Source organism: Streptomyces sp. NPDC001549 (assembly GCF_042894025.1).
Classification (GTDB): Bacteria; Actinomycetota; Actinomycetes; order Streptomycetales; family Streptomycetaceae; genus Streptomyces; species Streptomyces kutzneri.
The window spans coordinates 1-214,076 of record NZ_JBIAVJ010000014.1; the positions used below are offsets into that span (position 1 = coordinate 1).

184 protein-coding genes, 1 tRNA gene and 1 riboswitch are annotated in these 214,076 nt (G+C 71.4%); of the genes, 66 read left to right on the forward strand and 119 right to left on the reverse strand.

The window, feature by feature from the left end:
- Positions 1-153: 153 nt before the first annotated feature.
- On the reverse strand, positions 154-1,080 hold the full coding sequence (locus ACFY04_RS22590; protein WP_389119108.1) for a proline dehydrogenase family protein: 927 nt from the start codon (positions 1,078-1,080) through the stop codon (positions 154-156).
- A 160-nt stretch (positions 1,081-1,240) separates the two neighbouring features.
- On the opposite strand from ACFY04_RS22590, the gene ACFY04_RS22595 reads away from it, so the two are divergent.
- Entirely contained in the window at positions 1,241-2,536 is a 1,296-nt protein-coding gene (locus ACFY04_RS22595) for a PucR family transcriptional regulator (RefSeq protein ID WP_389119109.1), read from the forward strand.
- 45 nt (positions 2,537-2,581) lie between these two features.
- Here the strand turns inward: ACFY04_RS22595 and ACFY04_RS22600 are convergent, their stop codons facing one another.
- Together ACFY04_RS22600 and ACFY04_RS22605 are read right to left on the reverse strand one after the other, a co-directional pair.
- Positions 2,582-3,529, reverse strand: a complete 948-nt coding sequence (locus ACFY04_RS22600; RefSeq protein WP_389119111.1) for a hypothetical protein — start codon at positions 3,527-3,529, stop codon at positions 2,582-2,584.
- A 71-nt stretch (positions 3,530-3,600) separates the two neighbouring features.
- Positions 3,601-4,182: a TetR/AcrR family transcriptional regulator gene (locus ACFY04_RS22605; protein WP_373043313.1), complete on the reverse strand. Its 582-nt coding sequence runs from the start codon at positions 4,180-4,182 to the stop codon at positions 3,601-3,603.
- Positions 4,183-4,271: 89 nt separating this feature from the next.
- Here ACFY04_RS22605 and ACFY04_RS22610 point away from each other — a divergent pair, with 89 nt between their 5' ends.
- A complete protein-coding gene (locus ACFY04_RS22610; RefSeq protein WP_389119113.1) occupies positions 4,272-5,828 on the forward strand; it encodes an MFS transporter in 1,557 nt (518 codons plus the stop codon).
- 89 nt (positions 5,829-5,917) lie between these two features.
- Here the strand turns inward: ACFY04_RS22610 and serA are convergent, their stop codons facing one another.
- The 6 genes from serA to ACFY04_RS22640 form a co-directional block, all read right to left on the reverse strand.
- Positions 5,918-7,507 (reverse strand): phosphoglycerate dehydrogenase, encoded by a 1,590-nt coding sequence (gene serA / locus ACFY04_RS22615; protein ID WP_389119114.1) that lies wholly within the window; start codon positions 7,505-7,507, stop codon positions 5,918-5,920.
- A gap of 318 nt (positions 7,508-7,825) precedes the next feature.
- Positions 7,826-8,827, reverse strand: coding sequence for a ketol-acid reductoisomerase (gene ilvC / locus ACFY04_RS22620; RefSeq protein ID WP_389119115.1), 1,002 nt, complete (start codon positions 8,825-8,827; stop codon positions 7,826-7,828).
- A gap of 133 nt (positions 8,828-8,960) precedes the next feature.
- Entirely contained in the window at positions 8,961-9,485 is a 525-nt protein-coding gene (ilvN, locus tag ACFY04_RS22625; RefSeq protein WP_030010002.1) for an acetolactate synthase small subunit, read from the reverse strand.
- A 31-nt stretch (positions 9,486-9,516) separates the two neighbouring features.
- A complete protein-coding gene (locus ACFY04_RS22630; RefSeq protein WP_266379460.1) occupies positions 9,517-11,403 on the reverse strand; it encodes an acetolactate synthase large subunit in 1,887 nt (628 codons plus the stop codon).
- A gap of 204 nt (positions 11,404-11,607) precedes the next feature.
- Entirely contained in the window at positions 11,608-14,505 is a 2,898-nt protein-coding gene (locus tag ACFY04_RS22635; RefSeq protein ID WP_389119117.1) for a putative bifunctional diguanylate cyclase/phosphodiesterase, read from the reverse strand.
- Between the two features lie 281 nt (positions 14,506-14,786).
- Positions 14,787-15,734, reverse strand: a complete 948-nt coding sequence (locus tag ACFY04_RS22640) for a 2-hydroxyacid dehydrogenase (protein ID WP_389119119.1) — start codon at positions 15,732-15,734, stop codon at positions 14,787-14,789.
- Positions 15,735-15,807: 73 nt separating this feature from the next.
- Here ACFY04_RS22640 and ACFY04_RS22645 point away from each other — a divergent pair, with 73 nt between their 5' ends.
- From ACFY04_RS22645 to ACFY04_RS22655, 3 genes are all read left to right on the forward strand, one after another.
- A complete protein-coding gene (locus ACFY04_RS22645) occupies positions 15,808-16,815 on the forward strand; it encodes an aldo/keto reductase (RefSeq protein ID WP_389119120.1) in 1,008 nt (335 codons plus the stop codon).
- A 152-nt stretch (positions 16,816-16,967) separates the two neighbouring features.
- Entirely contained in the window at positions 16,968-18,203 is a 1,236-nt protein-coding gene (locus ACFY04_RS22650; protein WP_389119122.1) for a PQQ-dependent sugar dehydrogenase, read from the forward strand.
- A gap of 42 nt (positions 18,204-18,245) precedes the next feature.
- A complete protein-coding gene (locus ACFY04_RS22655; RefSeq protein WP_266353457.1) occupies positions 18,246-18,425 on the forward strand; it encodes a DUF6191 domain-containing protein in 180 nt (59 codons plus the stop codon).
- Here the strand turns inward: ACFY04_RS22655 and ACFY04_RS22660 are convergent.
- From ACFY04_RS22660 to ACFY04_RS22685, 6 genes are all read right to left on the reverse strand, one after another.
- Complete coding sequence (locus tag ACFY04_RS22660) at positions 18,388-21,501, reverse strand: AAA family ATPase (protein ID WP_389119124.1); 3,114 nt, start codon at positions 21,499-21,501, stop codon at positions 18,388-18,390. The genes ACFY04_RS22655 and ACFY04_RS22660 overlap by 38 nt on opposite strands.
- Before the next feature lie 11 nt (positions 21,502-21,512).
- Positions 21,513-21,722, reverse strand: coding sequence for a hypothetical protein (locus tag ACFY04_RS22665; RefSeq protein WP_389119126.1), 210 nt, complete (start codon positions 21,720-21,722; stop codon positions 21,513-21,515).
- 166 nt (positions 21,723-21,888) lie between these two features.
- Complete coding sequence (locus ACFY04_RS22670) at positions 21,889-22,479, reverse strand: hypothetical protein (RefSeq protein ID WP_389119128.1); 591 nt, start codon at positions 22,477-22,479, stop codon at positions 21,889-21,891.
- Between the two features lie 121 nt (positions 22,480-22,600).
- Positions 22,601-23,155 (reverse strand): GNAT family N-acetyltransferase, encoded by a 555-nt coding sequence (locus ACFY04_RS22675; protein WP_389119130.1) that lies wholly within the window; start codon positions 23,153-23,155, stop codon positions 22,601-22,603.
- A 19-nt stretch (positions 23,156-23,174) separates the two neighbouring features.
- Positions 23,175-25,445, reverse strand: a complete 2,271-nt coding sequence (locus tag ACFY04_RS22680) for an MMPL family transporter (RefSeq protein ID WP_389119132.1) — start codon at positions 25,443-25,445, stop codon at positions 23,175-23,177.
- 246 nt (positions 25,446-25,691) lie between these two features.
- Positions 25,692-26,093 carry a signal peptidase I gene (locus ACFY04_RS22685; RefSeq protein WP_389119134.1) on the reverse strand — a complete coding sequence of 134 codons (402 nt, stop codon included), beginning with the start codon at positions 26,091-26,093 and terminating at the stop codon, positions 25,692-25,694.
- A 54-nt stretch (positions 26,094-26,147) separates the two neighbouring features.
- On the opposite strand from ACFY04_RS22685, the gene ACFY04_RS22690 reads away from it, so the two are divergent.
- The 3 genes from ACFY04_RS22690 (at position 26,148) to ACFY04_RS22700 (ending at position 28,003) form a co-directional block, all read left to right on the forward strand.
- The gene (locus ACFY04_RS22690) at positions 26,148-26,954 is read left to right on the forward strand and encodes a GNAT family N-acetyltransferase (protein WP_389119135.1); all 807 of its coding nucleotides are present in this window, start codon (positions 26,148-26,150) and stop codon (positions 26,952-26,954) included.
- Between the two features lie 68 nt (positions 26,955-27,022).
- The gene (locus ACFY04_RS22695) at positions 27,023-27,523 is read left to right on the forward strand and encodes a DinB family protein (protein ID WP_314244250.1); all 501 of its coding nucleotides are present in this window, start codon (positions 27,023-27,025) and stop codon (positions 27,521-27,523) included.
- A 207-nt stretch (positions 27,524-27,730) separates the two neighbouring features.
- Complete coding sequence (locus tag ACFY04_RS22700) at positions 27,731-28,003, forward strand: hypothetical protein (RefSeq protein WP_030725441.1); 273 nt, start codon at positions 27,731-27,733, stop codon at positions 28,001-28,003.
- Positions 28,004-28,126: 123 nt separating this feature from the next.
- Here the strand turns inward: ACFY04_RS22700 and ACFY04_RS22705 are convergent, their stop codons facing one another.
- Positions 28,127-28,861 carry a siderophore-interacting protein gene (locus ACFY04_RS22705; RefSeq protein WP_389119138.1) on the reverse strand — a complete coding sequence of 245 codons (735 nt, stop codon included), beginning with the start codon at positions 28,859-28,861 and terminating at the stop codon, positions 28,127-28,129.
- A 154-nt stretch (positions 28,862-29,015) separates the two neighbouring features.
- Here ACFY04_RS22705 and ACFY04_RS22710 point away from each other — a divergent pair, with 154 nt between their 5' ends.
- From ACFY04_RS22710 to ACFY04_RS22720, 3 genes are all read left to right on the forward strand, one after another.
- Complete coding sequence (locus ACFY04_RS22710) at positions 29,016-31,130, forward strand: penicillin acylase family protein (protein WP_389119323.1); 2,115 nt, start codon at positions 29,016-29,018, stop codon at positions 31,128-31,130.
- Positions 31,127-31,738, forward strand: a complete 612-nt coding sequence (locus ACFY04_RS22715; protein ID WP_389119139.1) for a GNAT family N-acetyltransferase — start codon at positions 31,127-31,129, stop codon at positions 31,736-31,738. The genes ACFY04_RS22710 and ACFY04_RS22715 overlap by 4 nt, the downstream gene beginning before the upstream one ends.
- A gap of 241 nt (positions 31,739-31,979) precedes the next feature.
- On the forward strand, positions 31,980-33,878 hold the full coding sequence (locus ACFY04_RS22720) for a protein kinase (protein ID WP_389119141.1): 1,899 nt from the start codon (positions 31,980-31,982) through the stop codon (positions 33,876-33,878).
- Here the strand turns inward: ACFY04_RS22720 and ACFY04_RS22725 are convergent.
- From ACFY04_RS22725 to ACFY04_RS22785, 13 genes are all read right to left on the reverse strand, one after another.
- Positions 33,868-34,674 carry an alpha/beta fold hydrolase gene (locus ACFY04_RS22725; RefSeq protein WP_389119143.1) on the reverse strand — a complete coding sequence of 269 codons (807 nt, stop codon included), beginning with the start codon at positions 34,672-34,674 and terminating at the stop codon, positions 33,868-33,870. The genes ACFY04_RS22720 and ACFY04_RS22725 overlap by 11 nt on opposite strands.
- Before the next feature lie 98 nt (positions 34,675-34,772).
- Entirely contained in the window at positions 34,773-35,294 is a 522-nt protein-coding gene (locus ACFY04_RS22730) for a hypothetical protein (protein ID WP_389119145.1), read from the reverse strand.
- Positions 35,295-35,409: 115 nt separating this feature from the next.
- Positions 35,410-36,921, reverse strand: coding sequence for an Asp-tRNA(Asn)/Glu-tRNA(Gln) amidotransferase subunit GatB (gene gatB / locus ACFY04_RS22735; RefSeq protein WP_033224568.1), 1,512 nt, complete (start codon positions 36,919-36,921; stop codon positions 35,410-35,412).
- 16 nt (positions 36,922-36,937) lie between these two features.
- On the reverse strand, positions 36,938-37,183 hold the full coding sequence (locus tag ACFY04_RS22740; protein ID WP_030010588.1) for a hypothetical protein: 246 nt from the start codon (positions 37,181-37,183) through the stop codon (positions 36,938-36,940).
- A complete protein-coding gene (gene gatA / locus ACFY04_RS22745) occupies positions 37,180-38,673 on the reverse strand; it encodes an Asp-tRNA(Asn)/Glu-tRNA(Gln) amidotransferase subunit GatA (protein ID WP_266379515.1) in 1,494 nt (497 codons plus the stop codon). Before gatA ends, ACFY04_RS22740 begins: the two co-directional genes overlap by 4 nt.
- A 5-nt stretch (positions 38,674-38,678) precedes the next feature.
- Complete coding sequence (gene gatC / locus ACFY04_RS22750) at positions 38,679-38,975, reverse strand: Asp-tRNA(Asn)/Glu-tRNA(Gln) amidotransferase subunit GatC (protein WP_030010586.1); 297 nt, start codon at positions 38,973-38,975, stop codon at positions 38,679-38,681.
- Positions 38,976-39,210: 235 nt separating this feature from the next.
- Positions 39,211-41,400, reverse strand: coding sequence for a putative bifunctional diguanylate cyclase/phosphodiesterase (locus ACFY04_RS22755; protein ID WP_389119146.1), 2,190 nt, complete (start codon positions 41,398-41,400; stop codon positions 39,211-39,213).
- 387 nt (positions 41,401-41,787) lie between these two features.
- Positions 41,788-43,989 (reverse strand): NAD-dependent DNA ligase LigA, encoded by a 2,202-nt coding sequence (gene ligA / locus ACFY04_RS22760; RefSeq protein WP_389119148.1) that lies wholly within the window; start codon positions 43,987-43,989, stop codon positions 41,788-41,790.
- Between the two features lie 31 nt (positions 43,990-44,020).
- Entirely contained in the window at positions 44,021-45,004 is a 984-nt protein-coding gene (locus ACFY04_RS22765; RefSeq protein WP_389119149.1) for a methionine synthase, read from the reverse strand.
- On the reverse strand, positions 45,001-45,690 hold the full coding sequence (locus ACFY04_RS22770; RefSeq protein WP_389119151.1) for an SDR family oxidoreductase: 690 nt from the start codon (positions 45,688-45,690) through the stop codon (positions 45,001-45,003). Before ACFY04_RS22770 ends, ACFY04_RS22765 begins: the two co-directional genes overlap by 4 nt.
- Positions 45,691-45,812: 122 nt before the next feature.
- Complete coding sequence (locus ACFY04_RS22775) at positions 45,813-46,766, reverse strand: hypothetical protein (RefSeq protein ID WP_389119153.1); 954 nt, start codon at positions 46,764-46,766, stop codon at positions 45,813-45,815.
- Positions 46,766-47,110, reverse strand: coding sequence for a DUF1330 domain-containing protein (locus ACFY04_RS22780; protein WP_389119154.1), 345 nt, complete (start codon positions 47,108-47,110; stop codon positions 46,766-46,768). The genes ACFY04_RS22775 and ACFY04_RS22780 overlap by 1 nt, the downstream gene beginning before the upstream one ends.
- 89 nt (positions 47,111-47,199) lie before the next feature.
- Positions 47,200-48,165 carry a GlxA family transcriptional regulator gene (locus ACFY04_RS22785; RefSeq protein ID WP_389119156.1) on the reverse strand — a complete coding sequence of 322 codons (966 nt, stop codon included), beginning with the start codon at positions 48,163-48,165 and terminating at the stop codon, positions 47,200-47,202.
- A 116-nt stretch (positions 48,166-48,281) separates the two neighbouring features.
- Between ACFY04_RS22785 and ACFY04_RS22790 the strand changes: the two genes are divergently transcribed.
- On the forward strand, positions 48,282-49,205 hold the full coding sequence (locus tag ACFY04_RS22790) for an NADP-dependent oxidoreductase (RefSeq protein ID WP_389119157.1): 924 nt from the start codon (positions 48,282-48,284) through the stop codon (positions 49,203-49,205).
- Positions 49,206-49,370: 165 nt separating this feature from the next.
- Positions 49,371-49,646: a hypothetical protein gene (locus ACFY04_RS22795; protein ID WP_389119159.1), complete on the forward strand. Its 276-nt coding sequence runs from the start codon at positions 49,371-49,373 to the stop codon at positions 49,644-49,646.
- Here the strand turns inward: ACFY04_RS22795 and ACFY04_RS22800 are convergent.
- The gene (locus ACFY04_RS22800; RefSeq protein WP_389119161.1) at positions 49,632-52,172 is read right to left on the reverse strand and encodes a helix-turn-helix domain-containing protein; all 2,541 of its coding nucleotides are present in this window, start codon (positions 52,170-52,172) and stop codon (positions 49,632-49,634) included. The genes ACFY04_RS22795 and ACFY04_RS22800 overlap by 15 nt on opposite strands.
- A 200-nt stretch (positions 52,173-52,372) precedes the next feature.
- On the opposite strand from ACFY04_RS22800, the gene ACFY04_RS22805 reads away from it, so the two are divergent.
- Positions 52,373-53,146 carry a PE-PPE domain-containing protein gene (locus tag ACFY04_RS22805; RefSeq protein WP_389119162.1) on the forward strand — a complete coding sequence of 258 codons (774 nt, stop codon included), beginning with the start codon at positions 52,373-52,375 and terminating at the stop codon, positions 53,144-53,146.
- A 69-nt stretch (positions 53,147-53,215) separates the two neighbouring features.
- On the opposite strand, the gene mnmA is transcribed toward ACFY04_RS22805, so the two are convergent.
- Positions 53,216-54,352 carry a tRNA 2-thiouridine(34) synthase MnmA gene (gene mnmA, locus ACFY04_RS22810; protein WP_389119164.1) on the reverse strand — a complete coding sequence of 379 codons (1,137 nt, stop codon included), beginning with the start codon at positions 54,350-54,352 and terminating at the stop codon, positions 53,216-53,218.
- 61 nt (positions 54,353-54,413) lie between these two features.
- Between mnmA and ACFY04_RS22815 the strand changes: the two genes are divergently transcribed.
- The gene (locus ACFY04_RS22815; protein ID WP_389119166.1) at positions 54,414-55,094 is read left to right on the forward strand and encodes an N-acetylmuramoyl-L-alanine amidase; all 681 of its coding nucleotides are present in this window, start codon (positions 54,414-54,416) and stop codon (positions 55,092-55,094) included.
- Here ACFY04_RS22815 and ACFY04_RS22820 read toward each other — a convergent pair.
- The 11 genes from ACFY04_RS22820 to ACFY04_RS22870 form a co-directional block, all read right to left on the reverse strand.
- Complete coding sequence (locus ACFY04_RS22820) at positions 55,087-56,250, reverse strand: cysteine desulfurase family protein (RefSeq protein WP_389119167.1); 1,164 nt, start codon at positions 56,248-56,250, stop codon at positions 55,087-55,089. The two genes, ACFY04_RS22815 and ACFY04_RS22820, sit on opposite strands and share 8 nt — an antisense overlap.
- Positions 56,251-56,407: 157 nt before the next feature.
- Positions 56,408-57,265 carry a thioesterase family protein gene (locus tag ACFY04_RS22825; protein ID WP_189742916.1) on the reverse strand — a complete coding sequence of 286 codons (858 nt, stop codon included), beginning with the start codon at positions 57,263-57,265 and terminating at the stop codon, positions 56,408-56,410.
- 47 nt (positions 57,266-57,312) lie between these two features.
- The gene (locus tag ACFY04_RS22830) at positions 57,313-57,969 is read right to left on the reverse strand and encodes a trimeric intracellular cation channel family protein (RefSeq protein WP_389119169.1); all 657 of its coding nucleotides are present in this window, start codon (positions 57,967-57,969) and stop codon (positions 57,313-57,315) included.
- Between the two features lie 180 nt (positions 57,970-58,149).
- Positions 58,150-59,226 (reverse strand): ABC transporter ATP-binding protein, encoded by a 1,077-nt coding sequence (locus tag ACFY04_RS22835; RefSeq protein WP_389119324.1) that lies wholly within the window; start codon positions 59,224-59,226, stop codon positions 58,150-58,152.
- Between the two features lie 32 nt (positions 59,227-59,258).
- Complete coding sequence (locus tag ACFY04_RS22840; RefSeq protein WP_389119325.1) at positions 59,259-60,323, reverse strand: ABC transporter ATP-binding protein; 1,065 nt, start codon at positions 60,321-60,323, stop codon at positions 59,259-59,261.
- An 83-nt stretch (positions 60,324-60,406) separates the two neighbouring features.
- Entirely contained in the window at positions 60,407-61,414 is a 1,008-nt protein-coding gene (locus tag ACFY04_RS22845) for an ABC transporter permease (protein WP_389119171.1), read from the reverse strand.
- A gap of 152 nt (positions 61,415-61,566) precedes the next feature.
- Complete coding sequence (locus ACFY04_RS22850) at positions 61,567-63,315, reverse strand: ABC transporter substrate-binding protein (RefSeq protein WP_389119173.1); 1,749 nt, start codon at positions 63,313-63,315, stop codon at positions 61,567-61,569.
- A 78-nt stretch (positions 63,316-63,393) separates the two neighbouring features.
- Positions 63,394-64,389, reverse strand: coding sequence for an ABC transporter permease (locus tag ACFY04_RS22855; protein WP_314244204.1), 996 nt, complete (start codon positions 64,387-64,389; stop codon positions 63,394-63,396).
- A gap of 420 nt (positions 64,390-64,809) precedes the next feature.
- Entirely contained in the window at positions 64,810-65,550 is a 741-nt protein-coding gene (locus ACFY04_RS22860) for an enhanced serine sensitivity protein SseB C-terminal domain-containing protein (RefSeq protein ID WP_301366361.1), read from the reverse strand.
- Between the two features lie 94 nt (positions 65,551-65,644).
- Positions 65,645-66,379: an enhanced serine sensitivity protein SseB gene (locus tag ACFY04_RS22865; protein ID WP_389119175.1), complete on the reverse strand. Its 735-nt coding sequence runs from the start codon at positions 66,377-66,379 to the stop codon at positions 65,645-65,647.
- Between the two features lie 150 nt (positions 66,380-66,529).
- On the reverse strand, positions 66,530-67,186 hold the full coding sequence (locus ACFY04_RS22870) for an AAA family ATPase (protein WP_389119176.1): 657 nt from the start codon (positions 67,184-67,186) through the stop codon (positions 66,530-66,532).
- Between the two features lie 206 nt (positions 67,187-67,392).
- Positions 67,393-67,496, forward strand: a riboswitch (glycine riboswitch).
- 175 nt (positions 67,497-67,671) lie between these two features.
- Here ACFY04_RS22870 and gcvT point away from each other — a divergent pair.
- The 5 genes from gcvT to ACFY04_RS22895 all read left to right on the forward strand — a co-directional run bounded on the left by gcvT (position 67,672) and on the right by ACFY04_RS22895 (position 72,974).
- Complete coding sequence (gene gcvT, locus ACFY04_RS22875) at positions 67,672-68,787, forward strand: glycine cleavage system aminomethyltransferase GcvT (protein WP_389119178.1); 1,116 nt, start codon at positions 67,672-67,674, stop codon at positions 68,785-68,787.
- Positions 68,788-68,888: 101 nt separating this feature from the next.
- Positions 68,889-69,272 carry a glycine cleavage system protein GcvH gene (gcvH, locus tag ACFY04_RS22880; protein ID WP_301366365.1) on the forward strand — a complete coding sequence of 128 codons (384 nt, stop codon included), beginning with the start codon at positions 68,889-68,891 and terminating at the stop codon, positions 69,270-69,272.
- Positions 69,273-69,289: 17 nt separating this feature from the next.
- Positions 69,290-70,546, forward strand: a complete 1,257-nt coding sequence (gene glyA, locus ACFY04_RS22885) for a serine hydroxymethyltransferase (RefSeq protein ID WP_389119179.1) — start codon at positions 69,290-69,292, stop codon at positions 70,544-70,546.
- 375 nt (positions 70,547-70,921) lie between these two features.
- Positions 70,922-72,304: an L-serine ammonia-lyase gene (locus ACFY04_RS22890; protein ID WP_389119181.1), complete on the forward strand. Its 1,383-nt coding sequence runs from the start codon at positions 70,922-70,924 to the stop codon at positions 72,302-72,304.
- Between the two features lie 163 nt (positions 72,305-72,467).
- Positions 72,468-72,974 carry a hypothetical protein gene (locus ACFY04_RS22895; RefSeq protein ID WP_389119182.1) on the forward strand — a complete coding sequence of 169 codons (507 nt, stop codon included), beginning with the start codon at positions 72,468-72,470 and terminating at the stop codon, positions 72,972-72,974.
- A gap of 98 nt (positions 72,975-73,072) precedes the next feature.
- On the opposite strand, the gene ACFY04_RS22900 is transcribed toward ACFY04_RS22895, so the two are convergent.
- Positions 73,073-73,717 (reverse strand): dihydrofolate reductase family protein, encoded by a 645-nt coding sequence (locus tag ACFY04_RS22900; RefSeq protein ID WP_389119184.1) that lies wholly within the window; start codon positions 73,715-73,717, stop codon positions 73,073-73,075.
- A 99-nt stretch (positions 73,718-73,816) separates the two neighbouring features.
- The gene (locus tag ACFY04_RS22905) at positions 73,817-74,530 is read right to left on the reverse strand and encodes a flavodoxin family protein (RefSeq protein WP_389119185.1); all 714 of its coding nucleotides are present in this window, start codon (positions 74,528-74,530) and stop codon (positions 73,817-73,819) included.
- Between the two features lie 112 nt (positions 74,531-74,642).
- Here ACFY04_RS22905 and ACFY04_RS22910 point away from each other — a divergent pair, with 112 nt between their 5' ends.
- Positions 74,643-75,191, forward strand: coding sequence for a PadR family transcriptional regulator (locus tag ACFY04_RS22910; RefSeq protein ID WP_314244189.1), 549 nt, complete (start codon positions 74,643-74,645; stop codon positions 75,189-75,191).
- A gap of 86 nt (positions 75,192-75,277) precedes the next feature.
- On the opposite strand, the gene ACFY04_RS22915 is transcribed toward ACFY04_RS22910, so the two are convergent.
- A complete protein-coding gene (locus tag ACFY04_RS22915) occupies positions 75,278-75,490 on the reverse strand; it encodes an EF-hand domain-containing protein (protein WP_150259513.1) in 213 nt (70 codons plus the stop codon).
- Positions 75,491-75,746: 256 nt separating this feature from the next.
- Between ACFY04_RS22915 and ACFY04_RS22920 the strand changes: the two genes are divergently transcribed.
- The gene (locus ACFY04_RS22920; protein WP_389119187.1) at positions 75,747-76,505 is read left to right on the forward strand and encodes a tRNA-dependent cyclodipeptide synthase; all 759 of its coding nucleotides are present in this window, start codon (positions 75,747-75,749) and stop codon (positions 76,503-76,505) included.
- Positions 76,486-77,724 carry a cytochrome P450 gene (locus tag ACFY04_RS22925; RefSeq protein ID WP_389119188.1) on the forward strand — a complete coding sequence of 413 codons (1,239 nt, stop codon included), beginning with the start codon at positions 76,486-76,488 and terminating at the stop codon, positions 77,722-77,724. Before ACFY04_RS22920 ends, ACFY04_RS22925 begins: the two co-directional genes overlap by 20 nt.
- Before the next feature lie 90 nt (positions 77,725-77,814).
- Here ACFY04_RS22925 and ACFY04_RS22930 read toward each other — a convergent pair whose 3' ends face one another.
- The 7 genes from ACFY04_RS22930 to ACFY04_RS22960 all read right to left on the reverse strand — a co-directional run bounded on the left by ACFY04_RS22930 (position 77,815) and on the right by ACFY04_RS22960 (position 86,871).
- Complete coding sequence (locus ACFY04_RS22930; protein WP_389119190.1) at positions 77,815-79,002, reverse strand: YncE family protein; 1,188 nt, start codon at positions 79,000-79,002, stop codon at positions 77,815-77,817.
- Positions 78,999-79,811 (reverse strand): polysaccharide deacetylase family protein, encoded by an 813-nt coding sequence (locus ACFY04_RS22935; protein WP_389119191.1) that lies wholly within the window; start codon positions 79,809-79,811, stop codon positions 78,999-79,001. Before ACFY04_RS22935 ends, ACFY04_RS22930 begins: the two co-directional genes overlap by 4 nt.
- Before the next feature lie 395 nt (positions 79,812-80,206).
- The gene (locus ACFY04_RS22940; RefSeq protein WP_301366375.1) at positions 80,207-80,719 is read right to left on the reverse strand and encodes an ATP-binding protein; all 513 of its coding nucleotides are present in this window, start codon (positions 80,717-80,719) and stop codon (positions 80,207-80,209) included.
- 255 nt (positions 80,720-80,974) lie between these two features.
- Positions 80,975-81,742, reverse strand: a complete 768-nt coding sequence (locus ACFY04_RS22945) for an enoyl-CoA hydratase/isomerase family protein (protein ID WP_266379608.1) — start codon at positions 81,740-81,742, stop codon at positions 80,975-80,977.
- An 83-nt stretch (positions 81,743-81,825) separates the two neighbouring features.
- Positions 81,826-83,061, reverse strand: coding sequence for an Ig-like domain-containing protein (locus tag ACFY04_RS22950; protein WP_389119193.1), 1,236 nt, complete (start codon positions 83,059-83,061; stop codon positions 81,826-81,828).
- 180 nt (positions 83,062-83,241) lie between these two features.
- On the reverse strand, positions 83,242-85,512 hold the full coding sequence (locus ACFY04_RS22955; RefSeq protein WP_389119194.1) for a choice-of-anchor A family protein: 2,271 nt from the start codon (positions 85,510-85,512) through the stop codon (positions 83,242-83,244).
- A gap of 138 nt (positions 85,513-85,650) precedes the next feature.
- The gene (locus ACFY04_RS22960; protein WP_389119327.1) at positions 85,651-86,871 is read right to left on the reverse strand and encodes an Ig-like domain-containing protein; all 1,221 of its coding nucleotides are present in this window, start codon (positions 86,869-86,871) and stop codon (positions 85,651-85,653) included.
- 182 nt (positions 86,872-87,053) lie between these two features.
- Here ACFY04_RS22960 and glgX point away from each other — a divergent pair, with 182 nt between their 5' ends.
- Together glgX and ACFY04_RS22970 are read left to right on the forward strand one after the other, a co-directional pair.
- Positions 87,054-89,363, forward strand: a complete 2,310-nt coding sequence (gene glgX / locus ACFY04_RS22965) for a glycogen debranching protein GlgX (protein ID WP_389119196.1) — start codon at positions 87,054-87,056, stop codon at positions 89,361-89,363.
- A 114-nt stretch (positions 89,364-89,477) separates the two neighbouring features.
- Positions 89,478-90,200: a CDP-alcohol phosphatidyltransferase family protein gene (locus tag ACFY04_RS22970; RefSeq protein WP_389119197.1), complete on the forward strand. Its 723-nt coding sequence runs from the start codon at positions 89,478-89,480 to the stop codon at positions 90,198-90,200.
- Here ACFY04_RS22970 and ACFY04_RS22975 read toward each other — a convergent pair.
- The gene (locus ACFY04_RS22975) at positions 90,181-90,684 is read right to left on the reverse strand and encodes an adenylyltransferase/cytidyltransferase family protein (RefSeq protein ID WP_389119199.1); all 504 of its coding nucleotides are present in this window, start codon (positions 90,682-90,684) and stop codon (positions 90,181-90,183) included. The two genes, ACFY04_RS22970 and ACFY04_RS22975, sit on opposite strands and share 20 nt — an antisense overlap.
- Before the next feature lie 149 nt (positions 90,685-90,833).
- Between ACFY04_RS22975 and ACFY04_RS22980 the strand changes: the two genes are divergently transcribed.
- From ACFY04_RS22980 to ACFY04_RS22990, 3 genes are read left to right on the forward strand one after another with little or no spacing between them, the layout of a single operon-like run.
- Entirely contained in the window at positions 90,834-92,045 is a 1,212-nt protein-coding gene (locus ACFY04_RS22980; protein WP_389119328.1) for a glycosyltransferase, read from the forward strand.
- On the forward strand, positions 92,042-93,808 hold the full coding sequence (locus ACFY04_RS22985) for a lipopolysaccharide biosynthesis protein (protein ID WP_389119201.1): 1,767 nt from the start codon (positions 92,042-92,044) through the stop codon (positions 93,806-93,808). The genes ACFY04_RS22980 and ACFY04_RS22985 overlap by 4 nt, the downstream gene beginning before the upstream one ends.
- Positions 93,805-95,058, forward strand: a complete 1,254-nt coding sequence (locus ACFY04_RS22990; protein WP_389119202.1) for a hypothetical protein — start codon at positions 93,805-93,807, stop codon at positions 95,056-95,058. The genes ACFY04_RS22985 and ACFY04_RS22990 overlap by 4 nt, the downstream gene beginning before the upstream one ends.
- Positions 95,059-95,284: 226 nt before the next feature.
- On the opposite strand, the gene ACFY04_RS22995 is transcribed toward ACFY04_RS22990, so the two are convergent.
- Positions 95,285-96,808 carry a hypothetical protein gene (locus tag ACFY04_RS22995; RefSeq protein WP_389119204.1) on the reverse strand — a complete coding sequence of 508 codons (1,524 nt, stop codon included), beginning with the start codon at positions 96,806-96,808 and terminating at the stop codon, positions 95,285-95,287.
- 95 nt (positions 96,809-96,903) lie between these two features.
- Between ACFY04_RS22995 and ACFY04_RS23000 the strand changes: the two genes are divergently transcribed.
- Positions 96,904-97,443, forward strand: coding sequence for a WcaF family extracellular polysaccharide biosynthesis acetyltransferase (locus tag ACFY04_RS23000; protein WP_373041164.1), 540 nt, complete (start codon positions 96,904-96,906; stop codon positions 97,441-97,443).
- A 63-nt stretch (positions 97,444-97,506) separates the two neighbouring features.
- Here the strand turns inward: ACFY04_RS23000 and ACFY04_RS23005 are convergent, their stop codons facing one another.
- Positions 97,507-98,733 (reverse strand): RNA-guided endonuclease InsQ/TnpB family protein, encoded by a 1,227-nt coding sequence (locus tag ACFY04_RS23005; RefSeq protein WP_389119205.1) that lies wholly within the window; start codon positions 98,731-98,733, stop codon positions 97,507-97,509.
- Between the two features lie 155 nt (positions 98,734-98,888).
- Between ACFY04_RS23005 and ACFY04_RS23010 the strand changes: the two genes are divergently transcribed.
- Complete coding sequence (locus tag ACFY04_RS23010) at positions 98,889-100,010, forward strand: glycosyltransferase (protein ID WP_389119207.1); 1,122 nt, start codon at positions 98,889-98,891, stop codon at positions 100,008-100,010.
- Here ACFY04_RS23010 and ACFY04_RS23015 read toward each other — a convergent pair.
- From ACFY04_RS23015 to gmd, 4 genes are all read right to left on the reverse strand, one after another.
- On the reverse strand, positions 100,003-100,221 hold the full coding sequence (locus ACFY04_RS23015; protein WP_301366384.1) for a DUF6458 family protein: 219 nt from the start codon (positions 100,219-100,221) through the stop codon (positions 100,003-100,005). The two genes, ACFY04_RS23010 and ACFY04_RS23015, sit on opposite strands and share 8 nt — an antisense overlap.
- A 110-nt stretch (positions 100,222-100,331) precedes the next feature.
- The gene (locus tag ACFY04_RS23020; protein ID WP_389119209.1) at positions 100,332-101,003 is read right to left on the reverse strand and encodes a hypothetical protein; all 672 of its coding nucleotides are present in this window, start codon (positions 101,001-101,003) and stop codon (positions 100,332-100,334) included.
- A 96-nt stretch (positions 101,004-101,099) separates the two neighbouring features.
- On the reverse strand, positions 101,100-103,883 hold the full coding sequence (locus ACFY04_RS23025; RefSeq protein ID WP_389119211.1) for a DNRLRE domain-containing protein: 2,784 nt from the start codon (positions 103,881-103,883) through the stop codon (positions 101,100-101,102).
- 246 nt (positions 103,884-104,129) lie between these two features.
- Positions 104,130-105,143, reverse strand: a complete 1,014-nt coding sequence (gene gmd / locus ACFY04_RS23030; RefSeq protein ID WP_189742990.1) for a GDP-mannose 4,6-dehydratase — start codon at positions 105,141-105,143, stop codon at positions 104,130-104,132.
- Positions 105,144-105,544: 401 nt separating this feature from the next.
- Between gmd and ACFY04_RS23035 the strand changes: the two genes are divergently transcribed.
- Positions 105,545-106,489: a GDP-L-fucose synthase family protein gene (locus ACFY04_RS23035; RefSeq protein ID WP_389119213.1), complete on the forward strand. Its 945-nt coding sequence runs from the start codon at positions 105,545-105,547 to the stop codon at positions 106,487-106,489.
- Between the two features lie 22 nt (positions 106,490-106,511).
- Here the strand turns inward: ACFY04_RS23035 and ACFY04_RS23040 are convergent, their stop codons facing one another.
- Positions 106,512-107,987 carry a sugar transferase gene (locus ACFY04_RS23040; protein WP_389119215.1) on the reverse strand — a complete coding sequence of 492 codons (1,476 nt, stop codon included), beginning with the start codon at positions 107,985-107,987 and terminating at the stop codon, positions 106,512-106,514.
- 382 nt (positions 107,988-108,369) lie between these two features.
- Here ACFY04_RS23040 and ACFY04_RS23045 point away from each other — a divergent pair, with 382 nt between their 5' ends.
- A complete protein-coding gene (locus ACFY04_RS23045) occupies positions 108,370-110,640 on the forward strand; it encodes a M4 family metallopeptidase (RefSeq protein ID WP_389119217.1) in 2,271 nt (756 codons plus the stop codon).
- A gap of 111 nt (positions 110,641-110,751) precedes the next feature.
- Here ACFY04_RS23045 and ACFY04_RS23050 read toward each other — a convergent pair whose 3' ends face one another.
- The 3 genes from ACFY04_RS23050 to ACFY04_RS23060 all read right to left on the reverse strand — a co-directional run bounded on the left by ACFY04_RS23050 (position 110,752) and on the right by ACFY04_RS23060 (position 115,182).
- Entirely contained in the window at positions 110,752-111,384 is a 633-nt protein-coding gene (locus ACFY04_RS23050) for a hypothetical protein (RefSeq protein WP_389119219.1), read from the reverse strand.
- A gap of 171 nt (positions 111,385-111,555) precedes the next feature.
- Positions 111,556-114,192, reverse strand: a complete 2,637-nt coding sequence (glgP, locus tag ACFY04_RS23055) for an alpha-glucan family phosphorylase (RefSeq protein WP_389119220.1) — start codon at positions 114,190-114,192, stop codon at positions 111,556-111,558.
- Between the two features lie 120 nt (positions 114,193-114,312).
- Positions 114,313-115,182, reverse strand: a complete 870-nt coding sequence (locus ACFY04_RS23060; protein ID WP_389119221.1) for a hypothetical protein — start codon at positions 115,180-115,182, stop codon at positions 114,313-114,315.
- Positions 115,183-115,199: 17 nt separating this feature from the next.
- On the opposite strand from ACFY04_RS23060, the gene ACFY04_RS23065 reads away from it, so the two are divergent.
- On the forward strand, positions 115,200-116,108 hold the full coding sequence (locus tag ACFY04_RS23065; RefSeq protein ID WP_389119223.1) for an ADP-ribosylglycohydrolase family protein: 909 nt from the start codon (positions 115,200-115,202) through the stop codon (positions 116,106-116,108).
- 21 nt (positions 116,109-116,129) lie between these two features.
- Here ACFY04_RS23065 and ACFY04_RS23070 read toward each other — a convergent pair whose 3' ends face one another.
- Positions 116,130-116,477 (reverse strand): helix-turn-helix domain-containing protein, encoded by a 348-nt coding sequence (locus ACFY04_RS23070; protein WP_389119329.1) that lies wholly within the window; start codon positions 116,475-116,477, stop codon positions 116,130-116,132.
- A 188-nt stretch (positions 116,478-116,665) separates the two neighbouring features.
- Here ACFY04_RS23070 and ACFY04_RS23075 point away from each other — a divergent pair, with 188 nt between their 5' ends.
- The 5 genes from ACFY04_RS23075 to glgB all read left to right on the forward strand — a co-directional run bounded on the left by ACFY04_RS23075 (position 116,666) and on the right by glgB (position 124,913).
- A complete protein-coding gene (locus ACFY04_RS23075; protein ID WP_389119225.1) occupies positions 116,666-116,821 on the forward strand; it encodes a hypothetical protein in 156 nt (51 codons plus the stop codon).
- Positions 116,822-117,278: 457 nt separating this feature from the next.
- Complete coding sequence (locus ACFY04_RS23080) at positions 117,279-119,273, forward strand: alpha-1,4-glucan--maltose-1-phosphate maltosyltransferase (protein ID WP_389119226.1); 1,995 nt, start codon at positions 117,279-117,281, stop codon at positions 119,271-119,273.
- On the forward strand, positions 119,270-120,988 hold the full coding sequence (gene treS, locus ACFY04_RS23085; protein ID WP_389119227.1) for a maltose alpha-D-glucosyltransferase: 1,719 nt from the start codon (positions 119,270-119,272) through the stop codon (positions 120,986-120,988). Before ACFY04_RS23080 ends, treS begins: the two co-directional genes overlap by 4 nt.
- Before the next feature lie 155 nt (positions 120,989-121,143).
- Complete coding sequence (locus ACFY04_RS23090) at positions 121,144-122,601, forward strand: maltokinase (RefSeq protein ID WP_389119228.1); 1,458 nt, start codon at positions 121,144-121,146, stop codon at positions 122,599-122,601.
- A complete protein-coding gene (gene glgB / locus ACFY04_RS23095; protein ID WP_389119229.1) occupies positions 122,598-124,913 on the forward strand; it encodes a 1,4-alpha-glucan branching enzyme in 2,316 nt (771 codons plus the stop codon). Before ACFY04_RS23090 ends, glgB begins: the two co-directional genes overlap by 4 nt.
- A gap of 24 nt (positions 124,914-124,937) precedes the next feature.
- On the opposite strand, the gene ACFY04_RS23100 is transcribed toward glgB, so the two are convergent.
- Both ACFY04_RS23100 and ACFY04_RS23105 read right to left on the reverse strand, forming a co-directional pair.
- Positions 124,938-125,279 carry a thioredoxin family protein gene (locus tag ACFY04_RS23100; RefSeq protein WP_389119230.1) on the reverse strand — a complete coding sequence of 114 codons (342 nt, stop codon included), beginning with the start codon at positions 125,277-125,279 and terminating at the stop codon, positions 124,938-124,940.
- On the reverse strand, positions 125,276-125,689 hold the full coding sequence (locus ACFY04_RS23105) for a MerR family transcriptional regulator (protein WP_389119231.1): 414 nt from the start codon (positions 125,687-125,689) through the stop codon (positions 125,276-125,278). The genes ACFY04_RS23100 and ACFY04_RS23105 overlap by 4 nt, the downstream gene beginning before the upstream one ends.
- A 354-nt stretch (positions 125,690-126,043) precedes the next feature.
- On the opposite strand from ACFY04_RS23105, the gene ACFY04_RS23110 reads away from it, so the two are divergent.
- On the forward strand, positions 126,044-126,727 hold the full coding sequence (locus tag ACFY04_RS23110) for a helix-turn-helix domain-containing protein (protein WP_373041144.1): 684 nt from the start codon (positions 126,044-126,046) through the stop codon (positions 126,725-126,727).
- Between the two features lie 146 nt (positions 126,728-126,873).
- Here the strand turns inward: ACFY04_RS23110 and ACFY04_RS23115 are convergent, their stop codons facing one another.
- Positions 126,874-127,899, reverse strand: a complete 1,026-nt coding sequence (locus ACFY04_RS23115) for an ATP-dependent 6-phosphofructokinase (protein WP_376165832.1) — start codon at positions 127,897-127,899, stop codon at positions 126,874-126,876.
- Between the two features lie 224 nt (positions 127,900-128,123).
- Between ACFY04_RS23115 and pta the strand changes: the two genes are divergently transcribed.
- The 5 genes from pta to ACFY04_RS23140 all read left to right on the forward strand — a co-directional run bounded on the left by pta (position 128,124) and on the right by ACFY04_RS23140 (position 137,452).
- A complete protein-coding gene (gene pta, locus ACFY04_RS23120) occupies positions 128,124-130,214 on the forward strand; it encodes a phosphate acetyltransferase (protein ID WP_389119233.1) in 2,091 nt (696 codons plus the stop codon).
- A gap of 46 nt (positions 130,215-130,260) precedes the next feature.
- Positions 130,261-131,475: an acetate kinase gene (locus ACFY04_RS23125; protein WP_389119235.1), complete on the forward strand. Its 1,215-nt coding sequence runs from the start codon at positions 130,261-130,263 to the stop codon at positions 131,473-131,475.
- Positions 131,476-131,536: 61 nt separating this feature from the next.
- On the forward strand, positions 131,537-132,967 hold the full coding sequence (gene pyk / locus ACFY04_RS23130; protein ID WP_389119237.1) for a pyruvate kinase: 1,431 nt from the start codon (positions 131,537-131,539) through the stop codon (positions 132,965-132,967).
- Positions 132,968-133,269: 302 nt separating this feature from the next.
- Positions 133,270-137,121 carry a hypothetical protein gene (locus tag ACFY04_RS23135; RefSeq protein WP_389119239.1) on the forward strand — a complete coding sequence of 1,284 codons (3,852 nt, stop codon included), beginning with the start codon at positions 133,270-133,272 and terminating at the stop codon, positions 137,119-137,121.
- Positions 137,114-137,452, forward strand: coding sequence for a hypothetical protein (locus tag ACFY04_RS23140; protein ID WP_389119241.1), 339 nt, complete (start codon positions 137,114-137,116; stop codon positions 137,450-137,452). Before ACFY04_RS23135 ends, ACFY04_RS23140 begins: the two co-directional genes overlap by 8 nt.
- Positions 137,453-137,516: 64 nt before the next feature.
- Here ACFY04_RS23140 and ACFY04_RS23145 read toward each other — a convergent pair whose 3' ends face one another.
- The 4 genes from ACFY04_RS23145 to ACFY04_RS23160 form a co-directional block, all read right to left on the reverse strand.
- Positions 137,517-138,830 (reverse strand): hypothetical protein, encoded by a 1,314-nt coding sequence (locus ACFY04_RS23145; protein ID WP_389119242.1) that lies wholly within the window; start codon positions 138,828-138,830, stop codon positions 137,517-137,519.
- Positions 138,820-139,401 carry a DUF6114 domain-containing protein gene (locus tag ACFY04_RS23150; RefSeq protein WP_389119244.1) on the reverse strand — a complete coding sequence of 194 codons (582 nt, stop codon included), beginning with the start codon at positions 139,399-139,401 and terminating at the stop codon, positions 138,820-138,822. Before ACFY04_RS23150 ends, ACFY04_RS23145 begins: the two co-directional genes overlap by 11 nt.
- Before the next feature lie 112 nt (positions 139,402-139,513).
- Complete coding sequence (locus ACFY04_RS23155; RefSeq protein ID WP_389119246.1) at positions 139,514-140,161, reverse strand: DUF6230 family protein; 648 nt, start codon at positions 140,159-140,161, stop codon at positions 139,514-139,516.
- A gap of 628 nt (positions 140,162-140,789) precedes the next feature.
- Complete coding sequence (locus ACFY04_RS23160) at positions 140,790-141,794, reverse strand: tetratricopeptide repeat protein (protein ID WP_389119248.1); 1,005 nt, start codon at positions 141,792-141,794, stop codon at positions 140,790-140,792.
- A gap of 249 nt (positions 141,795-142,043) precedes the next feature.
- Here ACFY04_RS23160 and ACFY04_RS23165 point away from each other — a divergent pair, with 249 nt between their 5' ends.
- Positions 142,044-142,664 (forward strand): TetR/AcrR family transcriptional regulator, encoded by a 621-nt coding sequence (locus tag ACFY04_RS23165; RefSeq protein WP_389119250.1) that lies wholly within the window; start codon positions 142,044-142,046, stop codon positions 142,662-142,664.
- A 31-nt stretch (positions 142,665-142,695) separates the two neighbouring features.
- On the opposite strand, the gene ACFY04_RS23170 is transcribed toward ACFY04_RS23165, so the two are convergent.
- From ACFY04_RS23170 to ACFY04_RS23190, 5 genes are all read right to left on the reverse strand, one after another.
- A complete protein-coding gene (locus ACFY04_RS23170; RefSeq protein WP_389119252.1) occupies positions 142,696-143,166 on the reverse strand; it encodes a hypothetical protein in 471 nt (156 codons plus the stop codon).
- Between the two features lie 93 nt (positions 143,167-143,259).
- Positions 143,260-144,960 (reverse strand): methylmalonyl-CoA mutase, encoded by a 1,701-nt coding sequence (locus tag ACFY04_RS23175; protein ID WP_376114550.1) that lies wholly within the window; start codon positions 144,958-144,960, stop codon positions 143,260-143,262.
- Between the two features lie 98 nt (positions 144,961-145,058).
- Complete coding sequence (locus tag ACFY04_RS23180) at positions 145,059-145,388, reverse strand: DUF3817 domain-containing protein (RefSeq protein ID WP_389119254.1); 330 nt, start codon at positions 145,386-145,388, stop codon at positions 145,059-145,061.
- Between the two features lie 80 nt (positions 145,389-145,468).
- On the reverse strand, positions 145,469-145,975 hold the full coding sequence (locus tag ACFY04_RS23185) for a MarR family winged helix-turn-helix transcriptional regulator (RefSeq protein ID WP_301366411.1): 507 nt from the start codon (positions 145,973-145,975) through the stop codon (positions 145,469-145,471).
- Positions 145,976-145,996: 21 nt separating this feature from the next.
- The gene (locus ACFY04_RS23190; protein WP_389119256.1) at positions 145,997-147,253 is read right to left on the reverse strand and encodes an MFS transporter; all 1,257 of its coding nucleotides are present in this window, start codon (positions 147,251-147,253) and stop codon (positions 145,997-145,999) included.
- Between the two features lie 113 nt (positions 147,254-147,366).
- Between ACFY04_RS23190 and ACFY04_RS23195 the strand changes: the two genes are divergently transcribed.
- Together ACFY04_RS23195 and ACFY04_RS23200 are read left to right on the forward strand one after the other, a co-directional pair.
- On the forward strand, positions 147,367-148,365 hold the full coding sequence (locus ACFY04_RS23195) for a DUF5937 family protein (RefSeq protein ID WP_389119258.1): 999 nt from the start codon (positions 147,367-147,369) through the stop codon (positions 148,363-148,365).
- Positions 148,366-148,564: 199 nt separating this feature from the next.
- Complete coding sequence (locus ACFY04_RS23200; RefSeq protein WP_389119260.1) at positions 148,565-149,605, forward strand: glycoside hydrolase family 6 protein; 1,041 nt, start codon at positions 148,565-148,567, stop codon at positions 149,603-149,605.
- Positions 149,606-149,616: 11 nt separating this feature from the next.
- Here ACFY04_RS23200 and ACFY04_RS23205 read toward each other — a convergent pair whose 3' ends face one another.
- From ACFY04_RS23205 to ACFY04_RS23235, 7 genes are all read right to left on the reverse strand, one after another.
- Positions 149,617-151,593: a galactose oxidase-like domain-containing protein gene (locus ACFY04_RS23205; RefSeq protein ID WP_389119261.1), complete on the reverse strand. Its 1,977-nt coding sequence runs from the start codon at positions 151,591-151,593 to the stop codon at positions 149,617-149,619.
- A gap of 2 nt (positions 151,594-151,595) precedes the next feature.
- Positions 151,596-153,356, reverse strand: coding sequence for a glycosyltransferase family 2 protein (locus ACFY04_RS23210; RefSeq protein ID WP_389119263.1), 1,761 nt, complete (start codon positions 153,354-153,356; stop codon positions 151,596-151,598).
- 171 nt (positions 153,357-153,527) lie between these two features.
- Positions 153,528-154,157 (reverse strand): TetR/AcrR family transcriptional regulator, encoded by a 630-nt coding sequence (locus ACFY04_RS23215; protein WP_389119264.1) that lies wholly within the window; start codon positions 154,155-154,157, stop codon positions 153,528-153,530.
- On the reverse strand, positions 154,154-154,843 hold the full coding sequence (locus ACFY04_RS23220; protein ID WP_266482533.1) for a DUF4166 domain-containing protein: 690 nt from the start codon (positions 154,841-154,843) through the stop codon (positions 154,154-154,156). The genes ACFY04_RS23215 and ACFY04_RS23220 overlap by 4 nt, the downstream gene beginning before the upstream one ends.
- The gene (locus ACFY04_RS23225; RefSeq protein WP_389119266.1) at positions 154,840-155,538 is read right to left on the reverse strand and encodes a hypothetical protein; all 699 of its coding nucleotides are present in this window, start codon (positions 155,536-155,538) and stop codon (positions 154,840-154,842) included. Before ACFY04_RS23225 ends, ACFY04_RS23220 begins: the two co-directional genes overlap by 4 nt.
- Positions 155,539-155,709: 171 nt before the next feature.
- Complete coding sequence (locus tag ACFY04_RS23230; protein WP_252309841.1) at positions 155,710-156,006, reverse strand: MTH1187 family thiamine-binding protein; 297 nt, start codon at positions 156,004-156,006, stop codon at positions 155,710-155,712.
- Positions 156,003-156,350, reverse strand: a complete 348-nt coding sequence (locus ACFY04_RS23235) for a DUF3817 domain-containing protein (RefSeq protein ID WP_389119267.1) — start codon at positions 156,348-156,350, stop codon at positions 156,003-156,005. Before ACFY04_RS23235 ends, ACFY04_RS23230 begins: the two co-directional genes overlap by 4 nt.
- A gap of 187 nt (positions 156,351-156,537) precedes the next feature.
- Here ACFY04_RS23235 and ACFY04_RS23240 point away from each other — a divergent pair, with 187 nt between their 5' ends.
- The 5 genes from ACFY04_RS23240 to ACFY04_RS23260 all read left to right on the forward strand — a co-directional run bounded on the left by ACFY04_RS23240 (position 156,538) and on the right by ACFY04_RS23260 (position 159,910).
- Positions 156,538-157,176 carry an AIM24 family protein gene (locus tag ACFY04_RS23240; RefSeq protein WP_030009698.1) on the forward strand — a complete coding sequence of 213 codons (639 nt, stop codon included), beginning with the start codon at positions 156,538-156,540 and terminating at the stop codon, positions 157,174-157,176.
- The gene (locus tag ACFY04_RS23245) at positions 157,176-157,826 is read left to right on the forward strand and encodes an AIM24 family protein (RefSeq protein ID WP_030009699.1); all 651 of its coding nucleotides are present in this window, start codon (positions 157,176-157,178) and stop codon (positions 157,824-157,826) included. The genes ACFY04_RS23240 and ACFY04_RS23245 overlap by 1 nt, the downstream gene beginning before the upstream one ends.
- 11 nt (positions 157,827-157,837) lie before the next feature.
- Positions 157,838-158,641 carry an AIM24 family protein gene (locus ACFY04_RS23250; protein ID WP_389119331.1) on the forward strand — a complete coding sequence of 268 codons (804 nt, stop codon included), beginning with the start codon at positions 157,838-157,840 and terminating at the stop codon, positions 158,639-158,641.
- A gap of 65 nt (positions 158,642-158,706) precedes the next feature.
- Complete coding sequence (locus ACFY04_RS23255; protein WP_030009701.1) at positions 158,707-159,210, forward strand: MarR family transcriptional regulator; 504 nt, start codon at positions 158,707-158,709, stop codon at positions 159,208-159,210.
- 130 nt (positions 159,211-159,340) lie between these two features.
- Positions 159,341-159,910 carry a PepSY domain-containing protein gene (locus ACFY04_RS23260; RefSeq protein ID WP_389119269.1) on the forward strand — a complete coding sequence of 190 codons (570 nt, stop codon included), beginning with the start codon at positions 159,341-159,343 and terminating at the stop codon, positions 159,908-159,910.
- Positions 159,911-159,970: 60 nt separating this feature from the next.
- Here the strand turns inward: ACFY04_RS23260 and meaB are convergent, their stop codons facing one another.
- Together meaB and ACFY04_RS23270 are read right to left on the reverse strand one after the other, a co-directional pair.
- Complete coding sequence (gene meaB / locus ACFY04_RS23265; protein WP_389119270.1) at positions 159,971-160,933, reverse strand: methylmalonyl Co-A mutase-associated GTPase MeaB; 963 nt, start codon at positions 160,931-160,933, stop codon at positions 159,971-159,973.
- 102 nt (positions 160,934-161,035) lie between these two features.
- The gene (locus tag ACFY04_RS23270) at positions 161,036-162,235 is read right to left on the reverse strand and encodes an acetyl-CoA C-acetyltransferase (protein WP_389119271.1); all 1,200 of its coding nucleotides are present in this window, start codon (positions 162,233-162,235) and stop codon (positions 161,036-161,038) included.
- Positions 162,236-162,370: 135 nt separating this feature from the next.
- Between ACFY04_RS23270 and mce the strand changes: the two genes are divergently transcribed.
- The 7 genes from mce (at position 162,371) to ACFY04_RS23305 (ending at position 172,673) form a co-directional block, all read left to right on the forward strand.
- Positions 162,371-162,799, forward strand: coding sequence for a methylmalonyl-CoA epimerase (mce, locus tag ACFY04_RS23275; RefSeq protein WP_008738238.1), 429 nt, complete (start codon positions 162,371-162,373; stop codon positions 162,797-162,799).
- Positions 162,800-162,989: 190 nt separating this feature from the next.
- Positions 162,990-167,546: a polarized growth protein Scy gene (gene scy, locus ACFY04_RS23280; protein WP_389119273.1), complete on the forward strand. Its 4,557-nt coding sequence runs from the start codon at positions 162,990-162,992 to the stop codon at positions 167,544-167,546.
- Between the two features lie 195 nt (positions 167,547-167,741).
- Entirely contained in the window at positions 167,742-168,680 is a 939-nt protein-coding gene (locus tag ACFY04_RS23285; protein ID WP_389119274.1) for a cellulose-binding protein, read from the forward strand.
- Between the two features lie 101 nt (positions 168,681-168,781).
- Positions 168,782-169,777 (forward strand): ABC transporter ATP-binding protein, encoded by a 996-nt coding sequence (locus ACFY04_RS23290; RefSeq protein ID WP_389119276.1) that lies wholly within the window; start codon positions 168,782-168,784, stop codon positions 169,775-169,777.
- Between the two features lie 2 nt (positions 169,778-169,779).
- Positions 169,780-170,556, forward strand: a complete 777-nt coding sequence (locus ACFY04_RS23295; RefSeq protein WP_389119278.1) for an ABC transporter permease subunit — start codon at positions 169,780-169,782, stop codon at positions 170,554-170,556.
- Positions 170,557-170,709: 153 nt separating this feature from the next.
- The gene (locus ACFY04_RS23300; RefSeq protein ID WP_389119280.1) at positions 170,710-171,840 is read left to right on the forward strand and encodes an ABC transporter ATP-binding protein; all 1,131 of its coding nucleotides are present in this window, start codon (positions 170,710-170,712) and stop codon (positions 171,838-171,840) included.
- Positions 171,837-172,673, forward strand: a complete 837-nt coding sequence (locus tag ACFY04_RS23305) for an ABC transporter permease (protein WP_389119282.1) — start codon at positions 171,837-171,839, stop codon at positions 172,671-172,673. Before ACFY04_RS23300 ends, ACFY04_RS23305 begins: the two co-directional genes overlap by 4 nt.
- 2 nt (positions 172,674-172,675) lie before the next feature.
- Here ACFY04_RS23305 and ACFY04_RS23310 read toward each other — a convergent pair whose 3' ends face one another.
- Entirely contained in the window at positions 172,676-173,002 is a 327-nt protein-coding gene (locus tag ACFY04_RS23310; protein ID WP_030009607.1) for a hypothetical protein, read from the reverse strand.
- Positions 173,003-173,230: 228 nt separating this feature from the next.
- On the opposite strand from ACFY04_RS23310, the gene ACFY04_RS23315 reads away from it, so the two are divergent.
- The gene (locus tag ACFY04_RS23315) at positions 173,231-174,262 is read left to right on the forward strand and encodes an LLM class flavin-dependent oxidoreductase (RefSeq protein WP_389119284.1); all 1,032 of its coding nucleotides are present in this window, start codon (positions 173,231-173,233) and stop codon (positions 174,260-174,262) included.
- A 92-nt stretch (positions 174,263-174,354) separates the two neighbouring features.
- On the opposite strand, the gene ACFY04_RS23320 is transcribed toward ACFY04_RS23315, so the two are convergent.
- Entirely contained in the window at positions 174,355-174,747 is a 393-nt protein-coding gene (locus tag ACFY04_RS23320; RefSeq protein WP_030009605.1) for an SCO5389 family protein, read from the reverse strand.
- A gap of 220 nt (positions 174,748-174,967) precedes the next feature.
- Between ACFY04_RS23320 and nucS the strand changes: the two genes are divergently transcribed.
- The gene (gene nucS / locus ACFY04_RS23325) at positions 174,968-175,639 is read left to right on the forward strand and encodes an endonuclease NucS (RefSeq protein WP_382503838.1); all 672 of its coding nucleotides are present in this window, start codon (positions 174,968-174,970) and stop codon (positions 175,637-175,639) included.
- A 55-nt stretch (positions 175,640-175,694) separates the two neighbouring features.
- On the opposite strand, the gene ACFY04_RS23330 is transcribed toward nucS, so the two are convergent.
- From ACFY04_RS23330 to ACFY04_RS23345, 4 genes are all read right to left on the reverse strand, one after another.
- Complete coding sequence (locus ACFY04_RS23330) at positions 175,695-178,199, reverse strand: ATP-binding protein (protein ID WP_389119286.1); 2,505 nt, start codon at positions 178,197-178,199, stop codon at positions 175,695-175,697.
- 192 nt (positions 178,200-178,391) lie between these two features.
- Positions 178,392-178,715 (reverse strand): STAS domain-containing protein, encoded by a 324-nt coding sequence (locus ACFY04_RS23335; RefSeq protein WP_030764081.1) that lies wholly within the window; start codon positions 178,713-178,715, stop codon positions 178,392-178,394.
- A 175-nt stretch (positions 178,716-178,890) separates the two neighbouring features.
- Positions 178,891-179,739, reverse strand: coding sequence for a 3-hydroxyacyl-CoA dehydrogenase family protein (locus tag ACFY04_RS23340; RefSeq protein ID WP_389119287.1), 849 nt, complete (start codon positions 179,737-179,739; stop codon positions 178,891-178,893).
- 156 nt (positions 179,740-179,895) lie between these two features.
- Entirely contained in the window at positions 179,896-180,435 is a 540-nt protein-coding gene (locus ACFY04_RS23345; protein WP_389119288.1) for a hypothetical protein, read from the reverse strand.
- Between the two features lie 98 nt (positions 180,436-180,533).
- Here ACFY04_RS23345 and ACFY04_RS23350 point away from each other — a divergent pair, with 98 nt between their 5' ends.
- On the forward strand, positions 180,534-181,106 hold the full coding sequence (locus ACFY04_RS23350; RefSeq protein WP_373041110.1) for a cob(I)yrinic acid a,c-diamide adenosyltransferase: 573 nt from the start codon (positions 180,534-180,536) through the stop codon (positions 181,104-181,106).
- Positions 181,107-181,149: 43 nt separating this feature from the next.
- Here ACFY04_RS23350 and ACFY04_RS23355 read toward each other — a convergent pair whose 3' ends face one another.
- A complete protein-coding gene (locus ACFY04_RS23355) occupies positions 181,150-181,722 on the reverse strand; it encodes a hypothetical protein (RefSeq protein WP_389119290.1) in 573 nt (190 codons plus the stop codon).
- A 163-nt stretch (positions 181,723-181,885) separates the two neighbouring features.
- Here ACFY04_RS23355 and ACFY04_RS23360 point away from each other — a divergent pair, with 163 nt between their 5' ends.
- The 3 genes from ACFY04_RS23360 to ACFY04_RS23370 all read left to right on the forward strand — a co-directional run bounded on the left by ACFY04_RS23360 (position 181,886) and on the right by ACFY04_RS23370 (position 185,747).
- Positions 181,886-183,070, forward strand: a complete 1,185-nt coding sequence (locus ACFY04_RS23360; RefSeq protein ID WP_389119292.1) for a sensor histidine kinase — start codon at positions 181,886-181,888, stop codon at positions 183,068-183,070.
- The gene (locus ACFY04_RS23365; RefSeq protein WP_314244069.1) at positions 183,067-183,720 is read left to right on the forward strand and encodes a response regulator transcription factor; all 654 of its coding nucleotides are present in this window, start codon (positions 183,067-183,069) and stop codon (positions 183,718-183,720) included. Before ACFY04_RS23360 ends, ACFY04_RS23365 begins: the two co-directional genes overlap by 4 nt.
- A 173-nt stretch (positions 183,721-183,893) precedes the next feature.
- Positions 183,894-185,747, forward strand: coding sequence for a glycosyl hydrolase family 18 protein (locus ACFY04_RS23370; RefSeq protein ID WP_389119294.1), 1,854 nt, complete (start codon positions 183,894-183,896; stop codon positions 185,745-185,747).
- Positions 185,748-185,870: 123 nt separating this feature from the next.
- Here ACFY04_RS23370 and ACFY04_RS23375 read toward each other — a convergent pair whose 3' ends face one another.
- From ACFY04_RS23375 to ACFY04_RS23495, 25 genes are all read right to left on the reverse strand, one after another.
- Positions 185,871-186,317 (reverse strand): DUF2550 domain-containing protein, encoded by a 447-nt coding sequence (locus ACFY04_RS23375; RefSeq protein ID WP_189972913.1) that lies wholly within the window; start codon positions 186,315-186,317, stop codon positions 185,871-185,873.
- A 163-nt stretch (positions 186,318-186,480) separates the two neighbouring features.
- Positions 186,481-186,852 (reverse strand): F0F1 ATP synthase subunit epsilon, encoded by a 372-nt coding sequence (locus ACFY04_RS23380; protein ID WP_389119297.1) that lies wholly within the window; start codon positions 186,850-186,852, stop codon positions 186,481-186,483.
- A gap of 140 nt (positions 186,853-186,992) precedes the next feature.
- Positions 186,993-188,435 carry a F0F1 ATP synthase subunit beta gene (gene atpD, locus ACFY04_RS23385; protein WP_351151255.1) on the reverse strand — a complete coding sequence of 481 codons (1,443 nt, stop codon included), beginning with the start codon at positions 188,433-188,435 and terminating at the stop codon, positions 186,993-186,995.
- On the reverse strand, positions 188,435-189,352 hold the full coding sequence (locus tag ACFY04_RS23390; protein ID WP_389119299.1) for a F0F1 ATP synthase subunit gamma: 918 nt from the start codon (positions 189,350-189,352) through the stop codon (positions 188,435-188,437). The genes atpD and ACFY04_RS23390 overlap by 1 nt, the downstream gene beginning before the upstream one ends.
- 20 nt (positions 189,353-189,372) lie before the next feature.
- The gene (gene atpA, locus ACFY04_RS23395; RefSeq protein WP_351151261.1) at positions 189,373-190,968 is read right to left on the reverse strand and encodes a F0F1 ATP synthase subunit alpha; all 1,596 of its coding nucleotides are present in this window, start codon (positions 190,966-190,968) and stop codon (positions 189,373-189,375) included.
- A gap of 130 nt (positions 190,969-191,098) precedes the next feature.
- Positions 191,099-191,914: a F0F1 ATP synthase subunit delta gene (locus ACFY04_RS23400; RefSeq protein ID WP_389119301.1), complete on the reverse strand. Its 816-nt coding sequence runs from the start codon at positions 191,912-191,914 to the stop codon at positions 191,099-191,101.
- On the reverse strand, positions 191,911-192,453 hold the full coding sequence (locus tag ACFY04_RS23405) for a F0F1 ATP synthase subunit B (protein WP_053705305.1): 543 nt from the start codon (positions 192,451-192,453) through the stop codon (positions 191,911-191,913). Before ACFY04_RS23405 ends, ACFY04_RS23400 begins: the two co-directional genes overlap by 4 nt.
- A gap of 40 nt (positions 192,454-192,493) precedes the next feature.
- On the reverse strand, positions 192,494-192,721 hold the full coding sequence (gene atpE / locus ACFY04_RS23410) for an ATP synthase F0 subunit C (RefSeq protein ID WP_030386954.1): 228 nt from the start codon (positions 192,719-192,721) through the stop codon (positions 192,494-192,496).
- Between the two features lie 80 nt (positions 192,722-192,801).
- Positions 192,802-193,608: a F0F1 ATP synthase subunit A gene (gene atpB, locus ACFY04_RS23415; RefSeq protein WP_079406142.1), complete on the reverse strand. Its 807-nt coding sequence runs from the start codon at positions 193,606-193,608 to the stop codon at positions 192,802-192,804.
- A gap of 241 nt (positions 193,609-193,849) precedes the next feature.
- Positions 193,850-194,287, reverse strand: a complete 438-nt coding sequence (locus ACFY04_RS23420) for a hypothetical protein (protein WP_389119303.1) — start codon at positions 194,285-194,287, stop codon at positions 193,850-193,852.
- Between the two features lie 274 nt (positions 194,288-194,561).
- Positions 194,562-195,908 carry an MraY family glycosyltransferase gene (locus tag ACFY04_RS23425; protein WP_389119332.1) on the reverse strand — a complete coding sequence of 449 codons (1,347 nt, stop codon included), beginning with the start codon at positions 195,906-195,908 and terminating at the stop codon, positions 194,562-194,564.
- A 104-nt stretch (positions 195,909-196,012) separates the two neighbouring features.
- A complete protein-coding gene (gene glyA / locus ACFY04_RS23430) occupies positions 196,013-197,242 on the reverse strand; it encodes a serine hydroxymethyltransferase (protein ID WP_389119305.1) in 1,230 nt (409 codons plus the stop codon).
- A 164-nt stretch (positions 197,243-197,406) separates the two neighbouring features.
- On the reverse strand, positions 197,407-198,066 hold the full coding sequence (locus ACFY04_RS23435) for a protein-tyrosine-phosphatase (RefSeq protein ID WP_389119307.1): 660 nt from the start codon (positions 198,064-198,066) through the stop codon (positions 197,407-197,409).
- Positions 198,063-198,710, reverse strand: a complete 648-nt coding sequence (locus ACFY04_RS23440; RefSeq protein ID WP_030720925.1) for an L-threonylcarbamoyladenylate synthase — start codon at positions 198,708-198,710, stop codon at positions 198,063-198,065. The genes ACFY04_RS23435 and ACFY04_RS23440 overlap by 4 nt, the downstream gene beginning before the upstream one ends.
- A 49-nt stretch (positions 198,711-198,759) precedes the next feature.
- The gene (gene prmC / locus ACFY04_RS23445) at positions 198,760-199,605 is read right to left on the reverse strand and encodes a peptide chain release factor N(5)-glutamine methyltransferase (protein ID WP_389119308.1); all 846 of its coding nucleotides are present in this window, start codon (positions 199,603-199,605) and stop codon (positions 198,760-198,762) included.
- A 47-nt stretch (positions 199,606-199,652) separates the two neighbouring features.
- Positions 199,653-200,732 (reverse strand): peptide chain release factor 1, encoded by a 1,080-nt coding sequence (prfA, locus tag ACFY04_RS23450; protein WP_389119309.1) that lies wholly within the window; start codon positions 200,730-200,732, stop codon positions 199,653-199,655.
- 126 nt (positions 200,733-200,858) lie between these two features.
- Complete coding sequence (gene rpmE / locus ACFY04_RS23455; protein ID WP_030708126.1) at positions 200,859-201,077, reverse strand: 50S ribosomal protein L31; 219 nt, start codon at positions 201,075-201,077, stop codon at positions 200,859-200,861.
- Between the two features lie 182 nt (positions 201,078-201,259).
- Positions 201,260-202,360, reverse strand: coding sequence for an LCP family protein (locus ACFY04_RS23460; protein ID WP_389119310.1), 1,101 nt, complete (start codon positions 202,358-202,360; stop codon positions 201,260-201,262).
- A 231-nt stretch (positions 202,361-202,591) separates the two neighbouring features.
- Positions 202,592-204,775 (reverse strand): transcription termination factor Rho, encoded by a 2,184-nt coding sequence (gene rho / locus ACFY04_RS23465; protein WP_389119312.1) that lies wholly within the window; start codon positions 204,773-204,775, stop codon positions 202,592-202,594.
- A gap of 432 nt (positions 204,776-205,207) precedes the next feature.
- Positions 205,208-206,134, reverse strand: a complete 927-nt coding sequence (gene thrB / locus ACFY04_RS23470) for a homoserine kinase (RefSeq protein ID WP_389119314.1) — start codon at positions 206,132-206,134, stop codon at positions 205,208-205,210.
- Between the two features lie 440 nt (positions 206,135-206,574).
- Positions 206,575-207,645, reverse strand: coding sequence for a threonine synthase (thrC, locus tag ACFY04_RS23475; RefSeq protein ID WP_389119315.1), 1,071 nt, complete (start codon positions 207,643-207,645; stop codon positions 206,575-206,577).
- 6 nt (positions 207,646-207,651) lie between these two features.
- Entirely contained in the window at positions 207,652-208,956 is a 1,305-nt protein-coding gene (locus tag ACFY04_RS23480) for a homoserine dehydrogenase (protein WP_389119316.1), read from the reverse strand.
- A 123-nt stretch (positions 208,957-209,079) separates the two neighbouring features.
- Entirely contained in the window at positions 209,080-210,471 is a 1,392-nt protein-coding gene (lysA, locus tag ACFY04_RS23485) for a diaminopimelate decarboxylase (protein ID WP_389119317.1), read from the reverse strand.
- 19 nt (positions 210,472-210,490) lie between these two features.
- On the reverse strand, positions 210,491-211,423 hold the full coding sequence (nrtL, locus tag ACFY04_RS23490; protein ID WP_389119319.1) for an ArgS-related anticodon-binding protein NrtL: 933 nt from the start codon (positions 211,421-211,423) through the stop codon (positions 210,491-210,493).
- A gap of 94 nt (positions 211,424-211,517) precedes the next feature.
- Positions 211,518-212,003 (reverse strand): PleD family two-component system response regulator, encoded by a 486-nt coding sequence (locus ACFY04_RS23495; RefSeq protein WP_389119334.1) that lies wholly within the window; start codon positions 212,001-212,003, stop codon positions 211,518-211,520.
- 105 nt (positions 212,004-212,108) lie between these two features.
- Here ACFY04_RS23495 and ACFY04_RS23500 point away from each other — a divergent pair.
- Positions 212,109-212,180: transfer RNA gene (locus ACFY04_RS23500), tRNA-Arg, on the forward strand.
- A 398-nt stretch (positions 212,181-212,578) separates the two neighbouring features.
- Here the strand turns inward: ACFY04_RS23500 and ACFY04_RS23505 are convergent.
- Together ACFY04_RS23505 and ACFY04_RS23510 are read right to left on the reverse strand one after the other, a co-directional pair.
- Entirely contained in the window at positions 212,579-213,256 is a 678-nt protein-coding gene (locus tag ACFY04_RS23505; RefSeq protein WP_389119320.1) for a hypothetical protein, read from the reverse strand.
- A 99-nt stretch (positions 213,257-213,355) separates the two neighbouring features.
- The gene (locus tag ACFY04_RS23510; protein ID WP_389119322.1) at positions 213,356-213,898 is read right to left on the reverse strand and encodes a hypothetical protein; all 543 of its coding nucleotides are present in this window, start codon (positions 213,896-213,898) and stop codon (positions 213,356-213,358) included.
- Positions 213,899-214,076: the final 178 nt, after the last annotated feature.

Genomic DNA, 214,076 nt, shown 5'->3' on the forward strand with positions numbered 1-214,076 from the left:
CGATCGGGTTCTCGGACAGCTGCTTGAGCTGTGCTTCGAGCCGCGTGCGCTCCGGGGTGCCCGGGGCGTACGAGTGGACCGGCTCGTTGACCGGCGCGGGGACCTGGGTCACAGCATCCATGGGGCTGGTAACTCCTTGAGCTAGTGGGGTGCCTAGTTCTTGGTGATCATCGAGCGGACGAAGAAGAGCAGGTTGGCCGGCTTCTCCGCGAGGCGGCGCATGAAGTAGCCGTACCAGTCCGTCCCGTACGCGGTGTAGACGCGCATCCGGTGGCCCTCGGCGGCGAGCCGCAGGTGCTCCTCGCTGCGGATGCCGTACAGCATCTGGAATTCGTACTCGTCCAGCTTGCGCCCGGCCTTGCGCGCGAGCTCCTGGCCGATGGCGATGAGGCGCGGGTCGTGCGACCCGATCATCGGGTAGCCCTCGCCGTCCATGAGGATCTTCAGGATCCGGACGTACGCCTTGTCGATCTCCGCCTTGCCCAGGTACGCGACCTCGGCGGGCTCCTTGTAGGCGCCCTTCACGATACGGACGCGGCTGCCGGCGGCGGCCAGGCGGCGGGCGTCGGCCTCCGTGCGGAAGAGGTACGCCTGGATCACGCAGCCGGTCTGAGGGAAGTCCCGGCGCAGCTCCTCGTGGATGGCGAACATCGAGTCGAGGGTGGTGTGGTCCTCGGCGTCGAGCGTCACGGTGGTACCGATGGCGGCCGCGGCCTCGACGACCGGGCGGACGTTGGCGAGCGCCAGCTCGTGGCCGCCCTCCAGGGCCTGGCCGAACATCGACAGCTTGACGGACATCTCGGCCTTCTCGCCGAGACCGAGCTCCGCGAGGCGCTCGATGAGCTGGAGGTAGGCGTCCCGGGCGGCGTAGGACTGCTCCACCGCCGTGATGTCCTCACCGACGACGTCGAGGGTGACCTCGAGGCCGTTGCGCGTGAGCTCCTCGACGATCGGGATGACCTGATCGACGGTCTCGCCGGGGATGAACCGATTCACCACGGGCTTGGTCACCGGGGCGGCGGAGACGATACGACGCATCTTGTCGCTGCGCGAAGCGGCGAGGATCACGGGACCCAGCACGGGGGCACCTCCAGCGGGTGGCAGAAGAAAAGCGCAAGTAAAACCACCGTGAAACCTAAGGATCGCTTTGATCCTCTGCCATCGACAGCTGTCACGCATCCGTGTCCCGGATCTCATACATCTGTCTGAAGGGTCCGCGCCGGGGTGGGAGAATGTCCGCGTGAAGGGCGATTACCAGGACCTGGTGGACGAGATCTCCGCGCTGCTCGGCGCCCCGGCGACCCTGGAGAACCGGGACTTCCGGCTGATCGCCTTCGGCGCCCACGACAGCGACGACGATCTCGCAATGGACCCGGTACGGACCCGCTCGATCCTGACGCGGCAGTCGACGGCGGCCGTCCGGTCCTGGTTCGAGGCCTTCGGCATCGCCCGCGCCACCGGGCCGGTCCGGATCCCGGCGGCGCCCGACGCCGGCGTGTTCCGGGGGCGGATCTGCCTGCCGGTGCGGTACCGGGGCATCGTGCAGGGCTACGTATGGCTGCTGGACCAGGAGCCCGGCAAGCCCGGGCCCGGGCCGGCGGCGCTGGACGCGGCCATGGAGGTGGCCCAGCGCATCGGAGTGCTGCTCGCCGAGGAGGCGAAGGCCGGGGCCGACCTGTCGCGGGAGTTCCTGGCGGTGCTCACGGCCGGCCGGGGCTGGCAGCAGGACATGGCGGTGGCCGCACTGCGGGTCGCCCTCGGCCCGGGCGGGGACGGGCTGCACGCGGCGGTCTGCGTGGCGCCGTGGCCCGGGGAGGCTCCGGCGTCGGTACCGGGCGCGGCGGCGGTGTGCGTCGTACCGCGGCGGGGCGGGGGCGAGCCGGGCGGGGCCGCCGGGCCCGGCGCGGCAGCGGGGGCGGGGCCGGAGCCCGCGGGCGAACCGGCTCTGGCGGTACTGCTCCGGCTGCGCTCGACGGACGCCCTGGCTCCGGCCCTGGCGGCGGTGGCCCGGCTGCTGCCGCGCGCGGCGGAGGCGACGGGACCGGGCGGGAAGGGCGGCGCGGGCGGAGGTGGCACAGGCGGGGGCTCCGCGGCCACGAGCACCGCCGCGGCCACCGCGCACCGGGTGACCGCGGGCGTCGCCGACCCCGTACGGGGCCTCGCGGAGCTGCCCGCCGCCTGGGAGCAGGCCGTCGCCGCCGCCCGGGCGGCCGCGGCCCAGCCCCGCTTCGGCCCGGTCGCCCAGTGGTCGGGGATCGGCCCGTACCGGCTGCTGGCGACGCTCGCCGCCGATCCGGTGGACGACCCCGCGGTCCGCATCCTGCTGACCCCGGCCAACCGCGAACTCGCCCGCACCGCCGAGGTCTTCCTGGACTGCGCGGGCCAGGCGGGCCGCGCGGCGGCCGCCCTGGGCATCCACCGCCAGACCCTCTACTACCGCCTGGCCCGGGTGGAGCAGCTGACCGGCCTCGACCTGGACGAGGGCGAGGACCGCCTGCTGCTCCACATGGCCCTCAAGGCCTCCCGCCTGACCTAGGGTCACATTCCGGATCTTGCCGGGCCACGGCCCGGTGATCGGCGGTCAGCCGCCCTGCCCCTGTTCCAGGGCTCGGCCCGTCGTCGCGTCGACGACGATCCGGTCGCCCACCGGCCGGCTCAGCACGACCTCGACCTTCAGCGTGCGGAGCATCGCGTCGCAGGCCGTGCCCGGCTCCAGGGCGGCGCCGGGCAGGATCCGGCCGGACAGCACCACCGTGCCGACGCCCTCCAGTACGTCCACGGCCACCCCGCCGTCACAGCTTCCGTGACCCGCCGTCACACCGACGGTGGTCGCCTCCGGGGCGCCCTGAAGGCCGAACAGCCGGGCCGTACGGCCGTCGGCGTCCTCAAGGGGCAGGACCGGTGGTGGCACAACCTCCCCCGGGCTGACGGCTATCCGGATGAGCGGGGTGTCGTACCCCTCCACGGTGAACAGCCACGCGGGCACCCGGGCCGGGCTGCGGCTGGTGCGCACGGTGCTCTCGCCGAAGCGGACGCCCGTGACCGGCAGCGCGTGTTCACGGTCGCGGCCGGGGCCCCGGGCGATCTCCCCGTACGCCTGCGCCGCAGACTGCAGCGGCAGGGTGAGCGTGCTGCCGTCGGGCCGGCGGATCGGGGTGTCCGGCGGCGGCGTGTCGGGCAGCCCGGCGCGCAGGACGAAGTTCCCTTCCGCGTAGGCGCCTTTGTCCTCGCCGGAGTGGAAGCCGCCCGTCGGCTGCCAGTCCTGGGGGTCCAGGGGGTGGTAGCCCTCACGCCACTGCCGGAGGGCGGCCGAGCCCTCCCAGGCGGCGGCGACCTGCTCCATGCGTGCGCGGCTGTCCGGCCGGGGGCGGAGCGGGGCGGCGCCCGGCGCCTCCGGCTGCGGCGCACCGCAGCCGGCCGTCAGGGCCACCGCCATCAGGCCGCACAGCACGGCACCCGCCCGGACGCCCGCCCGGACGCCCGCCCTCGCGCCCGCCCTCGCGCCCGTTCTCGTTCTCGCTCTCGCCATGGCTGCTTCTCCTCGCCCAGGGCCGATTCGGCGGTGGGACGGGGCGCGCCCGGCGGTGGTTCCGGCTCCGGTCACCCCTCCTGTGAACGGGTCATCGCCTCGGCGGCCCGGCGCATGCCCTCGGTGAACTCCTCGGCGGTTGCGGCCGACTCCGGGTCGAAGAGCCACTGGATCATCAGGCCGTTCAGCAACGCCTGGTAGAAGCCGCCCAGCGTGCGTACGTCCCGCTCGTCGAGCTGGTCCTCCGGGGTCCCGGTGAGCATCGAGATCAGCCCCCGGCGCCCCTCGGCCTGCGAGGCCGCGAGCATGGACCTCAACTCCGGCCGCTGGTCCCGGCCGAGCGCCACCTCCAGGCTCGCCGCCCAGACCGGCCCCGACTTCTCGTGCTGCGCCAGCACCCCTTCCCACAGGGCACGGAAGCGCTCCAGCGATCCGCCCTCGCCGTCGAGTCCGTCCTGGAATACCGCTCCCCACTCCTCCATCAGGCCGATGAAGGCCTGGGCGAGGAGGGCGTCCTTCGAGCCGTAGTGGTAGCCGATGGAGGCCAGGTTGGTCCCCGAGGCGCTGACGATGTCGCGCGCGGTCGTGCGCACGAACCCCTTCTCGACCAGGCACTTCTTGGCGCCTTCGAGCAGATCTTCGCGATGTCCCATGGCCACACGGTAGCAAGACAAGCGTCCCAGACAACAGTTCTAGACAGTCATCATAGACAAACGTTTAAGACGTCTGTACATTTCTGCTCATGACGAACCCCGCCGCCACAGCGCGACTCGCCGGCCGCCGCGAATGGACCGCCTTCACCGTCCTGTTGCTGCCCCTGCTCCTGGTCTCGATGGACGTCTCCGTCCTCTACTTCGCCATTCCGGCGATCACCGACCAGCTCGACCCGAGCGCCACGCAGCAGCTCTGGATCTTCGACAGCTACGCCTTCGCCCTCTCCGGCCTGCTCATCACGATGGGCTCGCTCGGCGACCGGATCGGCCGCCGCAAGCTGCTGCTGATCGGCGCGGCCGCCTTCGGCCTCGCCTCCATCGGCGCCGGCTACGCCACCAGCACCGAGATGCTGATCGCGGCCCGCGTGCTGCTCGGCATAGGCGGCGCCACCCTGATGCCCTCCACGCTGGCCCTCGTCCGCAACCTCTTCCAGGACGCCAAGCAGCGCGGCAAGGCCATCGCCATCTGGTCCGGTGCCATGACCGGCGGAATCGCCCTCGGCTCGGTGCTCAGCGGAGTGATGCTGAACCACTTCTCCTGGGGCTCGGTCTTCCTCATCAACGTGCCCGCGATGCTGCTCCTGCTGGTCCTGGTCCCGGTCCTGGTCCCGGAGTTCAAGGACCCGGCCCCCGGCCGCTTCGACCTGCTGGGCGTCCCGCTGTCCATGGCCGCCGTGCTGCCGGTCGTCTACGGCCTCAAGGAGATCGCCACCGAGGGCTTTGAACCCCTCTACCTGGGCTGCCTCGCCGTCGGCCTGGCCTTCGGGTACGTCTTCGTCCGCCGCCAGCGCACCCGTGACGACGCCATGGTGAGCCGGGCGCTGTTCCAGGGCCGCGGATTCGGCGCGGGCATCGGCCTGAACACCGTCGCGGCCTTCGCCATGATGGGCTCGGCCTACTTCACCACCCAGTACCTGCAGTCGGTGCTCGGCATGGGCCCGCTGGAAGCCGCCCTGTGGAGCCTCGCCCCGTCGCTCGTCATCGGCGCCGCGGCCCCGGTCGGCGCGGCCCTGGCCCAGAAGCTGGACCGGGCCTACGTGATCGCCGGCGGGTTCGCCCTCGCCGCCGCCGGGTTCGCCCTGATCGGCCTGGTCGGGACCGACTCCCTGTGGGTGCTGCTGATCGGCGCCGGGGTGCTGGCCTCGGGCATCGTCACCGTGATGTCCCTGGTGTCCGACATGGCGCTGGCCTCGGCCCCCGCCGAGAAGGCCGGTTCCGCCGCCTCCCTGCTGGAGACCGGCCAGGAGTTCGGCGGCGCCCTGGGCATGGCGGTCCTCGGCAGCCTGGGCACCGCGGTCTACCGCAGCGACCTGGCGGACTCCGAGCCGGCGGTACGGGAGACCCTGGGCGGGGCCGTCGCCACCGCCCACCACATCGGCGGGCCGGCCGGGGAGCAGGTGCTGGCCCTGGCCCGGGAGGCCTTCGTCCACGGAATGCAGTACGCGGCCTGGGGCGGTACGGCGCTGCTGCTCGGGGCGGCCATGCTCGCCGCGGCTCTGATGCGCGGGATCGAAGCACCCGCCCCGCCCGCGGCGGAACCCGCGACGGGTCCCGAAGACCGCGTCCACGAGGCGACGTACCACTGAACCGGCCGCCGCGGCACGCGGCCGGCGGAACGCGGAAGGGCCCGGGGGCATCCCCCGGGCCCTTCCTTCACGTCGTCACCCTGGCGGGCTCAGGCGAGGCTGACCGTGCGCGCCGAGACGGCGCCGATCTCGGCGGCGATGTCCGCGAGGACGTCTGCCGGAACCGGGGCGTCGACGGTGAGGACGGCGAGCGCCTCACCGTGCTCCTCGGCTCGGGCGACCTGCATGCCCGCGATGTTCAGACCGCCCTCGCCGAGGACGCGGCCGACGGCACCGACCACGCCGGGGCGGTCGGTGTAGCGCAGCACGACCATGTGGTCGGCGAGCGCCAGGTCCACGTCGTACTCGCCGACGCCGACGATCTTCTGAAGGTGCTTCGGGCCCGCGAGCGTGCCGGAGACCGAGACCTCCTGGCCGTCCGACAGGGTGCCGCGTACGGTCACCACGTTGCGGTGGTCCGGGGACTCCGAGCTGGTGGTCAGCCGGACCTCGACGCCGCGCTCCTGCGCGAACAGCGGGGCGTTGACGTAGGAGACCGTCTCGTCGACGACGTCCTCGAAGACACCCTTGAGGGCGGAGAGTTCCAGCACCTTGACGTCGTGCTGGGTGATCTCGCCGCAGACCTCCACGTCGAGACGGACCGCGACCTCGCCCGCGAGGGCGGTGAAGATGCGGCCGAGCTTCTCGGCGAGCGGCAGGCCCGGACGGACGTCCTCGGCGATGACACCGCCCTGGACGTTGACCGCGTCCGGCACGAGCTCACCGGCGAGCGCGAGGCGCACCGACTTGGCGACCGAGACACCGGCCTTCTCCTGGGCCTCGTCCGTGGACGCGCCGAGGTGCGGGGTGCAGACGACCTGATCGAGCTCGAACAGCGGGGAGTCCGTGCAGGGCTCCTTCGCGTACACGTCGAGGCCGGCGCCGGCGACGCGGCCCTCCTTGATGGCCGTGTACAGCGCGGCCTCGTCGACGATCCCACCGCGGGCAGCGTTGACGATGCGGACCGACGGCTTCACCTTGTGCAGGGCCTCGTCCCCGATGAGACCGAGGGTCTCGGGGGTCTTGGGCAGGTGCACGGTGATGAAGTCGGCGACCTCCAGGAGCTCGTCCAGCGCCAGCATCTTGACACCCATCTGGGCGGCGCGCGCGGGCTGTACGTAGGGGTCGTACGCGACGATCTTCATGCCGAAGGCCGACATGCGCTGGGCGACCAGCACGCCGATGCGGCCGAGGCCGACGACGCCGAGGGTCTTCTCGCTGAGCTCGACACCCGTGTACTTGTTCCGCTTCCACTCACCGTTCTTCAGGGCGGTGTTGGCCTGCGGGATGTTGCGGGCGGTGGCGACGAGCAGGCCGCAGGCGAGCTCGGCCGCGGTCACGATGTTCGAGGTCGGCGCGTTGACGACCATCACGCCGGCCTTGGTGGCGGCGGAGACGTCCACGTTGTCCAGACCGACACCGGCGCGCGCGACGACCCGCAGCTTCTTGGCCACGGCGATGGCCTCGGCGTCGACCTTGGTGGCGGAGCGGACGAGGATCGCGTCGACGTCGACGATCGCGGGCAGCAGCTCGGCGCGGTCCGCGCCGTTGCAGTGCCGGATCTCGAAGTCCGGGCCCAGCGCCTCGACGGTGGCGGGCGACAGCTCTTCGGCGATGAGTACGACAGGTTTCGAGCTCACGTGGGTCCTCACAAGTCCAGTGCGGACGGCCGTCCCGACGGCCGCAGGCGGTGGAGGGGGTAGCCGCGTGGAAGACGCACGACACTGTGGGCCTGACGCGTATGTGTTGAGCAGTGTAGTGGCGCTGACGGGCCGGATTTCCGCCTGTACGGAAGGATCACCCATCCGTGGTTGGCCGGGGTGGACAAGCCGCGCCCGTGCGGGCCGGTTTCCCGGCACCCCGAATCCCCTGCGCCCCGCCCGTCCGGACGGCCGGGGTCCTGCGCCGATGCACGGCGGGGCCGGGACTTCACGTGTCCCGGCCCCGCCGCCACCAGATCAGCTCTCGTCGCTGTCGACCCAGCTCATCAGCTTGCGCAGCTTCTTGCCGGTGGTCTCCAGCAGGTGCTCCTCGTCGGCCTTCTTGTACTCGTTGTACTTCGGCAGACCGGCCTTGTACTCGGCCATCCAGGTGTTGGCGAACTCGCCGCTCTGGATCTCCGCGAGGACCTTCTTCATCTCGGCCTTGGTGGCGTCGGTGATGACGCGCGGGCCGGTGATGTAGTCGCCCCACTCGGCGGTCTCGGAGACCGACCAGCGCATCTTCTCCAGGCCGCCCTCGTACATGAGGTCCACGATGAGCTTCAGCTCGTGCAGGCACTCGAAGTACGCGATCTCCGGCTGGTAGCCGGCCTCGGTCAGGGTCTCGAAACCGGCCTTGACCAGGGCGGAGGCGCCACCGCAGAGGACGGCCTGCTCACCGAACAGGTCGGTCTCGGTCTCCTCGGTGAAGGTGGTCTTGATGACGCCGGCGCGGGTGCCGCCGATGCCGGCCGCGTACGAGAGCGCGAGCGCGAAGGCGGCACCGGTGAAGTCCTGCTCGACGGCGGCGATGCACGGAACGCCGCGGCCCTCCTCGTACTGACGGCGGACCAGGTGGCCCGGGCCCTTGGGGGCGACGAGGGCGACGTCCACGTTGGCCGGGGGCTTGATGAAGCCGTAGCGGACGTTGAAGCCGTGGCCGAAGAAGAGCGCGTCGCCCTCCTGGAGGTGCTCCTTGATGGACTCCTCGTAGATCTCGGCCTGCAGCGGGTCCGGGGTGAGGATCATGATGACGTTCGCCCAGGCGGCGGCCTCGGCCACGGGGACGACCTTCAGACCCTGCTCCTCGGCCTTGGCCTTGGACTTCGAGCCCTCCTTCAGACCGACGACGACGTCGACGCCGGAGTCACGGAGCGACAGCGCGTGGGCGTGGCCCTGGCTGCCGTAACCGATGACCGCGACCTTGCGGCCCTGGATGATGGACAGGTCGGCGTCGTTCTCGTAGAACAGCTCGGCCACTGGGATATCTCCTTGGTGCGCTGGTGTTGCTCCCACCGTACGGCGGGGAACGGAATCTGAGTTTCTCGGTCTCGCTATGCGAGCTGAGCGTGTCTGACCCGGCTCACGTGTCCGCTGTGCCGGGCCGGGCGGGTCAGGCGCTGCGGTCGAGCGCGCGCAGACTGCGGTCCGTGATGGACCGGCCGCCACGCCCTATGGCGATCGTGCCGGACTGGACGAGCTCCTTGATGCCGAAGGGCTCCAGCATCTTGAGCATCGCGCCGAGCTTGTCGGAGCCGCCGGTGGCCTCGATGGTGACGGCCTCCGGGGAGACGTCGACCGTCTTGGCGCGGAACAGCTGGACGATCTCGACGATCTGCGAACGGGTCTCGTTGTCGGCGCGGACCTTCACCAGGACGAGCTCGCGCTCGATGGCGTTATGGGACTCCAGCTCGACGATCTTGAGCACGTTGACCAGCTTGTTCAGCTGCTTGGTCACCTGCTCCAGCGGGAGGTCCTCGACGTTGACGACGATGGTGATGCGGGAGATGTCGGGGTGCTCGGTGACACCGACCGCCAGGGAGTCGATGTTGAACCCGCGGCGGGAGAACAGGGCGGCGATCCGGGCGAGGATGCCGGGCGTGTTCTCGACCAGGACGGAGAGCGTGTGCTTGGACATGTGGGGCGTTCTCTCTCTCGGCTCTCTCGGCTCAGTCGTCTTCGTTGTCGCCGAAGTCGGGACGGACGCCCCGGGCTGCCATGACCTCGTCGTTGGAGGTGCCGGCGGCGACCATCGGCCACACCATGGCGTCCTCGTGGACGATGAAGTCGATCACGACGGTACGGTCGTTGATCGCGTTGGCCTCGGCGATGACCTTGTCCAGGTCGGCCGGGTCCTCGCAGCGCAGCGCCACGCAGCCCATGGCCTCCGACAGCTTGACGAAGTCCGGGACGCGCGTGCCCTTGCGGGGCGCGATGGACTCGCCCAGCTGGGAGCCGACCGTGTCGTGACCGGTCTCGTCGGCGTGCAGAACGGTGTTGGAGTACCGCTGGTTGTAGAACAGGGTCTGCCACTGGCGGACCATGCCCAGCGCACCGTTGTTGATGATCGCGACCTTGATCGGGATGTTGTTCAGGGCGCAGGTGACCAGTTCCTGATTGGTCATCTGGAAGCAGCCGTCGCCGTCGATCGCCCAGACCGTGCGCTCGGGCATGCCGACCTTGGCGCCCATCGCGGCCGGGACCGCGTAGCCCATGGTTCCGGCGCCGCCGGAGTTCAGCCAGGTGCGGGGCTCCTCGTACTTGACGAAGTGCGAGGCCCACATCTGGTGCTGGCCGACGCCGGCCGCGAAGATCGTGCTCTTCGGTGCGAGCGCGCCGATCCGCTCGATGACCTGCTGCGGGGAGAGGCTCCCGTCGGCGGGCAGGTCGTAGCCCAGCGGGTAGGTGTCGCGCCAGCGGCTGAGGTCGTTCCACCAGGCGGTGTAGTCGCCCGCGTTGCCCTCGGTGTGCTCGGCCTGGACGGCCTGGATCAGGTCGGCGATGACCTCGCGGGCGTCTCCGACGATCGGGACGTCGACCGCGCGGTTCTTGCCGATCTCGGCGGGGTCGATGTCCGCGTGGATGATCTTGGCGAAGGGGGCGAAGCTGTCCAGCTTGCCGGTGACGCGGTCGTCGAAGCGGGTGCCGAGGGCGATCAGCAGGTCCGACTTCTGCAGCGCGGTGACGCCGGTGACGGAGCCGTGCATGCCCGGCATGCCGACGTGCAGCGGGTGGCTGTCGGGGAAGGAGCCCAGCGCCATCAGGGTGGTGCAGACGGGGACGCCGGTCAGCTCGGCGAGGACCTTCAGCTCGGCGGTCGCGCCGGACTTCATGACGCCGCCGCCGACGTACAGGACCGGGCGCTTGGCCTGGCAGATGAGCTTGGCGGCCTCGCGGATCTGCTTGGCGTGCGGCTTGGTGACCGGCCGGTAACCGGGGAGGTCCTGGGTGGGCGGCCACGAGAAGGTGGTCTTCGCCTGCAGGGCGTCCTTGGCGATGTCGACCAGGACCGGGCCCGGCCGGCCGGTGGCCGCGATGTGGAACGCCTCGGCGATCGTCCGCGGGATGTCCTCGGCCTTGGTGACCAGGAAGTTGTGCTTGGTGATCGGCATCGTGATGCCGACGATGTCCGCCTCCTGGAACGCGTCGGTGCCGATCGCCTTGGAGGAGACCTGACCGGTGATCGCGACCAGCGGGACGGAGTCCATGTGCGCGTCGGCGATCGGGGTGACGAGGTTGGTGGCGCCCGGCCCGGACGTGGCCATACAGACGCCGACCTTGCCGGTGGCCTGCGCGTAGCCGGTGGCGGCGTGGCCGGCCCCCTGCTCGTGGCGGACCAGGATGTGACGGACCTTCTTCGAGTCCATCATCGGGTCGTACGCGGGGAGGATGGCGCCGCCCGGAATACCGAAGACGGTGTCGCACCCCACCTCTTCGAGAGAGCGGATGAGGGACTGCGCACCCGTGACGTGCTCAACTGCGGCGGACTGCTGTCCGCCGGAACGGGGCCGCGGCTGCGGATGGTGGGCCCCGGTGGCCTGCTCGGTCATCGGCATTCTCTTCTCGAAGCTGAGGGTTTTACGCGGATTCGACTCTGTGCCAGTGCAACAAAAAACCCCTCGTGCCAGGAGGCAAGCGAGGGGAGCGCGTCGGGGGTGTTGAGCGGGGACATGCAGGTCCCAGCTTCAGCCGACGCGCTTTCCAAGTACGAGAATTCGGGTGCGCATGGCATTGACCCTCCCTCTGGCGGGAGGGTGATGTCAAGTAGGTGGGACGGGCGTCTCATTATGTGAGCCTTTACGGATGGCCATCGAGCCCCCGGGGGAACCGCCGGCCAGTGCCGGTTGGGCCGCTCCGCCCGGTACTGGGAACGTACCGCGCACCAGCGCACGGCGCAGCCTGTACTCGTCGAGCGGGCCGGAAAAAGCCATTCCCTGGCCGTGCGTGCACCCCATCGCGCGCAGCGCCAGTACCTGCTCGGGCAGGTCCACCCCGTCCGCCACCGACCGCATGCCCAGGTCGTTTGCGATCCGCAAGAGACCGGCGGTGATCTTGTGCAGCCGGGCGGACTCGACCACTCCCTCCACCAGGCCACGGTCCAGCTTGAGCATGTCCACGGGGAGGCGGCGCAGGGCGCTGATGGCCGCGTAGCCGCTGCCGAAGCCGTCCAGGGAGATACCCACCCCGAGCCGGTGCAGGGCGGTCAGGCGGCGTTCCAGGTCGTCGAAGGGCACCCTGGGGTCGGATACGGCAAGCTCCAGCACCAGGGCCCCGGACGGCAGCCCGTGCCGGGTCAGCAAGGCCTCCACGGAACCGAGCGGCATGGACCGGTCCAGGAGCCGCTGGGCGGTCATCCGCACGGCCACGGGTACGTCGTGCCCGGCCCGGTGCCGGTCGGCGGCCTGCTCCACGGCCTCCTCCAGCAGCCATCGGCCCAGCTCGGCGGTGCGCGAGGCGTCGTGGCCGGCGGCGCCGGGGCCGACGGCCCCACCGGCACCGCCCTCGCTGTACTCGGCGACCCGGAGGAACTCCGCCGGGGTGAAGAGGATCCCCTGGGCGGAGCGCCAGCGGGCCTGCGCGGCGACGGCCGACACCTCACCGGTGGCCAGCGAGACCACGGGCTGGTGCAGCAGGGCGAACTCGCCTTCGTGCAGTGCCGTCCGCAGCCGGCCGGCCAGCTCGGCCTTGCGTACGACTTCGGCCTGCATCTGGGGGGCGTACATCTCGACGCGGTCCTTGCCGCCGGCCTTGGCCCGGTACATCGCGAGATCCGCGTTGCGCATCAGGTCCGAAGGGGTGATGCCGGGGTCGGCGAAGGCCGCCCCGATGCTCGCGGCGACCCGGACCTCGCTGCCGCCGATCCGGTACGGCTGGGAGAGGGTGGTGCGCAGCCGGTCGGCGATCTCGCGCACCTGGTACTCGCGGGCGCCGGGGTCGCGGCTGCCGTCGCCCAGGATCAGCGCGGCGAACTCGTCGCCGCCGAGGCGGGCCGCGGTGTCCCCGGCCCGGACCGAGTCCTGGAGCCTGCGCGCGGCTTCGACGAGCAGTTCGTCGCCGGCCTGGTGGCCGATGGTGTCGTTGACCGCCTTGAAGCCGTCGAGGTCGATGAAGAGCACGGCGGTGCTGTGGTCGCCCGCGCGCCGGCCGGTCAGGGCCTGGCGCACGCGCCGGGTGAACAGGGCGCGATTGGGCAGGTCGGTCAGCGGATCGTGTTCGGCGCTGTGCTGGAGCTGGGCCTGGAGGCGGACCCGCTCGGTGACGTCCCGGCTGTTGAGGATGAGCCCGCCCTGGTGGCGGTTGACGGTGGACTCCACGTTGAGCCACTCGCCGCCGCCCGATTTGAAGCGGCACTCGATGCGGGTGGTGGGCTCCTCGGTCGGCGGTGCGGCGAGGAATCGGCGCACCTCGTGGACCACCCGGCCGAGGTCGTCGGGGTGGATCAGGGTGGCGAGCTCGGTGCCGACCAGCTCCTCCGCCTCACGGCCGTAGACCCCGGCGGCCGCGGGGCTGACGTAGCGCAGGGTTCCGGTGGGCGCGGCGATCATGATGACGTCGCTGGAGCCCTGGACCAGGGAGCGGAAGTGGTTCTCCTTCTGGGCCAGTTCCTGGGTCAGCGCGATGTTGTCGAGGAGCATGATGCCCTGCCGGATGACGAGGGCGAGCACGACCGTGCAGCCGGTGAAGACGACCATCCGGTCCACCTTCCGGCCGTCCACGACGTTGTACAGGATGCCGAGGGTGCACACGGCTGCCGCGAGGTACGGGGTGAGGGCGGGGAGCGAGCCTGTGATCGGGCGGCTGTGCACCCGGTCCGCGCGCGGGCGCCCGGCCGGCTCCGGGCCCGGGTGGAGGCGCCGGGCGCCCCAGGGCGCGTACGCGAGGAGCAGCGAGCCCGCGAACCAGCCGGCGTCGAGCAGCTGTCCGGACTGGTACTCGGCGCTCAGCAGGGGCGAGGTGAAGAGGGCGTCGCTGAGCACGGTCAGGGCCAGCGCCGCGATGGCGGTGTTGACGGCGGAGCGGTTGGTCTCGCTGCGCCGGAAGTGCAGGACCAGGACCATCGAGACGAGCGCGATGTCCAGGAGCGGGTAGGCGAGGGAGAGCGCGGCGCGCGGGACGCTGCCGGGGGCGCCGGACTGGGCGGTCCGCGCCGCGTGGGCCAGGGCCAGGCTCCAGGAGAGCGTGAGCAGGGAGCCGCCGATGAGCCAGGAGTCGAGTCCGAGGCACACCCAGCCGGCGCGGGTGACCGGGCGTTTGGCGAGGACGAGCAGGCCCACGATGGCGGGCGGGGCGAAGCAGAGGAAGGCGAAGTCGGCGAGCGAGGGTTTCGGTACTTCCTGGCCCAGGATCACCTCGTACCAGCCCCAGACCGCGTTGCCGGTGGCACCCATGAGGGAGGAGAAGGCGAAGAGCAGCCAGGCGGGGCGTTCGCGGCTGTCGATCGCCCTCGCGTAGGAGTAGCAGGAGACCGCGGCGAGTAAGCCGGCCGCGCTGAGCCCGAAGTCGCCCATGATCTCCGCGACTTCCTCCGAGCCCCAGTTGAGGGCGGCGCCGACGGCGTACCCGCCGCTGACCACCGCGAGGAGCAGCTGCATCGCCAGGCCCTTGCCTCCGCCCGAGACGGACGGCCGGTTCAGGAGCGCCGCCCCCGGGGTACTCACCGGTCCCCCTCGCCGGCTGGTTCCGGTGCAGCCCAGTCTCGGCAGCGTCGCCTCCGGCGGCTGTGCCGCGTCGCATCCTTCGCCCATTGGCCGTGCATCGCCCGTCGCCCCCCAAAGTGTCCGATCACTCCCCAGCGCCAGACGTTCGTGGCGCAGCCCCTTCTTCCGGACGATACACCACTTTCGTCACTCAGGGACATAGCCTCTCTACTCTCCGTTACCGATCGGGAGTTGCGCCCACTCAGCGCATGCGAATGACTGCGGAGCGTACGCATCACGCGTCACTCGGTGATCAACACCGTGTGCTCCACCGGCTCACCGGCGGCGAACCGGGTGAGCTGGCGGGCCAGCAGGCGCTTGGCCCTCGGCTCGAACGCCGAGCTGCTGCCGCCCACATGAGGTGTGATCAGGACATTCGGAGCATGCCAGAGCGGGTGGCCCGCGGGCAGCGGTTCCGGGTCGGTGACGTCGAGTGCCGCGCGCAGCCGGCCCGACTCCACCTCCGCCAGCAGGGACTTGGTGTCGACGACGGGGCCGCGCGCGACGTTCACCAGCAGGGCGCCGTCCTTCATCCGGCCGAGGAAGTCGGCGCCGACCAGCCCCCGGGTGGCTTCGGTCAGCGGTGTCACGAGGATCACCACGTCGGCCCGGGGCAGCAGCCCTGGCAGGTCGGCCAGGGTGTGCACGGGCCCGCGTCCGGTGGTCCGCGCCGTGCGCGCCACCCGTGCGACCGGGCCGCATTCGAAGGCCACGAGCCGGTCCTCGATGGCGGAGCCGATCGATCCGTAGCCGATGATCAGAACCGACTTGTCGGCGAGGGCGTCGTAGAACCCGGAACGCCACTCCTCGCGGTCCTGGCCGCGGACCATGCCGGGGATGCCGCGCAGGGAGGCGAGGGTCAGCGCGAGGGCGAGTTCGGCGGTGCTGGCCGTGTGGACCCCGACGGCGTTGCACAGCCGTACGCCGGGACGCAGGTCGCCGAGGCGGCCCCGCACGTCGTCGATGCCGGCGGTCAGCGTCTGGACGACCTGGACCGCGGGCATCGCCGCCAGCGGGCGCACGGTGACCTCAGGGGACTTCATGTAGGGCGTCACGTAGAAGACGCAGTCGGCCGGATCGGCCGGGAACGCGTCCTCGCCGTCCCAGAGGCGGTACCGGAAGGAGTCGGGGAGGCCCTCGATCTCCTCGGCGGGGAACGGGAGCCAGACATCCGGGGTCATTGCAGTCATGATCACGAGGCTATGCCAAGGCATCCGGATCAAGCCGTTAGTTTGAGGGCCGGAGCCGGAGGGGGACGCAGGGGTGGAGCGCAGGTCGATCGGGGCGGGGGCGCTGACGGTGGGCGCCGTCGGCCTCGGCTGTATGCCGATGAGCTGGGCGTACGCGCCTTCGCGGCGGCGGGGGCAGGAGTCGCTGGCCGCCGTGCACACGGCGCTGGACCTGGGGTCGAACCTGCTGGACACGGCGGACGTGTACGGGCCGTTCACCAATGAGCTGCTGCTCGGACGGGTGCTGCGGGAGCGGCGGTCCGAGGCGTTCGTCTCGGCCAAGGTGGGACTGCGGGCGGGTGACCAGCACGTGGTCGCCGACGGGCGGCCCGGCTATCTGCGGCGGGCCTGCGACGCCTCGCTGCGGCGGCTGCGGACCGATGTCATAGACCTCTACCAGCTGCACCGGGTGGATCCGGACGTGCCCGTGGAGGAGACCTGGGGGGCCATGGCCGAGCTGGTGGGCGCGGGCAAGGTGCGGGCGCTCGGGTTCTGCGCGCTGGGCGCCGGGGCCGGTCCCGGGGCCGGGCGGAGCGGGGACCGGGCGTACCGGACGACCCTGCGGCACCTGGAGCGGCTGCAGCAGGTGTTCCCGGTGAGCGCGGTGCAGGCGGAGCTGTCGGTGTGGTCGCCGCAGGCGGCGTGGCAGCTGCTGCCGTGGTGCGCGGCGCGCGGGGTGGGGCTCCTGGCGGCGATGCCGCTGGGCAGCGGGTTCCTCACGGGGACCCTCACGCCGGGTGAGGGGTTCGAGCCGCAGGACGTGCGGGCCCGGCATCCGCGGTTCACGGCGGAGGCGATGGCGTCGAACCAGGTGCTGCTGGCGGGGCTGCGGCAGGTGGCCCGGCGGCACGGCCCCGAGGTCACGGTCGCGCAGGTGGCCCTGGCGTGGGTGCTGGCGCAGGGTCCGCAGGTGGTGCCGGTGCCGGGGGCCGACCGGGCGCCGTGGGCGGCGGAGAACGCGCGGGCGGTGGAGGTCCGGCTCTCGGCCGGGGACCTGGCCGAGATCGCGGCCCTTCCCGTCGAAGTGGGAGCCTGGGACTGATCCGGCACCGGGGCGGGGCCGCTCCGGGGGCGATCCGGGGAGGCGGCCCGACAACCACTCGATCGAGTGTACGAGTGATGGAACTTCGGGAACTGCCGGAGCTGTTGAGACGGATGAAGGGCAGGATCGGAGGACCGGAAGGGAGCAGGGCGATGCGATACGGAAGTTCTCCCGGGCAGGCGGGATCCGAGGGCGCGGGCGGGCGGCGCCGGGGGGTGACGGCGGCGCTCGCGCTGGCCGGCTGCGGCGCGCTGCTGGCGGCGGGGTGCTCGCCGGAGGGCGCATCGGGCGCGGGGCCCGGCGGCTCCCCACCGAGCACGGCCCCGCCGGGCTCCGGGTCGCCGGGGCCTTCGGGGAGACCGTCCGTGTCACCGGAGGCCACCGGCCCGCCGGCGAAGGGGACCGTGACGGTGACCGGCGAGGTGGCCAAGGGGCTGGAGTCGCCGTGGGGCGTGGCCCCGCTGCCGGGCGGGGATTTGCTGGTGGCCTCGCGGGACAAGGGGACGATCAGCAGGGTCGCGACGGATTCGGGCGCGGTGACCCAGATCGGCAAGGTGCCGGGGGTGGCTCCGGGCGGGGAGGGCGGGCTCATGGGCCTCGCGCTGTCGCCCACCTTCGCGTCGGACCGGCTGGTGTACGTGTACTTCACGACCGAGTCCGACAACCGCATCGCCCGGCTGCGGTACGACGAACAGAGACCTGCCGGACAGCAACTGGGCGCTCCGGACACGGTGTTCCGGGGCATTCCCAAGGGCCTCATCCACAACGGCGGCCGGATCGCCTTCGGCCCGGACAAGATGCTCTACGCGGGGACGGGCGAGACCGGTGACACCGGGCTCGCACAGGACAAGAAGTCGCTGGGCGGCAAGATCCTGCGGATGACCCCGGACGGGGATCCGGTGCACGGCAATCCGGAGGCGGATTCCGTCGTCTACTCCTACGGGCACCGCAATGTGCAGGGCCTCGCCTGGGACAAGGACAAACGGCTGTGGGCGGCCGAGTTCGGCCAGAACACCTGGGACGAGCTGAATCTGATCGAGCCCGGCGCCAACTACGGGTGGCCCGAGGCCGAGGGGAAGGCGGGAAAGCCCGGCTTCCGGGATCCGGTGGCGGTGTGGAAGACCGACGAGGCCTCGCCGAGCGGGATCGCGTGGGCGGAGGGTTCGGTGTGGATGGCCGGGCTGAAGGGCAAGCGGCTGTGGCGGATCCCGCTGGCCGGGACGGAGCTGGTGGCGGAGCCCGAGCCTTTCCTGGAGGGCGAGTACGGGCGGCTGCGGACGGTGGTGCCCCTCGGCGGGGACCGCATGCTGCTGGTCACCAGCGAGACGGACGGACGCGGGTCCCCGGAAGCGGGCGACGACAGGATCCTGACCCTGACGGTGCGGTGACCAGCAAGTCCCCGGCGGGGGACGGAAGGCGCGGTGGGCACGGTGTTCAACATGATCGAGGAGCTGTTCAACCCGGGACGCAAGCACACGGACGAGGAGAAGAAGCGGCTGGAGCTGTCCCGGACCGACGTCAATGACAACGATCCGGGACGGGGTCCGATAGACCTCGACTCCGGCAAGGTGCTCATACGCCTGGACGAGCAGCCTCCGGACGGGGGCTGACCGGGACGGGCGCGGCGAAGAGACGCAGCCGGTGGGCGAGGGCGGCCGCCTCGCCACGGCCGGTGACGCCCAGCTTCGCCAGGATGTTCGAGACGTGCACGCTCGCCGTCTTCGGCGAGATGAAGAGCTCCTCGGCGATCTTCCGGTTGGTGCTGCCGGCCGCCACCAGGCGCAGCACGTCCCGCTCGCGGCTGGTCAGCCCGAGTGCCTCGACGGGGTCGGTCTCCGGGACCGGCGGGGCGGCGCTGTCGGCGCCGGTCAGCGGGAGGCGGGCGCGCCGTGCCAGCAGGGCCAGGTCCTCGCTCAGCGTGCGTGAGCCGATCCGCTCGGCGGTGGCGTAGGCCTCGCGGAGCAGGACGGCCGCGGGCTCCCGGTCACCGGCGGCCAGCAGGGCCTCCGCGAGCCGGTGGCAGGACCTGGCCAGCAGGTACGGGCGCTCCAGCGGGCGGGCGGCCTTCTCGACGGCGGTCCAGTCGGCGAGGGTGTCCCGGGCCTCGGCCCGGAGCAGCTCGGCCCGCACGTACTCGGCGTAGGCGGTCCACACCGGGACCGGGGTGGCGAGGGAGCGGGCGGCGGTGCGCAGCACGTCCAGGGCCGCGTCCCGGCCGGCCTCGGCGGCCGGGAGCCCCCGGGCGTCCGCCTCCGCGGTGGCGGCGGCGAGCAGCAGCGGCCAGGCGTAGCGGTGCTGCCCGAGCGGGAATCCGTAGGCGACGGCAGCGGACGTCTCGGCGCGGACGTCGGCGATCCGGCCCTCCGCCGCGGCCACGCCGATCGCGAGGCGGTAGAGCGGGATCCGGTGCTGGGGCTGGAGCCGGGCTTCGTGGCTGCCGAAGTGGACGTGGGCGGCGGCCAGCTGGTGGGCGGCCTCGGTCAACTCGCCGCGGGCCAGGGCCAGGTAGGCCAGCCGTGCGGAGGCGGAGCCGCGCGGGGCCGCGCTCTGGCCGACGAGCAGGGCACGCCGGGCCGCCTCGGCGGCCTCGTCCCAGCGGCCGAGGCTGTAGAGGCTCTCGGCCTTGTTCCCGCAGACCCAGGCCTCGCTGTCCATGAGCCGGGATCTGCGGACCAGTTCGGCCCCTTGTTCGGCCAGTTCCACGGCTTCGAGGGACCGGCCCAGGCTTTCCAACTGAGAGGTGAGATTGGTATGCGCACGCCCTGCCAGCATGGTGAGCCCGAGTTTCGTGGCCCGTTCCCGGACCGCGTGCATCTCGGCGAGACCGCCCGGAGCGTCGCCGGAGTCGGTGAGCAGAGCTCCGACCGTGATCCGGGCGTTGAGCTCGGTCTCCTCGGCGCCGACCATCCGCGCGTACTCGACGGCGCGTTCGGCGGCGGCGAGGTTGCCGGGGCCCGGCTTGTGGAGCATGCCCCAGCTCGCGGCCCGGACCAGGACCTCGGCGTGCACCTGGGACGGGGGCAGCCCCCGGACGAGGTCCTGCGCCCTGGCGATCTCCTCCCAGCCGTCGCCGCGCCCGAGGCCGGCGATCAGCCGGGAGCGCTCGGTCCAGAACCAGGCGGCCCGCAGCGGGTCGTTGTCGTCCTCCAGCAGGCGCAGCGCCGTCTTCGTGATCTTCAGGGCGCGGTCGCGCTCGCCGCCGTAGCGCGCCGCCACGGTGGCCTCGGCCAGCAGGTCGAGCCGCTGGAGCGCGGTGGTGGCCGGGTCGCAGCCGCACGGAGGGTACACCTCGGTGTAGCCCGCCGGGCGGAGCGCCTCGCGAACGTCCTCCGGGGCGCTGTCCCACAGGTCCATGGCCCGTTCCAGCAGGCGCAGCTGCTCCGAGTAGGCGTGCCGGCGGCGGGCTGTCACGGAGGCGGCCAGTACGGCGGGCAGCGCCTTGGAGGGATCGTTCGCCTGGTACCAGTAGCTGGCCAGCCGGATGACCCGCTCCTCGGCCCGGACCAGCGACCCGTCGGCCTCCATGGCCTCGGCGTAGCGGCGGTTGACGCGGGCCCTCTCCCCGGGCAGCAGGTCGTCGCTGACGGCTTCACGGACCAGGGAGTGCCGGAAGCGGTAGCCGTCGCCGTCGGGGGTGGCGAGCAGGATGTTGGCCCCGACGGCGGCTCTCAGCGCTTCGATCAGCTCGTCCTCGGTGAGCCCGGCGACGGCGCGCAGCAGCGGGTACTCCACGGTGGAGCCGCCCTCGGCGACGACGCGCACCAACCGCTGGGTCTCGTCGGGGAGCACCTCGACACGGACGAGGAGCAGGTCGCGCAGGGATTCGGTGAGCCCGGTGCGGCAGCCGTTCTCCTTGGAGGCGACGAGTTCCTCGACGAAGAAGGCGTTGCCGTCCGACCGGTCGAAGACGGAGTCCACGAAATCCTCGTCGGGCTGCGCGGCGAGGATGCCGGCGAGCTGACGGCGCACCTCGGCCCGGTTGAAGCGGGACAGCTCGATGCGCTGGACGGTGCGGAGCCGGTCGAGTTCGGCGAGGAGCGGGCGCAGCGGGTGACGCCGGTGCACGTCGTCCGCGCGGTAGGTGGCGACGATGACGAGACGGCCGTCGGCGAGGGTGCGGAAGAGGTAGGAGAGCAGGTGCCGGGTGGAGGTGTCCGCCCAGTGCAGGTCCTCCAGGACGAGGACGACGGTGCGGTCGGCGGCGAGGCGCTCCAGCATCCGGGCCGTCAGCTCGAAGAGCCGGGCGGTGCTCTCCTCGTCGTGCGGGCCGCGCGGGGTGTCGCCGAGTTCGGGGAGAATGCGGGCGAGTTCGTCCTCCTGGCCGGCGGCAGCGGCGGCCAGTTCCCCGGGCAGCAGCCGGTGCAGGGTGCGCAGGGCCGTCGAGAACGGGGCGAAGGGAAGGCCCTCCGCCCCGATCTCCACACAGCCTCCGACGGCGACGACCGCGCCGCGGCGGTCCGCCTCGCAGAGGAACTCCTCGGTGAGGCGGGTCTTGCCGACTCCGGCCTCTCCCCCGATGAGCATCGCCTGCGGTTCCCGCCCGGCGGCCCGGGTCAGTGCGTCGGTGAGTACGGCCAGTTCATCGGCTCGGCCGACGAACACCGGGCTGACAGATCTGGTCTCCACGCCGCCGAGCATCGCACAGACGTCCTGCCCGGCGGCACTCGCCGCCGGTGCGCTTCTCATCACGTGTCAGTTCACGCGGTGCGCGGCGCGGAGCACGCTGAGCGGGCCGAGCGGGCTGAGCGGGAGAAGCGGCTCCGGAGCGTTCTCACCCGCCTCCGGTGTTCCTGGTCCGGCGAGGAGGCGCGGTGCGCCTGCCCCGCCGCCCGGGCCGTGCGGTACTCGGCCGCCTCACGGAGGAGGTCGGCGCTGCGGACGGCGGTGGCGATCTCATACTCGTACATCTCTGCTCCCTGGTCGCGTTGCTCGGGCACCTCGTTCGGTGTGATCCAAGATTCGCGCCCCAGGGGGTACCGGCACATCGGTCGCATGCCGCATCTGCCGGGGGCAGGGGGCCTTAGTCCGGGGCCGGGGAGCCCCAGGCCGGTCCGTGAGGACCTAAGGCACTGCCTAGGCGCCGGCTCCGGCCGCCTTGGGAATGGCCAGGAGGAGGTCGAAGTACATGAGGACGAAGAGCAGTACGCCGAGGGCACCGAGTCCGATGCCCGCCCAGGAGACGGACCGTACCCAGGCGGGGAGGGTGCGCTCGGGGCTGCTGAAGGCGGGGAGGGCCAGCACGAAGATGGCGATGATCAGGGCGAGGGCGGAGAAGATGCCGTTCACCATCGCGGTGGTGTGCCACGGGTCGACGAACTGGGCGGCGATCTGCGCGTTGGCGTCGGCGGCCTGGGTCAGCTCCAGCCGGGCGGCGATGCTGGCACGCTCGGACACGATGCCCGCGACCCAGCTGCCGCTGAGGGCGACGGCACCGAGACCCGCGGCGACGATCGCGAAGGCCGCGGATCCGACGTGGCTCGGCTCCCGGTCCTCGGCCAGGTCCTCGGCGAGCTCCTCGTCGTCCAGGTCCGCGTCGGTGACCTCGTCGGTGACCGCGGAGTCGGCTTCGGCCTCGGCCGGCTGGGGGGTCTCGGCCTTTTCGAGGTCGGCCGGGGTGGTGTCCGCCTCGGCGGCGTTCGGGGCGGGGGTCTTCGTGGTGTCCATGCGGGGCACCGTAGGCGCCCTGTCTGAGAGTTTTCTGAGAATCCTCGGGTTCCGGCCAGGGCGGGTTCCGCGGTCGGCGGAGCCCGTGGCCGGGCGCCCCAGGGCAGGGCCCGGAGCGGGCTCAGGCGGACCGGGTCGCGGCCCACTCGTGGGAGAGGATCGACCAGACCTCGGTGTCCTGGCGGACTCCGCGGTGGAGGTAGTTCTCCCGCATGACGCCCTCGCGGGTCATACCGAGGCGCGCGGCCACGGCGAGGCTCTTCTTGTTGCCGGAGGCCGCGTGCCACTCGACGCGGTGCATGCCGCGCTCGCCGAAGGCGTAGTCGATCAGGACCTGGCAGGCCTTGGTGACCAGGCCGCGGCCGGCCGCGCCGGGCTCCAGCCAGCAGCCGATCTCGCAGTTGCCGTGGTGCGCCTCGAACACCGGGAAGAGGACCCCGCCCACCAGGGTGCCGTCGAGCCGGATGCCGAAGAACCGGGCGCCGTCCTCCCCCGCCGTCACCGCGTACTTGGCGAGCAGGGCCCGGGCGGAGTCGAGGTCCGTGGCCCGGTCCGGGAAGCCGACGTACTGGCCGATGAATTCGCGTCCGCGCTCGATGTGCGCGAAGAACTCCTGGGCGTGCCGGGCCTCGAGCGGGAACATCTGGGCGTCTTCGGCGAGGTCTATCGAGAACATGCTCGGTCTTCCTTGGGTCTCAGGCGGCGAGTGGCCGGATCACCGGGAGGCGGGTGGCGGGCTCGGCGGTGTCCTCGCTCGTGGCAAGGTCCGCGGCGGGCCGCTGCTTCGGAAGTCTCGCATGCGGGTGGTGTTCGGGGGGCTCGATGCTGATGCGGGGCAGGCGCCGGTCGAGCCAGGCGGGCAGCCACCAGTTGGCCCCGCCGAGCATGTGCATCAGGGCCGGGACGAGGAGGGTGCGCAGCACGAAGGCGTCGAGGGCCACGGCCGCGGCGAGCGCGATGCCGAACATCGCGATGATGCGGTCGCCGCTGAGTACGAAGGCCAGGAAGACGGAGATCATGATGACGGCCGCCGAGTTGATGACCCGGCTGGTCTCGGCGAGGCCCACGCGCACGGCCCGCTGGTTGTCGCCGGTCTCCAGCCACTCCTCGTACATCCGGCTGACGAGGAAGACCTGATAGTCCATCGACAGTCCGAAGAGGACGGACACCATGATCACGGGCAGGAAGGGTTCGATGGGGCCGGCGCTGCCCAGGCCCAGCAGCTCGCTGCCCCAGCCCCATTGGAAGATCGCGACCACGACGCCGAAGGAAGAGGCGACGGCGGCGACGTTCATGGCGGCAGCCTTGAGCGGGATGCCGATGGACCGGAAGGCCAGCAGCAGGAGCACGCAGCCGAGGGCGATGACCACGCCGACGAAGAGAGGCAGCTTCCCGATGATGACCTCGGCGAAGTCGTCGTAGGCGGCCGTCACACCGCCGACGTGGACCTCCATGGAGTTGCCGTGCCCGGCGGACGGGATGACGTCCTGGCGGAGTCTGTCGACGAGGTCGCTCGTGGCCCGGGACTGCGGGGCGGAGTCCGGTACGACGGTCAGGACGGCGGTGTCGCCGCTGCGGTTGAGGACGGCGGGGCCGGTGGAGGCGACGCCCTCGGTCGTGCGCAGTACCTGCGCCAGCTGGTTCACGGCGAGCCGGTCGCCAGCGCCGTCCAGCCGGGCGACGACGGTGAGCGGACCGTTGGTACCGGGGCCGAAGCCGTCCGCCAGCAGGTCGTAGGCCTGCCGGGTGGTGGAGGTGGCCGGGTTGTTGCCCTGGTCGGACGTGCCCAGATGGAGGGAGAGGGTGGGCAGGGCCAGCACCAGCATGACCGCGGTGGCGACGGCACCCAGCAGCTTGGGGTGCCGCTCGACGAAGACGGACCAGCGGGCGGCGAAGCCGGAGGTCTGCTCGGGACGCGGCCCCTCGGCGGCGAGCTTGCGGCGCTCGCGGCGCGAGAGGGCGCGCATGCCTATGTACGAGAGGAGGCCGGGCAGCAGGGTGACCGAGGCGGCGACCGTCAGGACCACCGTCACGGAGGCCGCTATCGCGACGCCGTTCAGGAAGTTCAGCCGCAGCACCAGCATGCCGAGCAGTGCGATGCAGACGGTGGCACCGGCGAAGACGACGGCCCGGCCGGTGGTGGCGACGGCGGTCGCGGCCGCTTCCTCGACCGTGCTGCCACGCGCCAGGCCCTTGCGGTGCCGGGTGACGATGAACAGCGCGTAGTCGATGCCCACGCCGAGGCCGATGAGGGTGCCGAGCATCGGGGCGAAGTCGGCGACCGGCATCGCGTGGCCGAGCAGGGTGATGCCGAAATAGGCGGTGCCCACGCTGACCAGGGCGGTCGCGATGGGCAGCAGGCTCGCGGCGAGCGAGCCGAAGGCGAGGAAGAGGACCAGGGCCGCGACGGCGACACCGATGACCTCGGCGAGGTGCGCGGTGGGGGCCTCGGTGAGCTGGATGGCGCGGCCGCCCAGTTCGACCTGGAGACCGCCGGCCTCGGTGGTGGGGTTCTTCGCGGCGTCGACGACCGCCCTGGCCTGGGCCTTGGGTACGGCGTCGGCCTGCTGGTCGAAGGTCACCACCGCGTAGGCGGTGCGCCCGTCGGGGCTGATCCGTGCGGCGCTCTCGGGGGCGGGACCGTAGGGGCCGGCGACCGATCCGACGCCGGGGAGCCCGGCGACGGCTTCCAGTGCCCGGGTCATGCGCTGCTCGATGTCCGGGGTGCGCACGCTCTGCCGGTCCGGGGCCCGCCACACGATGGTGTCGCTGTCGCCGCCCTGGCCGTGGAAGGCCTCGCGCAGGAGGGCGTTCGCCCTGCCGGACTCGGTGCCGGGAACCTCGTAGTTGTTGGAGAACGCCGACCCGGCGGTCACTGCGGCCGCCGCGGTACCGCCGAACGCGAGCAGCCAGATCAGGACGGTGAGGAGGCGGTGGCGCATGCACCAGCGTGCGATTACAGCCAACGGACGTGCTCCCTGGTGGTTCGGATCTTTACCGGGAGGCAGCCCGTCGCAAAGAACGCATGAACGCGTGAAGGCCCGGCCGAGGGGCCCGGGGGATCACCCCGGGAAGGCTCGGCCCAGATGGTCTACACCCTCCACGATCTCAGCGTTTCGTGATCGTTGGCCCCATTCGTGTGCATCGTCACAGCGCGGGGCGGCACCAGGGGGTGTCTTGCCGGCGGGCCCGGCCTGTCCGGAAGGGACGGCTTAGCAGGACCGGGCCTCCAGCTGGGTTTCGGGCTCGTCCACCCGGTAGCCCGGGATCGAGGGCCACCGGACGGTGAGGACGACGGCGTCCTCCTCCGCGTACCAGGAGTGGTCGACGCCGCGCCCCCAGAGCACGTAGTCCCCTTGCTCGGCGAGGACGACGGTGCGCCCCGGGAACTCCAGCCGGAAGCGTCCGCTGATCAGCACCAGCAGTGCGGTGCGCTTCTCGGCGGTCGCCCACCGCTCCCGTTCGTCGCCCTTCGGGTGGACACCCCACTTGATCTCCACGTCCTCGCTGTGGCGGGGATCGGAGGGGGCCTTGAAGTGGCCGAGGAGCCAGCCGCGGTCGGAGGCGGCGTCGGGGGTGGCCTTACCGGTGTAGATGGTGGAGTCGTGATTCACGGGGGTGAGGCTAATGCAGTTGTGGTGCCCGCCCGACACTGGTGAGCTGGGACTATGACGATCGATCTTGATGAACTGATGAAGGTCCGCGCCCGCTTCGACGCCGAGGTGCGCGAAGGCGCGCAGGCGGACGCACCGCAGGCGGGCGTGGAGCGGGCGGGCGCTGTCGTACGGCACATCGCGCCCGCGCTCGGGTGGAACGGCGTGCTCTGGTCGGACCTCGACGAGGGGACGGCGGACGCGGAGATCGCGGCGCAGGTGGCGTTCTTCGACGGGCGCGGCTGTCCGGAGTTCGAGTGGAAGCTGTACGACTACGACCGGCCCGCCGACCTCGGGGACCGGCTGCGGGCGGCGGGCTTCGTGCCGGAGCCGCCCGAGACCCTGATGGTGGGCCTGGTGTCCGAGCTCGCGAAGCTGCCGGTGGAGCCGCCGGAGGGGATCACCCTGCGGGTGGTGACGGACGAGGCCGGCGTCGACCTGATGATGCAGGTCCACGAGGGCGCCTTCGGGACGGAGCGGCCGCGGATCCGGGAGCAGCTGCTCGGCAAGCTGCGCGAGGAGCCGGAGACGATCGCCGCGGTGCTCGCGATGGCGGGCGACACCCCGGTGAGCGCGGCCCGGATGGAGATGCGGCCGGGCCTGGCCTTCGCGGGTCTGTGGGGCGGCGGCACGATCCCCGAGTGGCGCGGCCGGGGCATCTACCGCCTGCTGGTCGCCCACCGCGCCCGCCTGGCGGCGGAGCTCGGTATCCCCTACCTGCAGGTGGACGCGTCGGACGACAGCCGCCCGATCCTGGAGCGGCTGGGCTTCGGGGTCCTGGGCGTGACGGTGCCGTACATGTGGACCGACGGCGCCTCGTAGAGCGGGGCGGGACCGGCTCCAGGGACCGGCTCCATGCCGGCCCGGGAGCGGCGGGCAAGATCACTGCCATGGAACGTATCAGCCCGCCCCTGACCGGGGACGAACGCGAGACCCTCCGGACCTTCCTCGACTACCACCGGGCCACCCTGGCCTGGAAGTGCGAGGACCTCACCGACGAGCAGCTGCGGCGCGCCTCGATGCCCCCGTCCACGCTGTCCCTGCTGGGGCTGGTCCGGCACATGGCCGAGGTCGAAAGGCACTGGTTCCGCCGCGTCCTCGACGGCGAGGACCTCCCGCACCTGTGGTCGGACACCCACGACTTCCAGGCCGCCTACGACGCCTCCGGCTCCAGCCGCGCCGAGGCGTTCACCGCCTGGCAGGAGGAGGTCGCGCACGCCCGCCGGATCGAGGCCGCGGCCGAGTCCCTGGACGTGACGGCGTACGTGCCGAGCTGGGAGGAGGAGGCCTCGCTGCGTCTGGTGATGCTCCACCTCATCCATGAGTACGCCCGCCACAACGGCCACGCCGACTTCCTCCGCGAGGGGATCGACGGCACCACCGGCGCCTGACCGGGGGAAAGGCTCCTGCGGGTGCGTGCGGCAGGGGGCTGCTCTAGCGTCGGACGCAGGAGGGGAATCCCAGCCGAGCCGGTCCGGGCCGGGGACCCGGGCCCTGGTGGCCGGACCCCGGCCGCGGACGCTCGGCGCTGTTCCTGCGCGGATCCGGCGCCTGCGGGTACCGGGGCGCGCGACGATCCCGGAGAGCAGGTGCGTCCCATGCGCACGTCGACCCGTATCGCAGGTGTCCTCAGCGGCCTGACCCTCGTACTCGGTGGCGCGGCCTTCGCGGCCCCCGCCGCTCACGCGGACGTCTCGGCCTGCATCAACCAGGTCGAGCGGGAGCTGCAGGGCGGCGAGGCCCCGGAATCCGTCCGCGCGGCGTGTTCCGCCGGGTACTCCGGTGAGCACGAGCAGTGCGTGAGCGGGCTGACCAAGGGCGGTGTGACCAACGGGACCGCGGTGAGCGCCTGCAAGGTGTCCGCCCAGTAGCCGGCCCAGGTAGCCGGCCCGGCCACCTCCGCGACCCGTCCACCCCTGCGACCGTTCACCCCTGCGGTCCGTCCGCACCACCGGGTGCCGGACGGGCCGGAGGGCGGCGGGCCGCAGGCCGTCTCAGGCCCCCGGCCGCCAGTAGCCCAGCGCGTTCACCCGGTGCTTGGGCAGGGCCAGTTCCTTGCGCAGGTACGCCGTCAGGGCGCGCGTCGTCACCGTGTCGCAGGCCAGCCAGACGTACGCCGCCTCCGGGTCCCCGGCCAGCTCGGGAAGCTCGGCGCACACCCGGTCGGCCAGGTCCGTACCGTTCCGCCGCACCCGGCGGATGTCGTGCCGGCCCGGTTCCACCCGCATCGGCAGCCGCTCGTCCGAGTCGTGCTGCGTCTCGAACCAGATGGTCGCCGGGGTCTGCGGGTACGTGTCCAGCAGCGAGTTGATCGCCGGGAGGGACGCGGAGTCGCCGATGACGAGCAGCCGCTCCGGGGCCGGCGCCGGGGCCGTGAATCCGGTGCCCTGGACGGTGGCCTCGACCGTGTCGCCCGGCTTGGCGTCGCGCGCCCAGGCACTGGCGACCCCGTCGTGCAGGGCGAACTCGAAGCTGAACGTACCCGCTTGCGGATCCGGGTCCACCAGCGTGTAGGCCCGCTGGTGCGGCTTGCCCGCGCCCTGGAACCAGACGCGTACCCACATCGTCGGGTGCAGCGATTCACCGGCGGCCGCGAGCAGCCCGCCGTCCGTGAAGCTCACGCGGCGGTAGTTCTCCGTGAGGTCTTCCGCTCCCGTCACCGTGAACGTGAAGTCCTTGCCCCGCATGAGCTTGAGGACCACGCCCTCCCAGCCCTTGCCGACAGCCATGTCCAACCCCTCCCCTGGCACCCCTATAGTTAGGTCAGCCTAACCTAAACGCACGTCGGGGAAGAGTGTGAGCAGCGTGAGCAGTGCCAGCAGCGAGAGCGGCGACGCCCGGCCGTACGGAGCGAACCGGGGCGAGCCCCAGGTGGACACCCCTGTGGAGACTCCGGAATCCTACGGTGTCTTCCGCGACCGGTGGGGCATCCCCCACCTCCGCGCCGCCGGCGAACTCGCCCTCGTCCACACCCAGGGCCGCGTGACCGCCTTCGACCGCGCCTGGCAGCTGGAGGTCGAACGGCACCGGGCCGAGGGCTCCAGCGCCTCCTTCCTCGGTGCGGACGCCGTCACCTGGGACCGCTTCGCCCGCCAGTCCCGGCTGGCCGACACGGCCCGCCGCTGCTACGAGGCCATGGAGGCCGACGACCCCGGCACCGCCGCCTGGGTGCGCGCGTACGTGGACGGCGTCAACGACGGGCTCGCCGCCGGCGCCGCCCGTGACGAGCGCTTCGCGCGCACGGGTCTGACCCCCACCCCCTGGGAACCGTGGGTACCGCTGGCCATCTGGATCGCCACGCACATCCTGTTCGCCGGTTTCGCCACCAAGCTGTGGCGCGAGCGCGTGGCCCGCGCCCTCGGCGACGAGGCGGTCACCCTCTTCGCCACCGACGGCCCCGGCACGGCCGGCAGCAACGGCTGGCTGGTGCCGGGCGACCGCACCACCACCGGCTCGGCGATCATCGCGGGCGACCCGCACCGCTTCATCGAGGACCCGGGCGTCTACCAGCAGATACGCCTCTCCTGCCCCGACTACGACGTGCTGGGCCTCGCCGTCCCCGGCGTCCCCGGCCTCGGCCACTTCGGGCACACCGGCACCGCCGCCTGGGCGATCACCAACGCCATGTCCGACTACCAGGACCTGTACGTCGAGCAGTTGCGCCGCGGTGACGACGGCGCCGTCGAGGCCCTCGGTGCGGACGGCGCCTGGGAGCCCGTCTCCCGTCACACCGAGACCATCGCCGTGGCCGGCGGCGACGACGTCGAGGTGGAGATCCTGGAGACCCTCCGCGGCCCCGTGATCATCCACGCGGACGGCGACCCCGGCGCCGGCCCCGACGCCGGGGCGCACGCCGACGGCAGCGCCCAGACCCTCTCCCTGCGCTACCCGCCGCGGGTCCGCCTGGACCTCGGCTTCGCCGCCCTCCCCGCACTGCTGCGCGCCCGCACCGTCGCCGACATCGACCGCGCCTTCGACGGCTGGGCCGAGCCGGTCAACGTCGTCCACGCCGCCGACTCCGCGGGCGGCCTGCTGCACCGCGTCGCGGGCGCCGTGCCGCTGCGCCACCACACCAACCGGCTGCGCCCCGTGCCCGCCTGGGACACGCAGCACGCCTGGCAGGGCTGGGCCCCGACCCCCGCGGAGCCGGTGCAGGGCTTCGCCGTGATGGCGAACGCGCGCGGGATCGCCTCCCCGCTCGGCGTGGAGTTCGCGCCCCCGCACCGCGCGAACCGCATCCGCGAGCTGCTCAGCGGCTCAGCGGACTGGTCCCCGAAGGCGATGGCCGACGTACACCGGGACACGCACCTGGCCTCGGCCGCGCCCCTGCTCGCGCTGCTGCCCGGCTTCGAGGACCTGACGCCGGCGGCGCAGGCCCTGCGTACCCGGCTGCTGGCCTGGGACCGGCACATGGCGGCCGACAGCACCGACGCCACCGTCTTCTCCGCCTTTCGCAGCGCGACCGTACGCCGCTTCGCCGCCGACCCCGTCTTCGAGGGCCTCTGGGGGGCGCCCACCGGCCCGGCGGTCTTCCACCCGTGGCTGTACCTGGTCCCGCGGATCGGCTACGCCCTCGAAGGGCTGCTCACCACCTCCCTCGTCCCCGGCCTCGACCGTGCGGCGCACGTCCGGGCCGCCCTGGAGGAGACGGCCGCGGCCGGCACCCCCGACATCCCCTGGTCGGAGGTCCACCGCCTGACCCCCTGGCAGGCCGTGCCCGACCAGGAGGCCACGGACTGGCCCGGCCTCGGCGGCGACCACGACTGCGTGAACGCCACCTCCACCGTCCCCGGTTTCACCGACCTCACCGCCCGTGCGTCGGCGGCCCGTTACGTCTGGGACCTCGCCCGCCGCGAGGACAGCCTGTGGGCGGTCCCGCTGGGCGCGGACGGTGTCACCGGCTCACCCCACCACCGCGACCAGCTGCCCCTGTGGGCACAGTGCGAACTCGTCCCCGTCGTCACCGACTGGGCCCGGCTCACCAAGGAATCGATATGACCTCCGCCATCTCCGTCAGACAGCCCGTGCACACCCAGGCCGTCGAGGGCTTCGGCACCGTCACCATCACCCCCGTCGACCCGGCGGCCGACTCCGCGCTGATCCACAGCTGGGTCACGCAGGAGCGGGCCCGCTTCTGGGGCATGGGCGAGGCCAGCCGCGAACTGGTCCAGGAGATCTACGAGGACGTCGACCGCCGCACCACCCACCACGCCTTCATGGTCAGCCGCGACGGCGAGCAGGTCGCGCTGTTCCAGACGTACGAGTGCGCCGAGGACCGGGTCAGCGAGTGCTACGAGGTCCAGCCCGGGGACGTCGGCGTGCACCTGCTGATCGGCCCGACCACGGGCGCGGCCGAGCACGGCTTCACCGGCTCCCTGATGACCGCCTTCATCGCGTTCGTGTTCTCCGACGACACCGCGCGGCGCGTGGTCGTCGAACCGGACGCCCGCAACGCCAAGGCCATCTCCCTCATGGAGCGCACCGGCTTCGTCCTCGGACCGGAGGTGGTGCTCCCGGAGATCGACCTGCCCGAGGTCTACCTCCCGGCCAAGCCGGCCCGGCTGGCCTTCCTCACCGCTCCGGAGGCCGCGCCGGCGGCAGGCTGACCGGAACCGCCCCTTCCACCGGGCGCCCGGCGAACGGCAGCCGCCCATCGGGCGGTTCCGGGAGCCGGGCGCCCGGTGGCATGTCCGGGCACCGGCGTTCGCCGACGGACGGACGGCCGGCCGGCCGACCGGTGGAAGGGTGGAAGGGTGAACCCCGATGGGGATTCCCGATTCCCATTGACCTCGCGCGCCCCGCCGCTGGAAGCTGATGGTCTCTCAAAGCACCTTGAGGTGGGGGACATTGACCAGTCAGAACCTGCACATCGGTCCGGACGCGGCGGCCGACCGGTACCGCCTGCTCCGCTCGATCGGGCGCGGCGGGGAGGCCGTGCTCTATCTCGCCGAGATCGAACTCGCCGGCGGATCCGAACCCGTGGTCGTCAAAGTGCTCGACTCCAAGACGACCATCACGCCGGACATCTTCGACCGGATCAGCCAGAAGTGGAACGAGCAGGCCGAGCTGCTGCGGTTCGTCCACCGGCCCGGTGTCGTGGGTGTGCGCGAGCACTTCGAGGGGCCGCCGATCCACCGGCCCGGGGAGTCCTCGACCCTGACCGGGCGGGCGCTCGTGCTCGTCATGAACCACGTCGACGGGCTCGACCTGCGGGACTGGCGGGCCGAGCGGACACTGGCCACCGCCGCCGAGCGGCGCGAGGTGATGCGCACGCTGGAGCAGCTGGCCGACGTACTGGACTGGCTGCACTCGGGGAAGGCCACCCCGTCCGGGCGCCAGGTCGTCCACGGCGACCTCTCCCCCGGCAATGTGATGGTCGACGCGCACGGGCAGGCCACCCTGGTGGACTTCGGCCTCAGCAAGCTGACCGCCGACCACCAGACGGCCGAGGTCTGGTTCACGCCGGGCTACGCGGCGCCCGAGGTCTTCGACGGCAAGCGGACCCCGGGCACGGACCGGTACGCCTTCGGGGCGATCGCGTACTTCCTGCTGAGCGGGGAGTCCCCGCCCGCCACGCCGGAGCAGCTGGCGCAGGCCCTGACCGCGCTGCCGCAGATCGCCGTGCTGGACGCCGAGCAGCGGGCGCGGATCACCGCGATCTACTCGGCCGACCCGGGGAAGCGGCCGGTGAACCTGGCCGGCTGGATGAAGGACATCCGCCACGCGGTGGTGTCCACGACCACCGCCACCTCGCAGCGGGCGGCCCAGGAGGCTCCGCCCAGGCCGGCCGCCCCGCCACCGCCGGTGGTCCCGCCGCAGCCCGTCACCCCGCCGCCGGTGGCGGCGCCGCCCGGGTACGCCCCGACGGCGCAGCCGGTGCAGCCCGTACAGTCCGTGCAGCCGGAGCCGGCCACGGCCCCGGTCCCTGAATCCGCGCCCGCGCCCGTCGCCGCCTCCGCCCCACAACCGCAACCGGAGCCGATGCCGGTGCAGGCGCAGGTGCCCGCCGGGTACGGGCCCACGTACAACCTGACCCCGGCCCCCGCCCCCGCCCCCGAGCCGCCGCGTCCCGCCAGGAAGCGGCGGACCGGGCTGTTCCTCGGCTCGGTGGCCGCGGTGCTGGTGCTGGCCTCCCTCGCCGTGGTCGGCGTACAGCTCCTGGGCGACAAGGACAAGGAGAAGACGGCTGGGGGCGAGAAGCCCGGCGGGACGAGCGCGCCCCAGGCGCCGGCATCGCCCTCCTCGCCGTCGGCGCGGGCGACGGAGTCCGCCGACCCCACCGCCTCCGAAGCCTCTCCCGGGGGATCCGCCGGTCCGGAGGGTTCGTCGAGCCCCGGGGGGCCGGGTTCGGTGAAGGACAGCAACGTGGCCGATCTGACCGTGCTGTCGTCGGTCGGAGCGGTCCGGCACTTCGAAGTGGGCTCCGCCAAGCTGAACACGAAGGAGTACGGAGCCGCCCTCCTCGGGAGCTGCTACTACGGTGCGACGATCGAGTACGACGTGAACCGCGCCTGGTCCACACTGGAGTTCACCGTGGGCGTCGACGACGGCTCGACCATGGAACAGGCCCGCGTGACCATCTCCGTGGACGACAAGCCCGCCCTCTTCTCCGAGGCGGTCCACCTGGGCAAGCCGGTCACCAAGTCCCTGGACATCAAGGGGGCTCTGCGCCTGCGCCTGAAGGTGGAGGAGGGCTGCCGGAACACCGGCAACGCCGTCATCGCCGCCCCGGTCCTCAAGCGCTGACGGCAGCGGTCTCCGACAGGAACCCGCCGACCAGTGCGGCCCATTCGGCCGGGCGCTCGGCGAACGGAAGGTGCCCGGTGGGCAGTTCCGCGACCCGTGCGCCCGGCAGGGCGTCCGCCAGTTCCCGCTGGAGTGCGGGCGGCACGAGCCGGTCCCCGGTCGTCACGACGACGAGGGCGGGCACGTCGATCCGGGCGATCTCGGCCCGCAGGTCGGCCCCCTCCAGCAGGGCGACATGGTCCCCGCTTCCCGGCGGGACCGAGGCCGCGGTGTCCCGTACGACGGCCTCCACCTGCTCGGGGCTCAGCGACTCCAGCGCCGCCTCGCTGAGCGCGAGGGGCACGAGCAGCCGGGCGAGGAGCTCGTTCTCCCGCCGCCCGGCCAGCTCCGACCACACGTCGCCGACCAGCTTCAGACGGTTCCCGGCCCGCGCGAAGGTGGCGGTGAGGACGAGTGCGGTGACCCGCTCCGGATAGCGCGTGGCGACGCGGACGGCGACGTTCCCGCCGACCGAGTACCCGAGCACGGCGAAGCGTTCCAGCCCTTCCGCGTCGGCGGCGGCCACGAGCTGATCGGCCAGTTCGTCCAGGGTCAGCGGGCCGGTGGCCTGCGGGGTGTCTCCCGTACCGGGGTAGTCGACGCCGACGACGCTGTACGAGGCGGCCAGTTCGCCGAGGACCGGTCCGAAGTTGGCCTCCACCGAGCCTCCGCCGCCGTGGGCCAGCAGCAGTCCGGGGCCGCCGCTCTCCTTGCGGACGGTGCGGGCGTACGGGGCGGTCGTCGTCGTGATGGGCATGGCAGGTCCTCAGCAATTCCCTAGTGATCGTTACTGATATGACCGTACACGGATTCCATATCGATCGCTATATAAATAGTCAGGGCGCCGGTCCGGCCTCAGCCCACGCCGAGGTCGGCGCGCATGGCCGCCCGCATCTCCCGGAGCGGGTCCCAGATCCCCTGCTGTGCCTCCACCGCCGACTCCATCGACTCCCCCGCCTCCGGCGTGCCCCGCTCCAGGCGCTTCACCTGCCCGTAGACGGCGGTCAGGGCGTGGTGGACCACGGTCGCGGGCGCGAGGACCGGGTCGGGGGCGATCATCTGCGCCTCGGAGTAGCGGTCGCGGAAGGCGTCCTTCGCGGCGTCGAGCGCGCCCCGGTCGGCGTCCTCGACCCCGCGTTCCCGCATGGTGTGCAGATGCCGGTTGAGGGCGGTGGTGAACTGCCGGGCGTCCCGGTTGAGGTCCGCGTAGCAGCTGCGCCGCAGCGCACGGTTCTCGCGTTTCTCGTCATGGGCGCGCACGAGCTCGATCTCACGGCGCTTCGTGCGCTCCGCACCCCGCTGGGTGAGCAGCGCGCCGCCCAGCGTGCCCGCGACACCCGCCACCGCGATGACCATCGCACCGATCTCCACCGGCACACCCCCCGACTCCACCGACCGCGTGCCTGTCGTACGCGATCACCCCGCACCCAGTCTGAACGACGGCGGCCCCGCACCGGGAGATCCGGTGCGGGGCCGCCGTACGTGACGGGGACTACTCGGAGACGCCCAGGCGCTCCAGGATGAGCTCCTTGACGCGCGCCGCGTCGGCCTGGCCGCGGGTGGTCTTCATGACCGCTCCGACCAGGGCGCCCACAGCGGCGATCTTGCCGCCGCGGATCTTGTCCGCGATGGCCGCGTTGCCCGCGATGGCCTCGTCCACGGCCGCGCCGAGCGCGCCCTCGTCCGAGACGACCTTCAGGCCGCGCTTCTCGACGACCTCGTCCGGGGTGCCCTCACCGGCGAGGACGCCTTCGAGGACCTTGCGGGCCAGCTTGTCGTTGAGCGAACCGTCGGCCACCAGGGCCGCGACCCGGGCCACCTGGACCGGGGTGATCGGCAGCTCGTCGACGACGACGCCCTGCTCGTTGGCGTTGCGGGCCAGCTCGCCCATCCACCACTTGCGCGCGGCGGCCGAGTCGGCACCGGCCTCGATCGTGGCGACGATGGAGTCCACCGCGCCCGCGTTGAGGATCGACTGCATGTCGTGCTCGGTGACGTCCCACTCCTCGCGGAGCCGGTTGCGGCGCACGCGCGGCATCTCGGGCAGACCGGCGCGCAGCTCCTCGACCCAGTCGCGGGCCGGGGCGACGGGGACCAGGTCGGGCTCCGGGAAGTACCGGTAGTCCTCGGCGTTGTCCTTGATGCGGCCGGCCGTGGTGGAGCCGTCCTCCTCGTGGAAGTGCCGGGTCTCCTGCACGATCGAGCCGCCCGACGAGAGCACCGCCGCGTGGCGCTGGATCTCGAAGCGGGCCGCGCGCTCCACGGAACGCAGGGAGTTGACGTTCTTGGTCTCCGAGCGGGTGCCGAACTCGGACTCGGGGGTCGGGCGCAGCGACAGGTTCACGTCGCAGCGCATCTGGCCCTTGTCCATGCGGGCCTCGGAGACGCCGAGCGCCTTGATGACCTCGCGCAGCTCGGCGACGTACGCCTTGGCGACCTCGGGGGCCCGCTCGCCCGCGCCCTCGATGGGCTTGGTGACGATCTCGATGAGCGGGATGCCGGCGCGGTTGTAGTCCAGCAGGGAGTGGGACGCGCCGTGGATACGGCCGGTGGCGCCGCCGACGTGCAGCGACTTACCGGTGTCCTCCTCCATGTGGGCGCGCTCGATCTCCACGCGGAAGATCTCGCCGTCCTCCAGCTGGACGTCCAGGAAGCCGTTGAAGGCGATGGGCTCGTCGTACTGGGAGGTCTGGAAGTTCTTCGGCATGTCCGGATAGAAGTAGTTCTTCCGGGCGAAGCGGCACCACTCGGCGATCTCGCAGTTCAGCGCGAGGCCGATCTTGATGGCCGACTCGATGCCGATCGCGTTGACGACCGGCAGGGAGCCGGGCAGGCCGAGGCAGGTCGGGCAGGTCTGCGAGTTGGGCTCGGCGCCCAGCTCGGTGGAGCAGCCGCAGAACATCTTGGTCTTGGTGCCGAGCTCGACATGGACCTCAAGGCCCATGACGGGGTCGAACGAGGCGAGAGCGTCCTCGTACGAGAGCAGTTCGGTGAAGGTGGTCACGGTGAAACTTTCCCTCTCAGCCCAGCAGGACGTCGTCGTCGCCCAGGCGCTTCAGCTCGCGGTACAGGATCGCGAGGCCGGTGACGATGGCGGCGGCGGACACGGCGGCGTCGACCAGCTTCAGCACGTCGTGCTCGCTGCGGGCCTTCTTGACCTGCTTGATCACGCTGATCGCGCCGAAGGCGGTGGTGCCGATCGACAGGTAGGTGCCGGTCTTGGACTTCTTGAAGCCCTTGGCCTTGGTCAGTGCACTGGTGCTCACAGGGACGGTGCCTCCTCAAGCAGCGGGTGACCCCAGCGTGCGACGAAGGCCGCCTCCACGGCGGCACCGACCTTGTAGAGCCGGTCGTCCTTCATCGCCGGGGCGATGATCTGGAGCCCGACCGGGAGACCGTCCTCCGGTGCCAGGCCGCAGGGGAGCGACATGGCGGAGTTGCCGGCCAGGTTGGTCGGGATGGTGCACAGGTCCGCGAGGTACATCGCCAGCGGGTCGTCGGTGCGCTCGCCGATGGGGAAGGCGGTGGTCGGGGTCGTCGGGGAGACGATCACGTCGACCTTCTCGAAGGACTTCTCGAAGTCCTGGGTGATGAGCGTGCGGACCTTCTGGGCGGAGCCGTAGTACGCGTCGTAGTAGCCGGAGCTGAGCGCGTACGTGCCGAGGATGATGCGGCGCTTGACCTCGTCGCCGAAGCCGGCTTCGCGAGTCAGGGCGGTGACGTCCTCGGCGGACTTCGTGCCGTCGTCGCCGACGCGCAGGCCGTAGCGCATGGCGTCGAAGCGGGCCAGGTTGGAGGAGCACTCGGACGGCGCGATCAGGTAGTACGCGGCCATCGCGAGGTCGAAGGAGGGGCAGTCCAGCTCGACGATCTCGGCGCCGAGCTCCTTGAGGAGCTCCACCGACTCGTTGAAGCGCTGGACGACACCGGCCTGGTATCCCTCACCGGCGAACTGCTTGACCACACCGACGCGCATGCCGGCGACGGAGCCGTTGCGGGCGGCCTCGACGACCGGCGGGACCGGGGCGTCGATGGAGGTGGAGTCGAGCGGGTCGTGCCCGGCGATCACCTCGTGCAGGAGCGCCGCGTCCAGGACCGTACGGGCGCAGGGCCCGCCCTGGTCGAGGGAGGAGGAGAAGGCGACCATGCCGTAGCGGGAGACACCGCCGTACGTGGGCTTCACGCCGACCGTGCCCGTGACGGCGGCGGGCTGGCGGATGGAGCCGCCGGTGTCCGTGCCGATCGCGAGCGGGGCCTGGAAGGCGGCGAGGGCCGCCGCGGAGCCGCCGCCGGAGCCGCCGGGGATCCGGGTGAGGTCCCAGGGGTTGCCGGTGGGGCCGTAGGCGCTGTTCTCGGTGGAGGACCCCATGGCGAACTCGTCCATGTTGGTCTTGCCGAGGATGACGACGTCGGCTTCCTTCAGCTTGCGCGTCAGGGTGGCGTCGTAGGGCGGGATCCAGCCTTCGAGGATCTTCGAACCGACGGTCGTCGGGACCCCGACGGTGGTGAAGATGTCCTTGAGGGCGAGGGGTACGCCGGCCAGCGGGCCGAGCTTCTCGCCGGCCTCGCGCTTGGCGTCGACGGCGCGGGCCTGGGCGAGCGCGCCCTCGCGGTCCACGTGCAGGAAGGCGTTGACCTTCTCGTCGGTGGCGTCGATGCGGGCCAGGTGGGCCTCGGTCACCTCGACGGCCGTGAGCTCGCCGGAGGCGATCTTCTCGGCGGTCTGGGCGGCCGTGAGCTTGATGATGTCGACCATGGTTGTTAGTCCTCCCCCAGGATCTGCGGCACCTTGAAACGCTGCTGCTCCTGGGCGGGAGCACCGGAGAGCGCCTGCTCGGGGGTGAGCGACGGACGGACCTCGTCCGCGCGCATGACGTTCGTCAGCGGCAGCGGGTGGGAGGTCGGCGGGACGTCTTGGTCGGCGACCTCGGAAACGCGGGCGACCGCGCCGATGATGTCGCCGAGCTGTCCGGCGAAGTGATCCAGCTCGTTGCTGGACAGCTCAAGGCGCGCCAGCCGAGCGAGGTGGACGACCTCCTCGCGCGTAATGCCAGGCATGCAGCGATCCTCTGGGGGTGGGTGGATGTGAAGTTTCGGTCCCAATCCTATGGGGCCGGGCCCCCGGCCAGCGAAACGGTTTGGCCCGGGCCGCTGCGCGAGGCCTCCCGGGTGCCATCCGGACCCGGCCCCCGCGCCTCAATCGCCCAGATCCAGCCTCGCCGGCGTCTGAGGCGCGGGGGTCCGGGGGCAGAGCCCCCGGCAGCGGTGCCGCGCCCGGCCGGGCCGACGGCGGTCAGACCGCGTCGGCCTCGGCGGCGGCGAGCTCCGCCGTGATGTCCGCCGGGCGGCGCCAGCCGCGCTCGCCGCGGGCCAGCAGCCAGGCGGTGGCCTCCTGCGGCGGCATGGCGGCGGCGACCAGCCAGCCCTGGACGGCGTCGCAGCCCAGGTCCCGCAGCCGCTCCCACGTCTCGTCGTCCTCCACGCCCTCCGCCACGACCAGCAGGCCCAGCGAGTGCGCGAGGTCCACCGTGCAGCGGACGATCTCCGCGTCCTGCGTGTCGACCGCCAGCCGGCCGACGAACGACCGGTCGATCTTCAGCTCGCTGACCGGCAGGCGGCGCAGGTGGACGAGCGAGGAGTAGCCGGTGCCGAAGTCGTCCAGGGACATCTTCACGCCGTGGCCGGTGAGCCCGGCCATGGTGTCGGCCGCCCGCTGGGGGTCCTCCAGCAGGACGTGTTCCGTTATCTCCAGCTGCAGCCCGCTCGCCGGGACCCCGTGGCGGGCCAGCCGCGCGGCGACCGCGCCCGCGAAGCCCGGGGTGTGGACGTCGCGGGGCGACACGTTGACCGCCACCGGGACCTTGAGGCCCTGGGCCCGCCACCGCGCCACCTGGGCGAGGGCCGTCTCCAGCACGTACTCCGTCAGGTGCGGCATCAGCCCGGAGGTCTCGGCGATCGCGATGAACTCGTCCGGGGATACCCGGCCGCGTTCCGGGTGCACCCAGCGCACCAGGGCTTCGAGCCCGGCGACCTGGCCGTCGAAGCGGACCTTCGGCTGGTAGTGGAGTTCCACTTCCCCGGCGTCGAGGGCCCTGCGGAGGTCGCCGAGCAGGCCCAGACGGTCGGGCGTGTTGCTGTCCCGCTTGGACTCGTACACCTCGACGCCCGTACGGTCGCGCTTCGCCTGGTACATCGCCACGTCCGCGCGCCGCAGCAGCCCCTCCGCGTCGAGCGCGTGGTCGGGGAAGACGGCGAGGCCCGCGCTGGCCTCCAGGACGAGCGTGAGGCCGTCCAGGTCGAGGGGGGAGCTGAGCTCCGCGACCAGGTGGCGGGCGATGCGCTGGGCGCTGGTGGTGGAGTCGGCGAAGGGGAGCAGGACGGCGAACTCGTCGCCGCCGAGCCGGGCCGCCTCGGCGTCCTCGGGCAGCGCCTGGCGCAGCCGCTCGGCGATCTGGAGCAGCAGCCGGTCGCCCGCCAGGTGCCCCAGGGTGTCGTTGACCGCCCGGAAACGGTCCAGGTCGATGAGCACGAGGGCGGCCCGGGTGCCGGAACGTTCGGCCTCGTCCAGGGCGGACCAGGCCCGCTCCAGCAGCCACTGCCGGTTGGGCAGCCCGGTCAGCGGGTCCCGCAGCTGTTCCTCGGCGCGGGCCCGGGCGATCCACAGGGTGGAGTCCAGTGCGATCAGGGGTACGGCGAACAGCGGCAGCAGCACCGGCTGGCTGACGGCGACGACGCAGATCAGGGGGGCGATGCCGAGCAGCGCCACGGCTACTAAGGCCTGCCGGAGCAGAGCGGTGCGGGCGACGGTGGGCAGTCCGTCGCCGCGCGGCGCGAGCGCGATCCAGAGCAGGAACCGGGTGGCGAGCAGGTAGGCGACGGCGACGAAGACGATCTCGGGGATCGCCTCCAGCCCCCAGGAGGTTGGGAGCCAGGGGGTCTCGACGGAGGGCGCCTCGCCGAAGGCGGCGAGTACGAGGGACCCCGCACCGATGCCGAGGATGTCCACGGAGCCGTGCAGCAGCCCCTGCCGCCAGCGGTGCCGGCGCGCGGCCCCCACCAGGGAGACCACCGCGAGCGAGACCAGTCCGGCGGGGACCCATCCGTAGAGGATGAGCACGCCGAGGGTGAGCGCGGCGCCCGATCCGGTGCCGCCCCACCAGCGGTCGCGGCCGAGGGCGACGAGGTGGCCGACGATGATGCCGGTGAGGAGGGCCAGGGCCCAGCCGACCGGACCGCCGGGAAACAGCGCATGACGACCGCTCAGCGCGGAGACGATGCCGATGGTGAGCGCCGTGACGGCGAGCCCCACGACGAGGAAGGGCAGCGCACCGCGCCGCTCCTGCCCGCCCGCACCGGTGTGGACCGGTCGGGTCTCCGGTGTCCTGGCACCCAGGATCCCGGGCCTGCCCGCCCTGCCCGCCCGCATGGACGGGAGTTCCCCGCCGAATTCAGGTGACGGGTCGGCGCTTTCGGTGGGTTTCATGCCCGTACCTCTCACAGCCGGCGATGCCGATGTCACGCGATGGCCCCGATGTCATGCCACCACGGCCGAAATCGCATCCTGCAGCCGTGCACGACAGGCGCACCCCTCAACAGTAGGACGCGCGAGGCTCCCAGGGGCAGCGGTCGGCAGTGGTTGCCCGAATGCGACCCAGCCATCCTCATCAGTACGGTATCCGCCGAACGGGTGAGTTTGGACCGGGACCCCCCTGTCACCCGTCCGATGATCCGACAGCTCACCGCCCTGCGACCAGCCTTGTACCAGCCGTTTACCACCGTTCGCCGCGCCTGGCGTGCGCCCGCCCGTACGACCGCACGCCACGCATCCGTTCGCCTTCGCTACTCCCCCTCGGCGATTGCCCTGTCGGTACTACTGCGCTTCGCCCTCGCCGTCCACCGGGAGCGCGGCCTCGCGTGCCGCGTCCGGTCCCTGCTCCAGCAGCACGGCGAATCCGGCGTCGTCGAGGACGGCGAGCTTCAACTGCATGGCCTTGTCGTACTTCGAGCCGGGGTTGTCCCCGACCACGACGAAGGAGGTCTTCTTCGACACGGATCCGGTGACCTTGGCGCCGAGGCTCTGCAGGGCCTCCTTCGCGCCGTCCCGCGTGTGGCTCTGCAGAGTGCCGGTGACGACGACGGTCAGCCCCTCCAGGGGCCGCGGCCCCGCCTCCTCGGCGGAACCTTCCTCCTCCATCCGGACCCCGGCCTCCCGCCACTTGCGCAGGATCTCCTGGTGCCAGCCGACGGCGAACCACTCCTTGAGCGAGGCGGCGATGATCGCGCCGACCCCGTCGGTGGCGGTCAGCTCCTCCTCGGTGGCCTGCTCGATGCGCTCGATCGACCGGAACTCGCGGGCCAGCGCCTCGGCCGCGACCGGTCCGACGTGACGGATCGACAGGCCGTTGATGATGCGGGCGAGCGGGCGGTCCTTGGCGGCGGCGATGTGCTCCAGCATGGACAGGGCGTTCTTCTTCGGTTCGCCCTTCTGGTTGGCGAAGACCGTGACGATCTTCTCCTCACCCGTCTTCGGGTCCCGCTTGGGCAGCCCGCTGTCCGGGTCCAGGACGTACGCCTTGATGGGCAGCAGCTGCTCGATGGTCAGGCCGAAGAGGTCGCCCTCGTCCAGCAGCGGCGGCTGGGCCGGCTCCAGCGGGCCGGTCAGCGCGGCCGCCGCCACCATGCCGAAGTTCTCGATGTCCAGGGACTGCCGGCCGCCCAGGTAGAAGAGCCGCTCGCGCAACTGGGCCGGGCAGGTCTGGGCGTTGGGGCACCGGACGTCGATGTCCCCCTCCTTCATGGGCCGCAGCTCCGTCCCGCACGCGGGACAGACGGCCGGCATCACGAACTCCCGCTCGGTGCCGTCGCGCAGGTCCACCACCGGGCCGAGGATCTCGGGGATGACGTCGCCCGCCTTGCGCAGGACGACGGTGTCCCCGATGAGGACGCCCTTGGCCTTGACGACCTCCTGGTTGTGCAGGGTCGCGAACTCGACCTCGGAGCCCGCCACCGTCACCGGCTCCACCTGCGCGTACGGGGTCACGCGGCCGGTGCGGCCGACACCGACCTTGATGTCGATCAGCTTGGTGTTGACCTCTTCGGGCGCGTACTTCCAGGCAATCGCCCAGCGAGGGGCGCGCGCGGTGGAGCCGAGCCGGCCCTGGAGGGAGATCTCGTCGAGCTTGACGACCACGCCGTCGATCTCGTGCTCCACCGAGTGCCGGTTCACGCCGAATTCCGTGATGAACTCGCGGACCTCGGCGAGCGTGGCGACCACCTTGTTGTGCTGCGCGGTCGGCAGACCCCACTCGTGCAGCAGCTCGTACGCCTGCGACTGGCGCTCGATCTCGAAGCCCTCGCGGGCGCCGATGCCGTGCACGACCATGTGCAGCGGGCGGCTCGCCGTGACCTTGGGGTCCTTCTGCCGCAGCGAACCGGCCGCCGCGTTGCGCGGGTTGGCGAAGGGCTTGCCCTCCGCCTCCACCAGCCGCGCGTTGAGCTCCTCGAACTTCTCCATCGGGAAGTAGACCTCGCCGCGGATCTCGACCAGAGCCGGGATCCGGTCGCCCTTGAGCCGGTCCGGGATCTCGGCGATGGTACGGACGTTGGGCGTGATGTCCTCACCGGTGCGGCCGTCGCCGCGGGTGGCCGCCCGGGTGAGACGGCCGTTCTCGTAGGTGAGGTTGACGGCGAGGCCGTCCACCTTCAGCTCGCACAGGTAGTGGTAGTCCGAGGTGTTCACGTCCCGGGCCACCCGCTCGGCCCAGGCCGCCAGTTCCTCGTCGTCGAAGGCGTTGTCGAGGGAGAGCATGCGCTCCCGGTGCTCGACGGAGGCGAAGTCCGTCTCGTACGCCCCGGCCACCTTCTGGGTGGGCGAGTCGGGCGTACGGAGCTCCGGGTACTGCTCCTCCAGTGCCTCCAGCGAGCGCAGCAGCTGGTCGAACTCGGCGTCGCTGACGACCGGCTGGTCGTTCACGTAGTACCGGAAGCGGTGCTCCTCCACCTGCTCCGCCAGCAGCGCGTGCTGCTCGCGCGCCGCCGTCGGTACTGCCGTGTCCTGCTGTTCGGCTGCCATGCCGTGTCCTCCCGTGGCCCGTCTTCGACCGTCACTCAGGGTTGTCGGCGAGCGACCTCGCCGCCCTGACGCAATGCGCCTGCACCGCGCGGGCGTAGGCGGGCGAAGCGCCCGCCAGACCGCACGACGGGGTGACCACGACGGACTCCGCCAGAGTCCCCGGGGCCAGCCCCAGCCTGCGCCAAAGCTTCCTGACACCCATGACGCTACCGCCCGGGTCCGACAACGGGGCGTCCGTGCCGGGCACCACTCCGGCGAAGAGTTTCGTGCCGCCTTCGACCGCCTCCCCGATGGCGTCGTCCTCGCGCTCGGTGAGCAGCGAGAAATCGAACGACACCCCCGTGGCACCGGCCCTGCGGAGCAGGCCGAAGGGGACCTCGGGCGCGCAGGAGTGCACCACGACCTCCCCGTCGTGGACGGCGAACAGGTCGCGCAGCGCGCCCTCGACCACCTGCCGGTCGACGGCGCGGTAGGTGCGGTAGCCGCTCGCCGAGCGGACCCGGCCGAGCAGTACGGCGGTCAGCGAGGGCTCGTCGAGCTGCAGCACGACCTGGGCCCCCGGAATGCGCTTGCGCACATCGGCCAGGTGCTCGCGCAGGCCCTCGGCCAGCGATCCGGCCAGGTCCCGGCAGGCCCCCGGGTCCTGGAGCATGGCCTCGCCGCCGTGCAGTTCCAGGGCGCCGGCCAGCGTCCACGGTCCGACGGCCTGGACCTTGAGCTTCCCCGTGTAGCCCTGGGTGAACTCCTCCAGCGCGTCGAGGTCCTCCCCCAGCCAGGACCGGGCCCGCTTCGAGTCCCGTCCCGGGCGGTCGCTGATCCGCCAGCCGCTGGGCTCGACGTGGGCGTACATGTCCACGAGCAGTCCGAGGGACCGGCCGATCATGTCCGCGCCGGGCCCGCGGGCGGGCAGCTCGGCGAGGTAGGGGAACTCCTCGAAGGACCCGGTGACGGTCTTCGCTGCCTCGCGGGCGTCGCCGCCGGGCAGCGATCCGACGCCGGTGGCGCCGGCGCTCATCGGCCCGGCCGGACGCTCAGGTCGTTGACCTCGGCGTCGCGGGGCAGGTCGATGGCCATGACGATCGTGGTCGCCACGGACTCGGGGTCGATCCAGGCGGCCGGGTCGTACTCCTTGCCCTCCTGCGAGTGCACCTTGGCCTGCATGGGGCTGGCGGTGCGGCCCGGGTAGACGGAGGTGACGCGGATGCCGTTGGCCCGCTCCTCGCCGCGCAGCGAGTCGGCGAGCGCCTTGAGCCCGTGCTTGGAGGCGGCGTACGCGCTCCAGTCGGCGTGGGCGGTCAGACCGGCGCCCGAGTTCACGAAGACGACGGTGGCCTTGGAGGCGCGCAGGGTGGGCAGCAGCAGCCGAGTGACCTCGGCGGGGGCGATCAGGTTCACGTTGAGCTGCTGGTGCCAGGTCTTGGGCCGGAGCTCACCGACCGGTCCGAGGTCCACGATCCCGGCGATGTGCAGCAGGGAGTCGATCCGCTCCGGGACGGCCTGCTTGGAGAACGCCCACGACAGCCGGTCGGGGTCGGCGAGGTCGCCGACGAGGGACGTGGCGCCGGGGTAACGGCCGACGAGCTCGCGGGCGCGGCCGGCGTCCCGGGCGAGGAGGACGAGGTCGTCGCCGCGGGCGTGCAGCCGGGCCGCGACGGCGGCGCCGATGCCGGAGCCGGCGCCGGTGATCAAGTGAGTAGCCATACCGCCCATGCTCGCAGGTCCCGCGGGCCGGGGAGGGCGAAGCCCCGGTGCCCGGCTCGGCCCGGGACTCCCCGTCCCGGCGGTCCGTTCCCGCGCGGACGGGCCGTCCGCGCGCCGGGCGCTCAGCCGGCTGCGGCGGCCCGCCGGGAGCGTTCGACGACCGCCCGTGCCAGGGCCGCCCGCTGCGCGGTGACGGCGGGCGGGAAGCCGGTGCCGATGACCATCCGCGGGTACGCGGCGACGAGCTGTGCCCGCCGGTCGGCACGCGGTTCGGCCCAGCGCTCCAGCGCCTCGTCGCGTACGGCGTCCAGCGCGGCCGCCGGGTCGCCGGCGGGCGGGGTGAACAGGCCGGGAACCGACCGGGCGTGCTCGCTCCAGCGGTCGGCCCAGAATTCCACGGTCCAGCCGGGCCAGCACGCGGCCATCCGTCCGGCGTGGGGCACGATTCCGGTCAGCCACCAGCCGACCCTGCGGGCCCCGGGGTCGACGTGGATGCCGGCCTCGGCGCGACCTGCGTACCCGGCGTGGCCGGGGGCGCCCGAGAGCCGGTCGAGGAGCGCCGGGCCCTCGGCCACGGGATGGTCCTCGATGTGGGCGAGGACGTGGCAGCGGCCGGATCCGACCGTGACGACGGCGGCCATCGGGTCGGGATCGGCCAGTTCCTCGTCGTCGGCCTCCAGCGGCGGGCCGGGATACAGGGTGTCGCGTTCGCGCCCCGGGTCCAGGCCGAGGTGGGCGCGCAGGCCGCTCTGGCCGTCGTACACCCAGCGGAGCTCCCATCCGGGCCAGGCGAGCCCGAGCAGCCGCCACCAGGCCGCGCGGGTGCGCATGGCCACCGACGGGCCTTCCCGGGCGAAGACCAGGAGCAGTCTGCGGGAGTGGTCGATCAGGGCGCCCGCTTCGCACATGTCGTCGTCGTACCAGGGGCCGTCCTCGCGCCGGTGGCCGAGGACGAAGGGCAGGACCGCGTCCGGGCCGCCGAGCAGGTCGAGATCGAGGCCGACGGCGCCGAAGGAGGAGCCCCGGTGCTCGTACCCCTCGGCGCCCACGGTCACGAAGGTGGCCCGGTTGCCCATCAGAGGCCGGCTTCGGCGCGCAGGGCGGCGGCCGTCTTCGAGGCGTCGTAGCCGGCCGGGACGCCCTCGACCAGGAAGGTCTCGCCGGCGATGTGGTTCGTGCGCAGCGGGAGGATGGCCTGGTAGGCGTCGGAGGCGTACCAGGCGCGTGCCCGCTCGATGTCGGGGAAGCCGATGATGACGACCGTGCCGGGGAAGGGGCCCTCCAGGACCTCGACCTCCTTGCCGTGGACGAGGAAGCGGCCGCCGAAGGGGTCCATCGTCGACTGGACGGTCTCGATGTACGTGAGGATGTCCTCGTTCATCGTCTCGGGGCGGATGTGGGCGATGGCGTACGCGGTCATGGTCTTCTCCCTCGTCAACCGGCCTGCCGGTGCGGGCCGGTTGATCCGATCCTGACAGCCCGCGTTCACGGCCGCGATTACCTCCGAGGTCACGCCGAGGCGGGCTGGAAGGTGCGCCGGTAGGCGATCGGGGAGACGCCGAGGGCGGAACGCATGTGCTGGCGCAGGGAGTTGGCCGAGCCGAAGCCGGCCCGGTGGGCCACCAGGTCGACCGGCAGGTCGCTGGACTCCAGCAAGTGGCGGGCCAGTTCGAGGCGTTGCGCGGTGAGCCACTGCACCGGGGTCATGCCGACCTCGTCGCGGAACCGGCGGGTGAAGGTGCGCAGGCTCATCCTGGCGTGCGCGGCGAGCTCGCCGAGGGTGACCGGTTCGGCGAGGCGTTCCAGGGCCCACGCGCGGGTGGCGGTGGTGGTGGCGACGGTCGGCTCGGGGACGGGGCGGTCGATGTACTGGACCTGCCCGCCGTCGCGCCAGGGCGGGACCACGCAGAGCCGCGCGGCCCGGTTGGCCACGCCCGTGCCGTGGTCCTGGCGGATCAGGTAGAGGCAGAGGTCGATGCCGGCGGCCACGCCGGCCGAGGTGAGGATGTCGCCGTCGTCGACGAAGAGGACCTCCTCGTCGAGGCGGACGCGCGGGAAGCCGCGCTGGAACTCGGGCGCGTGCAGCCAGTGCGTGGTGGCGGGCCGGCCGTCGAGCAGTCCGGCGGCGGCCAGGACGTACGAGCCGGTGCACAGGGAGACCAGCCGGGTGCCGGGCCGGATCGCCGCGAGGGCGTCGGCCAGCGGCTGGGGCAGGGGCGCGCCGTGCGCGAGCTCGTCCATCGCGTGGGTGGGCGTGACGATCACGGTGTCGGCGGCGGCGAGGGCCTCGGGGCCCGCCGAGACGCCGACGGTGAAGCCCGCGTCGCTGGTCACGGGCAGGCCGTCGGCGGTGCAGACGGTCACCTCGTACAGCGGCGCCCCGGCCTCGTCCTGGGCGTTGCCGAAGACGCGGGAGGGGATGCCGAGCTCGAACGGAGGGACCCCTTCGAGGGCGAGTACGGCGATTCGGTGCATGGCCAGATCCTGTCACATGGTGGCCGTACGGCCAACACTGCGAGGTTCGGCGAGCGGAGACAGTGAGGTCATCGGCCGGGACACCGGCCGGTGAGAAACCAGCAAGGAGACATGTCATGCGCGCCGTCGTCATCAGCAAGTGGGGCGGACCCGAGGTCCTCGTCGAGACCGAGGCCGAGCGTCCGGAGCCCGCTATGGGCGAGGTCCTGGTACGGGTCCACGCCGCCGGGGTCAACCCGGTGGACTGGAAGACGCGCGAGAGCGGCGCCCTGATCCCCTGGGGCCCCGTGCCGGCGGTCGGCTGGGACGTGTCCGGCACCGTCGAGGCCGTGGGACCGGGCGTGACCCTGTACCGGGTGGGCGACGAGGTGTACGGGATGCCCCGCTTCCCGCAGCAGGCCGGCGCGTACGCCGAGTACGTGACGGCCCCCGCCCGGCACTTCGCACCCAAGCCGGCCACGCTGGACCACGTGCAGGCCGCGGCGCTGCCGCTGGCCGCGCTGACCGCCTGGCAGGCCCTGGTGGACACGGCCGGGGTGAGCGCCGGACAGCGGGTGCTGGTGCACGCGGCGGCCGGCGGGGTGGGCCACCTGGCGGTGCAGATCGCCAAGGCCCGCGGCGCGTACGTGATCGGCACCGCGAGCGCCGGCAAGCACGCGCTGCTGCGCGAGCTCGGCGCGGACGAGGTGATCGACTACCGCACCACGGACTTCGAGGACGCCGTCGCCGACGTGGACGTCGTGATCGACGCCATCGGCGGGGACTACACGCGGCGCTCCCTGAAGGTCCTCAAGGCCGGCGGCCATCTGGTGACCCTGCCCGGCCCGGACTCCCTCCCGGCCGACCCGCAGGGGGTGCACGCCTCCTGGGTCCTGGTGGAGCCGGACCTGGGCGGCCTGCGGGAGATCGCGGCGCTCGTCGAGCAGGGCCTGCTGAAGCCGCTGGTCGACACGGTGCTGCCGCTGGAGCAGGCCGCGAAGGCCCACGAGATCGGCGAGCAGGGCCGCACCACCGGCAAGATCGTCCTGACCGTCGCCTGAGGCGCACACCGGCCGCGCCCCGTCCGCGCGATCAGGTTCGCCGCAGTCCGCCCGCTGCCCCGGCGTGACCGGGGACAGCGGGCGGCCGGGTCCGTCGGGCCACCCCACCCCCTGTTCACGCCGACGGCGCGGTGCAGACTCGGGCCATGGAGTAAGCAGCGACACATGTACGAGATGGTCGACGCGCTGGTCCGGGCCGGCAGCAGCTTCCGCCCGCGTTCGTCCAGCCTCGGCGACGATGCGTTCTGGCCGGCCAAGAGCGACCAGCAGTGCTCCATGGAGACGCCGATCGACTTCGCGGTGGCCAGGTCCGTACCGGGTCAGCCGGCGGATCTCAGCTTCGACGAGGACAACGACATGATCTCCTGCGGGCTCTGCTGGGCGACGATCACCGGGTCGAACCACCGCCCGGAGACGGTGTGGAGATCACCGGGCGGGTGACCCTCCGCCCGGCAGGTCCTGGCCGGTGGGCCGGCCGCGCAGGTGCCGCTGGAGGCGGGCGTGGCGGAACTGGTAGACGGCGCCGACCTGGCGCAGGACGCCGCGCCGGTAGGCGTCCTCCAGGAAGGCGACCGTCGCCCAGGGGAGGCGGCCGGTCAGCGGCAGCCAGATCCGGGTCAGGAGCACCCACTGGCCCCAGGCGGTGAACGCCAGGACGTAGGAGAGCGCGCCGGCCACCCCGCCCACGGCGCCGAGCGCGAGCCCGTCGGCCATCGGCCAGGTCAGGGGGCCGACGACGCCCTGGAACAGCTCGGTCATGAGCCGGCCGCCGAAGGCGATCACCAGGGTGAGCATCGGCGCGAGGAAGAGTGCCTGGCGCACCACGATGCTGCGGTTGACGGCCAGCAGGTCCGTCGGGGTGGCGGCACGGCCGAGGTCGATGGGGGTCTCCAGCGTGGCCACGAGCCCGAGTACGAGGCCTCCCGCCAGGGCGAACGTGAGTCCGTACATGAGGCAGTTGACGGCCGTCGCCTCGATCACCGCCGCGTTGACCAGCACCCCGCCGTACGTCAGCTGCGCGCCCACGGTGAAGGCGATTCCGCACCCGAGGCCCATCACGAAGCCGCCCAGCAGTCCGGCTGGGACCAGGGTGGCGAACCGGCGGGAGGACGGTCCGACGCCCCGCCGGCGGCGGCCGGGCAGCCGCATCCGCACCCGGGACGGCTCGAACGCCCGGATCCCGAGCACGGCCATGAGCCCGTAGACCAGCCCGAAGGCGAGGCCGACGGCTGGGCCGAACAGCAGTGCGTCCAGCAGGCCCGCACCCAGGGCGAACGCGGCGCCGCGGCCCGCGGCCAGGTTCTTCGCCGGGAAGACCAGCCAGTCGGCGACGGCGGTGACCAGGGAGCAGGCGAGGACGACGGCCAGGATCCGCGAGGACAGCCGCAGTGAGTCGCGCAGCTGCCACCACGCCAGGTCCTGGCCCGCGCGGCGCCCGGGCCGGTCCAGGTGGCCGGCGAGGTGGCCCAGGTAGCGCCGCGCGCGGTGCGGGTCCCAGCTACGGGGCCTGCGGCCGCGGCGGGCGCCCGGGACGGCCGTGGGCAGGGACTGGTAGACGCTCGGCACGAACCCGGCCAGCAGATGCTCCTCGATGGCCTCCGGGGTCGGGAAGCGGGCCTCGTCCAGCAGCCCGGCCGGGTCCTGGGCCGGGGTGTCGCTGTAGGCGGTCCGGACCAGCAGGACCATCAGCGGGGTGCTCAGTACGGCCCTGAGGCGGGCGCCCGGCCCGCCGTCCGGGTCCGTGCGCAGCCGCTCCAGGACGGGGTCCCATCCGGTGGCGGCCCGTCCGTCCCGGCCGTCCGGTCCCTCCGGGCCGTCCGGTCCCTCCCGGCCGGCCGGCGCGCTCGGGCGTGCGGTGCGGGGCAGGTAGTGGACCAGGTCGTCGGCGTCCAGGTCCAGCAGCTCGATGCCCGCGGTCCGGCGGAGCACCTCGACCCCGACGGCCTCGGCGAACTGCTCGGTGCGGCTGGTCAGGAGCAGGGGCAGCGAGCTCGCATTGAGTTCGCGCAGGGCGACGCCGAGCAGCCCGGTGGCCATCTCGTCGAACCCGTCCAGGACCGGCAGGATCCATCCGGCGTCCACCAGGGCGGCGGCGAGGGTCGAGCCGCCGGGGGCGCGGGCGTCGAGGTTCGGGTGGTCGCGCAGCAGGCGGGCGATCAGCCAGTCGCGCAGGGTGGTGCCGGTCGGGTCCCACGATCCCATGCTGAAGACCACGGGCACGGGCTCGGTGTCGGAGCGCGCGCCCAGGTGGTCGAGGACGAACCGCAGGACGAGGACGGTCTTGCCGGAGCCGGCCCGGCCGAGCACCACCAGCCGCCCGGACCGGACGCGCCGGTAGACGTCGGCGATGTCCGTGAGGCCGCCGTCGAGGGACAGCGGGCCGCGGGCGGCTCCGGGCGCGGTGCCGCGGATGTTGTCCCAGTGGTCCAGCAGGTCGGCGGGGGCCGACCGCCACCGCACGGGCAGCGGGAAGGGGTCGTGGATGCGGCGCTGCTCCTCCTCGCGGATGCAGCGGCCGTAGACGTCGTGGGCGAGCGCCCCGGCGGCCTCGGCCAGGGTGCCCCGGGACGTCGGCAGGGTGCGGTGCGGCACGGGCCGGACCGGACGGTCCGGTGCGGACGCCTGCTCCCGCGCCTGCTCCTTCGCCCGCTCCGGCTCCGGCTCCGGCTCCTGCTCCTGCTCCGGTACGGGAGCACGTGCGGCACGCAGGTCCTCCCCGGCAGCGGATCCGTTGCCGCGATGTGCGGCCAGCAGGTCCGTCCAGAGCGCGTCCCGGTCGCGCTTCAGCTCGTCGGCCAGCGCGTGCGCGACCTGCTTCACCGTTCCCATCCGGGCGTCGGTGGGTTTGCCGGTCTCCAGCCGGTGGATGGTGCGGACCCCGAGCCGGGACCGCTCGGCCAACTGCTCCTGCGTCATCCCCGCCTCGTGCCGCAACCCGCGGAGCAACGCACCGAACCGGCTGCTCACTTGTCCACCCTTCCGCCCGACGACGACCCTGCCACTTGAGTCCGATGTCCTCCCGGCTCCCGGTCAAACCACGGGGCACCGCCGACCGGCCACATATGGCCGGTTGCGGGCATGGTCCCCCGACCAGCACGAACACCACGATGAGTGCCGGTCGCCGCACCCGACGCGGTGCCCGCCTTGACCCAGGGGAGTTGACCCGTATGTCCACCAAGAAGCCGCACAGGCTCGCCCGCCGCCTCAAGTCCGTCGTCGCGTCGACGGTCCTCTTACTCGCAGGCGCCGTGGCCGCGCCGGCCACCGCGCACGCCGCCCCGGCGAACCACTACTACATCGAGATCGGCGGTACCGGCGCGGCCGCGGACGCACCCGGGTGCACCACGAGCTTCGACGCCGCGAACCGGCATCTGAACGGGGGCATCGCGATTCCGGTCTGCTACGTGGCCAGCGGCGGCCCCTTCGTCGGCAGCCACAACGAACAACCGGCCCCCTTCGCACCGAGCTTCGGCGACAGCGTGAACCAGGGCTACTGGAACGCCAGGGCCGCCCTGGAGGACGCCTACCGGTCCGACCCGACCGCGACCTTCACGATCGCCGGCTACTCCCAGGGCGCCTGGGTCGCCGACCTGCTGCTCCAGACGATCGCCGCGGGCGGCACCGAGGTGCCGCGCGAGCGGGTCGACGGCATGCTCTACTCCGACCCGATGCAGCCCGGAACCGGTTTCTGGCGCCTGGTCCCCGAGGGGGTCCTCATCCCGTTCGTGGCGTACTCCCCCGGCACCGGGCCGGAGGTGTTCCCCGGCGTCCCGGTCCAGCGCCACTGCATCAAGACCGACGGGGTCTGTGACGCGACGTACCTGGACTCCTTCCCCGGCTTCCTGCAGCAGCACCCGCGCTACTTCCGGGAGGGCGAGATCATCGCGAGCACCCTCGCCCAGCACGGCGGCAACGGGACCGTCTGGTACCCGGCGGCCTGATCGGGGCAGCATGACACCGCGGCCCGCCCGGGGGGACGGGCCGCGGTGTCATGCCGTGAAGGGCGCCGTTCAGACGGCGGCGGCGGTCGCCCGCTTCGTGGTCGCGATGGTGGCCGAGCCGACCACGCGGGTGCCGTCGTAGAGCACGATCGCCTGGCCGGGGGCCACGCCCCGGACCGGCTCGGTGAAGGAGACGCGCAGCTCGCCGTCCACGACCTCGGCGAAGACCTCGGTCTCGCCGCCGTGGGCGCGCAGCTGGGCGGTGTAGGTGCCCGGGGCGGCGGCCACGGCTCCGCACCAGCGGGGGCGGATCGCGGTGAGGGCGGTGACGTCGAGGGCCTCGACGGGGCCGACGGTGACGGTGTTGTTCACCGGGGAGATGTCGAGGACGTAGCGCGGCTTGCCGTCGGGGGCGGGGTGGCCGATGCGCAGGCCCTTGCGCTGGCCGATGGTGAAGCCGAAGGCGCCCTCGTGGGTGCCGACCTTCTCGCCGGTCGCCTCGTCGACGATGTCGCCCTCGGCCTTGCCGAGGCGGTTCGCGAGGAAGCCCTGGGTGTCGCCGTCGGCGATGAAGCAGATGTCGTGGCTGTCGGGCTTCTTCGCGACGGCCAGCCCCCGCTCCTCGGCCTCGGCGCGGATCTCTTCCTTGGTGGTGAGGGTGTCACCGAGCGGGAAGAGGGCGTGGGCGAGCTGCTTCTCGTCGAGGACCCCGAGGACGTAGGACTGGTCCTTGGCCATGTCGGAGGCGCGGTGCAGCTCGCGGGAGCCGTCCTCGTTCAGCACGACGGTCGCGTAGTGGCCGGTGCAGACGGCGTCGAAGCCGAGCGCGAGGGCCTTGTCGAGCAGCGCCGCGAACTTGATCTTCTCGTTGCAGCGCAGGCAGGGGTTCGGGGTGCGCCCGGCCTCGTACTCGGAGATGAAGTCCTCGACGACGTCCTCGCGGAAGCGCTCGGCGAGGTCCCAGACGTAGAACGGGATGCCGATGACATCGGCGGCCCGGCGGGCGTCGCGGGAGTCCTCGATGGTGCAGCAGCCGCGGGCGCCGGTCCGGAAGGACTGCGGGTTCGCGGAGAGCGCGAGGTGGACGCCGGTCACGTCGTGCCCGGCTTCGACCGCGCGGGCGGCGGCGACGGCGGAGTCCACGCCCCCGGACATGGCGGCCAGGACGCGAAGGGGGCGGGCGGTGCGCGGCAGGTTCTCAGTCATAGCACCGTCCAGAGTACGGGGGAACCGGGCGGGGTCACAGCGCGTTATCGGGGTACGGGGGGTGGATCACATCGTCGAGCAGGGGAACAAGGGGAAGAAGTCGCCGGGGCGGACCCGCAGGGCCGTGCTCTTCGGCGGGCTCGGGGTCTTCGCGGTGGCGGCGGTGGCCGGCCGGGAGGAGATCGGCCGTGCCTGGTGGCTGATACCGGGTGTGGACAAGCCGCGCAAGGAGGGCGAGCTCGACCACGCGGGCGCGAGCTGGACGTCGGCCTCGCCGGCGAACTGGCGCAAGGCGGACCGCCCGGCCGACTACCGGGTGGACCGGATTGTCGTGCATGTCACACAGGGCGGCTTCGAGTCCTCGGTGGACGCCTTCAAGAACCCGTGGCACAAGGCGTCGGCGCACTACATAGTGCGCGGGGACGGGCACGTGGAGCAGATGGTGCGCGAGCTGGACGTGGCCTTCCACTCGGGGAACCGCTCGATGAACGAGCGCAGTGTCGGCATCGAGCACGTGGGCTTCGTGGACCGCCCGCAGGACTTCACGGACACGATGTACGCGGCTTCGGCCCGGCTGGCGGCCGACGTCTGCCGCCGGTACGGCATACCGGCGGACCGCACGCACATAGTCGGCCACTCCGAGGTCCCGGGCGCCGACCACACCGATCCCGGCCGCCACTGGGACTGGAACCGCTACATCGGCCTGGTCCGGGCGGCCCTGGACGCTCCGGCTCCTAGCTGAGGCCCGCCGTGCGGGCGCGCTCCACCGCCGGGCCGATGGCCGCGGCCAGGGCCGCGACGTCCTCCTTGGTGGAGGTGTGGCCGAGGGAGAAGCGCAGGGTGCCGCGGGCCAGCTGCGGGTCGGTGCCGGCGGCCAGCAGGACGTGGCTGGGCTGGGCCACGCCCGCCGTGCACGCGGAGCCGGTGGAGCACTCGATGCCCTGGGCGTCGAGCAGGAGCAGCAGCGAGTCGCCCTCGCAGCCGGGGAAGCTGAAGTGGGCGTTGGCGGGAAGCCGCTCGTCGGGGTCTCCGCCGAGGACGGCGTCGGGCACGGCCGCGCGGACGGCGGCGACCAGCTCGTCGCGCAGGGCGCCGATCTCGGTGGCGAACCGCTCGCGCCGTTCGACGGCGAGGACGGCGGCCACGGCGAAGGCGGCGACGGCCGGCACGTCGAGGGTGCCGGAGCGGACGTGCCGCTCCTGGCCGCCGCCGTGCAGGACGGGTACGGGGCTCTGGTCGCGGCCGAGCAGCAGTGCGCCGATGCCGTAGGGGCCGCCGATCTTGTGGCCGCTGACGGTCATGGCGGCGAGGCCGCTGTCGCCGAAGTGGACGTCGAGCTGACCGAAGGCCTGGACGGCGTCGGAGTGCAGCGGGATCCCGTACTCGCGGGCGATGGCGGCCAGTTCGCGGACCGGCATGACGGTCCCGATCTCGTTGTTGGCCCACATGACGGTGGCCAGGGCCACGTCGTCGGGGTTGCGCTCGACGGCCTCGCGGAAGGCGTCGGCGTGGACGCGCCCGTAGCGGTCCACGGGCAGGTACTCGACCTGCGCGTCCTCGTGCTCGGCGAGCCAGTGGACGGCGTCGAGCACGGCGTGGTGCTCGACGGGGCTGGCGATGACCCGGGTCCGGGCGGGGTCGGCGTCGCGCCGGGCCCAGTAGAGGCCCTTGACGGCGAGGTTGTCGGCCTCCGTGCCGCCGGCGGTGAAGACCACCTCGCTGGGGCGGGCGCCGACCGCCTCGGCGAAGGCCTCTCGGGCCTCCTCCACGGTACGGCGGGCCCGGCGGCCGGCGGCGTGCAGGGAGGAGGCGTTCCCCGTGGCGGCGAACTGCGCGGTCATCGCCGCGGCGGCCTCCGGCAGCATCGGGGTGGTGGCGGCGTGGTCGAGGTAGGCCATGATCCCCCGATTCTACGAGCCCGCCGGTGGCCGCTTGCGCCGCGGGACCCCGCGATGGCCGGCAAGGCACCCCCGGGCGCCGCCGGATCCGTCCGGCCCGGGCCGGAGCGGCGTCAGGCCCGGGCCGGAGCGGCGTCAGGCCCGGGCCGGAGCGGCGTCAGGCCGGGCGCAGGGCGCGGGCCAGCTGGCGGGACTGCGCGACCAGGTGGTCCGACGAGTCCCAGACCTCGGCGTCCTCCTCCAGGAAGCCGCCGGCCAGGTTGCGGGTGGTGATGGAGACCCGGAGCGGGCCGGGGGCCGGGCGGCGGCGGACGTGGGTGGTGAGTTCCACCGTCGGGGTCCAGGCCACCAGGCCCATGTCGAAGGCGGTCGGCGGCAGCGCGTCGACGGCCAGGAGCATGGAGAGCGGGTCGGCGTCGCGGCCGTCGGCCAGCTCGAACCAGGCCCGCATCTCGCCCTTGCCGGAGGGCGCGCCGACGGCCCATCCGGCGGTCGCCGGGTCCAGCCGGAGCCGGAGCCGGTCCACGATGGCGGAGCTGCCGGGGATCGGGGCCGGGCCGGCCTCGGGGCCGATGCAGTCCTCGTAGGCGGGGATGGCGGGCGGCACGGCGACGGTGCGTACGTCGTCCGGCAGGGCCGCGAGGTCGCCGTAGGAGGCGAGGACGCGGATGCGCTCGATCTCGGCGCCGCTCTCGTCGTACTGGAACAGCGAGGCCTGGCCGGTGGAGAGGGTGCGGCCGACGCGGACGACCTGGGTGCGGATCACGGCGGGGCCGGGCACGGAGGAGGTCAGGTAGTGCGCGGAGACGGTGAACGGGTCCGGGTGCGGGAGGGCCGCCGACAGGGCCCGGCCGACCAGGGCCAGCAGGTAGCCGCCGTTCACGGCGGCGATGATCGTCCAGCCGGCGGAGAGTTCCGCGTCGTACACCCCGGGCTCGCCCGCGCGTGCGGTGATGGCGGTGTCGCGGTCGAACTCACTGTCGCCGATGGATGCCTTGGCAGCTGCGTGTGACATGTAAACGACGGTACACCGGCTTGCTACTAAGCGGTAGCTTTCTTTTGTTACGGCTCTTCGGCCACCGACGACCGCCTGTTCCAGGCCAGCGGCGCACGCCAGTGGTAGCGCATGGCGAGGAGGCGGAGAACGAAGGTGGTGACGATCGCGAGGCCGGTGGTGACGCCGTTGAGGGCGTGGAGGCTGATGAAGACGGCCACCATCGAGGCGCCGACCAGCGCGGGGACGGCGTACATCTCGCGGTCGCGCAGCAGCGAGGGCACCTCGTTGACGAGCACGTCGCGCACGACGCCGCCGCCGACGGCCGTCATCACGCCGAGCGCCGCGGAGGCGGTGAGGCCGAGGCCGTACTCGTAGGCCTTGGTCGTGCCCGTCACGCAGAACAGCCCGAGGCCGGCCGCGTCGAAGACGTTGATGGCGCGGTTGATCCGCTGGACCTCGGGGTGCAGGAAGTAGACGATCGCGGCGGCGATCAGCGGAGTCACGAAGAAGCTGAGCTCGCCGAAGGCGGCGGGCGGCACGGCGCCGATGACGAGGTCCCGGAAGAGACCGCCGCCCAGGGCCGTGACGAGCGCGAGCACGGCGATGCCGAAGACGTCGAAGTTCTTGCGGACGGCGAGCAGGGCGCCTGCGGTGGCGAAGACGAAGATGCCGGCGAGGTCCAGGGCATGCTGGATCCCGGGCGGGAAGAGATCGTGGAGCACCGGGCCATTGTCACCCCTTGGCCGCTCGGCTCCCGCCGGGGGACGGGCCGCTCGGCTCCCGCCGGGGGGAGGGCTCGGGCCGGGGGCCGGTGCAGCCTCAGGACCCGGGGCTCCGCCCCGGACCCCGCGCCTCAAACGCCGGCGGGGCTGACAGACTGCCCGGCCCCGCCGGCGTTCGCGCTAGTCCGTGACCTTGGCCACCGCGTCCGCCGCGCCCGGCAGGGGCTGGTCGCCCGGTGCCTGGTCGGGGGCGTTCTCCGGGTGGTGGCAGGCCACCTGGTGGCCCGGCTTCAGCGCCAGCAGCGGCGGCTCCTGCGTCGCGCAGATCTGCGTGGCCTTCCAGCACCGGGTGTGGAAGCGGCAGCCGCTCGGCGGCGAGATCGGCGACGGGACGTCGCCCTTGAGCAGGATGCGGCCGCTCTTGGCGCCGCGCCGCCTCGGGTCGGGCACCGGCACGGCCGACATCAGGGCCGTCGTGTAGGGGTGCATGGGCGCCCCGTACAGCCCCTTGTTGTCGGCCAGCTCGACGATCTTGCCGAGGTACATCACGGCGATGCGGTCCGAGACGTGCCGGATGACCGACAGGTCGTGCGCGATGATCACGTAAGTGAGACCGAGCTCGTCCTGGAGGTCGTCCAGCAGGTTCACCACCTGGGCCTGGATCGACACGTCCAGCGCCGAGACGGGCTCGTCCGCGACCACCAGCTTCGGCTTCAGCGCCAGGGCCCGCGCGATGCCGATGCGCTGGCGCTGGCCGCCGGAGAACTCGTGCGGGTAGCGGTTGTAGTGCTCGGGGTTGAGGCCCACGAGCGAGAGCAGCCGCTGGACCTCCGTCTTGAGCCCGCCCTCCGGGGTGACCTTCTGGAGCTTGAACGGCGCGCTGACGATGGTGCCCACCGTGTGGCGGGGGTTCAGCGAACCGTACGGGTCCTGGAAGATCATCTGCACGTCCCGGCGCAGCGGGCGCATGCCCGACACCCCGAGGTGCGTGATGTCCTTGCCCTCGAACTCGATGGAGCCGCCGGTCGGCTCCAGCAGCCGCGTGATCAGCCGGCCCATGGTCGACTTCCCGCAGCCGGACTCGCCGACGATGCCGAGGGTCTCCCCGCGCCGGACGTCGAAGTCGAGGCCGTCGACGGCCTTGACCGCGCCCACCTGGCGCCGGATCAGCCCCTTGGTGATCGGGAAGTGCTTCGTCAGGCCGGTGACCTTGAGCAGGACCTCGGGAGAGTCCTTGGCCTGCGCGGGAATGACCACCGTGTCCGGCTTCTTCGTGTCAGGCGTCTCGGTCACAGCTTCGGCGCAATCTCTTCGGTCCAGATCCGGGTCCGCTCGTCCTGCGGCATGTGGCAGGCGGACCAGTGGCGGCTGTCGTCCTGGGTGAGCTCGGGCCGGACCGTACGCGTCACGTTGCCCTTGGGCACGTCGGCGTACGGGCAGCGCGGGTTGAAGGCGCAGCCGTCGGGGATATTGATGAGGCTGGGCGGGGAGCCCTTGACCGGGATGAGGCGCTCGCTCTGCTCGCGGTCGATGCGCGGCATCGAGCCCAGCAGGCCCCAGGTGTAGGGGTGGCGGGGCTCGTAGAAGACCTTCTCGGCGGTGCCCCGCTCGACGCACCGGCCGCCGTACATCACGAGGATCTCGTCGGCCATCTCCGCGACGACGCCGAGGTCGTGCGTGATCATGATGACGGCGGAGCCGAACTCCTTCTGCAGATCGCGGATCAGGTCCAGGATCTGCGCCTGCACGGTGACGTCCAGCGCCGTGGTCGGCTCGTCCGCGATCAGCAGGTCGGGGTTGTTGACCAGCGACATCGCGATCATCGCGCGCTGGCGCATGCCGCCGGAGAACTGGTGCGGGTAGTCGTTCACGCGCTTGCCCGGCTCGGGGATGCCCACCCGGTCGAGCATCTCGACGGCCCGCTTGCGCGCCGTCTTCTTGTCCACGTCGTTGTGGACGCGGTACGCCTCCACGATCTGGGCGCCGATCGTGTAGTACGGGTGCAGCGCGCTCAGCGGGTCCTGGAAGATCATCGCCATGTCGCGGCCCCGCAGCCGGCGCACCTCCTCGGGATCGGCGGAGAGCAGTTCCCTGCCCCCGAGCCAGATCTCGCCCGACATCTCGACGTTGGAGCGGTCGGCGTTGCCCACCCGGTGCAGGCCCATGACGGCCAGCGAGGTGACCGACTTGCCGGAGCCGGACTCGCCCACGATGCCGAGGGTCTGGCCCTTCTCCAGCTGGAAGGAGAGCCCGTCGACGGACTTGACGACACCGTCGTCGGTGGGGAAGTGGACCTTGAGGTCGCGTACGTCGAGGAAGGCCTCGGAGGGAGGACCGTCGCCCGGTCCCGCCACGAGGGCCGTGGCGGTGGCGGTGTGCGCGGCACGGTCGGCGGCGGCGGACGCGCCGGCCTCGTTCCCCTTCGGAGTCGGATCGGTCACGACAGCCTCACCCTCGGGTCGATGATGGCGTAGACGAGGTCGACCACCAGGTTGCACAGCACGATGAAGGCTCCGGCGAAGAGGGTCACCCCGAGGATCTTCGGCAGGTCGTTCACCGCGATGGCGTGGTACGCGTACTCACCGATGCCGTGGTACGAGAAGACCGTCTCGGTGACGATGGCGCCGCCGAGGAGCAGCCCGAAGTCCATGCCGAAGATGGTCACGATCGGGGTCAGCGCGGAGCGCAGCCCGTGGCGGGTGACGACCACCCGTTCGCGCAGGCCCTTGGCGCGCGCGGTGCGGATGTAGTCCTCACTCATGGTCTCCAGCATTCCGGCCCGGGTGAGCCGGGCGTAGAGCGCGGAGTAGAGGAAGGCGAGCGTGCTCCAGGGCAGGACCAGCCCCTGGAACCAGGCGGCCGGATCCTCGGAGAAGTCCACGTACACATTGGTGAACACGGGCCAGTTGAAAACGAAGACGGCCAGCGAGAGCGTGCCGGTGAAGAACATCGGCAGCGACACGCCGGCGAGGGCCACGCCCATCGCGAGCCGGTCGAAGAGCGAGCCCGGGCGCAGGGCCGAGACCACGCCCGTGGTCACACCGGTGATCAGCCAGATGACGGCTGCTCCCAGAGTGAGGGAGGCGGTGATGGGGAGCCGGTTGAGGATGTCGGGCCAGACCTCGACGTGGTCCTTGAAGGAGTAGCCGAGGCAGGGGGCGCTGCACTGCGAGGGGTCGGGGCCGTAGTTGAACTCGCGGCCCGCGAAGATGCCCCGCAGGAAGTCCCAGTACTGCGCGTACAGGGGCTGGTCGAAACCGAGGTTCTTCTTGACCGCGGCGATGGACTCGGGCGAGGGGTTCTTGCCCACGTACTGGGTGGCCAGCGAGTCGGCCGTGCCGCCGGCCAGCCGGGGCAGCAGGAAGAAGATCGCGAAGGTGATCGCGCTGACAACGAGCAGCAGGAACACCGCGGCGAACAGCCGCCGGACGATGTACACAAACACGGGGGTCGGCTTCGGCGTCCGCCGGTCCGCCCCGCACCCCGGTCGGGGGCGCGGGACGGACCGGCGCGCGCACTGCTGCCTTCACCTGCCTTCCACGGTTCTGGCAGATCTGGCTGAGAGGGTCGAACTGCCTGAGGACTTGACGTCCGGGGTTACTTCAGGCCGATGTTGAGGTAGTCGTACTGACCGCTCCACGCCGGGTTGGAGACCACGTTGGCGAGCTTGGGCGAGCGGTAGTGCAGCACCTTGAAGTAGGTCAGGGGGACGATGACCGCCTGGTCCATGACCTTCTTGTCGATCTCGCCGTAGACCTTCTCGCGGGCGGCGGAGTCGGTGTTGGCGATGTTGTCGTTCAGCATCTTGTTGATCTCGGGGTCGTTCAGCTGCGACAGGTTGGTGTTGCCCGTCTTGCTGATCGAGTCACCGTGGACGACCTGCTGGAGGAAGCCGAAGCCGCTCGGCCAGTCGGCGCCCCACTGCATCATCATGAGGCCGATCTTGTTGTCCTCGGTGAACTTCGGGACGCCCGCGTAGTCGCTGAAGTACTTGCCGGCCGGGAACTGCTGGATCTTGACCGTGATCCCGATCTTCTTCAGGGACGCCTGGATGGCCGTGGCCATGTCGACCTCGCCGGCGCGGTCGTTGCGCGCGGTGATGGTGGTCTCGAAGCCGTTCGGCTGGCCGCAGGCGGTCAGCGCGGCCTTGGCCTTGGCCTCGTCACCCTTGTCGTCCGGGGTCTTGTAGGTGTTGAAGTCCACGTGACCCGGGATGTCGGTCGGCAGGACGGTGCTGGCGATGGCGCCGCGGATGGGGCCGCCGAAGGCGGTCTGCACCGACACCTTGTCGATCGCGTACTGGACCGCCTTGCGGCACTCGACGTTGTCGAAGGGCGCCACCTTGGTGTTCATCGCCATGTAGACCAGGCGACCACCCTCGGCGTTGTCGGTGTTGGGGTCCTTCGAGGTCAGCAGCTCGGTCTGGGTCTGCTGGGCCACACCGTTACCGACGATGTCGATGTGGGTGTTGCCGGCCTTCAGGTTGGAGTCGATCGTCTCCTGGTTGACCTTCAGCTTGACGACGATCTTCTCCGGGAGCTGCTTGCGCAGCGGGTCCGTGGAGGCGTCCCAGTTGGGGTTGCGGACCAGGACGGCCTGCTTGTCGTGCTCGTAGCTCTCGAACATGTACGAGCCCGAGGAGACGATGTTCTTCACATAGTCCGCGCCGTTGTCCTTGGCCTTCGGCACGGGGGCCGACTGCGGGTTGGCCAGCAGGTAGTCGAACTCGGCGAAGGGCTGCTTCAGCTTGAAGATGATCGTCTGGTCGTCGGGGGTCTCGATGGACTGCAGTCCGGTGTCGGACTTGTCCTTGTACGGGCCCTCGTACGGGGTCTCGTTGTTCTTGAGGTACTGCGCGAGGTAGTTCGGGCCGTTGGAGTGCACGTCACGCGCGAAGTTGCTGCGCTCGACCGCGTACTTGACGTCCTTGGAGGTGATCGCCGAGCCGTCGCTGTACTTGACGCCCTTGCGCAGCTTGTACGTCCAGGTCGCGCCGCCGTCGCTCGGCGTGCCGAGGCTCTCGGCGAGGTCCGGGACCACCTTGTTGCCCTCGGCGCCCGGGGCGGGCGCGAAGGTGGTCAGCGGACGGGCGTACAGGCGGCTGAAGTTGAAGATGAAGCCGTAGTACGTGTTGCCGGGGTCGAAGGAGTCGGGGGTGTCGGACGCCTCGTAGACGACCGTCCCACCCTTCTTGTCCGAGGCGTTGACCACGGCCTTGACGGCGGCGTTGGCGCCGGCCGACTTGTCGTCACCGCCGGTCTTGTCACCACCATTGCAGGCGGAGGCGGTGAGGGCGACGGTGATGGCGGCAGCAAGCACCGCGGCTGTTCTCGACCTGCTTCTCATGGCGGAGTGATGCCCCCTGATTCGGAGTGATGGTGGGTACTGGCGGAGCCTCGGCCGGGTGCCCGAGGAACGGGAGGGTCAGCGCGAGCTCTTGGGGTCCAGGGCGTCGCGCAAGCCGTCGCCGAGGAGGTTGAAGGCGAGCACGGTGACGAAGATCGCCATGCCCGGGACGACCATGAACATCGGGTCGACCTTGTAGTAGGCCACGGCGGAGCTGAGCATTCCGCCCCATGAGGCCTGCGGCGGCTGGATACCCACGCCGAGGAAGCTCAGGGAGGCCTCGAAGAGGATGTTGGTCGGGATGAGCAGCGTGGAGTAGACGAGGATCGGCGCCATCAGGTTCGGCAGCAGCTCACGGAAGACGATGAAGGGGCCGCGGGCGCCGAGGCTGCGGGCCGCGTCGACGAACTCCCGCTCGCGCAGCGAGAGGGTCTGGCCGCGCACGATGCGTCCGATGTAGGGCCAGCTGAAGAAGCCGATCACGAAGATCAGCACGCTGATGTGCAGCGGCAGTCCTTCGAGGCCGAAGGCCCCGCCCTGGAGGGCGGCCGAGATGGAGATCGCGAAGAGCAGCAGCGGGAAGGCGAGGAAGGTGTCCATCATGCGGCTGATCACCGTGTCGGCCCAGCCTCCGTAGTACCCGGCGATGACGCCCAGCACGGAGCCGATGAACACCGAGACCACGGTCGATCCGAAGGCGACCAGCAGGGAGACCCAGGAGCCTTCCAGGATGCGGGTGGCGATGTCGCGGCCGAACTTCGGCTCCACGCCCAGCGGGTGCTCCCAGCTGATGCCGCCGAAGGAGCCCACGGGGGTGGCCAGGGAGGGGTCGATGAGGTCCTGGTGCAGGGCGTCCGGGTCCAGCCCGAAGATCCACTGGATCGGCTGCGAGAGCATGGCCAGGACCACCAGCAGCAGCACGACCATGCCGCCGGCCATCGCCACCTTGTCGCGCTTGAGCCTGGTCCACGCGATACGCCCGAGCGAACGTCCCTCGATCGCCTTGCGCGGAACCTCGGAGGTGGCCACGGCTGCGGGCTCGGCCGCGCTGGTGTCCTGCAGTGGTGCCGTCATCGTGGTGGGACCCCTCTCGGCCGACATCGGTCGGCCCATGCCCGCCGCTGTGGCGGCTTGGTTCAATCGGCGTCGCTGGTGGTGCGATTGGCACGAAATGTGCCGGAAGTGCACGTGAAGGGCTGGTGTTTGCGAGATGGACCGGCCTTCGGTGGGGTGGAGTCTTCAACGCCCTCTCGAGCGGCCGCCAGACCCCCCGGGGATGTGATGCGCAACCGTGATCTACGCCTACACCTTCCGTTATCCGAACCCCGGGATCTGTTGAGCGGTGAAACACCGCCCGTTCTGCACGGAACGGACATCCGGCTCAACTGCCCTTTCAGGCATGGATCCTGGGCGGATTCACTGGATATGCCGAAGGCCGCACCGATGGGTTCGGTGCGGCCTTCAAGAAGGATGTCTCGGTATACGGATATCGCGTCAGTACGCCGGCGCCTGGCCCTCACGGTCGTAGAAGGGCCGGGTCTGCGCGCGCAGCCACATGGCGACGGGGTCGTGCTCGTCCCCGAGTGCGACCGTGCACACCGGGACGCCCTCGGGGACCACCCCGACCGACTGCCGCATCATCTCCCGTACGGATTCCAGCGCGGGCGCGGAGGCGTCGTACAGGTCGAGGCCGACCGCGAGGTACGGGGAGCCGAGCGCGGGCTGCACCCACGCGCGGCGCAGCGACCGCACGGCCGGGGTGCGGTGCGCGTGCTGGGTCAGCAGCCCGTAGAACTGCGGGAGCTCGATCGCGGGCTCGGAGAGGCGCAGCGGGCCGGCCGGCATCCGGTCCAGGCCGGTGGCGATCCGGCGCAGGTCGGCCCAGGGCACGCCGAGGCCACCGCCCTGGGCGTGCGGGTTGAGCCACAGGCCCCAGCGGTCCGGGTACAGCGCGCGGGCGATGTCCCGCCCGGTGACCACCTCGTAGCCCCGGTTCCAGCCGCTGGCGGCCAGCTCCTGGGGGGAGGTGACGCAGGGCGCGTAACCGAGGCTCTCGACCTCCATACCGCCGTACTGGGCGTCCGGGGAACCCGGCTGCCCCTGCCAGAGCAACATCCACAGCCGGCCCTCGGAGAGGGCGTGCAGGAGTGACTCGTAACTCTCGTAGCGCCCGGGAGTCACCTGGCGCATCATGTGCTCGACCTGCCCGGCCGCGGCCGTGCCTGACGCACTCACCCGGAACCCCTCTTCGTCCGCCCGTCGCTCCACGCATGTCCTCCGAACCGGCAGTCGCGCGTGCGGCCAGGAGATGTAACCAGCTTAAGCGGCCCTACGGCAGGTAGAAGGGGCGTACGCGCTCACGAATCCAGTCCGTGACCGGGTCCTGGACGGCGTCCAGCAGGATCAACTGCACCGGCCACGGCGGCGGGACACGGGTCAGGGCCCGTCCGAGGGCCTCCATGGGCGCGCCCTGCATCTCGGGTTCCCATCCCACCAGGCGGACACCGATGAACAGCTGGGGCTCCCCGCCCTCGACGCTGGCGAGGCAGCGGTGCGCGGCGGCGACCACCCCGGTGGCCCGGAACTCCTCGGTGGCGGCGGCCAGGAAATCCACCGGATCCTCCTGCCAGTCGGGCTCGAAGAGCCGGACCCGGCCGCCGGTGGCCGGGCCGTCGAGCGGGCTCCGGCCGCTGCGGCAGAGCTCCGCGACGGCGGGCGGCGGGAGCGGTACGCCGACGGCGCCCTCGGGATTGAGGGCGATGCCGAGCTGCGGGGGCAGGCCGCGGGCGAACTCGACGGCGGGAGCCACCGCGAAGTCCATGCCGGGGCCGGCGCAGGCCAGGAACTGGGCCTCGGAGCTGTAGACGGGGACGTACGCCGCCCCGCCGATGTCCATGGTGGGCAGGTCGAGGCCGGCCGCCGTATGGGTGCCCCCGCCCGGCAGGGGCACCCATACCTGGCTGCGCCCGAGGACCTCCAGGATCCGCCCCCCGGCGTCCGGCTGCCCGAGCGCCGCCCCGAGCACCTGCTCCAGCTCATTCCCCGGCCAGCCGCTGCCCTGCATCTACCCCTGCCTCTGTCTTATTGCCGCGCGTGTCGCCCCGCAGGGTACCGGCCCCGTGTGCCGCACCGTTGCCGGGGGCCGATCCCCGGACGGGTCCGGACGGGTCCCGTCGGGTCCGGGCGGAGCCCGGCCGTGGCACGGCAGCCGGCTTCAGGCGGTGAAGGCTATGCGGGTCACCGTCGCGGCGGAGGCCCGGTCCAGCAGGGTCGCCGAGGCGCAGCCCGCGGGCGGCCGGCCCGCTTCGGCCTCGCGGAGCAGCCGGGTCACCGCGCCGCGGTGGCGGGCGAAGGCGTAGGCGGAGACCCGGCGGCCGCGCGAGGCCTGACCGGAGAGTGCCTCCTCGGGGCTGCTGTCCAGCAGGAGCAGGTGCAGCGCCCGGCCCCGGCGGCGCGCGGCGGCCGCGAGCAGGCCGCGTACCCAGGCCTGCGTACCGCAGTCGTGGACGACCACGGAGGCGCCGGAGCGCAGGATCCGCCACAGCCCCCAGTAGTGCGCGGCGCGCACCAGCGGCCGGTAGACGGCGTACGGCAGCGCCGCGGGCATGCGGCGCTCCCAGCGCTCACGGGTGTCCTGGGAGTCCACGGCCCCGCCCTCGGCGGCCGCCTGCTTGATCAGCGTGCTCTTGCCGCCGCCGGGCAGACCGGACACCACGACGATGTCCCCGTCCGCGAAGCCGAGCCGGAGCGGGGCGCGCACGGCCGGTCCGCGCAGGTCGCGTACGAGGGCGAGGCCGGTGTCGGCCGCCCTCCCGCGCCCGCGCGCGCCGCGCTGCGCGGGCACCGCCTCCACGGTTCCCGTCGTCGTCACCACTCCGAATCTCCGCACAGTGTTCGCCTCCCCCGAATCGGGTCACCAGGACCCTTGCCCACTGAGTGTAAAGAGACGGTAATCCGGCGGCCCCGGTTCCGGTCAGGCCCTTCGGAGGGCCGTACGAACTTTCGGACCCCGCCGCCCGATCTCGGGCATGGCGTGCAATGATGTGCGCCATCTGGACCAACTGCATACCGGCCGCTTGAATCCGCGCGGGAGAGTCCCGGCACGCCGCAAGGCCGTGCGCGGGCGCCGAAGGAGCAAGAACCTCCCTTGAATCTCTCAGGCCCCGTACCGCGTGGATGAGGCAGATCTGAAAAGCGAGCTGCTGCGCAGCTCCACCCAAGGTGCAAGTCGATGAGAAGAACCGGCGATCGGACGATCGGCGGAACTCTCGGCGAACCTCTCAGGTTCCGATGACAGATGGGGAGGAACGTCCTCGTCATGTCATGTCGATGCCCTGGGACCCGGGAGCCACACCCATGAGCACTGCCCCCCGCCTGACCGCCCTCGATGCGCTGCACCGCTCGCTCGGTGCGACCATGACCGATTTCGCGGGCTGGGACATGCCGCTGCGGTACGCCAGCGAGCGCGACGAGCACAACGCCGTACGCACCAAGGCCGGTCTCTTCGACCTGTCCCACATGGGCGAGATCACGCTGACCGGCCCGGAGGCCGTCAAGGCCCTCGACCACGCGCTGGTCGGCAACATCTCCACCGTCGGTGTCGGCCGCGCCCGCTACACGCACATCTGTCAGGAGGACGGCGGGATCGTCGACGACCTGATCGTCTACCGCCTCGGCGAGACCGAGTACATGGTCGTCGCCAACGCCTCCAACGCCCAGGTCGTCCTGGACGCCCTGACCGAGCGCGCCGCCGGCTTCGACACCGAGGTCCGCGACGACCGCGACGCGTACGCGCTGCTCGCCGTCCAGGGCCCGGAGTCCCCCGGCATCCTGGCGTCCCTGACCGACGCCGACCTGGACGGCCTGAAGTACTACGCCGGCCTGCCGGGCACCGTCGCGGGCGTGCCCGCGCTGATCGCGCGCACCGGCTACACGGGCGAGGACGGCTTCGAGCTGTTCGTCGCCCCCGAGCACGCCGTGGAGCTGTGGCAGGCGCTGACCAAGGCGGGCGAGGGCGTCGGCCTGGTCCCGGCCGGCCTGTCCTGCCGCGACACCCTGCGCCTGGAAGCGGGCATGCCGCTGTACGGGCACGAGCTGACCACCTCCCTCACCCCGTTCGACGCGGGCCTGGGCCGGGTCGTGAAGTTCGAGAAGGAGGGCGACTTCGTCGGCCGCGCCGCGCTGGAGGCCGCCGCCGAGCGCGCCGCCACGAACCCGCCGCGCAAGCTGGTCGGTCTGATCGCCGAGGGCCGCCGCGTCCCGCGCGCCGGGTTCCCGGTCGTCGCCGGCGGTCAGGTCATCGGAGAGGTCACCTCCGGCGCCCCGTCCCCGACGCTGGGCAAGCCGATCGCGATGGCGTACGTGGACGCGGCGCACGCCGCGCCCGGCACGTCCGGCGTCGGCGTCGACATTCGCGGTACGCATGAGCCGTACGAGGTCGTGGCGCTGCCGTTCTACAAGCGGCAGAAGTAGCCCCACGCACCACGTCCGCCGTCCGGGAATCCGTACGGCGCCGTCTCAGTACCCAAGACCGCAGTTCGTATCCACTCCCCCGCATCCAGGAGAATCAGGTCATGAGCAACCCCCAGCAGCTGCGTTACAGCAAGGAGCACGAGTGGCTGTCGACCGCCGAGGACGGCGTCGCGACGGTCGGCATCACGGAGTTCGCGGCCAACGCGCTCGGTGACGTGGTCTACGCCCAGCTCCCCGCGGTCGGCGACACGGTGACCGCGGGCGAGACCTGTGGCGAGCTTGAGTCGACCAAGTCGGTCAGCGACCTGTACTCCCCCGTCACCGGCGAGGTCGTCGAGTTCAACCAGGACGTCGTGGACGACCCGGCGCTCGTCAACACCGCCCCGTTCGAGGGTGGCTGGCTGTTCAAGGTGCGCACCGCGGAGGAGCCGGCCGACCTGCTCTCCGCCGAGGAGTACGCCGCGCTCACCCACTCCGACAACTGACACCCCAGGGGATCCTGATGTCTGTTCTCAACACCCCTCTGCACGAGCTCGACCCGGACGTCGCCGCCGCCGTCGACGCCGAGCTCGCGCGCCAGCAGTCCACCCTGGAAATGATCGCGTCGGAGAACTTCGCTCCGGTCGCCGTCATGGAGGCCCAGGGCTCGGTCCTGACCAACAAGTACGCCGAGGGCTACCCGGGCCGCCGCTACTACGGTGGCTGCGAGCACGTCGACGTCGTCGAGCAGATCGCGATCGACCGCGTCAAGGCGCTGTTCGGCGCCGAGGCCGCGAACGTCCAGCCGCACTCCGGTGCGCAGGCCAACGCCGCCGCGATGTTCGCGCTGCTGAAGCCGGGCGACACGATCATGGGCCTCAGCCTGGCCCACGGTGGTCACCTGACCCACGGCATGAAGATCAACTTCTCCGGCAAGCTCTACAACGTGGTCCCGTACCACGTCGACGAGACCGGCGAGGTGGACATGGCCGAGGTCGAGCGCCTCGCCAAGGAGTCCAAGCCGCAGCTGATCGTCGCCGGCTGGTCCGCCTACCCGCGCCAGCTGGACTTCGCCGCCTTCCGCCGCATCGCGGACGAGGTCGGCGCGTACCTGATGGTCGACATGGCGCACTTCGCCGGCCTGGTCGCCGCCGGTCTGCACCCGAACCCGGTGCCGCACGCCCACGTCGTCACCACCACCACGCACAAGACCCTCGGCGGTCCGCGCGGCGGTGTCATCCTGTCGACGCAGGAGCTGGCCAAGAAGATCAACTCCGCGGTCTTCCCGGGTCAGCAGGGCGGCCCGCTGGAGCACGTGATCGCGGCCAAGGCGGTCTCCTTCAAGGTCGCGGCCTCGCCCGAGTTCAAGGAGCGCCAGGAGCGCACCCTGGAGGGTGCGAAGATCCTCGCCGCCCGCCTGGTCCAGGACGACGTCAAGGCCGTGGGCGTGGACGTCCTCACCGGTGGCACCGACGTGCACCTGGTCCTGGTCGACCTGCGCAACTCCGAGCTGGACGGTCAGCAGGCCGAGGACCGCCTCCACGAGGTCGGCATCACGGTCAACCGCAACGCCATCCCGAACGACCCGCGGCCGCCGATGGTCACCTCGGGTCTGCGGATCGGCACGCCGGCCCTGGCCACCCGCGGTTTCGACGCCGAGGCCTTCACCGAGGTCGCCGAGATCATCGCGCAGGCGCTGAAGCCCGCGTACGACAGCGAGGCCCTGAAGGCCCGCGTCTCCGCGCTCGCCGCGAAGTTCCCGCTGTACCCGACGCTCTAATCGGCGTCCGGCCAACGGCCACGGAGGGCCCGGCCTTGTTCCCGCACAGGCCGGGCCCTTCTCATGACCGGGGCCCGACACCACTCCCCCCGGTCGGGGCGGGCACCCGCCCCCGCCCCCGCCCCTCCCTCTCCCGGTGGCCGCGGCGCCTCGCGGCCCGCACGCCGCAGCGGCCCGGCGCCGCCCCGCACCGGCGCGCCTCGCCCCGCGGGCCGGACACCCGGCCGACCTGTCCACGTAATCCTTCCCACCTCGTCCGGCAGCCGAGACGTTCACCTCGCCGCGTTAAGCTCGTCTACCGGACAAAATCTGAATAATCCACTTCTCCTCTCCTGCCCCCTCCCACCCCACGAGCAGACAAGGGAGTCCGCCACCGTGGCCATCTCCGTCTTCGATCTCTTCTCCATCGGTATCGGTCCCTCCTCCTCCCACACGGTCGGTCCGATGCGGGCCGCGCGCATGTTCGTGATGCGGCTGAAGAAGGACGGCGTGCTGGCCCAGACCGCCTCCGTCCGGGCCGAGCTCTTCGGATCCCTCGGCGCGACCGGCCACGGTCACGGCACCCCCAAGGCGGTGCTGCTCGGTCTGGAGGGCCACTCCCCCCGCACCGTGAACGTCGAGACCGCCGACGACGAGGTCGAGCGCATCCGCAAGAGCGGCCGGCTGCGGCTGCTGGGCGCGGAGATAGGCGATGTCCACGAGATCGCCTTCGACGAGCCGAACCAGCTGATCCTGCACCGCCGGCGCTCCCTGCCGTACCACGCGAACGGCATGACGCTCTTCGCGTACGACAGCGCCGGCACCCCGCTGCTGGAGAAGACCTACTACTCGGTCGGCGGCGGCTTCGTCGTGGACGAGGACGCGGTCGGCGAGGACCGGATCAAGCTCGACGACACGGTGCTGAAGTACCCCTTCCGCTCCGGCGACGAGATGCTGCGCCTCGCGAACGAGACCGGCCTGTCGATCTCCTCGCTGATGCTGGAGAACGAGAAGGCCTGGCGCACGGAGGAGGAGATCCGCGAGGGCCTCCTGGAGATCTGGCGCGTCATGCAGTCCTGCGTCTCGCGCGGCATGTCCCGTGAGGGCATCCTCCCGGGCGGCCTGCGGGTCAAGCGCCGGGCCGCCTCCACGGCGCGCCAGCTGCGCACCGAGGGCGACCCGATGCTGCACCGCAGCGAGTGGGCGACGATCTACGCGATGGCGGTCAACGAGGAGAACGCGGCCGGCGGCCGGGTGGTGACCGCGCCGACCAACGGCGCCGCGGGCGTCCTGCCCGCCGTGCTCCACTACTACATGAACTTCGTGCCGGGCGCGGACGAGGACGGCGTGGTCCGCTTCCTCCTCGCCGCGGGCGCGATCGGCATGCTGTTCAAGGAGAACGCCTCGATCTCCGGCGCCGAGGTCGGCTGCCAGGGCGAGGTGGGTTCCGCCTGCTCGATGGCGGCCGGCGCCCTCGCCGAGGTCCTCGGCGGCACCCCGGAGCAGGTCGAGAACGCGGCCGAGATCGGCATGGAGCACAACCTCGGCCTGACCTGCGACCCGGTCGGCGGCCTGGTGCAGATCCCCTGCATCGAGCGCAACGGCATGGCGGCGGTCAAGGCCGTCACCGCGGCCCGGATGGCGATGCGCGGCGACGGCAGCCACAAGGTGTCCCTCGACAAGGTCATCAAGACCATGAAGGAGACCGGCGCCGACATGAAGGTCAAGTACAAGGAGACCGCCCGCGGCGGCCTCGCGGTCAACGTCATCGAGTGCTGACGCGCACCGCGTGACACGAGAGGGGCCCGGCGCGTGCGCCGGGCCCCTCTTTCCGTCCGCGGATCCCGGGAACAGGACGCGAGCGGAACCGGAACCGGGCGATCCCCGGGCGCGTCCTCAGGAGTGCCACCAGTCCCCGTCTCTCGAGAATCGAGGGGACGTCATGATCCACGCCCGTCTCCGGCAGTTCACGGCCCTGGCAACCGGCGCCCTGCTCGCCGCCTGCCTCTCCTTCGCCGCACCTGCCTCGGCCTCCACCACCGTCGCCACCCGAACCCAGGCCCCGACCCCGCTCGTCGTCAACGCCCGCTGGGCCGGGCACCCCACGTACGACCGCATCGTCATCGACCTCCAGGGCTACGTCCCCGCGGTCACCGTCACTCCCGTCCCGCACCTGGTCTACGACGGGTCCGGCAAGCCCGTGCCGCTGCCCGGGAAGTACTTCCTGGAGATCCGCCTCAACCCCGCCGCCGCGCACAACGACGCGGGGCAGAGCGTCTACCACGGGCCCAAGCTGCAGAAGATCAACCTCAGCAAGCTCAAGGGCATCGCCCTGACCGGCGACTACGAGGGGTACGTGACCTTCGGCGCCGCCTTCGACACCCTGCCGTACTACCGCGCGTTCCCCCTGCACTCGCCGGAGCGGTTCGTCGTGGACATCGCGCACTAAACCGGTGCCGGAAGCCGGGGCCCGGGGTGCACGCGCCCCGGGCCTCGCCGTAGGGGCCGGAGCCGTGGCTGCCGGCGTGGGCCCGGTCCGGGCCGCCGTCACCTGCGCCAGAACAGGTGGTGCGTCACACCGCTCGCACTGGGCACGACGTCGAGGTGGAACCGGTCGAGCAGCTCGTCGGGGGACTCCCAGAGCCTGACCCCCGCTCCGATCTCCACCGGTGCGACCGCCACGTGCAGGGTGTCGACGAGGTCGGCGTCGAGGAACTCGCGGATGGTGGTGGCTCCGCCGCCGAGCCGGACGTCCTTGCCCCGCGCGGCTTCCCGCGCCCGGTCGAGGACCGTGGCCGGGTCGGCGTCGACGAAGTGGAAGGTGGTGTCGGAAAGCGTGAACGAGGGACGCGTGTGGTGGGTCATGACGAACACGGGGGTGTGGAACGGGGGCTCCTCTCCCCACCAGCCGCGCCAGTCGTGGTCGGCCCAGGGCCCGCGCTGGGGACCGAACTTGTTGCGGCCCATGATCTCGGCGCCGATGTTGTGCGTGAAGTCCCGGGTGAAGTAGTCGTCGAGGCCCCGGCTCCCTCCGGGGTCGGTGCGGTTGGGCCAGCTCGCGGTGGCTCCGGCCCAGAAGAACAGCTCGCCGGGGTCGGCGTGGCCGAACGGCCGCGCGAGGCTCTGGTGCTCACCGGCACCGAATCCGTCGCGCGAAACGGTGAAGTTCTGGACTCTCAGCAGTTGCTCCACGGGCTTCCTCCAGTCTGATCGACCACGATGAGACCGTCCGGGGCGGGGAAACGCATCGCTGCGCGGCCACCGGTCCCGCGCACCCTTCCGGGCGCCGGCTCAGCGGTGTTCGGGGTTGGGGAAGTCGGAGCGGCAGCCCGCGTCCCACTGCGCGCGCTGGTTGCCGTGCGGCGGGATGCCGCCCGAGCGCTTGAGCAGGGCGGCCAGGTGCATGAGGTTCCAGGACATGAAGTGGGTGTTGCGGTTGGTGAAGTCGTTCTCGGGGCCGCCCGATCCGGGGTCCAGGTAGGAGGGTCCGGGCCCCGCCTCGCCGATCCAGCCCGCGTCGGCCTGCGGCGGAATCACGTAGCCGAGGTGCTGGAGGCTGTAGAGGATGTTCATGGCGCAGTGCTTGACGCCGTCCTCGTTGCCGGTGACCAGTGCGCCGCCGACCCGCCCGTAGTAGGCGTACTGGCCCCGCTCGTTCAGCAGCGAGGAGCAGGCGTAGAGCCGCTCGATGACCTGCTTCATCACGGAGCTGTTGTCGCCGAGCCAGATGGGGCCGCACAGGACGAGGATGTCGGCGTCCATGATCTGGCTGTAGAGGACCGGCCACTGGTCGCTCTCCCAGCCGTGCTCGGTCATGTCGGGCCAGACCCCGGTCGCGATGTCGTGGTCGACGGCGCGGATGAGGGAGGTCCGGGTGCCGGCCGATTCCATGACCCTGCGGCTCCGGTCGATCAGGCCTTCGGTGTTGCTGGTCTCGGGTGAGCGTTTGAGCGTGCAGTTCACGTAGAGGGCGGTCAGGTCCGAGTAGTCGTATGCGGCAGCCACACCCCCAGCCTCGCCACGGCGGGCGGGCGCCGCCAGCGGGCCGCGCCCGTCCGGGGACGGCCCGCTGGAGGCGGCGTCGGGGCCTGCGCCGCCGCAAACCTAGGATGGCGCCATGTCGCTGCCGCACGCCATCCTCACCGCCCTGCTGGAGAAGCCCTCGTCCGGGCTGGAGCTGACCCGGCGGTTCGACAAGTCGATCGGGTACTTCTGGTCGGCGACGCACCAGCAGATCTACCGCGAGCTGGGGCGGCTGGAGGAGTCCGGGCTGATCCGGGAGCTGCCGAGCGAGGTGCCCGTGCGCGGGCAGAAGAAGGAGTACGAGGTGCTGCCCGCCGGCGGCGCGGAGCTGGCCCGGTGGGTCGGCGAGAGCCAGGACCCCAAGCCGATGCGCGACCCGCTGCTGCTGCGGATCCGCGCGGCGGGTGTCGTGGGGCCGCAGGGGCTCGGTCCCGAGCTGCGGCGCCATCTGGAGCTGCACCGGCGCCAGCTCGCGCAGTACGAGGCCATCGAGGAGAAGGACTTCCCGCCGGGGCGGGACGCCGTGGAGGACCGGCTGCGGCGGCTCGTGCTGCACGGCGGGATCGCCCTGGAGACGTTCTGGCTGCACTGGCTGGAGGAGGCCCTGGGCGAGGTCGAGGACATGTCCGGACCGCAGGCCTGACGCGCCGGGCCTGTGGCCGGCGCCCGGCGCCGAACGCACGCTGCCGCCCCGCTCCGGCGGTCCGGGGCGGGGCGGCAGCGGAGGGACTACTTGTTCAGGGAGGCCCAGAACTCGTCGAAGCTCAGCAGGCCGTCGCCGTTCGCGTCCTTGGCGGCGATCACGGCGTCCGCGACGGGGCCGGTGACGAACGGGTCGCCCATGGCCGCCATGGCCGCCTTGAACTCGTCGGCCGTGACGAAGCCGTCACCGTTCACGTCGAACTTGCCGAACGTCGTCCGTGCGCTCTCGATGTCCGCCACTGGGTCCACTCCTTCTTGATGCCTTGTTGACCGGCTCAGGGTAGCGGCCGCCCCGGTCCGCCCCCGCCCCGGGTCCCGTTCGAGCGGCAGAAACCATTTCAATTACCGCCCCGTAATACGGAATCGATAATTCCGGCCGAACAGATCGAGATTCCACTTGTCACACTCCGGGGCCACGGCATAACGTACTGACATTGCCGCCACACCAGGAGCGCAGGGCTCCCAGGGACAAGTGGCAACAAGGGCGATCAATCAGATGACGATCACAGCTGACGCATCATTCGAAGTTCTGCCCTTCACCCGCACCTGCCGACATATCTGGGAAGACGGCGACCATGTGCTCATCGGCGTGAGTCCCGGAAACAGCTATTTCAGCGCCGACCGCATCGCCGGCCTGGCCCGATGGGCCACGAGCCGGTTCGCACAGGTCGACTTCGTCTACGCGGACCTCCACGTGGACCGGATGTTCGCCGCCTTCGGCCACACCCGGGAGCACGCGGAGAAGCGCGCGGCGAAAGAGATCAAGGCGGTCCGGCGGCGGATCCTCAAGGGCGTGGCGGAATCAGGACCTCCACAGGTCGAAATCCGCGTTCGGGCACTTTCCGAATTCCAGTCGAACCCCGTCTACCAACTACTGCACCGACGTGTCCTGCATTTCCTGGAGACCGACGGCGAATTCCGCAAGGGCTGCGAGGAAATGGCCCTGCATTTCGTCGGCTCCAAGTTGTCGGAAGGTGAATCGATCACGGCCGGGCAGTTGCGCGTCTGTTTCGATTACATGGCGGCCGAGCTGCCGTTCTTCGTGGACACCCCGAGCATTCTCGACGTGCCGTCCTCGGTGGCGGCCTACCACGTCAGGATGCCGCTGACCGATGTCCTGTTCGGACGCGGCGGGGGCCTGCGCGCGACCCGCAACCAGGCGTACGCGGTCGTACGGCCCGAGGCCACCGCACCCGGGAGCACCGCGGACCACGCACCGACCGAAAGGACCGCCGATGAGCGTCGAGCAGCTTGAGGACCCGGGGACCGGGGAGCGGCCGCTCCTGGACTTCCCGCTCTCCCGTCGCGGTGACGTGCTCCCGCAGGAGTGCGCCTGGCTGCGCGAGAAGGCGCCGGTCGCCCGGGTCCGCACCCTCACCGGGGACCCGGCCTGGCTGGTGGGCAGCTACGCGCTGGCCAAGCAGGTACTGGAGGACGAGCGCTTCAGCCTCAAGGACACGGCGAACGCCGGGGTCCCGCGCCAGTACGCGCTGACGATCCCGCCCGAGGTCGTCAACAACATGGGCAATATCAACAGCGCCGGACTGCGCAACGCCGTGATGAAGGCGCTGAACCCCCGCCAGAAGGGGCTCCGGGACCTGCTGCGCGCCCGGGCCGGAGAGCTCGTCGACGCGCTCGTGGCGGAGGGCGGCCCGGCCGACCTCCGGGCGGGCTTCGCCGACCCCTTCTCGGCGGCGCTGCACTGCCAGGTGCTGGGGGTGCCGTTCGAGGACCGGCGCCGGCTGATGTCGGGCCTGGACGTCGCGTTCATGACCGCGCGCGAGCCGTTCGCCGACTCCGCCCTCAACTGGTACAAGGACGTGGGCTACTTCGCCGACCGGCTGAACGACCAGCTCGCCCTGGCCCCCGAGGAGCGTACGGGGCTCCTCGGCAGGTTCGCCGGGCTGAAGGAGGCGGATCCGGAGTCGGCGCACCTGACCGACGACATGTTCGCGACGGTCGCCGTCTCCCTGTTCGGTGCGGGCGCGGTCTCCACGTCCGCGTTCCTCACGCTCGCGGTGCTCGCACTGCTCCAGCGGCCCGAGCTGATCGGGTACCTGCGCCGGCACCCGGAGCGCATGGCCGGGGCGGTGGAGGAGCTGCTGCGCTGGAACCTGTCCGTCGGCGACGGCCTGCCGCGCATCGCCCTGGCGGACATCCAGGTCGGCGACGTGCTGGTGAAGGAGGGCGAGCTCGTCCTCGTCCTCCTGGAGGGGGCCAACTTCGATCCGGAGGCCTTCGAGCGTCCGGACGAGCTGGACCTGGAGCGCGAGAGCGCCAACCCCCACCTCGCCTTCGGTGCCGGCCGGCACTTCTGCCCGGCGTCCGCGCTGGGCCGGGCCCATGCCGAGATCGCACTGGAGGTGCTGGTCGAGCGGCTGCCCGGGCTGCGGCTCGCGGTGCCCTCCGAGAACCTCGTCTGGCGTACGGGCTTCATCAAGCGACTTCCGGAGCGTCTTCCGGTCGCCTGGTAGCCCGTGGTCCGGCGCATGGACCGCGGTGTCCCGGGAGCTGTGCGAGCTTCCGGGGCACCGCTGTGTCCGGCCCGACCGGGCCCAGCGGGCCTAGCGGAAGATGCCGGTGTGGCCGAGGGAGTAGCGGCCGGGCTGCGGGTACACGGCGAGTCCGTGCGGTCCGCCGCCCACGGGGATCCGGGCGATCTGCCTGCCGGTCTGCGTGTCGAGCGCGTAGACCTCGGAGTTGTAACGGCCCGACAGCCACAGCACCTTGCCGTCGGCGGAGACCCCGCCCATGTCGGGGCTGCCGCCGTCCGGCAGCGTCCACTTCTTGGTGAGCTTGCTCTCGGGGAAGTTGAAGACCGATACGGTGCCCTCGCCCCGGTTGGAGACGTACATCTCCTTGGAGTCGCGGCTCACGTAGAGGCCGTGGCAGCCCTTCCCGGTGGGCAGCAGTTTGGGGGTCTCGAACGTGTCCCCGCTGAGCACCCACATGCCGTGCGCCATCATGTCCGCGACGTAGAAGGTCTTCCCGTCCGGGGAGACCTTGACGTCCTGCGGCATCGCGCCCTCGAACGGCAGCTTCTGCTGGCCGACGACCTCCATGCGCTCGGTGTCGACCTTGAGCAGTTCGCCGGAGAACTCGCAGCTCACGATGAAGTAGCGGCCGTCGGCGGAGAAGTCCGCGTGGTTGACCCCGTAGCAGGTGACGGGCACCGTCTTCACCCGGTCCATCGTGTGCGGGTCGCGGAAGACCAGCTCCTTGTCCATCGAGGCCATGACGATGGCGTACTTGCCGTTCGGCGTGAAGTACAGGTTGTACGGGTCGTGCACCTCGACGGGCTTTCCGGCCTCGCCGGTGGCCGGGTTGATCGGGGTGAGGGTGTGACCGCGGTTGTTGTTGACCCACAGGGTCTTCAGGTCCCAGGAGGGGACCACGTGCTGGGGCTGGACCCCGACCGGGATGGTGTCGATGACCCGATAGGTCGTCGGGTCGATGACGGACACCGTGTTGGAGTTGGTGTTCGGCACGTAGACGCGGGACGGGAAGTCCTTGACCACGGGGGAGAGCTTGTTCGGCCGGTCCGCCGCGTAGACGTCGTTCGGATCGAGCACGGGCGGCATGCCGGGCAGACCGGGCGGGACAGCCGGCGCGGCCTTGACGGGCTTGGCCGGGCCCTTGGTGCCGAGCGCCTCGGCGGGTTCCTTGCCGGCTGATCCGCAGCCGGCCAGGGCGGCGAGGACCAGACCTGCCAGCAGCACGCCGGCAGTCCGGGGAAGGCGGGTGGTCGTCATGGGGTCAGCAGCTCCGTGGTGGTCACCGCGCGCAGTTCGCGGCGCGCGAGTTCTTCGAGGAGGGGAGGCATCGCGTCGACCGTGTCCGCGTAGCCGAAGTGCAGGCTCACCACCGATCCGGGCCGGATCGTCCCGGTGACGGTGCGGATGACGGCCGCGGCACCGGGCGAGGTGAAGTCGAGGGAGTCCACGTCGTACGAGAGGACGTGCGGGTAGCCCGCCCGCTGGGCCAGTTTCCGGACGAGAGGGGTCGCGTACTGGGTCTGGGAGGGCCGGAACCAGGTGCCGATGGAGCCGGTGAGCCGCTTGAGCCGCTGGGCGCAGCCGGTGATCTCGGCGTAGGCCTCCGCCTCGGGCATGCCGTTGATCGCGAGGTGGCGCTGGGTGTGGTTGCCGAGCTCGTGACCGCCGTCGAGGATGCGCCGGGCCAGCTCCGGGTGTGCGTCGAGCCAGGATCCGATGGCCAGTACGGTGACCCGCGCGCCCCCCTTCTCGGCCGCGGCCAGCACCGCCCGGGCGACGGCGGGGTCCCCGTTGCCGTGGAAGGTGAGGGCGACCCGGGGGCGGTCGCGCGGACCGTGGCCGATCTCGACGGGCTGCCCGGCGAACCGGCGCGGGGCGGCGGCCGGAGCCGCCTGTGCCGGGCGGGCCGGCCGGGCCGGACCCGGCGGCGGCCCGGAGGGCGCGGTGGCGGCCCGGCCCGGTCCGCAGGCGGCCGTGAGGCCGGCCGCGGCGGCGCCGGCCGTCCCGAGAGCGGCCCCCCGCAGGGCCGCACGCAGGGCCGCGCGGCGGCCTGGTTGTGAGAGCACCTGCCCCATTTAAGGGGTGGATGACCCGGAAGGTAATGATTGACCCATTTCAGGACGGTCGCCAGAAGGGGCCAACTGGGCGGTCGGGCCGCTAAGTGATCAACGATTCACACAGAGCAGTCGATATTTATTCATAGATTACGAGGTGAGTGGCTCATCTCACCTAGGATTTAGCTAGAAAGTCTTACGATTTGCCCACTTATGCCCAAGTAGGGACTTTTGATGTTCGGGCCCTCGTCTGCCATAGTCGGAGCCACGACTTCCCATTGACCCGAGCGAAGTCGCCACGCCGAGGATCACACCCCCTTAGATCCTCGGCGCACCCATGAAGCCCCCACACCGCCCCACTCGGCGCACGGGGGCTTCAGGCGTTCCGGGCGGCAGGCATTCGGGGGTCAGGCGTTCTGGCGGTCGGCGACCCGCATCTCGAACCAGGTGATCTTCCCGCGCGGCAGCAGGTCCGCGCCCCAGCGGTCGGACAGCTTGTCGACGAGGAAGAGACCCCGGCCGGTGGTGTCCATCTCATGGACCGGCATCAGGCAGGGCAGTCCGCGCGAGGGATCGCGCACCTCCACCCGGATCCAGCCGCGGCGCCGCAGCATGCGTAAGCCGAAGGAGCGGGCCCCCGTGTGCCGGACCGCGTTGCCCACGAGCTCCGAGACCAGCAGGACGGCATGCTCGGCGATCTGCGGCGAGAGGCCCCAGAGGCGGACCACCACGCACTGGGTGAGCCGGCGCGCGGTGCTCGCCGACTCCGGCATGGACGGCAGCGTCACTTCGGCCTCGGCCGGATTTCCGTACAACTCCAGCGCTTTGAGGCCCTGTTCGTCCTCAACAGCCGCCGTGAGCCGTACCGCCGAAGCGCTGCCGCGTTGCCGCGGCTGTTCCACACCCTCCAGGCCCGCCATGCACCCATCATGGACGGCCGACCAGCCCTCCCGGGCCGTTCCACAGGAAAACACCCCCCGGATTCAACGACTCCAAGGGGGTGTTCTGTCATATGCGGGAGGCAATCGGAGGACCTCGGCGCATACCTTGACCTGCAGTGACACGCCGCACGGAAGTGATCACAGCAAGTGGATCACTCATTCCCCTTAAGGCTGTCTTAAGGCCTGGCTAATCCACCCACAGGGAGGACCGGGGTCCTCGGCCGAGGTTCCGGCTCAGACGAACTTCGCCTTGCCCGGGCCCTCTTCGACGAAACTGCGCATCCCGCGCTCGCGGTCCTCGGTGGCGAACAGGCCCGCGAACCAGTTGCGTTCGATGGTGAGACCGGTGTCGATGTCGGCCTCCAGACCCGCGTCCACGCACTCCTTGGCGGCGCGCAGCGCGATCGCCGGACCCTGCGCCAGCTTGGCGGCCCAGGCGTGCGCCTGCTCGTACACCTCGGCGGCGGGCACCACCCGGTCGACCAGGCCGAGGGTCAGCGCCTCGTCGGCCTTGACCATGCGCCCGGTGAAGATCAGGTCCTTGGCCTTGGACGGTCCGACCAGCCGGGACAGCCGCTGGGTGCCGCCCGCACCCGGGATCAGGCCGAGCAGGATCTCGGGCTGGCCGAGCTTGGCGTTGTCGGCGGCGATCCGGTAGTCGGCGCACAGCGCGAGTTCGCACCCGCCGCCCAGCGCGTAGCCGGTGATGGCCGCGACGACGGGCTTGGGGATACGGGCGACGGCGGTGAATGCGTCCTGGAGCGCGCGGGACCGGGCGACCATCGCCGCGTGGTCCATCGTCTGCATCTCCTTGATGTCCGCGCCCGCCGCGAACACCTTCTCGCCGCCGTAGATGATGACCGCGCGGACGTCCGCCCGGTCGGTCGCCTCCACCGCGAGCTCGCGCAGCCGGTCCTGGGTGGCGATGTCCAGGGCGTTCATGGGCGGCCGGTCCAGACGGATGGTGCCGACGCCTTCGGAGACTTCGAGAGAGAGGGTCATACGGGCCAGGTTAGCGCCGGTTAACGTGAAGTGGCCCGGTGCTGTGGGTCACAGCACCGGGCCCTCACCGCGTGGGCGGCGTACTACTTGATCCACTCCGCCCACGGCATGTTCCAGCCGTTGAGGCCGTTGTCCGGGGCGATCTGCTTGTCCTTCGAGTTCTTCACGACCACCACGTCGCCGATCAGCGACTCGTTGAAGAACCAGGCCGCCGGGGCGTCGGAGTCGCCGCCGCCGCGCTCGTCACGCAGGCCCACGCAGCCGTGGCTGACGTTCGCCGAGCCGAAGGTGCCGGAGGAGGCCCAGTAGTTGCCGTGGACGAAGGTGCCGGAGTTCGACAGGCGCATGGCGTGCGGGACGTCGGCGATGTCGTACTCGCCGCCGAAGCCGACGGTCGCGCCGTTCATCCGGGTCACCTTGTACTTCTCGCTGATGACCATCTGACCGTTGTACGTGGTCGTCGACGGGGCGCCCGCGGTGATCGGGACGTTCTTGAGCACCTGGCCGTCACGGACGACCTCCATCTGCTTGGTGCTCGCGTCGACCGTGGAGACCTGCGAACGGCCGACGGTGAAGGTGACCGTACGGGTCTGCTTGCCGTAGACGCCGGGGCGGCCTTCGACCCCGTCGAGGGCGAGCTTCACGGTGACCTTGGTGCCCGCGGCCCAGTAGTTCTCGGGGCGGAAGTCGAGGCGGTCGTTGCCGAACCAGTGGCCCTCGACCTGGACGGCCGGCTCGGCGGTGACCGTGATGGCCTTCTCGACGGCCTCGGGGTTGGTGATCCCCCGGGTGAAGTTGATCGAGACCGGCATGCCCACGCCGACGGTGGCGCCGTCCTCGGGCGTGTAGTGGCCCACGAAGGTGTTCGTCGGGGTCAGGGTGGTGAAGGAGGTGTCCTTGGCGGACTCCCGGCCGGCCTCGTCCTTGGCGACCGCGTGCACCTTGTACTCGGTGGCGGAGGCCAGGTGACGGACCGGCTCCCAGGTCGCGCCGTCGGCGGCGAGCTTGCCCTCGACCGCGTTGCCCTTGGTGTCCGCCACGGTCACCGTGCTGAGCTTGCCGCCCGTGCTCGATATCTTCAGGACGCCGCTGGTCGCGACCTCCTTGGCCCCGTCGTCGGGCTTGACGCTGACGACCGCCTTGGAGGCCTCGGTACCGGTCTTACCGCCACCCCCGGCGTTGTCGCCACCGCTGCCGCCGCCGTTGCCACCGCCACTGCACGCGGTGGTGAACAGCAGGGCCGCCCCCAACAGAAGGGCCGGCAGGCCGGTGCGGGCGCGGCCGCGTATCGGCTGCAGGTTCACTCGTGTTCTCCCCATGTCCCCCGCGCGCGGACTGTCGCGCGCTTGTCGACAGGTAATCACACGGGGGGATCACGATGAGCCACGGTCTTGTCACCGTTCCGTCCCAACTGCCCGGAGAAGTGCCGCGGCGGCCACCCCCGTGACCAGGGGCACGGAGGTGATCAGGCCAATCCCGAGGGGGCGGCCGCCGAGGGGTCAGGCCCGGGGGCCCTTGGAGTGCTTGGAGTGCTTCGGGTGCTTGGAGTGCTGGGGGTGCTTCGGGTGCTTGCCCTTGCCGTGGTCGCCCTTCGGGTGCTTCGCGTGCTGGGGGTGCTTGCCCTTCCCGTGGTCGCCCTTCGGGTGCTTGGGGTCCTTGCCCTTGCCGTGGTCGTCCTTGCCGTGGTCGGCCGGCTTGTTCCGCAGCGTGACCACGATGCGCCGGTCGGGGGTGCCGATGTCGAGGCGCAGCGGGCCGGTGACCCGGTCGGCGGGCAGTACGTAGCCCGCGGGGACCGCCGTCTCGACCAGGTAGTACCAGCCCTCGGGGAGCGGGCGGAAGTCGCAGACGCCGGTCCGGTCGGTGGTGCAGCCCGGGGCGACCCGGCGGTCGGCGTTGCCGCCGCGCGTCTGCAGGCCCGGGATGCTGTTGGTCTCCTGCCACAGCTCGAAGACCGCGCCGCGCAGCGGCCGCTTGGTCCTGGCGTCCTGCTTCACGACCCGGATCGAGCCCTCGTACTCCTCGCTCACCGGGGCGTTCGCGACGTCGACGACGATGCCGTCCGCCACATCACCCCGGTCCAGGTCGAACCGGGTGGCCGGGTCGGCCGGGGTCTCGTACCCGACGGGGGCGGCGGTCTCCCGCCAGTAGTACGTGTGCCCGATCGGCAGCTCCACCGTGCAGGTGCCCCGGGTGTCCGTCACACAGGCCCCGTCGAGACGGGTGTCGCCGCCCGACGGGTCCGTCTGGAGGCCGGTGGAGCCGTTGCTCTCCCGCCAGAGCTCGAACTGCGCGCCCGCCAGCGGGAGGCCGGTGGCCCGGTCGGTCTTGCGCAGCACCACCCGGGCGGCGTCCGGCGGCTCGGTGGTGCGCCGGTTGCCGGCCTCGTACCGGACCCCGGCCGAGGCGTTCGCGGCGGTGAGGGTCAGCTCGTGGACGGTGTCGTCCAGGTCGTAGCCGGACGGCGCCCCGCTCTCGCGCCAGTGGTACGTACCGGGCTCGGTGGTCCGCTCACAGATGCCGGAGGCCGGCGTCGTGCACTCGGCGACGAGGGTGTCGGCGCCCGGAGCGGTGTCCTGCAGGCCGTCCCTGCCGTTCGTCTCGCGCCACAGTTCGAACCGCGCCCCCTGCAGCGCCACGCCCGTCCCCGCGTCCCGCTTGAACACCGAGACCGTGCCGGTCACCGGGGCCGGGCCGCCGCACTCGGGCAGGTCGCCGTTGAACGGGTAGGCGTGGAACTCCTGACCGCCGCCCCCGGTCGTGCTGCTGCCGTGGGTGACGGAGCCGGTGGTGAAGAAGCGGCCGTTGATGCCGGGCAGGGTGACGGTGGTCTCCGAGGACTGCTGCCCCATGAGGAAGCTGCCCTGGAACTGGCCGCCGCCGGTCAGGTTCACGGTGGTGGCGTCCGGGAAGTTCCACAGCAGCCGGTCGCGGTAGGCGTTGAGTGGGGCGGTGTCCTGGATGCCGCCGCTGTACGTGCTGATCGTGCGGGTGGCGCCCAGGACGTTCACCAGCACGGTGGCCGTGTCCGGGACCCGCGCGAACCGGATGCCCTGCTGGCCGCCCCCGTTGCCGACCAGGTTCGCGTCGACGTTGAAGACCTGGAGCGAGGAGGTGCCGTCGCCGGTGAAGAGCGTCTCGTAGCCGTTGTTGACGGCCGTGCCGGTGGCCCGGCGCGGCTGCCCGTCGACCCGTGCGTAGCACTGGCTGGCGGCGCTGAGCCGGTCGCGCAGCCCCGCGTACGGGGTGACGGCGGCCGGGTCCCGGACCGGGCGGCCGGTCACCGTGCCCGAGACGGAGCCGGCGTACCGGACCACACCGCCGTCGGCGAGCAGGCGTTCGCCCGACGCGACGGTGACCGAGCCGCCGGTGGTGAGGAAGTCGGCGCCGACGGGCGGGGGCACCCTCGATCCGGCGCCGACGATGCCCACGTTGTAGCGGCTGTCCCCACCCGCCTGCTTGTCCTGGTCGAAGTCGCCGAGGACGACGAGCCGGCCCTCGGCCTCGGAGGCCCGGCCCCGGACCCGGAAGTCGCCCCCCGCGAAGATGTTGATGCCGTTGTCCCGGCCCTGCGGGATGCCGTCGGTGCCGATGGCCGGGTACGGGTCGGGGCAGTCTCCCGGGACGCAGGGCCCCAGTCCCCCGGGAAGCGGAGCTCTGGCGACCGCCGCCGGGCGGTCGCCACCGGGACCCTCCGCGAAGGCCGCGGGCGCGGCGGAGGCCAGTACGGCTCCGATCGCGAGCCCGAGGGGCCAGTTCCTTGCTGACATGACGCTCCGTCCGTTGCCTGCTGCCCTGATGTGCCCTGACAGGCTGGGGGCGGGCTTCGGCGGGGCGCGGCGGGGACACTCTGCGCTACGGCATTTCGATCACGGTGATCACTCTCCCGGGCGGGGCCGCGCCCGTGCTCAGGCGATGGCGGAGCCGGCGACCCAGTCCGCCCAGGACATGTTCCAGCCGCCCAGCCCGTTGTCCGGGGCGACCGTCTTGTCCTGCGAGTTCACGACCTGCACCACGTCCCCGACGAGGGTCCGGTCGAAGAACCAGCCGGCCGGGGTGTCGGAGCCGCCGCCCTTGTCGTCGCGCAGGCCCACGCAGCCGTGGCTCACGTTCGTGGTGCCGAAGGTGTCGGGGCTGGACCAGTAGTTCCCGTGCAGGAAGGTTCCGGAGGAGGTGAGCCGCATGGCGTGCGGGACGTCGGGGATGTCGTACTCGCCGCCGAAGCCGACGGTCTGGCCGTTCATGCGGGTGACGTCGAACATCTCCATCACCACCATCTTGCCGTTGTACGTGGTGGTCTTGGGCGCCCCGGCGCTGATCGGCACGGTCGACACCAGCTGCCCGTCCCGGCGGACCTCCATGGTGTGCTCGGCCGCGTCCACGGTGGAGATCTGGGAGCGGCCGACGGTGAAGCCGACGGACTTGTCCTGGATGCCGTACACGCCGGGCGCGCCCTCGATGTCGCGCAGGTCCATCTTCACGGTGACCTTGGTACCGGACTTCCAGTACTCCTTGGGCCGGAAGTCGAGCCGCTCCCGCCCGAACCAGTGGCCGACGACCTGTACGCCCGGGTCGGAGGTGACGGAAATGGCCCGCTCCACTTCGGCGCGGCGCTCGATCGCCTGGCTGAACCGGAAGGAGACGATCATGCCGGTGCCGACGGTCGAGCGGTTCTCGGGCTTGAAGTAGCCGATGAACCGCTCCTCGGGAACGAAGGTGGTGAAGGTGGTGTGGCGGGCCTGGCGGCGGTCGTGCCCGTCGAGGGCGACGGCGTCCACGGTGTACTTGGCCGCGAGCGCGAGCCGTCCGGACGCGGGGTCGGGGCTCCAGCTGAGCCCGTCGTCGGCGATGGCGCCGGGGACCTGTTCCTGCTGCGCGTCCTCCACCTTGGTGACGACGACCCGCTCCAGGCGGCCTTCGGGCACGGTGACCGACAGCCGTCCGTCCGCGGGGACCCCCTTCGCGTTGTCGTCGGGGGTGATGCGGATGGCCTCGTCCGGCGAGCGGGGTTTGCCGGGCAGCTGGATCTCGACCGGGGCCCTGCCGTCCTGGGTGCATCCGGCCAGGCCGCCCAGCAGGCCCGCCCATGCCGCCACGGCGGCCAAGCCCGCCCCTGCCCGCCTCGTCAGAAGTGTCACGATCCCTCCAACGACCGGGCGCTGCGGGGGAAACGTGAGCGCGGGCCACGTTCCGGGCAGAACTGTCCGGGCAGAACAGTGTGAAGGACCAGACGGGGGCGGGCCCAGGCCGGGACGCCGGGGCCGCACTCTCCCCTACCCCCGCCGGTACCGAGGAGCCGTGGAGGCGGGCAGTGTCGAGCGCAGCCGAGCAGGAGGCGGTGGAAGCCGTCAGCAATGCCGCGGAAGCGGTGCGGAGCGGCCGGGCCGCGCCCGTACCGCAGACCGACGGCCGACCGAAGGAGCGGCCGAACGGCCAGGCCAGGGGCCAGGCGTTACGGGTGCACGCGCGCCCGGGGGCGCCGGTGTGGCCGGGGTCCTCACATCCGCTGGGGGCCCGGTTCCACCACGGTCCGGACGGGACCGCGGGCACCAATTTCGCCCTGTGGGCGCAGGGCGCGGAGGCGGTGGAGGTGTGTCTCTTCGACGAGGCCGGCGCCGAGACCCGCTGCACCCTGACGGAGCACACGCACGAGATCTGGCACGGGTTCGTGCCGGGCGTACGCCCGGGGCAGCGGTACGGATTCCGGGTGCACGGCCGCTGGGATCCCTGGACGGGCGCCCGCTACAACCCGGCGAAGCTGCTCCTGGATCCGTACGCGCGGGCCGTGGACGGGGACTTCACCCTGCCCCCGGAGGTGTACGCACACGTCCGGGACTGGCCGCAGCAGTACATCGCGGACACCGTGCGCGACGACCGGGACTCCGCGCCGTTCGTCCCGAAGGGCGTGGTCGTCCACGATGACGACGACTGGGCGGACGATGTCCGGCCGAAGACCCCGTGGGCCGATTCGGTGATCTACGAACTGCACGTGCGCGGCTTCACGATGCGCCATCCGGGCATTCCCGGGGAACTGCGCGGCACCTACGCGGGCCTGGCCCACCCGGCGGCGATCGAGCACCTGACGAGGCTGGGCGTGACGGCGGTCGAGCTGCTGCCGGTGCACCAGTTCGCGCACGAGGACCATCTGCTGCGCCGGGGGCTTCGCAACTACTGGGGCTACAACTCGATCGGCTACTTCGCCCCGCACGCGGCGTACTCGGCGAGCGGTACGGCCGGGCAGCAGGTCGGGGAGTTCAAGCGGATGGTCCGGGCCCTGCACGCGGCCGGGATCGAGGTCATCCTCGACGTGGTCTACAACCACACGGCGGAGGCGGGCGAGCTGGGCCCGACGCTGTCGCTGCGCGGGATCGACAACCGGGGCTACTACCGGCTCCAGTCCGACCAGCGGCGGTACTCCGACTACACGGGCTGCGGGAACACCCTGCACGCGGGGCGCCCGCACGTGCTGCGGCTGATCACCGACTCGCTGCGCTACTGGGTCACCGAGATGGGAGTGGACGGCTTCCGCTTCGACCTGGCGGCGGCGCTGGCCCGGTCCATGCACGACGTGGACATGCTGTCGCCGTTCCTCGCGGTGATCGCCCAGGACCCGGTGCTGCGGCGGGTGAAACTGATCGCCGAGCCGTGGGACGTGGGCTCGGGCGGCTACCAGGTGGGGGCGTTCCCGCCGCTGTGGACGGAGTGGAACGACCGTTACCGGGACGCCGTACGGGACTTCTGGCGGGGCGCGCTGCCCGACGTACGGGATCTCGGCTACCGGCTGTCGGGCTCCAGCGACCTGTACGCGTGGGGCGGGCGGCGGCCGTACGCCTCGGTGAACTTCGTGACCGCGCACGACGGTTTCACCCTGCGCGACCTGGTGTCGTACGAGCGCAAGCACAACGAGGCGAACGGGGAGGCGAACCGGGACGGGACGAATGACAACCGGTCGTGGAACTGCGGGGCGGAGGGCGAGAGCGACGATCCCCGGATCGGCGTGCTGCGCCGCCGCCAGCTGCGCAACCTGCTCACCACGCTGCTGCTGTCCACGGGCGTGCCGATGCTGGTGGCCGGGGACGAGTTCGGGCGGACGCAGGACGGCAACAACAACGCGTACTGCCAGGACAACGAGACGGGCTGGGTGGACTGGTCGCTGCTGGAGGATCCGGCCTGGCAGTCGCTCTTCGCCCTGGCCTCCCGGCTGATCGCGCTGCGCCACGCCCATCCGGTGCTGCGGCGGCGGGCGTTCTTCTCCGGGCGTTCGCAGGGCGCGGACGGGCTGCGGGACCTGGCCTGGTTCACCCCGGCGGGCGCGGAGATGACGGAGCGGGACTGGTACGCGCCGGCCTCCTCACTGGGGATGTACCTGTCGGGGCGGGACATCCCGGGCCGTGACGAGCGGGGCCGGCAGGTGACGGACGACAGCTTCCTCGCGCTGCTGCACACCGGGGACCGGCCGGTGGCGTGGTCCTTGCCGGAGGCGCCCTGGGCGGAGGTGTACGAGGTGGTCCTGGACACCTCCCTGGAGGCCCAGTCCGATCCTCCCCGGACCCGGCACCGCGGCGGGCAGACCCTGACGGTCCCGGCGCGGTCGGTGCTGCTGCTGAGGGTGGTGAGCTGAGCGGCGGACCTGCCGGTCCGTGCTGCTGGTTCCGGACGTACCCGACATCCGGAACCAGCTCACTCGTTCGTACTGCGATGATGTGTTCGACATCGTCTCGGAGGGGGTCCCTGCATGGGCAGAGTCACGACCGCGCTGCAGGAACTGCGCGGGGCGCAGAAGTCGGCGAAGGGGGTGTCGCTGTACTCCCGGTTCGTCAACCGGCCCACCGGGCGGTACCTGGCCGCCGGTTCGTACGCGCTGGAGCTCACCCCGAACCAGGTGACGCTGATCAGTGCCGCCTTCAGCTTCGCCGCCGTGGCCGCGGTCGCGCTGACCGCCCCCTCGTGGGGGCTGGGGATCGCGGTGTGGGCCGCCCTGGCCGTCGGTTTCGCCTTCGACTCCGCCGACGGGCAGCTGGCCCGGCTGCGCGGCGGCGGCAGCGCGGCCGGCGAATGGCTCGACCACGTCGTGGACGCCGCCAAGCTCACCGCCCTGCACTCCTGCGTGCTGATCGCCTTCTACCGCTTCCCCGACGCGTACGGGACGGGCGCGGACGGCTGGCTGCTGGTGCCGCTGGGCTTCCAGTTCGCCGCGGTGGTGACCTTCTTCGGCGGGCTGCTGACCGAGAAGCTCAAGCCGAAGCCGGCCCCCGGCAGCCCGGCGGCCGCGCCGTCGACCGCGCGCGCGGTGGCCCTGCTGCCCGTGGACTACGGGGTGTTCTGCCTGGTGTTCCTGCTGCTCGGCGGCGGAAAGCTGTTCGTCTGGGCGTACGCGGGACTGGGCGTGGTCGCCGCGCTGTTCCTGCTGGCGTTCCTCGCGAAGTGGTTCCGGGAGCTCAGCGCCGTTCGCCGGTGACCTGGCCCGGCGCCTGGGCCGGTGCCGCGAGCGCGTCCAGTGCCCGGCGCAGCTGGGTGCTGGACGTGTGCACGGTGTAGGGGAAGTACACGACGTCGACGCCGTGGGCGGCGAAGTCCCTCTCCAGCCGGTCGCCCTTGGGCGTGCCGCGCCAGTCGTCGCCCTTGAAGATGACGTCGAAGCGGACCTGCTTCCAGGTCTCCACCTTGTCGGGGACCGTCTCGACGAAGGCGGCGTCGACGTACTTCACGCTGCGCACGATCTCCAGCCGCTCGACGAGCGGGATCATCGGGCGGCGCCCCTTGGCGAGTTCGGCCATCTCGTCCGAGACCACTCCGGCGACCAGGTAGTCGCACTGACTCCGGGCGTGCCGGAGGATGTTGAGATGCCCGATGTGGAACAGATCGTAGGCGCCGGGCGCATAGCCGACTCGATACGGCCTGCGCGCAGGCGCGGCAAGGTCGGACATGTCGTGCTCCGTCATCTTTACCCCCAGCAGCCACACCCCCCGGTGTAGCGGATTAGCAGACAATAGCGTGCACGTTCCGCACCATGCGGGTGAACGAATAGGGTGACGTGCGCATCATCCAGGGGAAGAGGGGACGCACGGTGTCCAGATCCGGTCAGCGGCGCATGCTGCTGGTTTCCACCAATTACGCTCCGGAGCACGCGGGGATCGGCCCGTACGCCACCCAGATCGCGGAGCACTGGGCGGATCTCGGTCACGAGACGCACGTCCTGGCGGGCATGCCGCACTACCCGGCATGGTCGCTCGAGCCCGAGTACAAGGGGGCGTTCCGGCGCACGGAACAGCGCGCGGGTGTCACCGTGCACCGGCGTGCGCACACCGTGCCGCCGCGTCAGACCGCCGTGAAGCGGGCCCTTTTCGAAGGATCGATTCTGCTGCACGGGGCCGTGGCCCCGCCCCGGATGCCCAAGCCCGACGCGGTCCTCGCCCAGATGCCCAGCCTGGCCGGCGGAGTGCTCGCCGCCCGGCTCGCGGCCCGGTGGAAGGTCCCGTACATCCCGGTCGTCCAGGACCTGATGGGCGCCGCCGCCGCGCAGAGCGGGATCAGCGGCGGCGACAAGGCCGCCGCGATCGCCGGCCGCGCCGAGGCCTACGCCCTCAAGCGCGCCACCCTCGTCGGCGTCATCCACGAGACCTTCGTGGACCGGGTCGTCGGCATGGGCGTCGACCCGGGCAAGATCCGCCTCGTCCCGAACTGGTCGCACGTGCCGGTGCCCACCAAGCCGCGCGGCGAGACCCGCCACCACCTCGGCTGGGCCCCGGGCGAGACCGTCGTCCTGCACTCCGGGAACATGGGCCTCAAGCAGGGCCTGGAAGTCCTCGTCGGCGCCGCCCGGCTGGATCCGAGCGTCCGGTTCGTCCTGATGGGCGACGGCAGTCAGCGGGCGGCTCTGTCCGATCTCGCGGCGGATGTGCCGAATCTGGACATCATCCCCCCTGCCGCTGACGGTGAGTTCCCGGATATCCTCGCGGCGGCGGACGTTCTCGCGGTCACGCAGCACGCCGCCGTGCTGGACATGAGCGTCCCGTCGAAGCTGACCTCGTACTTCCAGACCGGTAGGCCCGTCGTCGCCTCCGTGGCCGCGGAGGGCGGGACCGCCCAGGAAGTGGAACGCTCGGGCGCAGGGGTACTCGTACCGCCGGAGGACCCCGAAGCCCTGCTGAAGGCCGTACGGGCCCTGGCCGAGGACCCTGAAGGCGCGGACGCACTGGGAGCGGCCGGACCCCGCCACGTGGCGGCCCATCTGAGCCGCGAAGCGGGCCTGGCCCGCATCGACGCACTGATAGACGAAGCACTTGGGGGACCCCGGCCGTGATCGAGACGAACCGCCCTGCAGCGGCACCGGCCGACGACGAACCCGATCTCCTCAGGGATCAGTTCCGGCAGCTCCTGCGCTACCGCAGGCTCATCGGCGCGGGCATCGGGATCGGTCTGCTGGGCGGCGTCTACCTCGGCATCTCCACGGCCGACACCTATGTCGCGACCGCCGACGTCGTCCTGCGCGCCCCCACCGACGACCCGTTCAACCCGAGCCTCGCCCCGGACAAGGCGATCAACATCGGCTCGGAGCGCCAGGTCGCGCTCAGCTCCTCCATAGCCAACGAGGCGGCGAAGAAGCTCGGCGTGGGCGCGTCCGGCTTCGCGGCCCTGCGCAGCGGTCTGCAGGTGACCAACCCGCCGCAGACCATGGTCCTGCGCTTCACGTACACGGCGGACTCCCCCAAGGAGGCCGCCAAGCGCGCCAACGCGATGACCGAGGCGTACCTGCTGAAGCGGCAGGAGTCCCTCGACGCCACCCGCGACAAGATGGTCAAGGGCTACAAGGAGCAGCGCGATCCGATCGCCAAGCAGCTCGACGAGCTGGCGAAGGAGATCGCCCGGATGCCGGCCGGCGCCGGACGCGACGCCGCCAGCTCCTCCAAGACCGACCTGCAGAGCGAGGTCGGCGGGTACAACACCAAGATCACCAAGCTTGAGGCCCTGGACATGACCCCGGGCCGCGTCACCAGCGCCGCGACCGCGCCCCCCGGAGCCGATGGTCCCGGCATCCTGATGTCCCTCGCGCTCGGCGCCGCCGTGGGCCTCGCCCTCGGCCTGCTGGCTGCCTGGGTCCGCCTCGTCTTCGATCCGGCCCCGCGCTCCGAGGGCGACGTCGCCCGGGCGCTGCGCGCCCCCGTCCTGGGCTACCTGCCCCGGGACCGGACGGGCGGCGGACCGCTGCTCGCCGCCGGTGAGGCCGATCCCCGGCTCGCCGAGGAGTACCGCTCGGTGGCCTTCCGCCTTGCCTACGACGCCCGCTTCGCCGACCGGCGCCGCCTGCTCGTCGTCGCCCCGCGCGGCAGCAGCGAGACCGCCGCCGCGGTGGCCGTGAACCTCGCCGCCTCCTTCGCGGAGACCGGCAAGGACGTCCTCCTCATCGAGGCCGACCTGCGCACCCCGGTCCTGGCCAGCCAGCTGCCGACGGACGCCGGCGGCAGGCCGCGCTGGAGCCAGACCCCGGGCAGCCCGAACCAGGGCGGCCGCCACTCGGACACCGAATGGCCCGACGGGCGCCAGCTCGTCGTGGACGCCGGGGAGTCCGGATCCTTCGACCTCATCCCGGGCGAGCGGGCGCGCAACGTCCCGCGCTCGCTGACCTCGGCCCGCGCCACCCGGCTGATCTCCGAGGCCGACTCCCCCAACTCCACGGTCGTCGTACTCGCTCCGCCCGTGCTCTCCTACGCCGACGCCCTGGCCCTCGTCGACCGCGTCGACGGCGTCCTAGTCGTCTGCGACCCGCGCGCGGTGCACCGCACCGACCTGTCCCGGATCCGCGAGCTGATCAGCGGCGCCGGCGGCACCGTGCTCGGCGCGGTGCTGCACGCGCCGCTGCCCGGCGAGAAGCGCGGCCGCGGCAAGGACAAGGCCGGCCCGGCCCCCACCGGCCCCGCCGCGGGGCCCGGGACCTCCTCGAAGCCCGGGCGGCCCGTGCCGCAGCCCCAGCCGATCCCGTACGAAGTGGCCGAGCCCGAACAGCACATCCCCGGTGACGGCACCGACACCGTCGCGCTGCGCACCGTCCGCATGGGCCGCAGATGAGCCGACGCGGCCTCGCCGCCGTCGCGTCGGTCCTGGACCAGGCCGCGTCCAGCGCCACGAACATCCTGGTGCTGGTGCTGGCCGCCCGGCTGTCCTCGGCGTCCGGGTTCGCCGACTTCTCCATGGTGTACGTGACCTTCAGCGTGCTCCTCGGACTGAACATGGCCTACGTCGGCCAGAGCCTGGTGCTGGAGAAGGGCCAGGGGGTCCCCCCGGACGAAGTCTGGGGGAAGCTCGGCGCCGAATGCCGCTCGGCCGTGGGCTTCACCGCGGCCGCGTCGGCCGCGGTGGGCGCGCTGCTGCTGGTGGTGGGCCTCGCGCTCCCCGGGGCCACCGGGACCGCCTTCCTCGCGCTGGGCCTCGTGCTGCCGCTGGTGCTCCTCCAGGACGGCCTGCGGTACTGCTTCTCCGCGCTGCGCGCCCCGCAGCGGGCGCTGGCCGCCGACGTGCTGCGGCTGGTGTGCGTGGTCGCGGCGCTGGCCCTGCAGCCCGAAGGGGCCTCGGCGGGGCGGCTGGTGCTCGCGTGGGGGCTCTCCGCGCTGCCGGCGCTGGGCGTGGGGCTCTGGCTGCTGCGGCCGTACGTCCGCGGCGTACGCGGCGACCTGCGGCCGTACCTGCGGCGGGGTCATCTCGGTCAGCGGTTCGTGGTCGAGTTCGCGGTGGGCAACGGCTCCAGCCAGCTCGCCGTCCTGGGCCTCGGCGTCTTCGCGACGCCGCTGGCCGTCGGCGCGCTGCGGGGTGCGACCACGCTCTTCGGGCCGCTGAACGTGCTGTTCAACTCCGCGAACGCGTTCGGGCCGCCGGTGCTCGGGCGGCTCGGCGGCAAGCGGGCCACGGTCCGGGCCACGGCCGCGCTGGGACTCGTACTCGCGGCGGTCGGCGCGGGCTGGGCCACGGCCCTGTACCTGTTGCCGGACCGGCTGGGCCGGGAACTGCTCGGCGGCACCTGGGCGGGCGCGTCCGCGCTGCTGCCGGCCACGGGGGCGCAGTACGCCGTGATGGGGCTCGGCACGTGCGCGCTGCTGACCCTGCGGGTGCTCGCCCCGAAGGCCACGCTGTCGTTGCAGGTGGTCTTCTCGCTGCTGTCCGTGGGACTGCTGCTCGGCGGGTACGCGGTGTGGGGTGTGGCGGGCGCCGCGTGGGGCCTGGCGGCCGGCTCGGCCCTCAAGGCCCTGGCCGCCTGGTGGCGCGTCACCCGCCTCCCGGCCGGCGCCGCCTCGCGCGACGACGAACCCGTGGCTGCCGCCTGACCCGCTCGCGCGGAGCCTCTCGCCGTTTCCCGGGCGCTGCCCGGACCCGCGGCTCAAACGCCGGCGAGGCTGAAGTACCGGGCTCCGCCCCGGACCCGGTCCTCAAACGCCGGACGGGCTGAAAATCCAGACCCGCCGGCGTTGAGGCGCGGGGTCCGGGGCGGAGCCCCGGGAAGCAAGCGGTGGAGCGGACGGGCTCGGGCGGCACCCCGCACCGGCGGCGCGGCTAGCGCAAAGTGGTGGACTTGTCCGTGCGGTAGGTCGCGACCAGCGCTAGGCAGAGGGCCGCGATCGCCACACGCCCCGACGCCTGCAGGAGCGGTCCGCGCAGCAGGATGAACGAGTAGCCCGCGACCAGCGGGACCACCACCGAGATCAGGCTCCCCGGCGGGCTGCTCCGCGTGGCCCGTTTCGCGTAGCGCCGGTCGACGCGGGCCGAGGCGTACCCCATGCCCAGCAGGCCCGCCCCCATGCCCAGCGGCCCGAAGTCCAGCCACAGCTCCGCCCAGATCGGAGAGGAGAGGTTGGTGTTGACCGTGCCCATCCACTGGCCGACCATCACGCCCGTGTCCCGCGGCTTGCCGGGCCACACCGCGCGCGGCACCGCGAAGAAGACAGATCCCGCGAGCTGGCGGCCGTAGAAGTGGCCGGGGCCGGAGTTCGAGAAGGTGATCGTGTTCGCGAACATGCCGATCTGGTCGTAGTCCTTGAGGGCCATAGGCTCCAGGAAGGACGTGGTCTCGACCGGCCGGTAGTTCTTCTCGTCGTAGCGGAAGCGGTCCGCGAACGGGAAGATCAGGAGCGCGACGACCACCGCCATGGACAGCGCCACCCGGTACATCGCCGCGCTGACCGGGAAGACGGTGAACAGCAGCGCGAACATGACCGTCAGGAACCAGTACCGCGGGTTCGAGATCGGGTTGTTGACGATCAGGTTCAGGCCGGCGAGCACCGCCCAGGTGACGATGATCGACATCTTGCGGCGGGCGAACTTCGAGGTGATCAGCCAGCGGGTGTACAGGAGCAGCGCGAGCAGCGCCGGTACGGTGCCGAAGCCGCGCAGCAGGGCCTGGCCGGCCTGGCCGTCGCCGTTGGAGACGCCCGCCTCCTCGATGCCGGCGATGATCTCCTGGCGGCTGGAGAAGAAGACCGCCGGGCCGCCCAGCTTCATGATGAAGACGGCGCTGCAGAGGAACGACAGGATCGTCAGGAGCTGGAGTCGGCGCCGGTGCGCCATGACGGGCTTCGACGCCTTCTGGGAGCCGCCCGCGCGCCCGGCCGGCCGGTGCCGGGCCAGCAGCACGCCGACGTCGAAGGCCGTGCAGCCGAGCAGTACGAGCCCGATGGCGATGGTCAGGTCGGAGCGCGGGCCGACGACCGGCGTGGGGACCTGGCCGAGGACGGCCTGCGCGAGCGGGGCCACGCCCATGGCCATGTAGACGAAGAGCCAGAAGGAGCCCTGCAGCAGCTTGCGGCGGCTGGTGAGCACCATCGCGGAGAGCCGGGCGCCCGCGTACATGGTGAGCAGCAGCTGGAGCCAGAAGGCCGCGTCGCGGGCGCCGGCGCCCGTCTGGACGGCGACGAACAGCGGCAGGAAGACGGTGAATCCGAGCGCGAGCGGGACGGACAGGGCGCGCGAGAGGAGCGTGCGCGGGAGGGTGGCCCGGCCCCACAGGCTCTCGTCCTCGAAGGGGGACGGAGCGGGCCGCTTCGCGGGCGTTGCGGAGGGCTTGTGTATGTCCGTCGTCACTGCCGCCCCCACCCGATGTGCCTGGTCCGCGGGCAGTCTAGTCTGAGCGGGCCACGCCCGGGGAGGCGGCGGCGGAGTGCAGACGGGGGCGACAGTTGCGGGATCTTCCTTCCTTCACGCTGGCCGGGTACGACAAGGGCCGCGGGCTGCTGACGCAGGCGCTGTGGTTCGCCGTGATGAACACGCTGTTCATGAGCTGGTTCTGTCCGGCGCGGGTGCGGGTGGCGCTGCTGCGGGCCTTCGGGGCGAAGATCGGCGAGGGTGTTCTCATCCGGCACCGGGTGCGGGTGCTGTGGCCGTGGAAGCTCGACATCGGGGACCACACCTGGATAGGTGAGGGCGCCTGGCTGCTGAACCTGGAGCCGGTGACCATCGGGGCGAACGTGTGCGTCTCGCAGGAGGCCATGCTGTGCACCGGTTCGCACGACCACCGGGCCGCCGACTTCCGCTACCGCAACGCCCCGATCGTGGTCGAGGACGGCGCGTGGGTGGCGGTACGGGCGACCGTGCTCGCCGGGGTCACGGTGGGCCGCTGCGCGGTCGCGGGCGCCGGTTCGGTGGTCCACAAGAACCTTCCCGCACTGACCCTGCAGACCCAGGACGGGCACCGCCGCCCGGTGGAGGAGCCCAATTGAATCCTCCCCTCCCTGAAGGGAGGGGATTCCTCACCCTCCAGGGCTGATGTGGGGATTTCTAGCTCACGCTGCCAGGCGGGGCAGCGCCCCACCCGGTCCTACACGATCAGCACTAGCCGGGTTGAGACCAGCCCGGACCAGCATCACGCGGGCGGAGTTCTTGTCCCTGGGGGATACGGCTCCGCACACGGTGCAGGCATACGTTCGTTCTGAGAGAGGTAGTGCGTGCTTGGTTCTCGCTCCGCACTGCGCACAGTCCATGGTGGTGTGCGCGGGGTGTACCAGGTGGACGATGCGCCCGTGTTTGCGTGCCATGGCGATCAGCTCACGTTTGGTCGCGGAGATCGCCGCATCGGCCGCCTTGCGGGCCATGGTGGACTTGGCGAGGAACTTCGGGCGAAAGTCCTCTACCGCCAGGGCGTCGTGGTCGCGGACGACGGACTTGGCCCACTTGCGGCCGGCGTCCTGGCGTTGCCGGGCCACCTTCTTGTGCAGCTTCGCGACTCGCCTCTTCGCCGCCCGGTAGCCCTTCGACCCGGGCTCACCCTTCGCCGGTTTCCGGCGGGCCATCATCCGCTGATAGCGCGCGAGGCCGACGGCGGCCTTCGTGCCGTGCTCGGCGTGCGGGAGGTCGTGGGCATCGCTGGTGGTGGTCGCGGTCTCCTTCACACCCCAGTCCACGCCGATCACCGCGCCGGTTTCCGGAAGCGGCTCGACCTCGGCGGGGACGACGAACGAGCAGTACCAGTGCCCGAGACTGTCCTGATAGACACGCACGCTGGACGGGTCGGCCGCGAGGTTCCGCGACCACACCACGGTCAGGGCGATACCGCCCGCCAGGTACAAGCGGCCGTCCTTCAACCGAAAGCCGCGCTTGGTGTAGTTGAGCGACGGCAGCGCTTCCCGCTTCTCCTTCCACTTCGGCATCCCGGCCCGCTGCCGCATCGGCAACCGGTCCTTGATGTCCTTCTGCGCCTTGGCCCGGGACCTCCCGAAATCCCGGATCAACTGCTGCTGAACCGAGGACCCTTCGCGAAGCCAGGTGTTCCCGGTTCGGGCTTCGGTCAACATCTTGTCGAGCTGCGCCGGGCCGCAGGTCCGTTTGTCCGTCCCCTTGGGCCGGTCCTTGTTCCACAGATGCGTCTGCTTCGACTTCGCGCAGCACTCGTTCCAGCTCCACCGGCACCGGTCCCACTCCGCCATCAGGACGGCGAGCGCGGTGGACGACACGCGGACGCGGAAGCTCCACCGGGCATGCCCGGCATCCCCCGCTACCCCTGCCGTCGCCATCCCAACAACCTATCCCCGACCACTGACAACAACCGAAAGAGCACGTCAGAGCAGATGCGAACCAACCTCCGGCGCTCCGTGCCTCCGCCCCAAGGGCCCATTCCTCCCCGGCCTGAAGGCCGGGGCCTCCTGCGAGAAATCCGGTGAGCGCACCGATGAGAATCCTTCACGCCGTCACCCTGCACTCCCCCTCGCACGCCTTCGGCGGACCGGTGCGGGTCGCGCTGAACCTGGCCAAGGGACTGCTGGGCCGCGGCCACCAGGCGCGGCTGGTTGCGCTCGGCGAGGGCTTCGACCAGTGGCCGACGTCCGTGGAGGGCGTTCCGGCGCAGCTGTTCCCGGCCCGCCGGCTGCTCCCCCTCGGCTTCAGCGGGATGACCTCGCCCGCCCTGCTGTCCTCGGCCGGCCGGCTGGTGCGGGACGCCGACGTCGTACACGTCCACCTGGCCCGGGACCTGGTGACGCTGCCGGTCGCCCTGGCGGCGCTGCGGGCGGGCAAGCCGCTGGTGCTGCAGACCCACGGCATGGTGGACCCGAGCGAGAAGCTGCTGGCCAAGGTGCTGGACGCGGTGGCGGTACGCCGGCTGCTGCGCGGCGCGGACGCGGTGCTGTACCTGACCCCGCACGAGCGGGAGGGGCTGGACGCGGTGGTCGGCGCGCCGCCCCTGGCGCAGGCGGTCCGCCTGGTCAACGGGACCCCGGCGCAGGAGGAACGGCCCCCGCTGAGCGGTCCGCCGCGCATCCTGTACTCGGCGCGCCTGCAGGCCCGTAAGCGGCCGGTGGACTTCGTGGACGCGGCCCCGGCGGTCCTCGCCGCCCACCCGGACGCGCACTTCGTGGTCGCGGGCCCGGACGAGGGCGAGCTGGCCGCCGTACGGGCCCGGATCGGGGCACTGGGCCTCACCGACCGGTTCACGGTCCCGGGGGCCCTCTCCAGCGCGGAGGTCCTCACGGAGCTGCGCCGGGCCCACGTCTACGTGCTGCCGTCGGTGGACGAGCCGTTCCCCATGTCGGTACTGGAAGCCCTCTCCGTAGGCGTCCCCGCGGTGGTGACCCACTCCAACGGCCTGGCCCGCGACATCGCCCGCACCGGCGCCGGCCACGCGGTCGACCCCGGCCCGGCAGGCGTCTGCGCCGCCGTCCTGGACCTCCTGGACCCGGCGGCCAACCACGAGGCCTCGCTTTCGGCCCGCAAGCTGGCCGCGGAGTCCTTCTCCATGGACGCCGTCCTGGACACCCTCCTCCCGGTCTACGAGGGCATCCGCGGCGTCAGATGACGTCCCGGCGGTGGTCGTCCACCACCGGGATCGCGCCGCCCGTGGTCCGGCGGCGTTTGTAGATGCTCGTGTACACGGCGAGGCCGATTCCGCCGACCGCCATCATGATCAGGCCGACCAGGTCGAGGTTGACGCTCTCCAGCTCCCAGTCGCTGGCGAAGGTGAGGATGGCACCCACCACGATCAGGACGATGCATCCGCCGATGCCCATGGGGTCCGCCTTCCGCTGTCGTGACTGTTGACCGCGCGGGTACCCGGGTTCCGGGTACGAAAACGCCCCCGGGGGCCGGGAGTCCGGTCCTCGGGGGCGTTGTCGGTCGGCTACGCGGGGATCCAGGCGTAGCAGCCCGTGGAGTTGAACTCCGCCGTGCCGGCCGGGATCGTCGCCGTGATCTTGTCGCCCGCCTTGGGCGGGGTCTCCGGGCCCGAGGCAAGGGTGGCGCCGTCCTTGCCCTTGGCCTCCCAGGTGCAGTTCGTGGCCTGGGTGAGCGCCCGGTAGTTGCCCGCCGCGGGCGAGGTCCGGGGGCCTTCGGGGAAGCCCTTCTCCGCCGCGGCGAGGATCGGCTTCTGGTCCGGGCACAGGAGGGTGATCGCGTCCTTGGCGCCCGGGATCTCGCCGGTGATGACGGCTCCGGTCGCCGCGTCCTTGTCGTGCTTCGCGGTGCGCTGCACCCGCTGGCAGGCGTCCTGGCCGCCCTGCAGCACGGACGCCGGGTCCACCTTGTCGGGGACCCGCCCGCTCAGGTACTTCTTCTCCTCCGCCGTGAAGCTGCCCGTCTTCGGGGTGAGCTTCGCGTCCGGCAGGACGGGGCCGGTCGGCTTCGCGTTCGGGTCGGTCGACGGCTGCGGAGCATCCGCCGGGTCGGGGGCCGACGAGGAGGCCGGGGGCTTCGGCTCGGCGCCGGAGTCGGCCTTGTCCCCGCCCGAACTGCAGGCGGTCAGCGTCAGGGCGGCGGCCAGCAGGACAGCAGCCGCTGCGGAGCGTCGGTACATCGGATGGCTCCCGTACTCAAGGGGGTGTGCAGCGGGGCCCGGCCACAGAGAGCCGGACCCCGCACGCCGTCAGGCGGTTGTTTCGGTTGTCGTCGCTTACTTCGCGCCGAAGGTGAGGACCAGCTGCGGAGTACCCTCCGCCGCCGTGGCCTCGGAGGACCAGATCCACAGCGGGTCGGTGCCCGTGCTCGTCAGGCCCAGGCCGTAACTGGTGCCCAGCGCCGCGGAGACCGTGGCGGTGTCCAGCTCCACGTTGTGGACCGCGGAGCCCTCCGGCACGCCCGCGATGCTGCCGAGCGGGGTGGTGCCGAGGGTGGGCTTGGTGTTGAAGGTCGTACCCGCGCCGGTCCAGTTACCGGTGACCGGGAGCACCTTCACGGTGTCGGTGGTGCCGGAGTTCGCCTGCGTGCTGGTCTTGATCTGCAGCGAGGCGGACTTCAGGACCTGGCCGGCCGGGGCGGCCGGCAGGTTGAAGCGCAGGTACGTCTCGTACAGCGAGCCGCTGCCGCGCACCGCGAGCGAGGTGGACGTGCCGTAGGCGGTGCTCGGGGCGCCCTGGTTGATGTAGGTGTCCTCGGTCGTCTTGACCGCGGAGACCGTGTCGGTGGGCGCCTTGGCCAGGTCGAAGTGGCCCTTGACCTGGGCCTGGGTGAGCGCCGACGGGTAGACGGCGGTCTCGTCGAGCTGACCCGCGAAGAAGTTGCTCGTCGGACGGGTCGGCCAGTTGGCGAGGTTGTCCCCGCCGACGTGCCAGTAGCCCGCGTAGGTGGCGTTGCTCTGGGCGTTCAGGGTGCCCTTGCTCTGGCCGTCGACGTACAGCGTGATGCCGCCGGGGCCCTGGGTGCCGACCACGTGGTGCCACTTGTTGTCGTTGTACGTCTCGAACAGGCCCGTGGAGACGGTCCGGGTCGAGCCGTTGTAGACGCCGAAGACCAGGCGACCGGTGTTGGTCATGTACAGCTGGCGGTCGTACGAGCCGCTGCTGCGCGCGGTGTTGTTGCCGAAGCCGATGAGCTTGCCGCCGCGCGTGGTGTTCGTCTTGAACCAGGTCTCGATGGTGAACGTGCTGCCGACCGTCTGACGGCGGTCGCTGTACACCTGCTGGCTGGTCCCGTTGAAGCCCATCGCCGTGCTGCCGGAGACGGCGCCGGGCGACTGCTTCAGGGCGGGGGCGTTGAGCTGGACGCCGCTGCGGTTGCCGGACACCGAGGTGTCGGCGACGTAGGGGCTGACCGCGTCGTCGTAGCGCCAGTAGAGGTCGGCGCCGTCGGTGCGGACCTGGTTCGGGTAGGACTGGACCGAGGTCGGGACGGTCACCGAGGCGACGGCCGACAGGGCGCTGGTGTTGCCGGCGGCGTCGGTCGCGGTCACCCGGTAGGTGTAGCTCTGGCCGGCCTTGACCGTGGCGTCGTTCCAGGAGGCCTGGGGGCGCTCCCACTCCAGCGAGCCGGCGGTGACGGTGGCGGCCGGGGTGGCCGAGCCGTTGCGGTAGATGCGGTAGGTCAGCTTGCTGTCGTCCGCGTCGTAGCTGGTGCGCCAGCGGACCTGGACCTCGCCGGGCTTGACGCTGGAGGCGCTGGCCACCGGGGTGGTCGGGGCGCCGACGTCGCCGGTGGAGGCGAAGCGGGTCAGGCCCCACTGCGGCTTGCCGTTGATGAGGGTGAACTCACCGCCGACCCACATGTACTTGACGTCGTTCTTCTCGGCCACGGCCATGACGCGCGGGCCGATGCCCTCGGTGCCGTCCATGCCGTCGTTGGCCGTGGGGTGCCAGCCGAGCTTGCCGGGGCCGCGCACGAAGCCGTCCACGGGCGCGGGGGCGGCGCCTTCGTGGTTGGTCGGCTGGGCCAGCAGGAAGTTGCGCTTGCCGTCGGGGAACTCCAGCTCGGTGGAGCAGTCGTGCGCGTGCGAGGAGCTGTAGAGCACTCCCTCGTACGGCAGGACGAACTGGGTGGCGCCGAGGCAGCGGTCGCGCCACTTCTCGGTGAAGTCGCTCAGGCGCAGGCCGATACGGCCGTCGAAGACGCCGCCGCCGGAGCCCTCGTGACCCGTGTAGAAGCCGGTGTCGTCGGTGGAGATGTCCTTGACGACCGAGTTCGACGGGATGTTGCCGTACGTCTTGGTGACCGCGCCCGTGGTGGCGTTGACCACGGCGAGAGCGTGGCTGTTGGAGCCGTTGACGGTGAAGAAGTCGCCGCCGAGGAGCACGTTCTTGCCGTCGGGGGTGACCTCGACCGCGCGGCCCGGCTCGTCGACGTTGGCGACGAAGGGCTTCAGCGCACCGGAGGAGGCGTCCACGGCGGCGAACCGCTCGCGGGTCTGGCCCTCGACGGTGCCGAAGTCGCCACCCGCGTACAGGGTGTCGTCGGTGACGGCGAGCGCGCGCACGGTGGCGGGGAAGCTCGGGTGGAACGATGCCTTGGGGGTGCAGCTCGCGATGTCGATCGCGGCGAGGCTGGAAACCGGGGTGCCGTTGACGGCGCCGAAGGACCCGCCCGCGTAGAGGGTCTTCTTGTCCTTCGAGACGACCAGCGTACGAACGGTCGCGGTGCCTTCGCCGATGGTGAAGGCCAGCTTGCAGGAGGTGGGATTGCCGGTCGCGGCGTCGAGCGCCACGAAGTTCACGGCGTTCTGCTCCGCACCGGCCACGCCCTCGGGCGGGCGGACGGCCGAGAAGGTACCGCCGGCGAAGACGGTGCCGTTGGCCTGGGCCATCGCCCAGACGACGCCGTTCGTCTGCCAGGTCGGCAGTTCGTCGGCGGTGAATGCCACCGGCGCCGTGATGGCGGACGCCTGAGGCATCAGCACCAGGCCTATGCCGGTGCCCGCACCGGCCAGTGACAGTACGAGGGCGGCAGTCAGCCCTCTGGATCTACGCATGAGCCCCCCAGGGCAATTGCCCGGTTTGATGGCTGGATCTATCCGAACAGCCATATGTACTGGCGCAGACTAGGGCTCAGTTGAAGGCCCGGTCACCTCTCTTGACCCATTGCATACCAACTTGGAATCAACAGGTTCAGCATGGAGGGTGCACAAGGGACATACGGCAGGTTTACCCCGGCCATACCCCTGCAGAGCTGCGGAGCATGGCCGGAAAACAGCAAACCGTAGGGGAAATATAAGGCCTCAGCGGTCGATGCGGACTGTCACGCCCGCCAGTTGGTCCTCGACCTGACGGATGTCGGCGTCGACCATGATCTGCGCCAGTTCCGCCACCAGGACCGTCGGCTTCCAGCCAAGCAGGTCATGGGCCTTGGAAGCGTCGCCGATCAGGGCGTCGACCTCGCTCGGGCGCTCGTACTTGGGGTCGTACCGCACGTGGTCGGTCCAGTCGAGACCGGCGTGCGTGAAGGAGGACTCGACGAACTCGCGGACGGTCGCGGCCACTCCGGTGGCGACGACGTAGTCGGTGGGCTCGTCCTGCTGGAGCATCCGCCACATCGCGTCGACGTACTCGGGGGCGTAGCCCCAGTCGCGCACCGCGTCGAGGTTGCCGAGGTAGAGGTGGTCCTGGAGGCCGGCCTTGATACGGGCCACCGCGCGGGTGATCTTGCGGGTCACGAAGGTCTCGCCGCGGCGCGGGGACTCGTGGTTGAAGAGGATCCCGTTGACGGCGAACATGTCGTACGCCTCGCGGTAGTTCACCGTGGTCCAGTACGCGAACACCTTCGCGGCGCCGTACGGGCTGCGCGGGTGGAACGGCGTGGCCTCGTTCTGCGGGGGCGGGGTGGCACCGAACATCTCGGAGGACGAGGCCTGGTAGATGCGGGTGTCGACACCGCTGGCCCGGATGGCCTCCAGCAGCCGCAGCGCGCCGAGGCCGGTCACGTCGCCCGTGTAGAGCGGGGCGTCGAAGGAGACGCGGACGTGGGACTGGGCGCCGAGGTTGTAGACCTCGTCGGGGCGTATGTCGCGGAGCAGGTTCACGAGGGCGACGCCGTCGGAGAGGTCGGCGTGGTGCAGGACGAAGGACCGGTTCGCGGTCTGCGGGTCCTGGTAAATGTGGTCGACCCGCTCCGTGTTGAAGCTGGAGGACCGCCGCACGAGCCCGTGCACCGTGTAGCCCTTGGAGAGCAGGAGCTCGGCGAGGTACGAGCCGTCCTGTCCGGTGACTCCGGTGATCAGTGCGGTCTTGCCCATGGGGTCCCCTTGCTGGTGGTTTCTGTCGGTCGTGGTGAGGCTGTGCCTCGGAGTGGGTGCGGAGCGGGCCGTCGGGCGTCGCACCGAGCGGCCCGGCCGCGGCCCGGGGGCCGGATTGCGTTACCGTACACGGCTGCCCCCGGGCTGCCCCGGCGGGGCGGACGCCCCTGCCCGGAGCGGACGCGGGCCGGGCCGGTCCTGGTTCCGCCCCGCCAAGTCCGGGCGGGAAAGGCGGTCGGCGCCGGGACGAAGGGCGAGGCCCGGAGGTTCCGGGACCCCAACCGTCCGCCGGAACCGGGGCGCCGCCGCGCGGGACGACGTCCGGGCCGCCGGCCCGGGTCACCGGCCCGCACCGTGGACCCCTGCGCCCCCCGCGGGTCCGGACTGGCATCATCGGCGGTATGACAAGTTCGCTGCCGCTCCTGCCCCCGAACGCCCGCGTCTTCGTCGCGGGCCACCGCGGCCTCGTGGGGTCCGCGGTCGCCCGGCGGCTCACCGCCGACGGCCATGAGGTGCTCACCCGGGGCCGCGCCGACCTCGACCTGCGCGACGCCGCCGCAACCGCCGCGTATCTCAGGGACGTCCGCCCGGACGCCGTGGTGCTGGCCGCCGCCAAGGTCGGCGGGATCATGGCCAACAGCATGTACCCGGTGCAGTTCCTGGAGGAGAACCTGCAGATCCAGCTCAGCGTGATCGGCGGCGCGCACGCCGCCGGCGTGGGCCGGCTGCTGTTCCTGGGTTCGTCCTGCATCTACCCCAAGCTGGCCCCGCAGCCGATCCGCGAGGACGCCCTGCTGACCGGCCCGCTGGAGCCGACGAACGAGGCTTACGCCCTCGCCAAGATCGCCGGGATCGTCCAGGTCCAGTCCTACCGCAAGCAGTACGGGGCCTCGTACATCTCGGCCATGCCGACGAACCTCTACGGCCCGGGCGACAACTTCGACCTGGAGACCTCGCACGTCCTGCCGGCGCTCGTCCGGCGCTTCCACGAGGCCGCCGCCGAAGGCCGCGACGAGGTCACCCTGTGGGGATCGGGCACCCCGCGCCGGGAGTTCCTGCACGTGGACGACCTGGCCGCGGCCTGCGCCGTGCTGCTGAACACCTACGACGGCGACGAGCCCGTCAACATCGGCTGCGGCGAGGACCTGACCATCAGGGAACTGGCCGAGACGGTCGCCGAGGTGACCGGCTTCCGCGGCCGGCTCGCCTGGGACACGTCCAAGCCGGACGGGACCCCGCGCAAGCTGCTGGACGTGAGCCGCCTGACGTCGCTCGGCTGGAAGCCCGCCGTCCCGCTGCGGGACGGCATCGCCGCCACGTACAAGTGGTGGCGCGAGCAGAGCTGATCGCACAGGCGGCCCAGGTTCCTCAGTACGCTCCGCGACCGTCTACGACGGCGCGGAGCGTACGGCCCATCACGTCGACATCGCTGGTGAAGGACCAGTTGTCGACGTACTGCAGGTCGAGCTGGATGGTTTCGTCCCAGGACAGGTCGGACCTTCCGCTGATCTGCCACAGTCCCGTCATCCCGGGCCGTACGGTGAGCCGGCGCAACTCGACCTCGTCGTACTTCGCCACCTCCTCCGGAAGCGGCGGGCGCGGGCCGACCAGCGACATGTTGCCGGTCAGTACGTTGATCAGCTGCGGCAGCTCGTCCAGCGAGGTACGGCGCAGCAGCCGGCCCACCCGGGTCACCCGGGGGTCGCGGCGCATCTTGAACATCAGGCCGTCGTTCTCGTTCGACCCGGACAGTTCGGCCTTCAGGTCGTCGGCGTCCACGACCATCGTGCGGAACTTCCACATGACGAACGGGGCCCCGTCGCGGCCGATCCGCCGCTGCCGGTAGAAGGCCGGGCCGCGCGAGCCGAGGCGTATGGCCACGACGATCCCCAGGAGGACCGGGGAGAGCAGCAGCAGTCCGGCAGCGGCTCCGACCCGGTCCAGGGCGGACTTGAGCAGGGTCTGCACCCCGCGGCTGACGGGCGGCGCCACCCGCAGCACGGCGAGCCCGCCCGCGGAGAGGGTCTCCAGCCGCTTGACGGAGACCTCCACCAGCCCCGGGAAGACGGCGAGTTCCAGCCCGGCGTCGTGCAGGGCCCAGGCGATCCGGCGCAGCCGCTCCCCCGTGATCCGCACGCCGGGGGCCACCAGCACCAGGTCGGCGTGGTGGCTGGCGACGGCGCCGAGCACGGCCGCGGAGTCGCCGTTCGGGGCCTCGGGGGTCCCTCCGTCGAGCCGCGCCGCCACGGGCACCCCGCTGACGAGCGGCCCGGCACCGACCGGGACCACGCCGACGACGACGTACGGGTGGTCGGTGCGGGCGGCGAGGTGCGCGATGACGTCCTCGGCCGCGTCGGGCTCACCGACGACGAGGACCCGGCTGACGGCCTGGGCCTCGCGGCGGGCGGCCGAGAGGTGGCGGTAGGTCAGTTTGTGGACGGCGACGGTGATGAGCAGAGCGGGCAGCAGGGCCCCGAGAGCGGACAGCCGGGGGGTGGCCTCTTCGGTCACCACACGTGCCACGGCCAGAACGCCGATCAGAATCAGCCAGTCATGTACGACCGGCAGCACACCGCGCGATTCCCCGAGCGTCCGGGTCGCATAGCGCCGGCGCAGCGCCTGCACCCCGGTCCACGCCGCGGCGGCGGCCAGGGCGCAGTAGACGGGCCGGACCTGCTGCGCGGCGTCGAAGACGAGTCCTACCGGGATGGCGGCGCCGAAGAAGTCGGCGGCGATTGCGGCCGGGCGGTACCAACGGGCCTTGTCCCCGAGGCGCCGTGTGGGCGCAAGAGACTCCCTGGCCGCTCGGGCCACTCTTTGCGCAGGAATATGGACATGCCTCATGGGCCCCCCTGGCACGTGGTCTATGACAGTGGCGGATGCCCATCGCTTCCCCTGGCAACGAACATCTGCCGCACCGGGAAACAGTACGACAAACACCCGTACGGTAAATGCCGTTTGAGTCAACGCAGTCTCTTGTTGCGCAAGTGTTAGCAACCGGTATCTGACGTTCCGTATGTCGGACGGCCCAGGGGGCTTACGGAGGTAAATGGTCCGGATACCGGATACGCATCTTCGGACAACGGACCGTTTCCGGCCAACCTTTTGACGCGGCCCTGACATCTGTCGCTGCGAGTGGCAATCTTCGACCGTTCATCGCACCAGCCCTGTTCTGCCCGGAGGCCCACCCAGCCATCCGGAACCCCCCTTGCAGAAGGAGTCTGCGTTGAGGTCCACCCCCCAGAGGCGTGCCACCGCGGCCGGCGCGCTCGTTGCCGCGGCTGCTCTGCTCGCCGTAGGCATACAGACCGGCACCGCCACCGCCGACGCCACCGCGTCGCAGGCACCCACGGCCTCCCAGCCCAACCCGGGCGCGGCCAACCGCGCACTCAGCGCCTCGGAGCGTGCGACGCTCCTGGCCGAGGCCAACTCGACCACCGTGCAGGCCGCCAAGGCGCTCGGCCTCGGCAGCGGCGAGAAGCTCGTCGTCCGCGACGTGGTCCAGGACGCGGACGGCACCACGCACACCACCTACGAGCGCACCTACGACGGACTCCCGGTCCTCGGTGGCGACCTCACGGTCCACGCCAAGGACGGCGTCACCAAGAGCGTGACCAAGGCGACCAACCACGAGATCAAGGTCGCCGACACCAGCGCCACCGTCACCCCGGCGGCCGCCGAGAGCCAGGCGGTCTCCGCCGCCAACGCCGAGGGCTCGAAGGAAGCCAAGGCCTCCAAGGGCGCCCGCAAGGTGATCTGGGCGGCCGAGGGCGCGCCGGTCCTCGCGTTCGAGACCGTCGTCGGCGGCCTCCAGCACGACGGCACGCCGAACGAGCTCCACGTGGTGACCAACGCCAAGACCGGCGCCAAGATCACCGAGTGGCAGGCCATCGAGACCGGCACCGGCAACACGATGTACAGCGGCCAGGTGACCCTCGGGACCACCCAGTCGGGCAGCACCTGGAACCTGACCGACGCCGCGCGCGGCAACCACAAGACGTACAACCTCAACCGCGGCACCGGCTCCGGCACGGGCACGCTCTTCTCCGGCCCGGACGACATCTGGGGCAACAACCTGCCGTCCAACCTGGAGACGGCCGGCGCGGACGCGCACTACGGCGCCGCGGTGACGTGGGACTACTACAAGAACGTGCACGGCCGCAACGGCCTGCGCAACGACGGCGTGGCCCCGTACACCCGGGTCCACTACGGCAACGCCTACGTCAACGCGTTCTGGAGCGACTCCTGCTTCTGCATGACGTACGGCGACGGTGAGGGCAACAACAAGCCGCTCACCTCCACCGACGTGGCCGCGCACGAGATGACCCACGGTCTGACCTCGGTCACCGGCAACATGACCTACAGCGGTGAGCCCGGCGGTCTGAACGAGGCGACCTCCGACATCATGGCGGCGGCCGTCGAGTTCTACGCCAACAACCCGCAGGACGTCGGCGACTACCTGGTCGGCGAGAAGATCGACATCAACGGCGACGGCACCCCGCTGCGGTACATGGACAAGCCGAGCAAGGACGGCGCGTCCAAGGACAGCTGGTACTCGGGCCTCGGCGGCATCGACGTCCACTACTCGTCGGGCCCGGCCAACCACTGGTACTACCTGGCCTCCGAGGGCTCGGGCGCCAAGGTCATCAACGGCGTGAGCTACAACTCGCCGACCGCGGACGGCCTGCCCGTCACCGCGATCGGCCGTGACGCCGCCTCGAAGATCTGGTTCCGCGCGCTGACGGTGGGCTACTTCAAGTCGAACACCAACTACGCCGACGCCCGCGTCCAGACCCTGAAGGCCGCCGCCGACCTCTACGGCCAGGGCTCGGCCATCTACAACAACGTCGCCAACGCATGGGCCGGCGTCGCCGTCGGATCCCGCATCTCCAACGGCGTCACGGTCACCCCGATCGCCAACCAGAGCACCGTCACGGGCAGCGCCGTGAGCCTGCAGGTCCAGGCCACGAGCACGAACCCGGGTGCGCTGAGCTACGCGGCGACCGGCCTGCCGGCCGGCCTGTCGATCAACTCCTCCAACGGCCTGATCTCGGGCACGGCCTCCACCGCGGGCACGTCCAACGTGACCGTCACGGTGACCGACTCGCAGAACCAGACCGGTACCGCGGCGTTCACCTGGACGGTCGGCACCACGCAGCCGAGCGTCTTCGAGAACACCACGGACTATCAGATCGCGGACAACTCGACCGTCGAGTCCCCGATCAACGTGACGCGCTCGGGCAACGCCCCCAGCACGCTCAAGGTGGACGTGAACATCGTCCACACCTACGTCGGTGACCTCAAGGTCGACCTGGTCGCCCCTGACGGCTCCGTCTACAACCTGCGCAACCGCAGCGGCGGCAGCGCGGACAACATCGTCCAGTCCTTCACCGTGAACGCCTCCTCCGAGGTCGCGAACGGCACCTGGAAGCTGCGTGTCGCGGACCTCGCGAGCCTCGACACCGGCTACATCAACAGCTGGAAGCTCACCTTCTGACCCCACCGGGGCAGCGTGAACGACAGCTGAGCAGATAGACCACGGGGCCGCCCGGGAGGAATCCTCCCCGGGCGGCCCTGTTCCATGGGTCCGGCTCCGCCGGGGCCTGCGCTACCCGCGTCGGCCCAGGGCGCGGAAGACGGCGGTGAGGAAGTCTTCTTCCTCCTCCTCTTCCTCGTCGTCCCGGTTCTGGTTCTGGTTCTGGTCGGTCTGGTCGTCGCGCGACTGGTCGTCCCGGTCCGGCCCGGTGCCGTTCCCGCCGTTGCCGCCGGTCTGGTCCTCGACGGCCTCGTCGTCCCGCGGCCGGTCGTCCCGGCCCGGCCAGGTGCCGTTCCCGCCGTTACCGCCATTGCCGCCGTTGTCGCCCAGGCCCGAGTCCTCCTCGTCCACCGGCTTGAAGTAGACCGAGACGGCCTCCACCCGATTCGCCTTCTCCCCCGGCTTCAGCACCTTCTCCGCCTCGCCGTTGCAGCTGCGGTTGTCGAAGAGGACCGCCAGCGACTCCGTCTCGTTGCGCACCTCGATGGCGGGCTCGTCGCGGGAGGTGCGCGTCAGCAGGTAGCAGGTGTCGTTGTCGGCGGGCTGGATCTGGCCTCTTCTCTCGGAGCCCGCCGCGTCCAGGTACTGGTAGTGCAGTGTGCCGAGAGCGCGTTCGCCGTGGTCGTCGGCCACCGACGGGCCGGCGGTGGGCAGGGCGAGCGCGAGAGCGCCGACGAACACGGCGACGGTCGGGCGAAGACGCATGGGGGGAGTCCGTTCCTCGGGTTCCGCGGATACCGGTCCGGTGGCATCCTCGGGCAGCGTAGGAGTGCAGCCCCCCGCAGATACGTTTCCGCAGACCCGGCGCGAGCGTGGTTCACCCATGAGGCCGGGCGGCGCGCACCCACGGCGCACCGCCCGGCCCCCGCGACGAGGTCAGCGCAGGAGTACCCCGCCCCCCGCGTCCGTCTCCACCGGGGCCGCGACCAGGCCCAATTCCGCCGGAGTCGCCAGCAGCGGGTGCGCGGGCAGGATGCGCACCGTGTAGCCGAAGGGCCCCGTACGGTCGAGGGCGAGCGGGCCCTCGTACACCCAGCGGCCCTCCAGATCGGGCCCCGCGGCCGGCTTGAGCGGGAAGCTGCGCCCGTCCCGGATCACGTCCTGCGGGTCCACCCGGCCGGCGAAGGCCTGTACCTCCACGTCCTCGGGGGTGAGCGTGTCCAGCGCCACCTGCACGCGCAGGGTGAGGGTGGCGCCCAGTTCGGCGGTGCCGTTGACCGGAGCCGCGGCCAGCGTCTCCACGTGCTCGACGGAGAGCCGCGGCCAGGCCGCCCGGACCCGCCCCTTCCACCAGGCGAGGTCACGCGCCGCCCCGGCGTCCAGGGCCCGGTGGGCGAGCGCGGCCGGCGTGTACAGCCGCTCCACGTACTCCCGGACCATCCGCCCGGCGAGCACCTTCGGCCCCAGCGAGACGAGCGTGCGCCGGACCATCTCGATCCACCGCACCGGGAGCCCGCTGCGGCCGGACCGGTCGTAGAACCGGGGCGCGACCCGGTTCTCGATCAGCTCGTAGAGGGCACTCGCCTCCAGGTGGTCGCGCCGGTCCTCGTCCGCGCCGAGCCCGTCGGCGGTGGGGATGGCCCAGCCGAAGTCCGGCTCGAACCACTCGTCCCACCAGCCGTCCAGCACGGACAGGTTGAGGCAGCCGTTCAGGGCGGCCTTCATCCCGCTCGTGCCACAGGCCTCCAGGGGCCGCAGCGGGTTGTTCAGCCAGACGTCGCAGCCGGGGTAGAGCTTCTGCGCCATGGCCATGCCGTAGTCGGGCAGGAAGACGATCCGGTGCCGTACCCGCGGGTCGTCCGCGAAGCGGACCAGTTCCTGCACGAGCCGCTTCCCGCCGTCGTCGGCCGGGTGCGCCTTGCCCGCCACCACGATCTGCACCGGCCGCTCCGGGTCCAGCAGCAGCCTGCGCAGCCGGTCCGGGTCGCGCAGCATCAGCGTCAGCCGCTTGTACGAGGGCACGCGCCGGGCGAATCCGATGGTCAGCACGTCGGGGTCGAGCACGGAGTCGACCCAGCCCAGTTCGGCCGCCGCGGCCCCGCGCTGGAACCACGAGGCGCGCAGCCGGTCCCGTACCTCCTGCACCAGTTGCTCGCGCAGCACCCGGCGCAGGTCCCACACGTCCTGGTCCGGGATCTCGGCGACCGCGTCCCAGCGCGGGGAGCCGCCGACCGACAGGGCGTCCTCGGTACGGCCCGGGCCGATCTGGCGGGCGCCGAGCCGGACCACCTCGGGGGCCACCCAGGTGGGGGCGTGCACCCCGTTGGTCACGGAGGTGATGGGCACGTCGGCCGGGTCGAAGCCGGGCCACAGCCCGGCGAACATCTCGCGGCTGACCGCGCCGTGCAGGGTGGACACCCCGTTGGCCCGCTGGGCCAGGCGCAGGCCCATGACGGCCATGTTGAACACGCCGGGGTCACCGCCGGGATAGGTCTCGGCGCCCAGTTCCAGGATCCGCTCGACCGGTACGCCGGGCAGTTCCCCGCCCTCCCCGAAGTGCCGGGAGACCAGGGCCCGCTCGAAGCGGTCGATCCCGGCCGGAACGGGGGTGTGCGTGGTGAACACGGTCCCGGCGCGCACCGCCTCGACGGCGCCGTCGAAGCCGAGGCCCTGCTCCCGCTCCAGTTCCCTTATGCGTTCGAGCCCGAGGAATCCGGCATGGCCCTCGTTGGTGTGGAAGACCTCGGGATCGGGATGGCCGGTGATCCGGCAGTACGTGCGCACCGCGCGCACACCGCCGATGCCGAGCAGCATCTCCTGGAGCAGCCGGTGGTCGCTGCCGCCGCCGTAGAGCCGGTCGGTCACCTCGCGGGCCGCGGCGTCGTTGTCCTCGACGTCGGAGTCCAGGAGCAGCAGCGGCACCCGGCCGACGCGGGCCTGCCAGATGTGGGCCTGCAGGGTGCGTCCGCCGGGCAGGGTCAGCGAGACGCGGGCGGGGGTGCCGTCGTCCTGACGGAGCAGGCCGAGCGGGAGTTCGTTGGGGTCGAGGACGGGATAGTGCTCCTGCTGCCAGCCGTCGCGGGAGAGCGACTGGCGGAAGTAGCCGTGGCGGTAGAGCAGGCCCACCCCGATGAGCGGGACGCCGAGGTCGCTGGCGGCCTTCAGGTGGTCCCCGGCGAGGATGCCGAGGCCGCCGGAGTACTGCGGCAGGGCGGCGGTGATACCGAATTCGGGGGAGAAATAGGCGATGGCGGCGGGCAGTTCCGCGCCGTTCTCCTGGCTCTGGTACCACCTCCCGCCGTTCACGTAGTCATCGAGGTCGGCCGCGGCGACGGCGAGCCGGCGCAGGAACCGGCGGTCCGCGGCCAGTTCGGCGAGCCGGGCCGCGGAGACCGAGCCGAGCAGCCGGACGGGATCGCCGCCGGCGGCCTGCCAGCCCTCGGGGTCGACGGATTGGAAGAGTTCACGGGTCTCGGAATGCCACGACCAGCGCAGATTGCGCGCGAGCTCGGTGAGCTGCAGCAGGGGTTCCGGGAGGACGGGGCGCACGGTGAATCGACGGATAGCCTTCACGTGTTCCACCTTCGCAGGGGATTACGGATCGGAGCGGCCGCACCACGCTGTGCACCCGCGCATCACCCCGGGAAGGCTAGCGGCGCCCGCGTGTTCCGGCCATGGCCCCTCCGCCGGGGCTCACCGGCCGCTGCGGGCCGGGTCCTCCTCCAACAGGTCGTCCAGATACGGCCGCAGCACCTCCGGCAGGGCGGCGCGGTCCATCGTGCGCAGCAGGGCGAACGCCGGTTCCGCCAGGAAGTGATCCAATGCGAGCAGCGCGTGCAGGTGGGACTCCAGCGCGTCGTGGTCCTGCTCCCGCACCGCGGCCCGGGCCAGCGCGCCGCACAGGTAGCGGCCCACCTCGGGCGCCCAGGAGTTCGGCCAGTCCGCGATGGCTTCGGCGGCGGACCACCGGGTCCGGGGGTCGGCAGAGCGCAGCCCCGGTGCGTACTCCCGGGCCCTGGGATCGGCGTCCAGGCGGTCCCACTCGGCCAGCTCCCGCGCGCCGGACCCGGACAGCAACACCCGGGCCGTGCAGCCGGGGTCCAGCCGGTCCACGGCCCTGCCGTAGACCTCGATCCGCTCCAGCACCACCCAGGCCCCGCCCGGGGTGCGCAGCCCGAGCCCGGAGTGCGGGGCTCCGCGCAGGCAGCGCACGACGACCCGGGTCGCGTCGCCGACGGGTTCCGCGGGCCCGGAGATCTGCAGCCGGGCGGCGCGGACGAGCAGCGCGGCCAGGACCGGGGAGTCGGCGCAGCGGCCGGCGAGGCGGACCAGCGCGGCGTCGCCGAGGGCCGGTTCGACGGCGGGCAGGGCGTCGATCTGCGCCGCCAGGGCGGCCGGGTCGTCCTCGCGGCCGACGGCGTCGGCGAGCGCGGCGGCCAGGTACCGCTCCTGGTCCGGGCCCCAGGCGACGTCCACCGCCCGGCGTGCGGCGGCCTCCCTCAGCCGGGGGTCGGCCGCACGCAGGTGTGCGCCGATCAATTCGTGCAGTGCCTCCGAGTCCATGTGGCATTGTCCCCCGTATGGATGACAGATCGGGCGCGGCACGGGACAGCCTGGAGGGGCTGGTGCTCGGGGACGCCTTCGGGCAGAGCTGGTTCGTACGGGACACCGGGGCCGGCGAGCGGTGGCTGGCCGGGCGCGAGCTGCGTCCGGGGCCGTGGAAGTGGACGGACGACGGGGCGATGGGGCTCGTCCTGCACGCGCATCTGGTCCGGTACGGGGAGGTGCGCCCGGCGGAACTGGCCGCGGCCTTCGCCGCCGAGTACGCGCGGGACGCGTACCGCCAGTACGGGGCCTCGATGCACGAGGTGCTGGAGCGGATCGGGGCCGGGGAGGACTGGCGGGCCGTCACCGGCGAGCAGTTCGGCGGCCAGGGCTCGTGGGGCAACGGGGCGGCGATGCGGGTGGCTCCGCTGGGGGCCTTCTTCCACGGGGACATGGACGCGGTGGTGGAGCAGGCGCGGCGTTCGGCGCTGGCCACGCACGCGCACCCGGAGGCGGTGGCCGGTGCGGTGGCGGTGGCGGTGGCGGCCGCGCTGGCGGCCGCGGGCCGGGGCGGACCCGCGCCGCGGCGCCCGGACTTCCTGCGGGAGGTGGCCGGCCGGGTGCTGCCGGGCCAGGTGCGGGACCTGCTGCTGACGGCGGCCGGGCTGCCGGACGGTACGACCGTACGGGAGGCCGCGGAGCGCCTCGGCTCGGGCTGGCGGATCTCGGCGCCGGACACGGTGCCCTTCGCGCTGTGGTGCGCCGCCGGGGAGCCGGACGACGTGGCCGAGGCGCTGTGGCGCACGGTGGAGGGCTGGGGCGACCGCGACACCACGTGCGCGATCGCCGGCGGTGTGGTGGCCGCCCGCGCGGGCCTGTCCGGCGTCCCGGCCGACTGGTGGTCCCGGGCCGAGCCGGCCCGGATCCCCGGCGGGACCGCGTAACGGCCGTCGGCGGACACGTCCTCAGGGCATGTCCGGGTGCGGGCGGTCCGCCGCCCGGGCCTGCGCGCGCCGTTCGGTGGGGCTGATGCCGTACGCCTCGCGGAAGGCGCGGCTGAAGACGGCGGCGCTGCCGAAGCCCCAGCGGGCGGCGACGGCGTGGATGGGCCGGTCGAGCAGTGCGGGCCGGGCGAGGTCGGCGTGGCAGTGTTCCAGCCGGCGCCGGCGGATGGTGGCCGCGACGCTCTCCCCCCGGTCCCGGAACATCAGGTGCAGCCGGCGCACCGAGATGTGGTGGCGGTCGGCGATGGTCTGCGGGGTCAGGCCCGGGTCGCCGAGGTTGTGGTCGATGAAGGTGTCGATCCGTTCCAGCGGGCCGCGGGGGCCGGAGGCGGCGGGGGGGGTCGCCCCCGGTGCGGCCGCCGGCGCCGTCGTGGTGCCCGGCCAGGCAGGCGGTGATCAGGTCGGCCGCGACCCGTCCCAGCCGGTCCAGATCCCTGGGCGCGCATTCGGCTCCGTGCGATCCCAGGGTCCGCAGGAACCGGCCGGCGATCGCCCCCATGCCCGTCTCGCCGGAGATCCGCTGCGCGAGCAGCCGCTGCGCGTCCTCGATCGGCACGGGCGACGCGCTGCCGGGCAGCCGGACCGTGACCGCCGTCCTCGACCGCATCGTTCAAGACCCCCGAATCACCGGTCACTCGCACCTCTCGGCATGACGGCCCATTGTCCCCCGGTGCACCCCTCGGCGACCCTCCGCGCGGGACGCGCGGGACCCGTGGGACAGGTGGTTCCCGCCCCGTCCGCGCCGGGGTTCCGTCAAGCCGGCGGCCCCTACGTCACCTAGTCCCGGCCGACTTGACGGAGCCCCGGCGGATGTCGACCCGGGGCTTGGTATCGGCCGTGCCACTACGTACGAGTAGTTAACCGAGCGCGCGGATTGGGCGGGGTGAGAGTGGGAAGGGCTCCCCGGGTACACGTCGTACACGCACGGCGCACCCGCCCACAAACCCTCTCCCCGCCACCCGAGTGAACGCGGACAGGAGCGGCCATGCCCGCAGCCCAGCCGTCCACTGAGCGGCTAGAAACAGAGCGAACAGAGCGTGCACTACCAGCTGCCCTCGCGGCTGGCCTGTTGTCACCGAGCCCTGCGAACTGCCCCCAGGTGATCCCATCATGATCGGTCGCATTCCCGTGCTGGACGTCCGCCCCGCCGTCGACTGCGGCGCCAGACCCGCAAAGGCGGTCGTGGACGAGGTCTTCGAGATCTCCGCCACCGTGTTCCGCGAAGGACACGACGCCGTCGCCGCCCACCTCGTCCTGCGTGATCCGGGCGGGCGGCTGCGGGCCCCCGTGCCGCTGAGCGAACTCGCCCCCGGCACCGACCGGTGGGGGGCCAAGGTCTCCGTCGAGGCCGAGGGGAGGTGGACGTACACCGTCGAGGCGTGGAGCGATCCGGTGGCCACCTGGCGGGCCCATGCCGCGATCAAGATCCCCGCCGGGATCGACACCGGGCTCATGCTGCTGGAGGGCGCCGAGCTCTACGAGCGGGCCGGGGCCCGGATCCCCAAGCGCGACGGGCGCGAGGCCGTCCTGGCCGCCGCCGGGACCATGCGCGACGAGGACCGGCCCGCTGCCGAACGGTACGAGGCCGCCCTCGACCCGGCCGTGGACGCCGCGTTCGCCAGGCGCCCGTACCGGGAGCTGGTCACCGCCTCCAAGCCCCTGCCGCTGCTGGTGGAGCGCAAGCGGGCCCTCTTCGGCTCCTGGTACGAGATGTTCCCGCGCTCCGAGGGAGCGGTGCTGGAGCCCGGCGAGGCCCCGGTCAGCGGGACCTTCCGGACCGCCGCCGAGCGGCTGCCCGCGATCGCGGCGATGGGCTTCGACGTGGTCTACCTGCCGCCCATCCACCCGATCGGGTCCACCTACCGCAAGGGTCCGAACAACACCCTTTCCGCCGGAAGTTGGGACCCGGGCGTGCCGTGGGCCATCGGCTCCACCGAGGGCGGGCACGACGCGGTCCACCCGGAGCTCGGCACCATCGAGGACTTCGACGCCTTCGTCGGGCGCGCCCGCGAACTGGGCATGGAGATCGCGCTGGACTTCGCGCTGCAGTGCTCCCCCGACCACCCGTGGGTGGAGAAGAACCCGCAGTGGTTCCGCCACCGGGCCGACGGGACGATCGCGTACGCCGAGAACCCGCCGAAGAAGTACCAGGACATCTATCCGATCCACTTCGACACGGACATGGCCGGCATCGTCGAGGAGACCTGCCGGATCCTGCGGCACTGGATGGACCACGGCGTCCGCATCTTCCGGGTCGACAATCCGCACACCAAGCCGGTCGTCTTCTGGCAGAAGGTGATCGCGGACATCAACAAGTCCGACCCGGACGTGATCTTCCTGGCCGAGGCCTTCACCCGGCCCGCGATGATGCGGGCGCTGGCCGCCGTCGGCTTCCAGCAGTCGTACACGTACTTCACCTGGCGCAACACCAAGGCCGAGCTGACCGAGTACCTGACCGAGCTGGCGGACACCCCCTCCGCCTCGGTCATGCGGCCGAACTTCTTCGTCAACACGCCGGACATCCTGCACGAGTACCTGCAGCACGGCGGCCGTCCCGCCTTCGAGGTCCGGGCCGTCCTGGCCGCCACCCTCTCCCCCGCCTGGGGCGTCTATGCCGGCTACGAGCTCTGCGAGAACACCCCGGTGCGCGAGGGCGGCGAGGAGTACCTGAACTCCGAGAAGTACGAGTTCCGGCCGCGCGACTGGGCCGCCGCCGACCGCACCGGCGCCACCATCGCCCCGCTGATCACCTCGCTGAACCGGCTGCGCCGCCGCAACCCCGCGCTCCAGCAGCTGCGCGACATCCACTTCCACTCGACCGACAACGAACAGGTGATCGCCTATTCGAAGCACGCCGGAGCCAATTCCGTACTGGTGGTCGTCAACCTCGATCCGCACCACACCCAGGAGGCGACAGTGTCGTTGGACATGCCGGTACTCGGCCTCGACTGGCACGGGTCCCTCGCGGTGCGCGACGAGCTCACCGGCGAGACCTATCACTGGGGCAGGGCGAACTACGTGCGCCTAGAGCCGGGCCGCACGCCCGCGCACGTACTGGCCGCTCTGCGACCGTCCCCGCCCACCGGAGGGTCACCCACCACATGATGATCAACGATCCCGTCCACGACACCTTCGAGGACACCCCCGCCAAGGACCGCGATCCCGACTGGTTCAAGCGGGCGGTCTTCTACGAGGTCCTCGTCCGCTCCTTCCACGACAGCAACGGCGACGGCGTCGGGGACCTCAAGGGGCTCACCAGCAAACTGGACTACCTCCAGTGGCTCGGTGTCGACTGCCTCTGGCTGCCGCCGTTCTTCGCCTCACCCCTGCGCGACGGGGGTTACGACGTCGCCGACTACACCTCCGTGCTCCCCGAGTTCGGCGACCTCGCCGACTTCGTGGAGTTCGTGGACGCCGCGCACACGCGCGGCATGCGGGTGATCATCGACTTCGTCATGAACCACACCAGCGATCAGCACGAGTGGTTCCAGCAGTCACGCAAGGACCCGGACGGTCCGTACGGCGACTACTACATGTGGGCCGACAACGACAAGCAGTACCAGGACGCCCGCATCATCTTCGTCGACACCGAGACCTCCAACTGGACGTACGACCCCGTACGCAAGCAGTACTACTGGCACAGATTCTTCTCCCACCAGCCGGACCTCAACTACGAGAACCCGGCCGTGGTGGAGGAGATCGTCTCCGCCCTGCGCTTCTGGCTCGACCTCGGCATCGACGGCTTCCGCCTCGACGCCGTGCCCTACCTGTACGCCGAGGAGGGCACCAACTGCGAGAACCTGCCCCGCACCCACCAGCTCCTCAAGCGGGTCCGGGCCGAGATCGACACGCACTACCCGGACACCGTGCTGCTCGCCGAGGCCAACCAGTGGCCCGAGGACGTCGTCGACTACTTCGGCAACTACGAGAAGGGCGGGGACGAGTGCCACATGGCCTTCCACTTCCCCGTCATGCCGCGCATCTTCATGGCCGTACGAAGAGAGTCCCGCTACCCGGTCTCCGAAATCCTGGCCAAGACCCCGGCGATCCCGGACCGCTGCCAGTGGGGCATCTTCCTGCGCAACCACGACGAGCTCACCCTCGAAATGGTCACGGACGAAGAGCGTGACTACATGTACGCCGAGTACGCCAAGGACCCGCGGATGCGGGCCAACATCGGCATCCGGCGCCGGCTCGCCCCGCTCCTGGACAACGACCGCAACCAGATGGAGCTGTTCACGGCCCTGCTGCTGTCGCTGCCCGGCTCGCCGGTGCTCTACTACGGCGACGAGATCGGCATGGGCGACAACATCTGGCTGGGCGACCGCGACGGCGTCCGCACGCCGATGCAGTGGACCCCGGACCGCAACGCCGGTTTCTCCTCGTGCGATCCGGGCAGGCTGAACCTGCCGGTCATCATGGACCCGGTCCACGGGTACCAGGTCACCAATGTCGAGGCGGCCATGGCGTCGCCCTCCTCGCTGCTGCACTGGACCCGGCGGCTGATCGAGATCCGCAAGGCGAACCCGGCCTTCGGACTCGGCTCGTACACCGAACTGCCGTCGTCGAACCCGGCGGTGCTCGCGTTCCTGCGCGAGCACGGGGACGACCTGGTGCTGTGCGTGCACAACTTCTCGCGCTTCGCGCAGCCCACCGAGCTCGATCTGCGGTCGTTCAACGGACGGGTCCCGGTGGAGCTCACGGGTGATGTGCGCTTCCCGCCGATCGGCGAGTGGCCGTACCTGCTGACCCTGGCGGGCCACGGCTTCTACTGGTTCCGGCTGCGGGCCGAACAGCGCGTCGACAAACGCGCGAAGTAGCGGGCCGAGGACGGGGCGGGCAGCTCGAATGGGTCAATCGCCCGCCCCTGTACGGACCATCCTGACCCGACACTCGCACATGCCGGAGAAGCAACTGCCGCGCATCCGGGACACTCTGCGCATTCTGTGACGGCCCGGGGAAAGGACGCGACGCCATGTCGGAGGCTGCATCCGCCCGGAGCCGGCTGACGGCCGACCGGGCCGCCGGGATCGCTCCACTGGAGCCGATGCTCAGGGCCTGGCTGCCCGCACAGCGCTGGTTCGCGGGCAAGGGGCGCACCATCAGCAGGCTCAGGACCGTCTCGGCGGCCGAACTGCTGCCGCCGGGATCCACCCCCGGACTGCTGCACCTGCTCCTCGACGTCGACGGGGACTGCTACCAACTGCTGCTGGGCATCCGCCCGTCCCTGCCGCCCGCCCTCGCGCCCACCCTCATCGGCCATGCCGAGGACGGCCCGTACGCGGGCCGGGCGGTCTACGAGGCGCTGGGTGATCCCCGGCTCGCGGCCATGCTGCTGGAACGGCTGCGCTCCCCCGGGGTCCTCGGCCCGCTGCGCTTCGACCGGGACCCGGCCACGCCGATCCCGGCGGGGCTCACCCCCCGGCCGCTGTCCGGGGAGCAGACCAACTCCTCGCTCATCTACGGAGATTCGTTCATCCTGAAGGTGTTCCGCCGGGTCGGCCCCGGGGTCAACCCGGACCTGGAGCTGCCCAGGGCACTGGCCGCCGCCGGCTGCGCCCGGGTCCCGGCCCCCGTCGCCTGGTACGAGGCCGAGCCGCCCAGCAGCGAAGCGCTGACCCTGGGCGTGCTCCAGCCGTACCTGCGCGGCTCCGACGACGGCTGGCAGCTCGCGCTGCGCCGGCTCGGCGCCGGGGCCGACTTCACCGCCGAGGCGCACGCGCTGGGCCGGGCCACCGCCGAGGTGCACAGCGCGCTGGCCGCGGCGCTGCCCACGGTCGCGCTCGGTCCGGAGCAGACCGCCCGGCTCGCGGCGGGGATGACGGCCCGGCTGGCCGCCACCGCCCGGGAGGTACCGGCGCTGCGGCCCTACGAGGCGGGGCTGCGGGGCGCCTTCGACGCGCTGGCGGCCTCCCGGGGGGCGGGGGTGCCCGCCCAGCGGATCCACGGGGACCTCCATCTGGGTCAGACCCTGCGCACCCTCGACGGCAGCTGGTCGTTGATCGATTTCGAGGGCGAGCCGGCCCGGCCGCTGGCCGACCGGCGCCGTCCCGAACCGGCGGTGCGCGACATCGCCGGGATACTGCGCTCGTTCGACTACGCCGCCCGCTCGCACCGGCCGTTCGCCCCCGCCTGGGCGGACGACTGCCGGGCCGCCTTCTGCGAGGGCTACGCCCGCACCACCGGCCGGGACCCCCGCGAGGACCCCGTGCTGCTGCGGGCGTACGAGACCGACAAGGCGGTGTACGAGGCCCGTTACGAGTCCCGGCACCGCCCCGACTGGCTGCACGTCCCGATGGCCGCGATCCGGCGGCTCTCGGAGCCCGTACGGCCCGCCCACCGCGTGCCGCCGACCCCGTCCGCCCCCGGCTCCATCTCCCCCCACCCTCACCCCCACCCCCGCCCGAAACCCCCGAGGAGGCCGCTCGCGTGAGCGCCGCACGACAGCCGTCACCGACCGTCCGCGACGAAGCCGCACCCGCCCCCGCCCCCGCCCCGGCCCCGGCGGCGGCGGCGAAGAAAGCCCGGGCGCCCCGGGCCCGCCGCGCCGCCCCTCCGCGCGGCGTCCGGCCGGCTCCCGCACTCGGCACGGACGAGCGGGCGCGGCTGCTGGAGGGCCGCCACCACGATCCGCACGCGGTGCTGGGGGCCCGTACCCAGCGGGGCGGGGTGGCCTTCCGGGTGCTGCGCCCCTATGCCAAGGCGGTCACCGTCGTCGCGAAGGGGCTGCGGGCCGAGCTCATCGACGAGGGCGACGGGCTGTTCTCGGGGCTGCTGCCGCTGACCGGCGTGCCGGAGTACCGGCTGCTGGTCACGTACGACGGCGACGAGATCGAGGTCCACGACCCCTACCGGTTCCTGCCCGCCCTCGGCGAGCTGGACCTGCACCTGATCGGCGAGGGCCGCCACGAGCAGCTGTGGAAGGCGCTCGGCGCCGAGCCGATGGAGCACCAGGGCGTGGCCGGGACCCGCTTCACGGTGTGGGCGCCGAACGCCCAGGGGGTCCGGGTCACCGGGGACTTCTCGTACTGGGACTCCGTCGCCTACCCGATGCGCTCGCTCGGGTCCACCGGCGTGTGGGAGCTGTTCCTGCCCGGGGTGGGCTCCGGCACGCTCTACAAGTACGACATCACCCGCCCGGACGGCAGCCACACCCTGCGCGCCGACCCGATGGCCCGCTCGGCGGAGGTCCCCCCGGCGAACGCCTCGGTGGTCACCGCCTCCCGGTACGAGTGGCAGGACGCGGCGTGGATGGCCGGGCGTGGTGCCCGTCCCCCGCACCAGGCTCCCTTCTCGGTGTACGAGCTGCACCTGGCGTCCTGGCGGCCGGGGCTCTCGTACCGGCAGCTCGCCGAGCAGCTCCCCGGGTACGTCAAGGAGCTGGGCTTCACGCACGTGGAGCTGATGCCGGTCGCCGAGCATCCGTTCGGCGGTTCGTGGGGCTACCAGGTCACCGGCTTCTACGCGCCGACCTCGCGGATGGGCACCCCGGACGACTTCCGCCTCCTCGTGGACGCGCTGCACCGGGCCGGGATCGGGGTGATCGTCGACTGGGTGCCCGCGCACTTCCCGCGCGACGACTGGGCCCTCGCGGAGTTCGACGGGCGGCCGCTGTACGAGCACCAGGACCCGCGGCGGGCCGCGCACCCGGACTGGGGGACGCTGGAGTTCGACTACGGCCGCAAGGAGGTCCGCAACTTCCTCGTCGCCAACGCCGTGTACTGGTGCGAGGAGTTCCACGTGGACGGCCTGCGCGTGGACGCGGTGGCCTCGATGCTCTACCTCGACTACTCGCGCGGCGAGGGCGAGTGGGCGCCCAACGAGCACGGCGGCCGGGAGAACCTGGACGCGGTCGGCTTCCTCCAGGAGATGAACGCGACCGTGTACCGGCGCTGCCCGGGGGTGGTGACCATCGCGGAGGAGTCCACGGCCTGGACGGGCGTCACCCGGCCGACGGACGCCGGCGGGCTCGGCTTCGGCCTGAAGTGGAACATGGGCTGGATGCACGACACCCTGCGCTACATGTCGAAGGAGCCGGTGCACCGCAAGTACCACCACCACGACATGACCTTCGGGATGATCTACGCCTTCAGCGAGAACTACGTGCTGCCGATCTCGCACGACGAGGTGGTGCACGGCAAGGGTTCGCTGGTGTCGAGGATGCCCGGGGACGACTGGTGGCAGCGGCGGGCCTCGCACCGGGCGTACCTGGGCTTCATGTGGGCCCACCCGGGCAAGCAACTGCTCTTCATGGGGCAGGAGTTCGCGCAGGGGTCGGAGTGGTCGGAGGTGTACGGGCCGGACTGGTGGCTGCTGGACTCCTCCTACACGGCGGCCGGTGACCACCGCGGCGTACGGGACCTGGTGCGCGACCTGAACCGCACGTACACGGCGGCGCCCGCCCTGTGGGAGCGGGACACCGTGCCGGAGGGCTTCGCCTGGGTGGAGGCGGACGCCGCGGAGGACAACGTCTTCGCGTTCCTGCGGTACGCGCAGGACGGCTCGCAGCTCCTGGCGGTGTCGAACTTCTCGCCCGTGGTCCGGCACGGCTACCGGATCGGGGTGCCCGAGGAGGTGCCGCTGTGGCAGGAGGTGCTCAACACCGACCTGGAGGTCTACGGCGGCAGCGGCATCCACCACACGCAGCCGCTGCGGCCGGAGCGGGTCCCGGCGCAGGGCCGCCCGGCGAGCCTGCGCATGACCCTCCCGCCGCTGGCGACGGTCTGGTTCCGGCCACAGGGCTGAGGCGCCGGGGCCCGGGGCGGGGGCTCAGGCCGTGGCGAGCTGCTCCTCCAGTTCCTGGAGCAGCCGGCGCTTGGCCCGGGCCCCGACGATCTGCTGGACGGGCTCGCCGTCACGGAAGACGAGCAGGGTCGGCATGGACAGCACCCCGTACCGGGTGACGGCCCCGGGGTTGCTGTCCGCGTCGATCTGCACGACCTTGAGCCGGCCGGCCTCCTCGGCGGCGATCGAGGAGAGTACGGGGGCGAGCTGGCGGCAGGGGCCGCACCAGTCCGCGGTGAACTCCACGAGGACGGGCCGCCCCCGCTCCCCGAGCACCTCGGCCTCGAAATCCGCGTCGGTCACCTGCGCCACACCGTGAGCCTTCATGCCACCGTCCCTCTCGTCCATCCGGTCATCTCGCACTTCGGCACGGCCGCTTCACCGGCCGCCCGTTCCGCGTCGGCCAACTGCCGTCCGAGCTGTTCGCGCACGTCGGCCAGCTGGCCGATCAGGCCGTCCAGCTCGGCGAGCTTGCGCCGGTAGACGGCGAGCGAGGCGGGGCAGGAGTCCCCGGCCGGGTGGCCGGCCCGCAGGCAGTCCACGAAGGGCCGGGTCTCCTCCAGCTCGAAGCCGAAGTCCTGGAGCATGCGGATCTGGCTCAGCAGCCGCAGGTCGTCCTCGTCGTAGGTCCGGTAGCCGTTGCCGGCCCGCCGCGCGGGGAGCAGCCCGCGCGACTCGTAGTACCTGAGCGTCCGGGTGCTGGTCCCCGCCCGCTCCGCCAGTTCGCCGATGCGCATGGAACGACCGTATTCCTTGACGCCGACGTCAAGGCAAGGGAAGGGAAGGGAAGCCGAGGAAGGCCGGGGAGAGAGGGGCGGGGCCCTCGCCACCCCCGTCGGCGAGGGCCCCGGAAAGGATCACGCAGGAAACGGCCGGCCGGTTCGAATTGTGCGAAGACTGTGAGAGGTCTTGCATCGGCGGGCGTTGGCTGGAACCGTACGCATGGAAAAGATCTTCAGGCTCACCGATTACCGGACAGTCGCTCGGAAACCCGACGAAAGGCCTTAACTTCATAGGACGTTCCTACGAGGTATGGGCTTGTTTGTTTGGTCTGTAGGCGCCGCAGCCTGGCCACTTCTACGGTGTGCGGTGTGCACTCCAGCCCACCTTTCAATGCCCCCGCCGCGCGTCGCCTGCGCGCGGCCCTGGGCATGGCTCCCGGACATGTCGCCTACGGCCTGCGTGCCCAGTACGGACTCGTCGTCGCGCCCGAGACCGTGATGGCCTGGGAGCGTGGCGAGATATCACCTTCCTCCGCCGAGCTCACGGCTCTCGCGGGCGTTCTGTGGTGTGCGCCCGGCGAGCTGCTCGCCGAACCGGTCACCCTGCGGGAGCACCGGGTCGCCCGGGGGCTCGCGGCGGACGACCTGGCCCGCCGGATCGGCCTGGAGACGGGCTCGTACCAGAAGATGGAGGACACCGGGCGCTGGAAGGGCAACGAACGGCAGTCCGCCGCCCTGGCCACGGTGCTGGGTCTGACGCTGGCCCAGTTCGTGACGGCGACCGGCAAGCACGAGGAGCTCGCCGACCTGCTGCGCAGTGCGGTGACCACGCGCTGGCAGGCGTACGTGAAGCCGCTGGGCAAGCTGCTGCCGATCCCCAAGCACCATCTGGAGGCGGTGCTGGAGCAGCTGCACGGCGACTACCAGTCGCGGATGGTGGCGACGCTCAGCTGGGGCGGCGGCCAGGGCGAGGCCGGCAGCGGGGACGCGGGCCGGGAGTTCCTCGCCGAGATCGTGGACCGGTTCTGGCACCTCGCGGGCGGTGCGGCGTAGGACGAGCGCATCGGGCGGACCACCGGCACCGGCCGAACGGCCCCGGGCCCGGCGCGGACGCGCGGGGACCGGGGCCGTGCGGCCGGGGAAGCCGGGAATCCGGTGAAGCCGGGGAATCCGGGTCGCAGGTCCCGCCCGGGCCGGTGTCAGAAGACCGATTCGGCCTCGTACATGCGCTCCTCGGGGACGGTCTTCAGCTCGGTGACCGCCTCGGCGAGCGGGGCCATCACGACGTCGGTGCCGCGCAGGGCGGTCATGTTGCCGAATTCGCCGCGGTGGACGGCCTCGACGGCGTGCCAGCCGAAGCGGGTGGCGAGCACCCGGTCGTAGGCGGTGGGGGTGCCGCCGCGCTGGACGTGGCCGAGGATGACCGGGCGGGCCTCCTTGCCGAGGCGGTGCTCCAGTTCGATCGCGAGACGGTTGCCGATGCCGGCGAAGCGCTCGTGGCCGTACTGGTCGATCGCGCCCTTCTCGTACGGCATCGAGCCCTCGGCCGGGTGCGCGCCCTCGGCCACGCAGATCACGGCGAACTTCTTACCGCGGGCGAATCGTTCCTCCACCATCTTCACCAGGGCGTCCACCTCGAAGGGGCGTTCCGGCAGGCAGATGCCGTGGGCACCGCCGGCCATGCCGGACTCCAGGGCGATCCAGCCCGCGTGGCGGCCCATGACCTCGACGACCATCACGCGCTGGTGCGATTCGGCCGTGGTCTTGAGGCGGTCGATCGCCTCGGTGGCCACCATGACGGCCGTATCGAAGCCGAAGGTGCGGTCGGTGGCGGAGATGTCGTTGTCGATGGTCTTCGGTACGCCGACGACCGGCATCCCGGCGTCCGAGAGCATCCGGGATGCGGTCAGAGTGCCTTCGCCGCCGATCGGGATGAGGGCGTCGATGCCGTAGCGCGTCGCCAGCTCCTGGGCGTTCTCGGCGGCTTCATGGAGACGGGCGCGTTCCATGCGCGCCGAACCGAGGATCGTGCCGCCGCGGGCGAGGATGCCACTGACGGCATTGATGTCGAGGGGGCGGAAGTGGCCGTCGAGGAGGCCCTTGAAGCCGTCCTCGAAACCGATGACCTCATCTCCGTGCCCGACCAGGGCGCGGTGTACGACCGACCGGATGACAGCGTTGAGGCCCGGACAGTCGCCGCCTGCGGTGAGAACTCCGATACGCATCGTGCTGTGTCTCCTGCCGTACATATGAAGGGCGTAATGGTGAAGCCTGTCCGATTGTTCCACGGGCCCGGGACGCCGCACGTTTTCGGCGACTGTGCCCCGAAGGCCTTCCGGCCCTCCCGGCCAGGCCTTTTTCCGAAGGGCGCCCTATCCATTGACAGAGGTATTGTCAAGGGGTCGAGTCAGACCAAAATGACATTCACAGCATGGGACGGAGAGCGGGCGTGACGCGCAGCGTGTACGTGACCGGTGTCGAGCGGGGGGACGGCCGGCAGGTCGTCGAGCTGGGAATCATGGAGCTGCTGACCCGGCAGACGGGCCGGGTCGGCGTCTACCGTCCGCTGCTGCACGACGCACCGGACCGGCTCTTCGACCTCCTCAAGGGCCGCTACCGGATCGATCAGGACGCCGCGGCGGCCTACGGAATGTCCTACCAGGAGGCCTCGGCGATCCTCGCCGAAACGGGCACCGACGAGCTGGTCTCGCAGCTGGTCGACCGCTACCACCGGGCAGCCCGCGACTACGAGGTCATGCTCGTCCTCGGCACCGACTACGCGGAGACGAACCTCCCCGACGAGCTGGCGCTCAACGCCCGCCTCGCCAACGAGCTGGGCGCGGTCGTCGTGCCCGTGGTGGGCGGCACCAAGCACCACGCCGAGGCCGTGCGCGCCGAGGCCCGCAACGCCTACCGCGCCTACGAGACCCTGGGCTGCCACGTCGTCGCGATGGTCGTGAACCGGGTGGCCGCGGAGGACCGCGACGTCATAGCCGAGCGGCTGGCCGCCCGGCTGCCCGTGCCCTGCTACGTGCTGCCGGACGACAAGTCGCTCTCCGCCCCGACCGTCGCCCAGATCACCCGGGCGCTCGGCGGTGAGGTGCTCCTCGGCGACGAGGCCGGGCTGGCCCGCGACGCCCTGGACTTCGTCTTCGGCGGCGCCATGCTGCCGAACTTCCTGAACGCCCTGACCCCCGGCTGCCTGGTCGTCACCCCGGGGGACCGCTCCGACCTGGTCATCGGCGCGCTGGCCGCGCACACCTCCGGCACCCCGCCGATCGCCGGTGTGCTGCTCACCCTGAACGAGCGCCCGGGCCAGGACATCCTGACGCTGGCCTCGAAGCTGGCGCCGGGCACGCCCGTGGTGTCGGTGGCAGGCAGCAGCTTCCCCACCGCCGCCGAACTCTTCTCGCTGCAGAGCCGGTTGAACTCCGCGACCCCGCGCAAGCTGGAGACCGCGCTCGGCCTGTTCGAGCGGCACGTGGACACCGGCGAGCTGCGCGGTCTGCTGTCGGTGGCCCGCTCGGAGCGCGTCACCCCGATGATGTTCGAGCACGAGCTGCTGGAGCGGGCCCGCTCGGACCGCCGCCGCGTCGTGCTGCCAGAGGGCACCGAGGAGCGCGTGCTGCGCGCCGCGGACGTGGTGCTGCGCCGGGGGGTCTGCGACCTGACCCTGCTGGGCGACGAGCAGGCGATCCTGAAGAAGGCCGCCGACCTCGGCGTCGACATCTCCAGCGCCCAGCTCATCGACCCGGCGACCTCCCCGCTGCGGGAAGGTTTCTCCGAGTACTACGCCCAGGTCCGCGCCCACAAGGGGATGACCGTCGAGCTGGCGGGCGACGTGGTCACCGACGTCAACTACTTCGGCACCCTGATGGTCCAGCGGGGCCTGGCCGACGGCATGGTCTCCGGTTCGGTGCACTCCACCGCGGCGACCATCCGCCCGGCCTTCGAGATCATCAAGACAAAGCCCGAGGCGTCCATCGTCTCCTCGGTCTTCTTCATGTGCCTGGCCGACCGGGTCCTCGTCTACGGCGACTGCGCGGTCAACCCGGACCCGAACGCCGAGCAGCTCGCCGACATCGCCGTCCAGTCGGCCGCCACCGCGGCCGCCTTCGGCGTCGAGCCGCGGATCGCGATGCTCTCGTACTCGACCGGCACCTCGGGCAGCGGCGCGGACGTCGACAAGGTCCGCAAGGCCACCGAGCTCGTCCGCGAGCAGCGCCCGGACCTGCAGATCGAGGGGCCGATCCAGTACGACGCGGCCGTGGAGCCCTCGGTCGCGGCGACCAAGCTGCCCGGGTCCGAGGTGGCCGGCCGCGCGACGGTGCTGATCTTCCCCGACCTCAACACCGGCAACAACACGTACAAGGCCGTGCAGCGTTCGGCGGGCGCGGTGGCGGTCGGCCCGGTCCTCCAGGGTCTGCGCAAGCCGGTCAACGACCTCTCGCGCGGTGCGCTCGTCCAGGACATCGTCACCACCGTGGCCATCACGGCGATCCAGGCGCAGGGCACGCCGTCGCCCACGGCCACCGCCTGATCCCCCCGCCCTCCCCCACCGCCCGCGACAAGGAAAGACCCTCATCGTGACCGCATCGCGCGTACTCGTCCTCAACTCCGGCTCCTCGTCGGTCAAGTACCAGCTCCTCGACATGGCGGACCGGTCCCGGCTCGCGTCGGGCCTGGTGGAGCGCATCGGCGAGGAGACCTCCCGGCTGGTGCACGAGCCGCTCTCGGGTCCGGGCGCGGCCGCCGGCCGGCGGGAGCGGCTCGGCCCGATCACGGACCACGGGGCCGCGCTGAAGGCCGTGGCCGCGGAGCTCGCCGCGGACGGGATGGGCCTGGACTCACCCGAACTGGCGGCGGTGGGGCACCGGGTGGTGCACGGCGGGACGCGGTTCACCCGGCCGACCGTGATCGACGACGAGGTGCTGGCGGAGATCCGGAGCCTGATCCCGCTCGCCCCGCTGCACAACCCGGCGAACGTGACGGGCATCGAGGTGGCGCGCTCGCTGCGCGCGGACCTTCCCCAGGTCGCCGTCTTCGACACGGCCTTCCACGCGACGATGCCGGAGCACGTGGCGCGGTACGCGATCGACGCCGCGACCGCCGACGCGTACTCCATCCGGCGGTACGGCTTCCACGGCACTTCCCACGCCTACGTCTCGCGGGCGACGGCCCGGCTGCTCGGCAGGCCGGTGGAGGACGTGAACGTGATCGTGCTGCACCTCGGCAACGGCGCCTCCGCCTCGGCCGTGCGGGGCGGGGTGTGCGTGGAGACGTCCATGGGCCTGACCCCGCTGGAGGGTCTGGTCATGGGGACCCGTTCGGGCGATGTCGATCCGGCGGTCGTCTTCCACCTGGCGCGGGTGGGCGGCTTCTCGGTGGATGAGATCGATTCGCTCCTGAACAAGAAGAGCGGTCTGCTGGGCATGTGCGGCGACAACGACATGCGCGAGGTGCTGCGGCGCGCGGGCGAGGGCGACGAGGCGGCGAGCCTCGCCTTCGCCGCGTACGTCCACCGGCTGAAGAAGTACATCGGGGCCTACGCGGCGGTGCTCGGGCGGGTGGACGCGGTGACCTTCACGGCCGGGGTCGGCGAGAACGCCCACCAGGTGCGCGAGGCCGCGATCGACGGCCTGGGCGCGCTGGGCCTGGTGCTGGATCCGGAGGCCAACGCCGTGCGGTCCGCCGAGCCGCGGCTGGTCTCGGCGGAGCATGCCCGGGTGGCGGTGGCGGTGGTCCCGACGGATGAGGAACTGGAGATCGCCACCCAGGCGTATGCGCTGGTTACCGACTAGTCACTTGGACTTTCCGCCAGACGGAATATTCCGCTACGAAACAAACCGATAGGATCCAGTCATGCGCCGTTCCAAAATTGTCTGCACGCTGGGCCCCGCCGTCGACTCGTATGAGCAGCTGAAAGCGCTCATCGAGGCAGGTATGAACGTGGCCCGATTCAACTTCAGCCACGGGTCCCAGGCAGAACACCAGGAGCGGTACGACCGCGTCCGGCAGGTCTCCGAGGACACCGGGCGCGCCGTCGGCGTCCTTGCCGACCTCCAGGGCCCGAAGATCCGTCTGGAGACCTTCGCCGAGGGTCCCGTCGAGCTGGTGCGCGGTGACGAGTTCACCATCACCACCGAGGACGTCCCGGGTGACAAGTCCATCTGCGGCACCACCTACAAGGGCCTCCCGGGCGACGTCGCCAAGGGTGACCAGATCCTGATCAACGACGGAAACGTCGAGCTCCGGGTGACCGAGGTCGAGGGCGCCCGGGTCCGGACCATCGTCATCGAGGGCGGTGTCATCTCGGACCACAAGGGCATCAACCTGCCGGGTGCCGCCGTGAACGTCCCCGCCCTGTCGGAGAAGGACGTCGACGACCTCCGCTTCGCCCTGCGGATGGGCTGCGACATGGTCGCCCTGTCCTTCGTCCGCGACGCCAACGACGTCAAGGACGTCCACAAGGTGATGGACGAGGAGGGCCGCCGGGTCCCCGTCATCGCCAAGGTGGAGAAGCCGCAGGCCGTCGAGAACATGGCGGCCGTGGTCGACGCCTTCGACGCGGTCATGGTGGCCCGTGGTGACCTCGCCGTCGAGTATCCGCTCGAAAAGGTCCCGATGGTCCAGAAGCGGCTCATCGAGATGTGCCGCCGCAACGCCAAGCCGGTGATCGTCGCGACCCAGATGATGGAGTCGATGATCACCAATTCCCGCCCGACGCGCGCGGAGGCCTCCGACGTCGCCAACGCCATCCTCGACGGCGCGGACGCGGTCATGCTGTCGGCCGAGTCCTCGGTCGGCGCCTACCCGATCGAGACCGTCAAGACGATGTCGAAGATCGTCACGGCGGCCGAGGAGGAGCTCCTCTCCAAGGGCCTCCAGCCGCTGGTCCAGGGCAAGAAGCCCCGCACCCAGGGCGGCTCCGTCGCCCGCGCGGCGTGCGAGATCGCGGACTTCCTCGACGCCGAGTCGCTGATCGCCTTCACCCAGTCCGGCGACACCGCCCGCCGCCTGTCGCGCTACCGCGTGACCCAGCCGATCCTGGCCTTCACCACGGACGTCAACACCCGCAACCAGCTCACGCTGAGCTGGGGCGTCGACTCCTACATCGTCCCGCACGTGGACACCACCGACGCGATGGTCGACCTGGTGGACGGCGAGCTGCTCAAGCTGAACCGCTACAACCAGGGCGACACCATGGTCATCACCGCCGGCTCGCCCCCCGGTGTCCCCGGCACCACCAACATGGTCCGCGTCCACCACCTGGGCGGCGACACCCGCGCCTGACGTCGCCGGCCCGTTTGAACTCTGCCGCACAGAGGCCGAGGGCGGCACCCCGGATCCACGAAGGATCCGGGGTGCCGCCCTCGGTGTTTGTCCCGGCCCGGCGATCCTGTGGCTTCCCTGTGCGTTTCTTACTTACGAGTAGCGTGTCCGAAAATGCGCTACCGGCGGTAAGGGGATCATGAAACTGTCAGTGCACGCCTTGGGGGAAGGCATGCCGCTCATCACTCGCGCCTGACCAGCGCCCACACGTTCGCACGCCTTCCTTCGGGCTGCCCATTTCATTCCGAAGGACAGGCAGACACGTGCAGAGATCCACCCTTTTGCGGGGCAGGAGCCCGGCTGTCCGGGCCGCGCTACGGCGCGGCCTCGCCGGCACCGCCCTGGCCACCAGCGCCGCCCTGCTGGCCGGCCTCATCAACGCCGCCCCGGCGTCGGCCGTAGAGATACCGCCGGACGACGAGCCGGCGTACCGGCCCATCAGCCTGGGCGCACAAGCCCGGCTGGACCGCTGCTCGGGCGGCTTCGCCCTGCACGTCGGCGGGCCCGAGCTGAAGAAGTCGGCGGCCAAGGCCCTGACCGGCACGCCTGCGGAGCTGGCCACGGCCACCGACCCGGTCATGGGCATGGACCCGCTGCGCCAGGCCATGTTCAAGGACCGCGATGCCTACGAGGGCTCCTTCGTCGCGTCCAGCGACCGGCGGGACCGCTGGCAGGCGTCCAACAAGGTCTACTGGGAAACCGGCAACCGCGGTGGGGTCTCCCAGTACGCCCCCCAGTTCGACAAAGACATCGTCGCCTTCACCTACGACCAGCGGAACCTGTACTACCGGCTCGGTGAGGACGGACACGCGCCCGCCACCAAGGCCGCGGCGGACAAGGCGAGGGCACTGGCCGCCCAGCTCAAGGGGCAGGACCCGAACCTGGATTTCGTCACTGGTTCCGTCCTCGACGACGCGGACAAGACCGAGCTCAACTACGGCGCCGCGACGGCCAGCGACATCGCCCGCTACCTGCGGCTCGGCGGCTTCATGAAGGAGACGCCGGCCGAGGGGTCGGTCGAGTTCCGCCTTGAGGTCGAGGCGATGAAGGCCGCCTGGGGCGCCTGCGACAGCCGCAACCCGATCGACTACTACCGGGTCATGTCGCCGATCGTCGTCACCGCGCACCTGGAGTGGGAGCAGGAGTACGCCGGCCAGACCACCTCGCGCAACGAGATCGTCAACGCCGAGGTAACCGCCGCCGCGGAGACCCGCAAGGCCGCCGAAGCGATGATCGAGTCGCTCGGGCAGGCGTGGCTCGCCGACCAGATCCTGACCTGGCAGAAGTACTGGGCCGACCAGCCCGCGAACGCTTCCAACCGGCCTGCGGCCGCCGTGTTCACCCAGGCCGACAAGGACCTCACCACCGCCCGCACCAAGGCCGCCGACCAGGCGAAGATCGCGGCGACCGCCTCGGCCGCCGCCAAGACGGCGGCCGACAAGGCCAACACCTCCCAGAACGCGGCGTGGACCATCGCGGACGCCGCCAAGACCCCCCGCGGCCGCGGCCTGCTGTTCGCGCAGCAGTCCGTCCAGGTCGCGAAGGCCTCGGCCGCCGCCGCCGAGGCCGCCGCGAAGGCCTCGCTGACCGCGTCGAACGCCGCGAAGGCGACCGTCGAGGACAGCAAGACCCTGTACGCGCTTGCCCAGACCCAGTCGCACGCGCTGAACACCGAGTTCCGCCGCGTCGCCGCCCAGGAGGCCGCCGCCCAGGCCAAGGCCGCCGCCGCCTCGGCCGCGGCTCAGGCCAAGGAGGCCGCGGACAACGCCACCAAGGCGAAGGCCGCCCAGGCCACCGCCGAGGGCGCGCAGGAGACCGCCCGCAAGGCGGCCGAGACGGCCAAGACCGAGCGGGCGAAGGCCGAGAAGGAGAAGGCCACCGCCGTCAAGGAGCGGCAGACCGCCGCCACCGAACGCGGCAAGGCCCAGGCCGCCGAGAAGCGCGCGGCGACCGAACGCGACGCTGCGGGCCGGGCCCGTACCGAGGCCGAGGCGCAGGCAACGACCGCGCGCGACCAATTCGGGCTGGCTCTCGACGCCGAGGGCAACGCCGCCGAGGCACGTGAGAGGGCCGAGGCCGCCGAGGTCGAGAAGAACGCCACCGCGTCACGCGCCGCCGCGCTGGAAGCCGCCGCCGCGGCAGCCGTCGGCACGCCCGCGGCCGCGGAGACCCGGGAGGCCGCGACGGCCGCCCGGGCCGCCGCGAACGATGCGGCCGGTGCGGCCGGTCGTGCTCGTACCGAGGCCGAGACCGCGAAGACCGCCTCGGTCAACGCCCGCGCCGCTTCCACCCGCGCCGACGGTGCCGCAGAGCGGTCCCGGGCGTCTGCCGACACGGCGTGGTCCGCTTGGGAGACCAGCTTCGCCGCCTCCCTCACGTCACACGCCGCCGCGGCCGACGCCATCGACGCGGCCGAGGCCGCATCGGTCAACGCCACCAAGGCCGAGGCCGCAGCCAAGAAGGCCCAAACCGCTTCGCTCGAAGCCATGAGCAACGCCGCGGCCGCCCGTACCGAGGCCGTCAAGACGGCCGCGTGGTCGGCCGTCACCGCCGGACACGCCTACGCCACCTCCATGGCGGCCACCGCCGCACGCGACTCCGCGGCGCAGGCCGTCCAGCCCGCCAACACCGCCATCGCGATCGGCACGGCCTACCGTGAGACCGACTCGGCGGCCGCTTTCGCCGCGCTGGTCGGTCAGTCCGCCAAGACCCACGCCGAACAGCAGGCGGCAGCCGCCACCGCCAAGGCCGACGAGGCCACCAAGGCCGCGGCGACCGCCAAGGCCCTCGCCGACAAGGCGGCCGGCGATTCCAAGCTCGCCGCCCAGGCGGCGGCCGCGGCGGCAGCCGACACGGCGGCCGCGCTGAAGTCCATGGCAGCCGCCCGCGCCTCGGCGGCGGAAGCCGCTCGGGCCGCCGACGCCGCCAAGAAGGCGGACGACAAGACGAAGGAGTACAGCACCCAGACCGGCACGGACGCCCTCTTCGCGAAGAGCGCCGCCAAGGACGCCTCCGACGCGGCGCTCGGCGCCAACGACGAGGCCACCGAGGCGGAGAAGAGCGCGGCGGGCGCCCACGCGTCCGCCGACGCCGCGACCCGCGACGCGAGCGCCGCCGACGCCGCGGCGACCCAGTCCGAGAAGGACGCCGTCGGCGCCGAGAAGGCCGCCGCCAACGCCGTCCAGGACGCGAAGGACGCCGAATCGGCTGCCGACCGCGCCGAGGAGGAGTTCCGCAAGAGGCAGGAGGAAGCGCGCAGGGCAGTCGTCGAGGCTCCCCCGTTCAACACGGGAGCGGACCTCGCGCAGGACGAAGAGGCCCTGCTGCTCGCGAACTGCGGGCAGTCGTGTGTCGACGAGTTCCGCGAGGCGAAGAGGCTCGCGGGCCAGGACGTCCTCAACTGGGTGATCGAGAACGGTGGGCAGATCCTGCTCGACGAACTCGGTTACACAGACGCCAAGAAGTGCTTCGGCCAGCGCGACGTCGAGAGCTGCCTGTGGACCCTGGTCAACGTCGTGATGGTCGGCGTGGCCATATCGAAGATCCCCGCCGTCGCCAAGATCATCTACAAGGTGGGCAAGGGGGTCAACACCTTCCTTGACGGCATGGACCGGGCCCGCTTCACCCTGGAGCGGCTGCGCAAGCTCCTCGACACCCTCAAAAAGGGCCAGTCCGCCGTCGAGTGTCTCATCAGCACGGCGCTGGGCAGCGCCCCGCAGAGCGCTCCCGCCAAGCACTCGTTCCTGAGCGCTGCGGCGGCTCCCTCGGCCGGACCGACCCCTCCGAAGAAGCTCTGCCCCACGACGTCGTTCAAAAACGACCCCGGCCTCCTCGCGATCATGAGGTCTTCCGCGAAGAACCAGGACGTGGCCCGGGACTTCAACGCACTTGAGGCCAAGCTCAAGGACAATCCCCCTTCGGGGCCGGTCACCCAGATCCCGCAGGGCCTGGGCACCAAGAACCTGAAGGGAGCCAAGGGAGTCATGTACCTGCGGGCCAAGAGCGGCGCGAGGGTCTTCTTCCGCCGGGCCGGAGACACCTACGATATCGTCGGAATGACTGACAAGGACGGCGAGCCGGCCGTCATCAAGACACTGAAGCAGCTCTATGGATGACGATCCCCTCCACGTCGTGGAGACACCCCGGTTCTCCATCACGTACATCCTCGGCGCCGAGGACGATCCCCTGACCGTGGAGAACACCGACGCGCTCGTCACCGCGCCCGACGGGACGCGGTGGAGTGCCACGCTCCTGACCCTCGACGAGGTCGCCCGGGTCATGGACAGCTGGACGACCACCGGTGAGTGCGCCGGCGGTTCCTACCTGCAGGTGAAGGATCTGGTGATCGTCCGCGAACCCGGTGTGGAAGCCATGACCCGCGCGCTGGTGGGCATCTTCGACGAGTACGGGATGAACACCGAGGTCCTGCCCCGGTTCGGCCCCTGAGCACCACACGCACGACTGAGGCCCGCTCCCTGTGGGGAGCGGGCCTCTCGTCCGTGCGGGACCGCTACTCCGGCGGGCCGATGTAGTTCTTCAGGCCCGGAACGGTGAGCGTGCCGCCGAACTGGCCGGCCTGGACGACCTTGACGTTCGTGAAGAACGCGAACGGGACGTTCAGGGGCGGCGGGCTGTTCGGGGTGAACTCGATCGGGATCAGACCGAACAGGTTGCCCTTGAGGCTCTCGGTGTACATCGTCACCGTGCCGCCGCGGATCTTGGACGTGGAGCCCGGACGCGACTTCAGGTGAGCGACGTTCCCCGACTTGCCGACCGTCTGGTACAGGTCCTTGATGTCCAGCGAGTCCGCGGTGAACTTCAGGACCTTCTTGGTCTTGCCACTGGCCGTCTTCACCTCGACGATGCCGTGGTAGTCCAGGCCGTAGAGGGTCAGCAGGGAGCTGTCGAGGTACCAGGGCTCGTCCGGCAGGAGCGGGACGCCCTGCTCCAGCTCGGCGTCGGCCAGCGCCTTGGCGTCGTAGGTCGGGCACGGGAAGGGCTGCTTCCCGTCCGGGTCCTTCGTCGCCTCGTCCTTGGCCTCATCCTTGGCCTTGTCCTCGTCCTCGGCCTTGGACTTGTCGTCCTTGGCCTTGTCCTCGCCCGTCTCGTTCTTGGGGTCCTTCTCGGTCTTCTTGACCTCCTCGGACAGCTCCTTGACGTCGACACCGGCCTTCTTCGCCGCTTCGCGGATCGCGTCCGCGGACGGGTCAGGGGTCGGGGTCGGGGCCGCCGTGGCGGTGCCGGACGGGGTGGGCGCGGGCGTCGGGGTTTCCTTCGCCGTCGCGTCCTTGAGGGGCCTGCCGAGCTCGTCGACGAGGTTCTTGAGCGCGTCGCCGACACCCAGCGGGTCCAGCGGGTTCGTGGACTTGGCCTGGTCCGCGTCCTTGTCCTGGGACGGCGTGGGGGCCGGGGCCACCTCGTTCGTCACCGGGGGCTTGGCCGCCGACGGAGAGGTGCTCGGCTTGGCCTTCGCGGATGCGGACGCCGACGGAGAGGGCGTCGCGCTGGGCGACGTACTCGGCGAAGGCGTCGTGGACGGCGTCGGCGACGGGGACTTCGACTCGGTCTCCGCGGGTTCGTCGGACCGCGTCACACACGGGCCGGGCGCGAAGGGGATCTCCTTGTCGTCGGCCACCGCAAGCTTCGGCGCCATACCCATCCCGACGAACACGGCCGTCGGCATCGCCGCGAGCGCCATCGTCTTGCCGACGGGTATCTGGATCTTGTTCAGCAGCGACTTCCTGGGCGCCGCGTGGCGCGGCCCCTTCACTACACGGGACTCTGCGCCAGGGGCCACGCCCCGCTGCGTCTCGTCACCCCGCACTGTTCCTCCCGCCATCGGCGTGGGCAGTCGTCTCGCTCGCGTGTGCCGTTTCCGTCGCACGGGGACCCGGAAGACCCTGGGTTTCCTGGGCGCCCATGTCCGCCATCGCGTCCGCCTTGCTCAGGCCGACGACGCCCGGCTGCTGCTCGCCCTCCTCCGCAGGCTGTCCCGGCGCCCAGGCCAGGGCGAGAGCGCCGCCGACCATGGAGAGACTGAAGCCGACGAAGAAACCGCCGAGGTTGGACACCGGGATCGAGACCAGGGCGAGCAGGATCGCGGCCACGCCGGCGAAGACACGGATGGTCTCCTGGAACCAGAGGGCCAGGCCCAGCGTGATCAGCAGTACACCGATGATCAGTGCGCCCGCGCCGCCCGTGGTGGCCATGGCGAGGCTGACGTTGCCCAGTCGGAGGTCCGCGTAAGGGAAGTATGCGATCGGGAAGCCACCGAGGAGCGTGAACAACCCGGCCCAGAAGGGACGGCGGCCGCTCCAGGCATGGAAGTGGTAGTACACCACGGTGGGCCAGGCGTCGTCTTCTGCGCGCACGTAAACCGGGGCCTGGGGGTTCATGGACAACAGCTCCCTGGAAACGGTGGTACTTGAGAACTCTGTGGAGCCCGGACGGGCGGGGGGCGACGGCTGCCGCCGCCCGCCCGTCCGGTCATGCACCGGGACGGACGGATCAGTCCTTGATGTCCTGGTAGCAGGGCTGGTCGCCACCGAGCAGCCGCAGCTTCAGGTTGGGAAGCTTGAAGGTGCCGGCCGTGGTCGCCCAGGCCTTCTGCTTCACGTCCGTGAGGATGGCCCGGTCGGCACGCTGCGAGAACGCGTACGGGCTGGAGACCGTACCGGCCTTCGGCTTGGTCTTGTGGCTCTCGTCGCCGACCGCGACACCGATGTCCAGGTTCTCGAACTCGGCGTCGGTGTCGAGCTCGGCCACATCCAGGTAGATGTTGGTCGCCACGGCCGGGGTGCCCTTGTGACCGGTCTTCAGCTGGAGCGTGATCGGCCCCAGCGGAGTCGGGGTGACCAGGGACTGGCACATGTTGGTGATCTTGGCGTTGCTGAACCCGGAGATGGTGACCGGGTGGGCCTGCGCCTTGCCGTTGGGGTCGAGCTCGTGCCCCTTGGCGATACCGCCGTACTGGATGAGGTTTTCACCGTCGAGCTTGTCGGCCGAGACCTTGAAGTCCTGGCCGGAGACGCTGAAGGACGCCGCGAGGGCACCCTGCGCCAGACCCACACCGACCGCGGCCGTGGCCGCGATGCTCGGCACCATGACGAGCGCGAAGCGCTTCCATCTGGTCCCACCACGAACCTGAGAACTCATTTCGTTCCTCCTTCTCGGACGTACATCTCCGGTCCGGGCCGTGCCCGTCCTGGGATGGGAGAAGTGCTACGTCCTCGGGAAGGAGCGCAGGCGGCCGGGCCGCGGCTGTGCCACGTCCGATACACCGGCGATCACCCCCGAGCGACAACCACTGGGCCACGCGTTCGCGCAACCTGGAGGACAGGCCCCGCCGGAGTGGCAGAGACCCCCCTGTCCCACGGCCGGTGCCACTGCCACAGGCCGACTCGGTGGGGACCCTTCACCGCGGCTCCGAGTGAGCGGCTCTGCGGGAAGGACCGAGCGTCGCCGATCGTGGTCCATTCCAGGCCGGGGCACAAGGGGGTTCGTTACTGGCGGGTAACGGCCAGATAACCTAGGTGCGACCCGCCGCCGTCGGGCAGCAACTCAGGGTGTTACCCAGGGCCACGACAGAACGGGCGAATGACGAGCACACCGGACAGTTCACGGGGTTCGATTTACTGCGAGTAACAGCGGCCGCGATTGCCAAGTTTTGGCAAAGCGCGGCCGCTGTTTATCTACGTGTCAACAAATCGCCGGAGGCCCGGCGATGCACGGGCAGCGCGTGGCGGCAGGCCCGGAGCGGCCGCGAAGCCGGTCCGGAGGCTGCCTAGAACAGCACCCGTGCGAGCGCCGTACGCGCCGCGGAGACCCGCGGGTCATCCGCGCCGATGACATCGAACAGCTCCAGCAGCCGCAGTCGCACGGCGTCCCGGTCCTCACCGAACGTGACCCGGACGGTGTCCACCAGGCGACCGAAGGCGTCCTCCACGTGGCCGCCGACCAGGTCGAGGTCGGCCGCGGCGATCTGCGCCGCCGGGTCGCGCGGGTTCTCGGCCGCCGCGGCCCGCACCGCCTGCGGGTTCATGTGCTGGACCCGGGCGAGGAGCTCGGCCTGGGCCAGGCCCAGCTTGGCCTCGGTGTTGCCCGGGTCGTCCGCGAGCACGTTCTTGTACGCCTGGACCGCGCCGCCGAGGTCACCGGCGTCGAGCGCGACGACGGCCGCCTCCAGCAGGGCGTCGTACGGGCCGGCCGGGATCTCGTCCGCGGCCGAGGCGGCCGGAGCGGCTCCCTCCGCGTCCGGGTCCACCTCGATGCCGATGATCCCGAAGCGCTCCTCGGCGACCTGGACGAGCTGGGCGAAGGTCTCGCGGATCTGCTGCTCCGGGACCACGCCCTGGAACAGCGGCAGCACCTGACCTGCGACCACGGCGAAGACGGCCGGGATGCCCTGGATCTGGAACTGCTGCATGAGCATCTGGTTGGCGTCGACGTCGATCTTGGCGAGCACGAGGCGGCCGTTGGCCTCGGTGATCAGGCGCTCCAGCAGCGGACTGAGCTGCTTGCACGGCTGGCACCACTCGGCCCAGAAGTCCAGGACGACCGGAACCTCTGCGGAGAGTTGGAGCACATCGCGTTCGAAGCCGGCCTCGTCTGCGTCGATGACGAGCGCGGACGGCGGCACGGCACCGGCGGACGGACCCGCCCCGCCGGACTCGGCGGCCCGGCTCGCCGCTTCGGCGCGGGCCTGCTCGGCCTTGGCCTTGGCCTCACCGGCCGCCTTCACCGCGGCGAGGTCGACGACGCCGCTCATGGACATGTTTCTGGGCTGCATGCGTACATCCTCCCCCGTGTGCGCGCGCCGACGAAAAAGATCGCGTGAATTGGCCGTGCCGTCGTACCGTCGCGATCGTGATGTTGAACGGCGCCGGGTCCCCACCTGGCGCCTGCAGCTCTTCGCGTGGTTGTCGCTCTTACGCTACGAGCCGTAGCGTAACTCCCCCGGCGGCCCACCGCGCCCCTCCCGGTCCCGTGATCTGAACCACAGCGGCCGGGTCGGCTACCGGCGGGTATGGTCTCGGCCATGCGCAACCCCAGCCCCGGCCGCACCGGTCGTCCCCGCAGTGCCGCCGCGGACGCCGCGATCCTCGCCGCGACCCGGGACGCGCTCGTCGAGCTGGGCTGGTCGAAGCTCACGATGGGTGACGTGTCCGCCCGCGCGGGCGTCGCCAAGACCACCCTCTACCGGCGCTGGGCGGGCAAGAACGAGCTGGTCGTGGACGCGGTCGCGGAGTTGTTCGACGCGCTCGAACTCCCGGACCGGGGCTCCCTCGAAGCGGACATCGAGTACGTGGTGCTGCAGTTCGCGGGGCTGCTGCGGCGCCCGGAGGCCCGTACCGCGCTGATGGCGGTCGTCGCCGAGTCCACCCGGGACGAGGCCCTGCGTGACCGGATCCGGTCGGCGATCGTGGACCGGCAGAAACGTCTCGTCGTACTGGGTCGCGAACGGGCCCAGGCCCGCGGCGAACTCCCGTACGAGGAGGACGAGTCCCTCGCGGGCCGCACCACGGACCTGATCTTCGACGTGATCGCGGGCACGGTGGTGCACCGCGCCCTGGTGAGCTCCGAACCGGTGGACGAGCTCTGGGTGGCCACCTTCACGGCCCTCCTGATGCACGGCCTGCGCGGCCCGGCCGCCGCTTGAACCCACCCGGCCGTCCGCTGCCGCCGCACCGTCAGAAGGTCCACACCCCGGAGCGGCGCCGGGACTCCAGGACCTGCTCCTCCAGCGCCGCGGCCCGCGGATTATACCCCGGCCAGGGCCGCCGACGGCCCGGCCAGCTCGCCCAGCGCAGCGCGTCGGCATCCTCCTCGGGCCGCAGACCGGCCGCGACGAGCGCGCCCCGGGCCACTTGGGCCCCGGCCGTGCGGTAGCCGATGTCGCGGGCGTCCGCCCAGTAGACGCCGCCGTCGGTGATCAGGACCGCGGCCTCGACCCCGTCCAGCCCCAGCTCGATGCCGTCCCGCACCGCCGCGAGGAACTCGGCGGGCAGCCGGTCCTCCCGCGCCAGGTTCAGGATCTCCGTCCCGGCCGGCCCCGGCGGCTCGAAGTCGGCGACGACGTAGGCGTAGTGGCCGCCACAGCCGCCCTTGTTCATCACCACGCGCGCACTCACGCCCCGTACGGGCACAGGAAGACCGGTCATGCCCCCACCGTACGGGGGCACGACCGGCCGTTCCGGGCCTGCAGGCCCGGGGCCCGGGCCTGCAGGCCCGGGGCCCGGGCCGTCTCTTTCGGCCTAGAAGCCCGGCGGCTCCGTGTACGTGCCCCACTCGTCGCGCAGGACGTTGCAGATCTCGCCCATCGTGGCCTCGGCCCGCACCGCGTCCAGCATGGCCGGGATCATGTTCGACCCGTCCCGGGCGGCGTCCAGCATCGCCTTCAGCGCCGCGTCGACCTTGGCGTCGTCGCGGCGGGCCTTGCGGGCCGCCAGTTCCCGCACCTGGACGGTCTCGACCTCGTGGCTGACCCGGAGGATCTCCAGGTCCCCGGTGACCGACCCGTGGTGCACGTTGACGCCGACGACGCGCTTGTCGCCCTTCTCCAGGGAGCGCTGGTACTGGAAGGCCGACTCGGCGATCTCCCCGGTGAACCAGCCGTCCTCGATACCGCGCAGGATGCCCGAGGTGATCGGCCCGATCGGGTGCTGCCCGTCGGGGTGGGCGCGCAGGCCGCGCTCCTTGATCTGCTCGAAGATCTTCTCGGCCTCGGCCTCGATGCGGTCGGTGAGCTGCTCCACGAACCAGGAACCGCCCAGCGGGTCCGCCACGTTGGCGACGCCGGTCTCCTCCATCAGTACCTGCTGCGTGCGCAGGGCGATCTCGGCCGCCTGCTCGCTCGGCAGGGCGAGGGTCTCGTCGAGGGCGTTGGTGTGCAGGGAGTTGGTGCCGCCGAGCACGGCCGCGAGGGCTTCCACGGCGGTGCGTACGACGTTGTTGTACGGCTGCTGCGCGGTCAGGGAGACGCCGGCGGTCTGGGTGTGGAAGCGCAGCCACATGGACTTCTCGCTCTTCGCCCCGTAGACCTCCTTCATCCAGCGGGCCCAGATCCGGCGCGCGGCGCGGAACTTGGCGATCTCCTCGAAGAAGTCGAGGTGCGCGTCGAAGAAGAAGGACAGGCCGGGCGCGAAGGCGTCGACGTCCATGCCGCGCGAGAGGCCCAGCTCCACGTAGCCGAAGCCGTCGGCGAGGGTGTACGCGAGCTCCTGCGCGGCCGTGGCCCCGGCCTCACGGATGTGGTAGCCGGAGACGGACAGCGGCTTGTAGGCCGGGATGCCCTTCGTGCAGTACTCCATGAGGTCGCCGATGAGGCGCAGGTGCGGCTCGGGTTCGAAGAGCCACTCCTTCTGGGCGATGTACTCCTTGAAGATGTCGGTCTGGAGCGTGCCGTTGAGGACGGCGGGGTCCACGCCCTGCCGCTCGGCGGCGACCAGGTACATGCAGAAGGCGGGGACGGCCGGGCCCGAGATCGTCATCGAGGTCGTGACGTCACCGAGCGGGATGTCCTTGAACAGGACCTCCATGTCGGCGGCGGAGTCGATGGCGACCCCGCAGTGCCCCACCTCTCCGAGGGCGCGGGGGTCGTCGGAGTCGCGCCCCATGAGGGTCGGCATGTCGAAGGCGACGGAGAGCCCGCCGCCGCCGGCGGCCAGGATCATCTTGTAGCGCTCGTTGGTCTGCTCGGCGTTCCCGAACCCGGCGAACTGCCGGATGGTCCAGGTCCGCCCGCGGTACCCGGTGGCGTGGAGCCCGCGGGTGTACGGGTACTCGCCCGGCCAGCCGATCCGCTCGAAGCCCTCGTACGCGTCGCCGGGCCGGGGCCCGTAGACGGGTTCGACCTCATCGCCGGAGAGCGTGGTGAAGTCTGCCTCGCGCTTGCGGGCCTTGTCATAACGGGCCTGCCAGCGACGGCGGCCTTCCTCGATGGCGTCAGCGTCCATACCCATGAATTTACTAGGACGTCCTAGTAAATGTCGATGGCAAACCCCCGGGGAGTCGTCCCGGGGGTGGGTGACGCTCGCCTCGTACGCGGAGGCGATCAGGCCTTGGCGGTCGCGACCGAGTCGCTGACCAGCGGCTCGACCTCGGCGCGGACCTTGCGCTCGACGAAGAAGGCGGCCAGCGGAATCGTTCCGCTGAGCATGACCCAGAGCATCTTGCCGAAGGGCCACCTGGCCTTGGAGCTCAGGTCGAAGGCGAAGACCAGATAGATCATGAAGAGCACACCGTGAGCCTGCGAGACCACGAAGGTCAGGTCGGCGCCGGTGTCGAAGCCGTACTTCGCCACCATGCAGGCACAGAGGATCAGGAGCATGACCGCGGTCACGTAGGCCATGGCGCGGTAGCGGGTCAGCACGCTTCGTTTCATGCCGACGAGCCTAGCCGTCCGTTTTGCTCGATCTTGACGCGGCCCCGGGCCCCGGCCGCGGGCCCCGCCCCCCGCCCCGGCTACTCCTCGAAGTCCGCCGCGGCCACCCGCAGCGGGCGCAGCAGCGCGAAGATCTCCCCGCACTCCTCGGCGTCGTACGCGCCGAGGCCGAAGTCGACGGCCATCAGGTCCTTCGTGGCGGCCTCGACGACCTCGCGGCCCTTCTCCGTGATGGAGGCGAGGGTGCCGCGGCCGTCGTTCGGGTTGGGCCGCTTGGCGACCAGTCCGGACTTCACCAGCCGGTCCACGGTATTGGTCACCGACGTCGGGTGGACCATCAGCCGCTCGCCGATCTTGGACATCGGCAGTTCGCCGGCCTTGGAGAAGGTGAGCAGCACCAGCGCCTCGTACCGGGCGAAGGTCAGCCCGTACGGCTTGACGACCGCGTCGACCTCGCCGAGCAGGATCTGGTGCGCGCGCATGATCGAGGTGATCGCGGCCATCGAGGGCACGGGTCCCCAGCGCTGCTGCCAGAGCTCGTCGGCGCGGGCGATGGGGTCGAAGGGAAGGCTGAGCGGCTTGGGCACGCGTCCGACCCTACCGGGAGGTCACTTCGCCGCGAGGGCCGTCTCATCCCTCAGTCGTTCCTCCTGCCGGGCGGCGGCCCGGAGTTCGGCCAGGAGCAGCAGGACGACCCCCGTACCGAGGACCCCGGCGCCGGTGACGACCTCGTGCACCGGGCGGAATTCGGCGGCGAGGCCGGCCAGGGCCATGCCGACCCCCTGGAGGGTCATCAGGCCGGTGCTGAGCAGCGTCATCGCCCGGCCGCGCAGCTCGTCGGGTACGGCTTCGACGTACCACTGGTCCAGCCCGAGGGTGTAGGCGTGGGCCAGCCCGGCGAGCAGCAGGGCGGCGAGGACCACGGGCAGGCCCGGCCGGACCGCGAAGAGCAGGAGCGGCAGCAGCCCGGCGGCGGCGAGCGGCACCACGATCCGCGATCGCGTTCGGGCGGTGAGGGCCGAGCCGGCCCAGAGCTCCCCGGCGATGGTGCCGACGGGCATGGCGCACATCATCAGCCCGAGGGCGGCGGTGCCGGCGCCGATGCCGTCCGCGTACGGGGCGAGCAGCGCCTCGGGGACGACGAGGAAGACGGGCGGCAGCCAGAACAGCAGCATCAGCGCACGCAGCCGGCGCCGGCCGAGGACGGCGCGCAGTCCGGCGAGCGGGGAGGTACGGGCGCTGCTGCGGGCGGGGCGGCTGCGCGTGCCCAGCCGCAGCAGCAGCGCGGAGCCGAGGAAGCCGGCGGCGGTGAGGGCGATGGCCGCGCGCGGCGCGAGCACGGTGAGCAGCAGCCCGCCGAGGCCGAAGCCGATGAGCTGGGCGCTCTGGGCCACCATGCGCAGCAGCGAGCGGCCCAGGACGAAGGCGTCGCCGGTGCCGAGGATGTCGGAGAGGGAGGCGTTGCGCGTGCCCTGGAACAGCGGCGCCACGAAGGCCATCGCGCAGCGCAGTACGAGGAGTACGGCGACGGGCGTGCCCGGCGCCACCATGGCGGCCGCGCAGAGCGCGCAGACGAGGTCGCACGCGACGAGCACCCGGCGGGCGGGGTGGCGGTCGGCGATCCCGGCGAGCAGGGTGCCGCCGAGGACGTACGGGAGGAAGCCGAGCGCGAAGGTGAGCGCGCTCATCAGGGGCGAGCCGGTGGTGCGGTAGACGAGGACGGACAGCGAGATCTCGGCGACGACCACGCCGAGCACGGACAGCAGGTGGGCGGCGAAGACGGTCCGGAACTCACGGACCCGGAACACGGAGCGGTAGCCCGGTGGCGGTGCGGACCGCCCGGGCGCCTGGGTGTCGGCTGGCATGGGCCCAGCGTCCCGGGCCCGGGGCCGGCACCCCAGAGATTCGGCTGTGGCCGAATGTTGGGGCAGAGTCCTTACGTCGGCGGCAGTCTCGGGGAAGGGGAGGGAGCGCCGGGATGGGGTTGCACCACTACTTCGGGCACGAGGACCTGCTGCGGTGCCGGTTCGCGCTGTCGCCCGCATGGGAGACGCAGGAAGCGGTCCGCGTACTGAAACTCACGGAACGCCAGGGCTACCACCTGCCCTGGCTGCGGCAGATCCGCGCCGCCGCCGACGGGCTGGACCTGCGGCCGCTGTGGCTGCTGATGCCGCACCGCGGGCACAATGCGGACTTCATCGGCCCACCGCCGAGCGGACCCGGGGTCTCCTTCGACGAGGAGATCGCGCTGATCCGCGGGGCGGATCCGGCCGCGGCGCGCGAGGACATCCGCAAGTCGCTGGCCAGTACGCCCGGTGCCCTCGACAGCGACCTGGGCCGGGCCCTGCTGGCCGATCCGGCCCGGGCCGTGCGCGATCTGGCCGACCTGATGGAGCGGGCTTGGAGCGTGCTGATCGAGCCGCACTGGCCGCGGCTGCGGGCCCTGCTGGAGGCGGACATCCTCTTCCACTCGCGCCGCCTCGCCGCCGGCGGTCTCCAGGCCCTCTTCGACGGGCTGCACCCGGGCCTCGCCTGGGACGCCGCCTCCCTCACCCTGACCATCGAGCGGCCCACCAGTCACCACGAGCGCGTCCTGGGCGGCCAGGGGCTGCTCCTGATGCCGAGCGCCTTCATCTGGCCGGGGATCGCGGGCGGCTTCGACCCGCCCTGGCAGCCCACCATCGTCTACCCGGCCCGCGGCATCGGCGCCCTGTGGACCCCGGCCCAGGAGAACACCCCGGACGCGCTCGCCCGGCTGCTGGGCCGGGCCCGGGCCGAGGTGCTGTGCGCGCTGGAGGAACCGGCCTCCACCACGGCGCTGGCCCACCGGCTCGGGCTGGCCCCGTCCACGGTCTCGGCCCACCTGGGGGTCCTGCAGGCGGCGGGGCTGCTCATCTCCGCCCGCCACGGCCACCAGGTCCGCTACGAGCGCACCCCGCTGGCGATCGCACTCACCACGGGCGACCCCGCCCACTGAGCCCGGCCCGCTCGGCCCATCCGGCGGGGCCCATCCCGCTCGGCCCATCCGGCGGGGCCCATCCCGCTCGGCCCATCCGGCGGGGCCCATCCCGCTCGGCCCCGCCGCCCGGTGTCGCACAGCCATGCCAACTGTCCGACATGTCAACATATCCCGGTATCTTGCTCCGCCGCCCGACCCTTCGTCCCGAGGAAGCCGGATGCCCCCCGCCGCTCGCAGGCCGCGTTTTCGCACCACCGCCCCCGTCCTCGGCCTCCTCGCGCTCCTCGCCGCGGCCCCCGCCTGCGGCGGCGAGCCCGCGCCCGAGCCGGGGACCCCCGCCGCCACGCCCGCGGCGCCCTCCCCCATCGTCGCCGCCGAGGAGTCCCCGTTCTGGGTGGACCCGCACAGCGACGCCGCCCGGCAGGTCGCCGCCTGGGAGGCGGCGGGCCGCAACAGCGACGCCCAGGTGCTGCGCAGGATCGCGGACCGCCCGCTCACCCTGTGGGGGCCCGGCGGCGACCCCGGCCCCGAGATCCGCCGGGCCAGGGCGGGAGCCCGGGCCACCGGGCGGACCCTGCTGCTCGCCGCGTACAACATCCCCTACCGGGACTGCGGTCAGCACTCGGCCGGCGGCGCCCCGGACGCCCAGGCGTACCGCAGCTGGATCGGCGCCTTCGCCGACAACATCGAGGACACCAAGGCCGTCGTCGTCCTGGAGCCGGACGCCATCGCGCACATCATCGACGGCTGCACCCGGCCCGAGCACCACGCCGAGCGCTACCAGCTGCTCTCCGAGGCCGTCGACCGGCTGAAGAAGAACCGCAACACCAAGGTCTATCTGGACGCCGGCAACCCGGCCTGGATCCCCAACCCGATGGACCTGGTCGACCCCCTTTTCAAGGCGGGCCTGGACCGCGCCGACGGCTTCGCCCTCAACGTCTCCAACTTCCAGCCCGACGCGGCCGCCCGGGCCTACGGCGCCAGGATCTCCAAGGGCACCAGCGGCAAGCACTTCGTCATCGACACCAGCCGCAACGGCGACGGACCGCTGCCCGGCAACCGCGCCCAGGCCTGGTGCAATCCGCCGGGCCGCGCCCTCGGGGCACCGCCGACCGACCGGACGGGCGACCCGCTCGTCGACGCGTACCTCTGGGTCAAGCGGCCCGGCGAGTCCGACGGCACCTGCCGCGGCGGCCCGTCGGCCGGCACCTGGTGGCCGGACTACGCCCTGGGGCTGGCCCGCCGCGCCAGGGAATGACCGGACACCTCCTACGGTGCCGCCGGCCGCGGGGCCTTGACCTGGAGCCACTTCGCCACCGAGGGCGTCCCGGCGGCGTCGGTCACGAACAGCATGTACCAGCCAGGCGGCACCAGCGTCGGGTCCTGCGGCACCTCGACCGTGACCGAGTCGTCCGTCCGGGTCAGCCCGAGCTCGATCGAGCGCTGCTCCACGTCCGTGGTGTGCGTGACCGCGCTCGGCCGCATCAGGCGGGCCCGCTCGATCCGCTCCGGGTGCGCGGCGGCGAAGGTGGCCCGTCCGTCCGCGTCGGTCTCCTCGGGCCCGTCGCCCAGGACGGGCCGCCGGGCCGGGTCCCGGTAGAGGTACGGGGGCGAGTACACCTCCAGCCGGTGCTCGAACTTGCCGAGCCTGGTGTTGTCCTTGTCGGCGAAGAGCGGGTCCGAGCCGAAGGTCGCCACCCGCCCGTCGGGCAGCAGCAGCGCCTCGGAGTGGTAGTTGCGGCCCACGGTCGGGTCGGCGGCGGCCGCGAAGGAGTCGGTGCGCGGGTAGTAGAACTGCGCCTTGTGGATGTCGCTGGCGCCCCGGCCTCGGTAGTCGGCGGAGCCGCCCGTGGTGAAGACCGAGTCGTCCGGCAGCAGCACGCTGCTCAGGTAGCGGGTGGCGCGGGGCAGCCGCGCCGAGGACCGGAAGACCGGGTTCTCCTCCTTCAGGTCCACGATCGCGGTCCGGCTGGACGAGAGCCTGGACTCGCCGACCCCGCCGCCGCCGAGGACCATCACCCGCTGGTCCTGGGCGGGTGCCAGCAGGAGCGAGGAGGAGGTCTCCAGCCGGTCCGGCTCCGTGAGCCCGCCCACCTTCTTGAACTCGTTGGTCGCCAGGTCCCACACACCCGGCTCGCGCCCCTTGGTCTTCGGGCCGTAGCCCGCGTTGGAGCCGGTGTAGAGGAGCTTGCCGCCCTGCATGAGGAAGAGCGCGGGATAGGTCGGGAAGTAGTGGAAGGGGGCCTTCGACCACTTCTTCGTCCGCGGGTCGTAGTACTCGTTGTCGCCGGGCACCACGTCGCCCACGTCGTTGAGCCCGGAGACCGCGAGCACCCGCCCGTCCTGCAGGGTCACGAGCGTCGGGTACCAGCGGGCGTCGCTCATCGGGTCGACGCGCAGGTACTTCTCCGCCTTCGGGTCGAACTCGTACGCCGACTTGATGCCCTGGAAGTCCTGTTTGTCGGCGCTCAGCCGTTCCGCGAGCCCGTAGACGTTGTCGGCGTCCTTGCCGGTCAGCCCGATCACCTCGTACTGCGCGGCCTCCGTCGTCAGCCCCTCGGCGCCGGGCTTCACCGCCTCCACGAAGACCCGTGACTCGGCGGCGGCCACGGTGGTCCGCCACGGCATGACCTGCCCGCCGCGCCCGTAGGTGATCTCGAACTTCTTCCTGGCCTTCGGCACGATCACGTCGAACTTCGCCTCGTACTCCACCCCGGACGGAGAGCGGAACCGGGTGCCCTTGCGCAGCTTGACGGCCTTGTCGGGGTTCTCGTTCTTGACCCGCATCCGGCCGCCGGCCCGGGTGACCTTCCCGTGGAGGACCTCGTAGCGGGCGGTGCCGCCGGCCACCAGCAGCCGCCCGTCGGGCAGCTGGCTGTGCCCGGCGCAGAAGAAGTCCTCCGGTGTCGGGATCTTCTTGAAGCTGTCGTCCTCCGGGTCCCACAGGACGGTCTCGAAGGTGCCCTTGTCGAAGTTCTTCTGGTTGTTGCCGCTGCCGGCGATGAGCAGCACCTTGCCCGTGTGCAGCAGCGCCGCGTGCATGGCGTTGACGCGGTACTCCTCGGGGAGCCCGACCAGGCCCCACGATCCGTACTGGATCCGGTAGCTGGTCTGCCCGATCTTGTACGCGTGGTACTTGTCCTCGGCGAAGGAGATGGCGGCGGGCGCGTTGAGCGCGACCAGCACCAGCACGGCGGCGGCGCCCAGGGCGGTCTTCTTGAACTTCTTCGACGGCCGGTAGTCCATGCTCAGTTCCCTCCTGTCGCGCGGACGTACGCCGGCTCCTCACCCGGCTCGGAGCCTCCGTCCGCCCCGCCCCCGGATCCCGGCCTGCGACGCGTCACGCACCACACGGCGACCGGGGCGAGCGCGATGGCCAGTGCCAGCACCGCCCAGACGCGCATGGCGACGTGGGTGTGGTCGAAGCGGACGGAGGCCAGCAGCGAGACGATCAGGACGGCGGCCCAGAAGAGGTGGATGCGGAAGGTCATCAGCCGGTCGGGGCTGGCGTCACCGCCCTTGGGGGTGACGACGAAACGGCCCTCGGTGCGCAGCACCGCCGAGCCGAGTGATCTGAGGTAGACGGGCGCGCAGACCGCGGACAGGGCCATGCCCGCGACGCCGCCGGAGCCGGCCGGTTCGTGGGGCGAGACGTTGTGGCGGCGGTTCCACAGGTAGAGGCCCACCTGGAGGGCGGCCGCGTCGGCGTAGAGCATCAGCCAGACCTTGGAGGAGACCTGGGTGCCGGAGGCGCCGAACCACAGGAAGAGGGCGCAGCTGAGGATGCCGAGCAGCCAGTTCACGGCGGTCATCGGGTAGTAGACGAGCATGAGCGTGTAGTTGAGCCGGCGCCCGGCGGGCATCGTGAAGAGGCTCTTGCGGTACTGCTTGAACAGGGTCTCGTAGGTGCCCCGCGACCAGCGCAGCTGCTGGGTGAAGAGGTCGGTCCAGGAGGCGGGGCCCTCACCGACGGCCAGCACGTCGGGGGTGTAGACGGAACGCCAGAACCGCCCCGTGGCCGGGTTCCTGCGGCGGTGGAGCTCGAATCCGGTGGCCATGTCCTCGGTGATGGAGTCGTAGAGTCCGCCGATCTGCCGCAGGGCGCTGATTCGTACGGTGTTGTTGGTGCCGACGAACATGGGGGCGCCGTACCGGTTGCCGGCGCGCTGGATCAGGGCGTGGAAGAGGTACTGCTGGGACTCGGCGGCCTTGGTGACGGCCTCGGTGTAGTTGCCGTAGACCTGGGGGCCGACGACAAAGGCGACGTCGGGGTCGCGGAAGAATCCGAGCATCCGCTCCAGGTAGTTCGCGAGCGGGACGTGGTCGGTGTCGACGGAGGCGAAGAACTCGTAGTCGTCGCCGTGGCGCACCAGCCAGGAGTTGTAGTTGCCGTGCTTGGTCTTCGCCCGGTGGGGGCCCTTCGCCGTGTTCCACTCGGGCACTCCCTTGCGGGTGAAGTGCCGTACGCCGAGCTTCGCGCACAGGGCCCGGGCCTCGGGGTCGTCGCCCTCGTCCAGCAGCCATACGTCCAGCGGTCCGTCGTGGCGGACGCGCCGCGCTCCCTGGAGGGTGGCCCGCACCATGGCGAGGGGCTCCTTGCCGGGGACGTAGGTCGTCAGGAACGCGACGCGGGTGCCGGGTTCGGCCGGTACGGGGACGGGGTCGCGGGCGACCATCGTGGCGTGGGCGATCGACACCACGTTGACCAGCGTGAACAGCATGATCAGCGCGATGGAGCAGAGCATCATGGCATCGCAGACGATCAGCCAGCGGGCGGCACCCTCCCGGACGGTCCAGTGGGTGGGCCAGACCAGGTAGAGCAGCAGTCCGGCCGCGGCCACCGGGGCGAGCGTCATGAGGGCGATCGCCCGTATTCGGGTACGGACCTCCTCGCGCGAGAGCAGGGAGCGGTACTCCACCCGGTGGACGCCGTCGGGGCCGGGGGCCGGCTGCGCGAACGGACCGGCGAGGCGGCTGTGTGTCTCGTAGTCGAAGCCTTCCGGCGCCACGGTCCCTCCCGGTGCTCGATCCCGAGGCCTATACACACACGAAAGGTGACAACCTCGCCGGTGTCGAACGGGGATCGGCCGACCGGGCGGTCCTTCCTCAGGTCGGGCACCGTAGGGCCGTACGGGTGATGCGCGCGGGCGGTTCGGGCGGCGCGCCCCGAGCGGCCCGGGTCAGCGGGTGCCGCGCCGCAGGCCGTGCCGCACCACGCGCTGGCTCAGGGAGCCGAGACCTTCCAGCATCGTGGCCAGTCCGGCGAGCTGTTCCAGTGCGGCGAGCGCGCTGCCGGCGCCCTGCGGGTCGACCCCTTCGTACAGCTCGATGCCGATGAAGGAGGCGGCCGTGGCCAGGGCCAGCCCGGCCGGGTCGGCGTACCCGTCCAGCGGGGTCGCCGCCAGCAGCCGGGTGAGGACCTTCTCCAGCTCCTCGATCCACAGTCCGAGCCCGTCGGCGGTGGCGGCGGCCAGGACGGGCGAGGTCTGCCCGGCGGCCAGCAGCTGCCCGAGCAGGGCGACGTTCCCGGCGGCCCGCTCCTCCTCGTGCATGGCGCGGGCGAACTCCAGCAGTTCGGCGAGGCTGCCCAGGGCGGCGAGGCGGTCGCGGTAGCGGGCCACGCGCTGCTCGGCGCCGTACCGGCAGGCCGCGGCGAGCAGCTCGTCCACGGAGCCGAAGTGGTAGAAGATCAGGCCCTGCCCCACCCCGGCGGTGGCCGCGACGGTGCGGGCGGAGGCCTTGGCGATGCCCTGCTCGGCCAGGGTGCGCAGGGCCCCTTCGAGCAGCTTCTCCTTGGTGGCGGCGCTCATGCCCGGACCTCCTCGCGGACCGGCCGCAGGTCGCCGCAGAGTCCGGTCGCCCACCGGTCGCGGGCGTCGACGTACTGCGCGGTGAAGGAGCCCTCGTAGCCGAAGAGCGGCCCGAAGCGGCGGTTGACCACCCGCACCCGGATCCGGAACCGGCCGGTGGCGTCGTCGAAGGACTCGCGGACCTCGGCGTCGCCGCCGATCAGGTCGGGGACGCGGACGTCGACGGGGCCCTCGCGGAAGCGGTGCTCGCCGGAGCGGATGAGCAGCGAGCCGTCGGGCTCGGCGCTCATGTGCAGGTCGCTGGCGAGGTGCTGGTGGGTGCCCAGGTAGTCGAGGACGCAGTCGCGCTCGGGGCTGTGGACCATCGTGGCGTCGAAGCGGTGGGGTCCGCCGGGCAGCTGGAAGGTCCGTACGAAGGTGACGGTCTCGCGCCCGAAGGAGTCGAGGTAGGGGAGGTTCTCGATGACGAAGGGGACGTTCCGCCCCTCGCGCGGCACCAGGATGTTGCGCATCCCGCCGAGCCGGAGGAAGGGCTTCACATAACCGGGGCCGTGCCATATCCGCTCCATGGTGCCGCGGCCGATGCAGCCCTCGCCGCTCGTGAGCCCCACCGAGAAGCGGCGCTGGATCCGCGGGTGCAGACGGTCGAAGTCGGCGCCCATGTGGGCCCGGAAGATGGAGGTCATGACGGCTCCAGGGTGCTCAGCAGGCGGGGCGCGGAGGCGGGGGTGCGGCCGGGCGGGGTGCGCAGGCAGCGGCGGGCGGCCGGGGTGCCGGGCAGCGGGGGCGACAGCAGGGCGGCGGCCAGGACGAACAGGGCGATCGGCAGCGGCGCGTACAGCAGGGCGGCCACGGACAGCAGTACGCGCAGAGCGCTCTCGCCGATCGCGCGGGCGAGGGCGCGGCCCGGGGTGGTCCCGCGCTCGCACCACAGCCGCAGCCGGTCGAAGGACCAGGCGGTGGCCCAGCCCATGAGGGGGCGGAAGACCAGCCGGTCGGCGAGGGCCCCGAAGCGTCCCCAGCGCGGGCGGTAGTCGTAGCCGGTGATGAAGCGGATCCCGTCGGGGCCGGGGACGTAGCGCCAGTAGCCGCTGCCCTCGGCGAGCAGCGACAGCGGGTGCTCCGAGGCGAACCGCAGGGCGGAGACCCGGGTGCCGTCGGCGCGGTGGCGTTCCCCGGCGGAGATCCCGGTCCCGTCGACGGAGAGGAACGGCAGCACGCGGGTCGCGTACCGGAACCGCTGGGGCTCGCCCTCGGCGCGCGGGAGGTAGCCGATGGAGGTGAACCGCAGGTCCCACCGCTGGTGCTGCGCCGGATCCTGGCTGCGCTCCCAGAGCTCGTCCATGCCGGCCCGGATCCGCGTCTCGACGTACAGACCCATCCCCACCCCCCGTTTCACGAATTGAGCGATCGCTCAACCGGCACCTTAGGGGAAGTTGAGCGATCGCTCAAACCATGTCCGCCCGGCTCCCGGGCATGCGAAAGCGCCCCCGGCCTGCAGGCCGGGGGCGCTTTCGGAAATACCGGTGGAAGTGGGGCCGGTGGGGGCGGCTCAGCCCTCGGCCAGGTGCCGCTCCACCGTCTCGACCTTGGAGGTGATCCCGTCGTGGACCCCGGGGCGGATGTCGGCCTTCAGGATGAAGGAGACGCGCGGCGCCCGCTCCTCGACGGCCGCCACCGCGCGCCGGACCACGTCCATGACGGCGTCCCAGTCGCCTTCCACGGTCGTGAACATCGCGTCGGTGCGGTTCGGCAGCCCGGACTCGCGGACCACCCGGACCGCGTCGGCGACGTACTCGCCGACCTCTTCACCGACCCCCAGCGGGGTCACCGAGAACGCGACGATCATGCCTGGGCCGCCTCGCGCGCGACGCGGGCCGCCACCACACTGTCCGCCTCTTCCCGCTTGAGCAGCTTGTCGCCGTAGAGGCCGCCCAGGGGCACCACGGAGAGGACGAAGAAGAACACGACCTTCTTGAACGGCCACTTCGCCTTGTACCAGACGTCCAGCAGCAGCACCCCGTAGATCATGAACAGGATCGCGTGCAGAAAGCCCAGCGGCATCAGCAGGTAGTCGATGTCCGAGACCCGGCTCAGCAGCGAACCGAAGATCAGCAGGGCCGGGAAGGACAGCGCCTCCGGAACGGAGACGAGGCGGAGCCGGTGCAGAGCGGAGGCGGTCTTGATGTCCACGTGGAACCTTCGGGGTGGAGGCCAGGGTCCTTCCCAGTGTCTCAGCCGCTTTACGGGATCTTGACCCGACCCCTCCCGCTCCGCGGCCTCCGCGGGCGGGGCTCGGTCGCCCCCATATCTCCCCGGTGTGGCATATATCGTCCACAGGGCCCTGTTCGGGGTCGCCCGGTGCCGATAACGTCTCCCCGTGGCTCAGTTCCGACTCCAAGGCAGCAAGGTGCTGGCCGTCGACCTGACCGGGGATGCCGTGAAAGCGAAGAACGGCTCCATGGTCGCGTACGACGGGCAGATGGCCTTCAAGAAGATGACCGGCGGCGGCGAAGGCCTCCGCGGCATGGTGACCCGCCGGCTGACCGGCGAACAGATGACAGTGATGGAAGTGCAGGGGCACGGCACCTGCTTCTTCGCCGACCGCGCGAGCGAGATCAACCTGGTCAACCTGCGCGGTGAGAAGCTCTACGTCGAGTCCAGCAACCTGCTGTGCACCGACGCCGGTCTGCGCACCGGCACCACCTTCACCGGCCTGCGCGGCGCGACGACGGGCAACGGCCTGTTCACCACGACCGTCGAGGGCTCGGGCCAGGCCGCGATCATGTCCGACGGCCCGGCCGTGGTGCTGCGCGTGAGCGCCCAGTACCCGCTGTCCGTCGACCCCGGCGCGTACATCGCGCACACGGGCAACCTCCAGCAGTCCTTCCAGTCCGGTGTGAACTTCCGCACACTCATCGGCGAGGGCTCCGGCGAGGCGTTCCAGATCCGCTTCGAGGGCGAGGGCCTGGTCTACGTGCAGCCCAGCGAGCGCAACACCGTCGGGGGCGACATCTGATGCCGTTCCGCGAGATCAACTCGAAGATGGTCGAGGCCCAGGTGATCCCGGGTCAGAAGATGTACAGCCAGCGCGGCGCCATGCTCGCGTACCGCGGCGAGGTCTCCTTCACCCCGAGCCTGACCGGCGGTCAGGGCGGGGTCATGGGCATGATCGGGCGCCGGGTGGCGAACGAGCAGACCCCGCTGATGGCGGTCGAGGGCAGCGGCACCGTGATGTTCGGCCACGGCGGCCACCACATCCAGGTCATCAACCTGACCGGCGAGACCCTCTACGTCGAGGCCGACCGGCTGCTCGCCTTCGACGGCACCCTCCAGCAGGGCACGATGTTCATGGGCTCCCAGGGCGGGGTCATGGGCATGGTCCGCGGCCAGGTGACCGGCCAGGGCCTCTTCACCACCACCCTCAAGGGCCACGGCTCCGTCGCCGTGATGGCCCACGGCGGGGTCATCGAACTGCCGATCACCCCCCAGCGCCCGATCCACGTGGACCCGCAGGCCTACGTCGCCCACCACGGCGACGTGCGCAACAAGCTCTCCACCGCCCTCGGCTGGCGGGACATGGTGGGCCGCGGCTCGGGCGAGGCGTTCCAGCTGGAGCTGTCCGGCCAGGGCGCGGTGTACGTACAGGCCTCCGAGGAGAAGCTGTGAACTTTGGCCCTGTGACCGGCGGACCGGGCGGCCCGACGGTCCACGACCCGTACACGCTGCCCTCCGACGACAACGTGAACGCGTACACCTTCTGCGTGGAACTCAAGGGGAGCCAGTGGTTCCTGCAGAAGGGCAAGATGATCTCGTACTACGGGCACATCGAGTTCAACGGCATCGGCAACGGCCGCTTCGACCGCCTGCTGCGCACCAGCTTCCACTCGCCGCTGCACGCCAGTGACTGGGTGGTGGCCGAGGGCTCGGGCAAGATGCTGCTGGCCGACCGGGCCTTCGACGTGAACTCGTACGACCTGGACAACGGCAACCTGACGATCCGGTCGGGCAACCTGCTCGCGTACCAGCCCTCGCTCGCCCTGAAGCAGTCGATCGTGCCGGGCTTCCTGACGCTGATCGGAACCGGGAAGTTCGTGGCGGCGTCCAACGGACCGGTGGTGTTCATGGAGCCGCCGCTGCGCGTGGACCCGCAGGCACTGGTGGGCTGGGCGGACTGCCCCTCGCCATGCCACCACTACGACCACGGCTACATGACGGGCGTGATGGGCGGACTGCGTTCGCTGACCGGCATCGGGGGCAGCTCGGGCGAGGAGCACCAGTTCGAGTTCGTCGGTGCGGGGACGGTGCTGCTCCAGTCGTCGGAGATGCTGATGGCGGAGCAGGCGATCGGCACGGTCGGTGCCGGGGCGGCCACGGGCAACGCACAGGGCGTGCCGGGGGCCGGTCAGGGTCCGATGGGGCAGCTCGGCGTGCCGCGTATGCCGGGACAGCTGGGTGATCTCCAGCGCCGCCTCGGACTGTGATCCGCCCGACCTGAGATTTTTCGTACGCAATTCAACTTTTTAGGTAGAGTTCATTCATGGAGACCATGGAGACCGAGACGGCCGCGCTCCCCCAGACCCCGTCTGGGGGGACCCCCTGGCTGACCGACGCCGAGCAGTGCGCCTGGCGCACCCACCTGGACGTCAGCAGGCTGCTGATGCACCAGCTGGAAAAGGATCTCCAGCCCTTCGGACTCACCAACAACGACTACGAGATCCTCGTGAACCTCTCGGAGTCCCAGGACCACCGGATGCGGATGAGCGATCTCGCGACCGCCACGCTGCAGTCCAAGAGCCGGCTGTCGCACCAGATCACCCGCATGGAGACGGCCGGCCTGGTCCGCCGGGTGAATTGCGAGTCCGACCGCCGCGGCCTGTACGCGGTGCTCACGGACGAGGGCATGGAGACGATGCGACGGGTCGCCCCGCACCACGTGGCGTCCGTCCGCCGGCACTTCATCGACCTGCTGCCGCCGGAGGCACTGGCGGCGCTGCGCGCCTCGCTGACCCCGGTCGCGGAGCACCTGCGCGACAACCGCGGCAAGGTCTGAGGCCGGAGCCGTCCGGGCAGCGCGGGCCTCACGGGCTCGTCGCGCCCCGGACGGCCGTCGGCCCGACAATGGCTGGGAACGCTCGCTGCCGGCCGTGTGTCCGTCGGGCCGGCCTGAGGAGGTCCAGCCCATGAAGCGCAACGTGTTCGTCTCAGCGGCCGCGTCCGTGGCCCTGCTGGTCGCGGGCCCCGTGGCGACCGCCGCCGCGGTGTCCGCCGACATGGCGGGAACCGTCCCCGTGGCCGCCGCCCGGGCCGACGTCACGGCCGAGCAGGCCCTCGCCGCCGCCCTCAAGAACTACCCGGGTGTGGTCGAGTCCCTCGACCGGGACGGCAACGTCTGGCACGTGGACGTGATCACCAAGGACGGCAAGGGCCACGCCGAGCTGGAGGTCGACGCCGCCACGGGCAAGGTCACCCGCGAGAACGTGGACACCGACGAGAACCCGGGCGAGCACAAGGGGCTGATCGCGGCCAAGATCACCGCGGCACAGGCCGCCAAGGCCGCCGTCGCCGCCCACCCGGGCACGGCGTGGACCGTCGAATGGGACTCCGGCGACAACGGAAAGGCCCCGTACTGGCACGTCGAGGTCAGGGGCTCCGACGGCAAGACGTGGAACGCCTCCGTCGACCCCACGACCGGCAAGGTCACCGCACAGACCGACTCGGACTCGGACTCGGACTCGGACCAGAACTCCTGACGTACCCGGCCGGGCCCGGGCAGCGGCGCCGCACACGCCCTGCCGGGGCCCGGACCGGGTCTACGCCTCCGTCAGCGTCGTCAGCAGCGCGTCCGCCGCCGCGTACGGGTCCAGCTCGCCCACGGCCACTCTGGCGGCCAGCGCGTCGAGGTGCGCGTCACCGTGCACGTCCGCCATCCGCGCCCGCAGCGCCGTCACGGCGATCGTCTCGACCTCCCGGGCCGCCCGGGCCGCCCGGCGCTGGGCCAGCACGCCGCGCTCGTCCATCCACGCCCGGTGCTTCTCCAGCGCCTCGACCAGCTCGTCGATGCCCTGGCCACGGGCCGCGACCGTCTTCACGATCGGCGGCCGCCAGTCGTCCCGGCCCCGGGCCTCGCCCAGGCCCAGCATGTGGTTCAGCTCCCGGGCGGTGGCGTCCGCGCCGTCCCGGTCCGCCTTGTTGACCACGTAGACGTCGCCGATCTCCAGGATGCCCGCCTTGGCCGCCTGGATCCCGTCCCCCATCCCGGGGGCCAGCATCACCACCGAGGTGTCGGCCTGGGAGGCGATCTCGACCTCCGACTGCCCGACCCCGACCGTCTCGACCAGGATCACCTCGCAGCCGGCCGCGTCCAGCACCCGGATCGCCTGCGGGGCGGCCCAGGCGAGCCCGCCCAGGTGGCCGCGGGTGGCCATGGAGCGGATGTAGACCCCCGGGTCCGAGGCGTGGTCCGACATCCGCACCCGGTCGCCGAGCAGCGCCCCGCCCGAGAAGGGCGAGGACGGGTCGACGGCGAGGACGCCGACCCGCTTGCCGGCCTTGCGGTACGCGGACACGAGCGCCGAGGTCGAGGTCGACTTGCCGACGCCGGGCGACCCCGTCAGCCCGACCACGTACGCACCGCCCGTCAGCGGGGCCAGCGCGGCCATCACCTCGCGCAGCTGCGGGGACGCCCCCTCGACCAGCGAGATCAGCCGGGCCACCGCTCTCGGCCGGCCCTCACGGGCCTGGGCCACCAGCTGGGGGACGTCCACCGCCGTCATCTGTGCTGCGCTCCTCGGTTCTCGTACGGGATGCCTGAGGGCCGCCAGGCCCGGGGAAGGGGGCCGCCGGCCCCCGCGTCGGGGCCGGCGGCCTGGCGCCGCCTACTTGGCGACGCGGACGATCAGAGCGTCGCCCTGGCCGCCGCCGCCGCACAGCGCGGCCGCGCCGACGCCGCCGCCACGGCGCTTCAGCTCCAGCGCCAGGTGCAGCACCACACGGGCTCCGGACATGCCGATCGGGTGCCCCAGGGCAATGGCGCCACCGTTGACGTTCACCTTTTCCGGCGTCACGCCGAGGTCCTTCATTGACTGCACGGCGACCGCCGCGAAGGCCTCGTTGATCTCGATGAGGTCCAGGTCGGAGACCTCCAGGCCCTCCTTCTTCAGGGCGTGCAGGATCGCGTTCGACGGCTGCGACTGGAGCGAGTTGTCGGGGCCGGCCACGTTGCCGTGGGCGCCGATCTCGGCGATCCACTCCAGGCCGAGCTCCTCCGCCTTCGCCTTGCTCATCACGACCACGGCGGCGGCGCCGTCGCTGATCTGGGAGGAGGTGCCGGCGGTGATGGTGCCGTCCTTGGCGAAGGCCGGACGCAGCCTGCCGAGGGACTCCACCGTGGTCTCGGGGCGGATGCCCTCGTCGGTCGAGAAGATCACCGGGTCGCCCTTGCGCTGCGGGATCTCCACGGGGACGATCTCGGCCTCGAAGACGCCGTTCTTCTGCGCGGCCGCGGCCCGCTGGTGCGAGGAAGCGGCGAATTCGTCCTGCGGGGCGCGCTCGATGCCCAGGCGGGTGTTGTGCTTCTCGGTGGACTCGCCCATCGCGATGTTCTCGAAGGCGTCGGTGAGGCCGTCGTAGGCCATCGCGTCCAGCATCTCGATGGCGCCGTACTTGAAGCCCTCGCGCGACTTGGGCAGCAGGTGCGGGGCGTTGGTCATGGACTCCTGGCCACCCGCGACCACGATGTCGAACTCCCCGGCGCGGATCAGCTGGTCGGCCAGCGCGATCGCGTCCAGGCCCGAGAGGCACACCTTGTTGATCGTGAGCGCGGGCACGTTCATCGGGATGCCGGCCTTGACCGCCGCCTGGCGGGCGGGGATCTGGCCCGCACCGGCCTGCAGCACCTGGCCCATGATCACGTACTGCACCTGGTCGCCGGAGATCCCGGCCCGGTCCAGCGCGGACTTGATGGCGAAGCCGCCGAGGTCGGCACCCGAGAAGGACTTCAGCGAGCCGAGCAGCCGCCCCATGGGCGTGCGGGCCCCGGCGACGATCACAGAAGTGGTGTTGTTCGATCCGGACATGAGGCACAGCCCCTTGGATGAGGAGTGAACGAGGGTTTACGTGAATGTACTGGGCGGTACCGCAGCGGTCACCGGGCTGCCGGTGTGATCGCGCGCACGTTGCGTGACCACCCCCTTCAGGAGTGCACTGTCACCATGCTGACAAGAATCGACCACATCGGGATCGCCTGCTTCGACCTGGACAAGACTGTCGAGTTCTACCGTGCCACGTACGGCTTCGAGGTGTTCCACTCCGAGGTCAACGAGGAGCAGGGGGTCCGCGAGGCCATGTTGAAGATCAACGAGACGTCCGACGGCGGCGCCTCGTACCTCCAGCTCCTGGAGCCCACCCGCGAGGACTCCGCCGTCGGCAAATGGCTGGCCAAGAACGGCGAGGGCGTCCACCACATCGCCTTCGGCACCGAGGACGTCCAGGGGGACTCCGAGGCCATCCGCGGCAAGGGCGTCCGCGTCCTCTACGACCAGCCCCGCACCGGTTCCATGGGCTCCTCCATCACCTTCCTGCACCCCAAGGACTGCCACGGCGTTCTCACCGAACTGGTCACCTCGAACCCCGAGCACTGATGGACTACTGATGGCCCGATTCCCCGGCCGGTAGAGTGGCCATGGCTCGGCCGGGGTTCGGTGCGGAAACGGGGTCGGGGCCTGTGACCCCTGCCGGTATCTGACACCATTCCCCCGGGGGCGTCGTTCAGCGGGCGAGCGATGCTCATTGGGAGTGAGCTTGCGACCAGGGGACGGATGGGACCGCGCTGTGCGGGGCTACGAAAGCCAGGAGAGCCATCAGGCCGAAGCCGACCATCTCTCGCGCTTCGAAGCCGAGATGGAGCGGCTGAAGAAGGAGCGCGGGAAGGCCGTCCAGCACGCCGAGGACCTGGGATACCAGGTCGAGGTGCTGCGCGCCAAGCTGCACGAGGTACGGCGCGCTCTGGCGTCCCGCCCCGCCTACGACGGCGCGGACATGGGATACCAGGCGGAGCAGCTGCTCCGCAATGCCCAGATCCAGGCCGACCAGATGCGCTCGGACGCCGAGCGCGAACTTCGTGAAGCCCGGGCCCAGACCCAGCGCATCCTCCAGGAGCACGCCGAGCACCAGGCGCGGCTGCAGGCCGAGCTGCACGCCGAGGCCGTCAACCGCCGCCAGCGCCTGGACCAGGAGCTGGGCGAGCGGCGCCAGACCGTCGAGGCCCACGTCAACGAGAACGTGGCCTGGGCCGAGCAGTTGCGCGCCCGTACCGAGGCCCAGGCGCGCCGCCTCATGGAGGAGTCCCGCGCCGAGGCCGAGCAGTCCCTGAACGCCGCCCGCGCCGAAGCCGCCCGGGTCGCCGAGGAGACCCGGCGCCGGATGGCCGCGGACGCGGAGGCCGCCCGCGGGGAGGCCGAGGCCACCCTGCTGCGTGCCCGCAAGGAGGCCGAGCGGCTGCTGACCGCCGCCTCCTCGCAGGCCCAGGAGGCCAGCGAGCACGCGGAGCGGCTGCGCTCCACCACCACCGCCGAGGCCGAGCACACCCGCCAGCAGACCCTGGATCTGGGCCGGCTGGCCGAATCCCGCGTGCAGGAAGCGGATTCCGCGCTGCGCGAGGCCCGTACCGAGGCGGAGAAGCTCCTCTCGGAGGCGAAGGAGAGCGCCACCCGGCAGCTGACGTCGGCGGAGTCCGTCAACGAGCAGCGCACCCGCACCGCCAAGGAGCAGGTCGCCCGGCTGGTCGGCGAGGCCACCAAGGAGGCCGAGGCCCTCAAGGCGGAGGCCGAGCAGGTCCTGGCCGACGCCCGCGCGGACGCCGAGCGGCAGCGCACCGAGGTCGGCGAGCAGGCCCGTACGGCCGCGGCCGAGGACATGGCGGCGCAGCTGGCGAAGGCCGCCCGCACCGCCGAGGACGTACTGAACAAGGCCTCGGAGGACGCCCGGGCCACCACCCGGGCCGCGTCCGAGGAGGCCGAGCGGATCCGCCGCGAGGCCGAGACCGAGGCCGACCGGCTGCGCCTGCAGGCGGCGGCCACGGCCGACGAGCTCAAGGGCGCGGCGAAGGACGACACCGAGGAGTACCGGGCCCGCACGGTCGAGCTCCAGTCGGAGGCCCGGCGGCTGCGCGGCGAGGCCGAGCAGCTGCGCGCCGAGGCCGTCGCCGAGGGCGAGCGGATCCGCGGCGAGGCCCGCCGCGAGGCCGTCCAGCAGATCGAGGAGGCGGCCCGGACCGCCGAGGAGCTGCTCGGCAAGGCCAAGGCGGACGCGGACGAGCTGCGCGGCGGCGCGACCGCCGAGAGCGAGCGGGTGCGCGCCGAGGCCGTGGAACGGGCCGGCACGCTGCGCAAGCAGGCCGAGGAGACCCTGGAGCGGACCCGCGCCGAGGCCGAGCGGCTGCGCGCCGAGGCCGAGGAGCAGGCCGAGGGCGTACGGGCCGAGGCGGACGCGGCGGCGGTCGCCCGGCGCCAGGAGACCGAGCAGGCGCTGGCCGCCAAGCGGGCGGAGGCCGACGAGGAGCTCGTACGGCTGCACACGGAGGCCGAGACCCGGCTGACGACGGCCGAGCAGACGCTGCGTGACGCCCGCGGTGCGGCGGAGAACATCCGCCGGGAGACCACGGAGGAGAACGACCGGCTGCGCGCCGAGTCGGCGGAGCGGATCCGCACCCTGCAGACGCAGGCGGAGGCCGAGGCCGACCAGCTGAGCACCGACGCGGCGCAGGACGCCGGCCGGGTGCGCGCCGAGGCCGAGCAGTCCGCCGTGCGGCTGCGCGGTGAGGCCGAGGCCGAGGCGGAGCGGGTGCGCTCCGAGGCCCAGGAGACCGCGGACCGGCTGCGCGCGGAGGCGAAGGCCGCCGCAGAGCGGGTCGCCGAGGAGGCCGCGGAGGCGCTGGCCGCCGCGCAGGAGGAGGCCGCCCGGCGCCGCCGGGAGTCCGAGGAGACCCTGGCGTCGGCGCGGACCGACGCGGACAACGAGCGGGCCCAGGCCCGCGAGCAGAGCGAGGAACTGCTGGCGCAGGCCCGCAAGCGCTCCGAGGAGGCGCAGGCCGAGGCGGTCTGGCTGACCGAGGAGGCCGAGCGGCGCGCGTCGGAGGTCGTGTCGGCGGCGGAGGCCACCGCACAGCAGGTACGGGACTCCGTGGCCGGGCTGCACGAGCAGGCCGAGGAGGAGATCGCCGGGCTGCGCAACGCCGCCGAGCACGCGGCGGAGCGTACGAAGACGGAGGCCGAGGAAGAGGCCGGCCGGGTCCGTGCGGACGCCTACGCGGAACGGGAGCGGGCCACCGAGGACGCCAACCGGGTCCGCAGCGAGGCGCGGGCCGAGACGGACGCGGCGAAGGCACTGGCGGAGCGTACGGTCGGCGAGGCCATCGCCGAGGCGGAGCAGCTGCGCAGCGACACCGCCGAGTACGCGCAGCGGGTGCGTACGGAGGCCACGGACGCGCTGGCCGCCTCCGAGCGGGACGCGGCGCGTACCCGGGCCGACGCCCGGAACGACGCGAACCGCATCCGCGGCGAGGCGGCGGAGTCCCTGGAGTCCGCCCGCGCCGAGGGGGCCCGGATCACCGCCGAGGCGGCGGCGGAGGCCGAGCGGCTCACCGAGGAGACCCGCGCCGCGAACGCGGCCACCGTCGGCGACGCCGAGGCGGAGGCCGCGCGGGTCACCGCCGAGGCGGCCGAGGCCGCCGAGGCCACCCGCACCGAGGCCGCGAACACCCTGGACGAGGCACGGGCCGACGGCAACCGGCTGCGTACCGAGGCCGCGGAGCAGGTCGACCGGCTCATCTCCGAGGCCGCGGCGGAGGCCGACCGGCTCACCGACGAGACCCGCGCCGCGAACGCGGCCACGGTCGGCGAGGCGACGCTGGAGGCCGAGCGGCTCACCACCGCGGCGGTCCGGCTCAAGGCGCAGGCTGCCGAGACGCTGGCGAGCGCCGAGCGCGACGCCGCGCGGATCATGGTCGACTCGCGTGCCGAGGGCGACCGTCTGATCGACGAGACCCGTGTGGCCAACCAGGCCACCGTCGGCGAAGCCGCGGCGGAGGCCGACCGGGTGCGCGCCGAGGCGGCCCGGGTGCTGGACGAAGCCCGCGCGGAGGGCGGCCGGATCATCGGCGAGGCCACCGCGGAGGCGGACCGGGTCACGGTCGCGGCGAACGAGACCCTGGCGGGCGCCGAGCGCGACGCCGAGCAGACGCTGGACGAGGCGCGCGCCGAGGCGAACCGGCTGCGTACCGAGGCGGCCGAGCAGGCGGACCGGCTCGTCACCGAGGCCGTCTCCGAGACGGAGAAGCTCACCGAGCAGACCCGCAAGGACAACGAGCGCACGGTCGGCGAGGCGGCCGCCGAGGCCGAGCGGCTGCGCGCGGACGCGTCGGAGGCGCTGTCCTCGGCGCAGGAGCACGCGACCCGCACCCGGTCGGAGGCCGAGCGGGTCAAGGCGCAGGCGGCGGCCGAGGCGGAGCGCACCCGCGGCGCGGCCCGTACCGAGTCCGAGCGACTGCTCGACGAGGCCCGCGAGGCGGCCAACAAGCGCCGCAGCGAGGCCGCGGAGCAGGTCGACCGGCTCATCACGGAGGCCTCGGCGGAAGCCGAGAAGCTCACGGCCGATGCGCAGAAGCAGGCCCTCGCCGCCACCACGGCGGCCGAGGAGCAGGCCGACGCGATGGTCGACGCGGCCCGCAAGGAGGCCGTGCGGATCACCTCCGAGGCGACCGTCGAGGGCAACTCCCTGGTGGAGAAGGCCCGTACGGACGCGGACGAGCTGCTGGTCGGCGCGCGCACGGACGCGGCTGCCATAAGGGAACGGGCGGAGGAGCTGCGCGGCCGCGTCGAGGGCGAGGTCGAGGAGCTGCACGAGCGGGCCCGCCGGGAGTCGGCCGAACAGATGAAGTCGGCCGGCGAACGCGTGGACAAGCTGGTGCGCGCCGCCACGGAGCAGAGCGTCGAGGCCGAGGCGAAGGCCAAGGAGCTGGTGTCGGACGCGAGCAGCGAGGCGGGCAAGGTGCGCATCGCGGCGGTCCGCAAGGCGGAGGCGCTCCTCAAGGAGGCCGAGCAGAAGAAGGCGGAGCTGGCCCGGGAGGCCGAGAGCGCGCTCGCGCAGGCCAAGGCGGAGGCGGAGCAGCTGGTCGAGGAGGGCCGCCGTGAGCTGGAGGTCCTGGTGCGCCGTCGCGAGGACATTCAGGCGGAGATCTCCCGTGTCCAGGACGTTCTTGAGGCGTTGGAATCATTCGAGGCGCCTTCGAGCGGCGGAAAGCCGGCGGTCGGCGGCCAGGGTGCGGGGGGAGTGAAGGCCGGAGTGACTGCGGGATCCACTCGTTCGGGTGGCAAGGCGTCGGAGGGGTAGCCAAATGCTCCGGGGTGTGTGCACCTGATGAAGGTTCAGGCGAACGAGTGACAAGCATTCTGCTGCCTTGCCACTCAAAAGGGGTGTCATTGTCCAGATCAAACGCGGATTGACTCGATGACACGCCGCCTGGGCGCCTAGGATTCCCCTAACACCTCACGTAGCACCTCATCGGTCTCATTCGACAGGAACCCCATGAGCGACACTTCCTCCCCCTTCGGCTTCGAGCTCGTGCGGCGTGGTTACGACCGTGGTCAGGTGGACGACCGCATTACCAAGCTGGTCTCCGACCGCGACAGCGCCCTTGGACGTATCAACTCTCTGGAAAAGCGGATCGAGGAGTTGCACCTCGAGACGCAGAACGCCCAGGCCCAGGTGAGCGACGCCGAGCCGTCGTACGCCGGCCTCGGCGCCCGGGTCGAGAAGATCCTGCGGCTGGCCGAGGAGGAGGCGAAGGACCTGCGCGAGGAGGCCCGTCGCGCGGCCGAGCAGCACCGTGAGCTCGCCGAGTCGGCTGCCCAGACCGTGCGCAACGACGCCGAGTCGTTCGCCGCCGACCGCAAGACGAAGGCGGAGGACGAGGGCGTCCGCATCGTCGAGAAGGCCAAGGGCGACGCGTCGACCCTGCGCGCCGAGGCCCAGAAGGACGCGGCCTCCAAGCGCGAGGAGGCCGACGCCCTCTTCGAGGAGACCCGCGCGAAGGCCGCCCAGGCCGCCGCGGACTTCGAGACCAACCTGGCCAAGCGCCGTGAGCAGTCCGAGCGCGACCTGGCCTCCCGCCAGGCCAAGGCCGAGAAGCGTCTCGCGGAGATCGAGCACCGCGCCGAGCAGCTGCGCCTGGAGGCCGAGAAGCTGCGTACGGACGCGGAGCGCCGGGCCCGCCAGACCGTGGAGACCGCGCAGCGCCAGGCCGAGGACATCGTGGCCGACGCCAACGCCAAGGCGGACCGTATCCGCAGCGAGTCCGAGCGCGAGCTGGCGGCGCTCACCAACCGCCGCGACTCGATCAACGCACAGCTGACCAACGTCCGCGAAATGCTGGCGACGCTCACCGGTGCGGCCGTCGCGGCGGCCACCCCGATCGTGGACGACGAGCCCGTCACCCGCGGCGTGCCGGCGCAGCAGAGCCGCTGATCATCTACGGGCGGGGCACACCACGCCCCATGTGCCCGATCGAGGGCCCTATGTCATCTTTTGAGGTGGCATAGGGCCCTCGGGCGTTCTAGCGTGGCCGCATGATCGAGCTTGAGGGCCTCACCAAGCGATTCGGCGCGACGACCGCCGTGGATCACCTCAGTTTCCAGGTCAGACCGGGGGTGGTGACCGGCTTCCTCGGTCCGAACGGTGCCGGCAAGTCCACGACCATGCGCATGATGCTCGACCTCGACAACCCGACCAGCGGCACGGTCCGGGTCTACGGCAAGCACTACCGCGACCTGCCGGAGCCGCTGAAGCACGTGGGGGCGCTGCTGGACGCGAAGGCCATGCACGGTGGCCGAAGTGCATACAACAACCTTCTTTGTCTCGCCCAGTCGAACAGCATCCCGCGGCAGCGGGTCGACGAGGTACTGGATCTGGTCGGCCTGACGGCCGTGGCGAAGAAGAAGTCCAAAGGATTTTCGCTCGGAATGAGCCAACGGCTGGGAATCGCCTCCGCATTGCTGGGCGATCCGGAAATCCTGATGTTCGACGAGCCGGTCAACGGCCTGGATCCCGAGGGAATTCTCTGGATCCGCAATCTGATGAAGGGCCTGGCGGCGGAGGGGAGGACGATCTTCGTCTCCTCCCATCTGATGAGCGAAATGGCGCTGACTGCAGATCATTTGGTGGTGATCGGACAGGGAAAGCTGCTGGCAGACCTGCCGATGGCCGATTTCATCCAGCAGAACTCGCGCAGCTACGTCCGGCTGCGCTCGCCGCAGCAGGAGCGGCTGAAAGACGTCCTGCACGAGGCCGGGATCAACGCCGTGAGCGTTCCCGCCACCGGCACCCTGGAGATCGACGGCGTGAGTGCGGAGCAGCTCGGCGAGCTGGCCGCCCAGCACCAGATCGTGCTGCACGAGCTCAGCCCGCAACGGGCTTCACTGGAGGAAGCGTTCATGCGCATGACGGCGGACTCGGTCGAGTACCACGCCCACGCACCGGGCATGGCTGCCGACAACCCGGCCCGGCCGGCCGACGTCCCCGCCTGGGGCGCCGGCTACGAGGCGACGCGCAAGGGCGGTGAGTGAGCATGGCCTTCACCGCCGTCCTGCAGTCCGAGTGGACCAAGATCCGCACGGTCGCCTCCACCAGCTGGACGCTGATCGTCTCGCTGGTGGTCACCGTCGGCGTCAGCGCCGCGATCTGCGCGTTCATCAACGCGAGCTTCCAGGACATGCCCCCGGCCCAGCAGGCCACCTTCGACCCCACCCAGGCGAGCTTCGCCGGGATGACCCTCGGTCAGCTGGCGATGATCGTCTTCGGGGCGCTGGTGGTCGGTACCGAGTACAGCACCGGCATGATCCGCACCTCGCTGGCCGCCGTACCCCGGCGCGAGTACTTCCTGCTCGGCAAGCTCACGGTGGCGACCGCCCTGGCCCTGGTGGTCGGCCTCCTCACCAGCTTCCTCTCCTTCTTCCTCGGTCAGGCGCTGCTCGGCGACCGCAGTATCGGGATCGGTGCGGAGAACGTGCTGCGGGCGGTGGTCGGCGCGGGCCTCTACATGGCCCTGCTCGCCCTGCTCTCGATGGGAGTGACCGCACTGCTGCGCAGTTCGGTCCTGTCCATGTGCCTCATGATCCCCTTCATCCTGGTGCTCCCGGCCATCCTGTCCATCGCCGAGGCGACCCGAAAGGTGGGCATGTACCTGCCCAATCAGGCCGGATCCAAGATCATGCAGGTCGTGCCGAACGGAATGGACTCCCCGGACACCCCGTACGGGCCCTGGGGCGGCCTCGGGATCATGACCCTGTGGACGCTGGCAGCCGTACTCGGGGGCTACCTCGTCCTCAAGAAGAGGGACGCCTGACGGCCGGCCCCCTGCTGAAGTACTACGGGTGATGCCCGGGTCGGTCTCAGGGGCACCTCAGGGATCCGGCCCGGGACGGAACCGCAGGAACCTCGTTATCCTCTTAACCCTTACGCGGGCGAAAGTCGTCCCGGCCTGGTAAGGGGCAGCAAGATGATCGAGGCAGTCGGCCTGACCAAGCGCTACGGCGCGAAGACCGCCGTCGACCAGCTGTCCTTCCAGGTCAAGCCGGGTCACGTCACCGGATTCCTGGGGCCCAACGGCTCCGGCAAGTCCACCACCATGCGCATGATCGTCGGCCTGGACCGACCCACATCCGGCCACGTCACGATCAACGGCCGGCCCTTCCGGGAGCTGCCGAACGCCCAGCGGCACGTCGGGGCCCTGCTCGATGCCAAGGCCGTGCACGGCGGCCGCCGGGCCCGGGCCCACCTGCTCTCCATCGCCCAGCTCTCCGGGATCCCGGAGAAGCGGGTGGACGAGGTGCTGGCCGTGGTCGGCCTCCAGGACGCCGCCCGGCAGCGTACGAAGGGCTTCTCGCTCGGCATGGGCCAGCGGCTCGGCATCGCCACCGCCCTGCTCGGCGACCCGCAGGTGCTCCTGTTCGACGAGCCGGTCAACGGTCTCGACCCCGAGGGCATCCTCTGGGTCCGCAATCTCATGCGCCGCCTCGCCTCCGAGGGCCGCACCGTCCTGGTCTCCTCGCACCTGATGAGCGAGATGGCGCTGACCGCCGACCACCTGATCGTGATCGGCCGGGGGCGGCTGCTGGCCGACATGGGAACCCAGGAGTTCATCGCGCACAACTCGGCCGGATTCGCTCGGGTGCGCGCGGCCGACACTGATCGTCATGGCCGGGAGACGCTGGGTACGACTCTCACCAAGGCGGGCGGGCAGGTCCTCCAGGAGCCCGACGGAGCACTCCGCGTGACCGGGCTGGAGCTGCCGCGGATCTCGGACCTGGCGCACGCGGCCGGTGTCCGGCTGTGGGAGCTGTCACCGCACCGGGCCTCGCTGGAGGAGGCGTACATGCGGATGACCCAGTCCACGGTCGAGTACACCTCCACCGACGACCCGCGGGCCGAGCTGTGGGAGCCGGAGCCGCTCTCCCTCCCGGCCTGGGAGGACGAGGCGGAGGCCGCCCCCGAGGTCCCGCAGAACGGTTTCTACGCTCCGCCGCCGCCCGGGGCGGGCGGGCAGCCGTTCCTGATGCCCAGCAAGCCGGGCGAGCTCGCGAGCACCACCAGGAACACCACCCCGCACACCCCCGAGGACACCCGATGACCCCGACGACCACGACCGCGGAGCAGCCCGGGAGCTACAGCTCCCCCCTGGCCACGCCGCGGCCGCACCTGGGGCACGCCCTGGCCTCGGAGTGGACCAAACTGGTCTCGCTCCGCTCCACCCTGTGGACGCTGGGCTCGCTCGTGCTGATCGTGGTCGGTGTCGGCCTGCTCGTCGTCGCGCAGACCGGGGACGAGGACTTCGCGCAGATCAACTTCACCACGCCCGCCCTGATCGGCCTGCTGGTCGGCCAGCTCGCGGTGATCGTCCTCGGCGTGCTGACCATCAGCTCGGAGCACGGCACCGGGCTGGTGCGGACCACCTTCACGGCCGCCCCCGACCGGCACCGGGTGCTCACCGCGAAGTACCTCGTCTTCAGCATGACGGCCTTCGTCACCACCACACTGTCGGTCTTCGTGGTCGGGGTCTCCGCGGCGGTCGTACGCGGCGGCACCGCGTCCGGCCCGCACGCGGCCGGCGAGTGGTTCGGGGCACTGCTCGGCTGCGGCTACGTCACCCTGCTCGGCGTGCTCGCGCTCGCGATCGGTGCGCTGGTGCGGCACTCGGCCGGGGCGATCGCCATGATGCTGGGCCTGGTCACGCTGCCGCCGGTGATCGGGGGCATGCTCAGCATGTGGGTGGCCGTCGAGCCCATCGGGCGGCTCATCCTGCGGCACAACGTACCGGTGGCGATGATGCAGCTGTTCGGCCTGTCGGAGGGCGGCGACCTCGGCCCGTCTCCGAGCATCTTCGCGCACCTGGCGCTGATCGTGCTGGTCACCGGGACCGCAGTGGCCGGCTCGTACGTGGTCGTCGGCCGCCGGGACGTCTAGGCCTAGTACCTGGGAGCGTTGCGGGACCGCTGCACCTTCGAGGTGCGGCGGTCCTTCGCGTTCCAGCAGGCCTTGTGCCAGTGCCGGCGGTCGTCCACGCCGCCGTACTCGGGCCAGGCCACCAGGTGCGGGGTGCCGGAGGGGATCTCCTGGTCGCAGCCGGGGCAGCGGTAGCGCTTGCCCGCCGCGCTCGCGCCGGCCACGTGCCGGACCTTCCAGTCCTCGCCCTGGTACTCCTCCGTGCGCTCCAGCCCGTAGCGGTCGAGGCCGGTGCTGGGGCGTTCGTCCGGGGTCTCGCCGCCCCTGGGGCGGTTGTTGCGCGGTGACACGTATACCTCACGGATGGGCGGACGGCAGTGACTTTCTCCCAGACTACGCGCAGCGGGCCGGGTACCCGCAGGGTTGCCGAGGAAGGCGGCCGCGCGAAGAGGAATGGCCCGACAATCCCAATAACTTTCGTGTCAGCCCGTGCCTTTGGCACGTGTCAGACGTTGTTGCCATAGGAAGAACCGGTCAACCTGGGGGAGGCCGCGTCAGCCGCGAGGAGGCTAAAGGCGATGCGCGTAGGAGCGTTTGTACTGGCGGCCCAGTTCCCGGGTCAGGGACAGGGAGAGGCACTGCACCGGGCGGTGCGGACCGCCGAGGTGGCCGAGGAGGCCGGGCTCGACTCGGTCTGGCTCGCCGAGCACCACTTCGTGCCGTACGGGGTCTGCCCGTCGGCGGTGACCCTGGCGGCCCTGCTGCTGGGCCGGACCCGGCGGCTGCGGGTGGGCACGGCGGTGAGCGTGCTGCCCAGCACGCACCCGGTGGCGCTCGGGGAGCAGGCGGCCCTGCTGCACGTGACCTCGGGCGGCCGGTTCACCCTCGGGGTGGGCCGCGGCGGGCCGTGGGTCGACCTGGAGGTGTTCGGGGGCGGCCTGGACAGTTACGAGAACGGCTTCCCGGAGGCCCTGGACCTGCTGCGGCGCTGGCTGACCCGGGCACGGGTGGGCGCCGCCGGCGAGCGGTACGGATTCCGCGAGGTGGATGTCGTACCGCGGCCCTCGGAGGCCCTGGACGGGGACGCGGCGGGGCCCGAGGTCATCGTGGCCTGCACCTCGCCGGCATCGGTACGGATGGCCGCGGAGCGGGGGCTGCCGATGCTCCTCGGGATGCACTGCGGGGACGACAGCAAGGCCGAGATGGTCGCGCTGTGGCGCAGCACGGCGCTGGCGGCGGGTCACTCACGCGAGCACGTGGCCGGCGCGGGGCACGTCTCCGCCGGGGTGTGCCAGATCGCGGACCGTACGGCGGACGCGCGCGAGACCCTGCTGAAGGCGATGCCGGGCTGGCTCAAGCAGGGCCTCGACGCGCATGTGACGGTGGACGGCCGGGAGCGTGCGATGCGGGATCCGGTCGCCTATACGGAACTGTTGTGCGACCTGCACCCGGTGGGTACCCCGGAGGTGGCGGCGGACCGGCTGGCGGCCACGTCGGCACGGACGGGCATCACGCGCTTCGCCCTCCTGACGGAGGGCTCGGGCGATCTCGCCGCGACGGAGGAGAACGTACGCCGGCTCGGCGCCGAAGTCCTTCCCCGCCTCGGCTGAGACGGCCCGTCGGCCCCACCTGGGCCGTTTCTTTCGGATCACGCCCGGGCGGCATGATCCGAAAGAGGCGGCCAGGACACGGCCGTCAGGGCCTAGCAGTCGCGCAGCTCCGGCGACTGGTTGAGCAGCTGACCGCGGATCGAAGTGAACTTGGCCAGCCGGTCGTCCACCGAGGGATCCAGCGGGAACACCGCCACCCGGTGACAGTTCTGGAATGCCAGGCGCACTCCGAAGTGCCGCTGCAGCGCACCGCGTATCGCGTCACTCGCGAGGGCGCGCAGCAGCTGCCCCCGCGCCTGCTCGTCCGGCGGCGGCGTCTGGTTGTCGGCGAACTCTCCGCCGTCCACCTTCAGCTGAGCCACCAGCGAGCTGATCATCTCCCAGGCGAAGGGCAGGGAGGTCCGGACGCAGTCGACGAAAGCGGCTTCGTCGACCTCGCCTCGCTCGGCCTGTTCGAGTAGGGCCGGTGAGACGTCGAGCGACATGGGTTCTCCTCTCGCGACCCCGGCTGTTTGGGTTGCCGGAGTCTTACGGGCAGGGAAGGAGGTCGCGACGCAGAGTGCACGCTCGACAACCTCCCGCTCACCACGGTAGGCGTCCCATCGGTGACGCACCAGGAGAATGCGCATACAACGCGCCATCGGCGAACGGGGCTTTCAGGGGCGAATCGCGTGAAGGCCTTCTCGTCGAGTAGCGTTGCCGACCATGCGTCTCGTCATTGCCCGCTGCTCCGTCGACTACGCGGGCCGGCTCACCGCCCATCTGCCCTCGGCACCCCGTCTGATCCTCGTGAAGGCTGACGGCAGTGTCTCGATCCACGCGGACGACCGAGCGTACAAACCGCTCAACTGGATGTCGCCGCCGTGCACCCTCAAGGAGGGGAGCGGCGATGAGGCCAACATCTGGACGGTCATCAACAAGGCGGGCGAGAAGCTCATCATCACCATGGAGGAAGTCCTCCACGACTCCTCCCACGAGCTCGGCACCGACCCGGGGCTCATCAAGGACGGCGTCGAGGCACACCTCCAGGAGCTCCTGGCGGACCGCATCGAAACGCTGGGCGAGGGCTACACGCTGATCCGGCGCGAGTACATGACGGCGATCGGCCCGGTGGACATCCTGTGCCGGGACGGCTCGGGTGCGACGGTGGCCGTGGAGATCAAGCGCCGCGGCGAGATCGACGGTGTCGAGCAGCTGACCCGCTACCTCGAACTCCTCAACCGCGACCCGCACCTGGCCCCGGTCCGGGGCATCTTCGCGGCCCAGGAGATCAAGCCGCAGGCGAAGGTGCTGGCGACGGACCGCGGCATGGACTGCGTGGTCCTGGACTACAACGCGCTGCGCGGCATCGAGGACGACAAGCTCCGCCTGTTCTGATCCTCCGCCCCTGCCCGCACAACGGCTCCGTCCCGAGGGACGGAGCCGTTGTCGTTCACCGGTCCGTGACCGGTGAGACGGCCGCGCCCGTACCGCTCTGGGTGGTGGTCGTCGTCGGCGACGGGGCCGCGGTCTCCGTCGCGGTGGGCGAGGGCTCCGCGCTCGTCGTCGTCGGCGGCGGCGAAACGGACGTCGCCGGCGGGGACTTGGGCGGTGTCGGGGACGGGCGGCGCGACGGGGTCCGGGCGGGACTGCGGCCCGGGGTCGGGGCGGCGCTCTGCCCGGGCTCCGAGGTTTCCGCCGGCGGGGCCGATACGGGCGGCTCCGGTGCAGGATCGTTCCCGCTGTTGACCGCCGTCGTGGCGGACTCCGTGACCGTGGGGGTGGCGGACACCGCCGGTCCCTGCGCCGGGGGCGCGGTGTCCGAGGAGCTCAGCGCGAGGCTCACGACGGTGCCGAGCGCCACCACCGTCAGCGCGCCCGCGCCGGCCAGCAGCACGAGCCGGCGACGGCCGGGGGCCGGGGCCGGTGCGGTGGCGGGCCGGGGCACGGCGGGCGGGGCGGGCTTCGGATTCAGCGGGAAGGCGTCCTCGAAGACCTCGGACAGCGTCGTGGGCGTCTCCGAGCGGGCGGTCACCGGCACGACCGGGGTCATCCGGGTCACCGCCTCGGCGGAGACCGGGACCACGGGGGCGACCCGGGCCCCGGGAGCCACGGGGGCCACCTTGGCCGTGGGCGCCTCGGAGGCCGCCGGGGCCGCCTTGGGTACGGGGGCTGCCTTGGGTACGGGGGCTGCCTTGGGGGCCGGAGCGGCCGGGGTGGCCACCGTCACGGCCTCCGGAGAGGCCGCCGGGGCGGCAGGCGCCTCCAGCCGCAGCGGGGGTGACACGGCCGCCCCCGCCGTCTCCCGGTCGACGACCAGCGCCAGCGCCCGCCGCCCCGCGACCGTGCCCCGCTTGTCCGCGAGGGCGCCCCGCAGCCCGGTCGAGGTCTCCAGCTCGGCCCGCGCCCGGTCCAGCCGCTCCTCGCACAGGGCCAGCACACCGAGTTCGTGGTGGAAGTACGCCTGCTCGGCGACCTCCCCGGCCTTGCGCGCGGCCTCCGCTCCCGAGCGCAGCACCCGCTCCCAGGCCTCCCAGTGCAGCGAGGCCGCGAACGCCGGAGCCGCCGTGCGCGCGAGCAGCACCGCCGCGACCACGTCCGCACCGGCCAGTGCCGCCAGCACCGCGTCCGCCTCCGCCGCGACCCGCGCCGGGACCACCGAGGCGTGCCCGGTCCACCAGGCGTAGTGCCGGGCGGCCGTACGGGCCTCCTCCGACGCGGTGTCCCCGTAGCCGACCTCCTCCAGCTGCCGCGCGACGCCCGGCGCCAGCCGGTACCGCGTCCCGACGGGCGTCAGCAGCCCGCAGGCCAGCAGCTCCGCCACCGCCGTGTCGGCGTGGGTGTCCCCCACCAGTGCGGGCAGGTGCGCGTGGTGCGGCAGTTCGCCGCCCAGCGCGCACGCGATCCGCAGGGCCGCGCGCGCCGACTCGCTGACCCGCGAGGCCAGCAGCTCCGCCGGGGCGGCGCCTTCGGCGAGGGTCGGCAGCGGTACGTGCACGGCGTCGCGCGGGCGCTCCTCGAAGACGCCGGGCTCCTCCTCCTCGTCGTCCTCGTCGCTGTGGTTGAGCTCGTCCCGCTGCCGCAGCAGTGCGGCGGCCTGTACGAAGCGCAGGGGAAGCCCCTCGGAGGCGAAGCGCAGGTCCCCCGCCCAGGCGGTCTCCTCGTCCGTCAGCGGCCGTCCGACGCCCGCTTCCAGCAGTTCCAGGCAGTCGGCCTTGCCCAGTCCGGCGAGGAAGACATCCTCGATGTGCGAGTCGTCGGAGGGGGCCCGGGTGTCCGGGGTCGCGGCCAGCAGGTAGGCGCATTCGGGGGTGGCGCGCATCAGCTCGTCGAGGGCGGTCCCGCCCATCTCCAGGTCGTCCAGGAGGACGACGGCGCCTATCTCCCGTACGCGGGCCAGGAGCTCGGCCCGTCCGGGGCGCTGCTGCTCGGCCTCGTACACGGTCGCGCAGAGGGCGTGGAGCAGTTCCCCGGGCTGCTGGTGCCCGTATCCGCTGAGCCGTACGACGCCGTCGGGCGCGAGGCCCGCGCACCGGTCGGCGACCGCGTCGAGCAGCGCGGTGCGGCCGGATCCCGAGGGACCGGTCAGCCGTACGGACCGGCCCCGGCCCAGCAGCCGCACCAGCCGCTCCCGCTCCTCCTCGCGCTCCAGCAGGGGGCGGGCGGGGACAGCGGGGCCCGGCAGGACCGGCGGCCGTGCGGCGGCGGTGCGGGCCGCGCGGGCGGCCGCGTCGCGCTTGGCGGGCCGGGCCGGCTCGGTGCCGGGGCGCAGCGGTTCGATCTCGCTGCCGTCGACCGGGTTGACGGTGAGGGCGAACTCGCCCGCGGTCAGGCTGACGACCCGCGCGGGCCCGGCAGCCGCGGGTGTCGCGGCCGCGGTGGGCGCTGTGGGCGCCGCGGGCGCGGAGCCGCCCGTAGGCTGCTCGTGCTGCTCGGTCTGCCCCTGTGTACGGTCCATGACCCAGTCCCCCGATCGCGGGCCGCGCGCCTCGCCGTCGTACCGCCCGGCCTTCGCGCACCCGCTGTCGCTACCGGTCCGGTTTCCGCCCGAACCCTAGACCGTGGCCGGTCGTGCGGGAAACCGCAGGGGTGCGATCACCACCGGACCGTTACGTTTGCGCAGGGAATACGGAGGTCAGCGGCCTGCCGGTCAGACGCGGGGCAGGGACTCGGCTTCCAGGCCGCCCTCGATCGCGAGGATCCGGTGCAGCCGGGTCGCGACGAGCAGCCGCTGCATCTGCGGCGGCACGCCGCGCAGGACCAGACGCCGGCCGGTCCGGCCGGCCCGGCGGTGCGCTCCCATGATCACGCCGAGGCCGGTCGCGTCCCAGGAGTCGAGCCCCGTGAGATCGAGGACGAGATCGCCCTGGCCGTCGTCGAGGGCGGAGTGGAGGGCCGTACGGGCGTCCGCCGCGCTGCGCACGTCGAGGCGGCCCCCGACAGCGAGTTCGGCGTGGTCGCCCCTGATGTGCATGTGTACTCCCGGCGGTACTGCGTACGTATGGTCCGACTGGCCCGTGGTCGGCAACTCTCACTGCAACTGACTGCCGCACGGGCAGGGAAGTTGCCGACCGTGAGCGAACCGATACCTAATTCACCCTGTGGGGTGAAGGCATTCGAACGGTGGTGCTCCGTGGCAGGGCCAGGCCTCAGTGCTTGTAGAAGCCCTGGCCGCTCTTGCGGCCGATGTCCCCGGCGTCCACCATCCGGCGCATGAGCTCCGGCGGGGCGAACTTCTCGTCCTGGGACTCGGTGTAGATGTTGCTGGTGGCGTGCAGCAGGATGTCGACGCCCGTGAGGTCGGCGGTGGCCAGGGGGCCCATCGCGTGCCCGAAGCCGAGCTTGCAGGCGATGTCGATGTCCTCGGCGGAGGCCACGCCCGACTCGTACAGCTTGGCGGCCTCGACGACCAGCGCGGAGATCAGGCGGGTCGTCACGAAGCCGGCGACGTCGCGGTTGACGACGATGCAGGTCTTGCCGACGGACTCGGCGAACGCCCGGGTGGTGGCGAGGGTTTCGTCGCTCGTCTTGTAGCCGCGCACGAGCTCGCACAGCTGCATCATCGGGACGGGCGAGAAGAAGTGGGCGCCGACGACCCGCTCCGGACGCTCCGTCACGGCCGCGATCTTCGTGATCGGGATGGCGGAGGTGTTGGAGGCGAGGATCGCGTCCTCGCGGACGATCTTGTCCAGGGCACGGAAGATCTCGTGCTTGATCTCGATCTTCTCGAAGGCCGCCTCCACCACGATGTCGACGTCGGCGACCGCGTCGAGGTCCGTGGTGGTGGTGATGCGCGCGAGCGCCGCCTCGGCGTCCTCGGCCGTCAGCTTGCCCTTGGAGACGAACCTGTCGTAGGAGGCCTTGATTCCGTCCGTGCCACGGGTCAGCGCGGCCTCGGTGACATCGCGGAGTACGACGTCCCAACCCGCCTGAGCGGAGACCTGCGCGATTCCGGAACCCATGAGTCCGGCACCGATGACGGCGAGCTTCCCAGCCACTACACACCCCTCGTTTCCCTACGGCACAGTCACGTAGCCACTCCGGCGGAGACTAGCGCCCGGGCGGTGCGGTGTGACCGTGAAGTAACACGCGTCACGTCTCAGATGACGGACATCACACCGGTACGGCCCAGCAGCCCTCCCCCACCGTCCAGTTCACCCGTCCTCGTCCCCGGCGTACCTCTCGGCCAGTACGCGCAGCCGCCCCAGCTCCTTGCGCGCGGCGCCGAGGCGGCCGAGTCCGACGGCCATGGCGCCTCGTCCCGCGAGGTAGTGGGCGTCCGCCCGGGCCTGTTCGTCCGCCTCCGGGCGCGCGCAGATCTCCCGCTGCAGGAAGCGGATCTCCTCCAGGGTCCGGCGCGCGGTGGAGACCTTCGCCTCCCCGGACGGGAGCTCCGTGCGCAGCATGTCCTTGGCGTAGTCCCACACCCTCGCGTCGCACTCGGCGGCGGCCGGCTCGCCCGGGTGGTGCGGGTGACCGGCCCAGCGGGCGGCGTGTTCGCGCAGGTCGTCGATGCGGTCGAGGGCCTCCTTCAGGCGCCCGGCGGTCACGGCCGCCCGCCCGGCCCCGGCGCACTCGGCCGACTCGCGGAGGGCGACCGGGCCGTCCGCGTCCCGGGTGGCGAGGAAGCCCGCCAGGAGATCGATCTGCTGGGCGGCCTCGGCCAGCCGCCAGATGTAGTACACGTCGGCCACTTCGCCGCTCCCTCCCGGGCCAGGGCCCCACCGGACCCTACGCGGGCAGCAGTGACCTCGCCCGGAATTTTCCCCGCGGGCCCGTCTACCCTGGCCGCATGGTGAACCTCACGCGCATCTACACCCGTACCGGCGACAAGGGCACGACCGCCCTGGGCGACATGAGCCGCACCGCCAAGACCGACCTGCGGATCTCCGCGTACGCCGACGCCAACGAGGCCAACGCGGCCATCGGGACGGCGATCGCGCTCGGCGGGCTGTCGGCGGACGTGGTGAAGGTTCTGGTCCGCGTGCAGAACGACCTGTTCGACGTCGGCGCGGACCTGTGCACCCCGGTGGTCGAGAACCCGGAGTACCCGCCGCTGCGCGTGGAGCAGTTCTACGTGGACAAGCTGGAGGCGGACTGCGACCACTTCCTGGAGCAGGTGGAGAAGCTGCGCAGCTTCATCCTCCCCGGCGGCACCCCCGGAGCGGCCCTGCTGCACCAGGCCTGCACGGTGGTCCGGCGCGCCGAGCGTGCGACGTGGGCGGCGCTGGAGGTGCACGGCGAGGTGATGAACCCGCTGACCGCCACCTACCTGAACCGGCTCTCCGACCTCCTGTTCATCCTGGCCCGGGTGGCCAACAAGGAGGTCGGGGACGTTCTGTGGGTACCGGGCGGCGAGCGCTAGTGCCGGACGCCGCCCGGCACTGGCCCGACCGGCAGGACACGCCCTAACGCTCGGCGAGCGGCCGCTCCTCGGCGCCGTCCGGGACGGCCGGGGCCTTGCTCGGCCAGATCGTGTACGCCGCGGCGACCAGGGCGTGGATCCCGACCGCCCGCAGGGCGCCGGACTGCCAGCCCTGGAGCGAGCTGACGTCGCCCGCGTCGCCCACGTACCAGATCGCCACCTGCAGCAGGGCCAGGGCGACGGCCGCGGCGATCACCGTACGGACCCAGAGCTTCCACTCGTGCCGGGCCCTCGCCTTGCCGTACCCGGGACCCGTCGGCTTCGGCCCCCCGGCCAGCCGGTACGCGGCGTGCCCGTCGAGCCACTTGATCGTGTAGTGGCCGTAGGCGACGGTGTAGCCGATGTAGAGCGCGGCCAGTCCGTGCTTCCAGTCCGGCTCGGCGCCGTTCTTGAGGTCGAGCGTGGTGACCACCAGCAGGACCAGCTCCATCAGGGGCTCGCCCAGCAGTACCGCCGCCCCCAGCCTGGGCATCTTCGCGAGGTAGCGCAGGGCCAGGCCGGCCGCCAGCAGTACCCAGAAGCCGACCTCGCAGGCGATGATCAGCGCGACGATCATGGGACTCTCCGTCCGCTCGGGTTCTCCGTTCCCTCCCAGACTCCCGTCCGGCCGGGCCCGATACGTCGTCGCCATTGACCATGTGGGCCTGCATCGTTCGATGTACCCGCACCTCGGCCTCTCCGCCGAGGTGCGGGGCCCGCGCACCCTGTTGGATGGGAACGTGACCGAGAAGAGCCTGCGCCCCCACCGTGACGACGTCTTCCTCGCGGTGGTCAGCACGGCCGCCGGCCTGGCCTTCTGGTCGCTCGGGGTCTACAGCAGCCCCGGCCGGGGCTCCCTGCCGGCCTGGGCGGCCCTGGTCCCCCTCGTGGCCCTCGGCGCGATGGAACTGCTGCGCCGCACCAAGCCCAATCTGACCCTGGCCGTCGGCACCGTCGGGGTGGTCGCCGACCAGTTCACGGTCGGCAGCCTCGCCACCGTCGTGATCTTCACCGACCTGATGTACGCCGCCGTCGTGTACGGAAAACCGGCCATGGCCCGGCGGCTCCCGGTCAGCACCGGCCTGATCACCATCGTGGTCACCATCGCCTCGCTGGCCTGGCTGCGCACCCCGCAGGCCCTGCTGATCGGTGCGATCACCGGCATCGTGAGCTTCGGCCCGGCCCTGACCGGCGCCACCCTGCGCAACCACCGCGAGGCCGCCGAGGCGGCCCGGCTGCGCGCCGAGCAGACCGCGCTGCTGGCCGAGATGGACCGTAGTCAGGCCGTGGCGGCCGAGCGCGCCCGGATGGCCCGGGAGCTGCACGACATGGTGGCCAACCACCTCTCCGCCATCGCCATCCACTCCACCGCCGCGCTCTCCATCGACACGGCCGCGACGAGCCGGGACGCGCTCGGTGTGATCCGCGAGAACAGCGTGCAGGGGCTGGCCGAAATGCGTCGGTTGATCGGGCTGCTGCGGGATGCCGGCGGCGACAAGGAGCCGGTCGCCGTGCCCTCGCTGGACGGCCTGGCCGCCCTGCTCGGGCAGGCCAGGACCAACGGCTCCGCGAGCGGGCTGACGTTCGTGCTCCACGACGACCGGACCTCCGGGGAGCCGGCGGCGGCGCCCGTGGAGCTGGCCGCGTACCGGATCGTCCAGGAGTCGCTGACCAACGCCCTCAAGCACGCCGCCCCGGGCACCGTCACGGTCCGCGTGGCGCACACCGACGGGCTGCTGACCGTGGCGGTGGACTCGCCCTTCGGGGACCGGCCGGGGCCCCGCGCCCCGGGATCGGGGGCCGGGCTGATCGGCATGCGGGAGCGGACGGAGCTGCTGGGCGGGGAGTTCACGGCGGGGCGGTCCGGTGCGGTGTGGCAGGTGCGGGCGACACTGCCCGCGGAGGAGAAGGCGGTGGAGGCATGACCATTCGGGTGGTGGTGGCGGAGGATCAGGGCGCGGTCCGGGCCGGGCTGGTGCTCATCCTGCGCAGCGCGGGCGACGTGGAGGTGGTGGGCGAGGCGGGCGACGGGGAGGAGGCGGTGCGCCTGGCCCGGGAGCTACGGCCGGATCTCGTCCTCATGGACGTGCAGATGCCCCGGCTCGACGGGGTGTCCGCGACCCGTCAGGTGGTCTCGGAGGGCCTCGCCGACGTCCTGGTGCTGACCACCTTCGACCTCGACGAGTACGTCTTCGGGGCGCTGCGGGCGGGGGCCGCGGGCTTCCTGCTGAAGAACGCGGACGCGGCGGAGCTGATCGAGGCGGTACGGACCGTCGCTCGCGGGGAGGGCCTGATCGCCCCGGCGGTGACCAGACGGCTGATCGCGGAGTTCGCGGCGCCCCGCCCGGCGCGGCCCGCCCCGGCGCCGGAGCGGGCCGCGGCGGTCGCCTCCCTCACGCGGCGGGAGCGGGAGGTGCTGAGTGCGCTGGGCGAGGGCCTGTCGAACGCGGAGATCGCCGTGCGCCTGGAGATGGCGGAGGCGACGGCCAAGACGCACGTCAGCAGGCTGCTCGGCAAGCTGGAGCTGCGCAGCAGGCTCCAAGCGGCGGTGCTGGCGCAGGAGTTGGGGATATAGGCGCGCAGGCGCGCACCGGTCTGGACCTCTTGACGGTTGGTCCAGACCTTTCTACGCTCGCCGCAACACTGTGGTGAGCGTGCCATGACAAAGCGTGCTCACGGGCGGCGCAGGTCCCACCCCCATGTCGCAGTCGGCCCCCACGACCGCGACGGACCTACGGAGGATCACCCTTGAGCACAGCATCCCCACCCCGCACCAGGCGCACCCGGTTCTTCAGCAGAGTCGCGGCCGTCGTGGCCGCCCTCGCCCTGCCCGTCAGCGGACTCGTCGCCCTGGCCGGCCCGGCCCAGGCAGCCGCCTCCGCGACGGCGACGTACACCAAGGTCTCCGACTGGGGCTCCGGCTTCGAGGGCAAGTGGGTGGTGAAGAACACCGGCACCACCACCCTCAGCAGCTGGACCGTGGAGTGGGACTACCCGGCGGGCACCTCGGTCACCTCGGCCTGGGACGCCACCGTCACCGGCTCGGGCACCCACTGGACCGCCAAGAACCTGGGCTGGAACGGCACCCTCGCCCCCGGCGCGACCGCCAGCTTCGGCTTCAACGGCGCCGGCGGCGGCGCCCCCGGCGGCTGCAAGATCAACGGCGCCTCCTGCGACGGCGGCACCCAGCCCGGCGACACTCCCCCCACCACTCCCGGCACCCCCACCGCGAGCAACGTCGCCGACACCTCGCTCACCCTGACCTGGACCCCCGCCACCGACGACAAGGGCGTCAAGAACTACGACGTCTACCGGGGCTCCGCCAGGATCGCCACGGTCACCGGGACCAGCTACGCCGACTCCGGCCTGACCAAGGGCACGACGTACACGTACAGCGTCACCGCCCGCGACACCATCGACCAGACCGGCCCCTCCTCCGGCTCGGCCACGGTGACGACGACCGGCGGGGTCATCCCCCCGGACCCGGGCGGCAAGGTCAAGCTCGGCTACTTCACCAACTGGGGCGTCTACGGCCGCAACTACCACGTGAAGAACCTGGTCACCTCCGGCACCGCGGGCAAGATCACCCACATCAACTACGCCTTCGGCAACGTCCAGAACGGCCAGTGCACCATCGGTGACGCCTACGCCGACTACGACAAGGCCTACACCGCCGACCAGAGCGTCGACGGCGTCGCCGACACCTGGGACCAGCCGCTGCGCGGCAGCTTCAACCAGCTGCGCAAGCTGAAGAAGGCCTACCCGAACATCAAGATCCTGTGGTCCTTCGGCGGCTGGACCTGGTCCGGCGGCTTCCCGCAGGCCGCCGCCAACCCGACCGCCTTCGCCCAGTCCTGCTACAACCTCGTCGAGGACCCGCGCTGGGCCGACGTCTTCGACGGCATCGACCTGGACTGGGAGTACCCGAACGCCTGCGGCCTGTCCTGCGACACCAGCGGAGCGGCCGCCTTCAAGAACCTGGTGCAGGCGACCCGGGCCAAGTTCGGCGCGAACAACCTGGTCACCGCGGCCATCACCGCCGACGCCTCCAGCGGCGGCAAGATCGACGCGGCCGACTACGGCGGCGCCGCGCAGTACGTCGACTTCTACAACGTCATGACGTACGACTTCTTCGGCGCCTGGGCGGCCCAGGGTCCGACGGCCCCGCACTCCCCGCTCACCTCCTACGCGGGCATCCCGCAGGCCGGCTTCAACTCGGCCGACGCCATCGCCAAGCTCAAGGCCAAGGGCGTCGCCGGCGCCAAGCTCAACCTCGGCATCGGCTTCTACGGCCGCGGCTGGACCGGAGTGACCCAGGCGGCCCCCGGCGGCACCGCCACCGGACCCGCGCCGGGCACGTACGAGCAGGGCATCGAGGACTACAAGGTGCTCAAGACCAGCTGCCCGGCCACCGGCACCGTCGCCGGCACGGCCTACGCCAAGTGCGGCAGCAACTGGTGGAGCTACGACACCCCCGCCACGATCGCCGGGAAGATGACCTGGGCCAAGCAGCAGGGCCTCAAGGGAGCCTTCTTCTGGGAGTTCAGCGGCGACACCACGAACGGTGAGCTCGCCAACGCGATCCACACCGGTCTGCAGTAAAGACCGAAGCCGGGGAGACGGGTCCGCCCCCGTCTCCCCGGCTTCTCGCTGTCCCGACTCAGGCCGCATTCACCCGCCCCCGGACTTCGTCCGGGGGAACCCCCGGTCAACGGGCAAGGATCTTCAGGCCACATTCACCCGTTGGCCGGGAGGCGCCGCCTCCAGCCAGGCGAGGAAACCGGTCAGCGCGTCCTCGCTCATCGCCAGCTCCAGGCGGGTCCCCCGGTGGAGACAGCCGAGCACGACGGCGTCGGAGAGCAGGGCCAGCTCCTCCTCGCCCTCCGGGGCGCGGCGGGCGACGACCTCGATGGAGGACCGCTCCAGCAGCCGCCGCGGGCGCGGTGAGTACGAGAACACCCGGAACCACTCGATCCGGTCACCGCTGTAGCGCGCGACCCCGTACACCCAGCCCTTGCCGGAGATGTCGGGCTCCTCGGACACACCCCAGCGCATGCTGCAGTCGAAGGTGCCGCCGGACCGCTGGATGAGCCTGCGGCGCAGCCCGAAGACAAACAGCCCGATCACCACCAGGGTTACGACCAGGCCGCTCACAAGCAGAGCGAGGAGCATCTTCACCGACCTCCTCGCTGATCGAATACACATGAGAAAAAACGGACCTGCATCGCCTCAGCCGCGACCCGGTCTGGAAAATTCCAGCACGGACCGCGGCTGAGGTCTGCCGAGTCCCGGCGGTCGCCCCCCGGGACTCAAACGATCAAACTCCGACGGGCGTTCAGCCCGTTACGGCGCGCAGCCGGACATCAGCGCGACGCTCGGCGGCCGCATCGGCCTCCGACTTCGCGCGCTCCAGTGCCCGCTCCGCACGCTGGACGTCGATCTCGTCCGCGAGCTCGGCGATCTCGGCCAGCAGGGACAGCTTGTCGTCCGCGAACGAGATGAAACCGCCGTGCACCGCGGCGACGACCGTGTTGCCGTCACTGGTGCGGATGGTCACCGGGCCCGATTCCAGCACACCGAGAAGCGGCTGGTGACCGGGCATGACGCCGATGTCGCCGGACGTGGTGCGGGCGACAACAAGGGTGGCCTCGCCGGACCAGACATTGCGGTCCGCCGCGACCAGCTCGACGTGCAGCTCAGCAGCCAAGGTGGCTCCTCGGGTCACCACCCGGCGGGTCGGCCGGGTGTTGGGTCAAATTCTAATGGGCGTGGGGAGAGGGACGGGACACACCCGCCCCTCTCCGCAGAACGTGCGAACCGGATGCGCTCCGTGAGGAGCGCGCCGGATCAGGAGACGCCCAGCTCCTTGGCGTTGGCCTTCAGGTCCTCGATGCCACCGCACAGGAAGAACGCCTGCTCGGGGAAGTGGTCGTAGTCGCCGTCGCAGATCGCGTTGAAGGCGACGATCGACTCGTCGAGCGGAACGTCCGAACCGTCCACGCCGGTGAACTGCTTCGCCACGTGGGTGTTCTGCGACAGGAAGCGCTCGACACGACGGGCACGGTGGACAACGAGCTTGTCCTCCTCGCCCAGCTCGTCGATACCGAGGATCGCGATGATGTCCTGGAGGTCCTTGTACTTCTGCAGGATCCCCTTGACGCGCATCGCCGTGGCGTAGTGGTCCGCCGCGATGTACCGCGGGTCGAGGATGCGGGACGTCGAGTCCAGCGGGTCCACGGCCGGGTAGATGCCCTTCTCGGAGATCGGACGGGAGAGAACCGTCGTCGCGTCGAGGTGGGCGAAGGTGGTCGCCGGCGCCGGGTCGGTCAGGTCGTCCGCGGGGACGTAGATCGCCTGCATCGAGGTGATCGAGTGACCACGCGTCGAGGTGATGCGCTCCTGGAGGAGACCCATCTCGTCGGCCAGGTTCGGCTGGTAACCCACCGCGGAGGGCATACGGCCGAGCAGGGTCGACACCTCGGAACCCGCCTGGGTGTACCGGAAGATGTTGTCGATGAAGAACAGCACGTCCTGCTTCTGCACATCGCGGAAGTACTCCGCCATGGTCAGACCGGCAAGGGCGACGCGCAGACGGGTGCCCGGGGGCTCGTCCATCTGGCCGAAGACAAGCGCCGTCTTGTCGATGACGCCGGACTCGGCCATTTCCTCGATGAGGTCGTTGCCCTCACGGGTACGCTCACCGACGCCCGCGAACACCGACACACCGTCGTGGTTGTTGGCGACGCGGTAGATCATTTCCTGGATCAGAACGGTCTTGCCGACACCGGCACCACCGAACAGACCGATCTTTCCACCCTTGACGTAAGGGGTGAGAAGGTCGATGACCTTGACGCCGGTCTCGAACATCTCGGTCTTCGACTCGAGCTCGTCGAAGCGAGGGGCCTTGCGGTGGATCGGCCAGCGCTCGGTGACGTTGGCGTTCTCCTCCGGGTAGTTCAGCACCTCACCGAGGGTGTTGAACACCTTGCCCTTGGTGAAGTCACCGACGGGGACGGTGATGCCCTCGCCCGTGTTGGTCACCGCGGCCTGGCGGACCAGACCGTCGGTCGGCTGCATCGAGATGGTACGGACGAGGCCGTCACCCAGGTGCTGCGCGACCTCGAGGGTCAGGGTCTTGAGCTTGCCGTCCTCGGCCGGGTCTGCGACCTGGACCTTGAGGGCGTTGTAGATCTCGGGCATGGCGTCGACGGGGAACTCCACGTCGACGACCGGGCCGATGACCCGGGCGACGCGGCCCGTGGCGGCGGCCGTCTCAACAGTGGTCGTCATTACTTGTCACTCCCCGCGGTCGCGTCAGCCATGGCGCTCGCGCCACCGACGATCTCGCTGATTTCCTGGGTGATTTCGGCCTGGCGGGCCGCGTTGGCAAGCCGGGAGAGGCTCTTGATGAGGTCTCCGGCGTTGTCGGTCGCCGACTTCATCGCACGGCGGCGGGCGGCGTGCTCGGAAGCGGCCGACTGCAGCAGTGCGTTGTAGATGCGGCTCTCGACGTAGCGCGGCAGCAGGGCGTCGAGGACGTCCTCCGCCGACGGCTCGAAGTCGAACAGCGGAAGGATCTCGCCCTTCGTACCGGTCTCCTCCGCAGCCTGGTCAAGGCTGAGCGGCAGCATCCGGCCGTCGACCGGGTTCTGCGTCATCATCGACACGAATTCCGTGTAGACGATGTGCAGCTCGTCGACGCCGCCTTCGGCCGTCTCCGTCTGGATGGCCTCGATCAGCGGCCCGGCGACGCGCTTGGCGTCGGCGTAGGCCGGGCTGTCGGTGAAGCCGGTCCACGAATCCGCGACCTTGCGCTCGCGGAAGCCGTAGTAGGCCAGACCCTTACGGCCGACGATGTAGGCGTCGACGTCCTTGCCCTCGGCGCGCAGCCGCTCGGTGAGCCGCTCCGCCTGCTTGATGGCGTTCGAGGAGTAGCCGCCGGCCAGACCGCGGTCGCTCGTGATGAGCAGAATCGCGGCACGGGTCGGCGCCTCGACCTCGGTGGTCAGGGCGTGCTTCGTGTTCGAGCCGGTCGCCACCGCGGTCACCGCACGGGTGAGCTCGGTCGCGTACGGCATCGACGCCGCCACCTTGCGCTGCGCCTTGACGATGCGCGAGGCGGCGATCATCTCCATCGCCTTGGTGATCTTCTTGGTCGCCGTGATGGCACGGATGCGACGCTTGTAGACCCGGAGCTGCGCTCCCATGAGTCAGGTCCCTTCCGTCGTCACTTGGAGACGTTGACGGCCGGTGCGTCCTCGCCCAGGAGCTTGCCGTCCGAGGTCTCGAACTGGCGCTTGAAGCCGGCGATGGCGTCAGCGATCGACGTCAGGGTGTCGTCCGACATCTTGCCGCCCTCGGCGATGGAGGTGAGGAGGTCCTTGCGCTCGCGGCGCAGGTGCTCCAGCAGCTCCGACTCGAAGCGACGGATGTCGTTGACCGGGACGTCGTCCATCTTGCCGGTGGTACCGGCCCAGACGGAGACGACCTGCTCCTCGACGGGCATCGGCTGGTACTGGCCCTGCTTCAGCAGCTCGACCAGACGCTTGCCGCGCTCCAGCGAAGACTTCGACGCGGCGTCCAGGTCGGAACCGAAGGCGGCGAACGCCTCCAGCTCGCGGTACTGGGCCAGGTCCAGGCGCAGACGGCCGGAAACCTGCTTCATGGCCTTGTGCTGGGCGGAGCCACCGACGCGGGAGACCGAGATACCGACGTTCAGCGCCGGGCGCTGGCCCGCGTTGAACAGGTCGGACTCAAGGAAGCACTGGCCGTCGGTGATGGAGATGACGTTGGTCGGGATGAACGCCGACACGTCGTTCGCCTTGGTCTCGACGATCGGCAGACCGGTCATCGAACCGGCACCCATGTCGTCGGACAGCTTCGCGCAGCGCTCCAGCAGACGGGAGTGCAGGTAGAAGACGTCACCCGGGTAGGCCTCGCGGCCCGGCGGGCGGCGCAGCAGCAGCGACACGGCGCGGTAGGCGTCGGCCTGCTTCGACAGGTCGTCGAAGATGATCAGGACGTGCTTGCCGGCGTACATCCAGTGCTGGCCGATGGCGGAACCGGTGTACGGCGCCAGGTACTTGAAGCCGGCCGGGTCGGACGCCGGGGCGGCGACGATCGTCGTGTACTCGAGCGCGCCGGCGTCTTCCAGGGCGCCGCGAACGGACGCGATGGTCGAGCCCTTCTGGCCGATGGCGACGTAGATGCAGCGAACCTGCTTGTTCACGTCGCCCGAGCGCCAGTTGTCGCGCTGGTTGATGATCGTGTCGACGGCCAGAGCGGTCTTACCCGTCTGACGGTCACCGATGATCAGCTGACGCTGGCCACGGCCGACGGGCACCATGGCGTCGATGGCCTTGTAGCCGGTCTGCATCGGCTCGTGGACCGACTTACGGACCATGACGCCCGGAGCCTGCAGCTCCAGGGCGCGACGGCCTTCGGTCGCGATCTCGCCGAGACCGTCGATCGGGTTGCCGAGCGGGTCGACGACGCGGCCGAGGTAGCCCTCGCCGACGCCGACCGAGAGCACCTCACCGGTGCGCTGCACCGGCTGGCCCTCCTCGATACCGCTGAACTCGCCGAGGACGACCGCACCGATCTCGCGCTCCTCGAGGTTGAGGGCGAGACCGAGGGTGCCGTCCTCGAACTTCAGCAGCTCGTTCGCCATGGCGGAGGGCAGACCCTCCACCTTCGCGATGCCGTCGCCGGCAACGCTGACCGTTCCGACCTCCTCGCGCGAGGCCGCGTCCGGCTGGTACGACTGGACAAAGTTCTCCAGTGCGTCCCGGATCTCCTCCGGCCGGATCGTGAGCTCCGCCATCTGGGTTCCCTGCTCTCCTTGTTGGGCCTGAAGCTTCTTAGGGGTCTGGGGGCGACCCCCAGGAATCTTCTGCAAGTTCTGCACGGCCCAACCGGGCCGCTAGGAATGCTTCTGTTCTATTGGTGGCTGGTCAGCCGGCCATGCGGCGCGACGCCTCGGCGAGGCGGTCCGCGATGGTGCCGTCGATGACCTCGTCGCCGACTCGCACCGAGATCCCGCCGAGGACCTCGGGGTCCACGTCGAGGTTCAGGTGCATCTGTCGGCCGTACAGCTTGGCCAGCACCGCGCCGAGACGCGCCCGCTGCACGTCGCTGAGCGGAACCGCGCTGGTCACGGTGGCGACCATGCGGTTGCGGCGCTCGGCGGCGAGCGTGGAAAGGGACTCCAGTCCCGCTTCCAGGCTACGTCCACGCGGCTGCGTGACAAGACGGATCACCAGGCGCTCGGTGACAGCGTTCGCCTTGCCGCCGAGCAGGCTGCGCAGCAGCTCGCTCTTGGCGGAGGCGGTGGCCGCACGGTCGGTCAGCGCGGCACGCAGCTCGGTGTTCGAGGAGACGATCCGGCCGAAGCGGAAGATCTCGTCCTCGACGTTGTCGAGCGCGCCACCCTGCTGGGCCGCCGTGAGGTCGGCGGTGGCCGCCAGCTCCTCCAGCGCGTCCACCAGGTCGCGGGACTGCGACCAGCGCGACCGGACCATGCCGGACACCAGGTCGAGAGTTTCCCCGCCGACCTGGCCGCCGAGCAGGCGACCGGCCAGCTCGGCCTTGGCCTCGCCGGACTGCGCCGGGTCGGTGAGGACCCGACGCAGCGAGACCTCACGGTCGAGCAGCGCGGTGACGGCAGCCAGCTCACCGGCGAGCTTCGCCGCGTCGACGGACGTGTTGTCCGTCAGCGCGTCGAGACGCTCACGCGCGGAGGCCAGCGCCTCGCGGCTCGCTCCGTTCATCGGGCCGCCTCGGCCTTCTCCTCAAGCTCGCTGAGGAAACGGTCGATGGTGCGGCTCTGCCGGGCGTGGTCCTCAAGGGACTCGCCGACGAGCTTTCCGGCCAGGTCGGTGGCGAGCTTGCCAACGTCCTGACGCAGCGCCTGAGAGGCGGCCTTGCGGTCCGCCGCGATCTGGGCGTGGCCGGCAGCGATGATCTCCTCACGCTGCCGCTGGCCCTCTGCGCGCAGTTCTTCCTTGAGCGCAGTGCCCTGCTCCAGCGCTTCCTGGCGCAGGCGCGCGGCCTCGTGCCGGGCTTCGGCGAGCTGGGCCTTGTACTGCTCCAGGACGCTCTGGGCCTCGGTCTGGGCGGATTCCGCCTTCTCGATACCGCCCTCGATCGCCTCGCGGCGCTCTTCCAGAACCTTGTTGATGTTCGGGAGGAGCTTCTTCGCAAGGAAACCGAAGACGATGACGAAGGCGAGCAGACCGATGACGAGCTCGGGGATCGGCGGGACGAGGGGGTTACCCGGCTCCTCGGCCGCGAGAACCAGGAGGTTCACATCAGTGCCTTTCGTCGATTCGGACTAGTCGTGGGGTTCGTCAGCTGTAGACGAACGGCATGACCAGACCGATGAGGGCGAGCGCCTCACAGAAGGCGAAGCCGAGGATCTGGTTGGCGCGGATCAGACCGGCAGCTTCGGGCTGACGGGCGAGCGCCTGGGTGCCGTTACCGAAGATGATGCCGACGCCGACGCCGGGGCCGATGGCCGCGAGGCCGTAGCCCACGGAGCTGAGGGAACCGGTGACGGCAGCAAGGGTCTGGGACATGCCAGTTCTTCCTTCTCTTTCACGGACCGGTGGGGGTTGGCCACCGGACGACTGGGGGGATTGCTTGGAGCGGGTCGCGCTCAGTGGTGCTCGGCGAGCGCGCCCTGCAGGAAGCTGCAAGCCAGGAGCACGAAGACGTAGGCCTGGACAGCCTGGATGAAGAGCTCGAACGCGGTCATCACGATGACCATGACGAACGAGACACCGGCGTACGCGATGCCGATCCCGTTCAGCAGGTACCAGCTGGCGATGGTGAACAGCAGCAGCAGGGTGTGACCGGCGAACATGTTCGCGAACAGTCGGACCGCGTGGGTGAAGGGCCGGACCAGGACGTTCGAGAAGAACTCGATCACCATGACCAGCGGCAGGATCCCGCCGAGCGACTTGTCGTAGCCGGTGATGTTCTTGAAGCCGCCGACGAAGCCGTGGCGCTTGAAGGTCACCGACATCCACATGATGTAGATGACGAGGGCCAGGCCGGCCGGGTACGCGATGACCGCGGTCACCGGGAACTGGGCGAGCGGGATGATCGACCAGAGGTTCATCATCCAGACGAAGAAGAACGTCGCGACCATGAAGGGGACGTACTTCTCGCCCTCCTTCTTGCCCATCGTCTCGTAGACGATGCCGCGGCGCACGAAGTCGTAGCCGGCCTCGGCGACCATCTGCAGCTTGCCCGGGACGACCTTCGGCTTCCGGAACGCAGCCCAGAAGAAGCCGACGATGATGATCGAGCCCAGCAGGGCCAGCAGCATCGTCTTGTTGAAGTACAGGCCGCTGTCGTCACCGAAGATCGGCTTGAACAGGAACGAGTACAGGGTCGGGCCCGGGAAGCCACAGCCAGTGCCGTCTTCGAAATGACAATTGATCTCGAAGGCGAGCGTCATGTCAGCAGCACTCACCGCAGGGCTCCTTCAGCGTGGCGCATAGGTACGGCAACCTCGTTGTGTCGGCGCGGCGCGCAGCCGCGGTTCGGCACTGGACTGGTGTAACGGATGGTGGGGCGGCAGTCAGGCATCGAGCCTCGCGATGGAACAGGCGTCAGCTCAGATGCCCGCGCCCGCAGTGCCGCAGTTGGCACCGGACGATAGCAGGATCTCGAACGCCCACTTATCCCGGCCCTACCCTTCACGACTTCGGCCCCGGATTTTCGGGCTTGTCGCCCTTCACCGAGTCCGGTTCGACGTAAAGAATCTTGGCCTTCATGTGAGCACGGGTCTGCGCGCCGATCCACACCAGGGTGGTGGCGACGAGCGTGATCGCGAACGCCTTGGGGTTGAACAGGGTGGTGTTCTTGAACGCCGCGACAAACACGAAGAGCAGCAGGATCTGGGCCGTATAGAGCATGAGCCCCATGGCCTGGAAGAGATGCGGGAGTGATTTCGCCGTGCGCTGCAGAACAACGAATCCGATGCCCATGAAAAGAATCACGACCAGCGTCGCGACAACGGCTCCGACTGCACCCTTGCTGCCGACGACCAACGCGCTGATCGCGGCGGCGATAGCGCCGGCTACAGCTGTGGGTACGGCGGCTTGCAGGAGGAGTCGGACGTCATCTGACCGCATGGCGGTTTGCTCCGCGTGGTGGTGGGGGCACTGGACTCGTACGGGACGAGCGTAAGCCCGGTCCGAGAGGGAACCTCGGGCCAAGGGACCGTCGCACTACGGTCCTTCGGCTCTGTCGCCGGGTTTAGTGAACGGTATCACAAACTATTTGATGAGAGCTTTACCTGTCGGGTGTGCCGACTGTCACACATGAGAGTGACCCTGCCCGTGTGTGCGCGACAGGAGGGTGGCTTGTCTGGTAAAGGGCATTCATGTCCGACATGCGAATCGACCGTCAGCGGGTGGATTCAGCCTTACGCCGGTCGGGAAAGCGCGAACGGGGGCCCACGGCGGTCGCTCCGTTGACGCCGGAGACACCCGCGGCGATGGACCTCGCGGGCTCCGGCTCCGCGCCGGAGGCATCGCGTGCGGCCGCTTCCGCGGCGGCTTCGGCCGCGCGTTCGGCATGGCGGTATCGCGGCGGAACCAGACCCTCCGCCCAGCGCGGGGCGCGCGGGGTGAAGCGCGGCAGGAGCAGCAGGAACAGGCCCACCGCACTCAGCGCGGCGATCGCCAGCACGATCCACATCGTGGCGGAATGCACCGAATACGCCACCGTGCCGAAGGCGATCAGGCCTGACCAGAAATACATGATCATGACCGCGCGGCTGTGGGAATGCCCGAGTTCCAGCAGCCGGTGGTGGAGGTGCCCGCGGTCCGCGGCGAAGGGCGACTGACCCTTCCAGGTGCGCCGCACGATGGCCAGGATCAGGTCCGCCATCGGGATCGCGATGACCGTCAGCGGCAGGATCAGCGGGATGTAGGCGGGGAGCATCGCGTGGGTCGCGTTGCGCTCACCGCCCGCGAACAGGGCCAGGGCGTCCGGGTCCACCTGCCCGGTGAGGGAGATGGCGGAAGCGGCCAGCACCAGGCCGATGAGCATCGAGCCGGAGTCGCCCATGAAGATCCGGGCGGGGTGCATGTTGTGCGGCAGGAAGCCCAGGCACATGCCCATCAGGATCGCGGCGAAGAGGGTCGCGGGCGCGGCCGACTCGATGCCGTAGCCGAACCAGATCCGGTACGCGTAGAGGAACAGCGCGGTGGCGGCGATGCAGACCATGCCGGCGGCCAGGCCGTCCAGGCCGTCGACGAAGTTCACGGCGTTGATGGTGATGACGACGAGCGCGACGGTGAGCAGGTTGCCCTGCCACTGGGTGAGCGGGACCGTGCCGATGCCCGGGACGGGGATCCACAGGATGGTCAGACCCTGCATGACCATCACGCCGGCGGAGATCATCTGCGCGCCGAGCTTGATCAGGGCGTCGAGCTCGAACTTGTCATCGAGGACGCCGACCAGCCAGATCAGCGCCGCCCCGGAGAGCAGCGCCCGCGGTTCGTTCGACAGCTCGAAGACGCCGTTGAGGTTCCGCAGGTGGTCCGCGACCAGCAGGCCCGCGCACAGACCGCCGAACATGGCGATGCCGCCCAGTCGCGGTGTGGGCTCGCGGTGCACGTCGCGGGCACGGATCTCCGGCATGGCCCCGGCCGCGATCGCGAACTTCCGCACGGGCCCGGTCAGCAGGTAGGTCACCGCGACCGTGACGCAAAGCGTCAGCAGATATTCACGCACGGGCTGCCCCAGATGTATCGCCGGCCATCTCAGCCCCACACATTAGCTGCGATGTCACCTCCACCGAGGACGCGAGGGGGCCGTATCCCGGTTCCAGTACGCCCAGCTTGTCCTGTTTACTCCCCGTACGGGGGAAATCCCGTCGTGAGCTCGCCGACCTCCGTACGTGTTTTCACGCCATCCCCGTCCAGCGCCGCGGCGAACAACGCCGCGATCCGGACCATCTCGGCCTCCCCCATCCCCTGGGTGGTCACGGCGGCCGTTCCCAGCCGGATGCCGCGCTGGTCCCCGTACGGGAGGGCGCAGGTGTCCAGCACGATCCCGGCGGCGGCCAGCCGGCCGCGGGCGGTCGGGCCGTCCACACCCAGCGGCGCCGGATCGGCGGTGATCAGATGGGTGTCGGTGCCGCCGGTGGTGACGGTGAACCCGTGCTCCTGGAGCGCGCCCGCCAGCACCCGGGCATTGGCGACGACCCGGTGCGCGTACGTGGTGAAGGCCGGCCGGGCCGCCTCGCCGAAGGCCACGGCCTTGGCGGCGATGGTGTGCATCTGGGCCCCGCCCTGTGTGAAGGGGAACACCGCCCGGTCGACGCGCTCCGCGTACTCGGCGCCGCACAGCACCATGCCGCCCCGCGGGCCGCGCAGCACCTTGTGCGTGGTCGCGCAGACGATGTCGGCGTACGGGACGGGGCTGGGCGCGGCCCCGCCGGCCACCAGGCCGATCGGATGGGCCGCGTCCACGATGAGGAAGGCCCCGACCTCGTCGGCGATCTCCCGGAAGGCCGAGTACTCGGGGTGGCGGGGGTAGGAGATGGAGCCGCACACGATCGCCTTGGGGCGGTGCGCGTGGGCGAGGCGCTGGACCTGCCGGTAGTCGATGAGGCCCGTGCCGGTGTCGACGCCGTAGCCGACGAAGTCGAACCACCGTCCGGAGAAGTTGGCGGGCGACCCGTGGGTGAGGTGCCCGCCGTACGGGAGCCCCATCGCCAGCACGGTGTCCCCCGGCCGCAGCAGGGCGGCGTACGCGGCCAGCACGGCGGAGGAGCCGGAGTGCGGCTGCACGTTCGCGTGCTCGGCCCCGAAGAGCGCCTTGGCCCGCTCCACGGCGGTCCGCTCGGCCAGGTCGGCGTACTCGCACCCGCCGTGGTGCCGGGCGCCGGGGTACCCCTCGGCGTACTTGTTGGCGAGCGCGGACCCGAGCGCGGCGAGGACGGCGGTCGAGGTGAAGTTCTCCGCGGCGATCAGCTGCAACGTGGCGGCCTGCCGCTGCCGCTCCCCGGCCAGTACGTCGGCCATCTGCGGGTCCTGCGCGCGCAGCAGGTCCGTGGGCTGGGTGATGACGCTCATGGCGGCGCTCCAGGGGTACCGGGTACCAGCCACTGTAGGCCCGCGGACCCCACGATGCCCTGTCAGCGCGCGGCGGGTCCCTCCCCGACGCGGCGCTCGCGCCGCTCGGCCCCGGGGGCCTCCCGGGCTTCGTACCGCTGCGCCGGCCTCCGGCCGGCGAACGCTCAGCGCGCGGCGGTCACGCCCGTCAGGGCGGTCACGACCGGATCCAGCGCCTGGTTGATCTCGTCGCCGATCGAGCGGAAGAAGGTGATCGGGGCCCCGTACGGGTCGTACACCTCGTCCGCGTCGGGCGACGGCGCCAGCAGCCAGCCGCGCAGGGCCGCGGCGGCCCGTACGAGCGCCCGCGCCCGCTCCGCCATGCCGTCGTCCAGCGGCGGCAGCGTGGCCGGATCTATCGCCCGGACCAGCCGGGTGAACTCCTTCAGCGTGAAGGTGCGCAGCCCCGCCGAGTGGCCCATCGAGATGACCTGGGCCCGGTGGTCGCGGGTGGCGGTCAGCACCAGGTCGGCGCGTATGACGTGCTCGTCCAGCAGCTCCCGCCCCATGAACCCGGACGCGTCGGCACCGAAGTCCGCGAGCACGGCGGCCGCGTTCGCCTCCATCGGGGCGCCCTCGTGGCCCCAGGTGCCGGCGCTCTCCACGATGAGGTCGCCGGTGACGAGGCCGCCGAGGCGGTGCGAGAGTGCATGCCGCGTCAGCCGCTCGGTGATGGGCGAGCGGCATACGTTCCCGGTGCTGACGTGGAGTATGCGGAAAGTGTTTCCCCCGGCTACCGCCGGGCGGTACCACCCCCCTGCTATGCCACGCCCCTCAGGGCTCACGGGGCGACCTCGAGGTCGGGTACGACCTCCCGCAGCTGGTCTGCGGTGAGTGCCCCCTCGCGCAGCAGGACGGGAACCTTCCCGGTGACGTCGACGATCGACGACGGCTGGATGCCGGGCGTCGGGCCGCCGTCGAGGTACACGGACACCGAGTCCCCGAGCATCTCGCGCGCGGCGTCGCAGTCCTCGGGCGCCGGGTGACCGGACAGGTTGGCCGAGGACACCGCCATCGGGCCGACCTCGGTCAGCAGCTCGATCGCCACGGGGTGCAGGGGCATGCGCACGGCGACGGTGCCCTGGGTGTCCCCGAGGTCCCACGCCAGCGAGGGCTGGTGCTTGGCGACCAGCGTCAGCGCGCCCGGCCAGAACGCGTCGACGAGCTCCCAGGCCTGTTCGGAGAAGTCGGTGACGAGGCCGTGGAGCGTGTTCGGGGAGCCGATGAGCACCGGGGTGGGCATTCCGCGGCCCCGGCCCTTGGCGGCGAGCAGGTCGTGGACGGCCTCCGGGCTGAAGGCGTCCGCGCCGATCCCGTACAGGGTGTCGGTGGGCAGCACGACGAGCTCGCCGCGGCGCACGGCGGATGCGGCTTCACGCAGACCCGTCTTACGGTCCGTCGCGTCGTTGCAGTCGTATCGCCGGGCCATCAGCGGGCCTCCTCGTGCAGCAGGGGGGTGGCGGGAATCGTCGCGCCGGTCACGGCAGGGCCTTGCGGGCCGTCGCGAAGCGCGGGCGGTTGTTGAGGTCCGGGTGGTCGGCCGCGTCGGCCCAGCCCAGCTCCTCGGCGAAGATCCACGGAACCTGGCCGCCCTGGGTGTCGGCGTGCTCGATGACGACGATGCCGCCGGGTCGCAGCAGCCGGTGGGCGGTCCGCTCGATACCGCGGATGGTGTCGAGGCCGTCCTCGCCCGAGAAGAGCGCCATCTCCGGATCGTGGTCGCGGGCCTCGGGGGCGACGTACTCCCACTCGGTGAGCGGGATGTACGGCGGGTTGGAGATGACGAGGTCGACCTGGCCGTCGAGTTCGGGCAGCGCGCTCAGGGCGTCGCCCTGGTGGACGGTGACCCGGGAGCCCTCGGCGTTCTTACGGGTCCACCGCAGGGCGTCCTCGGACAGCTCGACCGCGTGCACGCGCGAGCGCGGCACCTCCTGGGCCATGGCCAGCGCGATGGCGCCGGAGCCGGTGCACAGGTCCACGATCAGCGGCTCGACGACGTCCATGGCGCGCACGGCGTGTATGGCCCAGTCCACGACCGACTCGGTCTCGGGCCGGGGCACGAAGACCCCGGGCCCGACCTGGAGCTCCAGGTACCGGAAGAAGGCACGGCCGGTGATGTGCTGGAGCGGCTCGCGCGCCTCGCGGCGGGCGACGGCCTCCCAGTAGCGGGCGTCGAAGTCCGCGTCCTTGACGTGGTGCAGTTCCCCCCGTTTGACGCCGTGTACGAAGGCCGCGAGCTCCTCCGCGTCGAAGCGCGGTGAGGGCACGCCGGCGGCGGCCAGCCGCTGGGTGGCCTGGGCCACCTCGGCAAGCAGCAAGTTCACGCTGGTCCTCCGGGCTGCTGTCGTACGGGGGGTGGTGCGGGGGCAGGTCAGTGCGCGGCCGCGAGCTTGGCCGCGGAGTCCGTGTCGACACAGGCCTGGATGACCGAGTCGAGGTCACCGTCGAGCACCTGGTCCAAGTTGTACGCCTTGAAACCGGTCCGGTGGTCCGAGATCCGGTTTTCCGGGTAGTTGTACGTACGGATCTTCTCGGAACGGTCCACGGAGCGCACCTGGCTGCGGCGCACGTCCGAGGCCTCCTGCTCGGCGGCCTCCTGGGCCGCGGCCAGGAGCCGCGAGCGCAGGATGCGCATGGCCTGCTCCTTGTTCTGGAGCTGGCTCTTCTCGTTCTGGCAGGAGGCGACCACACCGGTCGGGAGGTGCGTGATGCGCACGGCCGAGTCGGTGGTGTTGACGGACTGGCCGCCGGGGCCGGAGGAGCGGTACACGTCGATGCGGAGGTCGTTCATGTTGACCTCGACCTCGACCTCCTCGGCCTCCGGGGTGACGAGCACGCCGGCGGCGGAGGTGTGGATCCGGCCCTGGGACTCGGTGGCCGGAACGCGCTGGACGCGGTGCACGCCGCCCTCGTACTTCAGGCGGGCCCACACGCCCTGGCCGGGCTCGGTGGCGCCGTTGCCGCCCTTGGTGCGGACGGAGACCTGGACGTCCTTGTAGCCGCCGAGCTCGGACTCGGTGGCGTCGATGATCTCGGTCTTCCAGCCCACGCGCTCGGCGTAGCGCAGGTACATGCGCAGCAGGTCGCCGGCGAACAGCGCCGACTCGTCGCCGCCCGCGCCCGCCTTGACCTCGAGGAGGACGTCCTTGTCGTCGCTGGGGTCGCGCGGAACGAGCAGCAGGCGGAGCTTCTCGGTGAGCTCTTCGCGCTGTGCGGTCAGTTCCTTGGCCTCGGCGGCGAAGTCGGGGTCGGCGGCCGCGAACTCCTTGGCCGTCTCGATGTCCTCGGCGGACTGCTTCCAGGCCCGGAAGGTCGCGACGATCGGGGTCAGCTCCGCGTAGCGCTTGTTCAGCTTGCGCGCGTTGGCCTGATCCGAGTGGACCGAAGGGTCGGCGAGCTTCTTCTCAAGATCGGCGTGTTCGCCGACCAATTCCTCGACCGCTTCGAACATCGGGGGACTCCTGGGGTGAAAAGTGCGAAGGACTGCAGGGGGGACGTGCCGGAACGACGACAAAGGCGCCGGTCCGGCCGCCCCCGAGTGGACAGGGGGCGGCCGGAGACCGGCGCCTGGGTCGCGCTACTTCTTGGCCGCACCCTTGCCGAAGCGCGCCTCGAAGCGGGCCACACGGCCACCGGTGTCGAGGATCTTCTGCTTGCCCGTGTAGAACGGGTGGCACTCGGAGCAGACCTCGGCTCGGATGGAGCCCTCGGTCAGGGTGCTACGGGTGGTGAACGACGCGCCACAGGTGCAGCTGACCTGGGTCTCGACGTACTCGGGGTGAACATCGCGCTTCAAGGTGTCTCCTAGATTCGGGAGGGCGCCGGGTCGCAGGAGCCGAATTGCGCACTGCGTGAACCGGGGCCGACAGACCAGTCTGCCAGGACCGGGCCGCCTGTCAAAATTCTGAGGACGCCTCCCTCAACGGCAGGGGGTCGCCATCTATTCCGCACCGGACCGCGGACCCTGCCGGGAGGGCTCTACCGGACGATCGCCCCGGCCTCGCTCTTGTCGCCGGCGGAGTTCACGGTGGCCTCGGCCGGGATCGGCCGGTCCGCCAGCAGGGCGTCCCAGACCATCTTCGTCTCCTTGGCGAGCGGGGCCACGCGGTTCGGGTCGCGGGGGTCCGTGGTGACCGGCAGGGTGATCATCTGCATGTCCTGGGCGTCGATGCCCTGGAGCCCCTGGGCGAAGCCCATGAGCGACTTCACATCACCGAGCGCCTTGTCGGTGGTGATCGCCTTGGTCGCGGAGTCGGCGATGTCGAGCAGCTTCTTGGGGTTGTCGAAGACCCCGATGCCCTTCACCTGCTTGATGAGCGCCTTGATGAAGGCCTGCTGGAGCTGTATCCGGCCCAGGTCGCTGCCGTCGCCGACGCTCTTGCGGGTGCGTACGAGGCCGAGGGCCTGCTCCCCGTCGAGCTTGTTGGTGCCGGCCGCGAGGTCGAGGTGGCTGGCCCCGTCCTTGATCGGCTTGGTGGTGGTCACCTCGACGCCGCCGAGATTGTCGATGATCTTCTTGAAGCCGGTGAAGTCGACCTCTATGTAGTGATCCATACGGATCCCCGACATCTTCTCGACGGTCTTGACCGCGCAGGCGGCCCCGCCGACGGTGAACGCCTCGTTGAACTGGGTGCGCTGGCCGCCGGGGTCGGTCTTCCCGCCCGCCGTCGCGCAGGAGGGCCGGGAGATCATGGTGTCGCGCGGTATCGACACGACGCTGGCCTTCTCGTGGCCCTCGTACAGGTGGATGATCATCGCCGTGTCGGAGCGGGCGGAGCCGCCGTCGTCCTGGCCGTACTCGCCGTTGGCGCCGCCGCGGGAGTCGGAGCCGAGGACGAGGATGTCCATCGAGCCGTTGTCGACGTTCTGCGGGCGGTCGGTGCCGAGGGCCTGGTCGATGTCGACGGTCTTCAGGTTGCCGTTGAACTTGAAGTAGAAGTAGCCGAGGCCCGCTCCCCCCAGCAGGACCACCCCCGCAGCGCTCCAGGCGGCAACGGCGACGGCCTTGCGGCGCCTCGCCGGCTTGCGGCGGCGCCGGGCCGCGGCACGTCCGCCGTGGTCCTTGCTCTCCTCGGTCATGCTCTCCTCAGTCCTGTGTCCGGTCCCCTGGTCGTTCCGGCCCGCCGTCCACCCCGCGGTTCCTCTGACACAGACGGGCGTACGCCGCGCAGGGTTCCATTCCGGCCCGAACCGCCCAGCCGGGGCGCAGCCGCCCCGTTGGGGCGCCCGTACCCCGTAAAGCCGTCTGTACGCGCGACAGCCCCCGCCGCGGGTGCGGCGGGGGCTGTCACGTGATGCGCGTGCCGGACGTCAGTCGTCGTTCTTGCCCGACGGGGTCGTCTTCGCGATCTGCATCAGGAACTCGGCGTTCGACTTCGTCTGCTTCATCTTGTCGAGCAGCAGCTCGATCGCCTGCTGCGAGTCGAGCGCGTGCAGCACCCGGCGCAGCTTCCAGACGATGGCGAGCTCCTCCGCGTTGAGGAGGATCTCCTCCTTGCGGGTGCCCGACGGGTCGACGTCGACGGCCGGGAAGATGCGCTTGTCGGCGAGCTTCCGGTCGAGCTTGAGCTCCATGTTGCCGGTGCCCTTGAACTCCTCGAAGATCACCTCGTCCATGCGCGAGCCGGTGTCGACGAGCGCGGTGGCCAGGATGGTCAGCGAGCCGCCGTCCTCGATGTTGCGCGCGGCACCGAAGAAGCGCTTCGGCGGGTACAGCGCGGTCGAGTCGACACCACCGGACAGGATGCGGCCGGAGGCGGGCGCCGAGAGGTTGTACGCGCGGCCCAGACGGGTGATGGAGTCCAGCAGGACGACCACGTCGTGACCCAGCTCGACGAGACGCTTGGCGCGCTCGATGGCCAGCTCGGCGACGGTGGTGTGGTCCTCGGCCGGGCGGTCGAAGGTCGAGGAGATGACCTCGCCCTTGACCGACCGCTGCATGTCGGTGACCTCTTCCGGACGCTCGTCGACCAGGACGACCATCAGGTGGCACTCGGGGTTGTTGACGGTGATCGCGTTGGCGATCGCCTGCATGATCATGGTCTTGCCGGTCTTCGGCGGGGCCACGATCAGGCCTCGCTGACCCTTGCCGATCGGCGACACGAGGTCGATGATGCGGGTGGTCAGCACGCCCGGGTCGGTCTCCAGACGGAGCCGGTCCTGCGGGTACAGCGGGGTGAGCTTCTGGAACTCCGGGCGGCCGCGGCCGGATTCGGGCGCCATGCCGTTCACCGAGTCCAGACGCACGAGGGCGTTGAACTTCTCGCGGCGCTCGCCGTCCTTGGGCTGGCGCACGGCACCGGTGGTGTGGTCACCCTTGCGCAGGCCGGCCTTGCGGACCTGGGCGAGGGAGACGTACACGTCGTTGGGGCCGGGCAGGTAGCCCGAGGTCCGGATGAACGCGTAGTTGTCGAGGATGTCGAGGATGCCCGCGACGGGGATCAGGACGTCGTCGTCGGCGACCGTCGGCTCGCTCGGACCCGCGAACTCGTCGCGGCCACGGCGGCCACGGCGGTCGCGGTATCGGCCGCGCCGGCCACGACGGCCGTCCTCGCCGTCGAAGTCGTCCTGGGGACCGTTGTCCTGACGGCCCTGCTGACCCTGGCTCTGGCCCTGGCCCTGGCCGCGGCCGCCCTGCTGCTGACGGTCGGCGCGCTCCTGACGGCCGCCGCCCTGTCCGCCCTGGCCACCCTGCGCGCCCTGGCCACCCTGCGCGCCCTGGCCCTGGCCCTGGCTCTGGCCGCCCTGGCTCTGGCCGCCCTGGCTCTGGCCGCCCTGGCCCTGGTCGTCGGCCTTGGCGCCGCGGTCACGGCGGTCGCGCTGACGGTCGGTGCGGTCGGCACGGTCACCGCGGTCACGGCGGTCGCGACGGCCACGGCCTTCGCCGTCCTGGCCCTGCGCCTGGCCGGCGGAGACCGCGGTGGCGGCTTCGGCCTTGGCCTCGGACGGGGCGGTGGCGGCGGGCGCGGTCTCGGTCTTCTGCTCGACCTGTACGGCGACGGGGGCCGAGGCCTCCGGGCTGCCGGAGGGGGCCGTGGCCCGACGCCGGCGGCGCTCGCCGACCGGGGCGTCGTCTCCCCCACTCTCGGCTGCGCTCGAGCGGGAGGGGCCCCCTGCCGGCTGGCCCGGGATCTCGATCTGCGCCTGTGCGGCGGGCTTCTCGGCGGGCGCCTCGGCGGCGGCCTCACCCGTGCGGGCCTTGCTGGTGGCGCGGCGCTTCGGCTTGGCCTCGGCGGTGTCTGCGGCAGTGGAGGCGGCGGCCTTGGGGGCACCGCTGCCCGCCTGCGCCTCCTTGATGACCTCGATCAGCTGGCTCTTGCGCATCCGCGCGGTGCCCCTGATCCCGAGGCCCGACGCGACCTGCTGCAGCTCGGCCAGGACCATGCCGTCAAGGCCGGTGCCGGTGCGTCGACGCTTGGGTGCGGCGCCCGCGGCGGGGGCACTGGTGTCGACAGAGGTGTCGGCAGCGCCCATCAGATCGGTGGTGTCGCTCACGAAGGGTCCTTCCCTGGAGCGGACGTCGGCCTGTCTGGCTCGGCGACCGGTTGTGCTGTCCGACAGCAGTCCTAGGTGTGGACCGTGCCGGGGCGGTGGTCCGCCGGTAGAAATACGGCGGAAGAAACGTGCATGGCTGGTTCCGGCGAGAAGCCCCCGAGCTGAAAGCGTGGGAATGTCACGCCGATTCCGGAGCGTGCTCGAAACTGCTGGAATGGATCAAAGCAGTCGGGGAGGCTCCCGGAAGAAATGTGGTCCCGAATGGGGACACTGAGCACCGAGCCATGGCGGCTTCCGATGCGCACTTGAGACTAACACTACCGGATCCAATAGATATTCCCCCTCTCAATCACCGGCAATCGCGCTCTTCCGTGCGGGCGGCCTGCCCTGGCCGCCCGCCCCTGACCGGCTGTGCACTCCGGGAAAGCGGGTCTAGCCGCCCTGGGTGCCCAGCGGAAGTACGCTCGCGCCCGCGGCGTCGAGTGCGAGCCGGTTGGCCGCCCACCCGTCGCCCGCGAGCTGCGCGACCTTGTCGGCCGCACCGTTGTCGACCAGCGCGAGGACCGTGGGGCCCGCGCCGGAGATGACCGCGGGGATCCCGTCCGCCCGCAGCCTGTTGACGAGTGCCACGCTCTCGGGCATCGCCGGGGACCGGTACTCCTGGTGGAGCCGGTCTTCGGTGGCCGGCAGGAGGAGCTCGGGGCGCCTGGTCAGGGCTTCCACGAGCAGGCCCGCGCGGCCCGCGTTGGCGGCCGCGTCCACGTGCGGGACGGTGCGCGGCAGCAGGCCGCGCGCCGTCTCCGTGAGGACCGGCCTGGAGGGTACGAAGACCACCGGAACGATGGATTCGGCGGGCTCCATCCGGATCGCCTTGGCGCTGCCGCCGTCCATCCAGGCGAGGGTGAATCCGCCGAGCAGACAGGCGGCGACGTTGTCGGGGTGGCCCTCGATCTCGGTGGCGAGCTCCAGCAGCGCCGCGTCGTCGAGCTTGGCCTCGCCGCCTATGGTCACGGCGCGGGCGGCGACGATGCCGGCGCAGATGGCGGCGGAGGAGGAGCCGAGGCCGCGGCCGTGCGGGATGCGGTTGGCGCAGACGACCTCCAGGCCGCGCGGCTGGCCGCCCAGCAGGTCGAAGGCGGTGCGCATGGAGCGTACGAGCAGGTGGCTCTCGTCCCGCGGGAGGGTGTCGGCGCCCTCACCCGCGATGTCGATGTTCAGGCCGGAGTCGGCCACCCGGACGACTACGTCGTCGTAGAGCCCCAGGGCCAGGCCCAGGGCGTCGAAGCCCGGGCCGAGGTTGGCACTGCTGGCGGGGACGCGCACCCGTACGGCGGCGGCGCGGAACGCTGGACCGGCCATCGTCCGATGACACTCCTTGTGACTGTGCGAGATCTTCGCTCTTCGCTGGCTCGCTGCGAATGTACTGGAGAACGTACGACACCCGAAGGCCCTCGGGGCAGCACCGCAGTCATATGCGCGGTGGCGGATGTAGGTACAGCGTATCGAAGGAAGGTTCTCTCGCGACATAGGGCGCACAGGAGGCGCACGATGCGTGTCGCGGACTTCGACCGAATTCGACCGACTTCAGCCGCATTTTTGTTGCCGTACGGGGTGAGTTGCCGGGTTCCGAAGGATCTCGGGAAGGCCTCTGCAGGCCCTCACGCGCCCTCCGGAACCCGGCTCACACGGTGCTGCGGTACTGCTGCGGCGCTGGGGTGCCGCCGCGGTGCTGCGGTGTTGCGGTGCTGCGGTGCTGCGGTGCTGCGGTGCTGCGGTGCTGCGGTGCTGCGGTGCTGCGGTCAGACCAGGCCGAGGCGCACGGCGGCGGCTTCGGCGTCCACCGGAACGGTGACCGGCTGCGGAGCGCCGGCGATCGCCCAGTCGGGGTCCTTCAGGCCGTTGCCGGTGACGGTGCACACGATCGTCTGACCGGGGTCGACCAGGCCCAGCTCGGCGGCCTTGAGCAGACCGGCCACCGAGGCGGCCGAGGCGGGCTCGACGAAGACGCCCTCCTGCGCGGCCAACAGCCGGTAGGCGGCGAGGATCTGGCGGTCCGTCACCTCGTCGATGAAGCCGCCCGACTCGTCACGCGCGGCCAGCGCGTAGTCCCAGGAGGCCGGGTTGCCGATCCGGATCGCGGTGGCGATGGTGTGCGGCTCCTTGACGATCTCGCCGCGCACGATGGGCGCGGAACCGGAGGCCTGGAAACCCCACACACGGGGCGTACGCGTGGACAGGCCGTCGGCCTTGTACTCCTTGAAGCCCTTCCAGTACGCGGTGATGTTGCCCGCGTTGCCGACCGGCAGCACATGGATGTCGGGCGCGTCACCGAGCGCGTCGACGATCTCGAACGCGGCCGTCTTCTGACCCTCGATGCGCACCGGGTTGACCGAATTGACCAGCGCGACCGGGTAGTTGTCGGAGAGCGCGCGGGCCAGGTTCAGGCAGTCGTCGAAGTTGCCGTCCACCTGCAGGATCTTGGCTCCGTGCACCAGGGCCTGGCCCATCTTGCCGAGCGCGATCTTGCCGCGGGGCACGAGCACCGCGCAGACCATCCCGGCGCGCACCGCGTACGCGGCGGCGGAGGCGGAAGTGTTGCCGGTGGAGGCGCAGATAACCGCCTTCGCACCCTCTTCCTTGGCCTTGGTGATCGCCATGGTCATGCCGCGGTCCTTGAAGGACCCGGTGGGGTTCGCCCCCTCGACCTTCAGGTGCACCTCGCAACCGGTGCGCTCGGAGAGCACCTGGGCGGGGACGAGGGGAGTGCCGCCCTCGCGGAGCGTCACCACGGGGGTCGTGTCCGTCACCGGCAGGCGGTCCCGGTACTCCTCGATGATGCCGCGCCACTGGTGGGTGCGATTGCTGCTCATGGGTCCTTACTCCCCTTCAACGCGCATGATGCTGGCGACACCGCGGACGGTGTCCAGTTTCCGCAGCGCCTCGACGGTCCCGGAAAGGGCGGCGTCGGGTGCGCGGTGGGTGACGACGACGAGGGAGGCCTCTTTGCCGACCCCGTCCGGACGTCCTTGCTGTCGAACCGTGTCGATCGACACGCCGTGCTCCGCGAAGGTGGTCGCCACCTGGGCGAGGACGCCCGGCTTGTCCGCCACATCGAGGCTGATGTGGTAGCGGGTGACGACGTCCCCCATGGGGCTGACCGGCAGCTGGGTGTACGCCGACTCGCCGGGCCCCGTTGCCTCGGCGAGCTTGTTGCGGGCGACGGCGACGAGGTCGCCGAGGACCGCGGACGCGGTGGGCGCGCCGCCCGCGCCGGGCCCGTAGAACATGAGCTGCCCGGCGGCCTCCGCCTCGACGAAGACGGCGTTGTACGCCTCGCGGACGGAGGCGAGCGGGTGGCTCAGCGGGATCATCGCCGGGTGGACGCGGGCGGTGACGGACTCGCCGTCGGCGGCGCGCTCCAGGATGGCGAGGAGCTTGATGGTGCAGCCCATCCGCTTGGCGGAGGCGAAGTCGGCCGCGCTGACCTCGGTCATGCCCTCGCGGTACACGTCGTCCAGGCGGACGCGGGTGTGGAAGGCGATGCCGGCCAGGATCGCGGCCTTGGCGGCGGCGTCGTAGCCCTCGACGTCGGCGGTCGGGTCGGCCTCGGCGTACCCGAGGGCCGTGGCCTCGTCGAGCGCCTCCTGGTAACCGGCGCCGGTGGAGTCCATCTTGTCGAGGATGAAGTTCGTCGTGCCGTTGACGATGCCCATCACACGGTTGATCTTGTCGCCCGCGAGCGACTCGCGCATCGGGCGGACCAGCGGGATGGCGCCGGCGACGGCGGCCTCGTAGTAGAGGTCGAGACCGTGCTGCTCCGCCGCGGCGTGCAGCGCGGCGCCGTCCTGGGCGAGCAGCGCCTTGTTCGCGGAGACCACGGAGATGCCGTGCTCGAAGGCGGTGGTGATGAGGGTGCGGGCGGGCTCGATGCCGCCGATGACCTCGATGGCGATGTCGATGTCACCGCGTTTGAGGAGGGCGGTCGCATCGGTGGTGACCAGCTCGGGGTCGATGCCCTCGCGGACCTTGGAGGGGCGGCGCACGGCCACGCCGGCGAGCTCCACGGGCGCGCCGATCCTCTGCGTGAGGTCGTCGGCGTGCGTCGTCATGATGCGAGCCACTTCTGAGCCGACCACTCCACAGCCCAGCAGCGCCACCTTCAGCGGACGCGTACGCATCATTCGACCTACGCCTTTCGATCTTCCATCAGTACCCCGCGGGCGGTTTGCCCGCCGGGTGGAACCAGTCTCACTCAATGGACAGCAGTTTCCATCCTCGGTCCATTGAGTGAGACACCTATTTCATCATCCGAGGTCGAGACGCAGGAGATCTTCCTCCGTCTCGCGGCGGACGATCACCCGGGCCTGTCCGTCCCGCACGGCGACGACGGGCGGGCGCAGAGCGTGGTTGTAGTTGCTGGCCATGGAGCGGCAGTACGCGCCGGTGGCCGGGACGGCCAGGAGGTCGCCGGGCGCGAGGTCGGCGGGCAGGAACGCGTCCTTCACGACGATGTCGCCGCTCTCGCAGTGCTTGCCGACGACGCGTACGAGCATGGGCTCGGCGTCGGAGGTGCGGGAGACCAGGGAGATGGAGTACTCGGCGTCGTACAGGGCCGTGCGGATGTTGTCGGACATCCCGCCGTCGACGGAGACGTAGGTGCGCAGCCCCTCCAGCGGCTTGATCGTCCCGACCTCGTAGAGGGTGAAGGCGGTCGGGCCGACGATGGCGCGGCCGGGCTCGACCGAGATCCGGGGAGCGCGCAGTCCGGCGCTCTCGCACTCCCGGGCCACGATCTCGTGCAGGGCCTTGGCGATCTCGTGGGGCTCGCGCGGGTCGTCGTTCGAGGTGTACGCGATACCGAGGCCACCGCCGAGGTCGATCTCGGGCAGCTCCACCCCGTGCTCGTCCCGTACGGCAGCCAGCAGCCGCACGACGCGCTTGGCGGAGACCTCGAAGCCGGCCATGTCGAAGATCTGCGAACCGATGTGGGAGTGGACGCCGAGCAGCTCCAGCGAGTCGTGCCCGAGCGCCCGGCGCACGGCCTCGGCGGCGGACCCGTCGGCCACCGCGATGCCGAACTTCTGGTCCTCGTGCGCGGTGGCGATGAACTCGTGGGTGTGCGCCTCGACGCCGACCGTCACGCGGATCTGGACGGGCTGGCGTACGCCCAGCTCACGGGCGATGTGTGCGACGCGGGCGATCTCCTGGAAGGAGTCGAGGACGATGCGTCCGACCCCGGCCCCGACGGCCCGGCGGATCTCGCCCTCGGACTTGTTGTTGCCGTGGAAGGCGATCCGCGAGGCGGGCATCCCGGCGGCGAGCGCGGTGGTCAGCTCCCCGCCGGAACACACGTCGACGTTCAGCCCCTCCTCCTTCAGCCACTTCACGACGGCCTTGGAGAGGAAGGCCTTGCCGGCGTAGAACACGTCGGCGTCGGGACCGAAGGCGTGCGCCCAGGCCCGGCACCGGGACCGGAAGTCCTCCTCGTCGAGGAAGTAGGCGGGGGTCCCGAACTCCTCGGCGAGCTTGGTGACTTCGATGCCGCCCACGGCGACGACCCCGTCAGCCGTACGCTCGACGGTCCGGGCCCAGACCTTCTCGTCGAGCGCGTTCAGGTCGGCGGGCGGCGGGGAGTAGTGCCCCTCGGGCAGGACGTCGGCGTGGCGGGGCCCGGCGGGGTGCGCGGAACGGCTCATCGGTATCTCTCTTCGCGGGTCACAAGCGTGTCGGTGCGTCTATGCCGAGCAGGGCCAGGCCGCCGGCCAGCACCGTCCCGGCGGCTTCGGCAAGAGCCAGCCGGGCACGGTGGGCGGCCGAGGGTTTCTCGTCGCCCTTGGGCAGGACGCGGTACTGGAAGTCGAGCAGCGCGTCGGCCAGCTCGACGAGGTGCCGGGCGAGCCGCTCGGGCGCACGGTGGTGCGCGGCGGCTTCGAGGACGAGGGGGTGGTCGGCGAGGACGCGCAGCAGGGCGGGCGCGTCGACGTCGTCACCGGCTTCGGGGCGGAACCCGAGCTGCTCGGCATTGCGTACGAGCGCGTGGGCGCGGGCATGGGCGTACCGGACCCGGAAGAGCTCGTTGCCTTCCCCTTGTACGAGGAGTGCGTCGCAGAACTCGGGGGTCTCGCGCGCGGGGGTGGTGAGCACGGCCCAGGCGACGGCGTCGGCCCCGTACCGCGCGAACACGTCCCCGTCGCGGCGGGCGACGGGCGCGACGGCGAACTCCGGACCGGGCCGGACGCCCTGCAGTGCCTCGATCCGTGCGACGGCGGCCCGTACGAGGCGCTCTCGCGGCTCCCGGGACGGCACGTCCGGGACCTCGATCACCGCTGCGCGGCGCACGTCACGCACCAGCCGGGCGGCGGAAACGGTACTCAGCGAGAAATTCAGGAACCCGGCCCCGGTGACCTCGACACGCTCGATCCCGGCCACACCGCCCAGTCGGCGGGCCAGCACCTCGGCGACCTCGGCCGGGCGCACTCCGGCACCCTTCGCGATCTGGAAGGCGACGGGAGTGGCGTACTCGCCCACCCCACCGGGCCGGGTCCGCTCGACCACCACGCGCGCAGGCGCCGCCCCGCCCAGCTCACCGTCCTCGACGGCGCAGCGCACGGCGCTTACGACGCAACGGGAGAGGTCGGCGGGGGTCACGGGACCCAGCCTAGGGGAGACGCACCGTCATCAGTCGAAGGGTTTCGCCATGTGAACAGAGCACCGGACAACCGGCACCGACGAGGAGAGCGCTCTACTGGAGGGGACCGCCCCTCCCCCTCCCGGCGGGCGCCCCTTTCCTCCCGCCGCTCCGGTCCTTGCGCTCGACCAGCCGGCGCACGACGCGTACCAGCTCGGTGGGCTCGAACGGCTTCGCGAGGAAGGCATCCACCCCGGCCGCGATCCCGGCCTCCACCTCCTGCTGCGTACAGGCGCTGACGATGGCGACGGGCACGTCCCTGGTCCGCGGATCGGTCCGCAACTGCGCGGCCGCCCCGAACCCGTCCAACCGCGGCATGACCACATCAAGGGTGATCACATCGGGACACACCCGATGCACGACGTCCAGACACTCGGCACCATCGTTCGCGGTCACGACCTCGAAGCCCTCCAGCTCGAGATTGACCTTGATCAGCTGCCGGATGACCTTGTTGTCGTCGACAACAAGCACCCGGCCCGAGACGCCTGGCACAACTCGAGAGTAGGTCCGCCCGGGCCCCCGCGTCCGGCTTTTCGCCACTTCCACCCCCTGCGGGCGAACCACTCCCTCCTCCCCCGCAAACCAGTTCCTGATCACCCCACGGAAGCTGGTAGTGTTCAACCCGTCGCCGCAACACAACGACGCGCCCCCGTAGCTCAGGGGATAGAGCAACGGCCTCCGGAGCCGTGTGCGCAGGTTCGAATCCTGCCGGGGGCACTTCCGCTCGACCAGCGAAATCACTCGCTGACCTGCGCAAGTGCCAATGATGAAGCCCCGAACTCAGTCTCACTGAGTCCGGGGCTTTCTCGTTGTCTCTCACTGTTCTCGCGTGAGTGGCGCGTGAGCCGACGGGCGATGCGTGCACGCGCCCCTCGCCAGCCCCGCTGCCACCGTTGCCGTCGATGCAGTTGGACCCAGGCCGCCGGCCGCCACCGGGAGGCCGCTTCAGCTATGAGCCCCCGTCACCGTCGGCCTCACGGCCTCACATCCCTCGCCGCGGGCGCCGGGCCCTGCCCCCGATACCTGCCCCCATGGGGCGATACCACCAGTCAACCAGCCCCCATCCTCGAAACGCACCTCACGGCCGTCGCCCAGCCAGGGCCTTGATCCGTGCCTTAATCCGTCTCCCTTACATAGCAGCCCAAATTCTTACCGGAAGAGGCAAACTTGGGCAGATCATTGCGGAAGAAGTAGATACCTCCTTCACTGGCACCGCCGCGGATTTCGTCGGCAGCTTTCTTTGAGAGGAGAATGCAGAAAGTCTTGATCAGCGGATTACGGGTACCTGCCCGACTCAACTGCAGCGATCCCTCATATCGACCAGGCTCGAAGCTCCAGTTGTCGGCCTGAAACAAGAAGATCGGCTGCTGAGGTTTGTCCTGGCTAACGAGGAACGGGGCAGGGTCGCCAGACCATCTATACGAAAGCCACTCGGAAGCGGCGTCGAAATTCCATACACCGACCTCTTTCCAGTAGAAAATCGGCCTCTCCGAAGAGGCAACGGACGCAGCAGGAGTCAGTTCGAAACGCGCGTCACGAATTACCTCGACATCCTGAGTCTTGACTCTGGTGGAAACGGTCGGTTGAACATAGAAGTGGGCATCCTTGCCCATCATCCCAATACGCATGAGATGAGGAAGCGCCAACTCAATCTCTGGCTTCTTTTGAAGTTCAGTGAAGTTGTAAAGCGAAAAAGCCAAAGCAGCTACACCGGCGACTGTAGCGACCCACTTGTGCACAGCGTCGGAACGACTCCTCTGGGACGTCGCTGCCCCGTCGTCACTGTTGACCATGTTCTTACCTTGGTCTCGAACCCGGGTCCGCAGCTCTCTGTGTTACTCCATGTGGTTAGTGGAAGAAACGCCCCGCCACCCGCGTGAGGGATGCGTGAGTCAGACAGCAGCCTCATTGATCACTGCTCGCGCGCGCTCGTAGTAGCTCTCGCGAGTTCCATCGAGCCCGATGGCATCCGGGCGCCGCGTCAGGTTCGCGAGGGCTTCGGCCGTGCCCCCCGCCCAGTCCCCGTAGGCGACGAAGACAGCGTTGGCCTTCTCCCGGAGTTCAGCGTCCGGCATGACCTCAATGACTGGCAGGGCGTCATCGTGATGCCTCCGGACCATCGCGAAGCACTCGTCGTAGAGGCCTATGGCAGCCAAGGTCTCCGGCGCTTCCGTCGCCTCACCGATCTTCGCCCGAAAGTCCTGGAGCATCTTCGAGATCGTCGTAGAGGTAGCGATCACCTGCTCCCGAATGCGCTGCTCGTGGGCCAGCTTGGCCTCATGATCGCGCTTCGCGGCCTCCAGGGCGTCGGCGTGCTGCTGCCTCCTCCTCTCGGTCCGTCCAGTGAAGTAGTGAGTGATCCAGGCCGCTGCGGTCGAGCTGATGAGAACGGCGCCGGCCGAGATCGCGGCAGTGACCCATTGGCTGTCCTGCACGATCGTCGTGGTGACATCACCGGTCGTGGTGGTCGTCTGCTTGCCACCGCACCCGGCTATGACGATGAGCAGCGCGAACAGACCTAAGAGCTCGTAACACGATCATGCGTCGGGCTTGTTGAGGCGTCGCCAGCAGATGAGGCTGCAGGCGAGGGAGACGAAGGCGTCGTGGAGTTCG

Coding starts and splice junctions, on each gene's coding strand:
- ACFY04_RS22600 (WP_389119111.1), bottom strand. CDS start 3,529: ATGGCGAGAGCGAGAACGAGAACGGGCGCGAGGGCGGGCGCGAGGGCG.
- ACFY04_RS22605 (WP_373043313.1), bottom strand. CDS start 4,182: ATGGGACATCGCGAAGATCTGCTCGAAGGCGCCAAGAAGTGCCTGGTC.
- ACFY04_RS22610 (WP_389119113.1), top strand. CDS start 4,272: ATGACGAACCCCGCCGCCACAGCGCGACTCGCCGGCCGCCGCGAATGG.
- ilvN (WP_030010002.1), bottom strand. CDS start 9,485: ATGTCCAAGCACACGCTCTCCGTCCTGGTCGAGAACACGCCCGGCATC.
- ACFY04_RS22630 (WP_266379460.1), bottom strand. CDS start 11,403: ATGCCGATGACCGAGCAGGCCACCGGGGCCCACCATCCGCAGCCGCGG.
- ACFY04_RS22640 (WP_389119119.1), bottom strand. CDS start 15,734: ATGACTGCAATGACCCCGGATGTCTGGCTCCCGTTCCCCGCCGAGGAG.
- ACFY04_RS22650 (WP_389119122.1), top strand. CDS start 16,968: ATGCGATACGGAAGTTCTCCCGGGCAGGCGGGATCCGAGGGCGCGGGC.
- ACFY04_RS22660 (WP_389119124.1), bottom strand. CDS start 21,501: ATGAGAAGCGCACCGGCGGCGAGTGCCGCCGGGCAGGACGTCTGTGCG.
- ACFY04_RS22665 (WP_389119126.1), bottom strand. CDS start 21,722: ATGTACGAGTATGAGATCGCCACCGCCGTCCGCAGCGCCGACCTCCTC.
- ACFY04_RS22670 (WP_389119128.1), bottom strand. CDS start 22,479: ATGGACACCACGAAGACCCCCGCCCCGAACGCCGCCGAGGCGGACACC.
- ACFY04_RS22675 (WP_389119130.1), bottom strand. CDS start 23,155: ATGTTCTCGATAGACCTCGCCGAAGACGCCCAGATGTTCCCGCTCGAG.
- ACFY04_RS22690 (WP_389119135.1), top strand. CDS start 26,148: ATGACGATCGATCTTGATGAACTGATGAAGGTCCGCGCCCGCTTCGAC.
- ACFY04_RS22695 (WP_314244250.1), top strand. CDS start 27,023: ATGGAACGTATCAGCCCGCCCCTGACCGGGGACGAACGCGAGACCCTC.
- ACFY04_RS22700 (WP_030725441.1), top strand. CDS start 27,731: ATGCGCACGTCGACCCGTATCGCAGGTGTCCTCAGCGGCCTGACCCTC.
- ACFY04_RS22705 (WP_389119138.1), bottom strand. CDS start 28,861: ATGGCTGTCGGCAAGGGCTGGGAGGGCGTGGTCCTCAAGCTCATGCGG.
- ACFY04_RS22715 (WP_389119139.1), top strand. CDS start 31,127: ATGACCTCCGCCATCTCCGTCAGACAGCCCGTGCACACCCAGGCCGTC.
- ACFY04_RS22725 (WP_389119143.1), bottom strand. CDS start 34,674: ATGCCCATCACGACGACGACCGCCCCGTACGCCCGCACCGTCCGCAAG.
- gatA (WP_266379515.1), bottom strand. CDS start 38,673: ATGGTCGACATCATCAAGCTCACGGCCGCCCAGACCGCCGAGAAGATC.
- gatC (WP_030010586.1), bottom strand. CDS start 38,975: ATGCCTGGCATTACGCGCGAGGAGGTCGTCCACCTCGCTCGGCTGGCG.
- ACFY04_RS22755 (WP_389119146.1), bottom strand. CDS start 41,400: ATGAAACCCACCGAAAGCGCCGACCCGTCACCTGAATTCGGCGGGGAA.
- ligA (WP_389119148.1), bottom strand. CDS start 43,989: ATGGCAGCCGAACAGCAGGACACGGCAGTACCGACGGCGGCGCGCGAG.
- ACFY04_RS22765 (WP_389119149.1), bottom strand. CDS start 45,004: ATGAGCGCCGGCGCCACCGGCGTCGGATCGCTGCCCGGCGGCGACGCC.
- ACFY04_RS22770 (WP_389119151.1), bottom strand. CDS start 45,690: ATGGCTACTCACTTGATCACCGGCGCCGGCTCCGGCATCGGCGCCGCC.
- ACFY04_RS22775 (WP_389119153.1), bottom strand. CDS start 46,766: ATGGGCAACCGGGCCACCTTCGTGACCGTGGGCGCCGAGGGGTACGAG.
- ACFY04_RS22780 (WP_389119154.1), bottom strand. CDS start 47,110: ATGACCGCGTACGCCATCGCCCACATCCGCCCCGAGACGATGAACGAG.
- ACFY04_RS22785 (WP_389119156.1), bottom strand. CDS start 48,165: ATGCACCGAATCGCCGTACTCGCCCTCGAAGGGGTCCCTCCGTTCGAG.
- ACFY04_RS22790 (WP_389119157.1), top strand. CDS start 48,282: ATGCGCGCCGTCGTCATCAGCAAGTGGGGCGGACCCGAGGTCCTCGTC.
- ACFY04_RS22795 (WP_389119159.1), top strand. CDS start 49,371: ATGTACGAGATGGTCGACGCGCTGGTCCGGGCCGGCAGCAGCTTCCGC.
- ACFY04_RS22805 (WP_389119162.1), top strand. CDS start 52,373: ATGTCCACCAAGAAGCCGCACAGGCTCGCCCGCCGCCTCAAGTCCGTC.
- mnmA (WP_389119164.1), bottom strand. CDS start 54,352: ATGACTGAGAACCTGCCGCGCACCGCCCGCCCCCTTCGCGTCCTGGCC.
- ACFY04_RS22820 (WP_389119167.1), bottom strand. CDS start 56,250: ATGGCCTACCTCGACCACGCCGCCACCACCCCGATGCTGCCGGAGGCC.
- ACFY04_RS22825 (WP_189742916.1), bottom strand. CDS start 57,265: ATGTCACACGCAGCTGCCAAGGCATCCATCGGCGACAGTGAGTTCGAC.
- ACFY04_RS22850 (WP_389119173.1), bottom strand. CDS start 63,315: ATGAGAAGCAGGTCGAGAACAGCCGCGGTGCTTGCTGCCGCCATCACC.
- ACFY04_RS22855 (WP_314244204.1), bottom strand. CDS start 64,389: ATGACGGCACCACTGCAGGACACCAGCGCGGCCGAGCCCGCAGCCGTG.
- ACFY04_RS22865 (WP_389119175.1), bottom strand. CDS start 66,379: ATGCAGGGCAGCGGCTGGCCGGGGAATGAGCTGGAGCAGGTGCTCGGG.
- gcvT (WP_389119178.1), top strand. CDS start 67,672: ATGAGCACTGCCCCCCGCCTGACCGCCCTCGATGCGCTGCACCGCTCG.
- gcvH (WP_301366365.1), top strand. CDS start 68,889: ATGAGCAACCCCCAGCAGCTGCGTTACAGCAAGGAGCACGAGTGGCTG.
- glyA (WP_389119179.1), top strand. CDS start 69,290: ATGTCTGTTCTCAACACCCCTCTGCACGAGCTCGACCCGGACGTCGCC.
- ACFY04_RS22895 (WP_389119182.1), top strand. CDS start 72,468: ATGATCCACGCCCGTCTCCGGCAGTTCACGGCCCTGGCAACCGGCGCC.
- ACFY04_RS22910 (WP_314244189.1), top strand. CDS start 74,643: ATGTCGCTGCCGCACGCCATCCTCACCGCCCTGCTGGAGAAGCCCTCG.
- ACFY04_RS22920 (WP_389119187.1), top strand. CDS start 75,747: ATGACGATCACAGCTGACGCATCATTCGAAGTTCTGCCCTTCACCCGC.
- ACFY04_RS22925 (WP_389119188.1), top strand. CDS start 76,486: ATGAGCGTCGAGCAGCTTGAGGACCCGGGGACCGGGGAGCGGCCGCTC.
- ACFY04_RS22930 (WP_389119190.1), bottom strand. CDS start 79,002: ATGACGACCACCCGCCTTCCCCGGACTGCCGGCGTGCTGCTGGCAGGT.
- ACFY04_RS22940 (WP_301366375.1), bottom strand. CDS start 80,719: ATGGCGGGCCTGGAGGGTGTGGAACAGCCGCGGCAACGCGGCAGCGCT.
- ACFY04_RS22945 (WP_266379608.1), bottom strand. CDS start 81,742: ATGACCCTCTCTCTCGAAGTCTCCGAAGGCGTCGGCACCATCCGTCTG.
- ACFY04_RS22950 (WP_389119193.1), bottom strand. CDS start 83,061: ATGGGGAGAACACGAGTGAACCTGCAGCCGATACGCGGCCGCGCCCGC.
- ACFY04_RS22955 (WP_389119194.1), bottom strand. CDS start 85,512: ATGTCAGCAAGGAACTGGCCCCTCGGGCTCGCGATCGGAGCCGTACTG.
- ACFY04_RS22970 (WP_389119197.1), top strand. CDS start 89,478: ATGGGCAGAGTCACGACCGCGCTGCAGGAACTGCGCGGGGCGCAGAAG.
- ACFY04_RS22975 (WP_389119199.1), bottom strand. CDS start 90,684: ATGACGGAGCACGACATGTCCGACCTTGCCGCGCCTGCGCGCAGGCCG.
- ACFY04_RS22980 (WP_389119328.1), top strand. CDS start 90,834: ATGCTGCTGGTTTCCACCAATTACGCTCCGGAGCACGCGGGGATCGGC.
- ACFY04_RS22990 (WP_389119202.1), top strand. CDS start 93,805: ATGAGCCGACGCGGCCTCGCCGCCGTCGCGTCGGTCCTGGACCAGGCC.
- ACFY04_RS23005 (WP_389119205.1), bottom strand. CDS start 98,733: ATGGCGACGGCAGGGGTAGCGGGGGATGCCGGGCATGCCCGGTGGAGC.
- ACFY04_RS23010 (WP_389119207.1), top strand. CDS start 98,889: ATGAGAATCCTTCACGCCGTCACCCTGCACTCCCCCTCGCACGCCTTC.
- ACFY04_RS23015 (WP_301366384.1), bottom strand. CDS start 100,221: ATGGGCATCGGCGGATGCATCGTCCTGATCGTGGTGGGTGCCATCCTC.
- ACFY04_RS23020 (WP_389119209.1), bottom strand. CDS start 101,003: ATGTACCGACGCTCCGCAGCGGCTGCTGTCCTGCTGGCCGCCGCCCTG.
- ACFY04_RS23025 (WP_389119211.1), bottom strand. CDS start 103,883: ATGCGTAGATCCAGAGGGCTGACTGCCGCCCTCGTACTGTCACTGGCC.
- gmd (WP_189742990.1), bottom strand. CDS start 105,143: ATGGGCAAGACCGCACTGATCACCGGAGTCACCGGACAGGACGGCTCG.
- ACFY04_RS23035 (WP_389119213.1), top strand. CDS start 105,545: ATGACAAGTTCGCTGCCGCTCCTGCCCCCGAACGCCCGCGTCTTCGTC.
- ACFY04_RS23040 (WP_389119215.1), bottom strand. CDS start 107,987: ATGAGGCATGTCCATATTCCTGCGCAAAGAGTGGCCCGAGCGGCCAGG.
- ACFY04_RS23050 (WP_389119219.1), bottom strand. CDS start 111,384: ATGCGTCTTCGCCCGACCGTCGCCGTGTTCGTCGGCGCTCTCGCGCTC.
- ACFY04_RS23060 (WP_389119221.1), bottom strand. CDS start 115,182: ATGGACTCGGAGGCACTGCACGAATTGATCGGCGCACACCTGCGTGCG.
- ACFY04_RS23065 (WP_389119223.1), top strand. CDS start 115,200: ATGGATGACAGATCGGGCGCGGCACGGGACAGCCTGGAGGGGCTGGTG.
- ACFY04_RS23075 (WP_389119225.1), top strand. CDS start 116,666: ATGCCCGTCTCGCCGGAGATCCGCTGCGCGAGCAGCCGCTGCGCGTCC.
- ACFY04_RS23080 (WP_389119226.1), top strand. CDS start 117,279: ATGATCGGTCGCATTCCCGTGCTGGACGTCCGCCCCGCCGTCGACTGC.
- treS (WP_389119227.1), top strand. CDS start 119,270: ATGATGATCAACGATCCCGTCCACGACACCTTCGAGGACACCCCCGCC.
- ACFY04_RS23090 (WP_389119228.1), top strand. CDS start 121,144: ATGTCGGAGGCTGCATCCGCCCGGAGCCGGCTGACGGCCGACCGGGCC.
- ACFY04_RS23100 (WP_389119230.1), bottom strand. CDS start 125,279: ATGAAGGCTCACGGTGTGGCGCAGGTGACCGACGCGGATTTCGAGGCC.
- ACFY04_RS23105 (WP_389119231.1), bottom strand. CDS start 125,689: ATGCGCATCGGCGAACTGGCGGAGCGGGCGGGGACCAGCACCCGGACG.
- ACFY04_RS23115 (WP_376165832.1), bottom strand. CDS start 127,899: ATGCGTATCGGAGTTCTCACCGCAGGCGGCGACTGTCCGGGCCTCAAC.
- pyk (WP_389119237.1), top strand. CDS start 131,537: ATGCGCCGTTCCAAAATTGTCTGCACGCTGGGCCCCGCCGTCGACTCG.
- ACFY04_RS23140 (WP_389119241.1), top strand. CDS start 137,114: ATGGATGACGATCCCCTCCACGTCGTGGAGACACCCCGGTTCTCCATC.
- ACFY04_RS23150 (WP_389119244.1), bottom strand. CDS start 139,401: ATGAACCCCCAGGCCCCGGTTTACGTGCGCGCAGAAGACGACGCCTGG.
- ACFY04_RS23155 (WP_389119246.1), bottom strand. CDS start 140,161: ATGAGTTCTCAGGTTCGTGGTGGGACCAGATGGAAGCGCTTCGCGCTC.
- ACFY04_RS23160 (WP_389119248.1), bottom strand. CDS start 141,794: ATGCAGCCCAGAAACATGTCCATGAGCGGCGTCGTCGACCTCGCCGCG.
- ACFY04_RS23165 (WP_389119250.1), top strand. CDS start 142,044: ATGCGCAACCCCAGCCCCGGCCGCACCGGTCGTCCCCGCAGTGCCGCC.
- ACFY04_RS23170 (WP_389119252.1), bottom strand. CDS start 143,166: ATGACCGGTCTTCCTGTGCCCGTACGGGGCGTGAGTGCGCGCGTGGTG.
- ACFY04_RS23175 (WP_376114550.1), bottom strand. CDS start 144,960: ATGGACGCTGACGCCATCGAGGAAGGCCGCCGTCGCTGGCAGGCCCGT.
- ACFY04_RS23180 (WP_389119254.1), bottom strand. CDS start 145,388: ATGAAACGAAGCGTGCTGACCCGCTACCGCGCCATGGCCTACGTGACC.
- ACFY04_RS23190 (WP_389119256.1), bottom strand. CDS start 147,253: ATGCCAGCCGACACCCAGGCGCCCGGGCGGTCCGCACCGCCACCGGGC.
- ACFY04_RS23195 (WP_389119258.1), top strand. CDS start 147,367: ATGGGGTTGCACCACTACTTCGGGCACGAGGACCTGCTGCGGTGCCGG.
- ACFY04_RS23200 (WP_389119260.1), top strand. CDS start 148,565: ATGCCCCCCGCCGCTCGCAGGCCGCGTTTTCGCACCACCGCCCCCGTC.
- ACFY04_RS23205 (WP_389119261.1), bottom strand. CDS start 151,593: ATGGACTACCGGCCGTCGAAGAAGTTCAAGAAGACCGCCCTGGGCGCC.
- ACFY04_RS23215 (WP_389119264.1), bottom strand. CDS start 154,157: ATGAGCGCCGCCACCAAGGAGAAGCTGCTCGAAGGGGCCCTGCGCACC.
- ACFY04_RS23220 (WP_266482533.1), bottom strand. CDS start 154,843: ATGACCTCCATCTTCCGGGCCCACATGGGCGCCGACTTCGACCGTCTG.
- ACFY04_RS23225 (WP_389119266.1), bottom strand. CDS start 155,538: ATGGGTCTGTACGTCGAGACGCGGATCCGGGCCGGCATGGACGAGCTC.
- ACFY04_RS23230 (WP_252309841.1), bottom strand. CDS start 156,006: ATGATCGTCGCGTTCTCGGTGACCCCGCTGGGGGTCGGTGAAGAGGTC.
- ACFY04_RS23245 (WP_030009699.1), top strand. CDS start 157,176: ATGCCGTTCCGCGAGATCAACTCGAAGATGGTCGAGGCCCAGGTGATC.
- ACFY04_RS23255 (WP_030009701.1), top strand. CDS start 158,707: ATGGAGACCGAGACGGCCGCGCTCCCCCAGACCCCGTCTGGGGGGACC.
- ACFY04_RS23260 (WP_389119269.1), top strand. CDS start 159,341: ATGAAGCGCAACGTGTTCGTCTCAGCGGCCGCGTCCGTGGCCCTGCTG.
- meaB (WP_389119270.1), bottom strand. CDS start 160,933: ATGACGGCGGTGGACGTCCCCCAGCTGGTGGCCCAGGCCCGTGAGGGC.
- ACFY04_RS23270 (WP_389119271.1), bottom strand. CDS start 162,235: ATGTCCGGATCGAACAACACCACTTCTGTGATCGTCGCCGGGGCCCGC.
- mce (WP_008738238.1), top strand. CDS start 162,371: ATGCTGACAAGAATCGACCACATCGGGATCGCCTGCTTCGACCTGGAC.
- ACFY04_RS23285 (WP_389119274.1), top strand. CDS start 167,742: ATGAGCGACACTTCCTCCCCCTTCGGCTTCGAGCTCGTGCGGCGTGGT.
- ACFY04_RS23290 (WP_389119276.1), top strand. CDS start 168,782: ATGATCGAGCTTGAGGGCCTCACCAAGCGATTCGGCGCGACGACCGCC.
- ACFY04_RS23295 (WP_389119278.1), top strand. CDS start 169,780: ATGGCCTTCACCGCCGTCCTGCAGTCCGAGTGGACCAAGATCCGCACG.
- ACFY04_RS23300 (WP_389119280.1), top strand. CDS start 170,710: ATGATCGAGGCAGTCGGCCTGACCAAGCGCTACGGCGCGAAGACCGCC.
- ACFY04_RS23305 (WP_389119282.1), top strand. CDS start 171,837: ATGACCCCGACGACCACGACCGCGGAGCAGCCCGGGAGCTACAGCTCC.
- ACFY04_RS23315 (WP_389119284.1), top strand. CDS start 173,231: ATGCGCGTAGGAGCGTTTGTACTGGCGGCCCAGTTCCCGGGTCAGGGA.
- ACFY04_RS23320 (WP_030009605.1), bottom strand. CDS start 174,747: ATGTCGCTCGACGTCTCACCGGCCCTACTCGAACAGGCCGAGCGAGGC.
- nucS (WP_382503838.1), top strand. CDS start 174,968: ATGCGTCTCGTCATTGCCCGCTGCTCCGTCGACTACGCGGGCCGGCTC.
- ACFY04_RS23330 (WP_389119286.1), bottom strand. CDS start 178,199: ATGGACCGTACACAGGGGCAGACCGAGCAGCACGAGCAGCCTACGGGC.
- ACFY04_RS23335 (WP_030764081.1), bottom strand. CDS start 178,715: ATGCACATCAGGGGCGACCACGCCGAACTCGCTGTCGGGGGCCGCCTC.
- ACFY04_RS23350 (WP_373041110.1), top strand. CDS start 180,534: ATGGTGAACCTCACGCGCATCTACACCCGTACCGGCGACAAGGGCACG.
- ACFY04_RS23355 (WP_389119290.1), bottom strand. CDS start 181,722: ATGATCGTCGCGCTGATCATCGCCTGCGAGGTCGGCTTCTGGGTACTG.
- ACFY04_RS23365 (WP_314244069.1), top strand. CDS start 183,067: ATGACCATTCGGGTGGTGGTGGCGGAGGATCAGGGCGCGGTCCGGGCC.
- ACFY04_RS23375 (WP_189972913.1), bottom strand. CDS start 186,317: ATGCTCCTCGCTCTGCTTGTGAGCGGCCTGGTCGTAACCCTGGTGGTG.
- atpD (WP_351151255.1), bottom strand. CDS start 188,435: ATGACGACCACTGTTGAGACGGCCGCCGCCACGGGCCGCGTCGCCCGG.
- ACFY04_RS23390 (WP_389119299.1), bottom strand. CDS start 189,352: ATGGGAGCGCAGCTCCGGGTCTACAAGCGTCGCATCCGTGCCATCACG.
- atpA (WP_351151261.1), bottom strand. CDS start 190,968: ATGGCGGAGCTCACGATCCGGCCGGAGGAGATCCGGGACGCACTGGAG.
- ACFY04_RS23400 (WP_389119301.1), bottom strand. CDS start 191,914: ATGAACGGAGCGAGCCGCGAGGCGCTGGCCTCCGCGCGTGAGCGTCTC.
- atpE (WP_030386954.1), bottom strand. CDS start 192,721: ATGTCCCAGACCCTTGCTGCCGTCACCGGTTCCCTCAGCTCCGTGGGC.
- atpB (WP_079406142.1), bottom strand. CDS start 193,608: ATGACGCTCGCCTTCGAGATCAATTGTCATTTCGAAGACGGCACTGGC.
- ACFY04_RS23420 (WP_389119303.1), bottom strand. CDS start 194,287: ATGCGGTCAGATGACGTCCGACTCCTCCTGCAAGCCGCCGTACCCACA.
- glyA (WP_389119305.1), bottom strand. CDS start 197,242: ATGAGCGTCATCACCCAGCCCACGGACCTGCTGCGCGCGCAGGACCCG.
- ACFY04_RS23440 (WP_030720925.1), bottom strand. CDS start 198,710: ATGGCCCGGCGATACGACTGCAACGACGCGACGGACCGTAAGACGGGT.
- prfA (WP_389119309.1), bottom strand. CDS start 200,732: ATGTTCGAAGCGGTCGAGGAATTGGTCGGCGAACACGCCGATCTTGAG.
- ACFY04_RS23460 (WP_389119310.1), bottom strand. CDS start 202,360: ATGACCGAGGAGAGCAAGGACCACGGCGGACGTGCCGCGGCCCGGCGC.
- thrB (WP_389119314.1), bottom strand. CDS start 206,134: ATGGCCGGTCCAGCGTTCCGCGCCGCCGCCGTACGGGTGCGCGTCCCC.
- thrC (WP_389119315.1), bottom strand. CDS start 207,645: ATGAGCAGCAATCGCACCCACCAGTGGCGCGGCATCATCGAGGAGTAC.
- ACFY04_RS23480 (WP_389119316.1), bottom strand. CDS start 208,956: ATGATGCGTACGCGTCCGCTGAAGGTGGCGCTGCTGGGCTGTGGAGTG.
- lysA (WP_389119317.1), bottom strand. CDS start 210,471: ATGAGCCGTTCCGCGCACCCCGCCGGGCCCCGCCACGCCGACGTCCTG.
- ACFY04_RS23505 (WP_389119320.1), bottom strand. CDS start 213,256: ATGGTCAACAGTGACGACGGGGCAGCGACGTCCCAGAGGAGTCGTTCC.